Annotated in this window: 199 protein-coding genes, 3 rRNA genes and 4 pseudogenes (2 of these 206 running past the window's edge); 65 read left to right on the top strand and 141 right to left on the bottom strand. The window is 45.6% G+C overall.

Going from position 1 to position 230686, the window contains the following annotated elements; genetic code table 11:
* The 8 genes from ACH59B_RS03825 to ACH59B_RS03790 form a co-directional block, all read right to left on the bottom strand.
* A protein-coding gene (locus ACH59B_RS03825) for a glycoside hydrolase family 32 protein (RefSeq protein ID WP_102999215.1) crosses the window boundary here: on the bottom strand, window positions 1-896 show its 5' portion. Its footprint begins 697 nt before the window's first position; 896 of the gene's 1593 nt are visible here — the first part of the coding sequence; it begins with the start codon at window positions 894-896; its stop codon lies off the left edge, out of view.
* Window positions 897-1003: 107 nt separating this feature from the next.
* The gene (locus tag ACH59B_RS03820) at window positions 1004-2503 is read right to left on the bottom strand and encodes a glycoside hydrolase family 68 protein (RefSeq protein ID WP_019686126.1); all 1500 of its coding nucleotides are present in this window, start codon (window positions 2501-2503) and stop codon (window positions 1004-1006) included.
* A 609-nt stretch (window positions 2504-3112) separates the two neighbouring features.
* Window positions 3113-4627 carry an MDR family MFS transporter gene (locus tag ACH59B_RS03815; RefSeq protein WP_016819365.1) on the bottom strand — a complete coding sequence of 505 codons (1515 nt, stop codon included), beginning with the start codon at window positions 4625-4627 and terminating at the stop codon, window positions 3113-3115.
* A gap of 173 nt (window positions 4628-4800) precedes the next feature.
* The gene (locus tag ACH59B_RS03810) at window positions 4801-6360 is read right to left on the bottom strand and encodes an ABC transporter ATP-binding protein (RefSeq protein ID WP_404303351.1); all 1560 of its coding nucleotides are present in this window, start codon (window positions 6358-6360) and stop codon (window positions 4801-4803) included.
* Window positions 6361-6413: 53 nt separating this feature from the next.
* Window positions 6414-7001 (bottom strand): ECF transporter S component, encoded by a 588-nt coding sequence (locus ACH59B_RS03805; RefSeq protein ID WP_285694263.1) that lies wholly within the window; start codon window positions 6999-7001, stop codon window positions 6414-6416.
* A 162-nt stretch (window positions 7002-7163) separates the two neighbouring features.
* Entirely contained in the window at window positions 7164-7919 is a 756-nt protein-coding gene (locus ACH59B_RS03800) for an energy-coupling factor transporter transmembrane protein EcfT (protein WP_102999219.1), read from the bottom strand.
* Window positions 7903-8499 carry a GNAT family N-acetyltransferase gene (locus tag ACH59B_RS03795; protein ID WP_285694260.1) on the bottom strand — a complete coding sequence of 199 codons (597 nt, stop codon included), beginning with the start codon at window positions 8497-8499 and terminating at the stop codon, window positions 7903-7905. The genes ACH59B_RS03800 and ACH59B_RS03795 overlap by 17 nt, the downstream gene beginning before the upstream one ends.
* Window positions 8500-8685: 186 nt before the next feature.
* Window positions 8686-8991 carry a hypothetical protein gene (locus tag ACH59B_RS03790; protein WP_285694258.1) on the bottom strand — a complete coding sequence of 102 codons (306 nt, stop codon included), beginning with the start codon at window positions 8989-8991 and terminating at the stop codon, window positions 8686-8688.
* Window positions 8992-9340: 349 nt separating this feature from the next.
* On the opposite strand from ACH59B_RS03790, the gene ACH59B_RS03785 reads away from it, so the two are divergent.
* Window positions 9341-9820 (top strand): GAF domain-containing protein, encoded by a 480-nt coding sequence (locus ACH59B_RS03785; protein WP_285694256.1) that lies wholly within the window; start codon window positions 9341-9343, stop codon window positions 9818-9820.
* Window positions 9821-9910: 90 nt separating this feature from the next.
* Complete coding sequence (locus ACH59B_RS03780) at window positions 9911-10387, top strand: hypothetical protein (protein WP_017425717.1); 477 nt, start codon at window positions 9911-9913, stop codon at window positions 10385-10387.
* Between the two features lie 97 nt (window positions 10388-10484).
* Here the strand turns inward: ACH59B_RS03780 and ACH59B_RS03775 are convergent, their stop codons facing one another.
* The 3 genes from ACH59B_RS03775 to ACH59B_RS03765 all read right to left on the bottom strand — a co-directional run bounded on the left by ACH59B_RS03775 (window position 10485) and on the right by ACH59B_RS03765 (window position 12845).
* Complete coding sequence (locus ACH59B_RS03775) at window positions 10485-11249, bottom strand: MerR family transcriptional regulator (RefSeq protein ID WP_019686120.1); 765 nt, start codon at window positions 11247-11249, stop codon at window positions 10485-10487.
* Window positions 11250-11486: 237 nt separating this feature from the next.
* Complete coding sequence (locus tag ACH59B_RS03770) at window positions 11487-11858, bottom strand: MerR family transcriptional regulator (protein WP_044787871.1); 372 nt, start codon at window positions 11856-11858, stop codon at window positions 11487-11489.
* A 114-nt stretch (window positions 11859-11972) separates the two neighbouring features.
* Window positions 11973-12845 (bottom strand): hypothetical protein, encoded by an 873-nt coding sequence (locus ACH59B_RS03765; protein WP_017425719.1) that lies wholly within the window; start codon window positions 12843-12845, stop codon window positions 11973-11975.
* Between the two features lie 249 nt (window positions 12846-13094).
* On the opposite strand from ACH59B_RS03765, the gene ACH59B_RS03760 reads away from it, so the two are divergent.
* On the top strand, window positions 13095-13559 hold the full coding sequence (locus tag ACH59B_RS03760) for an AbrB/MazE/SpoVT family DNA-binding domain-containing protein (RefSeq protein WP_016819375.1): 465 nt from the start codon (window positions 13095-13097) through the stop codon (window positions 13557-13559).
* Between the two features lie 501 nt (window positions 13560-14060).
* Here ACH59B_RS03760 and ACH59B_RS03755 read toward each other — a convergent pair.
* Entirely contained in the window at window positions 14061-14621 is a 561-nt protein-coding gene (locus ACH59B_RS03755; RefSeq protein WP_090891299.1) for an NAD(P)H-dependent oxidoreductase, read from the bottom strand.
* A 340-nt stretch (window positions 14622-14961) separates the two neighbouring features.
* Here ACH59B_RS03755 and ACH59B_RS03750 point away from each other — a divergent pair, with 340 nt between their 5' ends.
* From ACH59B_RS03750 to ACH59B_RS03740, 3 genes are all read left to right on the top strand, one after another.
* Window positions 14962-15615 (top strand): YafY family protein, encoded by a 654-nt coding sequence (locus ACH59B_RS03750; protein ID WP_277376255.1) that lies wholly within the window; start codon window positions 14962-14964, stop codon window positions 15613-15615.
* A gap of 377 nt (window positions 15616-15992) precedes the next feature.
* On the top strand, window positions 15993-16280 hold the full coding sequence (locus tag ACH59B_RS03745; RefSeq protein WP_017425723.1) for a DUF1330 domain-containing protein: 288 nt from the start codon (window positions 15993-15995) through the stop codon (window positions 16278-16280).
* An 84-nt stretch (window positions 16281-16364) separates the two neighbouring features.
* Window positions 16365-17159: an SDR family oxidoreductase gene (locus tag ACH59B_RS03740; RefSeq protein WP_277376254.1), complete on the top strand. Its 795-nt coding sequence runs from the start codon at window positions 16365-16367 to the stop codon at window positions 17157-17159.
* Between the two features lie 158 nt (window positions 17160-17317).
* On the opposite strand, the gene ACH59B_RS03735 is transcribed toward ACH59B_RS03740, so the two are convergent.
* The 8 genes from ACH59B_RS03735 to ACH59B_RS03700 all read right to left on the bottom strand — a co-directional run bounded on the left by ACH59B_RS03735 (window position 17318) and on the right by ACH59B_RS03700 (window position 22958).
* Window positions 17318-18736 carry an aldehyde dehydrogenase family protein gene (locus ACH59B_RS03735; protein ID WP_277376253.1) on the bottom strand — a complete coding sequence of 473 codons (1419 nt, stop codon included), beginning with the start codon at window positions 18734-18736 and terminating at the stop codon, window positions 17318-17320.
* A gap of 42 nt (window positions 18737-18778) precedes the next feature.
* Entirely contained in the window at window positions 18779-19207 is a 429-nt protein-coding gene (locus ACH59B_RS03730; protein WP_277376252.1) for a universal stress protein, read from the bottom strand.
* Window positions 19208-19234: 27 nt separating this feature from the next.
* Window positions 19235-20446, bottom strand: a complete 1212-nt coding sequence (locus ACH59B_RS03725) for an MFS transporter (protein ID WP_277376251.1) — start codon at window positions 20444-20446, stop codon at window positions 19235-19237.
* Window positions 20447-20486: 40 nt separating this feature from the next.
* Window positions 20487-20942: a MerR family transcriptional regulator gene (locus ACH59B_RS03720; protein WP_016819380.1), complete on the bottom strand. Its 456-nt coding sequence runs from the start codon at window positions 20940-20942 to the stop codon at window positions 20487-20489.
* A 168-nt stretch (window positions 20943-21110) separates the two neighbouring features.
* A complete protein-coding gene (locus ACH59B_RS03715; protein ID WP_016819381.1) occupies window positions 21111-21233 on the bottom strand; it encodes a hypothetical protein in 123 nt (40 codons plus the stop codon).
* Between the two features lie 65 nt (window positions 21234-21298).
* The gene (locus ACH59B_RS03710; RefSeq protein ID WP_014599460.1) at window positions 21299-21400 is read right to left on the bottom strand and encodes a hypothetical protein; all 102 of its coding nucleotides are present in this window, start codon (window positions 21398-21400) and stop codon (window positions 21299-21301) included.
* 106 nt (window positions 21401-21506) lie between these two features.
* The gene (locus ACH59B_RS03705) at window positions 21507-22091 is read right to left on the bottom strand and encodes a TetR/AcrR family transcriptional regulator (protein WP_017425727.1); all 585 of its coding nucleotides are present in this window, start codon (window positions 22089-22091) and stop codon (window positions 21507-21509) included.
* Between the two features lie 255 nt (window positions 22092-22346).
* Window positions 22347-22958 (bottom strand): pyridoxamine 5'-phosphate oxidase family protein, encoded by a 612-nt coding sequence (locus tag ACH59B_RS03700; RefSeq protein ID WP_103042172.1) that lies wholly within the window; start codon window positions 22956-22958, stop codon window positions 22347-22349.
* 115 nt (window positions 22959-23073) lie between these two features.
* Between ACH59B_RS03700 and ACH59B_RS03695 the strand changes: the two genes are divergently transcribed.
* Window positions 23074-24612, top strand: coding sequence for a PLP-dependent aminotransferase family protein (locus tag ACH59B_RS03695; RefSeq protein WP_103042171.1), 1539 nt, complete (start codon window positions 23074-23076; stop codon window positions 24610-24612).
* Between the two features lie 122 nt (window positions 24613-24734).
* Window positions 24735-25163 carry a DUF1259 domain-containing protein gene (locus ACH59B_RS03690; protein WP_016819386.1) on the top strand — a complete coding sequence of 143 codons (429 nt, stop codon included), beginning with the start codon at window positions 24735-24737 and terminating at the stop codon, window positions 25161-25163.
* A gap of 72 nt (window positions 25164-25235) precedes the next feature.
* Here the strand turns inward: ACH59B_RS03690 and ACH59B_RS03685 are convergent, their stop codons facing one another.
* Window positions 25236-25874, bottom strand: a complete 639-nt coding sequence (locus ACH59B_RS03685) for a pentapeptide repeat-containing protein (RefSeq protein WP_025363990.1) — start codon at window positions 25872-25874, stop codon at window positions 25236-25238.
* A gap of 150 nt (window positions 25875-26024) precedes the next feature.
* Between ACH59B_RS03685 and ACH59B_RS03680 the strand changes: the two genes are divergently transcribed.
* Window positions 26025-29324, top strand: a complete 3300-nt coding sequence (locus ACH59B_RS03680; protein WP_103042170.1) for a DUF5695 domain-containing protein — start codon at window positions 26025-26027, stop codon at window positions 29322-29324.
* Window positions 29325-29623: 299 nt separating this feature from the next.
* Here the strand turns inward: ACH59B_RS03680 and ACH59B_RS03675 are convergent, their stop codons facing one another.
* On the bottom strand, window positions 29624-30670 hold the full coding sequence (locus ACH59B_RS03675; RefSeq protein ID WP_016819389.1) for a hypothetical protein: 1047 nt from the start codon (window positions 30668-30670) through the stop codon (window positions 29624-29626).
* A 216-nt stretch (window positions 30671-30886) separates the two neighbouring features.
* Here ACH59B_RS03675 and ACH59B_RS03670 point away from each other — a divergent pair, with 216 nt between their 5' ends.
* Both ACH59B_RS03670 and ACH59B_RS03665 read left to right on the top strand, forming a co-directional pair.
* Entirely contained in the window at window positions 30887-31285 is a 399-nt protein-coding gene (locus ACH59B_RS03670) for a hypothetical protein (protein WP_016819390.1), read from the top strand.
* 592 nt (window positions 31286-31877) lie between these two features.
* Entirely contained in the window at window positions 31878-32828 is a 951-nt protein-coding gene (locus ACH59B_RS03665) for a glycoside hydrolase family 26 protein (RefSeq protein WP_193190414.1), read from the top strand.
* Window positions 32829-33099: 271 nt separating this feature from the next.
* On the opposite strand, the gene ACH59B_RS03660 is transcribed toward ACH59B_RS03665, so the two are convergent.
* From ACH59B_RS03660 to ACH59B_RS03630, 7 genes are all read right to left on the bottom strand, one after another.
* Window positions 33100-33927, bottom strand: a complete 828-nt coding sequence (locus tag ACH59B_RS03660; protein WP_017425736.1) for a carbohydrate ABC transporter permease — start codon at window positions 33925-33927, stop codon at window positions 33100-33102.
* Window positions 33924-34808: a carbohydrate ABC transporter permease gene (locus ACH59B_RS03655; RefSeq protein WP_016819393.1), complete on the bottom strand. Its 885-nt coding sequence runs from the start codon at window positions 34806-34808 to the stop codon at window positions 33924-33926. The genes ACH59B_RS03660 and ACH59B_RS03655 overlap by 4 nt, the downstream gene beginning before the upstream one ends.
* A gap of 38 nt (window positions 34809-34846) precedes the next feature.
* Window positions 34847-36127, bottom strand: coding sequence for an ABC transporter substrate-binding protein (locus ACH59B_RS03650; RefSeq protein WP_016819394.1), 1281 nt, complete (start codon window positions 36125-36127; stop codon window positions 34847-34849).
* Between the two features lie 110 nt (window positions 36128-36237).
* Window positions 36238-37305 carry a response regulator gene (locus ACH59B_RS03645; RefSeq protein WP_016819395.1) on the bottom strand — a complete coding sequence of 356 codons (1068 nt, stop codon included), beginning with the start codon at window positions 37303-37305 and terminating at the stop codon, window positions 36238-36240.
* Window positions 37302-39101: a sensor histidine kinase gene (locus tag ACH59B_RS03640; RefSeq protein ID WP_016819396.1), complete on the bottom strand. Its 1800-nt coding sequence runs from the start codon at window positions 39099-39101 to the stop codon at window positions 37302-37304. The genes ACH59B_RS03645 and ACH59B_RS03640 overlap by 4 nt, the downstream gene beginning before the upstream one ends.
* Before the next feature lie 132 nt (window positions 39102-39233).
* Entirely contained in the window at window positions 39234-41240 is a 2007-nt protein-coding gene (locus ACH59B_RS03635) for a beta-galactosidase (protein ID WP_404303343.1), read from the bottom strand.
* Between the two features lie 100 nt (window positions 41241-41340).
* The gene (locus ACH59B_RS03630; RefSeq protein WP_016819398.1) at window positions 41341-42735 is read right to left on the bottom strand and encodes an MFS transporter; all 1395 of its coding nucleotides are present in this window, start codon (window positions 42733-42735) and stop codon (window positions 41341-41343) included.
* Between the two features lie 173 nt (window positions 42736-42908).
* Here ACH59B_RS03630 and ACH59B_RS03625 point away from each other — a divergent pair, with 173 nt between their 5' ends.
* Window positions 42909-43823, top strand: a complete 915-nt coding sequence (locus ACH59B_RS03625; protein ID WP_016819399.1) for an AraC family transcriptional regulator — start codon at window positions 42909-42911, stop codon at window positions 43821-43823.
* Between the two features lie 155 nt (window positions 43824-43978).
* Here the strand turns inward: ACH59B_RS03625 and ACH59B_RS03620 are convergent, their stop codons facing one another.
* A complete protein-coding gene (locus ACH59B_RS03620) occupies window positions 43979-45067 on the bottom strand; it encodes a site-2 protease family protein (protein WP_016819400.1) in 1089 nt (362 codons plus the stop codon).
* A gap of 333 nt (window positions 45068-45400) precedes the next feature.
* On the opposite strand from ACH59B_RS03620, the gene ACH59B_RS03615 reads away from it, so the two are divergent.
* Both ACH59B_RS03615 and ACH59B_RS03610 read left to right on the top strand, forming a co-directional pair.
* Window positions 45401-46351 (top strand): macrolide 2'-phosphotransferase, encoded by a 951-nt coding sequence (locus ACH59B_RS03615; protein WP_016819401.1) that lies wholly within the window; start codon window positions 45401-45403, stop codon window positions 46349-46351.
* 165 nt (window positions 46352-46516) lie between these two features.
* A complete protein-coding gene (locus tag ACH59B_RS03610; RefSeq protein WP_016819402.1) occupies window positions 46517-49882 on the top strand; it encodes a DEAD/DEAH box helicase in 3366 nt (1121 codons plus the stop codon).
* A 114-nt stretch (window positions 49883-49996) separates the two neighbouring features.
* Here the strand turns inward: ACH59B_RS03610 and ACH59B_RS03605 are convergent, their stop codons facing one another.
* The 3 genes from ACH59B_RS03605 to ACH59B_RS03595 form a co-directional block, all read right to left on the bottom strand.
* On the bottom strand, window positions 49997-50956 hold the full coding sequence (locus ACH59B_RS03605; protein WP_016819403.1) for a ring-cleaving dioxygenase: 960 nt from the start codon (window positions 50954-50956) through the stop codon (window positions 49997-49999).
* Between the two features lie 38 nt (window positions 50957-50994).
* A complete protein-coding gene (locus tag ACH59B_RS03600) occupies window positions 50995-51621 on the bottom strand; it encodes a nitroreductase family protein (RefSeq protein ID WP_016819404.1) in 627 nt (208 codons plus the stop codon).
* A gap of 119 nt (window positions 51622-51740) precedes the next feature.
* Complete coding sequence (locus ACH59B_RS03595) at window positions 51741-52112, bottom strand: MmcQ/YjbR family DNA-binding protein (protein ID WP_016819405.1); 372 nt, start codon at window positions 52110-52112, stop codon at window positions 51741-51743.
* Window positions 52113-52611: 499 nt separating this feature from the next.
* On the opposite strand from ACH59B_RS03595, the gene ACH59B_RS03590 reads away from it, so the two are divergent.
* On the top strand, window positions 52612-53541 hold the full coding sequence (locus tag ACH59B_RS03590) for a ketopantoate reductase family protein (RefSeq protein WP_257127076.1): 930 nt from the start codon (window positions 52612-52614) through the stop codon (window positions 53539-53541).
* Between the two features lie 91 nt (window positions 53542-53632).
* On the opposite strand, the gene ACH59B_RS03585 is transcribed toward ACH59B_RS03590, so the two are convergent.
* Window positions 53633-54193, bottom strand: coding sequence for an NADPH-dependent FMN reductase (locus tag ACH59B_RS03585; protein ID WP_404303338.1), 561 nt, complete (start codon window positions 54191-54193; stop codon window positions 53633-53635).
* Window positions 54194-54526: 333 nt separating this feature from the next.
* Here ACH59B_RS03585 and ACH59B_RS03580 point away from each other — a divergent pair, with 333 nt between their 5' ends.
* Window positions 54527-55414 carry a DMT family transporter gene (locus tag ACH59B_RS03580; protein WP_263559868.1) on the top strand — a complete coding sequence of 296 codons (888 nt, stop codon included), beginning with the start codon at window positions 54527-54529 and terminating at the stop codon, window positions 55412-55414.
* Between the two features lie 178 nt (window positions 55415-55592).
* Here ACH59B_RS03580 and ACH59B_RS03575 read toward each other — a convergent pair whose 3' ends face one another.
* The 6 genes from ACH59B_RS03575 to ACH59B_RS03550 form a co-directional block, all read right to left on the bottom strand.
* Window positions 55593-56600: an AI-2E family transporter gene (locus ACH59B_RS03575; RefSeq protein WP_013369319.1), complete on the bottom strand. Its 1008-nt coding sequence runs from the start codon at window positions 56598-56600 to the stop codon at window positions 55593-55595.
* 55 nt (window positions 56601-56655) lie between these two features.
* Window positions 56656-57072 carry a phosphate-starvation-inducible protein PsiE gene (gene psiE / locus ACH59B_RS03570; protein ID WP_016819410.1) on the bottom strand — a complete coding sequence of 139 codons (417 nt, stop codon included), beginning with the start codon at window positions 57070-57072 and terminating at the stop codon, window positions 56656-56658.
* Between the two features lie 88 nt (window positions 57073-57160).
* Window positions 57161-57655 carry a DedA family protein gene (locus tag ACH59B_RS03565; protein ID WP_016819411.1) on the bottom strand — a complete coding sequence of 165 codons (495 nt, stop codon included), beginning with the start codon at window positions 57653-57655 and terminating at the stop codon, window positions 57161-57163.
* Window positions 57656-57677: 22 nt separating this feature from the next.
* On the bottom strand, window positions 57678-58187 hold the full coding sequence (pssA, locus tag ACH59B_RS03560) for a CDP-diacylglycerol--serine O-phosphatidyltransferase (RefSeq protein ID WP_102999263.1): 510 nt from the start codon (window positions 58185-58187) through the stop codon (window positions 57678-57680).
* A gap of 24 nt (window positions 58188-58211) precedes the next feature.
* Window positions 58212-59981 carry a sensor histidine kinase gene (locus ACH59B_RS03555; RefSeq protein WP_404303335.1) on the bottom strand — a complete coding sequence of 590 codons (1770 nt, stop codon included), beginning with the start codon at window positions 59979-59981 and terminating at the stop codon, window positions 58212-58214.
* Window positions 59978-60658 (bottom strand): response regulator transcription factor, encoded by a 681-nt coding sequence (locus tag ACH59B_RS03550; RefSeq protein ID WP_016819414.1) that lies wholly within the window; start codon window positions 60656-60658, stop codon window positions 59978-59980. The genes ACH59B_RS03555 and ACH59B_RS03550 overlap by 4 nt, the downstream gene beginning before the upstream one ends.
* Before the next feature lie 213 nt (window positions 60659-60871).
* Here ACH59B_RS03550 and ACH59B_RS03545 point away from each other — a divergent pair, with 213 nt between their 5' ends.
* From ACH59B_RS03545 to ACH59B_RS03535, 3 genes are all read left to right on the top strand, one after another.
* Complete coding sequence (locus ACH59B_RS03545; protein WP_016819415.1) at window positions 60872-62215, top strand: glycoside hydrolase family 30 beta sandwich domain-containing protein; 1344 nt, start codon at window positions 60872-60874, stop codon at window positions 62213-62215.
* Between the two features lie 163 nt (window positions 62216-62378).
* On the top strand, window positions 62379-62774 hold the full coding sequence (locus ACH59B_RS03540) for a helix-turn-helix domain-containing protein (RefSeq protein WP_016819416.1): 396 nt from the start codon (window positions 62379-62381) through the stop codon (window positions 62772-62774).
* A 268-nt stretch (window positions 62775-63042) separates the two neighbouring features.
* Window positions 63043-63489: a hypothetical protein gene (locus ACH59B_RS03535; protein WP_016819417.1), complete on the top strand. Its 447-nt coding sequence runs from the start codon at window positions 63043-63045 to the stop codon at window positions 63487-63489.
* 106 nt (window positions 63490-63595) lie between these two features.
* Here the strand turns inward: ACH59B_RS03535 and ACH59B_RS03530 are convergent, their stop codons facing one another.
* Window positions 63596-64087 (bottom strand): phenolic acid decarboxylase, encoded by a 492-nt coding sequence (locus ACH59B_RS03530; protein WP_016819418.1) that lies wholly within the window; start codon window positions 64085-64087, stop codon window positions 63596-63598.
* A 164-nt stretch (window positions 64088-64251) separates the two neighbouring features.
* On the opposite strand from ACH59B_RS03530, the gene ACH59B_RS03525 reads away from it, so the two are divergent.
* Window positions 64252-64800 carry a PadR family transcriptional regulator gene (locus ACH59B_RS03525; protein WP_016819419.1) on the top strand — a complete coding sequence of 183 codons (549 nt, stop codon included), beginning with the start codon at window positions 64252-64254 and terminating at the stop codon, window positions 64798-64800.
* 75 nt (window positions 64801-64875) lie between these two features.
* On the opposite strand, the gene ACH59B_RS03520 is transcribed toward ACH59B_RS03525, so the two are convergent.
* From ACH59B_RS03520 to ACH59B_RS03510, 3 genes are read right to left on the bottom strand one after another with little or no spacing between them, the layout of a single operon-like run.
* The gene (locus ACH59B_RS03520; protein ID WP_016819420.1) at window positions 64876-66075 is read right to left on the bottom strand and encodes a Ger(x)C family spore germination protein; all 1200 of its coding nucleotides are present in this window, start codon (window positions 66073-66075) and stop codon (window positions 64876-64878) included.
* The gene (locus tag ACH59B_RS03515) at window positions 66072-67166 is read right to left on the bottom strand and encodes a GerAB/ArcD/ProY family transporter (protein WP_016819421.1); all 1095 of its coding nucleotides are present in this window, start codon (window positions 67164-67166) and stop codon (window positions 66072-66074) included. Before ACH59B_RS03515 ends, ACH59B_RS03520 begins: the two co-directional genes overlap by 4 nt.
* A gap of 22 nt (window positions 67167-67188) precedes the next feature.
* Window positions 67189-68889, bottom strand: a complete 1701-nt coding sequence (locus ACH59B_RS03510; protein ID WP_016819422.1) for a spore germination protein — start codon at window positions 68887-68889, stop codon at window positions 67189-67191.
* Window positions 68890-69135: 246 nt separating this feature from the next.
* Between ACH59B_RS03510 and ACH59B_RS03505 the strand changes: the two genes are divergently transcribed.
* The 3 genes from ACH59B_RS03505 to ACH59B_RS03495 all read left to right on the top strand — a co-directional run bounded on the left by ACH59B_RS03505 (window position 69136) and on the right by ACH59B_RS03495 (window position 75338).
* Window positions 69136-69477 (top strand): phage tail protein, encoded by a 342-nt coding sequence (locus ACH59B_RS03505; protein ID WP_016819423.1) that lies wholly within the window; start codon window positions 69136-69138, stop codon window positions 69475-69477.
* Window positions 69478-69526: 49 nt separating this feature from the next.
* Window positions 69527-73417 carry an immunoglobulin-like domain-containing protein gene (locus tag ACH59B_RS03500; protein WP_016819424.1) on the top strand — a complete coding sequence of 1297 codons (3891 nt, stop codon included), beginning with the start codon at window positions 69527-69529 and terminating at the stop codon, window positions 73415-73417.
* Window positions 73418-73628: 211 nt separating this feature from the next.
* Window positions 73629-75338 (top strand): exosporium glycoprotein BclB-related protein, encoded by a 1710-nt coding sequence (locus tag ACH59B_RS03495; RefSeq protein WP_169050230.1) that lies wholly within the window; start codon window positions 73629-73631, stop codon window positions 75336-75338.
* Window positions 75339-75406: 68 nt separating this feature from the next.
* On the opposite strand, the gene nirD is transcribed toward ACH59B_RS03495, so the two are convergent.
* Window positions 75407-75736 (bottom strand): nitrite reductase small subunit NirD, encoded by a 330-nt coding sequence (gene nirD / locus ACH59B_RS03490; protein ID WP_016818404.1) that lies wholly within the window; start codon window positions 75734-75736, stop codon window positions 75407-75409.
* Window positions 75737-75775: 39 nt separating this feature from the next.
* Complete coding sequence (gene nirB, locus ACH59B_RS03485; RefSeq protein WP_016818403.1) at window positions 75776-78205, bottom strand: nitrite reductase large subunit NirB; 2430 nt, start codon at window positions 78203-78205, stop codon at window positions 75776-75778.
* A gap of 317 nt (window positions 78206-78522) precedes the next feature.
* Between nirB and ACH59B_RS03480 the strand changes: the two genes are divergently transcribed.
* Genes ACH59B_RS03480 through ACH59B_RS03470 form a run of 3 tightly spaced genes read left to right on the top strand, consistent with a single transcriptional unit; the run spans window position 78523 to window position 82499 of the window.
* The gene (locus tag ACH59B_RS03480) at window positions 78523-80178 is read left to right on the top strand and encodes a spore germination protein (RefSeq protein WP_017428678.1); all 1656 of its coding nucleotides are present in this window, start codon (window positions 78523-78525) and stop codon (window positions 80176-80178) included.
* Between the two features lie 25 nt (window positions 80179-80203).
* Window positions 80204-81298 carry a GerAB/ArcD/ProY family transporter gene (locus ACH59B_RS03475; RefSeq protein WP_039276740.1) on the top strand — a complete coding sequence of 365 codons (1095 nt, stop codon included), beginning with the start codon at window positions 80204-80206 and terminating at the stop codon, window positions 81296-81298.
* 1 nt (window position 81299) lies between these two features.
* The gene (locus ACH59B_RS03470) at window positions 81300-82499 is read left to right on the top strand and encodes a Ger(x)C family spore germination protein (protein WP_090891239.1); all 1200 of its coding nucleotides are present in this window, start codon (window positions 81300-81302) and stop codon (window positions 82497-82499) included.
* 121 nt (window positions 82500-82620) lie between these two features.
* On the opposite strand, the gene treR is transcribed toward ACH59B_RS03470, so the two are convergent.
* From treR to ACH59B_RS03450, 4 genes are all read right to left on the bottom strand, one after another.
* Complete coding sequence (treR, locus tag ACH59B_RS03465) at window positions 82621-83370, bottom strand: trehalose operon repressor (protein ID WP_031462828.1); 750 nt, start codon at window positions 83368-83370, stop codon at window positions 82621-82623.
* A 75-nt stretch (window positions 83371-83445) separates the two neighbouring features.
* A complete protein-coding gene (gene treP, locus ACH59B_RS03460) occupies window positions 83446-85410 on the bottom strand; it encodes a PTS system trehalose-specific EIIBC component (RefSeq protein ID WP_090891237.1) in 1965 nt (654 codons plus the stop codon).
* A 105-nt stretch (window positions 85411-85515) separates the two neighbouring features.
* Entirely contained in the window at window positions 85516-87243 is a 1728-nt protein-coding gene (gene treC, locus ACH59B_RS03455) for an alpha,alpha-phosphotrehalase (RefSeq protein ID WP_039276733.1), read from the bottom strand.
* A 277-nt stretch (window positions 87244-87520) separates the two neighbouring features.
* Window positions 87521-88102, bottom strand: coding sequence for a LysE family transporter (locus tag ACH59B_RS03450; protein ID WP_039276730.1), 582 nt, complete (start codon window positions 88100-88102; stop codon window positions 87521-87523).
* Window positions 88103-88214: 112 nt separating this feature from the next.
* On the opposite strand from ACH59B_RS03450, the gene ACH59B_RS03445 reads away from it, so the two are divergent.
* Entirely contained in the window at window positions 88215-88769 is a 555-nt protein-coding gene (locus ACH59B_RS03445; protein ID WP_017428683.1) for a helix-turn-helix domain-containing protein, read from the top strand.
* Window positions 88770-88887: 118 nt separating this feature from the next.
* On the opposite strand, the gene ACH59B_RS03440 is transcribed toward ACH59B_RS03445, so the two are convergent.
* The 4 genes from ACH59B_RS03440 to ACH59B_RS03425 all read right to left on the bottom strand — a co-directional run bounded on the left by ACH59B_RS03440 (window position 88888) and on the right by ACH59B_RS03425 (window position 93232).
* On the bottom strand, window positions 88888-89457 hold the full coding sequence (locus ACH59B_RS03440; RefSeq protein ID WP_016818394.1) for a maltose acetyltransferase domain-containing protein: 570 nt from the start codon (window positions 89455-89457) through the stop codon (window positions 88888-88890).
* Between the two features lie 25 nt (window positions 89458-89482).
* A complete protein-coding gene (locus ACH59B_RS03435) occupies window positions 89483-90667 on the bottom strand; it encodes an MFS transporter (protein ID WP_080690713.1) in 1185 nt (394 codons plus the stop codon).
* Window positions 90668-91045: 378 nt separating this feature from the next.
* Window positions 91046-92731: a dihydrolipoyl dehydrogenase gene (gene lpdA / locus ACH59B_RS03430; RefSeq protein WP_226888687.1), complete on the bottom strand. Its 1686-nt coding sequence runs from the start codon at window positions 92729-92731 to the stop codon at window positions 91046-91048.
* A gap of 60 nt (window positions 92732-92791) precedes the next feature.
* The gene (locus ACH59B_RS03425; RefSeq protein ID WP_016818391.1) at window positions 92792-93232 is read right to left on the bottom strand and encodes an OsmC family protein; all 441 of its coding nucleotides are present in this window, start codon (window positions 93230-93232) and stop codon (window positions 92792-92794) included.
* 198 nt (window positions 93233-93430) lie between these two features.
* On the opposite strand from ACH59B_RS03425, the gene ACH59B_RS03420 reads away from it, so the two are divergent.
* Window positions 93431-93856, top strand: a complete 426-nt coding sequence (locus ACH59B_RS03420) for a MarR family winged helix-turn-helix transcriptional regulator (protein ID WP_016818390.1) — start codon at window positions 93431-93433, stop codon at window positions 93854-93856.
* A 254-nt stretch (window positions 93857-94110) separates the two neighbouring features.
* Here the strand turns inward: ACH59B_RS03420 and rrf are convergent.
* The 8 genes from rrf to ACH59B_RS03380 all read right to left on the bottom strand — a co-directional run bounded on the left by rrf (window position 94111) and on the right by ACH59B_RS03380 (window position 106070).
* A 5S ribosomal RNA gene (gene rrf, locus ACH59B_RS03415) occupies window positions 94111-94227 on the bottom strand.
* Window positions 94228-94378: 151 nt separating this feature from the next.
* Window positions 94379-97304, bottom strand: a 23S ribosomal RNA gene (locus ACH59B_RS03410).
* Between the two features lie 357 nt (window positions 97305-97661).
* Window positions 97662-99215: ribosomal RNA gene (locus tag ACH59B_RS03405) — 16S ribosomal RNA — on the bottom strand.
* Together the 16S, 23S and 5S rRNA genes form the textbook arrangement of a ribosomal RNA operon.
* A 720-nt stretch (window positions 99216-99935) precedes the next feature.
* A complete protein-coding gene (locus ACH59B_RS03400) occupies window positions 99936-101219 on the bottom strand; it encodes an MFS transporter (RefSeq protein ID WP_016819578.1) in 1284 nt (427 codons plus the stop codon).
* 121 nt (window positions 101220-101340) lie between these two features.
* Entirely contained in the window at window positions 101341-102006 is a 666-nt protein-coding gene (locus tag ACH59B_RS03395; protein ID WP_016819577.1) for a metalloregulator ArsR/SmtB family transcription factor, read from the bottom strand.
* 155 nt (window positions 102007-102161) lie between these two features.
* A complete protein-coding gene (locus tag ACH59B_RS03390) occupies window positions 102162-104504 on the bottom strand; it encodes a glycoside hydrolase family 2 TIM barrel-domain containing protein (protein WP_404303323.1) in 2343 nt (780 codons plus the stop codon).
* Between the two features lie 81 nt (window positions 104505-104585).
* Window positions 104586-105380, bottom strand: a complete 795-nt coding sequence (locus ACH59B_RS03385) for a Nif3-like dinuclear metal center hexameric protein (RefSeq protein WP_031462820.1) — start codon at window positions 105378-105380, stop codon at window positions 104586-104588.
* Window positions 105381-105506: 126 nt separating this feature from the next.
* On the bottom strand, window positions 105507-106070 hold the full coding sequence (locus tag ACH59B_RS03380; RefSeq protein ID WP_404303916.1) for a hypothetical protein: 564 nt from the start codon (window positions 106068-106070) through the stop codon (window positions 105507-105509).
* A 495-nt stretch (window positions 106071-106565) separates the two neighbouring features.
* On the opposite strand from ACH59B_RS03380, the gene ACH59B_RS03375 reads away from it, so the two are divergent.
* Entirely contained in the window at window positions 106566-107549 is a 984-nt protein-coding gene (locus ACH59B_RS03375; protein ID WP_404303321.1) for a glycoside hydrolase family 5 protein, read from the top strand.
* Between the two features lie 157 nt (window positions 107550-107706).
* On the opposite strand, the gene ACH59B_RS03370 is transcribed toward ACH59B_RS03375, so the two are convergent.
* Together ACH59B_RS03370 and ACH59B_RS03365 are read right to left on the bottom strand one after the other, a co-directional pair.
* The gene (locus ACH59B_RS03370; RefSeq protein ID WP_404303319.1) at window positions 107707-110064 is read right to left on the bottom strand and encodes a beta-galactosidase; all 2358 of its coding nucleotides are present in this window, start codon (window positions 110062-110064) and stop codon (window positions 107707-107709) included.
* A 78-nt stretch (window positions 110065-110142) separates the two neighbouring features.
* Complete coding sequence (locus ACH59B_RS03365) at window positions 110143-111429, bottom strand: cellulase-like family protein (RefSeq protein ID WP_404303317.1); 1287 nt, start codon at window positions 111427-111429, stop codon at window positions 110143-110145.
* A 249-nt stretch (window positions 111430-111678) separates the two neighbouring features.
* Between ACH59B_RS03365 and ACH59B_RS03360 the strand changes: the two genes are divergently transcribed.
* Together ACH59B_RS03360 and ACH59B_RS03355 are read left to right on the top strand one after the other, a co-directional pair.
* The gene (locus ACH59B_RS03360) at window positions 111679-112560 is read left to right on the top strand and encodes a helix-turn-helix domain-containing protein (protein ID WP_025363947.1); all 882 of its coding nucleotides are present in this window, start codon (window positions 111679-111681) and stop codon (window positions 112558-112560) included.
* An 84-nt stretch (window positions 112561-112644) separates the two neighbouring features.
* On the top strand, window positions 112645-113619 hold the full coding sequence (locus ACH59B_RS03355; RefSeq protein ID WP_404303315.1) for a bile acid:sodium symporter family protein: 975 nt from the start codon (window positions 112645-112647) through the stop codon (window positions 113617-113619).
* A gap of 69 nt (window positions 113620-113688) precedes the next feature.
* Here the strand turns inward: ACH59B_RS03355 and ACH59B_RS03350 are convergent, their stop codons facing one another.
* From ACH59B_RS03350 to ACH59B_RS03335, 4 genes are all read right to left on the bottom strand, one after another.
* Entirely contained in the window at window positions 113689-114117 is a 429-nt protein-coding gene (locus ACH59B_RS03350) for a MarR family winged helix-turn-helix transcriptional regulator (protein WP_025363945.1), read from the bottom strand.
* A 131-nt stretch (window positions 114118-114248) separates the two neighbouring features.
* On the bottom strand, window positions 114249-114983 hold the full coding sequence (locus tag ACH59B_RS03345) for an SDR family NAD(P)-dependent oxidoreductase (protein WP_016819566.1): 735 nt from the start codon (window positions 114981-114983) through the stop codon (window positions 114249-114251).
* Window positions 114984-115368: 385 nt separating this feature from the next.
* The gene (locus ACH59B_RS03340) at window positions 115369-115878 is read right to left on the bottom strand and encodes a hypothetical protein (RefSeq protein ID WP_019686059.1); all 510 of its coding nucleotides are present in this window, start codon (window positions 115876-115878) and stop codon (window positions 115369-115371) included.
* A 654-nt stretch (window positions 115879-116532) separates the two neighbouring features.
* Window positions 116533-117543 (bottom strand): zinc-binding dehydrogenase, encoded by a 1011-nt coding sequence (locus ACH59B_RS03335; RefSeq protein WP_257126639.1) that lies wholly within the window; start codon window positions 117541-117543, stop codon window positions 116533-116535.
* 253 nt (window positions 117544-117796) lie between these two features.
* On the opposite strand from ACH59B_RS03335, the gene ACH59B_RS03330 reads away from it, so the two are divergent.
* Window positions 117797-118231 (top strand): MerR family transcriptional regulator, encoded by a 435-nt coding sequence (locus ACH59B_RS03330; protein WP_113050819.1) that lies wholly within the window; start codon window positions 117797-117799, stop codon window positions 118229-118231.
* Window positions 118232-118270: 39 nt separating this feature from the next.
* Here ACH59B_RS03330 and ACH59B_RS03325 read toward each other — a convergent pair.
* From ACH59B_RS03325 to ACH59B_RS03295, 7 genes and pseudogenes are all read right to left on the bottom strand, one after another.
* A pseudogene (locus ACH59B_RS03325) lies at window positions 118271-118768 on the bottom strand (aldo/keto reductase).
* Between the two features lie 87 nt (window positions 118769-118855).
* On the bottom strand, window positions 118856-119836 hold the full coding sequence (locus ACH59B_RS03320; RefSeq protein WP_404303312.1) for an aldo/keto reductase: 981 nt from the start codon (window positions 119834-119836) through the stop codon (window positions 118856-118858).
* Between the two features lie 409 nt (window positions 119837-120245).
* On the bottom strand, window positions 120246-121502 hold the full coding sequence (locus ACH59B_RS03315) for a nucleoside permease (RefSeq protein ID WP_016819560.1): 1257 nt from the start codon (window positions 121500-121502) through the stop codon (window positions 120246-120248).
* A 329-nt stretch (window positions 121503-121831) separates the two neighbouring features.
* On the bottom strand, window positions 121832-123022 hold the full coding sequence (gene deoB / locus ACH59B_RS03310) for a phosphopentomutase (protein ID WP_404303310.1): 1191 nt from the start codon (window positions 123020-123022) through the stop codon (window positions 121832-121834).
* 154 nt (window positions 123023-123176) lie between these two features.
* Entirely contained in the window at window positions 123177-123638 is a 462-nt protein-coding gene (locus ACH59B_RS03305; RefSeq protein WP_016819558.1) for a nucleoside deaminase, read from the bottom strand.
* Between the two features lie 46 nt (window positions 123639-123684).
* Window positions 123685-124596 carry a DMT family transporter gene (locus ACH59B_RS03300; protein WP_016819557.1) on the bottom strand — a complete coding sequence of 304 codons (912 nt, stop codon included), beginning with the start codon at window positions 124594-124596 and terminating at the stop codon, window positions 123685-123687.
* A gap of 37 nt (window positions 124597-124633) precedes the next feature.
* A complete protein-coding gene (locus tag ACH59B_RS03295; protein WP_016819556.1) occupies window positions 124634-125452 on the bottom strand; it encodes a purine-nucleoside phosphorylase in 819 nt (272 codons plus the stop codon).
* A 364-nt stretch (window positions 125453-125816) separates the two neighbouring features.
* Here ACH59B_RS03295 and ACH59B_RS03290 point away from each other — a divergent pair, with 364 nt between their 5' ends.
* The gene (locus ACH59B_RS03290) at window positions 125817-127031 is read left to right on the top strand and encodes an ROK family protein (protein ID WP_016819555.1); all 1215 of its coding nucleotides are present in this window, start codon (window positions 125817-125819) and stop codon (window positions 127029-127031) included.
* A gap of 261 nt (window positions 127032-127292) precedes the next feature.
* Here the strand turns inward: ACH59B_RS03290 and ACH59B_RS03285 are convergent, their stop codons facing one another.
* The 3 genes from ACH59B_RS03285 to ACH59B_RS03275 form a co-directional block, all read right to left on the bottom strand.
* Window positions 127293-128111: an alpha/beta fold hydrolase gene (locus ACH59B_RS03285; RefSeq protein ID WP_016819554.1), complete on the bottom strand. Its 819-nt coding sequence runs from the start codon at window positions 128109-128111 to the stop codon at window positions 127293-127295.
* 827 nt (window positions 128112-128938) lie between these two features.
* Window positions 128939-129145, bottom strand: a complete 207-nt coding sequence (locus ACH59B_RS03280; RefSeq protein WP_180361598.1) for a hypothetical protein — start codon at window positions 129143-129145, stop codon at window positions 128939-128941.
* 163 nt (window positions 129146-129308) lie between these two features.
* The gene (locus ACH59B_RS03275; RefSeq protein ID WP_113050400.1) at window positions 129309-130331 is read right to left on the bottom strand and encodes an MBL fold metallo-hydrolase; all 1023 of its coding nucleotides are present in this window, start codon (window positions 130329-130331) and stop codon (window positions 129309-129311) included.
* Between the two features lie 165 nt (window positions 130332-130496).
* Here ACH59B_RS03275 and ACH59B_RS03270 point away from each other — a divergent pair, with 165 nt between their 5' ends.
* Complete coding sequence (locus tag ACH59B_RS03270) at window positions 130497-131507, top strand: fumarylacetoacetate hydrolase family protein (protein WP_330708272.1); 1011 nt, start codon at window positions 130497-130499, stop codon at window positions 131505-131507.
* A gap of 93 nt (window positions 131508-131600) precedes the next feature.
* Complete coding sequence (locus ACH59B_RS03265) at window positions 131601-132182, top strand: TetR/AcrR family transcriptional regulator (protein WP_013369248.1); 582 nt, start codon at window positions 131601-131603, stop codon at window positions 132180-132182.
* 704 nt (window positions 132183-132886) lie between these two features.
* Here ACH59B_RS03265 and ACH59B_RS03260 read toward each other — a convergent pair.
* From ACH59B_RS03260 to ACH59B_RS03245, 4 genes and pseudogenes are all read right to left on the bottom strand, one after another.
* Complete coding sequence (locus tag ACH59B_RS03260; protein WP_031462804.1) at window positions 132887-133570, bottom strand: metal-dependent hydrolase; 684 nt, start codon at window positions 133568-133570, stop codon at window positions 132887-132889.
* An 18-nt stretch (window positions 133571-133588) separates the two neighbouring features.
* Window positions 133589-134696 (bottom strand): annotated as a pseudogene (locus ACH59B_RS03255) (multidrug effflux MFS transporter).
* A 150-nt stretch (window positions 134697-134846) separates the two neighbouring features.
* Window positions 134847-135482, bottom strand: coding sequence for an FMN-dependent NADH-azoreductase (locus ACH59B_RS03250; protein WP_023986849.1), 636 nt, complete (start codon window positions 135480-135482; stop codon window positions 134847-134849).
* A 49-nt stretch (window positions 135483-135531) separates the two neighbouring features.
* Window positions 135532-135915 (bottom strand): tautomerase family protein, encoded by a 384-nt coding sequence (locus ACH59B_RS03245; RefSeq protein WP_031462803.1) that lies wholly within the window; start codon window positions 135913-135915, stop codon window positions 135532-135534.
* A gap of 132 nt (window positions 135916-136047) precedes the next feature.
* Here ACH59B_RS03245 and ACH59B_RS03240 point away from each other — a divergent pair, with 132 nt between their 5' ends.
* The gene (locus ACH59B_RS03240) at window positions 136048-138576 is read left to right on the top strand and encodes a helix-turn-helix domain-containing protein (protein ID WP_031462802.1); all 2529 of its coding nucleotides are present in this window, start codon (window positions 136048-136050) and stop codon (window positions 138574-138576) included.
* Between the two features lie 1388 nt (window positions 138577-139964).
* Here ACH59B_RS03240 and ACH59B_RS03235 read toward each other — a convergent pair.
* Window positions 139965-140879: a LysR family transcriptional regulator gene (locus ACH59B_RS03235; protein WP_235209074.1), complete on the bottom strand. Its 915-nt coding sequence runs from the start codon at window positions 140877-140879 to the stop codon at window positions 139965-139967.
* A 225-nt stretch (window positions 140880-141104) separates the two neighbouring features.
* On the opposite strand from ACH59B_RS03235, the gene ACH59B_RS03230 reads away from it, so the two are divergent.
* From ACH59B_RS03230 to ACH59B_RS03220, 3 genes are read left to right on the top strand one after another with little or no spacing between them, the layout of a single operon-like run.
* Window positions 141105-141275 carry an MBL fold metallo-hydrolase gene (locus ACH59B_RS03230; protein WP_200879849.1) on the top strand — a complete coding sequence of 57 codons (171 nt, stop codon included), beginning with the start codon at window positions 141105-141107 and terminating at the stop codon, window positions 141273-141275.
* Between the two features lie 55 nt (window positions 141276-141330).
* Entirely contained in the window at window positions 141331-141810 is a 480-nt protein-coding gene (locus ACH59B_RS03225; RefSeq protein ID WP_031462800.1) for a GNAT family N-acetyltransferase, read from the top strand.
* Between the two features lie 53 nt (window positions 141811-141863).
* Complete coding sequence (locus ACH59B_RS03220) at window positions 141864-143141, top strand: MFS transporter (protein ID WP_404303304.1); 1278 nt, start codon at window positions 141864-141866, stop codon at window positions 143139-143141.
* A 233-nt stretch (window positions 143142-143374) separates the two neighbouring features.
* Here ACH59B_RS03220 and ACH59B_RS03215 read toward each other — a convergent pair.
* The 6 genes and pseudogenes from ACH59B_RS03215 to ACH59B_RS03190 all read right to left on the bottom strand — a co-directional run.
* Window positions 143375-143865: pseudogene (locus ACH59B_RS03215) on the bottom strand (recombinase family protein); the annotation flags it as partial.
* A gap of 167 nt (window positions 143866-144032) precedes the next feature.
* Window positions 144033-145352 (bottom strand): ABC transporter permease, encoded by a 1320-nt coding sequence (locus ACH59B_RS03210; RefSeq protein WP_174821135.1) that lies wholly within the window; start codon window positions 145350-145352, stop codon window positions 144033-144035.
* The gene (locus ACH59B_RS03205) at window positions 145345-146247 is read right to left on the bottom strand and encodes an ABC transporter ATP-binding protein (RefSeq protein ID WP_044787039.1); all 903 of its coding nucleotides are present in this window, start codon (window positions 146245-146247) and stop codon (window positions 145345-145347) included. Before ACH59B_RS03205 ends, ACH59B_RS03210 begins: the two co-directional genes overlap by 8 nt.
* The gene (locus ACH59B_RS03200; RefSeq protein WP_174821134.1) at window positions 146244-147209 is read right to left on the bottom strand and encodes an ABC transporter ATP-binding protein; all 966 of its coding nucleotides are present in this window, start codon (window positions 147207-147209) and stop codon (window positions 146244-146246) included. Before ACH59B_RS03200 ends, ACH59B_RS03205 begins: the two co-directional genes overlap by 4 nt.
* A 5-nt stretch (window positions 147210-147214) precedes the next feature.
* Window positions 147215-147616, bottom strand: a complete 402-nt coding sequence (locus ACH59B_RS03195) for a GntR family transcriptional regulator (protein WP_017428002.1) — start codon at window positions 147614-147616, stop codon at window positions 147215-147217.
* A 41-nt stretch (window positions 147617-147657) separates the two neighbouring features.
* The gene (locus ACH59B_RS03190) at window positions 147658-148377 is read right to left on the bottom strand and encodes a hypothetical protein (RefSeq protein WP_174821133.1); all 720 of its coding nucleotides are present in this window, start codon (window positions 148375-148377) and stop codon (window positions 147658-147660) included.
* Between the two features lie 238 nt (window positions 148378-148615).
* On the opposite strand from ACH59B_RS03190, the gene ACH59B_RS03185 reads away from it, so the two are divergent.
* Window positions 148616-148843 (top strand): DUF1858 domain-containing protein, encoded by a 228-nt coding sequence (locus tag ACH59B_RS03185; protein ID WP_174821132.1) that lies wholly within the window; start codon window positions 148616-148618, stop codon window positions 148841-148843.
* A gap of 14 nt (window positions 148844-148857) precedes the next feature.
* Complete coding sequence (locus tag ACH59B_RS03180) at window positions 148858-150123, top strand: DUF438 domain-containing protein (protein WP_151255706.1); 1266 nt, start codon at window positions 148858-148860, stop codon at window positions 150121-150123.
* Here ACH59B_RS03180 and ACH59B_RS03175 read toward each other — a convergent pair.
* The 3 genes from ACH59B_RS03175 to ACH59B_RS03165 form a co-directional block, all read right to left on the bottom strand.
* Window positions 150115-150624 carry a GNAT family N-acetyltransferase gene (locus tag ACH59B_RS03175; RefSeq protein WP_090891018.1) on the bottom strand — a complete coding sequence of 170 codons (510 nt, stop codon included), beginning with the start codon at window positions 150622-150624 and terminating at the stop codon, window positions 150115-150117. The genes ACH59B_RS03180 and ACH59B_RS03175 overlap by 9 nt on opposite strands.
* Window positions 150625-150808: 184 nt before the next feature.
* Entirely contained in the window at window positions 150809-151591 is a 783-nt protein-coding gene (gene map, locus ACH59B_RS03170) for a type I methionyl aminopeptidase (RefSeq protein WP_016819542.1), read from the bottom strand.
* 105 nt (window positions 151592-151696) lie between these two features.
* Window positions 151697-151885, bottom strand: coding sequence for a hypothetical protein (locus ACH59B_RS03165; protein ID WP_007428354.1), 189 nt, complete (start codon window positions 151883-151885; stop codon window positions 151697-151699).
* A gap of 363 nt (window positions 151886-152248) precedes the next feature.
* Here ACH59B_RS03165 and ACH59B_RS03160 point away from each other — a divergent pair.
* The 5 genes and pseudogenes from ACH59B_RS03160 to ACH59B_RS03140 all read left to right on the top strand — a co-directional run bounded on the left by ACH59B_RS03160 (window position 152249) and on the right by ACH59B_RS03140 (window position 156389).
* Window positions 152249-153286 (top strand): annotated as a pseudogene (locus ACH59B_RS03160) (serine hydrolase domain-containing protein).
* Window positions 153287-153329: 43 nt separating this feature from the next.
* Window positions 153330-154481, top strand: coding sequence for a glycosyltransferase (locus tag ACH59B_RS03155; RefSeq protein ID WP_404303299.1), 1152 nt, complete (start codon window positions 153330-153332; stop codon window positions 154479-154481).
* Between the two features lie 30 nt (window positions 154482-154511).
* Complete coding sequence (locus ACH59B_RS03150) at window positions 154512-154793, top strand: hypothetical protein (protein ID WP_016819539.1); 282 nt, start codon at window positions 154512-154514, stop codon at window positions 154791-154793.
* A gap of 444 nt (window positions 154794-155237) precedes the next feature.
* The gene (locus tag ACH59B_RS03145; protein ID WP_031462796.1) at window positions 155238-155921 is read left to right on the top strand and encodes an MOSC domain-containing protein; all 684 of its coding nucleotides are present in this window, start codon (window positions 155238-155240) and stop codon (window positions 155919-155921) included.
* 129 nt (window positions 155922-156050) lie between these two features.
* Window positions 156051-156389: a DUF4870 domain-containing protein gene (locus ACH59B_RS03140; RefSeq protein WP_031462795.1), complete on the top strand. Its 339-nt coding sequence runs from the start codon at window positions 156051-156053 to the stop codon at window positions 156387-156389.
* 57 nt (window positions 156390-156446) lie between these two features.
* Here ACH59B_RS03140 and ACH59B_RS03135 read toward each other — a convergent pair whose 3' ends face one another.
* Both ACH59B_RS03135 and ACH59B_RS03130 read right to left on the bottom strand, forming a co-directional pair.
* The gene (locus tag ACH59B_RS03135) at window positions 156447-157403 is read right to left on the bottom strand and encodes a sigma-70 family RNA polymerase sigma factor (protein WP_031462794.1); all 957 of its coding nucleotides are present in this window, start codon (window positions 157401-157403) and stop codon (window positions 156447-156449) included.
* Between the two features lie 17 nt (window positions 157404-157420).
* The gene (locus tag ACH59B_RS03130) at window positions 157421-157864 is read right to left on the bottom strand and encodes a carboxymuconolactone decarboxylase family protein (protein ID WP_016819535.1); all 444 of its coding nucleotides are present in this window, start codon (window positions 157862-157864) and stop codon (window positions 157421-157423) included.
* Window positions 157865-158014: 150 nt separating this feature from the next.
* On the opposite strand from ACH59B_RS03130, the gene mscL reads away from it, so the two are divergent.
* Complete coding sequence (gene mscL / locus ACH59B_RS03125; protein WP_016819534.1) at window positions 158015-158509, top strand: large conductance mechanosensitive channel protein MscL; 495 nt, start codon at window positions 158015-158017, stop codon at window positions 158507-158509.
* Between the two features lie 84 nt (window positions 158510-158593).
* On the opposite strand, the gene ACH59B_RS03120 is transcribed toward mscL, so the two are convergent.
* Both ACH59B_RS03120 and ACH59B_RS03115 read right to left on the bottom strand, forming a co-directional pair.
* On the bottom strand, window positions 158594-159295 hold the full coding sequence (locus ACH59B_RS03120; protein ID WP_016819533.1) for a histidine phosphatase family protein: 702 nt from the start codon (window positions 159293-159295) through the stop codon (window positions 158594-158596).
* Window positions 159296-159371: 76 nt separating this feature from the next.
* A complete protein-coding gene (locus tag ACH59B_RS03115) occupies window positions 159372-159665 on the bottom strand; it encodes a hypothetical protein (protein WP_016819532.1) in 294 nt (97 codons plus the stop codon).
* Window positions 159666-159838: 173 nt separating this feature from the next.
* Here ACH59B_RS03115 and ACH59B_RS03110 point away from each other — a divergent pair, with 173 nt between their 5' ends.
* Entirely contained in the window at window positions 159839-160471 is a 633-nt protein-coding gene (locus ACH59B_RS03110) for an NUDIX domain-containing protein (protein ID WP_031462793.1), read from the top strand.
* A 9-nt stretch (window positions 160472-160480) separates the two neighbouring features.
* Here ACH59B_RS03110 and ACH59B_RS03105 read toward each other — a convergent pair whose 3' ends face one another.
* Together ACH59B_RS03105 and ACH59B_RS03100 are read right to left on the bottom strand one after the other, a co-directional pair.
* Window positions 160481-161269 (bottom strand): TrmB family transcriptional regulator, encoded by a 789-nt coding sequence (locus ACH59B_RS03105; RefSeq protein ID WP_017428008.1) that lies wholly within the window; start codon window positions 161267-161269, stop codon window positions 160481-160483.
* Between the two features lie 65 nt (window positions 161270-161334).
* Entirely contained in the window at window positions 161335-162180 is an 846-nt protein-coding gene (locus ACH59B_RS03100) for a zinc ribbon domain-containing protein (RefSeq protein ID WP_031462792.1), read from the bottom strand.
* Window positions 162181-162491: 311 nt separating this feature from the next.
* On the opposite strand from ACH59B_RS03100, the gene ACH59B_RS03095 reads away from it, so the two are divergent.
* Window positions 162492-164924: a UvrD-helicase domain-containing protein gene (locus ACH59B_RS03095; protein WP_031462791.1), complete on the top strand. Its 2433-nt coding sequence runs from the start codon at window positions 162492-162494 to the stop codon at window positions 164922-164924.
* Between the two features lie 211 nt (window positions 164925-165135).
* Complete coding sequence (locus tag ACH59B_RS03090) at window positions 165136-165897, top strand: SDR family oxidoreductase (RefSeq protein ID WP_285694168.1); 762 nt, start codon at window positions 165136-165138, stop codon at window positions 165895-165897.
* Between the two features lie 113 nt (window positions 165898-166010).
* Here the strand turns inward: ACH59B_RS03090 and ACH59B_RS03085 are convergent, their stop codons facing one another.
* The 3 genes from ACH59B_RS03085 to ACH59B_RS03075 all read right to left on the bottom strand — a co-directional run bounded on the left by ACH59B_RS03085 (window position 166011) and on the right by ACH59B_RS03075 (window position 168499).
* Window positions 166011-167345, bottom strand: a complete 1335-nt coding sequence (locus tag ACH59B_RS03085; RefSeq protein WP_103042150.1) for an SMI1/KNR4 family protein — start codon at window positions 167343-167345, stop codon at window positions 166011-166013.
* A gap of 71 nt (window positions 167346-167416) precedes the next feature.
* On the bottom strand, window positions 167417-167617 hold the full coding sequence (locus ACH59B_RS03080) for a hypothetical protein (protein WP_235193625.1): 201 nt from the start codon (window positions 167615-167617) through the stop codon (window positions 167417-167419).
* Between the two features lie 87 nt (window positions 167618-167704).
* Entirely contained in the window at window positions 167705-168499 is a 795-nt protein-coding gene (locus ACH59B_RS03075) for a GNAT family N-acetyltransferase (RefSeq protein WP_404303293.1), read from the bottom strand.
* Between the two features lie 357 nt (window positions 168500-168856).
* Between ACH59B_RS03075 and ACH59B_RS03070 the strand changes: the two genes are divergently transcribed.
* Window positions 168857-170914, top strand: coding sequence for a glycosyl hydrolase (locus ACH59B_RS03070; protein ID WP_404303291.1), 2058 nt, complete (start codon window positions 168857-168859; stop codon window positions 170912-170914).
* A gap of 231 nt (window positions 170915-171145) precedes the next feature.
* On the opposite strand, the gene ACH59B_RS03065 is transcribed toward ACH59B_RS03070, so the two are convergent.
* The 6 genes from ACH59B_RS03065 to ACH59B_RS03040 all read right to left on the bottom strand — a co-directional run bounded on the left by ACH59B_RS03065 (window position 171146) and on the right by ACH59B_RS03040 (window position 180507).
* Window positions 171146-172825 carry an ABC transporter substrate-binding protein gene (locus ACH59B_RS03065; protein ID WP_016819522.1) on the bottom strand — a complete coding sequence of 560 codons (1680 nt, stop codon included), beginning with the start codon at window positions 172823-172825 and terminating at the stop codon, window positions 171146-171148.
* Between the two features lie 42 nt (window positions 172826-172867).
* On the bottom strand, window positions 172868-173806 hold the full coding sequence (locus ACH59B_RS03060; protein ID WP_016819521.1) for a carbohydrate ABC transporter permease: 939 nt from the start codon (window positions 173804-173806) through the stop codon (window positions 172868-172870).
* A 14-nt stretch (window positions 173807-173820) separates the two neighbouring features.
* Window positions 173821-174777, bottom strand: coding sequence for a sugar ABC transporter permease (locus ACH59B_RS03055; protein ID WP_016819520.1), 957 nt, complete (start codon window positions 174775-174777; stop codon window positions 173821-173823).
* Window positions 174778-174863: 86 nt separating this feature from the next.
* Window positions 174864-176414: a response regulator transcription factor gene (locus ACH59B_RS03050; protein WP_257126635.1), complete on the bottom strand. Its 1551-nt coding sequence runs from the start codon at window positions 176412-176414 to the stop codon at window positions 174864-174866.
* Window positions 176411-178192: a sensor histidine kinase gene (locus ACH59B_RS03045; protein WP_031462784.1), complete on the bottom strand. Its 1782-nt coding sequence runs from the start codon at window positions 178190-178192 to the stop codon at window positions 176411-176413. Before ACH59B_RS03045 ends, ACH59B_RS03050 begins: the two co-directional genes overlap by 4 nt.
* Window positions 178193-178323: 131 nt before the next feature.
* Window positions 178324-180507 carry an alpha-galactosidase gene (locus tag ACH59B_RS03040; protein WP_257126633.1) on the bottom strand — a complete coding sequence of 728 codons (2184 nt, stop codon included), beginning with the start codon at window positions 180505-180507 and terminating at the stop codon, window positions 178324-178326.
* Window positions 180508-180746: 239 nt separating this feature from the next.
* Here ACH59B_RS03040 and ACH59B_RS03035 point away from each other — a divergent pair, with 239 nt between their 5' ends.
* The gene (locus tag ACH59B_RS03035; protein WP_025363915.1) at window positions 180747-181586 is read left to right on the top strand and encodes an AraC family transcriptional regulator; all 840 of its coding nucleotides are present in this window, start codon (window positions 180747-180749) and stop codon (window positions 181584-181586) included.
* A gap of 67 nt (window positions 181587-181653) precedes the next feature.
* Here the strand turns inward: ACH59B_RS03035 and ACH59B_RS03030 are convergent, their stop codons facing one another.
* Genes ACH59B_RS03030 through ACH59B_RS03020 form a run of 3 tightly spaced genes read right to left on the bottom strand, consistent with a single transcriptional unit; the run spans window position 181654 to window position 183802 of the window.
* Window positions 181654-182535 (bottom strand): MetQ/NlpA family ABC transporter substrate-binding protein, encoded by an 882-nt coding sequence (locus ACH59B_RS03030; protein ID WP_016819515.1) that lies wholly within the window; start codon window positions 182533-182535, stop codon window positions 181654-181656.
* A gap of 29 nt (window positions 182536-182564) precedes the next feature.
* On the bottom strand, window positions 182565-183335 hold the full coding sequence (locus tag ACH59B_RS03025; protein WP_016819514.1) for an SDR family NAD(P)-dependent oxidoreductase: 771 nt from the start codon (window positions 183333-183335) through the stop codon (window positions 182565-182567).
* A 5-nt stretch (window positions 183336-183340) separates the two neighbouring features.
* Window positions 183341-183802, bottom strand: a complete 462-nt coding sequence (locus ACH59B_RS03020; RefSeq protein ID WP_013369209.1) for an S-ribosylhomocysteine lyase — start codon at window positions 183800-183802, stop codon at window positions 183341-183343.
* Window positions 183803-184079: 277 nt separating this feature from the next.
* Between ACH59B_RS03020 and ACH59B_RS03015 the strand changes: the two genes are divergently transcribed.
* Entirely contained in the window at window positions 184080-184880 is an 801-nt protein-coding gene (locus ACH59B_RS03015) for a GTP pyrophosphokinase family protein (protein ID WP_016819513.1), read from the top strand.
* A gap of 155 nt (window positions 184881-185035) precedes the next feature.
* Here the strand turns inward: ACH59B_RS03015 and thrS are convergent, their stop codons facing one another.
* Window positions 185036-186949, bottom strand: coding sequence for a threonine--tRNA ligase (gene thrS / locus ACH59B_RS03010; protein ID WP_016819512.1), 1914 nt, complete (start codon window positions 186947-186949; stop codon window positions 185036-185038).
* Between the two features lie 548 nt (window positions 186950-187497).
* Between thrS and ACH59B_RS03005 the strand changes: the two genes are divergently transcribed.
* Both ACH59B_RS03005 and ACH59B_RS03000 read left to right on the top strand, forming a co-directional pair.
* Complete coding sequence (locus tag ACH59B_RS03005) at window positions 187498-188052, top strand: TetR/AcrR family transcriptional regulator (RefSeq protein WP_045245061.1); 555 nt, start codon at window positions 187498-187500, stop codon at window positions 188050-188052.
* A 13-nt stretch (window positions 188053-188065) separates the two neighbouring features.
* The gene (locus ACH59B_RS03000; RefSeq protein ID WP_045245062.1) at window positions 188066-188494 is read left to right on the top strand and encodes a DUF3995 domain-containing protein; all 429 of its coding nucleotides are present in this window, start codon (window positions 188066-188068) and stop codon (window positions 188492-188494) included.
* A gap of 14 nt (window positions 188495-188508) precedes the next feature.
* Here ACH59B_RS03000 and ACH59B_RS02995 read toward each other — a convergent pair whose 3' ends face one another.
* Window positions 188509-189732 carry an MFS transporter gene (locus ACH59B_RS02995; RefSeq protein WP_045245063.1) on the bottom strand — a complete coding sequence of 408 codons (1224 nt, stop codon included), beginning with the start codon at window positions 189730-189732 and terminating at the stop codon, window positions 188509-188511.
* Between the two features lie 190 nt (window positions 189733-189922).
* Between ACH59B_RS02995 and ACH59B_RS02990 the strand changes: the two genes are divergently transcribed.
* Entirely contained in the window at window positions 189923-190501 is a 579-nt protein-coding gene (locus ACH59B_RS02990; protein WP_031462779.1) for a TetR/AcrR family transcriptional regulator, read from the top strand.
* A gap of 168 nt (window positions 190502-190669) precedes the next feature.
* On the opposite strand, the gene ACH59B_RS02985 is transcribed toward ACH59B_RS02990, so the two are convergent.
* Window positions 190670-191092 carry a MarR family winged helix-turn-helix transcriptional regulator gene (locus tag ACH59B_RS02985; protein WP_017428023.1) on the bottom strand — a complete coding sequence of 141 codons (423 nt, stop codon included), beginning with the start codon at window positions 191090-191092 and terminating at the stop codon, window positions 190670-190672.
* A 166-nt stretch (window positions 191093-191258) separates the two neighbouring features.
* Here ACH59B_RS02985 and ACH59B_RS02980 point away from each other — a divergent pair, with 166 nt between their 5' ends.
* On the top strand, window positions 191259-192728 hold the full coding sequence (locus ACH59B_RS02980) for an MFS transporter (protein WP_031462778.1): 1470 nt from the start codon (window positions 191259-191261) through the stop codon (window positions 192726-192728).
* Window positions 192729-192735: 7 nt separating this feature from the next.
* Here ACH59B_RS02980 and ACH59B_RS02975 read toward each other — a convergent pair whose 3' ends face one another.
* The 9 genes from ACH59B_RS02975 to ACH59B_RS02935 all read right to left on the bottom strand — a co-directional run bounded on the left by ACH59B_RS02975 (window position 192736) and on the right by ACH59B_RS02935 (window position 202930).
* Entirely contained in the window at window positions 192736-193812 is a 1077-nt protein-coding gene (locus tag ACH59B_RS02975; protein WP_031462777.1) for a Gfo/Idh/MocA family protein, read from the bottom strand.
* 199 nt (window positions 193813-194011) lie between these two features.
* On the bottom strand, window positions 194012-194425 hold the full coding sequence (locus tag ACH59B_RS02970) for a DUF350 domain-containing protein (RefSeq protein ID WP_031462776.1): 414 nt from the start codon (window positions 194423-194425) through the stop codon (window positions 194012-194014).
* A 71-nt stretch (window positions 194426-194496) separates the two neighbouring features.
* Window positions 194497-195930 carry a glutathionylspermidine synthase family protein gene (locus tag ACH59B_RS02965; protein WP_049828241.1) on the bottom strand — a complete coding sequence of 478 codons (1434 nt, stop codon included), beginning with the start codon at window positions 195928-195930 and terminating at the stop codon, window positions 194497-194499.
* 1 nt (window position 195931) lies between these two features.
* Window positions 195932-196270: a hypothetical protein gene (locus tag ACH59B_RS02960; RefSeq protein WP_031462774.1), complete on the bottom strand. Its 339-nt coding sequence runs from the start codon at window positions 196268-196270 to the stop codon at window positions 195932-195934.
* Window positions 196270-196428, bottom strand: a complete 159-nt coding sequence (locus ACH59B_RS02955) for a hypothetical protein (RefSeq protein ID WP_225164838.1) — start codon at window positions 196426-196428, stop codon at window positions 196270-196272. The genes ACH59B_RS02960 and ACH59B_RS02955 overlap by 1 nt, the downstream gene beginning before the upstream one ends.
* A 487-nt stretch (window positions 196429-196915) precedes the next feature.
* On the bottom strand, window positions 196916-197821 hold the full coding sequence (locus ACH59B_RS02950) for a D-alanyl-D-alanine carboxypeptidase family protein (RefSeq protein ID WP_031462773.1): 906 nt from the start codon (window positions 197819-197821) through the stop codon (window positions 196916-196918).
* Window positions 197822-197972: 151 nt separating this feature from the next.
* A complete protein-coding gene (locus ACH59B_RS02945; protein ID WP_017428028.1) occupies window positions 197973-198698 on the bottom strand; it encodes a hypothetical protein in 726 nt (241 codons plus the stop codon).
* 20 nt (window positions 198699-198718) lie between these two features.
* The gene (locus ACH59B_RS02940; RefSeq protein WP_404303281.1) at window positions 198719-201844 is read right to left on the bottom strand and encodes a DEAD/DEAH box helicase; all 3126 of its coding nucleotides are present in this window, start codon (window positions 201842-201844) and stop codon (window positions 198719-198721) included.
* A gap of 141 nt (window positions 201845-201985) precedes the next feature.
* On the bottom strand, window positions 201986-202930 hold the full coding sequence (locus tag ACH59B_RS02935; RefSeq protein ID WP_017428029.1) for a YafY family protein: 945 nt from the start codon (window positions 202928-202930) through the stop codon (window positions 201986-201988).
* A 103-nt stretch (window positions 202931-203033) separates the two neighbouring features.
* Between ACH59B_RS02935 and ACH59B_RS02930 the strand changes: the two genes are divergently transcribed.
* Window positions 203034-203573, top strand: a complete 540-nt coding sequence (locus ACH59B_RS02930; RefSeq protein ID WP_017428030.1) for a dihydrofolate reductase family protein — start codon at window positions 203034-203036, stop codon at window positions 203571-203573.
* Window positions 203574-203657: 84 nt separating this feature from the next.
* On the opposite strand, the gene ACH59B_RS02925 is transcribed toward ACH59B_RS02930, so the two are convergent.
* The 3 genes from ACH59B_RS02925 to ACH59B_RS02915 are packed head-to-tail and all read right to left on the bottom strand — an operon-like array spanning window position 203658 to window position 206719.
* The gene (locus ACH59B_RS02925) at window positions 203658-204953 is read right to left on the bottom strand and encodes an ABC transporter substrate-binding protein (RefSeq protein WP_017428031.1); all 1296 of its coding nucleotides are present in this window, start codon (window positions 204951-204953) and stop codon (window positions 203658-203660) included.
* Between the two features lie 47 nt (window positions 204954-205000).
* A complete protein-coding gene (locus tag ACH59B_RS02920; protein ID WP_016819492.1) occupies window positions 205001-205837 on the bottom strand; it encodes a carbohydrate ABC transporter permease in 837 nt (278 codons plus the stop codon).
* Complete coding sequence (locus ACH59B_RS02915) at window positions 205838-206719, bottom strand: carbohydrate ABC transporter permease (RefSeq protein ID WP_016819491.1); 882 nt, start codon at window positions 206717-206719, stop codon at window positions 205838-205840.
* 208 nt (window positions 206720-206927) lie between these two features.
* On the opposite strand from ACH59B_RS02915, the gene ACH59B_RS02910 reads away from it, so the two are divergent.
* A complete protein-coding gene (locus ACH59B_RS02910; protein WP_017428032.1) occupies window positions 206928-208742 on the top strand; it encodes a sensor histidine kinase in 1815 nt (604 codons plus the stop codon).
* Between the two features lie 7 nt (window positions 208743-208749).
* Complete coding sequence (locus ACH59B_RS02905; protein WP_404303278.1) at window positions 208750-210402, top strand: response regulator; 1653 nt, start codon at window positions 208750-208752, stop codon at window positions 210400-210402.
* On the opposite strand, the gene ACH59B_RS02900 is transcribed toward ACH59B_RS02905, so the two are convergent.
* From ACH59B_RS02900 to ACH59B_RS02890, 3 genes are all read right to left on the bottom strand, one after another.
* Window positions 210332-210919 carry a GNAT family N-acetyltransferase gene (locus ACH59B_RS02900; protein ID WP_016819488.1) on the bottom strand — a complete coding sequence of 196 codons (588 nt, stop codon included), beginning with the start codon at window positions 210917-210919 and terminating at the stop codon, window positions 210332-210334. The genes ACH59B_RS02905 and ACH59B_RS02900 overlap by 71 nt on opposite strands.
* Window positions 210920-211028: 109 nt before the next feature.
* Window positions 211029-212153 carry an NADH-dependent flavin oxidoreductase gene (locus ACH59B_RS02895; RefSeq protein WP_016819487.1) on the bottom strand — a complete coding sequence of 375 codons (1125 nt, stop codon included), beginning with the start codon at window positions 212151-212153 and terminating at the stop codon, window positions 211029-211031.
* Window positions 212154-212403: 250 nt separating this feature from the next.
* Window positions 212404-213354, bottom strand: a complete 951-nt coding sequence (locus ACH59B_RS02890; RefSeq protein WP_044787070.1) for a bile acid:sodium symporter family protein — start codon at window positions 213352-213354, stop codon at window positions 212404-212406.
* Window positions 213355-213650: 296 nt separating this feature from the next.
* Here ACH59B_RS02890 and ACH59B_RS02885 point away from each other — a divergent pair, with 296 nt between their 5' ends.
* Complete coding sequence (locus ACH59B_RS02885; protein ID WP_019686016.1) at window positions 213651-214406, top strand: tryptophan-rich sensory protein; 756 nt, start codon at window positions 213651-213653, stop codon at window positions 214404-214406.
* 95 nt (window positions 214407-214501) lie between these two features.
* Here the strand turns inward: ACH59B_RS02885 and ACH59B_RS02880 are convergent, their stop codons facing one another.
* On the bottom strand, window positions 214502-215488 hold the full coding sequence (locus ACH59B_RS02880; protein WP_019686015.1) for an undecaprenyldiphospho-muramoylpentapeptide beta-N-acetylglucosaminyltransferase: 987 nt from the start codon (window positions 215486-215488) through the stop codon (window positions 214502-214504).
* An 84-nt stretch (window positions 215489-215572) separates the two neighbouring features.
* Window positions 215573-215953, bottom strand: coding sequence for a RidA family protein (locus ACH59B_RS02875; RefSeq protein ID WP_013308546.1), 381 nt, complete (start codon window positions 215951-215953; stop codon window positions 215573-215575).
* A gap of 269 nt (window positions 215954-216222) precedes the next feature.
* Between ACH59B_RS02875 and ACH59B_RS02870 the strand changes: the two genes are divergently transcribed.
* Window positions 216223-216750 carry a sigma-70 family RNA polymerase sigma factor gene (locus tag ACH59B_RS02870; RefSeq protein ID WP_016819485.1) on the top strand — a complete coding sequence of 176 codons (528 nt, stop codon included), beginning with the start codon at window positions 216223-216225 and terminating at the stop codon, window positions 216748-216750.
* Window positions 216747-218012, top strand: coding sequence for a DUF4179 domain-containing protein (locus ACH59B_RS02865; RefSeq protein WP_016819484.1), 1266 nt, complete (start codon window positions 216747-216749; stop codon window positions 218010-218012). Before ACH59B_RS02870 ends, ACH59B_RS02865 begins: the two co-directional genes overlap by 4 nt.
* A gap of 77 nt (window positions 218013-218089) precedes the next feature.
* Here ACH59B_RS02865 and ACH59B_RS02860 read toward each other — a convergent pair whose 3' ends face one another.
* The 8 genes from ACH59B_RS02860 to ACH59B_RS02825 all read right to left on the bottom strand — a co-directional run bounded on the left by ACH59B_RS02860 (window position 218090) and on the right by ACH59B_RS02825 (window position 225496).
* Window positions 218090-218809, bottom strand: a complete 720-nt coding sequence (locus ACH59B_RS02860; protein ID WP_016819483.1) for an NAD(P)H-binding protein — start codon at window positions 218807-218809, stop codon at window positions 218090-218092.
* A 37-nt stretch (window positions 218810-218846) separates the two neighbouring features.
* Window positions 218847-220292 carry a sensor histidine kinase gene (locus ACH59B_RS02855; RefSeq protein ID WP_016819482.1) on the bottom strand — a complete coding sequence of 482 codons (1446 nt, stop codon included), beginning with the start codon at window positions 220290-220292 and terminating at the stop codon, window positions 218847-218849.
* A gap of 173 nt (window positions 220293-220465) precedes the next feature.
* A complete protein-coding gene (locus tag ACH59B_RS02850; RefSeq protein ID WP_090891079.1) occupies window positions 220466-221968 on the bottom strand; it encodes an HD-GYP domain-containing protein in 1503 nt (500 codons plus the stop codon).
* A gap of 121 nt (window positions 221969-222089) precedes the next feature.
* Window positions 222090-222968 (bottom strand): (Fe-S)-binding protein, encoded by an 879-nt coding sequence (locus ACH59B_RS02845; protein ID WP_306459324.1) that lies wholly within the window; start codon window positions 222966-222968, stop codon window positions 222090-222092.
* Window positions 222969-223123: 155 nt separating this feature from the next.
* Window positions 223124-223579 (bottom strand): MarR family winged helix-turn-helix transcriptional regulator, encoded by a 456-nt coding sequence (locus ACH59B_RS02840; protein WP_257126627.1) that lies wholly within the window; start codon window positions 223577-223579, stop codon window positions 223124-223126.
* Window positions 223580-224295: 716 nt separating this feature from the next.
* Window positions 224296-224604 carry a hypothetical protein gene (locus ACH59B_RS02835; protein ID WP_017428042.1) on the bottom strand — a complete coding sequence of 103 codons (309 nt, stop codon included), beginning with the start codon at window positions 224602-224604 and terminating at the stop codon, window positions 224296-224298.
* A 97-nt stretch (window positions 224605-224701) separates the two neighbouring features.
* Complete coding sequence (locus ACH59B_RS02830; RefSeq protein WP_016819476.1) at window positions 224702-224824, bottom strand: hypothetical protein; 123 nt, start codon at window positions 224822-224824, stop codon at window positions 224702-224704.
* Between the two features lie 339 nt (window positions 224825-225163).
* Window positions 225164-225496, bottom strand: a complete 333-nt coding sequence (locus tag ACH59B_RS02825; protein WP_016819475.1) for a hypothetical protein — start codon at window positions 225494-225496, stop codon at window positions 225164-225166.
* 141 nt (window positions 225497-225637) lie between these two features.
* Here ACH59B_RS02825 and ACH59B_RS02820 point away from each other — a divergent pair, with 141 nt between their 5' ends.
* Complete coding sequence (locus ACH59B_RS02820) at window positions 225638-226006, top strand: glyoxalase/bleomycin resistance/extradiol dioxygenase family protein (protein ID WP_016819474.1); 369 nt, start codon at window positions 225638-225640, stop codon at window positions 226004-226006.
* Here the strand turns inward: ACH59B_RS02820 and ACH59B_RS02815 are convergent.
* The 3 genes from ACH59B_RS02815 to ACH59B_RS02805 all read right to left on the bottom strand — a co-directional run bounded on the left by ACH59B_RS02815 (window position 225991) and on the right by ACH59B_RS02805 (window position 229933).
* The gene (locus tag ACH59B_RS02815; protein ID WP_257126626.1) at window positions 225991-227655 is read right to left on the bottom strand and encodes an FAD-dependent oxidoreductase; all 1665 of its coding nucleotides are present in this window, start codon (window positions 227653-227655) and stop codon (window positions 225991-225993) included. The genes ACH59B_RS02820 and ACH59B_RS02815 overlap by 16 nt on opposite strands.
* A 194-nt stretch (window positions 227656-227849) precedes the next feature.
* Window positions 227850-229142 carry a homocysteine synthase gene (locus tag ACH59B_RS02810; RefSeq protein ID WP_257126625.1) on the bottom strand — a complete coding sequence of 431 codons (1293 nt, stop codon included), beginning with the start codon at window positions 229140-229142 and terminating at the stop codon, window positions 227850-227852.
* 152 nt (window positions 229143-229294) lie between these two features.
* Window positions 229295-229933, bottom strand: a complete 639-nt coding sequence (locus ACH59B_RS02805) for a flavin reductase family protein (protein WP_257126624.1) — start codon at window positions 229931-229933, stop codon at window positions 229295-229297.
* A gap of 98 nt (window positions 229934-230031) precedes the next feature.
* Here ACH59B_RS02805 and ACH59B_RS02800 point away from each other — a divergent pair, with 98 nt between their 5' ends.
* Window positions 230032-230686, top strand: partial view of an ArsR/SmtB family transcription factor gene (locus ACH59B_RS02800; RefSeq protein WP_404303276.1) — the 5' portion only. It continues 35 nt past the right edge of the window; 655 of the gene's 690 nt are visible here — the first part of the coding sequence; its start codon is at window positions 230032-230034; the stop codon falls past the right edge of the window.

The raw sequence follows: 230686 nt of genomic DNA, 5'->3' as shown, positions 1-230686 counted from the left end.
TCAGGATCATTGCGATCAGGGAGAAATGCTTCTCCATTAAAATTTCCCGCCCAGTAGGCATACGTATTGGGTCCGCCGGTTGGTTTACTATTGGCGCTTGCACCTAGAATCCATTGATAGGTCCCATCATCCGCGCGCATCTGGTAAAGGTCAGGACATTCTACAAGTCCGATATTTTCCGTTTGAAAGCCGCTCGTAAACTGCCAATCCTTTAAATTTTTCGACTTATAAAAGCCAATCTTCGTTCCCTCCGCCATGACCATCACCCATTGATTACGTTGAATATCCCGGATGATCTTGGGATCTCTGAAATCCTTCGTGCCAGGGTTGGACATCACGGGCTTGTTGCGATAAGAAGTAAACGTCTTGCCTTTGTCCTTACTGTACCACAGAAATTGTTCCTGCTTTCCTCCATCTGCGGAGGGCTGTGTGACAATGGCTACAAGTGCGCCTTTTCCAAAACCTGCGGTGCCATTATTGTCGATCACGACCGAACCGGACCAAGGGTCTCCATTCGGATTCGTATATTTAGGAATTGCCACCCCTTCATCTTTCCAATGAACCAGGTCGGTGGATGTGGCATGTCGCCATTCTGTACCGTTCTTATGAGGGTAATCACGATTATATAAATAGTAGTAATGATATTGCCCATCCATATAAATAGGCCGCTGTGGATCATTTTTCCACTTATCCGGGACGGTAAAATGATAGGCGGCCCGATAGGTCGGTGTTGTATGCTTGCTTTGATTGGCTTGGTTTTTTGGAGCTGCTGCAGGTTTTTGAGGTTTGCCTGCATCCTGTTGGTACATACTCCACCCCATAGCTATGAAAATAGTTAAGCCTGTGATAACTACTACGGATCGTATTCCAATGTTCTTGAAAGCTTTTTTTCTCATTATGACGATCCTCCTTACCCCTCATTGCATTGTTATGTATCGTCCGACGGACGACAGATCGGTAATCTACCAAAGCTGTCGCCTTCGGACATGCTGCTTATAACTACTTATTTCTTTCCATACTCATTTTGGTTATCTTTTTTGTCATTTCCTGGATCAATCGTAATTTGACCTTGCTCCAGAATACCGTTTTTCACAACAGAGGTTTTCGAGCCTTTAATATTCAGCAGGAAGCTTGGTGCGAAAGTAGATTTGTGATCTGGGAAGAGTCCACGATTGGTCATATAACTCGAAACGACTACGTTATTGCCTTTGCCTTGCGGGATAGCAAAATGAGCATATGTCCAGGTAATATCATCACGATCCAGATCCTGATGAAGAACGAGACCGGTTCCATTCAGGGGTTTATAAGGCCCTGTCAAGGAAGTAGAAACATAACCCAACATGTAAATATCATCGTCACCGATCGCATCTACAGTCACCTTGGAACCTCTTGTACTCGTAAATAAATACCACAAACCGTTCATTTTGAACACATTTGCCCGTTCAATTTCATCTGTTACCAGATTGGATGCAAGCAAAGGGGGCATTACATTTTTCAATGTATAATCATCATTCAATTCAACGATGCCCAGTGCGCCGTTCGCCAGCTCAGCTCCTTTTTTCTTAGGACTTTGTTGCAAGTTTTGTTGCTCTTCCGTGAAGAATTTTTTATTGCCACCATAATAAGCTGAGTTTTGAAGCGATTCTTCGCCCTGGTAGCCTGTTTCTGTCCCTGTGTTGGCTTCAAATATAATATATTTGTGCCCTTGATCCTCGACATAGTGAGGGTCTCTAAGGGTATGATTATCCATATCCACTCCGACGCTTTGTTGTACATTTTGATAGGTTTTACCATCTCCACCGTCATAGATCGATTTCAAATCCTCGACTCCATCTACTTTCAGTGTCTTATCATCAGGCTGAGAGACATTAATTTGAGCTGTGCTCAAGGTTTGCTTGCCGTATAATTTGTTATTCGGATCATAGGGCTGTCTGCTGGTATAAAATAAACGTACATGTCCATCAGAGGTTAAGGTAGCAGAACCTGACCATTCTTCTGACTGATTTTTGAGAATCGGATCGTTGGAGAGCAGTTTATCATTGTCTTTAAAGACTCTACCAGCATTTTTCCAGCCGCTCAGTGAAGTATCACCCGCTTTTTGATAGAACAGATATATAAATGTATCCTCGCCTCGTTTAGGATCGCCTGCCAGTCCAAATACGATATTATATCCCTTGTAATTAGCTACTGTACCATCGGCATTTTGCAACGGCCAGCTGTCCCAAACATCCAGATCAATCTGCTTGCCTGAGCTATCGTGACCAATAGCAGAAGGAATATTCTTAATTGTAGAGGCATCGAAGGATGGAACCTCATATTTCTCTTTGCCTTGCTGTTTGAAAATATTCAGCATGTCATTACGCGTAATTTGGGTAAATGCATTGTCTGCATTGAAATCAGCCTTATCATTTTCTTTTGCAAAAGCCTGAACGCCGCCTCCTAACAGCAAGGTAGTTGCTACTGTTGCAGTGGCTGCTTTACTGAACCATTTGTTAAACTTCAAGTACTCCATCTCCCTTAATGTAATTATGCTTTCTAGTGTTGAAGCCCAACTTTTTCGTTGGCTAGGGCCATTTTATATGGTATGTCAAACGATTGATATAGACTGAAAAGCCCTATTATGTGAGGGAAGAAAACAGATTCCTCTATGAATTTCATCCTCATATTTTCCTAGTAATTTTCTGAAAATACCTATTTTTTTCATTCCTATTACATTCAGAAAAATTTGTTACTTGATTTTTTTCCGTATCCCATTTTGCTTGGTTGGTTGCTTCATTCACATGCAAAATTGTTCAAAATATACTCATAAAATGCTCGATTTGTAAGCGGGTGCAAAAAAATGGTTCCTTAGTACCCTATAGCTCAATTTAGAAACAGCTTTTTTGTTACAATTTTTTAAGACTTTTTTACCACTTTGTAACCTATATCATATGAATATATCGCAATCTCTAGGGGATTTTTTTTACTTTTTGTATATTGGGGAATTTATCGGTCCTATACGAGGTGGCTTTTTGCTAAATCAGTAGGAGAAGAGACCTTAGCATAAAGAAACAGCCCGGCCCCTTATTGGTGTACCGGACTGTCTCTTTAATATGAAAGAAGTATATTTTTTTTATGCGTGTTCTCTTTGTGGTGTCTTCACACGCTGATCTGCCTCTTCTTCCGTACCCGGTGGGCGGTTCCGCAATCCGAGGACAACAAACCAGCTAATCACCGCAATAACGACCATGATCACGAATAGGGAATGCAGACTGTTTTCCAGTACAGACCGGAGTAATCCGGCAACCTTGTCACTTAGACTTTGTGAAGCATGCGGGGCAAGCAGACCATTAATATCCTCCTGTGTAACCCCTTGCTGAGTGAGCTGTCCGTCCGCTGTCTGGGCAGCAATACGATAATTCAGCCATGAACCGAAGGCTGCAACCCCAATCGTTTGTCCCAATGTGCGCAGGAACGTATTCAAGGCTGTAGACGCGCCACGCAGCTGGAATCCGACCGAGGACTGAGCAATAATCGTGAACACGGTTATCGAGAAGCCAAATCCCAGTCCATACAATAACGTAGACAGGAACAGAAGCCAGATTGGAGTTGTTAGGTTCATCAAGGTCATGACGAAGGCTCCCAATACAATCAGAGTCAGCCCGATCAAAGAGGTTCGACGCGAGCCCAGCGTCAGCAAAATGCGTCCTCCGATCATGGAGCCGAACAACCAACCTACCGACATTGGGGCCAGCGCCAGACCAGATGAAGCGGCATCTCCACCGTGTACGCCCTGAATCCATAGTGGAAGATAACTAGTCAGCCCGATTAGCAGGGTACTGACGAGTAGTGCAGCGGCACAGGAAAAAGCGATATCCCGTATCCGAAACAGCTTCAGAGGGACCATCGGTTCCTGAGCGCGCTTTTCGATAACCAAAAACAAAACCAGAAACAAAATGGCCACGGCAGCCAAGGCCAGCAATTCAGGAGAAGTCCAGTCGATATACTGTCCCCCCAGGGCCAATACGAGCAAGAGTGCCGTCATCCCGATGGTAAAGGTAACTGCTCCCGCCACGTCGATACGTGCGGTACGCTTGCTTACCTGTTCCCGCAGGTAACGGGCGATGAAGAACATAGCCAGAAATCCAAAGGGAACGTTAAAGCCAAAAATCCATTCCCAGCCAAAATAGGTGACCACGTAACCGCCCAAGAGAGGCCCGACAAGGGAAGAAATCCCCCATACCGAGCTGATCATGCCTTGGACTTTACCACGTTCCTCCATTTTGTATATATCACCGATAATGGTAAAGGTAACAGGAATGACACCGCCTGCTCCAATCCCTTGAATGGCTCGGTATAAAATAAGCTGCTCCATACTACCAGCCAGCATACAAAGCAAAGAGCCAATCACAAATAACGAGCACCCAATTAGAAAAATGGGTTTACGGCCAAACAAATCGCTAAGCTTGCCGAAAATAGGCGTAGTTACAGCCATCGTCAACAAATATGCTGTAAAAATCCAGCTGAGCAAATTCACACTGCCCAGTTCACTAACAATTGTCGGTCCCGCCGGACCGATAACCGTTCCTTCAATCGCGGCCAGAAAGGTGGCCAATAGAACACCTGTCAGCACGAGTCCGCGCTTCATAGGTTTATCGTTTCCCAAGCAAATCACAAATCCTTTCCTTGTATAAACTGTGCTGTATCTGTACGGTTTTCCTTCCCAGCTTGAATGATTATCCGCACTGTATAATCGTAAACAGGCGGCCTATATAGGCCGCCTGTTATGTACGATGTATATATATTATTGTCTACATATCCTTAATTTTTGTCAACTGTAATCGTATGATTAATCCAGCTATCTTCCGTTTTATAGAGATACCCCTCTTCCATGCGCAGAACATGGCTGGCAAAGCGTTCAGCTATCTGCAAATCGTGGGTAATGATCAGAAAAGCCGCGCCTTCAGCAGACTGCTCTGAGCACATATGGAGCAGGATGTTTGCCCCTTCGTAATCCGTTCCCGCAGTCGGCTCATCCAAAATGTAAAGCTTTTTGGGGAGGATAAACTGTGCCGCAACGCTCAAAAGCCTTTTTTCGCCTCCACTTAGCAGATACGGCGAGACCTCCAGTCGGTGATCCAGCCTGGCGGCTGTCAGCAAGCGATGCGCCCGTTCCTCATAGGCGGCGGGAACCGGATCTCCGATCCGTAAACCAAGCTTGACCCGCACACTGTACAAGCACTCTTCCCACACCGTTGCAGCTGCAAACTGATGCTCTGGCTGCTGGAACACATAGCCGATCCCGGCGGCCAGTCGGTGAATGGGCAGCTTCGACATATCCTGCCCTTCCCACCACATGCATCCCTTCGGCGCGGGGAGCAAGCCCATAAGCAGCTTGCCCAGCGTGGTTTTGCCAGAGCCGTTCTCGCCCAGCATTACGGCTCGTTCGCCAGGCGCAAGGGCAAGACTCACGCCCTTGAGCGCCGCGCGCTGGCTGCCGGGGTAGGTGAAGGGTAATCCCTTCACCTCCAGCAACGGCTGCCCAGCGCAATAAGCTGCCGAGCCGGCATTCCCTTCCGGCTCACGCGGCATGTCTTCCCTCCCCGCGGAAGAGGGAAGCAGCCCCCAGGCTACCAGCTGCGCACCATGCTCGCGCAGCAGCTTTTCGGGCGGGCCTTGCAGCAGCATAGTCCCGCCCTTCAGCACGATGAGGCGCTGCGCTGCACGCGCACCATCATCTATGCGGCTGGACGCAGTGATCACCGTCCGGCCTGCGGCATGGAGCCGCCGACATAGCAGGACGAATTCACGTACCGCCGGCGGGTCCAACTGCGCCGCTGCGTCGTCGAACACGACCAGCGGTGTTTCAAGCGCCAGCACCGCAGCAATGGTGGTGCGTTGGCGTTGGCCTCCCGAGAGGCGCCGCACGAAGGAGCCTCGCTCGGATGCCAGGCCAACGGCCCCCAGCGCAGCGGCAAGGCGCTGCTCTATTTCTGCCGGATGTACGCGCAGGTTCTCCGGTCCAAAAGCAATTTCGTCTTCGACGATCCCCTGCACCAGCTGGGCATCCGGGTCCTGAAGCACGACGCCGACAGTGGTGGCGACCGTAGCCAATTCAGCGGTGTCGGGGTCCATCCCGAACACGGTCAGCTCGCCCGTCCGTTCGCCTTCGCCAGAACGGGACAACCCGCCATGAAGCAGCTGGCACAGCGTAGACTTTCCACTTCCACTAGCTCCAACAATGGCTACGTGCTCACCCACCGCAATGTCCAGCGTCAGACCATGTAACGCTGGCTCCAGCTGGTCATCATACCGATAGCCAAAATCCCTTAAGGAGACAGCTATTCTATTTTCTGCATCATGATCACTACGTTCATTCATAACCGAAATACCCTCGATCCCTATTGTTCAGGCTATAACTATGTAAGCCTTGGTTATGCACGTGAAGCGCGGCCCAGTTCAAAGCGTTTTAATAGACCTGTACGATTCAAGGCATCGCCTAGTATTTTTGTCAGCAGACCACACAGGATAATGCCGCTCAGGATACGAACGACCAGTGCAACCGTCAGCACCTTCCATCCCCAATGCATATAGCCAAACATATTGGCTGCCACAATAAACCACAGGGGAACCATGGCCCCGCCCACCAGCATCAGTGAAACTGTGCTCCAGCGTCGATACCGCAATAGAGCAAATACAAGCTCCGCCGCAACCATATAGCAGACAGCTGCCGCAATGATAGATGCAATCCCATAGGCAGAGCCCATAAAAGACTGCACTACCGCGCCAAAGGCATAAGCAATTACCGCCGTACCTGGCTTACGAATAATATAATAGGCCAGTAAACCATATATCATGTACAGCCCAACAATAGCGGAAGTTGCGATCGGCCCTCCCAGACTGTTTAACGTTTTGTTAATCATCGACAAATACACAGTCATGACGCCGTTCAACGTAGCCAGCATGGCCATTAACACGATATCCAGCGTTGTAAACTTGGCAAAAACACGAGATCCCTTCATATATAATTCTTGACTCCTCTCCATAATCTAGTATACAAGGTCATAGACTCTGGCCCTTGTACAAACTGTTACTGTATAAATGTATTCATCCGCCATCTTATTGTCAACCTAATTTTATTTAACAAGTTGACAATAAGAGCAAAAAAAGGGGCTGCTTCTTTATCATACCCACCATAAAACAGCCGTAGCGAATACAGCAATCACAGCATATACGTAGCCTAAACGCCCATTCTTCAGTGTTCGAAGATACGTCCGTTCTGCATATGCGCCAAAACCTTTGCCTTCCATAGCCAACGCCGTCTGCTGAACGCGTCTCACGGCATTCACCAACACAGCAGCCGCATACCCGCTCCACCATGATAAGCGATTGCCCCATCCTCGTGGTGGCATCTGCCCCCGAACACGCCGTGCAGCCATAATGGTTTGCCCCTCTTCTTCCAATAAGGGTAGAAAAGTCAACGCCACAGAAATACCGAACGCAAACCGATAAGGCACACGCAAGCGCATATTCAAAGCCTGCACAAAATCTCGGGGATCGGTCGTCGAGAGATAGATATAGGATGCCAAAAACAATACAAAAATCCGCAGCGTTAATGCCCCCGCGATATCCAGTCCCTCAGTTGTAATCACAATGGGTCCCCATGAAGCGATTGTATGCCCTTCTCGAATCGCTAGGATAGACAGAATAAAATACGGAATACCTAAACCAATCAGGAACGACATAGCGCGAAGTTGGCGTGCCAGCGTCAAACGTGCGCCGAAGCCAGCCACAGCGATCAGTACCACCAGGAGTGCCGCTTCCCGTATCGTCGAATCCCATGCCATCGACAGGAGGCTAAAGCATCCCACCCATATAAGCTTACTTAACGGTCCAAGCCTGTGCAGCGGCGACGAACCGCCGTTATACTGAAATAGCATTTCGTTGTGCCTCCAGTCTAAGCCATTCTTCATGCAGTATTGAATACATCAGCATATCTTTAAAGCCTGTAGATGTATGCTGTACCTGCCGTAACAATCCTTCCTGGGACCAGCCCATCGAGGACAGCAGGGCTTGTGAGCCTGTATTGCGCGGGTCCACCAGCGCTTCGATCCGATTTAATCGAATCGTGTTATATCCGAATGACAGCACTAAGCGAAGCGCCTCGGTCATATAACCGTGTCGCCAATAAGGCTTGGCCAACTCATAACCAATCTCGGCTTTATAAGCTCCCTCCGTCTGCCAATAATTAAAGCCGCAGCTTCCAATCAGCCTCCCGTTCTCCTTCAGTTCGATCCCCCAGCGCAGCGCATCTTCCGTCTTCGCCAGCTCATTCAATAGCTCAATCATATCCTCTGCATCCTCACGTCCTGACATACCGGAAAGATTCATATAACGGTGAACCTCCGGGTCAGACCAGCAAGCGAACATTGTAGCCGCATCCCGGCTTTCCATCCTTCGCAGCCGAAGACGCGGGCTTTCCAGCAGTGGTATATGCCCCTTACATGCATATGCACACAAATTCCATCATCCTTCCAGCATCCAAATAACAACAAATACACGCTACATTTAAGCATACACCTCCAACAAACACAACCTTATTAAAGTGGACAGGCCCTTATAAATCAAATTAGCCCTCCGCTTCCTGGTATCAGGAATGAAGAGGGCTACTTTTATTGTTATAAGATTTTTGTGTCTCTAATCCTTTTAAGAAGAGGTACGGGCAGTGACATGCGCTGGATTTTTCACAACATCCTCGTACAATACGCCTAGCATCGACTGAATTTCCTGCAATTCTTCGATCCCTGCGCCGGTAAGGCTGAACATATCATCATGCGGTGTCAGAAAGTTTTCCTGTGTCAGGTTTTCCAGCTCCTGCTTGACTTCACGTTCTCCTACGCGGTATCCGCGTTCTTCGAGTACAGGTTGTATATCTCTTACCGTCAAATCGTCCTGATGTGCATAAGAAAGCATCTGTATACGGATAAACAAGTTCTGAACATCTGCATGCATAATTGTAACTCCTCCCTGGCCTAAGCCAACATGTTACATTGTTTTTACCCATAGGGGAGAAGCTGGAAACAGATGAGGGCAACCCTCGCTGAATTACTTTCTATATTATATGTCCCGCTAAAACGTAAAGCTTTGCCGTCAGCGTTACTTGTACAGATAGGGAATTGTGCTGCTAGAGTACGGAGATTATTCCAAGGCGATAGTGCTATTTTCTACTTGACTGAATATGTACAATCGTTATATCTTAAATTAATTAACCAATGGTAAAAGCGATTTGCACAATTACCTATTTTTGGTTGTATATACAACAGTTTATATGAAAATTTAATGTTAGGAGCGTGGACTCTACATGTTTCAAACTATTCCTTACGAAGGAACACGTCAGGAACAATTCGAATCCGTTCTCGGACAACTCCGGGCACTTGTTCACGATGAATCCAATAGGATTGCCAATTTAGCGAACGCTTCAGCGTTACTGGGTCACTTTCTTCCAGATGTGAACTGGAGTGGCTTCTATCTTTATGATGGCACTGAGCTTGTACTAGGTCCTTTCCAAGGTCTACCCGCATGTATACGGATTCCACTGGGACGCGGCGTTTGCGGTACCGCAGCAGCTGAACGGCGAACACTTGTCATAGACGATGTACATGCATTTCCAGGACATATCGCCTGCGACGCTGCTTCCAATAGCGAAATCGTTATCCCTCTGATCAAGAATGAGGAGCTGATTGGGGTGCTGGACATTGATAGCCCTCTAAAAAGCCGATTTGATCAAGAAGATCGTGTATTCCTAGAAGAATTTACGGCTATTCTGGTGTCCAGCCTGTAACCAAAAATTGTGCATATATATAGTCTTCCTTCGCCACAATATATGAGGGTCCTAAAACCTAAACTATCCGGCGAAGGAGATTGATGATCAATGTTCAACAACATGGCTCCACAACAACAACTTCATCAATGTGAACAAATTATGCAGCAATTGGTACAACAAACACAGCAAGGAACTGCTATGTATCAGCAATTGCTGCAACAAGAGCAACAAAACGCATCCAGCCTTGAAAGCCTAGTGCAACGCGAACGTAGCGCAGCTCAAATGATTCAAACCGCAATTCAGCATCACCAGCAAGCGATGCAGCAATACCAGCAAGTCATTCAACTGTGTAGCCAATTGGAAAACTCCATCCGCTCAAGCAGCCAAATGACTCAACCTGGATTTGGCGATAACTATGCTTCTCGCAGTATGCAACCATCCACCTTTAGTGCAGGAAGCCACATGAACCACAGCTTTCCGCAACACATGGGGACGACCGGGCAGCATTTTGCAAGCAGTGGTAGCATGCAGCAGTACGGAAACAGCAGTCAGCAAAGCATGAGAACAGCACCAAGCAGCATGTAAGCTGCTTTACACAAAAAAGGGTGAACAGCAGGCCGTCGATGGGTTTGTTGTTCACCCTTTTTCATATTACTTATAGCCCTTTTCATCAGCTGTTGCTCTAGGTTAATTCCCGTTTGGCCAGCTCCTTCATTCCGTCTCGCAAATATTCAGCTAGCCCAGGGCGATAGCCTTCATACATTTTACTGAAGTCCTCATGTTCTACATACAAGTCTCCCAGCCCGCTATAAATTTCTGCTGTAGGGGTATAGAATCGGCTTACCCATTGAAGATGACGGCGGATCAGCGCCTGTACTTCTGCACTGTTATGCTTCAATCCCTTATGCATGGCTTCAGCCAGCTCCCGATGAATCTGATCTGCCTCTGCCTGTGAATCCAAATAATCCTCTTTGCTCCAGTTCGTCGTCGCGGTCTTACTCTCCTGGATCTTTTCTTCGACCTGTGAACCATAACGTTCCGTCAGATCACGTTCATACATTTCCTGTTTTTCCGGGTTAAACCCTTGGTACATTTGCTCTGGTTTCATCGTTTGTTCTCCTTTCAAATGAGCCACCGTTTCGTCAATGGTCTGAAGGAGAGTATGCAAGCGGAAGACCTTAGCCTCAATCTTGGCTCGATGCACCTGCAAAACCTCGGCTTTCTGCTCCTTGGTTTGCTTTAGCACATTGCCAATTTCGGATAAAGGCAAATCCAGTTCCCTGTACACCATGATTTGTTGAAGCCTCAACAGTTGTTCCTGCTCGTAATAGCGATATCCATTATTTCCGATATGATGTGGTTTCAGCAATCCAATTTCATCATAATAATGCAAAGTTCGAACGCTGATTCCTGACAGATTAGATACTTCCTTTACTGTATAAGCCATTCCGCTTCCCCCCTTGCTTTCACAGTCTACAGCCTCCCGTGGCGTGAGAGTCAACGCCCCCACTTCCCCACCTTGGTAATACACTTTTACCCTGTAAGCACATCATGAACCGCTAATTGCCAACGATTTTTCATACTTGCGACCTACAGTAGGTATCTTTAGATATCTATGCAAAAAAAGCCCTACAGCGTATTTCAAATAGGCTGCGGGCTTCATATATTCAATTCGATTTGGCAACTAAGAGAAGCTTTTTCCCATGACCACATGATCGTAAAAAGCTATCTTTTGAATAATTTTCTCCAAATTGCGCTGCGTTTGGGCCATCTGTTCTTCCACTTTCTTTTTGTGGGCAACCAGGAAGTCTCTTCTCTCTTGGATTGTGGCTTCTCCTTTTACATTTAGCTCAAGATATGCCTTAATTTCTTCAATGGTCATTCCCGTATCTTTCATAGCCATAAGAAACCTGATCCAATCCATTTGTTTCTCGGTATATACCCTTCTCCCACCCTCATCCCGACCAACATCAGGTAGAATGCCCTCTTTTTCATAATAACGAAGGGTAGATGCGGGCAATCCACTCCTGATTTCAACTTCTTTAATGGAGTACATGGTTGATCCCCTCCTGATTCTTTTATTTTCGCTTCAAGCCAGCTGTAACGATAAGTATAAGTTTTCATAGAAAAGAGTGCAAAATTAACATTTCTCTATTCACCAACTGAACAGTTAGCTCTCTCCCTGTCCTTCCCCTCGTAATCTCCCAATATAACTCCTTACATTCTCCTCTGGATGGCTCACTTCCCATTGATCTAACCGCCGATTGACCTCCTCATCCTGAGAATTCAACTGGTAATAGAATATGGCCGCTCGTAATTGGTGCTGCTCTTCGACAGGTTCATCACCAGGCCAGTGGTACTCTTGCTTGCCGTTCTCATCGGTAGTCCCTATCGCTCCATCCAGTAACGGGGAACGACCTTCTAGGCCTTCACCACGGGCAATGGCTTTGAGAAAATCGGCATGTCTCCTAGCAACATCAGGCGAACAACGGTACAAATTCTCAAAAATATCAAAGGCATCAATCGGATCGTATTCCAAATTCTCAAGGAAGTGCCTTTGCAGCAGTGCGGCAACCTTCTTATTGCCCGTCAGTCCCGACAGAAAATAAAATGTAGGCATTTGTGCCTCATAACGAAAATCATCGACATGGCTGATAATATCGTCCACAATCTGCTCGGTCTGAACACCTTCACGGGCTAACCGAGTTAGTATCCTCACTGCCTTATACTGCGTCCAATCGTACACCCCGAACGCCACCTCATACAGCATGGGAATCGCTTTTTCCCTGTAATTGTAGATAATCTCAAAAATCGCATCCTGTTGAATATGCAGCCAGTCGCCCAACCCTTCGTACTTTCCTGCCAAACTCTCAGGCTTCTGCAACTCAGTTCCAAAAAAATAACGCGGGAATAGAGGCAATGCCTCTTCTCCCAGCATAGCAGCAGCCTTCTTCGCCTCGGCGGTGAATTGCTCGGGCTGATCTACTAATCCGCCGACCTTTATAATGACTGCAGGAATAGCAGTGTCCAAATCGATTGCCATATGTAATTCACAGCTCCTTATCGTATATTACTAAAAATTCCTTCGCCAACTAGAATATTCATTCTGAATATATATCGGTAATCCCCTATAATTTCTCAACACGTTTTCCATGATTAAAAAAACATATTTTGGGAATTACTTGTATACTTTTCAACAGTTTACTTAATATATGCGATTGCTTCTCTAAGCCTATTCTTTTTTACTATAATTATTTAGTATTATAAGGATATAAAAAAAGGAGGTTATCATTTGAAAAGTACAGGTATGACACGTCCCCTAGATGCGTTAGGCCGTATCGTCATTCCCAAAGAAATGCGAATTTCTATGGATTTTAATGTGGGTGACCCCGTTGAGATTTTCGCAGATGAGGAAACCGGTATTCTCGCCTTTCGAAAATATACCGGGGTGACGTGTAAAATGTGTGGTTCAGCAGAACAATTGACTTATTTTAGAGATAGTTTTATTTGTAAAGAATGTATTGAAAGTTTAAAGAAGGGGTTAAATTTTAGCCCTGTCCTAAGACCAGCCAAATCGGCTTTAGCCAACGGACAACGGTCGATTAAAGAGTCCAAACGTCTACGGAGATCGACACAGCAGATGATTGAAAGCCTCAAAGAATTAATGCAAAAGCAACCCAATGCAGCACAGCACGAATATGCCAAAATGCTTGAGGTTTCCCAAGCCCGTATATCCCAGCTCAAAAAAATGCTATAACTACAGCTTGCTATCCTACATAGGTATACACCAGAGATTTCATCATGTACAGCTAATTTTGAACCGTGATACGCAGCATCATAGCTAACCGACAAAAAGTAGGAAACACATTTGCGAAATCCTCGAACTAGGTACAAAGAACTACTAGATGACTTGCAAGCGACAACGCCTTATTAATAAGACTATGCCAATTAATAGTAACGCCTAAATTAAACGAAATGACCTTCTCTACGTAAAGAAGGCCATTTCGTTTATTTATTCATTTTAATGTTGTTTCAACTCATCCAAAATACTTTTACCTGTAAAGATATGATTTTTAGTGACAGTGAGTTTCAAAAAAATATCTTATAGGAACTTGCCCATTCCAACAAGTACGTTTTCTAATCGTTCGATAGGATCGCCACAACCACACTTCGCAACCACTAATGAAGTAAGTAATTTGGTTAATTCCGGTACACAGTCTTATATTGATGTTACTCAAATCAGTCAGGCTCAAGGCCCTTATCCAAGTATGCCTGCAATCTGGCGAAGCCATTCTTTACGTGTATCTTCATCGGATTGGGGTACCGACTCGAAAAATATATGATACATAACGTCAAGTCCGCAATATTCAAATATGCCTTTGTCGGACGTCAAGTGAAGTGCTTGATCCATGCCATTGCTGGCATATTCCGCATGTGATTTCCCTTGGGTGTTGAGGATGATGACTTTCTTCCCCTTGAGTAGCCCCATCTGCACCCCGTTTACATATTTGTAAGCAAACCCGTAAGAGAATACGCGGTCAATATACCCTTTCATTATGGCTGGCATCCCCGTCCACCATATCGGATAAATAAAGGTGACCACCTCTGCCCATTGCAAAAACTTCTGTTCCCGCACAATATCTTCTCCGATTCCTCCAATAATCTCGCTACTGCTGACTACAGGTTGAAAGCCGATATCATATAGATCACGAACCACCACATCATGCCCTTTTTGCTTTAGCCCCTTCAATGCTGTGGTCAAAATTGCATGGTTAAAGCTTTCTTGTGATGGATGCGCGTAAATAATAAGATGTTTCATTTTCTTCTCCTCCATTTACTAATAAAATGAGTGATTGATCAATTACTTAGCTTCATACATCTTCATCTAACTGAATCTGCATCAATTCATAGTTCCAATAAAGATACGTTCAGTCAACTTGAAGCGTATGCTGCTCATAAATGTCACCTACGTTGATTGTTAATCAGTTAGTAATTGATCAATCACTAATTGATTGGTCTCAGTATAGTTTATTCATTTTTATTTCGCAAGTGCTTTTGGTCCAACTTTATATAAAGAATTGTAAAAAGATCTGATCCAAGGCAGTGTTATTATCGCTGTCCAAAGAAAATAAAGTCCCCCAGTTGATGCCCTTCAGAGTGTGGCTACAGCTACCATTCCACAGGTAGAAGAAGTGCTAAGCAAGTTGAGTAGGCTTTTTAAAAAAGAAATGGGAAACTGGATCGAAGTAGATTTTTCGCCATGGGGAAGCCAAAACAGCCAGAGACAGCTATTCACTCTTATACGCAACGCGATAATCACAAACCGTGTTATAAAGTTCCGCTATTATAACGTCGCCGGGGAACAGAGTTATCGTAGCATCGAACCTGCCAAGCTCTTGTTTAAAGATAAATCCTGGTATGTGGAGGGTTACTGTTTAAATACCGAAAGTTATCGTGTATTTAAGATTAGCCGAATGAAAGAGATTGTAGTTACGGAAATTAGTTATGAGCCAAGAACAGTCGTAGCAGCTACAGATACAAAGGTGAACGACTTGCTTCATACCATTGAAGTAACTCTTCACATTTCTGCTCAAGGAGCTTACCGCGTATACGATGAATTTGCCGAGAAAACAATTACTCAGAGGGAAGACGGCTCTTATACCGTCACGGCACAATTTCCTGTAGGCAATTGGTTGGACAGTTATCTGCTATCCTTTGGTCCCCTCCTTATAGAGGTTAGCCCCGAACAAGTACGTACAAGAATATTGTCTCATTTAGAAACGATGAAAAGAAATTTAAATGATCCTCTATAATATGACATCATGTAGTCATATTATTACTGCTATGATGAGTTTGAAGTTATCGCTCACAACATACTCACCATAGGAGGTTGAAGAATCAATGAATCCACATAGATCCCTGCCACCAGTAGTAGAGACTTACTTTACATCAGCGAACAAATCCCGGCTTGAAGCATTTACTTCCGCTTTCGATAAAGATGCGTTGATCTTGGATATGACATTAATAATACCATCGTCGTAATTGCGAAAGTAGACGGAGACTTTGATAAATCGAATCTTCCCGACCCACTCCTACTTAAACATCAATTTCTAGTAAACAACAATAAAATTAAAGAACTGATTATTACACTTCCATAAAAAAATTAAAAAATAAGAAAGGGAAAACGTATATGCCCGCTTATGTTGTTTTTATACGTGAACAGAGTACCGATCAAACTGAACTCCAACTCTATTCTCAATTGGCACCGGCAGGTTTGGCGGGACATTCCGTCAACCCCCTAGCAATGTATGGCGCATACCAGGTCCTGGAAGGACCCAATATTGAAGGGCTGGCCATCTTGGAATTCCCCACTTTTGAGGAAGCACAAGCTTGGTACTTTAGTCCAGCCTATCAAAAAGCCCTAAAGCATCGACTGCGCGGAGGGCGTTACCGGGGTATCATTGTCGATAGTGTGTAAGGTTCGCAAAACAAGTGAACTCGGAGTGAAGATACCTAGAGGTAGTTCTCAACCCTATTGTCAAAATTAGGAGGAATTATTCACATGAGTTTTCAATTAGAAAGCATTTTAAGTGAGTTTAAAGGCAAAAAGGCCTTGGTCACAGGCGGTACCAAAGGAATGGGAGAGGCTATTGCTAAGAGACTTACAGCTGCAGGTGCTACTGTAATAACTACGGCTCGAACTACTCCAGTTAATTTAGAAAATGCGGACCTATTTATTCCAGCCGATATTAGTACGCCTGAAGGTGTAGATAAAGTGGTAAACAGCGTTCTTGAGCGCCTAGGCGGTGTAGATATTCTTGTCAACAATGTTGGAGGCTCGTCAGCCCCATCCGGGGGAGCTCTTGTCTTGACGGACGAGCATTGGCAGCAAACTTTTAACGCCAATCTGTTTGCTGCCGTCCGTTTAGACCGTGGACTGCTGCCGGCTATGGTGGAAAAGGGTTCAGGTGTTATTATTCATATTTCATCTATTCAACGTCGCTTGCCTCTATATGATGCAACATTGGCTTATGCTGCGGCCAAAGCAGCTTTAACTACTTACAGCAAAGGATTATCCAAGCAGTTTTCGCCTCAAGGCATTCGTATTAATACAGTTGCGCCAGGCTTTATCGAAACGAAGGCAGCACAAAGTTTGATTGATCGGATTGCTGAGACTACAGGCGATCGAGAAAGTGCATTAAAGCAACTAATGGACTCGTTGGGAGGAATTCCAATTGGTCGTCCAGGACTACCAGAAGAAGTCGCTGAGCTTGTTGCTTTTCTGGTATCCGACCGGGCCGCTTCTATTACAGGAAGTGAATATAATATTGACGGTGGAACAGTTCCAACGGTCTAAAACTCAAGCTAAATACGCTTTATCCAAATATTTTTCAGTCTAACACTTTATTTTCATCTGACATTCGCGCAAATAATGAGAAAAAAAAGCCCATCTAATGAGCAGATATACGTAAAACGTATTATCCATGTCCATCAGATAGGCTTTTATACAGCTATTTACCGTTTAATAACGATCAGCTTGGTTTCCAACATTTCTTCCATAGCGTACTTTACACCTTCGCGTCCAGTGCCACTTTGCTTCACACCGCCATACGGCATATGGTCAACACGGAAGCTTGGTATGTCATTGATCATCACGCCCCCTACCTCAAGCTTGTCCGCTGCATCCAGCGCGGTCGTGATATTACGTGTGTAAATTCCCGCCTGTAAGCCATAAATTGAATCATTCACATGGCTCACAGCCTCATCTACAGAGCTAACGGAATGAATCAGCACAAGTGGGGCAAACACTTCGCGACAAGACACCTTGGAAGTCGGGTCCACATTGAGCAATACGGTCGGCTCCAGAATCCCACCTTCGGCATGACCACCCAGAGCGATTCTCGCGCCTGCTTGGACTGCTTCCTCCAGCCACACACGAACACGCTCGACATCCTTGGCTGAGATGAGCGCCGATACGTCCGTGTCCGGGTCTAGCGGATCTCCGATTTTTAAACGTTGAGTCGCTTCTATAAATCGGGACACGAACGTATCATACAGCTCACCGACAACGTAAATACGTTGAACCGAGATACATACCTGCCCCTGATTGGCAAAGGCTCCACTCACACAACGGTCGATGATCGCGTCCACATCTGTATCACGGTCAATAATAACAGCCGCGTTGGAACCCAGCTCCAGCGTAACCCGCTTCAAGCCAGCCTTGGAGCGAATTTCTGTACCGACTGCCGGGCTACCGGTGAAGGTGATATAGCTGACACGTGGATCAGTGACAAGTACGTCGCCAATGGTTTTGCCATCGCCGCTGATCACGTTAAGAGCGCCCGCAGGCAACCCGGCCTGCTCCAACAGCTCCGCGATCAAGTAAGCCGACAGTGGTGTCTGCTCCGCAGGCTTCAATACGACCGTATTGCCTGCTGCCAGCGCAGGGCCCACTTTATGAGCGACCAAGTTCATCGGGAAGTTAAATGGTGTAATAGCTCCTACTACCCCGACGGGTTCTTTGAGCGTGTAGGCCATACGGCCCTCGCCGCCTGGTGCTGCATCCAGCGGAATGGTCTCTCCGTGAATGCGCTTGGCTTCTTCGGCTGCAAACTTGTAGGTTTGTACCGTCCGATCAACTTCCGCAAGCGCAGCCTTCCATGGCTTGGACGCTTCACGTGCAATGGTACGCGCTGCATCCTCACGCTGCTCTTCCAGCAGGTCAGCCAGCTTCTCCAAAATAGCTGACCGCTGGTGCGCTGGCATGGCCCGCATCTCTGCACGTGCATCAGAAGCCGCCTGAATAGCGGTCTTGGCATCCTCAGCAGTGGCCTCTGCTACCTCGGCAATGACTTCCTCGGAATACGGTGATTTCAGCGTCGTATATGATGAAGCTGCTTTCCATTCACCGCCAATAAATAAGTGCTGCTGCATGCTTTTTTCCTCCTTTGCTCTATATCAATGTCTCATTTAATACTATTTCACTGTCAGCACTGGACAAGGTGCGTGCTGAATCACATGATGGCTCACACTACCCAGGATCAGCTCCGAAACAAGTCCCTGTCCCCGTGTTCCCATAATGATCAGATCTACCTTTTCCTGATCTGCAATTTTACAAATGAAACTCGCCGGATCACCATGACCTGCCAGCATACGGTACGAAATGCCGTCGTCCTTCAAATAGTCGGCTGCAGGCTCCAGAATATGACGACCTTCCTCTTCGATCCGCTCATCCACATCAATCCCAACCGGGGGCTCATTCATGGATAAAGTCGGATTTACATGCAATACGGTCAGATGCAGGTTTCCCTGAAGCTGCTTGGATAACGTTTTGGCTGTCTCCAATGCCTTCATAGCGTGTTCCGAACCATCAATCGCGACCAGAATCTGTTTGAATTCGCTCATACTCTTTTCCTCCCCAGAAGTTCAATGTTAGTGTGCATCTACCTGAATATCCTGCATATGTCGGCGACGTACGATCAGCACAGCTACGCCAATCAGTACCATCAATGCTCCAAAATAAAACGGAGTTTCTGCTGCATACCACTCTGACAGCTTCCCTGCAAGCCATGGTGAAATGGCCCCGCCCAAAAAACGCATAAAGCTGTAAGCCGCAGATGCTGTGGAGCGCTCCACTGGAGCAGCCTGCATAACAGCGGTTGTAATCAATGTATTGTTAATCCCCAGAAAAATACCAGCCACAATGACCGCGACAATGACAGTCGTTGGCGAACCAGCTAAAGTCCCAATCGCCATAACACCTAAATCAATGGCAAACAACGTCAGCATGATACTAATGGAAGATACCACGCTCAAGCGTGCTTGAATCTTTGGAGCTACAAACACCGAGGTAAAGGCCAGCATAATTCCCCAACCAAAAAACACATAACCCAAACCATGCTCGTCTAAATGCATGACATATGGAGAATACGCCATCAACGTAAAGAATCCAAAGTTATATAACAATGCTACAATGCCGAGCGTGAACAAGGCAGGATAACTTAACGCTTTGAATGGGTCCGCAATGGAAGCGCGTTTTTTCGGCTTTGGAATCGAAGGCAGCATAAACGTAATGAACAAAAAGCCAATAACCATCAATCCAGCTACACCGAAAAATGGACCGCGCCAGGAAATGGAACCTAACTCACCGCCTAGCAGCGGGCCGACTGAAATCCCAAGCCCCAAGGCCGCTTCATACAAAATAATCGCTTTAGCTGTTCCAGAAGTGGACAGACCTACAATCGCAGACAACGCTGTTGCGATAAACAAAGCGTTTCCCAGGCCCCAGCCTGCCCGGTAGCCCACAATTCCGCCAACTGTACTAGCCGTGCCGCCCAGTCCGGCAAACACAATAATAAATAATATGCCGGTTAATAACGTCCATTTGACACCCAATCGACTAGATACAACGCCCGTAATCAGCATCGCAACGCCCGTCACCAGATTATAGCTGGTGAACAGCAGCGACACCTGGCTTTTCGTAGCATGAAGCTGATCGGCAATGGCCGGCAGGATCGGATCGACCAATCCCAGACCCATAAATGAAATAACACAGGCAAAGGCGACCGCCCATACCGCTTTAGGTTGAGACAGCAAGCCTGAGCGTTCTTTTAACTCTTCAGGTAATGCATGTTGTGAACTCATAATAGGATGTTACCTCCACATCTGAATGTAAATGTTCTTGTTATGATGGGTCGTGCTCAAGTTCCTCATCCAGAAGAACCTTACGTTCACGCACCCTAACCCGCAGCTCCTCCAGCTCTGTCTGGAGCATACGGATACTGTTGATCTTTCCCTCCATTAAGTCCAACTGTTCGTTCAGCGTACGTTCCATATCCTCCAACATGGTCCGTCGCTCGATTGGCTGCAAATGCTCTGTGCGCTCGCGATATTCCTCCCGCTGCCCCTTGAGCATTTCTGCTGCGGACATGTACCGCTGAAGTTCTTGCAAAGAAAAGCCAAGCACTTCCTTGGCACTCACTATTTTTTTTAGTAAATCCACATCCTCCTGCGTATACAGCCGCATATTTCCTTCACTGCGCTGCGGGGAGGGCAATAAGCCGATTTCCTCATAATAACGAATAGTTCGCTTGGTTAAACCGCTTTGCTTCGCGACCTCATCAATTTTATACGTAACCATGACACCCACCTTATGAAAAAGATTATATATAAATACTACGCCTATATAACGTTAACGTCAACGTAAACTTTCAAACACAAAGAAACCGCCTCTGTTAGAGACGGTTCCTATTTGGGATTGCATAGTCATAGACCCGAAGCATCGGCGCTCAAGCCCATGAATATCACTTTAGATGAAGAAAGTACGTGTGATGATAACCAGCAAAATAAAGAGTACCAAAATGACACCAGTGGAAGTCCACATGCCGTAGCCGCCACCGCCACAGCCACAGCTTCTATCTACTTCACCCATCTCAAATTCCTCCTCCCTCTGTCGATTACAACAAATCGCCCGAAATCAAATTCTTCAACTGAGAATTAGATAACGAATGCTTTGGAAATAATAACGAGCAGAATGAAAAGTACCAGAATCGCTCCTGTAGATGTAAAAGCTCCATAACCAGCGCCTACTCCAGACATGGTGATTCCTCCCTTCATGGTTTACAAAAGCATCTTATGCTTATGCCACCGTCCATGATAGGGACAAATGCCGCGCCTGCTGCCCAAATATGGGTTTGGGGTCCAGTTATTCTTCGGATGCGAGCATTCCGTGATACAGGAGATTTCTTGCCTGCTTGGCAAGTACAGACGGGCTTTCACGTCCAGGCAGCAATTTCGTTAACGTCAGCCGTTCTATCAAACCGATCACACATTCTGCTGTCAGTTCAGGGTCAAGTTCCTCACGGCAGGAACCCCATCGTTGTGCCGCCAGCAGATGCTTCTTGATGTGCTCCGCCATTTCCGCCTTGATGTGTACCGAGTCTGCCGCCTGGTAAAAACCGACACGAGTGATCGCCGGATTATTAGACAACATGCGAAAAATAGCTTCCAGAAAAGCTTGTCCCCGTCTCAAAACTTCAGCTTCGCTTAGGTCCGGGCCAATCTTCATACTTTGTACCGTCTCATTCACCAAAGTACGGAAGCTCTCCACAAGCTCCTCATACATTTGTTCTTTGCTTTCAAAATGAATATAAAAATCCGGCTGCGTCAATCCTGCACGTGCCGCAATCGAACTTACCTTAGTTTGGTAAAACCCCGTCTGAGCGAACTCTTCAGCCCCCGCTTCCAGTAACAACCGCCGACTTTCCCGACTTCTGACTCCTGCTCTTATCACGGTTTTGCCCCCTTACACCACAAATCTATCGTATTATAAAGTTCCTTTGCAGTAAGAACAACGGGCTTGAGGATGATATATACCTTTCCTTCAAAAGTCCTAATATAGAAGGACTGAATGTTATGGAAAATCAAGGGTATCCCCCTTCAAGGTATAATTAACCAGTTAGATGGATGAACGAGCAGGAATTATTACGCCGAATTTTAATTTTTATACTTGAGAATTTTGTGAAATCCTGACTTTCGATATATCTCAGTGATGAGGAGCATATTTGCGCATCATTTCAATCGTTATCAGATCATCATCCAGCCCCCGTTGTTGCAAGCCGTCGATAATTTGCTGACGCTCCTGATCTTTAACATTTTGTCCGAATTTAAACTTGGCGGTCCATTCCTCGGGTACAATTTTGATCAGAGCGACCCCTTTCAAACGTGAGGCATACCGAGAATCGCTGGCATCAATCGTGTCATATCCGCCTTCCGGTTGCAGCTTACTCATAAAAGTGGAAAATGCTGATGCTTTTTCTTCCAAATCCACTACAGGCTCCGCATGACCACGCACGGTAATACTTTTAAAAAATGAGATCGCAGGACATGCCATATGTTCATCCGTGAAATAAGATGGAATGAGCGCATATTCTTTGGCGGCTGAAAAAGTAACCCGATTATCCTCTTTCATCCGTTCCATCTTTTCTCCAGCACGACTGCCATGAATATAAAAAACGCCATTTCCATAAGCGAAATTCAAGGGAACCACACGCGGAAAACCATCCTCGCTGTTCATGCCTAAAAATCCGAAACTGACCTCGCTTAGAAACTGCTCTATTTCCTCTAGTTCTTCTACCGTAAATTCCTTTCTTCTCATAGGGGACTCTCCTTCCATCTATTGACCAATGATACATTTCAGATTATGTTGAAAATGGATTATTAAAAAGATCCAATATGAACGGAAATGACTGGTCCAATATAAGGAGAAAAGTATGGACATTACGATTGCTTATCAGCGCGCAATTCAAAAATATCATTTGAAATACTTGGCATTGTATCACGCTCTTCGAGAGGGAATTCTCACTGGCTCCCTTGCCAGCGGTACGCGCCTGCCTTCCAGTCGTGATCTGGCTGTGATGTATGGCATTTCGCGCGGAAGTGTTAAAGAAGCATACGATATGCTGTTGGCAGAAGGATATGTGAATTCGGTAGTAGGCAGAGGAACCTTTGTTATGGAACAGACTGCAATGTTGCCAGACGAATCTCTAATCGATCAGCAGAACCAAACCCCGCCTATTGCAAAACAAAAAGCCCCTGCTCTGTCAGCATGGGGACAACGAATAATGCAGCTCGAAAGAGAACGAGCCTTATACTCGGCTCCTGTGTCTGCTACGGGTAGAGACGGTGCACAGCAGCCTTTGATTTCTTTTCAAGCAGAAGAAGATGTATTGGAGGGCAGCTCACAGATCGCATGGAAAAGTGCATTGGCTGCCGCTGGCAAGGACCTGCAAAAGCCTTCGGATGACTCGACGCCTGCACCAGTGAACGGTGATAAAGGGCTGCGTGAAGCGATTTGCCATCATGTTGGCAGAACACGCGGAATTACGGCTACCCCGGATCAAGTCGTATTATGCAGTGGTTCCATGGAAGTGATCACGTTATTAAGTCAGCTGCTTATTCATGAACAAGATAACATTGTACTGGAGAATCCCTGTTATTCCGGCATCTACCGTGCAGTTACTGCCTCAGGCGGACAGATACACGCTGCTGAGCTGGATCAGCATGGAATTATTCCACAGGATTGGGATGCCAAGCTCCTGTTTGTTACGCCTGGACGACAGTTTCCAACCGGTGCTGTATTGCCATTAACGCGCCGTCAACATATTTTGCAATGGGCAGCATCCAAGGGGGCGTGGATCATTGAAGATGATTATGACAGTGAATTCCGCTGGGCAGGACGCCCCATTGAACCATTAAAAGCACTGGACCGCGCGGAATGTGTCATCTATGTCGGTTCCTTTTCCAAAAGCATGTTCAGCAGCCTTCGACTCGGGTTTGCCATCCTGCCTGTGGCATTGGCTCAAGCGCTGACTGCTGCCAAACGACTATACGATCCCCTGCCGCCTGCCCGCTTGGAACAGCGTGCACTGGCACGTTTTATGATGCGCGGAGACTACATTCGTCATTTGCGGCGGATGACTCGAATATACAGATCACGCTACGACGTATTCCAGCATGAAATACAGCCGTTGAGTGAGCTGTTTCACTGGCAGCAGAACGATTGCGGTCTACACGCCTATGCCATCTGGAAGCATGGACCTGCCCCGTATCATCATTTGATGCAGACAGCACGATTTTATGGAGTCACATGGCGTGATGCTGCTGATTACCAACTGACACCGGGACCTCCTTCAGCCTGCTTTAACTTTGCTCACTTAACGGAGCAGCAGATTATCGAAGGTGTTAAGCGTCTGCGCCAGGCCTGGGACAGTATCAAACATCAGTATCACGGAGCAACGCTAAGGCATTAAAAGGGTACTCCATTCGTACTTTGTATATAGCAAATTAGACTAACGATAAAGAAGACTTGCCCTTTCCATTCCCTCACTCTTTCATATGATGCTAGTAACTTAAAAGAATTGGAGTGAGAGAAATGGCAGTTAGTCCACTTTGTAAACGGTTTGCCGATATATTAAAAGCAACACCTCAAATCATTAACGGAGTTTGTACTGCATCTACAGTCAGAAATAACATCAAGCCGATCATTTTGGGGAAAAGGGCCAGATCCTTTCTTGCCATCCCCCAAGCTTTTTCTTTCGAAAGCATTGGCCGTAACGGAAAAGGTTTATGTCTTGGCGAAACTGTGATTCTGACCGCAGAAATTAATCCGTTTATTTCTCGACTTCGTAACCATGATATCAAAGTGACGGCACTCCACAATCACTGGCTATTCGATAACCCTAACCTTTGGTACATCCACTTTGAAAAAGTAGAAAAGCCGCTTGTTTTCGCCACAGAAGTACGTGACGCGCTTAATGTCTTGACAACGAAGCCTGTACGTCCGGTGATTAAAAAGAAATAAGCTATCAATAAATGCAAGAGATCCGCTTAGGCGGATCTTTTCTTTGTTATGGCTACCTTTGCCCTGAACCCCTTATTTAATCACTAGCCCCAAAAGGCCAACAAAGGATGAAGCCTGATGCGGTGAGATGATGCAACCATTCAAGTCTTCTATCTCCACTTGTAATCCGTCAAATTCGCAATCACTGAGATCAATTCCCTTGAGCTTGGCCCCCGACAGGATGGCTTGATCCAGATTGCAACGGGCAAAAGAGGTTTTTTGTAGTGTTGCATGATAAAGATCTGCACTTATCAAAGAACAATCCTCAAAACCAACTTGCTTGAAATTAGCAAAACGGAACATCGAATAATCCCCTAGGCAATCCAGAAAACGAACGTTTTGGAGCCTACTTCTCGAAAAATCCGTTCCGAGCAATTTACAATTTCTGAACTCTACCCGATGGATAAAGGAGCCGGAAAAATTAATATTAGACAGATCGCATTTATCAAAAATGATGTCTGTCCATTCACTTTCCGGCAATGATGATTCCATGATGGTGACATTTTTGAAGACCATCTTCTCTAATGAAACCTTAACTGCTTCCATATTGTCCAAAATAATATCCTCTACAGACCCTGTACTAAGTTCGTCTTTGGATCGTATGGAGCGTATTTCTTCATTTAATACGGGCAAGTCCGCAGGAATCTTCGGTGACTCCATTTTATTTTTCATTATAGCTCTACCTCCACTATGAATAGATTTCTAGGATATCTATATGAATCTATTTTCTATCAATTCTCACGCATAGGGTAGCAAAAGTATATTTGACACATATATTAACATGTGAGCACACTCACGAACCTTTGTTAGGAGGTTGATAGCATGGCAGTACAGCTATCTAATCAAATATTCTCCATCTCAATCGGGGATTATGGGGATATCTCTTCCTTGCGTCTGACAGGAGACACCTTCAATACGAATTATGTCATGAACGGCTCTAACGCACCTAAACAAAATACGTCAGATCATCAATGGCTGGGTGAACTCATGTTCACCTATCGTCTCGGTAACGGTGCGTGGACTCGGGCATGGACAAGCAATTCTGCTGATGTGCGCCAGATCATCTCTTCTGGTAACAGCGTCCAGGTATCCTATCAAAATTCCTCCAACCATCAGGGAATACGCAACTTCACTTTACAAGAAACCTATTCGTTGGTTAACGACTATTTACATTGGCAAATGAAAGTAACGAATACTTCTAATCAAGCACTGGAAATCGGAGATTGGGGGCTGCCGCTTCCTTTTAACGAATACTGGTCCGGTGGCAATAATGAACAAATCTATGAAACCAGAGTACTCTCTCACTCCTTTGTAGGTCATCACAGTTCCTTTATTACAGCTGGACGACCTAGCGGCATCGGACCGTATATCCTGCTGCTACCTGATGCCGCAACGGGTGCTGGTCTCGAATATCAGGACCACTGGAGAGTCGAGGAGCATCCTGGCAGTACATGGGCTATGGAGCAAGGCGGCTGGTCTGAGGGACTGAATGTGTTCTATATCCACTCCAATGTCATCAAAAGCACCAACCGTGGTTATCTCGGAAGCACCAGTCTGTCGCTGGCCCCTGGTGAAAGCAAAACGTATGCCTTTAAATTCTACAAGGTAACGGACGAGCAGGCTGTAAAGGACAGGCTATACAGCGAGGGGCATGTGGATGTGACTGTGGTTCCGGGTATGATTGTCCCGACCAATCTCAAAGCTAAATTCGATCTGCATACCCGTAAATCCATTACCTCTGTCACAGCGCAGTATCCCTCCGAAACGACCATCAGCTATTTGGAAAATGCCCCTACAAACCACAAAATATATGAGCTTACACTGGGACGATTGGGTCACAACAATATTACAGTAAATTACGGTAACGGCGAAAAAACCGTTATCCAGTTCTATGCCATTGAGCCGGTTGACACTGCACTTCAGCGTCACTCCACCTTCATGGTCAACAGCACCCAATGGAACGTACCGGGAGACCTGCGGGACAAGGTATTTGACGACTGGATGATGCAATATAAGGCCAAACGCAACAGCTTTGCTGGCTACTGGGGCTGGGGTGATGATTGGGGATTAACTCACGGCCAGTTTCTAGCGGAGAAAAATGTCCAGAAGCCCGTGGCGTCTGAGATCAAGGCTGTCGATGATTATCTGGAGGTGGCTATCTGGACGAATCTGATGGAAGGCCATCATACCGATTATTTGGTCCCTGATTTCCTGATGCCACAACCTAATACGACACCAACATACCGGGGCTATGCCTATCCGCACATTTATAATACGTTTTTCAGCATGTATAAACTTGCCAAGCTGTATCCCAACCTGGTCAGCTATCGCAATAGCAAAAACACATATTTGCTACGTGCTTATCGTATTTTTAAAGCGTTGTATGAAGGTCCTGTTGCTTATAACTGGAACACAGGGCTTATGGGTGAACTGACCACACCTGATATGATTAAGGCGCTTCAGGAAGAAGGATTGACTACTGAGGCTAACGACATGATTGCCAAAATGGCTACCAAGTACAACAATTTCAAAAACACCACCTATCCCTATGGCTCTGAGTACAACTATGACAATACTGGCGAAGAGGCGGTATATACACTTGCCAAAATGAACGGCAATACGACAATGATGAGCAAAATCAATGCCAAAACACGCGCCGCACGCGGACATATGCCTGTCTGGTACTATTACGCCGATCCGGTCACAATCACCGGAGAGAATTGGTGGAACTTCCAGTACACCACTTCGCTGGCGGGCTATGCGATGGATGACTGGACACGTCGTTATTCGTCCAAGCCAGAAGTGGACCAGCGCCTATCCTATGCCGCCAAACTGGCGAACATCGGGGCGATTAATTCAGGACAGATCAGCCCGGACCCTGCCAATATCGGGGCAGTATCTTGGACATATCAGGCAGGTAAGGGCAATTACGGCGCCCTTGGTCTGGACGGCGGCCCTCTCTTTAACGGATGGCGTGGCATGTCCGGGGAAGCCGATCTAGGACTGTTTGGAGCCATTAAAGTCCTAAGTTCGGATGTTGCTGTCGATCCCATATTTGGTTTGTTCGGTTATGGTTGTGACGTTGCAGAAAGCAATAACAGCTATACAGTTACTCCAAAAGATGGCGTATTCCAGCGTCTGCATCTGATCACCCAGAAGCTGAGTCTGGAGTTGAACCGGGACCAATATACCTTGGCCGTCGTGTCCAAATCCAAGAACAACATCCGTCTGATGTTGAAAAATACGACACCAGGCACAGCTCATACTACTACTGTGACAATAACCGGACTCGCGACAGGTACGTATGACGTACTGGTAGACGGCACAAAAACCGGCTCAGTCACTGCTGTTAACAGTGCTGCGACTACAACCAGCCTGAATATCGGTACGGCAGCCAACTACGATATCCACATTCAGTCCAGTACAGGCAATCCAGCTCCCGCTGGGGACATTATAGCCCATTATGAATTTAACGAAACGGCCGGATCAACCGCAGCCGATTCGTCAGGTTATGGGCAGCAGGCCAGTGTAATTGGCGGCTCGTGGAGCGCGGGGCGGAATGGCAATGCCCTGCGCCTTAACGGTATTGGCGCCTATGCCAGCCTGCCCGGCGGAATAGTTAGCAGTTTAAATGACTTTACGATTGCAGCATGGGTACGAGTGAACACGCATAATGGCTGGGCTCGTCTGTTTGATTTTGGAGCAGGAACAGATCGGTATATGTTTTTGACCCCGAAGGCCGAAGGGACAGGTATGCGTTTTGCCATCACTGTCTTGGGGAACGGAGAGGAACAGCAGCTGAACGCCCCGGAACTGGCGACAGGGGTGTGGAAGCATGTCGCAGTGACTCTGTCAGGCACTACGGGAATTATGTATGTGGACGGTATAGAGGCGACACGTAACACGGGTATGACGCTGAGACCTTCCAGCCTTGGACTGACAGATTGGAACTACATTGGGAAATCCCAGTTTGATGATCCTTATCTTAACGGTGCAGTAGATGAGCTGATCATTTACAACAGAGCTCTGACTGCTCAGGAAATCAGGGGCTTGGCCTCGGCAAGCAGCACCATTACAGCCCATGATTTGAGAGTCCAAGCATATGCTGAAGGGGCCGAGTAGAATGTAATTATAAATTTAATTTAATGCATTCCTTTCATGCCATTAACGTTTTAGATTGTGAATGATTTGTATTATGAATGATTCGTACCGTGAATCATTGGCGTCGTAAATGATTGGTATCGTGAATTATTTTTGCGGGTGCTTCCCATCGCCTCCGCCCCGGATTTCTTATCTCAATTCTGCAATCAGGGGAGAAATCCGGGGAGATGATGCTTCCGAAGCGAGCCTTCCTATGGAAAGCTGGTAAATCGACCACTTTACCGAGGGGTCTAGCCGTAGCTCTTCCATCTGCAGAGCAATTAGCTTCGTCTAATACGTGTCGTTCTTGGTCTTAAGCGAACGAGCTCCTCACTGGTGAGTTGTCTAGTATAGGAACGAGGGGAAGATCCTGTATCTACCCTGAGCACCCTGCCTGCCCCGCTGGGGCGGGCTACTCGTGTGTTGAATACCTGCATGACCCACTGCACTGGAAAGGCTATGGATAAGCGACCATCTGCCGTGCCTGCATAGTTGACCGCGGCTGCATAATTATCGGACTGTCTGAGCCATACAGAGCCGGAATCCCCGGGTAGTGATACAGGAGTCGTACCTCTAATAACTGTCTGATCTTCGAAGGTCAGCAGGCCCAACTCACCACCATAATTGATTTGCAAGTCCGTATAGACGGACTCTACCGTGCCATTAACCCGCCCGCTCGTACGCCCTACCTTCTTCAATCTTTCTCCTATGCGATAGGCGGTAACATGACCCGGAATCGCTCCCACTGTAGCATAACGGGGATTGAGCAGGTTGTTGCGGGTCGGAAGCGAAAGCGCTGCATCAATCAGGTTCGTTCCAGTGGGATTTAAGCGTACGTAACGATACAGTCGTCCTATACGATCCTGGGCAACCGTCCCCCCATCGGCTCCGCCTGGCTGAATTGTAGCCTCCCGATTGTCTGTATTGGAGGGATTGAGCACATGGTTATTGCTTAAAAGATAACGTGTAGCCGGCGCTCCAGTTGGGGCAACGATAAGTCCGGTTGTACCGGAGCCTTCAATCGTCCCGACACTGTAGCCGGCGATGACCGGGCGGATGCGCACTTTGTAGTCCGTAGCATTAGCCCTGATTTTTCCAGTCTTTACAATTCGGACAGGAACGTTCGATTTCTTCCCTAAGGCAGTGGCCGACAAGAGTCCAGTAGAGGCCGACGCTAGACGGTCCGTGTACACAATGACAGCGGCTCCCTTTTTGGGGTGCGCAGGGTCCCTGTAGCCTACGCCAATGCCGTGAACACCGGACATTTTTAAGACTCGCTTGGCCATCCGCTTTTTCACTTGAAGCGCGGCCGAGAAGGTAGCCAACATAATCATCTCCTTTTACATTCAGATGAAATATTGTATGGCTAAGGCCGCTCTGCGTTCCATTTGATCTTACGATCGCTGTTGCTCTCTAGAGCCAAATGAACCGCTGCGCTACCGAACTCCGTATCGAACTATATATGAAAGAATTACAAAATATGGTATAATCACTCGCGAAATTGGCATTCGATCATTTGATTCTAATGTTCGAGGAGGTATTTCATGTTTTCAATGATATTGACATACAGCATACAGACAATTGTAATTTTACTGATTATCTTCACAATGTTGAGAAACAACAGAAAGAAAATAGGCCGGGGATCACTTTCACTGCTGCTATCTCTTCTTGGCATGGCTGTTTCTTTTGAATTTGGCGATTACATATTCGGAGACCAGTTGCTTTCCTTTTTAGGAATGTCAGCATGGTCCAATCCTGTTAATAATACTGGGTTCCACTACACTATTTTTGTATCGAGTATTTTTTTTATTCCTAGTTTCATCATTGGATATAAAAATCCTGAAGATTTTGGAGCTCTTATTGGAAGACGAGTTTCTAGTATTTATCTATTTATAATCATCATTTCGCTTTTATTTTTCATAATAAGCTGTTTGTCGAAGTGAAAGTTAGATGTGTGGTCATTCCAAAATAAGAGGCCTTTCTATAATTGAACTGATCTCTGTTAAGTAGACCGTAATAAAAAAGCAACCTTAAGCAGCCTAAGTCCGATATTCATACGGTCTTAGGCTGCTTAATTTCTGTTAAAAACAATGGTGTGTAGAAATAGATGTAACGTCAAGTGTGCGAGTATGAATTCTCTATATAGTACAAGAATAACAATAATTGCAATCAAAATTCATAAGAGTGAATTAAAAATTCATAAAAATGAACCGGAAATATTTTCTTTTTCACATACTTAGCCTCTACCACTGTTTGCAGAAATTGATAGTTTATTGTTATATGAAATAATTTTTACTTCAATAGAACTATTTTAGTTTTTTTCCTTGCAGTCGATATAATTGAGGATTCGCTAAAAAGCCCTTTCCTATAGGAAGATGGGATCAACTCGCTAAAAATAATGTACGTTGTGATTGATAGTAAAAGTCAACCAGCCGATCCGAGGAGGTAGTGTACTAGAACATTTTTCACTTAACACACCTTATCTTGCGTTAACCGATAGCAAGATATAAAACATTAGGAGGATAACCAACCAATATGAATTCATTCAAGAAAACGAAGAGCTTGATTACCGCCCTGACCGGGGCTGCGTTATTATTCGCGCTACCCATGACGGCAGGAGCGGAGAGTAATATCAATTATACTGGCATGTTCCTGGGCTATGACGGAAGTGTAGACACCAGTCCTGTCCAGACCTACAACCCTGACATCGTCTCTTATGATCTGCTGAACTGGAACTACGGGGGGAGCGATGCAGCCTCTATTACCTCCCATAGCGCCTCAGCCATCCAAGGCTTAGGTAAAATCGTTACCATTTCTACCCACATGCCCAATCCCCAGGGTGGAAATGTAAACGCCCCGATGTCTGATTCCGATTTTAAGATCTTGGCCAATACAGACATTTCATCCATCAATTCATCCAGCCCCGCATGGCTGCAAAATTATAAGGCTCAGATTGACAATGTCGTGACTAGCCTGCAAAAGTTTGACTCATCCCCCGTCTACTACAGACCCTTCCATGAAATGAACGGAGGCTGGTTCTGGTGGGGAAACAAGAACACGACAGACTATAAGAACCTGTACATCAATCTGTACGATTACATCGTGACGACCCATGGCATGTCCAACGTCAATTTTGTCTATGCTCCAAATAAAGGAGCCAACGCGGCCGCTTATTATCCCGGCTCCAGCTATGTCACTTGGATTGGCATCGACGCCTACAGCGACGATCCGTCCAATGACAATGAAATCAAGATGGCTTACAATGACATCAAAGGACTTGGCAAAACTTATGGCTTCTGTGAGATTGGACCAGCCGTGGGCGGCGACCATGTGGATCGCAACAATAATCAGCTCAAGGAATTCGATTATTCGCTTTGGAGCAATGCCCTGAATGAGGTCTACACTGGAGCAAGCTTCTTTATCACCTGGGACGGCGCTTATGCTCCGCAGAACAATACGAATAGCAGCACGCTGTTTGCGAAGTAAAGCTCACAGTAAGCGTCCGGCTCCCGGTTCGGCAGCAAGGCATCGTACGTGTTATCCCAAGAAGACAGCAAGTTCCTGGAAGATTAGGACGTCATCAAGCACGACAAAAAAGCATGCCCTTATGAACTGAAGTTCCCTATCAAGCAGCCAGTTATTAATAAGCCCTATTTAAACAGCCTGAGTCCCATATTCGTAGGGGCTCAGGCTGTTTAGTCTCTTTTGAAAACGTTCGTGGTTAAGAAAGGCTTTTTTTAGCAATGAGAAGCACAGCTTATCCCTTAACTGCTCCCTCCGCAATGCCTTCCATAATGAATTTTTGAAAAAAGGCATAGATCAGAATAACCGGGATGGAGGTCAGCACGAGCGCAGCCAGAATGAGCGACCAATCCTTGTTGTATTCTCCAAACAACATATTGGTCGAGAGAATCAGGGTGTAATGGTTCACATCCGTCAGCATCAAAAGTGGAAGTAAAAAGTCATTCCAAATCCACAGGAAATCCAAAATGGCAATTGTGACGGTGATCGGCAGCAGCAAGGGAAATATAATGCGAAAGAACGTTTGGAACTCATTGCAGCCGTCCATTTGCGCGGATTCTTCCAGCTCACGCGGGATGGATTTGACGAATCCATGATACAAAAAGATGGCCATGTTCACGCCCAAACCGATATAGATCAAAGCCAAGCCGTACGTACTGCCTTGAACAGACAAATCTTTTGCCATTCGTGTAAGCGGTATCATTATAGAGTGAAAAGGCACCAGCATGGACGCAACAAACAGGAAGAAAATCGCACTGCTCAGTTTTCCACTTGTACGAGACAGCTTGTAGCCTGCCAGTGCCGAACAGACCACGATCCCGCCAATGCCGATAAAAGAAATAATCGTAGAATTCAGAGCGCTGTTCAGCAAATGGGTCTGATGAAAGGCCTGGCTGTAATTTTCAAAGTGAAGCTTCGTCGGCAGCGCCGTAAAGGATGCAAACATCTCACCCTGTGTTTTAAACGAATTAATGACCGCCATGTAGATTGGGAAGAAGGACACGACTGCGCCCACGCACAGCATCAGCGTGATCAGCAAGGAATTAGCCTTTTTCAGCCTCATGCCTCCACCTCCCTCTTCTTCATGACACGCAGCTGGATCAGAGTAAAGATGAGCACAATGGCGAACAAAATAACGGATTTAGCGCTCGCATAACCATAACGGAAGTTGTTGGAGAACGCCTCCTCATAAATGTTCATTGTAATGACTTGTGTACTGCGTCCCGGTCCCCCGCCAGTCAGCCCATACACGACCTCGTACACCTTGAAGGCACCGTTAAGTGTCAGGAAGAAACAGATCGTAATCGCGTGGGTAATCATCGGCAGCGTCACACTTCGCAATGTCTGAAATGCGTTCGCCCCGTCAATAATAGCAGCCTCCTTCAAGCTCTGCGGTACACCCTGAAGCGCAGCCAGATAGATGATCATCATATATCCCACACCATTCCAGAGCGAGACAATAATGATGGAAAAGAACGATACTTTCGGATCGCCCAGCCATGATTGACCTAAAAAGGCGATGGCCGTCTTTTCAGCAATCTGCGGCAGCACGGAGGAAAAAACGAATGTCCACATAAATGCGCTAATAATGGTACTGATCATATTGGGCATAAAAAATATCGTCCGAAAAAATCCTTTGCTGCGTGTGCGTGATTCAATCAACACTGCCAGTACTAGCGCAAGTACATTTTGTAGCACGATCATGACCAACACGTATTTAAGTGTAAACCAAAGGGAATTGAGAAAATCGGGGTCTTCCTTCAAGGATTCCACAAAGTTCCCCAAGCCGATAAAGTTGTAATTGGGATTCAATCCATTCCAGTCTGTAAAGCTGTAGTACATGCCGCTGATCGTTGGAATAAGCAGGAAGATGGCGTAAAAGATCAGTGCCGGGGCAGTAAACGCCAGCAGCATGACGTATTTTTTGTAGATTTTAAAAGGCATGGAGTCTCTCCCTCCCGATGTCATTCTGTAGGTTCCCGCTACTTGTTCACTTTGTTATACGATTTCCATGCCTTATCCAGCGCCTTAATGACGTCATCCTGTGAGAGCTGACCAGCATAATAGGATTGGAGCGATTTGCCAGCCTCGTCCTTGACCGCCTGTGGGATGGATGGATCTTGATACGACTTGCCTGCTTTCACATATTCGGTAGCGTCATTAACCCAAGGATAGCTTTTGAACGTATGGACTTTGGAGATAGGGTTAAATTTCAATGCTTCATAGAACGCGCTGGAATCCTTGTCGTCCAACACATAGTTAACAAAATCGAGTGCAACCTCCTTATTCTTGCTTGTAGAGGATACAGCCAGCGAAGTCGAAGTGGACAGATTGATCAAGGTCGCATTCGGATCGTCATTAATCGGTAGCGGGGCTACTCCAAAGTCCATCTTCGGATCCGATTTTAAAATCGTTTCCGCAAACCACGGCCCCTGAATCCACATCGCCGCTTTACCTGAGGCAAAGGCCGCCGACCCATCATCCCCGCCAATTTCCAGCGCCTTATCTGTACCGTTGCTGTTCACTAGATCAATAATATCGAACATGCTCTTCATTTCGGAGAAAGAGCCTTTGTCCTGATTCATCCGTTCGATAAAATCCTTATTCTGTGTGTTCATCATTGCACCTGCAGTGAGCGGCACGAACAACTGTGGAATCCAGGATTCCTTGTAGGACAACAGGAACGGTTTCACATGATTCGCTTTCAGCTTCTCGACGACAGCCTTCATTTCGGTCAACGTTCCCGGCGGCTTCAAATCCAAATCCTTAAATATCTTTTTATTGTACAAATAGCCCCAGGAGATCGTTTCCAAAGGAACCGCTACAACCTTGCCGTCTTGAGTTGTCACCGAGGGCTTAACGCTGTCCATCAATTTGCTGACAAATGGCTGACCGGACAAATCCTCCAAGTATCCCGCTTTGTAAAACGGTGGAATTTCATTCACCGCATGCAGTGCGAATACGTCCGGTGCATCGTTGGATGCGAGCCTTGTCTTCAAAATTTGTGCGGCATTGTCAGCAGGCGGCATCTCCAGTTGAACGGTAACGTCGATATTTTTATCTTTCTTCTCTTTGGCTACAAACGCATTAATGTATTTATCGTAGTGTTCTTTCAAACGGGGCTGGGCAATAAACATTTTGAGATTTACGGTTTTGCCGTCTCCACCGGAACCGCTGCTGTCACTGCCTGAAGAATTCGCTCCACATCCGGCCAACAACGTGCCAACCAGCATCGTACTCAATACACCTTTCCACATCTTCATGCAAAATGACCTCCCCTAAGTTGAAAATAACGATTTTGTATACGTTTTCATTATAGGATGGGAGGCCACTTCTGCCATTGGACACCGTTAGCATATTGAATTGGATTTTTTTAAACTTCCTTTCTCATTTCACCGGGGGCCATGCCAAAATGCTTTTTAAATACCCGATAAAAATAAGACACATCCTCGTACCCAGCCATCTCTGCAACGGCTTTAATTGAAATCTGTTTATTGGCCAGCCATTCCCGCGCCTTTTCCATTCTCCGTTCTACAATGTAGTCCGTTACATTCTGACCGTACTCCTGCTTAAATACCTTGCTCATATACTCTTTGCTCACAAAAAAGTTTTTCGCCAACTGCTCCAGTGTGATCGGCCCAGCATAGTAACTATCGATATACCGCCGTACCTCCTCCAAATTCAGCTTGTTTTTGTATTTCCGCTGCCGAATCAGCTGATCCAGTTCCTGAACATAGCATGACGATACGAATTCCAGCGCATGTTCTACAGAGGATAGAACAGCCTGCGAAAGCGGAAATCCACCCTTTGCCGTAGAAGTATTCAGCCCGTTATCCGCTGACAGCTCTTTCAGCAGAGAAAGCAGCTCCTGCACCAGCCTGCCCAGCATAGTTTGACCTGGTGCTCCATAACTCTCCAACTCCTGCACAACCTGTCTGCATGTTAAGTTCACCCCATCACGATTCAGCTCATTAAAATAAAGACGCAGCAGTTGCTTATACCGGGTTAACTTGTGAAAAAACTCATAATCCAGTTCTGTTGCTTCTGGTTGCTGTTCGGCCAACTTGACCTCCAGATCGTTTTTGCATTTGAGCAGCACCGCATTCAGCTCGACAGGATTGACAGGCTTTAGCAAATAATCAATAGCCTTGTAACGGATCGCATGTTTGGCATACGCGAAGTCATCATATCCGCTCACGACAATGATTTTCACATCAGGACATTGGTTATTTAGCGCTTGCAGCAGCTCCACTCCGTCCGCACCTGGCATGTGCATGTCCGTAATCACAATGTGGGGAGCTAACTCCCCGACCAGCCTGAATGCTTCATCTCCGTCCTCTGCCTCGCCCACCACCACCATTCCAAGCTTTTCCCATGTGCCAAACGTCTTCAAAATATCGCGGTTCCACGGCTCATCGTCAACGATTAATACCTTGATCATACTTTGCCCTCCTCTGCTGAGGTGAATGGAATACGAATAGTGACACATGTACCGACTCCTTGCTCACTATCTATCGTCACTCCGTAATGCACTCCAAAATTCATCCTTATACGTGAAGACACATTGCTTAATCCAATATGACTACCCTGCGCCCAAATTGGTTCCTCCGATGCGTTTTCCAGCCTAGCTCGAACTTTTTCCAGCTTGTCGGGGGGCATACCGTTACCATTATCGCTGACCGTAATGCACACATCTTCTTTCATAATCTCCACGCGGATTGCCATTCGCCACGCCCCTGCCTTGCGATCAAGACCATGCTGAAATGCGTTTTCCAACAATGGTTGAAGCGATAGCTTCGGCAAACGAATATCCATTGCCTGCTCTTCTGTCTCCACCTGAAATACCAATCTTTGCGGAAAACGACGCTGCTGGATGCGCATATAATGTCCCACATGATCGAGCTCTGCGCGCAGAGAGGCCATATCCTGAGGCTCCCGTACCACGTAACGGAACATCTCACTCAGCGAACGAATGACTTCATAGGTATCCTCCGGCTTTTGCGAAAACACCATACTTCCGATCATTTGCAGCGTATTTTGCAGAAAATGAGGATGAATCTGCGCCTGGAGCGCTTTCAATTCAGCCGTCTTTTTTTGCAAATTGATACTGTATTCTGTCTGGATATGTTCGCGTATTCGGCCTGCCATCCCATGCAAACTTCTTTCCAGCAACCCAATCTCATCCGGTCGTATACTTGGTTCTCCAACCGGTCCCTTGATCATATCCAGTTCCTGCACCGAACGCGCCAAACGGACAATCGGGCGTGCGGTCCGCCATGCGATGAAAACGGCGATGCAAATGGAAACCAGGATTGAAATTACGCCTACGACAATACCATACAGCATGGTTGAAAAGGCACTGTGGTTAATGGAGGAAGTCGGTATGATTTTGACCAGTTTCAGTCCAACCACATCCAGATCATTGTAGAACACATAATGCTCGGCAGTTTGAAGCATCCCGGGACCCGGCTTAACGTCACGAAGAGCAGCCAGCACTCCTGCAGGAGGAGGCGATTGCCGAGCCTGCACTGGATACATAACTCTGCCATCCCTATCTGTAATCAACACTTGATGCTGATCCCCTCGTCCCAGCAGACCCAGCGTCTGATCGAATTGTGACCACAGCACCTCCAATGAAATAGCCCCCGTCTGCTTCTGGTCTTCAAAACGCCGAATACTGCGTGTCAGTGTAAAGCGTTCCGGGTCAGCGGAGCTTGGTCGAATCGAATAATCCTTATTCGCTTGCCACATCTCAGCATACTGCGGGGGAATACCGCCCACTGTCGTAATTTCATTTTGCATACTATTGAAGGTGAACACGGTTTGCGATTGCTTCAGATATAGCTGAATACCGATGACATGACTCCCGGCTGAATAATACACATTCGCCAGCGTATTCAGCATTTTTCGCTGGGCATTAAATTGGCTTGAAAGATTGTCGGGTTCTCGTTCATTCAAATAATCGCTTAGATCAGGGCTGATCTGAATGCTGTAAATCAGATGATTCAGACGATCTAACTGGTCGCTGATATAAATGCCCGTCCATTTCATATTGGACATGTTCGTCTCGACCACTTCGGTTTCCATAGACGATCTGCTTTTCTCCGCAGCCAGCACCGTGACAGCAATGACCGGCAGCACAGATAGAACAATCATCGTCAAGACTAGCTTGAGCTGAATGCTACGTCGATACGGGGCCATCAGCGCCCGGAACCAGCGGATTGCTCGGGTTGGCATAGCGATGCACTCCTCTATTCAGCCATATGCGAAAACGCCCCGCAATTCGCAGGGGCGCTTCACTTGCCGGATACTCCCGGCCGATACTATATAAAATGATTCGTACGTCGGTTTCAGCTCACTATTCATCATTTACGCTTCTTCGATAATTATAACACCCCAAGGCTCCAACTGGAGCATTTGTCCTTGGGTAACCCTCTGCTCTCCGATCAGCTCCTTGCCATCTCCGTGCGGATATATCACCGAGCCTGCTTGTTCGGAATAGTTAAAATAGTACCGGATCGTTCGCCCCAAATCATTCGTACCGGATTTGACAATGATCGGATAAGAAGCTTCCTGATCTAGTCCCCATACGCCTGCCTTTTTGGCTACAGAGCTCAATAGTTCGCGGATGACCGCCGAACTGACGATACAGCCGATGTAGGTCGCCGTGCCCTGACCATAGCGATTTTGCGTAATCGCAGCATATTTGCCCCAATGCGGGTGATCATAATAAGCTAATACTTCCGCTGTCGTTGGGGTAATCAGCTCCATCCACGTATCTACCTGATTGTCCTCTGCTGCCACTTTAAAAGGATTATCCTTAAGCGTCACGTTCTTTGGCTCCACAAACAAGCTGTAATGAATGCCGCAGGCTTCGCTAATCACACCCGGCTGCTGGGAAGTTCTTACCTGCACATGCTCATTCGTAAATCCGCTTCGGGATGTGTAAACTACATGACCGCCTTGTTCGACATAGCGGTTCAGCTTCTCCAGCAGTGTATCTGGCGCAGAATAGAGGCTCGGGACGATCAAGAGATCGTAGTCATCAAACGATTCCGTACCCGGATGGATGATATCCGTCCCGATATTCAGCTTGTACAGCTCGTCATACAAACGGCGTACGATATCGTTGTAATTCAATGGACTGTTCATATTAAACTTGAACCAGCTAATGGATGTCAACGCTTCGTTGCTGACCAGGATGGCTGTTTTGTTTTTCTTTTTCAAATTGACCAGATGTGGGGATAATCTCGCAAAATCCTTCCCTATCGTCTGTGCTTCCTCATACACAGGATTCGGTTCAAAATCATGGCTGAGCAGACCTTTCCAGTAGGTTTCGAAGGAATTATGAATGGAATGCCAGTGCCAGTAAGCTACCATATTGGCCCCGGAAGCCAGATGGCTGAACGCTTGCAGTCGCAATTGTCCCGGATAAGGAACCCAGTGTGTAAACGCCTGCGCCTCCGTTTCCAGCACCAGGTAATTATTCTGTTTTGTTGAACGTGCCACATCACCACCAAAGGAAATCTCAATTCCAGTCAGATCATCCTGGGATGGATGGTAAATATCTACACCTGTCACATCAAAGGCTTGAGATGCAGCAAAGTGATCCACATCCGGCTGAATCCCAAAGGAATGACCTCTCCACTCAAAATCAAAATTTTGCGTAACGAATTGGTCTGCCCGCTTATATTCATTGACAAGCGCAACCTGCCAGGCCAGGAAGTCCGTTACCAGCTTGCGCTGGAATTGGGAAAAGGCTGCGCCCAAGCTTCCATTAATCGTTCCGACCACCGAAGGGAAGTCCTCCCATCTATTGATGCGATTGCTCCAGTAATCCAAGCCAAATTTGCGGTTCAGCTCATCCAGTGATTCAAACCGCTCCCGCAAATACTTCACAAATTGTAATTGCACATTGGGACCGCTCGTATGGTAATGCTTCGTCTCATTGTCTGTCTGAAAGCCGATGACCGCCGGATGCTGACTCACCCGTCCAATCAGCTTGCGTATGATTCGCTCAGCATGGAACAGGTACACCGGGTTCGTAATGTCCATAATCTGGCGAGCTCCGTATTTGCCCGGCCCCTGAGGCGTTGTCGCCAATACATCGGGATGCTCCTTCACCAGCCAGGTGGGCACAGCATAGGTCGGCGTGCCCACTATGACCTCAATACCGGCTTTATGCATAGCGTCCAGCACCCGATCCACGGAGGTAAAATCAAACACGCCATTTTGCGGTTCATGTGTACTCCAAGTAGATTCGGCTATCCGCACCACGTTAATTCCCGCATCCTTCATCATTTGGATATCCTGGTCCAAACGGTCATAAGGCATATATTCATCATAATAGGCAACACCGTACAGCAGCTTTTTCATCGAGTCGTCCTCCTATAAGTTCATGGTAATTGTCATATCCCATTTCGCCTACTCCGTTTTCCATGGGATTTTTTTCGTGTTCAACTTATATAGCTTTGTTTCAAATACCGTGGCTGTTATGCGGCTTTTTCAGGGATGGAACAGATATCGTATTACCAGCAACATCCTGCTTCGTGAGATCCACCTGCTGTTGATTTTTTTTCGCACTTGCCAGCCAGCCCTCTACGTCTTTTTCCTTAATCTTGTACAGCCATGCGAACAGCCCTGCCGTAATTAAGGCCCCCACACCAGGCACTACCGCATAAAGCGCAAATATCCACGTAAGCACCTGTCCGGTCTGCGGTACATTCGGAATGTAGCCGACAAAGGCAAGCGCATAGGCAACAATTCCACTGGCTGCTGCTCCCCCCAGTTTTCCTGCAAACGTTTGGGTAGCAAAGGCGGTTCCGCTGGCACGCACCCCTTTTTTGAATGCGCCATATTCCACGCAATCGGCGGTAAACATCGGCACCATGAGCTGCGGTGCAGAGCTGAACAGGCCAAAAAGAACTGCAAATACGCATACTACAATGGGGTTGCTGTAACCGATTGCAAATAAGGACAGGCCTGTAGTAAACAATCCAAGCAAGCTGATAACATTCACTTTCCACTTGCCAAATCTTTTAATAATCGGCGGTAAAATTAAAGCGGTGAGCAGCTGCACACCCAAGGAAATGAACATGAGAATTGAAATATAGATAGGATTTTTCAAGTTATATAAGGCAAAATAGCTGACGACAATCCCTTGCAGATTGGTCATGGACAGTGTCATAAACGACATCAGGTAAAATAAAAGCTGCTTGTTTTGCATGGGATACGTCATAATCTGCTTGAGCGTAACCTTCTCTGCCTTGTTGGAATAACGCTCTTTGACATTAAAGCGAGTAAAGTTCATTAAAATCAAACCTGCTACAGCAACGATTAGCGCCAAAATTGGCCAGGAGATCTGATTGGCTACGGCTACCGAAGAGGAGGAGATGACCATAAATGCCAAGAAAACCATCGTTCGGCCTCTGGACATTAATAGATCACGTTCATGCGTATTTTTCGTCATCAGTGTAGCCAAGCCAAACCCAGGCGCATCGCTGATCGTGTAACACATTTCCCATACCAGATACGTGACAGCAATATAAATCACCTTGACGGTGAGTGACGCGTCACTCGGAACGAGAAAAATAAGTACAGTAAGTATTGGCAAAATAATAGAAGCCAGATTCGTCCAGGGTTTGAACAAGCCACCCCTTAGGTTGGCCCGGTCTATGATCACACCGAAGATCGGAGCACTAAGCGCATCCCATATACGGGCTAGTACGAATAAAGTACCAATAATAGAAACAGATATGCCAACATAATCCGTATAAAATAGCATTGCAAAAGAGGCAACCAGACAGAGAATTGCGTTACTCCCCAAAAAGTAAACGTAATATGACACACGTTCTTTCGATGTTGTTTCCATAGCTCCTCCTAATTACAATATGGCATCGCTTTCAAAATCACTACATATAAGCGATTTTTTTATGTAAAGGCTTATACTAGAACACTTGTAAGCGCTCTTTTATTATAGATAAATGTTAGGTACAATGAGATTGTCTAAGCGGTGTAAAATTTGCCCTAATCGAAGGTGATCTGATGATATTAAATCCTGATGTTGATCCAGCGCTATTCCACGATTGCCAATGGCTACCTATTATTGATTGGAATGTGAAGTTTTTTGGTGCCCATATTCACCGGGTCAAAGCGGATTGGTGCATGCCTGAGGAGTCCCATATCGGTTTTGAAATTGCACTCATTCTAGAAGGTCGTCAGGAAACGATGATGGAGAATAACGTATACTCGGTGGGGGAAGGCGATATTTTAATTATTCCGCCGGGGTTCAAGCATGTGAGCCAGTGTGTATCCCCTGATGGAATGTATTATTTTAGCACCCATTTTAATGTCGATGATCCATTGTTCCGTCAAGAGATGATTAAAAGCAATCAGCTCTTTTTCCCGGCAGGCACTGAAACCAATACCAAGCTGCAGAAAGTTGTCCATAGCTGGATCAGCATGGTGCGGGAGAACGGAGAATATACGACAGCGGACCGCTTTCGCATGCAGATTGCTTTGTTTGAGCTATTCGGGATATTCTCGCAAATGATTTCTACGGGATTGGAGCCGAGAATTGCACCTTCATCCGTTCAATATGCCAAGGCCATTATGGAAGCTATTCAATCGAGGTTCAAACCTTATCGAGAGGATGAATCTGGCGAGCAGACGTTCCGGCTTGAAGATGTGGCGGCTTCCCTTGGAATCAGTCCAGGCTATGCCCAGGAAGTGTTCCGCAAGGTTTACGGCTATTCACCACGTCACTATCTATCGGAAACCAAGCTGCATGAGGCTAAGGTGCTGATCCAGCAGCCCAATCTACCGCTAAACAAGGTAGCTTCCCTACTGGGATACTCCAGTCTGGCTCATTTCAGCAGACAGTTCAAGCGCTGGACAGGCACCAGCCCACTTAAGTACCGCCAGACGTTAAAACCGATTACTGATGAGCAGAGGAGCTAGAATAAGGAAGGATAGCAATGGCTCCACTGCGTTAATATCATATGAAAAAGAGCGCGACACCCTATATTCGGCTGTCGCGCTCTTTCTATTTTATTTTCTAATGAGTTTCATTGCCTTAATAATCTAAATTGATGGTGAAGTTCCTATCCTGCGAATCATAGCCTGATATCTCCTATGTGCTGGTGTACAACATACATCATCCCTATCAGGAATAAGGCCAAGCCCATATAACCGATACCGAATTTCCAGCGTGATGATGCGGGTACTTCGTAATAATTATCATTTTCAAACGGAATGTAGTCAATCCCACACAGCAATCTGAGCTGATACGCATCTGGGGTCGGTAGATGTTCTACACCGTTCAGCCATACATGCTGGACAAGACACTGCTGTGGCAGCAGAAGCGTATGCTCCACATCCAGACTCTCCATATATACCGTTACATATTGCTGCCCCTCCAGATCCGAGTAGGTATTAAAGGATAATCTGCGCGTATGCTCCGGTCCTGGTAGCGGATATCCTTGCTCATACAAATGCTGTACGTTAACCAGCGGCTTCTGTAATAACGACTGAACCTTGACGCCTTCTTTATTGCGTTTGACATATTTTTTGTATAAATCATAGGCAAATAGTGCCCAAATTAAGAAAAATAAAATGGATTTCAAATACACGATGACTACAATCCCACCCAGTAGACCCACCAGCCATAACCAGCGTGTCACTGCTGTAGAAATCCGTCCTCCATCAAGCGGATGAATCGGCAGCAAATTAATCAGGTTCAGGAAAAAACCGATATATGCTAGTGCATACAAAAGTGGACTGTCTGTTGCATACGCTCCTGCGTATACGGCCATAGCCCCAACTGTCCCCAATAACGGGCCGCCCATGGCCACGTAAGCCTCTGTCTGGGCATCCAAAGGCTGTCGTTTCATGGTGATTAACGCACCGAGAAATGGAATAAATAACGGTGTCGACACCGGAAGCCCCTTGCGTTTGGCAGCCAATACATGCCCCAACTCATGCACAAATAACAACAACACGAACCCAACTGCAAATCCCCACGGGTATATGATCGCATACGTGCCAATCGTAAATGCCATAGATATCAGCGCACCGCCAAATTTACTGAATTTTAAAAGGGCAAGTAACGATTTGCCTTTCAGCAGGAGCAATGCTGCTGCACTACCAAGATACCATTTGGATGAGCCGGATTTGGAATCGGTCTTATTGTCTTCTTTTTGCAAACGTATCCGTCTCCTTTCTCTAATACTTCCATTGTATCCTGCAATGTGCAGCTTGTAAAAACTTCTCTAACCCACAGATAAGCGAACTGGGGAAGCCATGTACATTATTCCGCATATTGTAGACATCCTCCAATGTCGGATGGTATATTAGGGCTGGGTTAGATACCCTATTTTGTAAAAGGAGGTTTGCTCACTCATGTGTACTCACTACATGCGTCTCAGATAAAAGGCTAGACTTCTCAATGAAGCTCAACCCGTTTTTCACATGAAGGGTTGAAGCTTGTTTAAGTTACCTTTTTTAAGGCCAAATCTGAACAATGAGGTGTGTTTCATATGACTGAAAAGCGTCCCTTGACTAACCCGAATGACGTTAGCGATATATTGGCCCTTGCCCAAAGCAATGGGCTTCACATACAACATGAAGGATTGGAACTCAATGAATCCGGGCTGGATTTCCGAGCCGTATTCGCCAAAGACATCCACGATACCCCTTGGGTTCTACGTACACCGCGACGAGCAGATGTGATTCAATCTGCCGTTTACGAGCATAAGGTGCTTCGGATGATTCGTGATACTCTTCCTATAGCGGTACCTGATTGGCAAATATATAGTCCAAAGCTCATCGCCTATCCTCAGTTGGGGGGAACTCCCGCTGCTACTATTGATATGGAAACAAAAAGCTATGTATGGTTCATCAACCCTGACGCTCTGACGGATAGATTCGTTGCTTCACTCGCTAAAGCCTTAGCCGCGTTGCACCGGATAGATTACCAACGGGCAGCTGATTTCGGTGTTCGCGTAAAGCAGCACGACGAAGTTCGGCAATTAATGGCTCAGCGAATGGAAGAAACACGGCGCGTCTTTGGTGTATCCGAGGAGCTGTGGCAACGATGGCAGACGTGGCTAGCTGACGATAGCTACTGGCCGGCATATTCCGCATTTGTGCACGGCGATCTGCACCCAGGTCATATTCTAGTCTCTTCGAATACAGAGGTTACTGGAATACTAGACTGGACCGAGGCCGAAGTAGCTGATCCGGCAATTGATTTTACGAGTTACTATACTTTATTCGGAGAAGCAGAGCTTGCTCGTTTATTGAAGCTTTATGAGACAGCAGGCGGACGTGTATGGCCGCGTATGAGCGATCATATCGTCGAATTAACTTCAGCTTACCCTGTGCTTATCGCCGAATTCGCCCTTAAGTCTGGTGTGGAAGAGTATATGGATATGGCACGTAATGCGCTGGGAGTTCATGAGCAAGGAGAAGGGTTGCCCGACATATAATATAGCTATAGCCACCTGGCAGGCTTTGGTTCAATGACGGACCAAGACCTGCTTTTTTTCTTCTCTTCTTTTTCCTAAAGTTACGTTCCGCACTCAAGTGTCCTTCACCCGGTCTGTTCTGTTATCATGTAGAAAACGGAATAACTCAGGAAAGGATTACGAACCATGAGTTTTGAACTTACCCGGCGAGCGATCAGACAACTATGCAGTCAATCTGCTTATGACGACGGGGATGCCTATTATCGGGCCAAAAAGGTGGCCTTTACACAAATAGATCATAATGAAGGTGTGTATGAAGCTACAGTCAAAGGAAACGGCTTTTATGCCGTTGCTGCAATGATCCGGCCCAACGGCAGTATCCGCGCGGAATGTACCTGTAGCTCATTTCAGACCACCGGACGTTATTGCAAACATATTGCTGCTGTTCTCCTTAACGCCTATGATATACGACGTGGAAAAAGTCTATCCGTACGCTCCTATGTCTCCAGACTTCATCCCGGCACTGCCCCAGATCCAGCGGGGAGCATGGGTTCAGACGGGATGTACACATCTACAGATGCCCCCAATGAACACACTGCTAGAATTTCACGATCCTCTGGCATCGCACAAGGGGATCTCCAGTTGACCGACAGTATGTTAAAACTATTCGGCCGCAAGAGACCGCTTCGCAGCACTCCTACGCTGCTGGATACTCGTGCGATCTTGGATTTTCAATTCGTCATCCGGCCTTTTGCCTACGGTTACCAAAAATATATGTTTGGATTGGAAATGAAGGCTGGACCCAAACGATTATACATCGTTCAGAAAATCCGTCCGTTTCTGGACAGTATCGACCGTGGGAATAGCTACATGTTCACGAAGAGCTTCTCTTACGAGCCTGAGCTGTACCGCTTCCGAGCTGAACATGATGCGATCCTACAGCAATTATCCCAGGTATGCCATCAGGAGCGCATGATTCGGGAAACCTCTGGTACGTATTCAGCCTCCGGCAGTCATATGAGTGGCGAGCGAATGCTTCTCATCCCGCCTGCCGCTTGGGATAGGCTGTTCCCCTTGCTGACAGCAGCACAGGGCGTCTATTTTGAAATTCACGGTAACATGAGCGAAGGTATTCCTCAGTCCGACCTGATGCTTCCGCTGCAATTTGAATTTGATGAGGCCGAATCCACAAGCGAAGGCTACCAGTTAAGCATTCAAGGATTAGATGACTTGACCATCATGGAGGACTACGGTGTCGTCATTGCCGATGGCAAGCTTGTCAAGCAGAAGGATGATTCCTTACGGCGTTTGTCCGAGTTAAAACGAATGGTCGAGGTACATCACAGACGAGCAGTCCAGATCGCACCAGAACAGATGGAAGCTTTTATGGATAAGGTCGTGCCCGGGTTAATGAAGCTCGGACGTGTCCATATGACCCGTTCTGTCTCAGAGCGGGTCGCCCAGCATCCGTTGAAGGCCAAGCTGTATCTGGACCGGGTAAGAGACAAACTACTGGCAGGATTGGAATTCCAATATGGAGACATCATCATCAACCCGTTGGAAACAGATGCACGAACGCCAGGTAACGACCGGATTCTGATACGTGATGGGGAACAGGAGCAACGGATTTTGGAACTGATGGAGCATAGCTCCTTCGCCAGAACAGACAGCGGATATTTTATGGAAGATGAAGATGCGGAGTATGACTTTTTGTACCATACGGTTCCACAACTGGAAAAGTTGCTGGACGTCTATGCCACGGGTGCAGTCAAATCGAAAATCAATAATACGCTGCCTGTCCCAAGAATACGGGCGGAGTGGGATGAACGTACGGATTGGCTTGAATTTAAATTTGATATTGAGGGTATACCGGAATCGGAAATTCGCAAGCTGCTCCAATCGTTGGAAGAAAAACAGAAATATCACCGTCTGCCGAATGGTGCCCTGCTGCCACTGGAAACAGAGGAGTACAAGGAATTAATTCGGTTCATGAACGAAACAGGTATCCGCAAAAGCGATCTGGATGCAGCGCAGATTCGAATCCCGGTCACGCAGGGTCTGTATTTAATTGATCCTCACGATCATGTAAAAAGCCTGACCTTGGGTAAAACCTTTCGCCAGCTGCTAGAAAATATACGCAATCCTGACCATCTCGACTTTCCAGTACCCGTCACGCTTGCCCCTATCTTGAGAGATTATCAGGTCTACGGTTTCCAATGGCTTAAGACCTTAGCACATTACCGTTTTGGAGGTATTTTGGCAGATGATATGGGGCTGGGCAAAACGCTGCAAAGCATTGCCTTCCTCGTGTCAGTATTGCCGGAAATTCGCAGTCAGCAGCTTCCAGCCATGATCGTGTCCCCTGCATCACTGGTGTACAATTGGCGGAATGAACTGGAGAAATTCGCCCCGCATATCCGCGTCATTATTGCTGATGGCAGCCCGGAGGAACGGAGCCGAATTATACGGGATGCCACCAGCTATGACGTTATTATTACTTCCTATCCGCTGCTGCGACGCGATGCGGATGTGTACAGCAAGCCATCGTTTCATACGCTCATTTTGGACGAAGCGCAGGCGTTCAAGAATCATGCTACCCAGACGGCACAGGCCGTTAAGGATGTACAAGCCCGTTACCGTTTTGCCCTGACAGGAACGCCAATCGAGAATACATTGGAAGAACTTTGGTCCATCTTCGACGTTGTATTTCCTGAGCTATTTCCCGGCGGAAAAAGAGCGTTTCACAACCTGCCTCGAAATGTGATTGCCAAGCGGGTTCGTCCGTTCCTGCTGCGCCGTCTGAAGAGCGATGTTCTTAAGGAACTGCCGGAGAAAATCGAATCCGTGCAGGTATCACGCCTCCTGCCAGAGCAAAAAAAGCTGTACACGGCTTATCTGGCCAAGCTCCAGCATGAAACGTTGAAGCATCTTAACGAAGAAGGATTTCAGAAAAACCGGATCAAAATTCTCGCAGGTCTGACCCGACTTCGGCAGCTCTGCTGTCATCCGGGCTTATTCATCGAAGGATATACGGGAAGCTCGGCCAAATTTGAACAACTGCTGGAGATTATTACGGAATGTCTCAGCTCCGGGAAGCGGATGCTCATTTTTTCACAGTTCACCACGATGCTTCAAATGGTCGGACGTGAGCTTTCTCGTGAGGGGGTCCCCTACTTTTACCTGGATGGACAGACTCCCGCCCCCGAACGAGTCGAGCTGTGCAGTCGCTTCAACGAAGGAGAACGCGAGCTGTTCCTGATTTCCCTCAAGGCAGGAGGTACGGGTCTGAACCTCACCGGTGCAGATACCGTCATTCTATATGACCTGTGGTGGAATCCCGCTGTAGAAGAGCAGGCTACCAACCGTGCACACCGAATGGGCCAGAAAAAAGTGGTGCAGGTTATTCGGCTCATCGCCCAAGGTACAGTAGAGGACAAAATGTATGAGCTACAGCAAAAAAAGAAAAATCTGATCGACCAGGTCATTCAGCCGGGGCAAGAAAGCCTTTCAGCACTGACCGAACTGGAAATTCGTGAGCTGCTCATGATCTAAACAGCTCTTCCGCGCTTATTTTTACACTAATGACATTCAGATACCAAAAGGTCCAATGAGGGTGGAAATCTTCCCGCATTGGACCTTTTGGTGTTCCGTATGTGATTGTCCAGCTTAAACCGGTTCATCCTGTTGGAGTACTCTAGGTTCGATGGGAACCAGATTAGACTCAATCTCGGCGCGCTGAGGCTCATACCATTCAGGCAGCATCAGCTTGTGCCCCAACTCATTCAATTCCTCATCCACCGTAAATCCGGGCGGATCGGTTGCGATCTCGAATAGAATACCGCCTTGCTCGCGGAAGTATACGGCATTGAAGTATTGGCGATCTACAATGCCACTGGTCCCAAAACCATGCTGACGAACCCATTCGTCCCACGCCTGATGCTCAGTATCGTCCTGCGCGCGCCACGCAATATGGTGAACCGTACCGGCGCCGCCATTCCCCCATGGTACATCTTTGACCGGAATGTCGATCAGGTTGCCTAGATCCCCAGTCGTCTGATAACGGATATAGCCTGCATCTGCGTCTTCTCCGATGGGAGTCATGCCCAGAACATTCTCCAGCACGCCTTGGGTGTGCTTGGAATCCGCACTGTAGAGCACTGCTCCTCCAAAGCCCTTGATCGCTTTATCTGTAGGCACGCCTCCGGCTGTCCACGTATTCACCGGGCCTTCCTCGCGCTCCACCAGTTCCAGATGCAAGCCCTCATTGTCTCGGAACTGGATGAATGACTCGCCAAAACGAGTAGCCTTCGTGAAGGATACCTTTAAGCTGTGCAGACGGTTTTCCCAGTAATCCATTGAGCCCGGCGGCACAACATACGTCGTAATCCCGACCTGTCCGCCTCCAATTTTACCCTTGCGTGTACCCGGAGCCGGAAAAAAGGTAATGATCGTGCCCGGGCTGCCTTTTTCATTCCCAAAATACAAGTGATATACTTCTGGAGCGTCAAAGTTAATTGTCTTTTTGATCAATCTCAAACCAAGCACACCTGCGTAAAAGTCAACATTGCCCTGTGGATCGCCTGCAAAGGACGTAATATGGTGAATTCCAGCGGTTTTCAAAGACATCTCAATCACTCCTTAATGAACATGATGATTTACAAATTTCAAAATCCATTGTAGCTAACAAACTGTCCAACCGGCTTGCGATATCCTCTTGCCCGTTGCCCCGATTCGTCCTCTTTCCCCAAGGTGATCATCATCACAGGCACAAATTGCTCGGGGATATTCAATACTTCCTGCACCTTCGCCGGGTCAAAACCGATCATTGGGCAAGTATCCCAGCCTTTGTCCTTGGCAATCAACATAAATTGCATAGCCGACAGGCTGGCATTACGAATCGCTTCTTCCCTCTGGAAGACAGGTCCTCGCTCGCGATAAAACTGAGTTACTGATTCTACGGTGCTATCATATTCCTGCTTGCTCAGAACACCCAAATTCAGGAACCCTTCGTTGAGGTCAGCTACCTTGGTATAAGCCTCTGTATCACCCAGCACTACAATGGTAGCCGAAGAGGTTAATATTTTATACTGCTTACTTGCCTCATCATGCAGCCTTTGTTTGATCTCTGCATCCTGCACTACGATATAACGCGCATGCTGTAAATTAAAAGCCGATGGAGCAAACTTCACCAGTTGAAATATCTCTTCCAGTTCTTTTGCATCTATAGTAACATCAGGAATAAATTTAGAAGCCGATCTTCTCTCTTGAATAACATTCACCAGTTCGCTCATATTCAGGTCCACTCCTTGATATTATTTTCAAATAAATTATCTTTAAATTAAGAATATATCTTTAGTGGTTTTCTGTCAAGTAAAACTATAAAAGTGTTACTAAGGGCTTCACCAGCCCTTTACAGATCCGTAGCCCGTATCCTCATCGTAATCGCTTCGCGTTGCGCTTTGGTTAAGCTTTTGAAGACCAGCTCATACGAATGGTCGATCATGCTGTACAAATCCTCCAACGGAAAGCTATTATCAACCTCTACCGTATTCCAATGCTTTTTATTCAAATGATAGCCTGGCTTAATTGCCTTGTTCTGCTGACGCAGGTTTTCTGCAATGACTGGATCACATTTCAGGGATACGTGGCTAATGCCATCTTTTTCAGTCAGGAGAGCAAACATCTTGCCCCCTACCTTTAGTACCAGGGGATCAGCTCCAAATGGATAATCCTTAACGGCCTCTTTTTGGCTCAGACCATACGCTACAATTTGCTCAAACACCAGCCTTCTCTCCTCTGCTCCAAGTTATCGGTCTATAAACTTATTTGCGCCCTATTATATCACCTTCATGCGCTCCAAATAAATCAGGTCCGTGCTACATGTACTAAAAAGAAAGTCATTATGGATACCATCGTATACACGCTGTTCGGATTGGATTTATATGGGACAGGAACCTGATATTCTGGTATACTTCCCTGAGAGGCTGTATCGATATATTCGAACGGTACTCTGGTAAGGTGTAATTTAATAAGTATAAGCGTGAGCCTATGGAGGTGAACTCGTTGGATTTTGCTCTGATCCGAAAGGACCGAGACAAAAGAACGGTCGCAAATTGACTCTTTTTTTGCCTTTCGGACCTTTTCAGCAATGTGCTGGAAGGTTTTTTGTTTTTCCAAAACCAAGGTAGGAAAGGATTTGAATGAATCATGACAAACTCGAAGGCGCTTAATGTTTTGCAACTAAAGGAAATGAAACAAAAAGTAAAGGCAGGTACCCTAGGATGCGGTTTCTAGTTGTGGGTGCAGGAGCTATTGGAGGCTATTTTGGGGGACGCCTGGTTCAAAAGGGAGAAGATGTAACCTTTCTCGTGCGTCCTTCCAAGAAGCTTCATTTGGCAAAAAACGGTCTGACGATTCAAAGTGTGCACGGAGATTTTCAGACACCGATCCAGGCTATTACCTATGGTGAAGCTGCTGAGCCATTTGACTGTATTATTCTCGCGGTCAAAGCGTACCATCTGCCTCTATTGCAGCCCGACCTTGCGCCTTATATCGGCAAAGATACCATGATTCTTCCTTTACTTAACGGTTATGAACATTTTGAATCTTTGCGCGAATATTTCGGAGCTGAAAAAGTGCTGGGTGGGCTTTGTTATATCGAAACGACGTTAAATCACAAAGGCACTATCGTTCAGACAAGCCCGTTCCATCGCATTGTTTTTGGGGAATGGGATGGAGCAAATTCAGAGCGTACGCAACTATTATGTAGCCATCTTGATCATGCAGGCTTCACCGTCACACACAGTCATGACATTCAGCGTGAAATTTGGCAGAAGTATATATTTATTGCCAGCATGAGCGGAATCACAACCCTCATGGGTAGCTCCGTCGGAGCTATACTCGCCACGCCCGAATCGCGTGCAATCTATGAAAGGCTACTGCATGAGATCGTCACACTCGCACGCAACGCCGATATGCCTATTCATTCAGAAATGGAAGCACATACACTAAAAACGATGGATTCCTTAAAGCCTGAGATGATGTCATCCATGCAACGTGATATGCAGAAAAATCTACCGGTTGAAGCAAGTCATCTGCACGGTGCACTTCTGGCATTGGCTTCTGGCAGTAATGTCTCATATCCGATACTTGAAACGGTGTATGCCCGATTAAAGGTCTATGAGAGCTTATTGAACACCTCTAACATTTAGATAACTGATGAATACCTGCTGCTGCATACGTAGTAGGTGGCCATCCGAAAAAGCAGATCCTTCTATGATGAAGGATCTGCTTTGAATTTTTCTATGCCTGTCCTCTGCATGCTTGCTCAAGCCCTTGAAGTAATGCTTTCAGCTCCTGTCTAGTATCAGCGTTTGTTATGGTGCCCTCTTGATTCAACTTCAATGTGATATGCGGAATAATGACCTTTCCATTTTCCACAATCTCTGCATTGATCATTTGCAATGTGAGCAGCAGCGAAGCATGAGCCAGGTTACCGCCCATAGGGGACGGCGAAGCGCTAATGACCGCTGTAGGCTTATTTACAAATTCACCTGAAGATACGAGCCAATCCAGGGCATTTTTCAAAGTACCCGGCACACCATTCCCATATTCAGGCGTACAGATCAGCACTCCATCGGCTTGTTTCAATTGCTCCCGTAGCTCTCTTACGGAAGCTGGCCCTTTCTCTACATCCAAGTCAGGATTAAAATGGGGCAGATCCCCCAATCCATCATAAACTATGAATGATATATTTTCAGAAGCCAATCCAATAGTAGCCTTAATAAGCGCGGTGTTGGAAGACTTTTGACGAAGGCTCCCCGATATAGCCAATACCTTAATCTTTTGTTCCATCCATCTCATCTCGTTTCTTTTCACTTGATCTAATCTTGATACTCAGTGTACTACAAAAGTTGGCCAGTAAGATGAGATAACGGGTAAAACAATAGATATACTGCCGCAAACAAGTGTGTTGTGATTACTCCGTCTTTTAACGAAAGCGACCGCGAAAAAGTGTCGGACAAATATCTAGTAAATAAACTATTAAATTCGATTTAAATAAATTGGACTGGTTATTTGTGTCGGGATTGGTCCTTTAGGAAAGTCCAATGGATATTTATAATTTATGAAGTTAACAATTCATTACGTTTCATTTCAGTCATACATTTTTATTGAGTGTATTTGGAGGGACAAGCAATGTGGTTTGCATACGCAGTAGGGGCTGCTTTTTTCTTTGGCTTACGAGGCATTCTTTACCAATGGACTTCTCAACGAACAATTAATCGAGATCTAATGTTTATTGGTGTATATATCTCTAGTGCAATTTTAGTTTTAATCATAAACTTATTTGTTAATCAAATATGGAGTAACGAAGTTTGGTTTGGTGTTTTAATGGGCGTCTTCTCTTTTTTGGCCAACACATTTCTGTATAAGGGATATGCTGTGGGGAGGGCTTCAGTCATTGCATTTTTTTCTGGATTGACGCCTGTAATTGTTGTCCTTTTAGCTGCATTACTTTGGGCAGAAAAGCTGAGTTCCGTGCAATTGGTTGGATTCTGTATCATAATCCTTTCTCTGCTCATCATCAGATATAAAAGAGATCTACAGGAAGGTACGTATCAAGGCTGGCAGTTTGGTTTATTGGCGATCATTTTTTATAGCTTTACGGACTTATCATCAAAACAAGCTTTACTAAATGGTGTTTCTATCCTACCACTCCTAACATTGATGTTTGCAACAAGCAGTATATTATTTTCTGGAGCTTTCCTAATTAATTTTAGTGGACAAAGACCTTCTTCAATTCAAGTAGGAATTAATAAACAAAGAGAAATTGTGAACCGTTGGACCCTTTCTAAAACCTTATGCTTAGGAATAGGAGTTGGTCTTGTAAATGTTTTAGCCATGGTACTTAAACTTGCTGCTTTTAATAATGGGGTTACCGGGGTTGTTTCTGCAATTATCGCCTTGAGTGTTGTTGTAGTATTGCTATATGCTCGTTTCTATCTGAAAGAATCAATGAGTAGAACGGAAATGTGCGGTGTAATCATAGCTATAATCGGAATCATAGTTGTAAAATGGATGTGAAAATTTAAAGGAAGTAAAACGTACCGTTGGACTCCTCCTGAAACGATGATGAGCGTCAGCCATCTTTCCCATGAATAAAATGAGGAATACCAGGAAATCAAAAAATGCCTGCGGCTTCGCAGGCATTCGTCATGAAAAATCAATGGTCATTACTATGTTCGTATCTGTCGTAAATAGATTAGGTATCCTTCTCTTGCTTGCGTTGTACCCCGATCAGGTCAAGGAAGAAAACAAACAACGGAATACCTACAATCAAGCCCCACACCCCAATCAGGTGCTCAGAGAAGATCAATACAACAAAGGTAAAGAAGATCGGTAAATTGGTTTTGGATGACATCAGCTTCGGGTTCAGGAAATAGGCTTCAATCGCATGAATAACTACGATCAGAATAACCAAGTAAATCACATAATTGATTCCCCCGACGCTAAAAGCAATCAGACCGAGCGGGATCAGGGAAATGAATACACCCGCCACTGGCACCAACCCCAACAAGAATATAATGAGCGCGAGGCCGAGCAGATTGGGAAAACCCATAATCCAAAGAGCCGTCGTCGTCAATATACAGTTGATGAGTGAAATCAATAGCTGAGCTTCCAGCACCTTCCCGAATGTCCCCAGAAACATGCGTCCAAAATGGCCCACTTCCTTGAAGAACCAACCCAGCTTACTATCCACAAACGTAGCTGTAAAGCGTGTAATATAGGATTTTTCCATCAGGAAGAACAAGCTCAAAATAATTGATACCAGCAGTTGTGTTCCCAGCTGGCTAATTTTCATTACCGCATTCCAGCCAGGCTCAAATAACCGCTGAACATTGAGCGTGTCCATAAATTCAATAATCGTTTCATTCCATTGGTTACGATCAGGATACATGTAGGCTTGCTGAATCATGAGATATACCTGCTTGACCTGTACGCTGATTAGCGGCACCATTCGGTAAACTCCCCACACGATAATCAGAATCAGCAACCCGTATACCAGTAGCAGCACGATCATAGGCGGTACATTGGCGAACCGCTTGATCAGCTTATTCACACCGTTATATATGCTGCCAATCAAAATCGTAAGCAGCAGTGTTAACAAAATAATATTCATCATGCTTCTTAACATGAAGAGCAGTAAAACGATTATCGCAAGGACGGCTGCCCGCCTGACGCCCGCATGATTCATCCAGTTTCTTACCATTCGTCTTTATTCCCTCTCTCCCACTTGACTGTCACCCTTGCAATCTTCCTCGGCATCAACTTTCTCTCTTTAACAACTTACTGTTAGCAATCAATAGAGAACCTACCATGACTAGGATAGCAATGGACCACCAGAATGTATTTTTAGCATCATCATGGTCCACAATAATGAGCCTGATGACGGCCGTAATCCCAATATAGATGAAATAACGTAATGGAAAATGAAAATTGGTTTTAAAGTACTTAACGATTAATGCAATGAATTCAAAATACAAAAAGAATACAAGCAGTTCTTCCGTAAATTCATAGTAATTTTTGTCGTCTTCTGTAGACAAGAACACATATGAAAATATGGCCCATGTTTCTTTTAGAAGTAAAAAGCTTAAAATCAGCCCGACCAGAAACAGCGAGATATTCAAGATCATTTGCAGAAAACCAGGTAACTTTTCAATATACTTCATTAATGCATTCAATACAGATCCCCTCACTGGTTATACAGGTTCTTTTATTTATATTATCGGTGCAATACGTGAAAAATGCTACATTACTTTTGCGGTCACCTTAATGAAAGTTTATATTGGCCCCGGCAATGTAACCAATGGAGATAAAGATCAGTGTCCATACCAGAGAACCGGCACTGGCCACCAGCATATATTTTCGTACAGGCATCGCGCTAATCCCCGACAAATAGCTTGTCGCATGTCTGACTCCTGGAATAAAATAACCGAACAAAATGGTCCACAATCCAAAGCGCGCAAACCACCCTTTTACCTTTGCAAACCGCTTTGGTGTCAGTCCCACCCACTTGCCGTGCTTATCTACCAGCGGCTGACCCAGCTTTTTGCCTAACGTGTAGCTGATCATCATCCCTGTCATCGCCCCAATGAAACTGACTAATATAGACACGGAATAATTCAGTACCATGATAGAGGATAGGTAGCCGACAAACACCATAATAATTTCATCAGGAACGGGTAGCCCTATAATTCCAAGGGCAAGCAGTGCAAAAATAGCAATATATCCGTATTGTGTAATCATGCTGATGGCCCATTCCATAGAGGCGCCACCTCCTGACCGATTATTTTTTGAAGGACGGGAAGGGAATACGGCTAACCATCAGGAACGACAGCACCACCATGAGTGCCAGCAACAATCCCGGCTTCAAATGCTCACTCCATAAAAACATAAAGGACAAAATCACGCCCGCAGCCGTAATAGGCATACCCACAAAGCCTTTGCTAAAAGCCATTAGGTTGAATCTCGCCAACCTTACCGCACCGCATATCACAAACAACACGGCTACAAGCGGTCCTATCCAGTGGGTATCCCCCAGCCTGTACTGCAAAATTAGAAAAGCAGGAGCAACACCAAATGAGACCACATCCGCCAGTGAATCAAGTTGCTTGCCAAAATCACTGGAGCAATGCAGCAGCCTTGCCAGCAAACCGTCCAGTACATCCCATAAAGCAGCCACTACCACGAGGGTAAAGGCGGTCATATATTGCTCATGAATCGTGAAGTATAGGGATAGGACCCCTGCCCCCAGGTTTGCAAGTGTGCAAAGTGAGGGCAACCAATTCCATTTCATACTTGTTAACTCCTTTGCCATAGCTTAGCCTCCGAATATAACGACAAAACGGACGCCGTCCTTGGTATTCTCCGCCATATAGCGGAATTCGTGTAAATCCAGAATTCGTTTAACGATCGATAGCCCGAGTCCTGTCCCACCTGTCTGGCGGCTGCGGGAGAGCTCGGCCCGGTAAAAACGATTCCATATCAGCTCCAACTGATCGTCTGGGATGGTCTCCCCCTTATTTTCAATGGAAAACGTATTGACTTCCCCGGAGCCTTCGATACGGATCGTGATCGAGCTTCCTTCCTCGGCATGCCGTATGGCGTTGACAACAAAGTTGATAATCACCTGTTCCATCCATCCTATATCGGCATGAATCGGCAGTTCATTGGCAGGAATAATGACCACTTCCAGCTGCTTCTCCTTCAACAGATGGAATAGCTTATCCACAACCTCCTCCACCAGCTCGCTCAAAATAAAGGTCGTTTTGCGAAGCTTGAGGGTTCCAGATTCCAATTTGGCAAGGTCCAGCATATCCTTGACCAATCGCTCCATTTTGTCCGCTTCCTCTACAATGACTTTCATATAATGATCCTGCTTCCCGGCGCTGACTCCATCTTGCAGTCCTTCTGCAAACCCTTTGATAATACTTAGCGGGGTTTTCAGCTCATGAGAAGCATTGGCAAAAAAGTCTTGTTGTACAGCCTCCATTCTCTGCTTCTGTTCCATGTCCTCGACCAATTGCTGATTGGCCTCCTGAAGCTCACGCAAAGCTGTGTCCAGGTTCTGGGACAGGGTATACATGCTGTAGGACAGGCTACCCAGCTCATCATTCTGCCGGATTGGCGTATGGGCTGTAAAATCGAGCTTGGCCATCCGCTTGGCGGTATTATTCAAAGTAATAAGCGGACGGGTTACCATTCGGGAATAGAACAGGGACAAAATCAGAATAAGTGCAAATCCGCCGATCCCCAGATACAGATAAAACCAGCGTAGAGCCTCATTCGTCTCACTGATTTCCTGCAACGATGTCACAGTGAACAAGAGGTCGATCTCGCCTGTGCTCTGACGAACAGGATGGACGATAACGGCATTTCGTACCCCTGTCCAAGGTTCCGTCCACTCTTCCTCCAACACCTCGAAATTTTTAAGTTTCTCCAGATGATCCTGGGATAAAGGAAACCATTCCTCCAGCGCACTATACAGCAGACCTTGGCGCTGACTCCATGTTTTCAGATCCGGCAGCACAATCTCTGTCACCGTACCGGACAGTCTTACACTGTCATCTGTGCTTGTCTCATCTGAAATTGATCCTATATTTTTGAAACCAAGCTTCTGTATGCCTGATGGATAAATTAAATAGGCAGAGGAGATGCCGTCAGTTCCCAACATTTCACCTTCAACGGTCACCGTGTCACCAGGCTGAATCCGCGCAGCTCTCAGTTCATCTCCGTATTCGCTCATAAACAGAGACAACGATATTTTAACGATTTTACCATCTGCTTTTCTGAGATTGATATGAAACGCATCATCCAGCTTTACTTTGCCGTCCAGCGTTACAATCGCCAGCTGATTTTTATTCTGAAGCATAAAACGAGCTGCCTCACGCGAAACCCTGCCAGACCCCCAAGCTTCCTGGACATAACTTTGACCGAAGCTTTGCAAACGACTTTCCACACGCCCAATCTTCTGTTTCTGATAAAAATTTTCAAAAAATAGCAATTGACTTAAAATCACCATTCCGTAAAAACACAGGAAAAACACAACCGTCATAATGAACAACTTAAAGGTAACTCCCCGTTTGTTCATTCTTCCTCCTCGAACCTGTAGCCTGTACCAAAAACCGTGCGGATATGGCGTGATTCACGGCCCAGCTTACTTCTCAGCTTTTTGATATGCGTATCAACAACTCGTGTGTCCCCTTCAAAGTCGATACCCCACACCCGGTTCAGTATCGCCTCCCGTGAAACAACTATGCCTTTGTTATGTATAAGCAGCCGCAGCAGCTCATACTCCTTGGGCGTCAGTTCGACTTCCGCCTGATCCACTTCAAGCCGATGAGCCATCGTGTTGAGCATAGCACTGCCGAACCGCAAAATATGCGACTCCGGCTGCACATGTCCCTCTACCCGTTTCATCAGCGCGTTCGCGCGAGCAATCAGCACCTTGGGGCTGAAAGGCTTGGTCACGTAGTCATCTGCCCCCAGCTCAAAGCCCAATATTTTATCATCATCACCGGATTTGGCCGTCAGCAAAATAATCGGTACACCTGAATGGCTGCGTACCTGACGGCATACTTCCCAACCATCCAGCTCAGGCATCATAATATCGAGTATAATGAGTTCCGGCTGCACCGAATCAAACCAGAGGAGTGCATCTTTTCCATTGCCTGCTTCATAGACTTCCCAATTATTTTGTTTAAAATAATCCGCAATCACTTCACGAATACGTATCTCATCCTCCACGAGAAGAACTCTTTTATTCAAATCGACTTCCCTCTTTCGGTCATTCTAGGACAACAGCATATCAAAGAGATGTGTACTTTATGTGTTCTCGCCACTTCTTATTTACGGAAACTTCTCATCCGCAAATTTCACCTTGGATAAGGGCAAATTTGTCTTCGCTCAGACCATCTCTTCCCCTACGATCCTACCCTATAATAAGTAGAGATACAAAAAGATTGAACAGGAGGGGTACACATGAGCAATCAAACCATTCAGTGGTTTTCCACTTCCAAAGCTAATGCTTGGCAATCCCAAGCTCATCATTTGACCCAAACCCAAGAGAGTGCCAACCTAACCTTTACAGGAGAAACATATCAGCTTGTAGAAGGCTTTGGCGGCTGTTTTAATGAATTGGGTTATGTGGCCCTGAATCATTTGGACAGCGAAGAGCGGGATCAGGTGCTTCATGCTCTCTTTCACCCGGAGGGCGAGCACAAATTCACGATATGCCGACTTCCTATTGGAGCGAGTGACTACGCGCTGGAATGGTACAGCCATAATGAAACGGACGGCGACATAGAGATGAAGCACTTTTCCATTGAGCGCGATCAGCAATATCTCATTCCTTTTATTCGGGAAGCGTTACAACTCAATCCAGACTTGAAGCTGTTCGCCTCACCCTGGAGTCCGCCGACATGGATGAAATCACCGAAAGCCTACAATTACGGAACGTTGCGCTGGGAAAAGGATATCTTGAAAGCGTATGCATTGTACTTTGTCAAATTTGTTCAGGCATACCGTGAGGCAGGCATTACGATTCATCAGGTTCATGTTCAAAATGAAGTCATTGCTGATCAGAAATTCCCTTCCTGCGTATGGACCGGAGAACAACTACGTGAATTTATTCGCGACTATTTGGGGCCTGCTTTTGAAGAACACGGACTGGATACGGAAATTTGGCTGGGTACTATTAACGCTCCCGATCCGTGGGAGGAATTAATGAAGAAAACTTCAACTGGCTTCGATGAGTATGCCCATACCGTATTGAGTGACCCCGAGGCCTATAAATATATTAAAGGTGTAGGTTATCAGTGGGCAGGTAAAAATGCCATTCAGCGTACCGTAGCCAGCTATCCTGAGCTTCGTTATATGCAGACCGAAAATGAATGCGGAAACGGAGAAAACTCATGGGACTACGCCAAATATGTATATAACCTGTACCAACACTACTTCACCAATGGCGTGAATGCTTATATTTACTGGAATATGGTTTTGGAACCGCGAGGCAAGAGCACATGGGGCTGGGAGCAAAATTCGATGATCACCGTTGATCCAGCAGATCGAAAACCTATGCTGAACCCGGAATATTACGTTATGAAGCACTTTTCTCATTTTGTATTGCCAGGGGCCAGACGCATTGGAATTCAAGGTTCATGGGCTGGAAATGCGGTTGCTTTTCAAAATACAGGCGGACAAAGGGCTTTGGTCATCGCCAACCCGTTCAAGGAATCTCGCGTGCTGAATCTGTCTGTCGGAGAAATAACACACCGTTTAGGGCTGGAGCCGGAGTCCTTTAACACCATCGTTATTCCTTCTTAAACGTCGTAGATTTCTGGAAGCTTCCAGCCTGGCGCACATCATCAGATTGTGATTTCAGTCGATTCGTATCCCATCGTATGCATAGTTTCCAAAATGGATGTATCTCCTTTTGCGTACTGTAGTTATGCATAGTATACTTGGAATAACTACGGACAGGAGGTCGATGAACATCACAACTGTAAAAGACCGGATTGATTTGAAGCTGATTAATTGTGATAAAGAATTGACTCTCGCGGTCATCGGTGGCAAATGGAAGCTGATTATTTTGTGGCATCTTGGTATGGAAGGCACCAAGCGGTTCGGTGAATTGAAGAAGCTGATCCCCCACATTACGCAAAAAATGCTGACCAACCAATTGCGCGAGCTGGAAGAAGATCAACTCATTCTGCGTAAAGTCTATCCTGTCGTCCCTCCACATGTGGAATATTCACTGACGGAGCATGGCGAAAGCCTGATCCCGGTACTGCGAGCGATGTACGATTGGGGATCTAACTATCGCGAGAACGTGATCTGGAAAGAGGAAAAAGAAGAAGCCATTCAGGATGTAACACCCGTGTGATTCAGCTAAACAAGCATTTTGCAATGCAGATATATATTTCTTGTAAAGACGACCCTGGGGTGACCTGGGGTTGTTTTTTGTAATATACAGACCATCGTCAAGATAATGAAAGAGACGGATACAAGTATCCGTTTCCATTGCCATTAAAATCCGTTTTCCGCTACATATTCTTTTTTTACGCTTATATTCATGATTTACATTACATCCGCTGTGACGTATGATTCTTCCATCCCTATTACAATGATCCCGAGAAGGAGGCCGTTCCAGTATGAGCCTGACGCTTGCCCAGCCCTCAACGCTGCAAACGACGCAATTATGCATTGGTTCCATGGCAATTATCCAATACGACCATCGTCAATTTCCTGATCCTGAACAGTACCAACACCATTGCTGTGGCTTGTTTACTATGTCGTGTAACGGCGCTCAAGGCGTGGCGGAATATAAGCTGCCTGAAATTAAAGGCACCTTTGATCTCGTCCGCTGGGCTTCCGTATTTACCTCGCTCAAAGGTCTGTCCTTGACCGAGACCGAACAATATATTAAACACCGCGCTGATCACTGGGGACCTGTTAAAACAGAGCTGGCTCTATCTGCCCTATCCGATCTGGCTGCCCATGCGAACTCGTACATTCTCTCCCCAACAGCGACCACCCTCCACCCTCGGATTAGTCGTTCATATCTTATCGAGCATGGACTGGTCTACTATTCATTCTAGCTATCGTCCACCACTGCATAGGTAATCCACTCTCCAGTTTACGTAAAAAAGCCTGAGACTGCTTACCACAGGCTCAGGCTGTACAACTTCCATTAACCATGTTCGATTATGCTTGCAACTTCCCTGCGCGAATGTCGTCTGTCATTCCAGCGTAAGGTGCCTGAGAAATCAATTGTTCGTTGTTCACACCTGCATTTTCAATGAATGTAATATCCGCGAATTCAGGAACTACATACTTCGGATAGGTTTCATACTTTTCACGCGATTCTTCCATCAGCGGAATAAAATCGTTTTGGTAGCGTACCGTGATTTCTGGATGCTCATGAACCCATTTAGGGAAGAAAATAATGCCATGCATACGTTTTTCCTCAGGCATAAAGTTTAGGGAAACGTCTGTGCCTGTCGGTTCGGTCCACGATACTTTATACACATTCTCTACCAGCTTCACCAGATTGACCTTCTGATCACGTACCCAGCGTCCGCCTACCATACCACTATGAATGCGATAATCAATCGTATCCTCATTTTTAATATATATTTCGTACTCCCAACCATTCTCATAGGTGTAAATCATGTGACTGCCGATAAACTTGTCCATCTTGCATCCTTCTTTCCTTATTATGAGTTTATGAATTGAACAAGACACCAAAATAATAAATAATAATCATTCAAACATGTAAATATAAACATGTTTTAAGATACATATAAATTGTAGCGCTGTGATATACTATTGTCAAATACCCCATTGCGAGGAGAGCTACGTTGAAACGCACATTAAAATATGCCATTTTGGGTCTGGTTCACAAAGAGGAAATGAGCGGCTACGATATTACGAGCCAATTCAAGCAGGAAATTGGACAATTTTGGAGTGCTAAGCACAGTCAGATTTATCCCGAGCTCAAAAGACTGACCGAAGAGGGACTCATTGAATATCGCACCTCCATTACAGGAGCCAAGCTGGAAAAGAAGCTGTACTGTATTACCCCCAAAGGGACCCAAGAGCTGACCGAATGGCTGCTAAGCGCCAAAGAGTTACCGGAAACAGAAAAGGATGAGTTTATGCTCATGCTGTATTTCTCAGCAGCCATCCCCAAGGAAGAAAGTAAGCGCTTGTTCGAGGATCAGATTGCCAAACGTGAAGAAAAGCTGGAATACCTGTACGAAAGTAAAAATTCTCTCCAGCGGCTGGACGAGAACTTTCAAGTACCCGGCTCTAGTCAATTCGGTCATTATTTGGTGCTGAGCCGTGCCATTAATCGGGAAGAAAGCTATATTACGTGGCTGAAAGAAACACTGTCTCTGTTTAAATAGACTAAAAAACCTTCAATTCCACTTAGGTTCGTGGTATTGAAGGTTTTTCTATAACAGATGCAAACGAAATTCCTTTTAGTCTGCCGTCGTAATCGAAGAGCCGTAATCTTCAATATGAATATCTGTGCTGAACCGTACAGGAATGGTGCTAAAAGTGGTATCCCAATCCTTTTTGACCTTATGCCAAACTTTAGGATGTTGGATCCTCAAGGCTTCTCCGAAACCTCCGACATCAACCTTCAGTTTTTGCATCTTAGCTACGGTTTGTTCAGCTAATGAATTCACTTTCTCCTGAAAGAGACTCTCTTCTTGTCCAAGCACATTGTTGTTGCGCAAATCTTCATTCTTTATATGCACCTCCGAAACACGTCCCTCTGAGGTCATTTTTACCTGAAAGAAAATGTCGTCCCTCTGGACGATGGCCTTGATCTTGCTTTTACCCGCTTTGATCTCATATGCTATGTTTTTACCGGTCTTCGGATCCCTGCTTTTCAGCACGCCTCCCTTCAGCTCGCCTTTGATCCACATTAGACCCTCAACCTCTGACTCATTCAGATAACCACCGTATGTTTGTGTCTTTCCCTTGATGATTCCCGCACCTGCGAGCTTGATTTCATTCTCCGCCGTAATGACATTGGGTAATATAAAGCTTCTTCCGCCCTTCATGGGTCCGATCACTTTAACCAAGGCCATAGGCTTTATCAACCGTGCGTTCCGTTTCCGGTTTTGGAAAATATCCTTTAAAATATAGGCAGGAATCTGACCAGGGATTTTCTCCTGGAGTGTATTTCCCGCCTTTTCTGTACTAATCAGCAGCAGTACACTCGGCCGAATGTCATTATCCCCCAAGAAAAACTCCAGCAGCTCATACAACGGAATCTTGCGAAGCAGACTGGAGCTGATAATAACCGTTTTCAAATGTTGCCCAATGGGAGGACGATTGGTCCGTAAAGAAATTTCTCTTATCATTTCAAAAACGGAATCGCCTGTTTCCGTAATATTAAAAAATTTTTTGGCTTGTGGAGAGGAGCTGTTGGAGCCGCCACTTTCCTCTGGAATGACAAATTGAAAGGTTCCTGTAATTAACTCCTTTTTTGGATAATCTCCCCCTTCCTGATTAATTTGTTTTTCTTGCGAGGATTCTTCCGCTATATCCAAAGCAATACCTGTCTCCAGATTTAGATCCTCCACTGGGGAACTGCTCCAGCAACCTGAAAGTGTACAGCACATCAGGAGAGCCATCAATCCGAGTAATCCTGACTGGACTCTCTTCATGACCCCACCCCTCTCCAGCGAGAAATAAGCAGCAGGGGCAGTGGAAGTAGCGCGAATAAAGCGAACGCTACATTTCCGATAACCGTTCCAAAAGAAAATAGCTCATTCAAGTTTTTCGGAATTTGGGACAAGAGGTAGATAAACGGAAGCAAAATGAACAACATCTTGGAATAAGAGTTATTCAAAATTTGAGATACTCCGAGCGAAGCACAATAAAAAGCAATACTGAATGTGGCAAAAATCTGCATGATCCAAATGGTCAGCAATAAGGACTCGAACCGTTCCAACAACAGATACTCCACTTCAAAGCTGCGGGCCAAATCTAAAAATGGCCAGGTTCTGCTCAACACCCCTTCCATTGAAAAGGCGCCAATGCACAGGATCAACGTAGCTGTATAAAAAACGACCGCGATCCCAATCGCCAGTCCGATTGCCTTGGTTGCTTTCTCCGGTTTTTCCATCCGACAAAGAATAATCAGCAAGGACTCTGTCCCCGTTAATGTCAGGATTGTAGTCTTGAGCGTTCTAAGCACTGGCATTCCCCCCTCCGACAAGACAGGACGCAAGTTATTCAATTCAAAAACATTTAAACTCAGCAAGCAGATCAGCAAAAAGATAGCCGCCGAAACCGGAAATATCAGTTGACATATCTTTCCTAATGAACCCACTCCCCCCATGCATAGGTACAGAGAGAGCCACATAAAAGGTGCTGAAATCGCCCACGCCGGAGTGCCTTCAAGCAGAAAGAACGACGTGACTTCCTCCACAGATCGGATTTCAAATGCGGCTATACAAACAAAATAAATAACAATCAGCATGCCAATCCCTTTGCCAATGAATTTGCCTGTTATTTGCTGAACATACTGGTAAAAGGTACTTTCTGGAAACCGTGAGCTTAGTTTGACTATAACCCATCCGAACAGAAAAGTGCCCACCCCTGCTAAAATGACAGATATCCACGCATCCGGTGTTTTTGCAGCTTCAGTTGCTACTCTTGGAAGGGTAAGCAACCCGGCAGCCAGCATAAAGCAAACCACAATTGCCGTTGTCTGTAACGTTGTAATCTTATCCGCTTTTTTCCCACGGGCCATCTTGCTCCCTCCTGTGTTGAGCTCATCCTTGTCGCTTAGGGTCTTTATGCTTCAAAAGAATGGGTCTGTTTTTCATAAATTGCAACGGTGCTCGTACGAAGTAATCTTTCCAGTCTTTGAACGAACGGGGGGTCGTTAGACTAAGAAACGGAACACCAAAGCTGTGTAATTTAACCATATGAATACTCAGCATCAGAAAAAACATGATCACGCCATACAAGCCAAAGATGGACGCCGTGAACATGGCACCGAAACGAAGAACACGCATGGATATGCCAGCGCTGTATACAGGGGCGGAAAAGGAAGAAATCGCTGTGACTGCCACCACAATGACGAGGATCGGGCTTACAATCCCGGCGTCAACAGCCGCCTGTCCAATAATCAAACCGCCGACGATACCCATCGCTGGACCGATGGGTTTGGGGAGCCGAAGTCCTGCCTCGCGTAAAATTTCAATGGAAATTTCCATAATCAGGGCCTCAATCAACGTCGAAAACGGCACTCCCTGTCTAGCACTGATAATGGAAATGACCAGCTTGGTTGGAATCAGTCCGGGATGAAACGAGATAAAGGAGATATAGAGCGCTGGAGCAAATAACGATATGAAAGTTGCCATAAACCGAAGAAATCGAATAAGCGACCCCGGTAGCCATCGCTCATAATAATCTTCGGGAGACTGGAGCATCATCCCATACGTTACAGGCATAAGAAGCGCAAAAGGTGTACCGTCCAGCAGAATCGCGACACGTCCCTCCAGCAATGCAGCCATGACCCGATCCGGTCTCTCCGTATTTTGAATTTGCAGAAATGGGCTAAGAAAATTATCTTCAATAAGCTGCTCTACATAGCCCGACTCCAGTACCTCATCCATATCAATGGTTTGGACCCGCCGCTTCACCTCATCTACAAGCTCCGGGTCGGCAATATCTCTGAAATACACTACCATCAGCTGTTTTTCCACTCTTTTGCCGACTTTGAAGGATGACATGGCCAGTTCTGTACTTTCTCCATGCCTGCGCAGCATCGCTGTATTGTCGCTGAGGGTCTCTGTAAAACCGACACGCGGTCCCCGCAGCACCGATTCCGATATAGGATCTTCCACCCCTCGTGTATTTCCTTTGGGTGTACCCAGTACAAAAGCACCCGGTATGCCCTGAATCACGAGTATGACTGAACCAAACAGCACCTTTTGCAAGGAGAACTGCACCTCTAACGTATACTCCGTCTCCGATACCAGCATGACCTGGTGAACAATCATATCCCGAAGCTCTTTTCCTCGCGGAAGCTCTCCCCTCTCTTGCCCGGAGCTGCCCCAATCCATCAGCGGTTTTAATATATTCTGATCCATGCCAACCTTGTCCGTTAATCCATCCACAAAAAAAAGTGTGCTTACAGCGTTCAGATTTTCCAGAAAAATCGAGCGTTCGTTTACGTCTGCCATATCTGCAACTGCTTGTCTGATTTTTGCTATGTTGGCTTCATAATCTTCGGTAAAGGTCCCCTTTTCCTTCTCTGCCTCACTGACAGATGGATTATGATCTGCCTGCTCCGAACGATCTTCTTCTTCCATAAGCTTTAATCGTTCCATACGTCTGCTCTCTCGACCATCCAGCGCTTTGAGTTGTCGTACTGCCAGAAAAATAATCAAAGGTATGATGAACAAAAAGAAGGCTTCCACCCACACATTCCATTTGGGCGCATGAGTTCCGATGACCTGCCACACGCTGTTCACTCCTTCACTTCCATAGGATTTGTATATAGATTTACCTGGATTAGAAAAAAGATGCATGGAGAATGGGCCAGATGGAATAAATTTCTTTACTCACAAAAGGAATAAAAAGGTGAATTTGATAGATGAACTGTAGTGCCAAATGTGGAAAACCATGATAATATCTATTCATTCTATGACTAATGTCACAAATTTATTGAATTCGTGGTCCATTATTCGAATCTTAAAGGAGTTGTAGGTATGAAGAATCATTTTTGGAAGAAAGCCGCCGTATTGAGTCTGCTGGCGGTCATTTTGTTAGGAGGAACAGCGATTAGTCCCAAACAGGCACACGCAGGTTATGAGCCTTATATGGGGGAAATAACGATGTACCCGTACACGTTCGCCCCTAAGGGCTGGCTAAAATGCGAGGGCCAGCTGTTGCCCATTGCTCAGTATTCAGCATTATACAGTCTGCTGGGCACTAATTTTGGCGGTGATGGAGTGCGTACATTTGCATTGCCTGACTTGCGTGGAGCTTCCCCGTTGCCGAATGTAAACTACTACATCGCAATCGAAGGGGATTACCCGTCCCGCCCATAATATGAACACGCTCAAGTGGTGTGCTATTTAATAAAGAAGAGGTGATAGCGTGCTCGAAGGAAATAACTTCACACGCAACAAGTTAAAACCCTACCGTGTGCTGATTCCACTGCTGCCATTTATCAGCGGTGCGGCTTTGCTCATAGGGACGAATGAAACCAATGCTGCCGGTTGGGAAAATGTAGTGCTTAACAAACCAACAACATCAAGTGGCTACACCCAGCCCTATGATCCCTCCAAGGCTGTGGATGGGTCAATCGAACCGACAAGCCGCTGGTATCAAGCCAGCAACGGTGAAAAATGGATCGAGGTAGATCTGAGAGACTGGTATATCGTAGATCGATACGTTGTTACAGGTATGGGTGTCCATTATGGATGGAACGATGAACGTGATCCATACAGTTTCCGATTGCAGACGAGTAGCAACGGATTTAATTGGGCGACTGTGGATACTGTGCAGAATAATGTGAGCTCTAATTTTCAAAAGAGCATTACTCCTGTAACTACACGATACTTTCGATTATATATTGATCAAGGAGATGCAAGAAACAATCAATGGGCCTCCATCATGGAATTCGCAGCTTATGGGGAACGACTCCCCATTCCACAGGCTCCGGGTCATTTTACAGGTACTAAAAATGGAAATACGGTGGAGTTAAGCTGGGATGCCGTTCCTTATGCAACTTCCTACAAAGTCGTGCGTGATGGTATAACGCTCTATACAGGCAACTTAACCCAGTTCATAGACACATCAGCATTGCCGCCAGGTGAAGCAGTTTACACGGTTCAGGCCGTGAATGCTAAGGGGGAGAGCACTCCCTCAGAGGTCAAAGTGACCATACTTACCGATGCCGAGAGAGTTGCACAGGCAAAAGCCGCGCTCGCTCTAGGTCTAGCACCTGGTGATACAGTAGAGTCGGTATCCCAAAAGCTGACACTGCCACTCACTGGGTTGAATGATACAACGGTGAGCTGGAGTTCGGATACTCCTGCCGTCATTACGAACGAAGGAACTGTAATACGCCCGCGATACGACCTGGGTGACCAAAAAGTAAAACTGACAGCAACGATTGCGAAAGGAACTGCCTCGGATACCCAAACTTTCGAAGTTACCGTTTCAAAGATGACTGCTCAAGATACATTAAATCAAGCAGCAGATGCCCTATCGCTTGGTGATTTGTCTGCGGTACAACAAAATGTATCTCTCCCTCTCTCCAGTTATGGTGGAGTGCAGATCGAATGGTCCTCGTCCAAACCTCTTGTCATTGCAGCAGATGGAACACTTACCAGACCTTCCTATAGTAGTGGAGATACGGACGTTACCCTAACGGCTACCCTGCAACTTGCAGGCTTAACGAAAACAAAGGATTTTACTGCACACGTACTCCGTCTGCCGATGAGCGACACTGAAGCCGTGGACGCAGCATACAGAGCACTAGAACTACCGCTAACGACAGTAACCGGAGACGTATATTTGGCAAAGGATGCGCTGAATGGTGTTCAGGTGTCATGGGCGTCGAGTCAACCTGAGTTCCTGGATCATACTGGACATGTAACATTCCCAACCTATGTACAGGGCGATCAGACCATCACGCTGGAGGCGGTTGTGTCAAGAGGTGGGGTTGAGCTTCGAAAAACCTTCAGTCTGCTCGTACCTGCATTGCCCGTAAGCGCTGATGAAGCAGTGAATTTGGCGGCAAATACACTGAATCTGGATTACCCGCAAGGGATTAAGGATTCCATCGCCCTGCCTCGTACAGGGGCATTTGATACCCAGATCGACTGGTCCTCGGATCAACCGGATATCCTCAGTGATAGTGGTCAGGTAAATCGGCCTAAATATACAGACGGTGATATGAATGTACAGTTAATTGCTATGATTTCTAAAGGCATAGCTTCTGTCCAAAGAACATTCACGATCACCGTGCTGAAAGCATTGCCGAATACACCTTATGTACGACTGAACGGCAATAATCCAATTGTTTTGGAAACCGGCGACAGCTTCACGGATCCGGGAGCCAGTGTATTGGACAGTGTATACGGCAATATCCTGGTCCCCGATCTTTCAGGGATCGGCAATGTCGATACGAATGTACCTGGTGTATACGTATTGAACTATGCTTATAGCGACAATGGAAGTTGGACCGCAGAACCGGCAGAACGCCGTATAAACGTGTTGCCCCGTGCTGTTGCAGCCGCAGCAGGCGACGAGGATATTGCCTCTGTGATTGTCACAGGCGCTTTACCGAGCGCACGGCTTGAGCTGTATAATGCCCAGCAGGAGCTTATAGCGGAAGGAATCGCTTCGAGTGAGGGAAAATATACATTTACACCTGTACCCGAAGGAGCCAGCTTCTATGTGCTGCAGAACGTAAATGGCATGAAGAGCGCTCCCTCAGGGCTAGTGTATCCGCAAGGATTAACCGCGCAGCGTGTCGCGGATTCCATCACAAGCATACCTGCTCCTACAACAAGTGATACACTGCTTAGGTTGCCTGCCGTACCTAATGGCTTCCGTGTGACCATCAGCAGCAGTAGTCAGCCAGACATTGTGCGTACAGACGGAACTATTGTTCAAGCAGACACTCCTTCCGTTGTCACTGTCATGCTGAATGTCATGAAGGTAAGTGATGGTTCTCATGCTTTGACGCAGGCCATAGAAGTCATCGTCCCTGCCAAAGTAAGTGTGGACACAGGCAAGTCTAACAAAGATAAAAATGAGGATCAGGATCTGTCTGCTGGCATACAACAGATAGGATTTTTAGAGCAAGGGAAAACAGTCTCCCTCTTTGTTCCTCCTGCGGCATTCCTGGATGAACAGATCCAACAAGCACTTCGTGAAGGCAAGGCATACGCTGACATTCGTTTGGAGCAGGAAAAGCAAATGAGTCGTGTTCTCCTCACTCATTCTGTACTAAATAAATGGGATCAGCTCGGAGCTTCAGTGATATCCCAATATGGGACGCTGATGGTATCCAGTGACACACTAACCAGCATGGCCGCCTCAGGTCAGCAGGACGTCACCATGTCATTCCAGCAGGCAGATCAGCAATTTCGCGATTGGGCCGAGCAGCAACCCAACCTGAAGCTGATAGGGCCGGCTGTAGAAATTAAAGCTAACGTGACAGGGAATTCGTCCATCGTTCTGCCGCTGGATAGCGTATCCTCAAGTGAATTGCAAAATGTTGAACCTCAATTCTCCATTCTTGTGATGTATGAAAATGGTGAACGTGAGATTCTAAAAGGTACTGCTGTGGTGAATTCACAAGGGATTTTGTCGGGTGTGAGTCTGAATACGTCTCGATTAGGTACCTTTGCCGCTGCCGTCTCTACGAACGCGTCTCAGGTAGATCAGACCCGTGTACAAAATGACCCACTCCATTCGTCAGATTCACAAGAACCAGCTCAGGTATGGCCGGATCTACAAGGTCACTGGGCAGCGAAGTCCTTACAATCTCTTGCAGCCAAAGGCTGGATGCAGGGCTATAAAGACGGCAACATGCGCCCTGAGCGTGCGGTGAGCCGTGCAGAATTTGTAGCCACATTGATCAGGGCTTTAGGAACTACTGGAGACGAGAGCCTGTCTACCTCATTTACAGATATGAAGGGGCACTGGGCTGGATCGGCCGTGGATGCCGCTTACCGTCAGGGATGGATTCAAGGGCTAACTGCTCAGACGTTCGGACCTAATGAGAGCCTTACCCGTGAACAGGCGATGGTGATCCTGTCACACGCGATACAGAATCAGACATCCATTTCCAGTCCTACTGGACTGCAATCCTACAAGGATAATCAGCAGATTGCTTCCTGGGCTTCCACAGCATTCGAGAAAGCCATAGGCTCGGGTTGGATCAGCGGGTATCCTGATGGAACGCTCAAACCGAAAGCCGCCATTAGCAGAGGCGAGATGGCTGAACTGCTGGTACGAATTTTCAAATAAATCTGCCGAAGACATATAATCTAATAGACTACACACTAAAGCGCGGTCCCAGGCATTTGGGAACCGCGCTTTTGTTATCAATATTTTATTAAGCTTTGCTTGTGTATTCACCCTTTTCACTTCAATAAATATATTATGAATATCTGTAAAACGGGGCGATTAACCATCTGTCACCTCTACAGTAGGCAGAATGAGGAGGAGATACTTGAGCATGAAACATAAAAGACCGTTCAGGTTCAGTGGTGCTTCAAAAAAAGATGAGGACTGCAAACCATCAAGAGATATTAGAAGTATCGAAACGCTTCTCAAACTTATTAATGAATTGACCTCGATCATCCCACTTGTATTCGCAAACCCTTCTACGGCTAATGTATCTTTATTGCAACAGATTTTAAGACAATTGCTGTCTCTGGCGAAAAGTTTAAGACTTAGAGGCGGGGCTAGGGCAGATTTACTGGCGGCGTTGGAGCTTGCTATAGTAGCGTTAGAAGCCACGCCTTTCTCTCCGATCAGCGTAGGTACTACATTACAGCAACTGCTGGATGCCCTATTATCCATCGTTCTACAGGAATCCCTCAGTCCAACTCTTAAAGACAGTTTAATCCGTGCAATCAGAACTGCGGGAACGACGGTTAGCAACGCACTAAGTGAACCGTATTTGTCAGGGGAGCCCGGCCCACAAGGGCCTCCGGGACCTGTGGGGCCTGGTGGTGCGCCTGGTCCAGCAGGTGTGCCGGGCCCTCCAGGACCTCCCGGGTCTCCAGGACCTGTAGGTGCCGCTGGGCCTGTCGGAGCTGAAGGACCTGCTGGACCTGCTGGGCCTCCGGGAGCTGCTGGACCTGTAGGTGCCGCTGGACCTGCCGGACCTGCCGGGCCTGTCGGAGCCGCAGGGCCTATCGGGGCCGCCGGACCTGAAGGGCCTGCTGGACCTCCCGGAGGTGTAACAGGCCCTACGGGACCGACTGGCGCCGATGGGCTGCCGGGCGCAGTTGGCGCGGTCGGACCCGCTGGACCCACTGGACCGACTGGCGCCGATGGCCTGCCGGGCGCGGTGGGCGCGGTCGGACCCGCTGGACCCACTGGACCGACTGGCGCTGATGGCCTGCCAGGCGCGGTGGGCGCGGTCGGACCCGCTGGAGCCACGGGACCGACTGGCGCTGATGGCCTGCCAGGCGCGGTGGGCGCGGTCGGTCCTGCTGGAGCCACGGGACCGACTGGCGCCGATGGGCTGCCGGGCGCAGTTGGCGCGGTCGGTCCTGCTGGAGCCACTGGACCGACTGGCGCCGATGGGCTGCCGGGCACGGTGGGTGCGGCCGGACTCGCCGGAGCCACGGGCGCAACAGGTGTTGGCGGAGCTACCGGAGCCACAGGGGTTACAGGCGTTACTGGAGCCACCGGTTCGGGCGCAATCATCCCATTTGCTTCGGGTGGACCAGCAATTTTGACAACCATTGCCGGCGGCCTGGTTGGAACCACAAGTTTAATCGGCTTTGGAAGCTCAGCAACAGGTATTAGTCTCGTAGGCGGTATCATTGATCTCACAGGTACGCTTGTAGGACCAGTCATTAACTTTGCTTTCTCCGTTCCACGGGGTGGTGTAATCACATCCATTGCCGGATATTTCAGTACAACTGCTGCTCTAACCCTCTTGGGATCATCCGTTAGCATTACTGCCCAGTTGTTTAGTTCCCCGACACCTAATAACACCTTTATAGCCGTTCCCGGAGCTACCGTTACATTGACCCCCCCGCTAACTGACATCGTTGCATTAGGAACGACTTCTAGTGGTATTGCTACTGGGTTGGCAATACCCGTAACCGCACAAACCCGTCTGCTTATGGTTTTCTCTGCCACAGCTACAGGAATTTCTCTCGTTAATACCGTGGTGGGCTACGCAAGTGCAGGCGTTACCATTACCTAATCCAAAACGAAAAGGGCCCACAGGATTATTCCTGTCGAGCCCTTTTTATTTTCATTCCTTCAAATAAATTAAACCGTTTCGAGCGATATTTTCACTTCTTCTCCCTCTTCACAGACGGCGAACGTTTTAATTTGCCCGTGATCGGGCTCTTGAACGGTACCCGTCCGCAAATCAATTTTCCAGTCATACAAAGGATCATAAATATAATGTCCCGATACTATCGCCTCTGTAAGAGGACCTCCTTTGGGATGTGGGTTGATATTTTCAACAGCATATAGCTCATTCTCCGAAGTACGGAAAACAGCAATTTCAGTCCCTTTGATGTGGATGGTACGTCCTATTCTAGTCGGAAAATCCTTACTGTGACCGACGACAAGCCATTCGGCATTCTTGATCATTTGCTTGATTGCTCCCTTCCTCAGGCATTTTAGATACAATTACACAATAGATGGAGTGACAACTTCAAATAGATTTTTACGTGTATCCTCATCATTGATGATCTTTTTCCACGGGTCTTCGACCTGTTGTAGTGCAAATTCAATACGTTCTACTAAAGCTTGTCGATTAGCGGTATCGTGAACGACAACCTTCTGAATCTCTTCCAAACCGATCCGTTCCACCCACTCCGAAGTACGTTCTAGATATTGCCCTGTTTCCCGATAGAACTGCATCACGGCTCCTACAATATCAATCAGTTCAGCGTCCGTTTTTACTTTACAGAGTGAATCAGCCAACCGTGCTTTAATACCGCCGTTTCCACCGATAAAGATCTCCCAGCCCCCGTCATTGCCTACGATTCCGATATCTTTTGTACATGATTCCGCACAGTTGCGTGGACAGCCATTAACTGCTAATTTGAATTTTGCTGGGAAATCCAGTCGTTCAAATTTCCGTTCCAGCACTTCACCCATTCCCATCGAATCCTGTGTACCAAAACGGCAAAATTGCGATCCAACACAGGTTTTAACCGTACGAAGTGATTTCGCGTAGGCATATCCTGAAGGCATATCGAGTTCTTCCCACACTTTAGGCAGATCTTCTTTACGGACACCAATCAAATCCAGCCGCTGTCCCCCAGTTACTTTAACGACTTTAACGTTGTATTTAAGAGAAACATCAGCTATTTTCTTCAGATCCTCTGGAGTCGTTACACCGCCGTACATTCTTGGCACCACTGTAAACGTTCCGTCTTTTTGAATGTTCGCATGCAATCGCTCATTTACAAAGCGGGAATCTCCCTCATTTTCATAGGTATCTGGGTTAATCATCCCTAAATAATAATTCAGCGCCGGACGGCATTTGGAGCATCCTTCATCATTATGCCAACCCAGTACATTCATCACTTCACGCGTAGTTGTCAGCCCTTTGGTTTTGATCGCTTCCACAATCTCATCCCGGCTCAATGTTGTACAACCACATATTCCTTGCTTGGCTGACGTCTTGAAGCTGTCTCCAAGAACATATTGCAAAATTTGCTCAACAACTGGCTTACATCCACCACAGGAACGCGTAGCTCCGGTACATGCCTTAATTTCATCGACTGTGGTTAGTCCATTTTCATTAATTGCATCCACAATCGCCTTTTTAGTTACACCGTTACAGCCACACACAATTTCGTCATCGGCCATCGTTTCAGCGGATGATGTTTTCGCCCCGTGATTGCTGCATCCAGTACCCATAAGCTGTCCATATATTTCATCTGTCATTGGCGTTTGCTGACGCACATACTTTTGAAGACTAGCAGATTCGCTCACATCGCCGAACAGTACAGTCCCCACAATTTTATTATCACGAAGCAGCACTTTTTTGTATGTGCGCTTCCACTCATCCTTTGCTACAATCACCGTATGTTCAGGCTGGGTTATGAATTCACCAGCTGAGAAAACATCCACCCCTGAAATTTTGAGCTTAGTGGAAACTACCGATCCTGCATAACCTTCGGTATCCGCGCCTGCCAAATGTTTGGCAATTACACTTCCCTGTTCAAACAGCGGAGCTACCAGACCGTAGCAGACCCCACGGTGTTCAACACATTCCCCTACGGCATATACATCCGGCAAGGATGTTTTCATCAAATCATCGACCACAATCCCACGGTTCGTTTCCATACCACTTTCCACAGCTACCTGGATATTAGGCTTGATTCCGACGGCCATTACGACCAAATCCGCTTCCAGCTCACTTCCATCCGAGAAGCGCAGTCCTTGTACCCGATCTTGACCGTACACCTCCGCAGTTTGCATTTGCATAGCAAACTTGATTCCCTGGCGTTCCAGTTCTGCTTTCAACATCGCAGACGCTTCCCGGTCCAGCTGACGTTCCATCAAATCTTCCATTAAGTGAACGACCGTAACATCCATTCCTAGGTTGACCAAGCCTTTAGCTGCCTCCAGCCCCAATAGACCTCCGCCAATGACAGCCGCCTTTTTATAGGTCTTTGCCGCTTCCAGCATGGCTGAGCAATCGGCGATATCCCGAAAACCAATAACGCCTGGTAATTCTTTACCCGGAATAGGCAGAATAAACGATTGTGAGCCGGTAGCTACCAAAGCCACGTCGTAGTCAATTTCCAGTCCGTCTTCGGTGCGAATCTTCTTGTGCTCACCGTCGATGCTTTTAACCATTTTTCCTGTATATAAAGTAATTCCTTGATCCGCATACCATTGCAAATCGTTCAGTATAATATCATCTATTGTTTTACTACCTTCCAACACATAAGAGAGCATGATCCTGTTATAGTTCGGATGCGGCTCACTTCCCAGGACTGTAATTTCATATTTATCTGTTAATTTTAAAATTTGTTCGACCGTATTGATACCAGCCATCCCGTTCCCTATAACCACAAGCTTCTTTTTACTGTTTATCATATACCGGTTCCTCCATTCATTCGACGCTACTTCCTATCCGACGACATCTCTACGTTTCTAATGAATATTGTTTATGCTTCTATTCTAATACAGCAGATAGGTCTATATGTGATTTCAATCACAATGTAGTTAAAATTATGAATATTTAGGGATTTCCCTATTCTATTTCAAGGGATTAAGGTAAGGACCGGGAATCATAGCAGTGTCATCGAATGAATCTTTCCAATTCATGCGTAAATACAACCGTTATAAGGAATACTTTATGAACAACTTGTATCTTATGGGAGAATGAATTGAATTGCTTGGAGGTAATCATCATGTGGTCTAAAATCATTTCTTATTTTCCTAGCTGGAGTACACTCTTTCAAGCTGGTCTCGCGTTGATTATTCCTTTAGGAATTTATTATATAAACACCTCGATTTATTCGTTTGTCGGCAGTAAGGGAGCCAAATCCAAACATAACGAAGGTCCCATGGATCAGCAGCATGAACCGAGCTCTAAAATTACAGGAAATTATGATTCCGACTTACAGGCAATTCGTGAAGCTATAGGCGAAAATAGTGATGTGCATTTTCGTGAGTTTATGGTGAAGAAATTTCATGCTCGGTCCATGTTAGTCTTCATAGATGGTATGCAGGATGAAAAGCTTATGAGCGAGCAGGTATTAGAGGTCTTGATGTTTGAGGGCCAGCAGGGTCAGGATCAACAGGAACAACCGGAAGGGTTAAGTAACTCTTTTATAAAAGAAAGCCTGATGCCACTTACGCAAATTAGTGAAGTTACCTGTATGGAGGATCTGTACGAGTTCATCCTTTTAGGTCATACCGCCTTATTAATTGAAGGAATGAAGGAAGCGCTACTGGTGGGCCCGCCTAACGGCGCTATTCGCTCCGTCAATGAGCCAACTTCTGAAGCATTGCTTCGGGGTCCCAGAATCGGTTTTACGGAAGTATTGAGTGAAAACACTTCGATGCTTCGACGCCAAGGGTTAAATAAAAGTCTGGAAATGAAGAAATTCCAAGTGGGAAGCAGAATCAAAAAGGATCTGGTTATCGCGTATATAAAGGATATTGTGAATCCGGATCTGCTTGAAGAAATAAGCCGCAGAATATCAAAAATAGACATGGATTTTTTACCGGAATCCGGGTATGTGGAACAACTTATCGAAGACAATTATTTAAGTCCATTCCAACAGGCTCATAACACAGAGCGTCCCGACCGTGTCATTAATGCCTTGTTGGAAGGAAGAATTGCAATTTTACTGGATGGTACTCCCTTTGCACTTATTGTCCCGGTGACCTTCAGTATGCTGCTTCAATCTCCCGAGGACTATTATGAGCGATGGATTCCAGGAACACTTTTACGTCTGCTGCGTTTTAGCGGGGCTTTTATAGCGCTTATGGGGCCTGCTCTGTACATTTCTTTTATATCGTTTCATCCCGGTTTAATTCCGACCAAGCTGGTCATTAGCATTATCGAAACCCGTGAAGGCGTCCCATTCCCATCCGTTATAGAGGTCATGATTTTGGAAATCTCTATCGAAATTCTACGAGAGGCCGGCATTCGCCTGCCCAAACCCATTGGCCCTGCGATGGGCATTGTGGGGGGCTTGGTCATCGGCGACGCAGCTGTAAATGCGGGCATCGTTAGTCCATTCCTAGTGATTGTGGTTGCGGTTACTGCCATTTCATCGTTTTCGATACCGACATACAGTGCGGGCATTACCTTGCGCCTTTTGCGTTTTGTCGGAATGCTCTTTGCAGCAATCCTCGGCATGTTTGGGACCATATTGTTCTTTCTGTTAATTTGTATCCATCTAACGAAGTTGAAAAGCTTTGGCGTACCGTATGTAACTCCCTTTTCCCCTATGCGACCAAGCGATTGGAAGGATTTATACATCCGGGCTCCTATATCTCTGATGAAACGAAGACCTGTCATGATGAAAACGCAGCAACGCAAACGCAGATCATGATGCCCAATACGAAGGAGGAGCTACTGTGTTTAGACGCTCTGATGATAAGATCACAACGAAGCAGGGGGCTGTATTCCTGACCAATACCGTATTGGGCGCAGGGATCTTGACACTGCCGAGAGGTGTAACTGAACAGGTACAGACTCCTGATGCATGGCTTTCTGTCCTCATCGGTGGAGGTATTGTCATATTCGTCGTCTGGATTATGGTGAAATTAAGTCAGCAGTTTCCCGGAAAAACCGTGTATCAATACTCCAGAAGAATCGTGGGCACAATTCCGGGTGGAATTTTAAGCGTGCTACTGATCCTATACTTTATAATCATAGCTGGCTTTGAGATTCGGGTTTTAGCTGAAGTGACCATGTTTTTCCTACTTGAAGGAACCCCCGTTTGGGCGATTGTGATTCCATTCATCTGGGTAGGGAGTTATTTGGTTTTTGGAGGCATTAATCCCATCGCGCGGCTGTACCAAATTGTACTTCCAATCAGCCTCTTCTTTCTGCTTTTCTGTTTTCTCTTTAGCTTAAGAATCTTCGAAATTGATCACCTTCGCCCCGTATTGAGTGACGGAATATTCCCCGTCATCAAGGGGCTGAAATCAACTATTCTTGTCTTCTCTGGATGTGAAGTTGTCATGACACTGGTCGCTTTTTTGCAGCACCCCGAAAAAGCATTTAAGGCCATGGTAGTGGGCATCAGTATCCCTTTAGTTTTGTATTTCTTGACTGTAGTTATGGTGATCGGCGGGCTATCAGTAGATTCTACTGTGACAAGTACTTGGCCTACCATTAATTTGATGCGCAGTTTTGAGATCCCCGGATTTCTTTTTGAACGTCTGGAGTTTCCACTGCTGGTAATCTGGGTGATGCAAATGTTTTGTAATTTCTGCAGTTTTTTCTTCAATGCTTCCTTAGGTGTCTCAGAGGTGTTTGGTCTTAAATATCGTTATGCGATTTTCGGTTTAATCCCGCTTATCTTTATTTCCACGATGACTCCTGTTCGTATGACTGAAGTGTTTAGTCTTGGCGATGAGATCGGATACATGGGAATCGTATTATTTTTTCTGATCCCTGTATTTCTCTCCATCGTGTTCATGATCAGGAAGAAGGGGTTGAAGTAAAATGTGTAGACAATCTACCCTATCCTTACTGCTTGCCTTCATTCTTCTGATGACTCAAGTCGGCTGTTGGAGTAGCAAGGAAGTGGAGGAGCTTAGCATATATACAGGATTGGCTCTCGATCAGGGAGAGCTCAGTCCATTGGAACAGGATTTGGAGAAGAAAGGCAGCCGTTATTTCAAGAAAAACAAAATTACGGCCAGCGTACAAATCGTCCCCAAGAAATCATCTGGAAGCACAAACCAACAAGGCAGCGGCGGTGGACAAGAACTAAACTATGTAAATATAGCTAGTACTGGAGATTCTTTGCTTGAAATCTTCCGACAGCTCTCTCTTCGTTTGGATCGTCCCGTTATTGGTCACCACCTAAAAGTCATCGTGGTTTCGACCGAACTGGCAAAACAACAGACGATGCAGCAATTGATGGATTTTGTGCTACGTGATAATGATATTCGTCCGAGTTGTATGGTTTTCTTAAGTAAGGAACGAGCAGCCAAAACCTTAGTTACCAAATATACGGGCGAAATCCCATCCATTCATATTCTGAACATGCTTCGTAACCATTTCAGAACCAGCAAGGTAATGAAGGGAGTCAATCTGTCTGAATTGGATGGGTTAATGCACTCCAAAAAAAGCTACATACTGCAAAACATTATTGAGTCTGAGGGTGAATTAGAATTTTCAGGGGCTGGTATTATTAAAGGAGAAACTGGCCACTGGATCGGTACTTTGGGACAACAAGACGTGGAAAGTATTGGATGGATTAAGGGTGATGTTGAGGGCGGAGCTGTCAAAACGTATGACAAGCGAAATGAAGCCATAACTTATGAAATCAAATCGGTAAAGAGCAAAATAACAACTAAAGTGGCCGATGACGATGACATCTCTTTTCACGTAAAAATTGAATCCAAAGGACGTTTAATCGAAAACTGGGATGAGAAGGTAGACCCAACTGAGACGCGAAACATGAAAGAAGCTGAGCTAGAGTTTGAAAAACAAGTGACTAGAAGGGTTAAATCTCTTATGCACAAATTACAATCCGAATATAAAGTCGATGTTGCTGGTTTTGGTGATCACTTGAAAATTGAAGAACCACAGGTGTGGAAAAAAGTAAAAGATGATTGGGATTATAAATTCAGTAAAATCCCTGTAACCTTCGATGTTAAGCTAACCATTACGGATTTAGGTTCCTCAGCCGAATAGTCAACATCTACTCAAATTTGTCCTGGATTCAAAAAAGAACCCCTCTTCTTTAGAAGAGGGGCTTTCCACCACATTGAACTATTCCAATTTAATCACTCGTTCTTGGGTCAACTCTAATGGGTCAGCTTAAAAACTCAGATTTTCTCTCTTCACCATGAGAACGTCTGGCAAAATCGACGAATTGAAATTTATCCAGCCGATGCCTTGATTCGGTATACTGGAACAATGTGGTGTCTTCCAAATAAACATAGTTACGGACTACAACCACATGAGTATAGTTTTGGAGGTCCATCAGCTTACGGTCTTCTTCATCTGCATCTTCTACAGAAACGATCTTTTTAGCATAACTGATTTGAAGATGGAGCTCCCCTTCCAGGTACTCGTAGATAGATTCACGACTAATTTCCTCGGTAAGCACGGGGACAATGTCTGATCGAAAGTAGTCTTTATCCAGTATGACACATTCACCTTCTATTTCACGTGCACGAATGACTTTCCAGACCAAATACTTGTCTTTGTCAATCTCAAGATGAGTAGCTATATCATCTGGAACGGGAATCAACTGATTTTCATGAACAATCGTTTGTGATTTACGCCCAATACGCTCAGACATTTCTTTGAAACTGACCAATCCCCCTATGGGAAAATCCATCCGTCCTATATCCAGAACAAAAGATCCTTTAGCCTTTATTTTATGGATATACCCATTTTGTGCAAGCAAGTGAAGTGCCTTACGCACGGTCTCACGAGAAGTGTCATACTCCCGGGCCAATTCATTTTCAGAGGGCATTTTCGAACCAGGAGCCAATTCGCCTGTCTGGATTCGTCCCGAGTACTCTTGATAAATTTGCAAAAATATATTCTTAGTCAATTTTCATCACCACATTTATTGTAGCATTCTTTCACTGACCAGGTTACTAAAATAGGCTAGCAGGATGAATCTGACTTAATCCGTTTTGTTCGATGAAGAATTCAAATGAATTTTCATTAAGACATATTGCAAATCGTTCGCCTCACCTGGCAATTCCTCAACTGATTCAATCATATTCTGCCCATCGGGGACAATAACCGGTGTAATGATGGGATATCCCGATTTCTGGATCAGCTCACGGTCAAATTCCATCAGTAGCTGGCCCTGCTCCACGGTTTGACCTGTCTCCACATGCATGGTGAATCCTTCTCCCTTCAATGACACCGTGTTGATTCCTACATGTACCAGTATCTGTACACCTGTTGGATGCTCCAAAATCAAGGCATGCTTGCTTTTCACCATGATGTGAATGACTTTTCCACTGAAAGGGGCAAGAATCCGACCATCCCTCGGTTCCACGGCAATACCTTGCCCCATCTGCCGTTCGGCAAAAGCCGGATCAGGAACCTGCTCCAATGGCACCACATGCCCCAATACCGGGGTCTTTACTTCAAGCACATCCAGTGCAGAATTTTGACGGCCCGAATCTTTCTGTACGGAATCGTTAGCTGGTGTAGCAGGAGTCTGACGGCGTTTACTTAGCAGTTTCCCGTACATGAAGGTTAAAGCGAACGGTACAATCAATACAATTGCCATCCCGATGAAGAATACGCCCCAGTTGTTTGGGAAAATGGATAGGAAGCCTGGAATCCCTCCTACACCAATGGAAGAAGCCAACACATGATTTACGGTGAGCAGTATACCTGCGATACCGGAACCGATCATTCCAAATACAAACGGATATTTATACCGGATATTCACCCCGAATATGGCAGGTTCGGTCACACCCAGAAACGCAGATACGGAGGAGGTAAGAGCCAATCCTTTTCCCTTTTGCTCCTTCAATACCAGCATCATGGCCAGTGCTCCGGCCCCCTGAGCGATATTGGACAGTGCCAGCATCGGCCATAGGAACGTGCCACCCTGCGTACCAATTAATTGCACGTCCACCGCCAGGAAAGTATGGTGCATTCCCGTAATGACCAGCAAGGAGTAAAAGCCTCCATAAATCAAGCCACCCAGCGCAGGAGCCAAATCGAAAACGTATACAAGACCAGACGTAATTGCATTACCAATCATAAAAGTAACCGGACCGATCACTGTAAATGCAAGAAATCCTGTTACTAATAAGGTAATCGGTGCTACAAGCAACAGCTTAAATGAATCCGCTATCTTTTTATTTAAGAATTTCTCAATTTGTGCGAGCACGTAAGCGGATACCAAAACGGGTAGAACCTGTCCCTGATAACCAATCTTGTTCACGTGCCAGCCAAACAAATCCCACACCGGAACGGTCCCTTTGGTCACGGCATCTGCATAGCTGTATGCACTCAGTAGATCTGGATGAACCAGAATCAAACCCAGTACAATCCCGAGTAAAGGACTACCGCCAAACCGGACAACAGCCGACCATCCAATCAAAGCAGGTAGAAATGTAAAAGCAGTGCTGGCAATGGTATTAATGATTGCTGCAAAGTCGGTCCATTGAGGGTAGACCTGAACCAGAGACATTCCTTCGAAAAAGATTCCATTGCCTGTCAAAATATTATTGATCCCAAGTAATAAACCTGCAGTCACGATCGCGGGCAAAATCGGAATAAAGATATCTGCCAGCGTCTTGATGGCACGCTGAATCGGGTTTTGTTTTTTACTAGCGGCGTTTTTAACATCGTCCTTAGAAGCCCGACTGCCTCCTGTAATGGAGATCATTTCGTCATATACCTTATCCACCAGACCTGGACCAATCACGACCTGATACTGTCCTTGTGAAGAAAATTGGCCTTTGACCAGATCATTTTGTTCGAGTGCTTCTTTATCGACCAGCTTATCATCATAAAGGGCAAATCGCAGACGAGTTACGCAATGCGTAGAGGCCTCTATGTTGTCTTTACCACCAACGGCTTTTACAATGTCTTCCACCTGTGCTCTTTCAATCGCCATCTAGTCCACTCCCTCGACGTTTGCTCATTTTTAAAGCAGCACCCCGGCTTAAAAATAAATGTACTACCGGGGTACTACTAGATGTTTCCATACTATTCACTCAGGTTAACGAACAATCCACATATAGGAAGCATACGGAGTCAAAGAGACCACCTGATTTAGCTGCGGAGCGTGCTGGGTATTACCGATTAAAAGCTCAGCCGCAACCCCTGCTTGATTATCTAATGATGAATAAAATGAATCCGGTATACGGAACTGTACATCCTGCCCGCTAAAATTAGAGATGACGACCAAAGTCTCCTGTTCATTGCTGCGTTGATAGGCATAGACCTGAGGGTGGGCTTCATCCAAGCGTTGATAATCCCCATCGGTGATGACCTGTACCGTCTTACGCAGATGAATCAGCTTACGATAATGATTATAGATCGAGTCCGGGTCCTCTAACTGGGACTGAACGTTGATATGTGGATATCGTTCATCTACCTTAATCCAAGGCGTGCCTGTAGTGAAACCTGCATTGCGAGTATTATCCCACTGCATCGGTGTCCTCGAATTATCACGGGACCGCTCTCGAATGATATCCAACGCTTCCTCTGCGCTTTTGCCTTGCTCCTGCAAGATACGATACATATTCAGCGATTCAACATCCCGAAACTCTTCAATATCTGACCACTGCGGATTGGGCATTCCAATCTCTTCACCTTGAAATATATAAGGTGTTCCCTGAAGTCCATGTAGCGTGGTGGCCAGTAGCTTGGCGCTTTCCACATGGTATTCACCATCATCCAAAAAGCGAGAGATCGCTCTTGGCTGATCATGATTGTTAAAAAACAATGCACTCCAGCCGCCACCCTGTTGCATGCCAATCTGCCAATCCGAAAATAGCCTTTTCAGCATTTCAAAATCATAAGGCATGAGTTCCCACTTTTGCCCATTAGGATAATCCACCTTCAAATGATGAAAATTAAAGGTCATAGATAATTCTTTTCTCTCTGGATTGGAATAACGGATACAATGATCCAGTGAGGTGGAGGACATCTCCCCTACAGTGACGCTGTTATATGTTGAGAATACTTTCTCATGTAATTCATGAAGGTATTCATGCACATGCGGACCATCCGTATAATACTTACGCCCGTCCCCAGGAGCCGTGCTTCCATCATCGTCCGAGAATTGCCGATCCTTGGAGATCAAATTAATGACATCAAGTCGGAAGCCACTAACTCCCTTCTCAGCCCAAAACTCCAGCACATTAATAACTTCTTGGCGAACTTTGGGATTTTCCCAGTTTAAATCCGCCTGCGTCTTATCAAACAGTGTCAAGAAGTATTGGTTTGTCGCCTCGTCATACTGCCAAGCCGGTCCACCAAACTTGGAAATCCAGTTGTTCGGAGGTCCTCCATCGGGTGCTGGGTCACGCCAGATATAATAATCCCTGTACTCATTATCCTTAGAAAGCCGCGCCTGCTGAAACCAGACATGTTCTGTGGAAGAATGGTTAACCACGATGTCGATCATCAAGTGCATCCCACGCGCCCGAATTTCCTGGCTCAATTCTTCAAAATCCTGCATTGTTCCATAATCAGGATTAATCCGGCAATAATCGGCTACATCATACCCGTTATCGCGCTGTGGCGAGACATATACAGGCTGCAACCAGATAATATCAACACCCAGTCCTTGCAGATAATCCAGCTTTTGTGTCAGACCTCTTATATCACCGGTTCCTTTGCCCGTCGTATCGTTAAAGCTTTTGGGATAAACCTGATAGACGACCGATTTGCGCCACCAGTCTTGATCTTCAGGAATTAAAGCCTTGTTCATTGCTTCCATTCATGCTCATTCCTTTCTTACGAAATGAAGTAGCGTAAAAGAATTTAATATAACGCTTTCAACTTCTTGTATATACAAGATTAAATCATGTATATACAAGTTGTCAATATACTTTATGTATTAAGGTAATACCCGTTTTACAGCTAAATGACCAGGAAACTCATCCATTCTGTCCGATTGTATTTCATGACTCTTTCAATAAACTCTATTTCACACGAAAAAGGCTCCTGCTTATAAGTCAGGAACCCATCTTTTAAATCGTGAATACGGTATTTATTTAAATCCATATAGATAGTGCGCTATAAAGGAGCAATAAGGCCATTATAATATTGAAGGAGCGCTCATACTTATTCAAAAAGCGTTGAAACATGGCGCCGAAAATCGCCCAGCACATGACAGCTACAAAACCAATACAGGTCAGGATTAACGAGATCGTTATCATTGTCATATATGACACATCATACGGCATTACAAACGTTGAAATGACCGTAATACCATACAAAATGATTTTTAAATTGATAAATTGCAGCAGCAGTCCCGATCTGAAGGAATATCCTTCATTGTGGTCATTATCCTCCGAAGTAGATTTGCTCTTTGCTATTTTTACTGCCAGGTAAAGCATGTACAGACTACCAAGAACATTCATCCAGATTTTAACCCGAGGCAAGAAATGATATAAAGCTAGATTAAAATAGCAGGCTAACAGCATAATAGCGAAACAGCCTGCTGTTATTCCCAGTAAGAATGGAAAAGCTCTCTTCAAACCTAACCGCCTGGCACTGTCCAATGACATAATATTGTTGGGGCCTGGCGTAAAGCTAGTAACCAGTACATAAGATAAAAATGGAATAAACGGCATGCAACAATCAACTCCAGTGTGTTATAATTGAATAAAATGTGCGTTGAAAAGCACATTTGTACTTCATGATTGTACATCATGTTCTTTATATAGCACAATAGGGAGCGGAAAAATGATGGAGAATATTAATTTGATTTTAAGTAAAAATCTAAAGCATCTAAGAAATGAAAGAAAATTGAGTTTAGATAAATTAGCTGACCTGACGGGGATCAGTAAAACGATGCTCGGCCAGATTGAACGCGGAGAATCTAATCCTTCGATTACAACGGTATGGAAAATTGCGAACGGTCTGAAAATATCATTCACTGCCCTGATTAGCGAGCCGCCTGCCGATGCCATAGTCGTTCCTAAAAGCAAAGTACAAGTGCTTGAAGAAAGCAATCACTATCGCTTGTATCCGTTTTTCCCCTATGAAGGAAATAGAAATTTTGAGGTCTATACCGTAGAGATTGAACCAGGCGGGGAACTGAGTTCTGCCCCACACCGTGAGGGTACTGAAGAATTTATTACCGTATTTGAGGGTGAAATGGTGGTAAAAGTTAGCGAAGAAATGTACACGGTGAAAGCTGGAGATTCGATCCGCTTTAAAGCAGACCGTCCACATATATACTATAATTCGGGAGAAACACTGGTACGGATGAATATGATCATTTATTACTCTGTATAGTTCAATTCTTAAAGAGCATACATGTAAAAGCCCTTAAATTAAATGATCCTATTAAAATAAGGAGCTCTTTTAATAGGATCATCGGTACAAATATTAAATGATTAGACCTGTATAGTGTTTAGGAGATTTCAATTTGCTTAATTATTCGTGCTGGATTTCCAGCTACAACTACATTATCTGGAACATCCTTGGTTACTATTGCTCCTGATGCCACTACGACATTATCGCCTATCGTAATACCGGGATTAATAACAGCTCTACCGCCGATCCATACATTGTTACCAATCGTTACAGGCTTTCCATACTCTGCCCCAGCGATTCTTTCAAATGGATCAATGGGATGAGTCGCTGTGTAAATATGCACTCCTGGGGCCAAAAAACAATTATCTCCAATACGCACCTCACAAACATCCAAAATAGTACAGTCGAAGTTGGCATAGAAATTTTCCCCAACATGGATGTTGTATCCATAGTCACAGCGTATGTTGGGTTCCATGTTTATATTTTCACCCGTTGATCCGAAAAGCTCCTTAAGTAACTTTTCACGATAATCGCTATCCGCCTCCGTCGTCTGATTAAAGAGACGTACACATCTTCTCGCATACTCTCTTTCACTTGTTAATTGAGGATCAGCAGCTACATACAGCTCCCCATCCAGCATCTTTTGTTTTTCCGTTTTCATAGACATGTAACAATCTCCTTTATATTTTAATTCATTTCTTTTCTTTCATCCCCACAGGCTGGGCAGCACCCGATATCAAACCAGCCACCATAACGCCAATAAGCACTACAATTAAGGCATGCAGGAGACCCACCTGTTCACCTAAAAGCCCTAATCCCGGAGGACCCACTAGAAAGGCAATATAACCAATTGTGGCTACGGCTCCTACCCGGATAGCTGCACCATGAGGGTCATCTCCTGCAGCTGACAATCCTACAGGAAAACCAAGTGAAGCTCCAAGCCCCCACAGCAAGATACCCAATCCGGCTAAGAGATCATGCTGCCCCCAGATCACTAGAGTAATACCCACAGCAGTCAGGACAGCACTTCCTTTCAACACAGGGACGCGGCCGTATTTATCCAGTATAAATCCACCCGTGAAACGTCCAATGGTCATCGCTGCCACAAATAGCCCATACATATAGGAGCCTGTTAAGGAGTCCACGCCATAACCATCTACCATCGTTAGCGGCAGCCAGTCATTCGCGGCCCCTTCTGCAAACGCCATCCCGAGCACGATGATACCAATCAGTAGGATTCGCCTTTCTTTCCAGACAGCAAGCTGAACCTTGATATTAGATCCAACCTTGTACGTAGAAATAACCTTTTCTTTACCTGTATCGTGGGGCAAATAACGATACAAATACAAAGTTACCGTGGCAATCATGGCAGCCATAGCTCCAAAATGAATCACAACAGGTATGTGTAGTGCAGCTGCTCCAGAACCGATGACAGCCCCTGCAAGGGTCCCCAAACTAAACGAACCGTGAAAGGCGGGCAAGAGCGTTTTATTCAACTGATTTTCTACCGCAGAACCTTCGACGTTAAGAGCTACTTCTGCTGTGCCATAGCCACCACCAAAGATGACCAAACCAACAAACACGATGCTCGTGAGCGAAAATGCAGTTCCCAACCCTACAATGACAAAACCATTCACAATCAAAAGCGCACTTCCCAGAATGACCGACCGTCCACCTATACGAGAAATAACATTGCCCGCACTAAGTAATCCCAATAAGGAACCCGCGGCTAATCCAAAAATAATAATCCCCATTTCGGCAGTCGAGACATGCAAAATATCCCGTATGACAGGCGTGCGGGACACCCAGGAAGCAAAAGCTACACCCGGTAAAGCGAATAACAAAAATAAAATATTACGAACTATCCTAGGATTCATGGAGGGTTCTCCTGTCATCGATGAGCTCCTTAGCGAGACTTTTTATAAATCTTTTAATAAGTAGTATTATAATATATTATTCTGATCGCATCCAGCACTTTTTTGTCAAAAATACCTGGGCAGTATGATAAGCTGAGGGCAGCGGCCTCCAGTTTTTAGTGCTTCATCATTACAAGCTTTTTCTCCATCCCCCAGGGCCAGTTCCTACAATAATGGATCTGTACAGCTCTCTTCCTTCGTCAATCCTCTCCGCTTTCTCCCCAAAAGCATTATGATGACCAGTTTCGTATATGTACCTTACATGAACATCCAATAATAAAAGAGGAATGCTTCCTTGTCCGCTTACTCAGACTAGAAGTATTCCTTTTATTTTTGATATTACGCTTGATGGAGCGCTCCAATGCTAAGGCCAAACGCGGCTTCGTGAATCACTTCTCCTGTCGTTGGATGAGCAAAAACGGTTTGCATGATTTGCTGCTCCGTCAGTTCATTGGCAATCGCCAATGTCAGGCTACTGATTAAAGATGATGCATCTGGACCAATGATCGATCCACCCACAATTTTTTGTGACACATTATCCTTTATCAATTTAATAAAGCCTTCCGATTCATTCATCGTTAATGCTTTCCCATTGCTGGAGAACGAAACTTTGCTTACACTGAAATCCATTCCCTCTTGCTTGCATTGATCCTCTAATATACCAGCACTTGCGATTTCGGGTGAAGTGAAGATGACATTGGGAATGGCAGCATAGTGCATACCTTCCGATCCACCCATGATGGCATCAATAGCCGTGATCCCCTGATGGGAGGCGACATGGGCAAGCTGCATAATATCCGTCACATCACCAATGGCATAGATATGTTCGACATTTGTTCGCATATATTCGTTAACGGCAATGCCTTTCCCACGCTCATTGCGCTGGATACCCGCTTGTTCAATATCCAGTCCGTCCAAATTGGGCTCACGTCCGATCGCAACAAGCACTTTCTCGCTAACTAACAAGTGCTCAACTTGTTTGTTTTCATAGGTGACAATAGCCTGTCCATCGTCCGCCTGTTGGATTTTAGATACCTTGGATTGGGTATGGATATGAATCCCAGCATTTTCTGCCGAATGTTTAATTTCTTCTGAAATATCACTGTCAACCATGGTCAACAAACGATCCATAAATTCTACAACGTGAACCTCTACGCCGAAATTACGATAAATGAAGGCAAACTCCGTACCAATCACACCACCGCCAATAATCGTAATACTTTTTGGTAGTTCAGTAGAGGCAAGGGCATCGGTGCTATTCATTACAAAAGGAAGATTGATGCCAGGAATATTCACTTTGGTAATTTTGGAACCTGTCGCAATAATGATATCTTTTGCTGTAACCTGGTAATGTCGTAGTCCTTTGACGCTTACTTGTGTGGCAGATAAAAAGGCAGCTTGACCGCGAATGATTTCAATATTATTTCTTTCCATTAAATAATCAATACCCGAAATCAACTTTCCTTTGATCTCATCTTTACGACGAATGACTTGTTTCATATCGACTTGAAGATCTGTTCCCGCATGAATACCAAACAAAGACGATTCCTTGATGTGGTGACAAATCTCAGAAGACTTCACCAGGGATTTAGTTGGAATACAACCTACATTAAGACAGGTGCCACCCAATTCCTCTTTTTCCACCAAGGCCACCTTTATTCCTTTTTTAGCGGCATAAATCGCTGCCACATACCCTCCAGGTCCGGCTCCAATAATTAGCAAATCCACGTTCTTATCCACTATAGGTTGTTCCACCTTGATAGCCTGTGATGCTACTGTAGACGTCCCCTCTTCGGTAGCAGCTTCAATTGTAAATAAGGCCTGATTAGAGGATACTTCGTCGCCTTCTTCAAAGTGGATTTTACTAATACTTCCTTCGACATTTGCTGTAATTTCTCGAACACCTTTGCCTGTCTCAACCTCAAGAAGTACATCCCCAAAGGAAACGTTCTGTCCGAGCTGGACGTGATTTTTGCTAGCTTTCCCTTTTTTTCCTCCAGGGATCATTGACATTTTAACTTCCATAATTTTTTCAAACCCCTTCACGACCAAAAGAGAATTCATTGAGCCCTTTTAGCGAAAAATTTAATGTCTGACTACGCCTGCTTGTACCAATTTAACCCCATTAGCCAAACAATCCCCAACCGGACAAGTCTTTTCGACAAACGCTGCAAAAGCTTCTGCTTTTTCTTGGCTCTCTGTCGTTTTAAAGTGCATGGCAAAACGTATTTCCTGAAATCCACATCGAACATCCGCTAACCCCATGAACCCATCCGGGTCCAAATCTCCTTCCAGCTCTACATGGAATTCTTCATATGAGAACCCAAAGCCTTCGGCAAAAGCAGCAACAACGATCGACTGACATGCACCAAGCGCACACAGAAGTGCTTCAACCGGATTCATCGCTTTGTCGGTTCCACCAAAATCTTCAGGCTCATCCATCACAATTTTGAACCCTCTGGATTGAGCTTCCACTTGCAACCCTTCAGGTAATTTTTTTGCAGTAGCTTTAAATGTAGTTAACATAAATATAACCTCCCGTTTACTTTGTGAAATAAGTAACTTTATTCAGGGAAATTGTAGCACTCTTAGTTTCGAAAATCAATAGTTAGCTAAGTAATTTATTTTAGTTGTTAGTATCTGATATGATGAAAAGTACAAAGGTCTGTTATACTTAAGTTGATGTATAAGAAATATAGTTCAGTTGAATGGGTTGGTGTGGCCATGTTTAACTTAGAGGATTGTCTTGCTTTTATTACCAATCGTAGTGGAAAAATCTTTTCGGAAGCCTTGGAGAAAGAATTTCGACCTTATAACATTACTAGGAGTCAATGGATTGCGATGTATTACATCAATACACACAAATCCATGACTCAACGGGAACTCGCAGAAGAATTGTCGATTAAGGAGCCAAGTGTAGTGCGGCTGCTACAAAAACTAGAAGCCGAAGGATATTTACTTCGAAGTATTGATGATGCAGATAAACGAATGAAACAAATTCAATTATCCGATCTTGGTACGCAGGTTTGCCTTAAGCTTCTGCCGATTGCTGAGAAGTTTAAGCAAGACACCATTGCTGGGATCTCTCAAGACGATCTTCGTATCTTTGAGAGTGTGCTTCAGAGAATGGTTGATAACACAAGGAAATAACAAGTATAGAAAAACGACCAGGAAGGTACCTCCCTTGGTCGTTTTTCTTATAAAGCACGCATGTAATTGCTGGTTTACACTTCTATACTTACTGGAAAAGTAGAAGTAAATGGTTAAGTAAGCACAGGATTAGTAACATGAGATATCTTACTGTATATTTTATAAAGAAAGTGCGTAAATGAAATCGCATCTCTAAGATTGACTCGATTCCAAAAAGAAAGACACACCCCTTAATGGGATGTGCCTTTTTTCTTGCTTGGCAACGTCCTACTCTCCCAGGACCCTGCGGTCCAAGTACCATCGGCGCTGGAGGGCTTAACGGTCGTGTTCGGGATGGGTACGTGTGGAACCCCTCCGCTATCGCCACCAAACATGAATTTGCCTCGCAAATTCCTTCGTAAGGTTATTCGGTTCATCACAGATTCTGTGAATGAATCGCCATACGCTTGTTGTATGTACTTCTACATACCTTCAAGGTTACACCCTGAAAACTGGATCCGAAACTTCATTGCGTCTTATCTTTAGGATAAGCCCTCGACCGATTAGTATTGGTCAGCTCCATGCATTACTGCACTTCCACCCCCAACCTATCTACCTCGTCGTCTTCAAGGGGTCTTACATACTGGGAAATCTCATCTTGAGGGGGGCTTCACGCTTAGATGCTTTCAGCGCTTATCCCTTCCGTACATAGCTACCCAGCGGTGCTCCTGGCGGAACAACTGGTACACCAGCGGTACGTCCATCCCGGTCCTCTCGTACTAAGGACAGCTCCTCTCAAATTTCCTACGCCCACGACAGATAGGGACCGAACTGTCTCACGACGTTCTGAACCCAGCTCGCGTACCGCTTTAATGGGCGAACAGCCCAACCCTTGGGACCTACTTCAGCCCCAGGATGCGATGAGCCGACATCGAGGTGCCAAACCTCCCCGTCGATGTGGACTCTTGGGGGAGATAAGCCTGTTATCCCCAGGGTAGCTTTTATCCGTTGAGCGATGGCCCTTCCATGCGGTACCACCGGATCACTAAGCCCGACTTTCGTCCCTGCTCGACTTGTAGGTCTCGCAGTCAAGCTCCCTTCTGCCTTTGCACTCTTCGAATGATTTCCAACCATTCTGAGGGAACCTTGGGGCGCCTCCGTTACTCTTTAGGAGGCGACCGCCCCAGTCAAACTGCCCACCTGACACTGTCCTCGTACCGGATTACGGTACCAAGTTAGAACCTAGATACGATCAGGGTGGTATCCCAAGGATGCCTCCCTTCAAGCTGGCGCTCAAAGTTCTACGGCTCCCACCTATCCTGTACAGATCGTACCCAAATTCAATATCAAGCTGCAGTAAAGCTCCATGGGGTCTTTCCGTCTTGTCGCGGGTAACCTGCATCTTCACAGGTATTAAAATTTCACCGGATCTCTCGTTGAGACAGCGCCCAAGTCGTTACGCCATTCGTGCGGGTCAGAATTTACCTGACAAGGAATTTCGCTACCTTAGGACCGTTATAGTTACGGCCGCCGTTTACTGGGGCTTCGGTTCATAGCTTCGCCCGAAGGCTTACCACTCCCCTTAACCTTCCAGCACCGGGCAGGCGTCAGCCCGTATACTTCGCCTTGCGGCTTCGCACAGACCTGTGTTTTTGCTAAACAGTCGCTTGGGCCTTTTCACTGCGGCCCCCTCGGGCTATTCACCCTACCGAGGCACCCCTTCTCCCGAAGTTACGGGGTCATTTTGCCGAGTTCCTTAACGAGAGTTCTTCCGCGCGCCTTAGAATTCTCTTCTCGCCTACCTGTGTCGGTTTGCGGTACGGGCACCTTCTCCTGGCTAGAGGCTTTTCTTGGCAGTCTGAGATCATGACCTTCGCTACTATAATTTTCGCTCCCCATCACAGCCCAGCCTTACGATGTGCGGATTTGCCTACACATCAGCCTCACTGCTTAGACGGACATCCATCAGTCCGCGTCACTACCCTACTGCGTCACCCCATCGCTCATAGCGGATTACGGTGGTACAGGAATTTCTACCTGTTGTCCTTCGACTACGCCTATCGGCCTCGCCTTAGGTCCCGACTTACCCTGAGCGGACGAACCTTCCTCAGGAACCCTTAGGCTTTCGGCGGATCTGATTCTCACAGATCTTTTCGTTACTCATACCGGCATTCTCACTTGAATGCAGTCCAGCGCTCCTTCCGGTACACCTTCAACCCGCATTCAACGCTCCCCTACCCCTGATGCAAAGCATCAAGCCATAGCTTCGGTGGTGTGTTTAGCCCCGTTACATTTTCGGCGCAGAGTCACTCGACCAGTGAGCTATTACGCACTCTTTCAATGGTGGCTGCTTCTAAGCCAACATCCTGGTTGTCTGTGCAACTCCACATCCTTTCCCACTTAACACACACTTGGGGACCTTAGCTGATGGTCTGGGCTGTTTCCCTTTCGACAATGGATCTTAGCACTCACTGTCTGACTCCCGGAACTAAATCTATGGCATTCGGAGTTTGACTGAGCTTGGTAACCCTTGCGGGCCCCGCACCCAATCAGTGCTCTACCTCCACGATTCTTCTTTCCGAGGCTAGCCCTAAAGCTATTTCGGGGAGAACCAGCTATCTCCGGGTTCGATTGGAATTTCTCCGCTACCCCCACCTCATCCCCGCATTTTTCAACATGCGTGGGTTCGGGCCTCCAGTGCGTGTTACCGCACCTTCACCCTGGACAGGGGTAGATCACCCGGTTTCGGGTCTACGTCCACGTACTCATTCGCCCTATTCAGACTCGCTTTCGCTGCGGCTTCAGCTCTTCACCTTAACCTTGCACGGGAACGTAACTCGCCGGTTCATTCTACAAAAGGCACGCCATCACCCATAGATCGGGCTCTGACTTCTTGTAAGCACACGGTTTCAGGATCTATTTCACTCCCCTTCCGGGGTGCTTTTCACCTTTCCCTCACGGTACTGCTTCACTATCGGTCGCCAGGGAGTATTTAGCCTTGGCAGATGGTCCTGCCGGATTCATACGGGGTTTCACGTGCCCCGCACTACTCGGGATCCGTCTCGGAGGGAACAGGTTTTGAACTACAGGGCTTTTACCTTCTCTGGCGGGCCTTTCCAGACCTCTTCATCTAACCGGTTCCTTTGTAACTCCATGTGAGACGTCCCACAACCCCAAGGAGCAAGCTCCTTGGTTTGGGCTAATCCGCGTTCGCTCGCCGCTACTGACGGAATCACTATTGTTTTCTCTTCCTCAGGGTACTTAGATGTTTCAGTTCCCCTGGTCTGCCTCTCACTCACCTATGAATTCAGTGAGTAGTGACTGTCGATGAAGACAGCCGGGTTTCCCCATTCGGACATCCCCGGATCAAAGCTTGCTTACAGCTCCCCGAGGCTTTATCGTTGTTCGCCACGTCCTTCGTCGGCTCCTGGCGCCTAGGCATCCTCCGTGTGCTCTTTGTAGCTTAACCTAGACTTTTCTTTCATAAAAAGAAAATGTCGATATCTGCTACCTTTATTTCACTTGTTTACACAAGATCAGCTTAAAGGAATATTCTAAAACGCAATTTCGTTTCGGTATCCAGTTTTCAAGGTGCAATTCGCTTCGTCGAAGCGAAGCCCGATGAATATTTCGGTTCCACACGATGTGTGAATGAAACATTCGTCGAATCTTGAGAGTTTGAACTCTCAAAACTGAGCAACGAGTGAGTAAGTTCAGGATATCCATTTCATTCACACGAACGTGATGAACCGAATTGAATATCCGATCGCAGGTACATGTACCTGCTGATTTGAATGTTTCCATTGCAGGAAACGATTCTCCATAGAAAGGAGGTGATCCAGCCGCACCTTCCGATACGGCTACCTTGTTACGACTTCACCCCAATCATCTACCCCACCTTCGGCGGCTGGCCCCTTGCGGTTACCTCACCGACTTCGGGTGTTGTAAACTCTCGTGGTGTGACGGGCGGTGTGTACAAGACCCGGGAACGTATTCACCGCGGCATGCTGATCCGCGATTACTAGCAATTCCGACTTCATGTAGGCGAGTTGCAGCCTACAATCCGAACTGAGACCGGCTTTTCTAGGATTGGCTCCACCTCGCGGCTTCGCTTCCCGTTGTACCGGCCATTGTAGTACGTGTGTAGCCCAGGTCATAAGGGGCATGATGATTTGACGTCATCCCCACCTTCCTCCGGTTTGTCACCGGCAGTCTGCTTAGAGTGCCCAGCTTGACCTGCTGGCAACTAAGCATAAGGGTTGCGCTCGTTGCGGGACTTAACCCAACATCTCACGACACGAGCTGACGACAACCATGCACCACCTGTCTCCTCTGTCCCGAAGGAAAGGTCTATCTCTAGACCGGTCAAAGGGATGTCAAGACCTGGTAAGGTTCTTCGCGTTGCTTCGAATTAAACCACATACTCCACTGCTTGTGCGGGTCCCCGTCAATTCCTTTGAGTTTCAGTCTTGCGACCGTACTCCCCAGGCGGAATGCTTAATGTGTTAACTTCGGCACCAAGGGTATCGAAACCCCTAACACCTAGCATTCATCGTTTACGGCGTGGACTACCAGGGTATCTAATCCTGTTTGCTCCCCACGCTTTCGCGCCTCAGCGTCAGTTACAGCCCAGAGAGTCGCCTTCGCCACTGGTGTTCCTCCACATCTCTACGCATTTCACCGCTACACGTGGAATTCCACTCTCCTCTTCTGCACTCAAGCTCCCCAGTTTCCAGTGCGACCCGAAGTTGAGCCTCGGGATTAAACACCAGACTTAAAGAGCCGCCTGCGCGCGCTTTACGCCCAATAATTCCGGACAACGCTTGCCCCCTACGTATTACCGCGGCTGCTGGCACGTAGTTAGCCGGGGCTTTCTTCTCAGGTACCGTCACTCTTGTAGCAGTTACTCTACAAGACGTTCTTCCCTGGCAACAGAGCTTTACGATCCGAAAACCTTCATCACTCACGCGGCGTTGCTCCGTCAGGCTTTCGCCCATTGCGGAAGATTCCCTACTGCTGCCTCCCGTAGGAGTCTGGGCCGTGTCTCAGTCCCAGTGTGGCCGATCACCCTCTCAGGTCGGCTACGCATCGTCGCCTTGGTAGGCCTTTACCCCACCAACTAGCTAATGCGCCGCAGGCCCATCCACAAGTGACAGATTGCTCCGCCTTTCCTCCTTCTCCCATGCAGGAAAAGGATGTATCGGGTATTAGCTACCGTTTCCGGTAGTTATCCCTGTCTTGTGGGCAGGTTGCCTACGTGTTACTCACCCGTCCGCCGCTAGGTTAATTAGAAGCAAGCTTCTAATTAACCTCGCTCGACTTGCATGTATTAGGCACGCCGCCAGCGTTCGTCCTGAGCCAGGATCAAACTCTCCATTAAAGACGTTACAAAGTAACGTCAACCTGTTTCATCTTCATCCACTCCAATGAGAAGAACCGAAGATGAAACAATATAGAAAGAGCGATTAGCTCATTTTGAAACTGACGAGATAAAATATCTCATTTTGCTTCCATTTCATACAGCCAGATGGCATGTACTAAATTTTCAGCATTGGATTTTATAAATAAAATCCGCACTCACTCGTTGTTCAGTTTTCAAAGATCAAATTCTTTTTCACTGCGTTTTTCAGCAGCTATAAGATCATATCATGTTCATTTCAAAAATGCAAGGGTTATTTTATTCTTTTTTATTAAAATTATTTCACCCTAATTATTCTTTTTTGAAACGGCTGTTTTATTGTCAGCTCAATCAATATACCATTTTGCTTTACTGATTACCACAGGTAAATTATGCAACGTTAGCATTTCGGTGTATAGCTATGGTGTATTTGGGCATCTAGATAGATCGCCAGACCCGATCTAGTTTTGGTAGATGCTTTTGCCTGCTCTAGCTTGTGCACCACTTGTTCCTAGTAGCGCCTCACCGTTCCTACAAAAATATATTAATAGTAGGAAGGGCAATTAAACTGTGTAATTTTAAGATAGAAGCCTGTGCAAATTATGAAATGAGGACTTTCTCTATTCGATTTTCATGCAAGCTCCTTCCCCCTGACAGTTAGGTAAACACAAAAAAACGACCAAATGGTCGTTTTTTTCTAGTCTATGCTCTCTTTGGACGCATCCATAACATGATAGGAAGTAATGCCAGTGCCAGAATTCCTCCCGCATAAGAAAGTATGGAATAGCTTGAATTTGCTACAATCATCCCGGACAGTGCTCCTCCCGAAGCTCCAGCCAAAGCAATAAGTACGTCCACCGATCCCTGTACCTTAGCTTGATTAGATGTTGTTGTCGAATCTACAATCAAAGCGGTTCCGCTAATCAGTCCAAAATTCCACCCTATCCCTAAAAGAGAAAGCGCCACAATAAGCATAACCATTGAATCAGTGGGAGCCAGTGCAGCTACTACGCCAGCGAGAAGTAGCGTTACAGCTGAAGCCATCGCCATCGCTATACGACCAATCTTATCGACAAGAATACCCGTAACCAGGGACGGAAGATACATAGCACCAATATGAAAACCGATGACTAATCCTACTTCACCGAGTCCATGTCCATGGTGCTTCATATGTACGGGAGTCATCGTCATAATCGCAACCATGACAATTTGAGTTATTATCATGATTAAAGCGCCAAGAGTAATTCCTTTTCTGCCGTCACGAGTAGCCTCAAGATCAGAATTCGACTGGCTTCCTGGTGCTGTCTGATTCGCAACCGCTTTGGCTACCAATAAAGGATCTGGATGAAGAAGGAGCAATAATATTATGCCTGCTAATGTATAGGCTACAGCCGCTAAAAGAAAAGGTCCCGCTAAACTGGGAACTCCAATGGATAGCGCAAACTCTCCCGTAACGTTAACTAAATTGGGACCGGCTACCGCTCCGATCGTTGTAAAGACCATAGCCATACTCGCAGCTGTTGCTCTCTGCTTTGAATTTGCGAGATCTGTACCGGCATAACGAGCCTGCAAGTTTGTAGCCGTTCCCGATCCATAAACAAGAAGGGAAATTAAAAGCAGGGTAATACTGTTCATAAGAGCTGCAACAACGACACCAACCGCCCCAACTCCCCCTGCGATAAAACCAAGTCCCAATCCCATTCGTCGGCCGAATCTTTGGGAAAACCGACCGACGAGGAGTGCTGCAACCGCTGATCCAAGTGTAAATAATGCTGTAGGAATCCCCGTAAACTTATCCGTGCCCAGCATATCTTGCGCCAACAACGCACCAACGGTTACTCCGGCAGCCAGTCCAGCGCCTCCAAAAATTTGAGAGAAAATAACGGTGATAAGCGTACGACGATACAGTTTTCTTTGCTTATCTGAAGATTCCACATAGGAATTGATAAGCGCTTGCTTCTTCTGGGAAGCATTCGTCAAATTCATTAAGGCTAACATCCTCCCCTGATTCCCTACAGAACAGTTATCTATTTTTTTCATCAAAAAGCGACGGTCTTATCGGCCCACTCGACAAGCTACATTTGCAGAACGAAAAACATTCCAAGCTTCATGATCCTGTCACTTCGTTAAGAATAAAGTCGTTCCAATCGTGAACACTCTTATCCAAGTGTCTAGCTTTGAAGCCATGAGCTTGCAACAATTCAATAGCCCTAACCGCCATTAAGCAATACGGGCCTCTGCAATAAGCCACAATCTTCGAGTCGGCTGGCAACAGAGATAACTGCTCCGCTAATTCTTCAATTGGAACGGAAACAGCTCCCGGTATATGAGCAGTTTCATATTCATCTCGCGGCCGTACATCAAGAAGTGTGACCTCCCCTTTTTCCATCCGCATTGCCAATTCTTCCATTGTGACTCCTTCAACATCTGAGAATTGACCCAAAAATTGCTCTTTAATGTGTTGAACTTCAATTAACTGCTTTTCAGACAGGTCATACAATGAATTTAAAAAGTGCAAAACAGATGAGTCAGAAAGTTCATAATAGACAAAGTTTCCTTGCTTTTTGGATTGAACCAACTTAGCCTGATATAGAGTTTGTAGATGCTGAGAAACATTGGCAACGGACATCGAAGTCATTTTAGATAGAACTTCAACTGATTTGGGTCCTTGTATGAGAATATCAAGAATTTCCAACCTTTTCGGGCTGGACAAGCATTTTCCGATCCGTGCGTATTCGGTGAAAAGTCCATCTTTGAAATCTCGTTCGTTCACTATTAAACACCCCATTCACTATACTATTCAATTGATTTCTTTAATATTAATAACGAAATTATAAATCTTCCTTTTTTTCATGTCAATTCTGAAATATATTCAGTTTTCACGCAAAAAAGCCAGCTGCAAGAGCTGGCAAAAATTCATTTTCTCCTTTATTCCACTTTCAAGCTGATTTCTCCCTGTAATTCCCCATCTGCTGAGGCTTGTAGCAACAGTTCACCAGCTACATCCCCGGATTGTACGATTACAAGACACCTTCCTCTGTGTGTTCGTCTTCCTTTTCCCTTGAAAGGTTCATCACTGGTGAGATCCCCATTGTCTATACCAAGGATACGGCCATCACCATGCAGCTCAAAGCTCAAATCAACATCCCGGTTAGGTACAACGATCCCGTGTTGATCGATAACGGTTACTTCCACATGAGATATCTCATGCCCATCAGCAGGTAGAGTCGCCCGATCAGCCTCCATTTTTAGAGCATAAGGAAGCTCGGCGGTAGTCAGTTCATGTTCACAAACCTGCTGATTCCCATTGCGGCCTATAGCCCGAATTTTGCCTGGTGTATAGGGGAGCTCCCATAGGATTAAATGATTAGGGTAATCAGCCAACTTTCTCTCACCGTATGATTCCTCGTTCACGATCAATTCTACGCTCTCGCAGTTGGTAAAGGTAACCAACTGTATCAGTTTTCCTGCGTATTCAGGAAATGTCCAATGATCTTCCATAGCTGGCGATTTCCAGTGCATTTTCCATGTCGGATTATACTCCGATTTCATATGCTCATTAAATACGGCTATGTGCACAACTGGCTGATCAGACCAAAGACTTTGCTGGAGATAAGATACAGGTTTGCGAAACCCACACGTGTCAATCAGGCCGGAGGACCACCCTTTGGAGGGGTAGCTTGTTTCTCCCAAATAGTCGATTCCACTCCAAACAAATTGACCAATCACATAATCATGATTAGCGACATCAAACCAGGGATTCAGGGGCAAATAACCTTTAACCCGGTTATTTTTCCCCCGATAATATGGGAACGTCTCTGTTCCAAGGATAAGCGTATCCGGCATGGCTGCTCTATAGTGTTCATACCACTGCTCCTGATAGTTCAGCCCCAGTACATCCACTCGTTGGGCCAGCAGCTTGGTATGCTCCACCTTGGCCTCAATCGAACCATCACGCAAGCTGATCGGTGTATTATGCGGCTCAAGCGCGCAGGTAACAGGCCGGGTTGGATCCTTTTCATGGCAAAAGGCAACGAGCTGCTCCAACATGTTTAGCATGGACGGTTGACCTTGGTTCTCCACTTCATTACCAACGCTCCACATAAAAACACTAGGATGATTTCTGTCTCTAACAAGCATGGCCTCCAGATCCTTTGCCCACCATTCATCATATATATGCTCATAGGAAAGAGATTTCCATTTGTCAAAAGCCTCGTCCACCACCAAGAAACCCATATGGTCACATAAGTCTAATAATTCGGGCGCCATAGGATTATGCGCAAAACGGATTGAGTTGCAGCCCATTTCCTTCAGCTTCTCCAGCCTTCTCTTCATGGCCGTATCATGGTAAGCAGCCCCTAGACAGCCTAAATCATGGTGAATGCACACTCCCTTCAGCTTCAAGCTGCTTCCATTTAGCAATAATCCTTTTTGAGATTCGAGGATCACTTCTCTTATGCCAAAAGGGATACGATAACGATCCACCTCAGTATTGTCGCAATAGATCGTCGTTTGGGCTTCATAGAGCACCGGGTTGTCCGGTGACCATAATTCTGGTTCTATAACTCTCGTTCTCTGCTCAATTTCCTCTGTTTCAAAGCCCGCAAGAGCTACTCGGTTTTCAATTTTTCCTTTTAGTTGTCCCTGTGAATCCAGTATTTCAGTCTTAATCGTACACTCTACGGCATGCTCATGGTGATTGCTGATCTTGATTCTGGCACTCACCTTGGCTTCATCTGGCGAAATTTCAGGTGTGGTAATAGTAGTTCCCCATTCGGTTACGTGAAGATAATCCGTATAAATCAGCCACACATTACGATAAATACCGGCCCCCGAATACCATCTGTCAGGCGGAAGAAGCGTATTGTCCACTTTGACCGCAATTACGTTATCCTCGTCCCACCGAATATATGGAGTCAAATCATATTGAAAGCTAACATACCCATAGGGCCGCTTGCCCACAAAATGCCCATTGAGCCAAACCTCACTATTACTGTGAATGCCATCGAATTGTATGTATACGCGCTGTTTTGGAGAGGAGGGCTTCACATTAAAATGCTTTCTGTACCACCCAACAGACCACCTGGGCAAATAAGCTTGATTGCCGCCATACAGCATATGTGGATCAAAGGACTTTTCAATACTCCAATCATGAGGGATATGAAGGTCCTGCCAATGCCCATCGTTATAGTTTGTCTTCTCAGCGCCTGTGTAATTGCCTTCTATAAATTTCCAGTCCGTTCTGAACGGCATAATCACTCTGCTTCCCATTATCTTGCCTCCATTTCATAAAGTAGATGAACGGATATAAACAACAGTGCGGGATGATCATCAGCATAGGTATGTTCTCTCTTACAATATTTCAAACACAGGGCGATCCTCAACAAAGTAGACGGGGAGCGTTGGAAATTGGACGGAAAGTGTTTCAGCAAGATACTTCATACCAGGTGCTTCACTTTCAGCATGTCCCAGCATGATAAGTGCTTTATTTTGCCCTTGATAGACAGCGTCTTTCACATATTCCGGTGTTTCCCATTCGGGCCCTTCACCAGCAATGATCAGGTCTACATTTTCATGTAGAAATAATGGTATGGCTAGTTCACCACCTCCCCTATATCCGACTAAGATTCCCACTCGTTCACACGGCATGGATACCTCGCCAGCAACTCGTACATAACGAATATGAAGTTTGGCTTTTATATATTCAGCGATCTCTTTAACTTCCATAGCTGGAATAGCCAAAATGGCGGAAGCAGGCTGCTGTTTTACAACGTAGGCGTGCCAGTCAAGCGCCTGAAGAAGTCCAACCATCACTCCATCCGGCTGATAACGGTGTATGGTGTCATGAAAACGATAAATCCCTACGCCTGAGTCGGCGACCAGGCGAGATTTGTGCAAATAGACAGGATCATGTAGTAAACATTCCTGGATACCGTGATGGCTATAATACATACCTTCATGCGTAATAATAAAATTCGCGCCAAGCGAAATAGCTTGTTCTATCACATATTGCGATGCACAGAAAGCGGTTACAATTCCTTGAATCTCAATATCCCTGAGCTCTGGGTTAAGCAGATCTACGGTCGTATTGGGTATGTCTATTCCCTTTGTCAGATGATTCACCATCTGCCCCATAGTCATGGTCATACACGTATCCCTCCCCATGAAAAATATGTATCAATTGTACCATTTTATTCTATTATGGGGTCTATTATTTCTAGCAAAATAGCCAGCTCCAAGTGAGCCAGCTGTTTTACGAATGCATCTATTTTTTTATTTCAGAACTCCCAAAATGGAGTCAATTCGTTCTTTTGCTCCTTGCCAAGATGCCATGACCGGGAACTCATATTGCTCTCTTGCCTTCATATTCCATGGATGAGGAATACAAAGCACTTGCTTCCCCTCCTGCAGTGCAGGCACTAAATTATGAGGACCATCATCAATCAGGAGATCATAGTTAATCAGATTCTTTCGTTTGCATGGGAAAAAGTTCTCAATCGGAATGAATGGCATATGTCTTTGAAGCCAATTCCATTTCTCCACGACGGTTTTTGGTTCTGCCGCTGTCACAATAATGACATCAAAAGCATTGTAAAGCTTCTCCATTTCTTCTACGACATACTCGTCATACAGTTCAAGTTCCTCAAACAAACCCGGTCGTCCATAAAATACATCATGTGTGCTTTTGGGATGACGTAGATGATCGGTGTTCCAATCTAACATTTCTTCATAACGAAGCGGATGAGTGGGAAATTCACTATTGTTATGGTATATAGCCCGTTTGACGAGATGACAGATCGTATCGTCCATATCGACTGCTATGATTGGTTTTCTCATCATCTTGCCCCTATCCATTCTGGTAAAAGTATTACGAGAATATCATACAATAATTTAATACCGGGGTGAAGCTGGGTATCGACTATATCATTGGTGCTCACATGACCCCTGATAACTTCCCAAACATATTGTTAGGTATTTTACATAAAACAAATCTATTATAATAAAAAGTTAGGTTTTATTTTATTATTTTTAGCTAACTCATCAATAAAAATCATCAAGAAAACATGTCATATTAGAGAGAATAATCATAATATAACCTTTGAAAATACTATTTTAATAAGAAATTTGTACATAAATATTCCGAAAACAAAAATAAACTAAAAAAATCAATTGAATAACAAATTCACAAATGATAGAATAACGAAAAATAACTTTTTCAAAAATGGAAGCGCTTTATATTGTGTTTAGCTTACTGCTATTTGCATACTTACATACCTACTCCACCTCTACATAGCAGGAAGTTGAATAATATATTTTAGGGAGGAAATAAAAGTGAAAGCATTGTTAAGAAAAGCATTATTGTCTGGACTCGCTGGTCTGCTTATCATGATTGGTTTGGGGGGATTCTTCTCCAAGGCGCAAGCTGCTTCAGGTTTCTATGTAAGCGGTACCAAATTGTATGACTCTACAGGCAAGCCGTTCGTTATGAGAGGCGTCAATCATGCTCACACTTGGTACAAAAACGATCTTTATACTGCCATCCCAGCCATTGCCAAGACAGGTACTAATACCGTTCGGATTGTCCTTTCTAACGGAACACAATACACCAAGGATGACATAAATTCCGTAAAAAATATTATCTCCCTAGTCACAAGTTATAAAATGATTCCTGTACTTGAGGTTCATGACGCTACGGGTAAAGACGACTATGCGTCTTTGGATGCGGCTGTGAATTACTGGATTAGCATAAAAGATGCCCTGATCGGCAAGGAAGATCGGGTTATCGTGAACATTGCGAACGAATGGTATGGCTCTTGGAATGGAGGCGGCTGGGCAGATGGGTATAAGCAAGCAATTCCCAAGCTGAGAAACGCAGGTATTAAAAATACGCTCATCGTCGATTGTGCTGGTTGGGGGCAATATCCTCAATCTATCAATGACTTCGGTAAGTCTGTATTTGCAGCTGATTCTTTGAAGAATACGGTATTCTCCATCCATATGTATGAGTTCGCTGGTAAAGATGTTCTAACTGTTCGAACCAATATTGATAACGTTCTGAATCAAGGACTCCCTCTGATTATTGGTGAATTTGGCGGTTACCACCAGGGTGCAGACGTCGACGAGACAGAAATCATGAGATACGGCCAATCCAAAGGCATAGGCTGGTTAGCTTGGTCCTGGTACGGTAATAGCTCCAACCTTTCTTATCTTGATCTTGTAACAGGACCTAACGGCAATCTGACCGATTGGGGCCGCACTGTGGTAGAAGGAACCAACGGTATCAAAGAAACATCGAAAAAAGCCGGTATCTACTAAAAAGACAATGAGAATATAAAAAGGCTCATGGATTGATTCGTGCAAAAGGGTGCATTGTTGCGCCATTTTAGAAAAAAGAATCAATCTATGAGCTATTCATTTTTAATACTTTGCACTAAAGTATTCGCTGAGCGCCTCTGCTCTTGCACTCCCTAATTTATACGGTGATTTGGATTTCATACACAGGCACAATACTGACCGTGCCAATGTCCGCAATTCGTTCCTCCGTTGTCTCTTTCCAGCCAGCCATGGTCGTATTGCTATTAAGAACCTTGCCCTTTCGAATTGGAGAAACATATACGTACATCCCTCGCTCGATAAGCCGATGTTCAAATGACTTCAAACCTATTTCCCAGGTCGTATGGTTGCAGAAGTTATCGTGAATCAGTTCACCATCAATAAATGCATAACCGATATCTCCCGTATAATCGATACGCAGCAGAGCCTCCTTGACCCCATCAAGGGCATTTGTTTCAAAATCAAGGACGAATTTATCATGATTCACCCTTTTCAGATTAAAGTGTATTTCCTTCTTAGGAACTCTGAACCGATACGTTGTAAATAATTCACTTTCTGTTGTTGCAAGCAACTCTCCACCGGATATGGATGTGATTGAGTCGTCAAAATCCGGGAATACACTCAGTGTTACAATCTCCTGATCTGTTGATTCCAGTTTCACCTCAGCTCCAGATACAAGTAAATTGGCACTTGTCAGGATAACTCTGTCTCGACCTTGCAGGTTGACCTTCCAAAACTCCAAGCTTTGTCCATCAGTCATCGTGTAAATGACAACTTTTTGGCCACTTTCAGATACCAGGCGAATGACACTCTCTTCCTCTTCAGCAACCTGAATGATCATATTCTCATCCAATTGCTCTATCGAACCTTTGTCGATTGTGGCACGGATGATATGTTTTGATTCCAATGCATACGTTCCTTTTATCCCGTCTGGTACAAAGAAAAAATAATATATTTCTCCATCCTCTTCTATCCTTGTTATCAGCTGGGCTGTTGCATATTTGAGCTTTATTCCATCCAAATTGAGGTTAAAAGGCAAAATAGCGAAGCTATCCCGTCCTAATGTCAGTTCACCTTGACTAGGGATTACAATCGTTTCCTCAGGCAGGTCAATGCTTACATTGAAATTGCACAGGTCGTAATTTTCAACATGGTCCTGAAAATTATTTAGAAACAGGTACCCCGCCCCGGCACTGGAGCGAATCGCATATCGTAAGGTATCCACATCATAAGGGTCCATTGGGGACGTGTCCTCTGGCAGAATAGTCTTCGTCAGAGAGAATTGCTTTTGAAACGTTGAAAGAAAATAATGCTGTAGCTTTGTTCTTCGGTATGACTCCCTTATTTGACCGAATTCTCCAATCATGGCATTGAAATCATAGGATATTTTAGGTGTAGCCATATCGTTTGTGAACGGGTTAACCTTACCTCGCGGATTGGAACCCCCATGATACATATAGTATCCGATCAGGTTACAGCCTTCTGCAACCTTCATGACAGTCATCGCTGGAACACTGCGATAGGGAAAGACAAACCGGTATTTATAAAACTGAACCATACCGCCACCCATTTCGCAGCAAGCGTACGGATAGTCTTCCGGGGCGTATAGGGGCTCAAAATTGTAGCTTTTCGGAATCTTGTTATTATGCTTGTCTCGGAAAATGTATTCCGGTGTCGCAGGATGCTCATCCTTCCCCTCCAACCGTCCCTCTTCATAATAGATCCACGGCCAGTAGGCATATCCGCCCCATAAGGGCAGCATATCAGGAACAGGCGTTGTCGCTCCTCCCCATCCTGTGCATGTATAGATCGGAGTATCAATACCCGCTTCCAGAGCTATTTCTTTAAGTTTTAACATATGCGAATTACCGTCACTCCCAGAGTTTAACCACATATCATTAATTCCTACAGTCAATCCCCACTGAGCAGAGGAATGATGATGCTCGTTTTCGATTTGGGTGCCGATGATCGGCCCACCCTCCTTATATAACAACCCTTGAACCTGAATACCGATTTCGTTATACATTCTTCTCGTATAAAACAAATATCCCTCATCATTAGAACGAACCTCAAATGGGCGGCCAAATAGCCAATCCGGTATACCGCCGTTTCGGATTTCGCCATGATTGAAGGGTCCGATTCGGATAATGACATAGAGCTGATGTTTGCCACATAACTCAATAAAATAGCGGAGGTTTTTGTTCGCACTCCAATTAAAAATACCTTCGACTTCTTCATGTAAATTCCAAAAAACATAAGTAGCAATGATATTGACGCCACCCATTTTTACTTTAATAATTTCGTCTTCCCAATAGCGTTCATCATAGCGTGCATAATGGAATTCACCACAAATCCCGAAAAAAAGCTCTCCATCCTTCTCCATAAAATAGTTGGTGAAGCCGATTTGTTCTCCCTTTGGATTGATGCCGCCAAGTCTGAGTTGGCCTTTCACAATATGCTTATGATCATCTTGGACCGTAATTCGATAGTTTCTCATAAAGTTCACTCCCCTCAATCGTTCATATTGAATGACACCAGCTATCTCAGAGACAATAGATTGTCTAGGAAGGAACCTCTAATCTGAATTTAGGATAAATTGGTTCCACTTGCACTGCCAGGCTATATCATTCCAGAACGGATGATGCGGAGCACAGTTGGAGCAGAGGGTCATTCCCCAGAACCCCAGTGCCATTCCTTTTCGCAACACATATTCGGCTATATATTTACCGACCGGACCTTCTTCAAATTGGGCATGCAGGGGCGTATAGCCTACATATCCTTCTCCTATGACAATTGGAATACCGGAACGACGGGTCCACTCATGAATCTCCTCCAATCGGGAGTCGGCCTTCTGCAACATGGCCATTTTATGATCTCCGTACCGATCGTACAAAAATAAATCCCATTGATCCGGATCTACCCAGTCGTGTAAATAAATAAGCCTCATGCCAACGGGATTGCCCTCCATCCGCCAATTTTGCTCTGGAGGCAGAGCCCATTCTGGAAATGGAGGGGCATCTTCCCTCAATAGGGATTGGACGAATGAATTGGGGAATGTCGCCAACTCATTATCAAGCCCTGCCGCTTCCATCAGCTCATTCAGCACCCCTTTAATATAAAGATGAAAATGGGCCACCTGCATATTGCGCGCGACGTAAGCTTTGGGGTAGGCTTCATTTAACGTATAGCTGGCTGTCATCATAATATCTGAATGGCTTTGGCGTAGATATTCAATCGCTTCTTCTACGTAGGGCTGCATTGCTTCAATAAGCGCTGGTATGTTTGTTTCCGATATGCCTTCAGACGTTCCGACAGCGTTTAACTGCCCAAACTCCACTTCGTTATGTAACTCTGTATAGATAATCTGATCCCTATAGCCTGCTGCTGTAACAAAACGAATCAACTGATCCATTGATTTTGCAATCGTCATGAATCTTTCCTTAGGTGGGATCGCAGCTAATTCATCTCTAAGCTCAGCATGGGCCAGGAAGGTCGGACTCTGCTGATATTCCCAAGAGGATAATATAATGTAACAATTATGAGCCTTTGCCTGTCTAAACAGTTCGAGCAAATGAGCATGCCCATCCAGCACTGCACCGCCGCGACAGTTATACCAGCGCGTACGCTGGCCCACTTTTCCAAGACTCGCAAACTCCAATGGACCTGGGCGTTTGCCATCCGCCGTAAACAACATGAAGGGCATAGCGCATATTCGGATCGTATTGTAGCCTCTTTCGACTGCTTCTTGAAAGCGAGCTGCCAGGTCGCTGTAGGGCTCCCCCTCCTGTGTCATGGTATACCAAGAGAAGTCCCACATCGTGATCGTCAATTTACGCGGTACATTTCTCATCAGATTACTCATGTGATTTCCCTCCCAGCCCCAGTCCATAGGGTTCAATGCTCCTTAATCTACAAGCCTTCCGCAGCCCTTCTACAGCCTGTTCACTCTGACCGGTTACCTTCATTTTCAATTCATCACTCCCTCATAATCGCTCTTATATCAAAGCTTACAAGTAAGCGGTATCACAGACAATTGACAATCCACTGTTTATGATGGACTATATACGTATTTCATCATTAGAGCCGCCTACGGCTGGGAGATAAATAGATTATGACTAAGAAAGCCGATGATTTTGAACGTAAAAAGGTATATGTCCTTCCTCCCTATATGCTGAGAAAATTAAAAATGAATCCGCTTACGAAAGATTTATATATTACGGATATAGGCTGCTTTAGCCATGCCCGTCATCATTTTCGTGAAAGAACAAATGGCTGCGACTCTCATATATTCATTTACTGTGCGAGTGGAAAGGGCTGGATACGAACCAAGGATAACCAAACCATTGTCCTGAAAGAGCGAAGCTTTGCGTACATTCCTAGGGACATGCCACATGCTTATGGGGCTGACGATGAAGATCCATGGACAATTTACTGGTTTCATCTTAAAGGGGATCAAATGGATGATTTTATGGATTTGTTTGAGCCGTTTAAAATGTATATTTCGCTGGCTGCCAGTGATGAAATCAAACTGCTGGAGCTATTTCATCAGTGTTGCGCCCTTTTACTGAACAAATCATACTCCATGATACATTTAGTTCAAGTGTCGCAAACCATCCGCTATCTGCTGAGTTTTGTTGTATCCGTTGCAGCTCGCAAGGAAGACAGCACGTACCAGAGCCATGTCGATAAGGCCATACGTTATATGGGCGAACAATTGGAATCCACCGTTTCGCTTGATGAGCTTAGCCAGCATGTTCAGGTATCCAAACAGCATTTAAACCTAATATTCAAGCAATCAACCGGGTATTCCCCTGTCGATTACTATTTAAGAATGAAAATTCAAAGAGCCAGTCAGCTTTTGGATTTAACGAATGCTTCTATTAAAGAAATTAGCATACAACTCGGTTTTAGGGACCCTTATTACTTCTCCAGGCTATTCAAAAAAATAATGGGCTGCTCTCCTCTGGCGTACCGAAATAATTTAAAGGGCTGATCCATAGATGATCTTCCCCCTACACGGATCATTTACGGATCAAGGGGCAAGGTCTATACTTAAGTACAAAAAAGGAAGTTTTGTATGCTCCTAACGTTAAATCGTAGACTCAATTCAGCTATGCCGCTAATCACACCCATCAGCATTCTAATCGGCGTCCTGATCGGTACGCCGTTGTCCCAATATACTGAGCTTTCTCCCTGGCTATTTGCCTTCATGACCTTCGCGGGCAGCATCAGCATGGGGTTCAAGGATTTTATCCATATAATCAAGCATCCGGGTCCGCTGATCGCCTGTCTGTTTATTCTTCACCTAGCCATGCCGCTTCTCGCCATGCTGATTGGGCATCTGGCTTTCAGTGACGATCCTTATACGATTACTGGACTGATTCTTGGTGCAGCTATCCCTACTGGCATTTCCAGCTTCGTCTGGGTTAATATCTACAAAGGCAATACAGCCCTTACATTGGCGATCATTCTAATCGATACAATTTTGGCCCCGTTCGCTGTGCCCGGCATTATGTCCCTGCTGATCGGAGCGAATGTCCAGCTCGACACCTGGGCAATGATGCAAAGCCTGTTCTGGATGATTGTCGTTCCTTCATTAATTGGCATGGTGCTGAACGAATGGACCAAAGGAAAGATTAAGCAGGTATGGGGGCCTCGGCTGGGCCCGTTCTCCAAGCTAGCTATGGCTCTGGTCGTCATGATTAACGGATCTGTCATCGCACCTTACCTGGTTGACTTTAATCTCAAGCTTGTCGGAGTATGTCTCTCCATCATTATCCTTGCCTCCACTGGATATGCGATTGGTTACCTCATATCATGGCTGATGCGGTGGAATAATGCAGACCGAACGGCGCTGGTCTTCAACGGCGGCATGCGCAATATTAGCGCGGGGGCTGTGCTAGCCATCACCTATTTCCCGGCTCCCGTAGCACTGCCCGTTGTACTCGGAATGATTTTTCAGCAATCCACAGCATCTCTGGTCGGATTTCTGCTGAGCCGCCGCGACCGCGCCAACGCTAAGAATAAGCGCAGTACGCTCTCTGCTTCCTAAAGTCGGAGCGGTTACAATCATTAATAAAAAGAAGCCGCCAACATGGCGGCTTTTTTATGATTACCTGTATCAATCCTCACTCATGACCTTATTTAGTTTTTCATAAACAGACAACAAGGCCTCTCTTTCTTCTTCAGTTAGGTTTTCAAATAGTTCTCTTCTAAGCTGTCGTCCGTCTTCCTGCGCTTTATTTAGCATTCCGACACCAGCGTCAGTTATTTGCAGGTACACAATCCGCCGGTCCTCCTCATCCGCCACTCGTACAGCCAACTCCTTTTTTACAAGCTTTCCAGATAGATGGGTTAATGTCGGAGGAGTTAGCCCCAATAACCTGGCCAGATCAGAAGGGCGGCACTTTCCGTAACTATTTAAGTACGAAAGAATAAGGATATGTGATACCCCTAGATTCTCATTAAACATTTTATTCCACTTAATTAATAGGTTATTGGTAACCTGGTCCATAGCATGAATCAGCGTAAATATATTTTGTTCTTTCATTAATACTCTTTAACCTGCTTTCTCAAATGAAGTAATAGCCCCCTATATTGTATAGGGGGCTTGTATAAAAGTCATTCTTTACTGAAAGAAGGTCAGGCATAATCCATTTCCCAGTAAAGTGAATTCTAATTTTATTGGGCAGAAAAACCGCCATCAATAACAAGCTCCGATCCCGTAATGTATGAAGACTCGTCCGAAGCCAAAAACAAAGCAGCGTTAGCTACATCATCAGGTCGACCAAGTCGCTGCAATGGAGTCGCTTGAATTAAGTGGGTAAGCATTTCTTTAGATGTGCTAAGGGCTTCAGTCATTGGTGTCTCAATAATGCCCGGAAAAAGCGTATTTACACGGACCCCAAACCGGCCGAACGTTGTTGCCGCAGCCTTCGACAAAGCACGTACAGCACCTTTTGAAGCGGAATAATGATTAAATCCCTGACCGATTTGAGCGGTGTAAGAAGAAATATTAATAATAGCGCCGCTCTTTTGGGCAGCCATATACGGGGCTACATGCTTAATACCTGCAAACGGTCCATACCCGTTAATCGACATTAATTTATGCCAGTCATTTAGGTCGATATCCTGATATCCTTTCTCAGAAGTTATTCCTGCATTGTTAACCAAAATGTCAATTTTACCGAATTTATTGTTCACTTCTGCGGAAAGAGCCTTCCAATCCTCGTCAGAAGAAACATCCAGTTTCATTCCGTACACATTCGTTTTATTACTAGCCCGTTCAAGAGCTTGATCATTGATGTCTGCAGCAATAACTACAGCTCCCTCCTCACTGAAGAGGTCGACCATCCGTTCTCCTATCCCTGATCCTCCGCCTGTGATAATAGCAATTTTACCTGCCAGTCTATTCATGTTGATATCTCCTTTTATCATTATCAATTTACTCAAATCTTATTTATTCAGATATTTTAATTAGATATCTAAATATTAGATATCTAAATTATATTCCTTTTATACTCAACATACAACTGCTGCTTTATCCCAGCCATATGGTTAGTTGCTATGTAGAAAGGAGTAATATTATCGCTCTCGAATAATAAAAAGCACCGGAGATTTCTCCGGTGCTCAGAGTATCGAGAAACTTTCTCGACAGCTTTTTTTATGTGTTTATATTCTTGTGTTCAGTGATCTTTTCAATTATATTATTTTGATTTTAAAACACTGTCCAATATTAGGAATCTAAAATATTATTTCTGAGTAGAGCGAAGCTTAGGCTTATATACTTAATTTTTTCCGATTAGAAGTTTGTTTTTTTCCAGTCAGTCTCACATTTTTTTTCGTATGTTATAAAACCTTCAGTCGAAAACCTTTTCTCAAGCGCCCTACTAGCCTCATATTTACTACAATCCTTTTCCACATAAATTTCATCTTGTGAAAATAATATAAATATAGAACTAGATACATCGTTATTCGCCAAATAGAAACCCAATAATTCGTTGTATTGAGTACTAAAAAACAAACCTATATATTCTACTCTGAGTTTAATATTCTCTTTAGATTCAATCAATCCTTCATAACTTGCAAATAAATTAAAATCATCCAAATCGTAAATTCTATTCACTGAGATTAACGGATTCATGCCTCTTATATATAAGCCTATAACATTACCATCACCTTTCTCAAGGAAAAGGACATGGTCTAATCTCTCATTATCATCCTCATCATGTAAATAGATAATATTTGAGATTTCTTTTTGCTCGAAAAAATAATCAAACTTTTTTGTAAACGATATTATATAGTTATTCATAGTCGTCCTCACTCTCTAGTCAAATCTAATTCTGATTTTAACTTACTTGATAAACGATCTCCTTTTTTATTTAAGAAAGTCAATATCTCGTTTGTTTGTCGATTAACTAAAACAACTGCATCCCCCTTAACAAAAGCGTCTACAGACTCGATTGTTTCCACTACTAGATTAGGAAAGTTACGTATTTTCCCCCATGTCGCTTCTACACTCTCATTGGCAGAGTTTTTTTTATTTCATTGAACACAATTCCGCTTAGTCTCATCCAGGTCTTTCATAAAAGAAAGGGACTTTCCCTATACGGCTCATACTCTTTTTAGAGCAAAACATGTGCTTTGTTTAGAAGTCGTTGAGGACGCGGCTTATTATAGTACCAAAACCGCGTTTTTTTGAGGTAGCAGCTAAAACAGCACAGGATCGATTACAATGTTATCCTGATAGTCATGTTCAAATCATTAAGTCCACTGAAGCTTACAATATTGTGGCTCAAGGAGCCGGTTGTATGGTGTTGGATTATTTCTTGTCCACGCCTGAGATGAGAACTTGAATCATCAAACAAAAAAGACGAGCCTATCGACTCATCTTTGGAAGTGACTGCTTATTTACGTACGACGTCATAGCCCTTATTCTTCAGCAATTGGTGACTCCATGCTCTCGTTAATCTTGTGGAATGGTCAAAACGATTTTCCCGAAATTTTCTCCCTTTTCCATTCTGAACAGTGCCTCGGTCACTTCCTCCAGCGGATAAATCTCGTCCAAAACAGGATCAATCTTGTGTTTTTCTATGAGTTTGACCATATCAGCAAAATCTTGCTGGCTTCCCATCGTTGAGCCTAACACCGAGATTTCTTTCACATACATATTGGGTAGAAGCAGATTCGGAATCGGACCTCTCGTCGCCCCGAAGCTGACGATTCGACTTCCGATTTTGCCAAGTGACAGCAGTTTATTGAACACCTCGCCGCCAATACTGTCGACGGATAGATCAATGCCACCAGTTAGTTTCTCCAATTTCTCCACCCAATCATCTGCTGTGTAGTTGACACCTCCGGTTGCACCCAATGTTTTTGCTTTTTCGATCTTTTCTTCTTTGCTGGATGTCACGTAAACCTCAGCTCCGAGTGCGGCTGCAAACTGAACGAGATAGGTAGCTACACCTCCACCAACGCCGGGGATCAGAACGGTTTCGCCTTTCTTTACCTTGCCTTTCGTCACGAGAGCACGGTAGGCGGTCAAACCGGCGAGCGGGAGCGCTGCTGCTGCTTCCCAAGATAAATGGGACGGCTTTGAATAGACACTTTCCGCTGGTACCTTTACATATTGGGCATACGTTCCGTTAGTAGGAACGCCGAGAATTGTGAATTCAGCCCTTTTTTTGTTCATATCGTTGCCCCAGTTCAAACCTGGATTGATGATCACTTCATCACCGATTGAGACATCACAAATCTCATCTCCAACCGCAACAATTTCCCCTGCGCCGTCAGAGCCGGGAATAGCAGGTACCTTGGTCCCCGGATATCGGCCTTGTATGACTAGCAAATCCCGGCGATTAAGAGCTGCTGCTTTTAATCGCACGACAACCTCTTTCGAACCAGGTATAGGCGTTTCTACATCTTCCAGCTTCAGTTGGTTGAGTCCGCCAAATTCTCTTAACATCATTGCTTTCATATAATTTTACTCATCCCTTTTACCCTCGGCTTTTGTCATTCGTTTTTAAATATCCAATCATCTTAGCCCCACACAATTAAAATCATACAACCTTCGAGTAACACGAAGTCAACAATGTTAAAAAGTTTTGTTCTGTATTCGGAATTTACAATTATCGAAGCTTAAAGTATTATTTAAACCATCACCTTCGAGTAACACGAAGGAAATAATAATTTAAATAGCTTCATTCAACATGAAATTGGGGAGGGGTAACATGTATACTGTGAAAGAAGTTGCAGAACTACTTGACTTAACTGTACACACCATTCGCTTCTATACAGATAAAGGATTAGTTCCAGGTTTACAGCGTGATAAAAACAATAACCGTATTTTTAATGACGATTCCATACACTGGCTTACAGGTGCAAAAAACTTAAAAAAGTGTGGTATGTCCGTCGAAGACATCAAAAAATATGTAGACCTATGTTTGGAAGGCGATGCAACCATTGAGGAACGCTATGAAATAATACGCAAGCAAAAAGAAGCGGTTCTAGCTCAACTAGAAGAAGTAAAATTTATGGCAGAATTTATTACCAACAAAGAAGAGCACTACCGTGACATTATAAATCAAGTAATCTCGGATGATACCAATCCTGCCTATTGGTCAAAAGAAACGCCGATCACATCCTGCCCATTGAAGACTTGTTAGGAGGTTTTTGCGTCGACTTTTTGTAATAGAATGATAGCATCAAATCTCAAATCGGGTCGTACCAAGCGCTTTTACGATTTCCGGATCATTGTGTGAGAAGAAGCTGCTTTGTTTCATATCTAATGCAGCAATTGTCTCCATATCCTCTATGCTTAAATCAAAGTCAAAGATATTGAAGTTTTCAATAATTCTTTATGGACGGACTTTGGAACTACGACGACTTCTCTTTGTGTTAACCAGCGTAAAATCACCTGAGCCACGGATTTTTGATACTTTTCAGCCAGTGACACCAACACTCCATTATGGAACATATTAGACTCAATCTGTACATTGTATTCCTTCATAAGTGTGGCACCTTTAGATAGCTCTGCCAACTGCTTCTTCGTTTTGATAAGCCGCAGCGGTATCGATTAGACGATAGCCTGCCATAAGAGCGTCATAAACGCTTTGTTCGCATTCATTCGCATCTTTAATCTGATATACCCCAAAACCAATGATAGGCATTTCAACACCATTGTTCAGTATTACTTTTTGCATATAAACCTCCCGGAAAGTAGTTTTTCATCATTTCTATCAGGTATTTAAATTTTGCTATCCGAAACAGCAATTTTCGGCCTATATCAGTTAATTAAAACCAACAATAGAGTGCGGCACATACGGCTCTTCCAGGAATGCTACTTCTTCCGTTGTTAATTTCACAGTAAGTGTAGCTACAGCCTCTTTAAGATGAGATATTTTTGTAGCGCCGATAATAGGAGCAGTTACCGGTGCTTTTTGCAACAACCAGGCAAGTGCAATTTGTACGCGGGGAACACCATGTTTTTCTGCAATGTTTGCAACCCTCTCCACAATCCATCGGTCGGCATTTGCTGTTGCATCATATTTTGATTTTTGAATATCATCGGTTTCAGATCGATAGGTTGTTTCCTCCGGCTCACGGGTCAATCTTCCCGATGCAAGCGGGCTGTATGGAATTACACCGATTTTTTCTTCCCTGCACAATGGAAGCATTTCTCTCTCCTCTTCACGGTAAATGAGATTCAAGTGATTCTGCATGGATACAAACCGAGTCCATCCATTTTTCTCGGCAACATGCAATGCTTTCTGAAATTGCCAAGCATACATAGCGGATGCCCCAATGTATCTGGCCTTTCCTGCCTTCACTACATCGTGCAAGGCTTCCATCGTTTCCTCAATAGGCGTATTGTGATCCCAACGGTGAATTTGATACAGGTCTACATAATCAGTACCTAGCCGTTTCAGACTTTTATCGATCTCGCTCATGATTGCCTTGCGAGAAAGACCGGCGCCATTAGGTCCTTGATGCATACGTCCATGAACTTTCGTTGCGATTACAATTTCATCCCGGCTGGCATAATCCTTGAGCGCGCGTCCCAAAATTTCTTCGCTTGTCCCAAGAGAGTATACATTAGCCGTATCAAAAAAATTGATGCCAAGCTCAAGCGCTTTTTTAATAACCGGGCGACTACTCTCTTCATCAAGTACCCATTGGTGAACCCAACGTTTCGCATCGCCGAACCCCATACAGCCGAGACAAATCCGTGATACATCCAAGCCGGTATTTCCAAGCTTCACAAATTCCATGGAATTGACCTCGCTTTACAATAAAATGGTGTTTTAATGAGTGTAGTATGTTGTTTATAAGTAGTAGCCTACCATCTTCGTGTAACTCGAAGTCAATACATTTGAGTCAGTTTCTTTAAAATTTTTGTCAGCAGGACTTATATGTATACAATGGCATGATGCAACCCAACGGCTTAATATGTTTGAACATACGGTGTGCTTTTATACAGATGGCGAGCCCCTCACTGTTCATAACAGATAAAGGCTCGCCATCTCACCAAGCTTTTCTTTTATTGTTGTAAAAATATCTTGCGCTGATCTGAAGCCAATTTCACTTCATTCGATCTTTTGCTTCCTTTAAATATGAAATAAAGAGCTAAAATCATAAACAGCAATGCAGAAAAACATTAACCTTCTTTTATTCTTGATTTCAATGGCCTGTAGATACATCTTTCATAGCATTTCGATCATGTTTATATTTGAAGCTTACAGCAAAAATAATTGCAAGTACGAGTGTATATGCTCCAAAGGTTAACCAAATACTTTGCCAATCTTTCACACCATCTACCGTGAAATAGTCTACTACCTTTCCACTTGCGATGGCGCCTACATACGCTCCGATTCCATCAACCATGGCTAAAAATAAGCCTTGCGCACTTGCGCGAATACGAGGATCGACTTCTTTTTCTACAAAAATGGCTCCAGAGACGTTAAAGAAATCAAATGCACAGCCGTACACAATCATGGATAACAGAAGGAAAGTGAATCCCAAACCAGATGGGTTACCATATGCGAAAAATAAAAAGCGTAATGTCCAAGCCACCATACTAATGAGCATAACCTTTTTAATTCCAAAGTTACGTAAAAAGAATGGGATGGCAAGGATAAAACACACCTCAGCAATCTGTGATACTGATAATAAAATAGATGGATACTGTACGACCAGGCTATCTTTAAATTCAGGATTCAGTCCAAAATCATGCAAAAACGGATTACCAAATGTATTGGTTATTTGCAAGGCAACACCTAGAAGTGTTGAGAAAAGAAAGAATATAACCATTCTTTTCTGTTTGAACAGTACAAACGCATCCAAGCCTAAAAGACTAATCCATGACTTTTCTCTCTTCTCGTTAGAGGTTGGGCAATCAGGCAGCGTAAGTGAGTATAGGGCTAGCAAGAGCGAGATACTCGCAGCTATATATAACTGGATGTTGCTTAACTCAAATCCGCTAAGACTAACTACCCACATGGCAATAATGAACCCGATTGTTCCAAAAACGCGAATTGGTGGGAAATCCTTTACTGTATCCAATCCCGCTTTCTCAAGCGCAACGTATGATATAACATTTGTCAAAGCACTTGTTGGCATGTAAACCAACGAATTGAAAAATATCACCCAAAACATAGTCATTGGATCTGAAATGTGTGCTGCTATAAATAAAGAAATCGCACCTAGAACATGGAATATTCCATATAATCTATTGGCTTTAATCCAACGATCCGCAATAATGCCTGCAAGACTAGGCATGATGATCGCGGCTAATCCTTTTGAGCTATAAACAATTCCAACTTGTGCGCCCGTAAAATGTAATGTATTGATCATATACGAGCCTAGCGTAACAAGCCATGATCCCCAAATGAAAAACTGAAAGAAATTCATTATTCTAAGCCGTGTTTTCATTGCCATTTTTCCTGTCCCCTTTTGAGCTTGAATATTCAAGTTGTTGTGTTACTACTCTTCCGTCGATTCTTCTGTCGGACACACTTGGAAAGGCTTACATTTTGTTATTCATAGTGTAATAGGTAAAGTCATTAAAGTAAAGAACTAAATATATATTTTATAAAAAGTAATGAATTATTCATAATAAATGACTTATAATATACATATTCATTTTATACTTTTTACATAAAATAATAAAAGTTTGTTTTTTTCCAAACCAAAATGACCTCCGGAGAAGCGGAAGTTATTTGGTTTAATTCGTTTAATCCAAGTGCTGGATTAGCACGCTACAACGTTTATCTTTTTATCATTAATTCATGCATAAAACTGGTACCGTGGTCTGGCAGTTTGACCCCAAAGTTGTCAGCAACGGATGCTCCAATGTCTGCAAACGTTTTGCGAAGAGGCAGCTCTCGACCTTCCATAAACGCTTTGGAGTAGATGAGTAGCGGCACATATTCACGTGTATGATCGGTTCCGTGATGAACCGGGTCATTTCCGTGGTCCGCAGTCAATATAAGCAAATCCTTCTCGGTAAGCTTTTCTAACAGTTCTGGCAACCGAGCATCAAATTCCTCCAGTGCATTGCCATACCCTTGCGGATCTCGGCGGTGACCAAAAAGGGCATCAAAGTCAACCAGGTTTAAAAAAGACAAGCCCGTAAAATCCTTTTGTGCAACTTGAATAAACTTGTCCATTCCATCCATGTTGGATACCGTTCGGATCGCCTCAGTAACGCCTTCCCCATCATAAATATCTGAAATTTTCCCTACAGCGATTACATCCAGATCAGCATCCTTTAATTCATTCATGACCGTCCGGGAAAAAGGCTTCAGTGCATAGTCATGCCGGTTAGCCGTTCGTTTAAACTGTCCCGGCTCTCCTACAAACGGCCTAGCTATGACTCGGCCAACCATATAATCATTGTTTTTAGTCATTTCACGCGCAATCTCACAAATACGATATAATTCATCCAATGGTACAATCTCTTCGTGAGCAGCAATTTGCAGAACGGAATCCGCTGATGTATACACAATCAAAGCCCCCGTTTTCATATGCTCCTCCCCAAGCTCATCTAATATTTCAGTGCCGCTGGCAGGTTTATTTCCGATGATTTTTCTCCCTGATTTTATTTCAAGTTCTTCAATCAAAGCGGCAGGGAAACCATTCGGGAACACTTGAAAGGGGACATCTATAAGTAACCCCATGATCTCCCAATGCCCTGTCATCGTATCCTTCCCTTTAGAGGCTTCCTGCATTTTGGTCCAAAAAGCCATTGGATGATCGGCCTTAGGTACTCCTTGAATTTCTTTAATGTTGGACAATCCAAGTGCAGCCATGTTAGGCATATACAGTCCATTCATTTTTTCTGCGATATGCCCCAACGTATCAGCCCCCTCATCTCCAAAAGCCGCAGCATCCGGTGCTTCTCCAATACCGACTGAATCTAGGACAATTAAATGAATTCGTTGAAATCGTTTATTCATATATCAATCTCTCCTCTCAACACGCACCTTTGTTTTATCTGAAGCATTATTTTTTAGATTTCAAGCAGTAAAACGATACATAAAAGAGGACAGCTTCACTATCCAGTGAAGTTGCCCAATGAATTCATAGATTCTCATATTTTTAAAAAGTTATTTAATGAGAAAATTTGTATCCATCAAATACTTTTAAACCTTCTTCGTTGAGTACTTGTTCAACCAGTTCAGGTTTTTGAGGGCTTTTCTCAAACACTTCGTTGCAAGCAATCATGATGTTGCTCCCAGCGATTTCAGCTAACTGATCATGTGATACGCTGTATACTATTTTGCCCAGATTAGACCACACCATGGCGCCCGAACACATAACGCAAGGTTCACAACTTGTATACAAAGTGTATTCGCTCAAATCAAATACATTGTTTTCAGAACAAAATTTCCGGATTAAACCAATTTCTGCATGATGTGTTGGATCACAAAACGTATTAATTTTATTTTCCCCAACCATTACGACTTCTTCCCCTTTGACCAAAATTGCACCAAAGGGCTCATTTCCTTCATTTCGGGATTGTAGAGCAATCTCAATTGCCTTTTTCATAAAGAGTTCATCTTTGTTCTTCATTCTATATGCCTCCCTAATCTATGATTATTATCCATCTAAGGACGTTTCAAATGGTTAAGATGTCCTTTTTACTTTTTTTCAGTAATTTTGGTAATGATATTCCAATTAAGATAAGAACGATCCCTACATATTGTGGAACACCAATGTGCTCATTCAGGACAAAGACAGACATTAATAAGGCTGTTGGAAGCTCCATTGCACCTAATATTGATGCTATTCCTGATCCCACTAACGGAACACCTTTAGAGAAAAGCAGTGTGGAGAGGAAGGGACCGACAAAAGCTAAAACAAACCCGTATTGTACAGCCAGTTGTAATAAAAGCTTTCCGTCTGTTAAAAACGTTGGAGGTAAAATGATCGAACAAACGATGAGGCCTCCGGTAGTCATGAAAGCTGTCTTCATCATCGGATTTGCTTGAACGGCGACCCTACCACTAACGATCATAAAAATAGAATAAGATAATGCTGCAAGCAGACCATACAAAAAGCCAAGCCAATGAACGGCTGAAATTCCAGTTGAATAAATATTAGTTGCGCTTATCGTTCCGATAAGTAAAGGAATGATGGATAGTAGCTTTCCTTTTTCAGGAATTCTTCTATTGAAAATTGCCTCTAGCAACACACCGATCCATGTAAACTGAAAAAGGAGTACAATTGCCAAAGAAGCTGAAATATATTGAAGTGAGAGATAATAAAACATTCCTGTAAGCCCCGTTGTAGCCCCTACGGTAACTAATAATATTATTTCCCTTTTACCTGGCGTTACAAACTTCTTCTGTTTTGTACTCTTCGTGCCTTTAGTAACAAGCACTCCGCCCCATAATAATATCGATCCTAAGAGGAGCTGTATTCCAACAACATCATTCACGATATAACCATCTTTATAGGCTAATTTCACAAAAGTCGATAATAAACCATAACAAATTGCACCTAATATGACATATATATACCCTTTCATAACCTCGCCTTTTTCTTCATCGGATTTTATATAATTACTAAACCTTCTCTACAATTCCCTTAACTAAAGCAATGAAATTCTCTCTTACCAAGGCCGCTACCTCAATTACTTCGTCATGACTTAGAGGCTGATCTAGAATTCCACAAGCCATGTTGGTTAAACAGGAGATTCCAAGAACCTTCATATTCGCGTGAACAGCTACGATGGCTTCTGGTACGGTTGACATTCCAACAGCATCTGCGCCTAATGTACGAATCATGCGAATTTCAGCTGGGGTTTCATAAGCTGGACCACTCCACCAGGAATATACGCCTTCGCGTAAAGTTGTATTTTGTGCTTTTGCAACTTCCGTAGCAATTTGTCGCAATTCAGCATTGTACACTTGAGAAAGATCAGGAAAACGAGTACCCAGATCGTTATTATTCGGTCCAATCAATGGATTCGTACCTACCAAATTGAGGTGATCCGTAATCAACATTAACTCACCCGGTTTAAAGTCTTTATTAACGGCGCCGCAAGCATTGGTGATGAGCAAGTTTTCTACACCCAGGGCCTTCATCAAACGCACCGGAAAAGTCACTTCATCCAAAGAAAAGCCTTCATAGTAATGAAAACGTCCTTTCATTGCCAATACAGTTTTTCCCTTTAGCTCCCCAATAACTAATTCGTTCGCATGACCTAACGCTTCAGATTTTGCAAAGTGAGGAATTTCGCTGTAAGGTATTGTGAAAGGGTTTTCAATTTCGTCAGCCAATGTCCCTAATCCGGACCCCAAAATCATTCCGATCGTCGGACGATATGATGTTTTACTCATGATAAAGTCTCTGGTTTCCAAAATATCTTGCATTTTATGCATATTTAATTCCTCCTAAAATAGTTTGCTGTAAGCTATCTGTATCAATCACTTCAAATTGCTGCTCCAACAGCTTTCATTGATTAGTGTAATAGCTTAACTACCTTTTGTAAATAACTATTTATAATTTATATAAAAAGACTAACTAAATGTTAAATAATTCGTCATTATCTCCAGTTCTTTTTATACTAATTATCAAAAGTTAATTCATGTTTTCTTCATTAGCTCAACGTGTATCTAAAACATCCAAAATTGTACAGATTTAATAATCAGAGTAGATATATCATCAAAAAAGCCCGATAATAATTGTAACTATATATTTATGTCTGAAAACAACATCTTGTATTAAAGATCAAGGGGAAGTTATATGTTAAATAAATTTGAAGAGTTATCATCACCCAAAGCGAAAAACTTAAAACTGTTATATAGCTTAGTTCGTAAATTAGGTCCTGTAACCATTAACACGTTAGCTGAGCACACTGGTTTTAAGCATGTAACATGTGGGCGTTTACTTGACGAACTTGTTGCAGAAGATCTTATCTATGATAGTGGGATTGGAAAATCAAGTGGTGGACGTAAACCTCTGGCCTATGTGATCAAACCGGATGCTTACAACTTGATTGGGGTTGAGATTACAAGCTTATACACAACTGTCTTGCTGCTTGATTTAAAGCTAAATATTATAGGCGTCAAAAAATTAAAGATGACCACCGAATGTACTGGAGAGTACACATTAAATTATGTAGCAAAGTGCGTTGAGGATTTACTGGCTGAACATAACGTTCCTAGGGAGAAATTGTTGGGCATCGGCATTGGGGTTCTCGATTCGTTTGATCCGGCAATGGGAGTCATTTCACATCCCCAACTTTTTCCTGCAGGTGGATGGGATATAAATATAATTGAATATTTAAAACATAAAACCAACACTCCTGTATTTCTGGAGAATGGGACCAACTTGGCTGCGCTAGCTGAATATCGTATGAACTTTTGGAAAGAAACAGATAATTTAGTCTTTGTATCCAGTGATATTGGAATTCGATGCGGTACTATTTTTCAAGGCAGATTGGTTAGCAGAAAAAGAGATATGGATGATACCTTTGGGCACATCATCATTGATATTCATGGTCGACGTTGTTCTTGTGGCTCATATGGGTGTCTCCAAGCATACAGTAGTTTGCCTGCTATTCGTGACGAAATGGTTAGGCTCATGAAGCGTGGCAAGCCTTCAATGCTTACGACCGAAGTTAACGATTTCGAAGAGATCAATTTACACCACATTTTATATGCTTTAGAGCAAAACGATGCGCTCTGTTTAGAAGTTGTTGAGGATGCAGCTTATTATTTTGGTGTGGGTCTCAGTAATCTGATTTTTCTGTTACGTCCTGAGATCGTGATTTTCGGAGGAACTTTAGTACCAAAACCGCGTTTTTTTGAGGTAGCAGCTAAAACAGCACAAGATCGACTAAAATTTTATCCTGATAGTCATGTTCAAATCATTAAGTCCACTGAAGCCTACAATATTGTGGCTCAAGGAGCTGGTTGTATGGTGTTGGATTATTTCACTGAAGAGGTACCTGTTTAGCATTTAGTCATCGATTCAAGTTCTTATCGACGCCTGAGATGAGAACTTGAATCATTCAAAACAAAAAAAGACGAGCCAAGCGACTCATCTTTTTGAAGTGACTATTTATTTACGTACGACGGCATAGCCTTTATTCTTCAGTAGATGTCCAGTTGAGATTCGAACGATTCCAGCTCCAAGATCGGTAGCTTACGCTTCAGAGCTTTCTGAATAAAGTACAGATTAATTCCCTGCCCGTTAGTTCAATGGATTCATATACAACTAAAATCCAAACTCTGTTACTCTTTCAAGCCACTCACGAATAAGTGACTCAAATAATAGAGCCTGTTCAATTTGAAGATTATGGCCTGCTCGATCTAGAACGGCAAAGGTTGCTCTAGGATAATTGTCTAAAATTTTAAAAGCGTCTATGTAACCAACGACTGCATCTTGTCGTCCAAGAGTAAATACTGTTGGTTTATCGAATACTAATTCATCTATATTGGTGGAAAATCCATAGTTTCTTTGAATCTTGCTAAGAAAATCGTAGTCAGCGATCTTACAACCTGCCACGATCTCTTCTGAATACCTCTTCCAATTATATTCATCGAGAACGACTTGATTTGCGCTAAAATCACTTATTTGCTCTTCACTTAAGGTGCCCATAAACTCGCGATCACGATGAACAACAAAATGCTCGGGAAGTATTCTCCTTTTGTGTTCAGGAACAATTAATGGACAAATCAGTGCAGCTCCACCAATACGATCTTTATGTCTATTAATTATTCCTCTTGTAATATAACCACCGTATGATTCGCCTGCTATGAGATAATCTTGGTTTGGGACAAGAGTTTCAATAAAATTTATAACTGCTTCTAGCATATCATTTGAATTACATATTTGATCGTAATCCATTGTTTGTCCCATTCCAGGCAAATCAAGATAGATACGACGCCAACCGGGGATATCTTCAAATATCGGTTCCATACACCCACTCATTAACCGATGGTCTGGTGTAAAACCATGGATCATTATAATCGGTTTGCCTGTACCAATTTCCTCGTAATATATATTGGCATTCTTGACTTTACAATATGGCATACAGACTCCTCCAATTGATATATTTATAATGTGCTTATACTAAAGAAAAATCTACATTGCTTTATCTAGCACACCAGATCTCCGTTTCCGTTTCGTTTTGATTATATACTCATACATAATATATGTAAAGAACACTTGTTCCCCATAATTTTTTCCGGGGTTAAACTAAATTGCTGTTTTATTATTCATCACCATATAAAGTAGGAAGACCTTGATTCATCAGTGCTTCTGACGAATCAAGGTCCCTACTTTGTCTCAACTATAATGGTTACTCACAATGTGCAGTGTCATAATTAGTGAGAAAATTATCGCTATCCAACTCATGTAAGCCATAAAAATCATAATTAATGAGAATATCCTCATTACTGTAATGCATAAGTATACATCCACCTTGTATAGGTTTCATATTATCTTTATTAGCTCAAAGACATCAAAAAAAGCTTGCCAGCGACAAGCTTTTTCAATGTTTAATTTCAACTTAAAATAGCGACTTTCAGCGGGACAATGTTATCGTGGTTTTAGAATTGCTTTCTTGTAAAAAATATGAATTTAGAAGAATCACTTCGGGCGGGGCTTTGCCATGATAGAGCTGCGCGAACCCAACATATAGAACATTCAAAGCAGATACAACGCCATTCCAGCCGCGACTTTGGTGCTGTTTTTTTACATTTAACATCGTTACACCACTTCTACTTGGCAATTTATACATCGTTATTTTCTAAAAAATGTTACAAACGCCCTAGCTGCAATAGATGATGCTGTATTGCATTTTAACTAGTAAAAACCGCTCTGTAGCATTAAATGCATCGAAACCGGGATGAAGGATTTTATTCAAATCCGGGTGCCTGACGCAAGGTGATTTCAGTACGTTTCATCCGTTCCACTACACCACGAAGTCCTTCTATAAACTGCTCCTTAACTCTTCGGCTGCTGCGGTGTGTACTGCGGCGAATCCGGGACCCGTATCCGAATGGGTGGAAAACTTCCAAGCTCAGACACTGCCTTGCCTTACCACTCTCTGTTTTTTCTCCCATGATTGAGCTGCGAAAGTTAAGTTAGTCATAAGTCCATCTCCATTTCTTTATAATCGGTTCTAAACGCCGATTTTAATTCCGTGGAACAATAAAAAAAACGGCCGCTGTTCGCATCGTTTGCGACAAGACCGTTTTTTGTTTTTCGTACGCTAACTTCAACTTGCTATTCTTGCCAAACACTCATAGGGTCCCATGGCTTGATCTGATCGCCATATTTTCCGGCCAAAAAAGCCTTCATGTCTTCCAGCTTAGAAGGCACCTCGTTCCAAATTGGAAGGGGTGGTAACCCTCGTTTGCTTTTCAATAGGATATCCACTGTAACATACAACCGTTCTGGCTGAATCCAATGAAGGAAGCGGGAAATATCAATTTGCTTGGTCAGGGACAAGGTATCAATTTCGTCATTGTAATGCTTGTTAAACTCGCTAATCAGGTTCAGGAGGTAGTCTCTTTGCTCCTTCACGAAGTCCAGGCCGCAGATGGCGCCATGTCCTGGAACAACGATTTCGGGTTTAATTTCATCAATAATGCGATCAAGCACTTTAACCCAATTGAGGGTTCCCTCTTCGCTGTATGCCGTACAACCGTTAAACACGACATCGCCGGCGAACAGCACCTTTTCTTTTGGCATCCACAGCAGCAAGTCACTGTCAGAGTGGGCCGGAGCTACGTTGTAAATCATAATTTCCATATCGCCAAGACGGATGTTGATATCGTCCTTTATCTCAATATTCGGGAGCACCCATTCTACGCCTTCCAGGTCGAATCCTTCAAATTCCGCTGCAAAAAACCGCTCGCCCGAAGTCGATTCCGGAGAATTCTTTCCTCTTCTGATGACGTTATCCATCCAGGCGATATTTTCGGTGAGACGCTCTCTGGACGCTTCCTTGTGCATAATAATGCAAGCATCTTCAAACACTTTGTTTCCCCAGGCATGGTCACTGTTATAGTGCGAATTCACCACATATGCGGGAGAGCCGCCGTTGCTTACTTCCTTAAAAGCCTCCCGCATTTCCCGCGCATGGAACAAATCGAAGAACGTGTCATACACCAGCCCTCCGCCCTTGTTGATGAACCCGGCATTGGCCCAACTGATGCCGCGATACGGCGAAATACCGGCAAAGACGCCATTTGCGACTTCAAAAAATTTAACGCGAGGTTTTTGGATAATACGTCCATACTTCATGGAAATTCTCCTTTGCGTATATGTTTTTGGGGTAAAGCACACTGATTATGTCTTTAATATAGAGAATCGAAAACATAAATGCAAGCAAGCACTTGCATGCATTTATGTTATGCAATATGATAGTAATAGAACAACATCAAACAACATGGATGGTGGCGCTGCAACATGAAGCTAGTAACCTTTCAAACCAAGACATCTCAGGAACCTTTATTTGGGCTTGTAATTAACGAGAAATTTGTCGTGTCTTTTGCCGCAATCATGAAAAAGCAGGGAACATTCGTTGACAGTCTTGAAAGTATGGACAGCTATCTTCATTATTTGCCGGCAAGTTATGATGCCGCTAAGGAATTGATGCAATATGCTGTCGAACTATCGCATCAATTCAATGAAAATGAAGTCTGCCCGATTGCAGCGGTAAAATTGCTGCCGCCGGTTCCACATCCGGCTGCGCTTATCGATTTCGGGCTGACGCCAAGACATCTGAGAAATGCTGGCGTAAATCTGCTGCAAAGAGAATACACAGGACCGGAAAGAGAAGAACTTAAACGAAAAATTGCTGAAAAATTCCAGCGAGATCCGAATAAAGTAATTTTCAGTTATTACAAGTGTAACCATAACGCATTAATTGGCGATGGGGATACGATACATTGGCCTTCGTACTCTTCCTACCTGGATATCGAGCCGGAGCTGGCCTTTGTTACAGGGAAGGGGAACTGCATTGCAGGTTATGTTATTTTTAACGACAGTACTGTTCGCGATGTGCAGTGGCCTGATTTCCTGGCGCTGACTGGACCGACGCGCTGCAAAGATTTTGCCCGCAGCAAAGGAATTGGACCATTTCTGGCTACGCCGGATGAAATCGGCAACCCGCTGGCACTGGATGTGGATGTACGGATCGGGGAGAGACTGCATTGGAAGGGAAGCACATCCGAGTATTCTGTACACCCTGCAAAAGTGATGGAGGAGATTCTCAAAGTTTTCACGCCGCTCCCAGGCACGATTATAGGAATGGGGACGATACCGGATTGTTGCGCAATCGAGACCGAACAATGGCTGTTGCCCTCTGACCGAATCCAGATTACATTTGATAAATTAGGCTCGCTCACGCAATTGGTGCCTGATCATGTCAAGATTACTGAACCAAGCCGCTGGGAAAAAAGAAGCGATTTGCCTTAAATAAACGTTTATGAAAATGATGAACCCCGACCCTGCTGCATATGCAAAATCTTGTAGTAGAATAGGTTTAACATATGTAAAAGGAGAAATGCAATGCAAACTTCAGACAGAATCATTGAAGCCGCGACACGGCTCATCAAAAAGAAGGGCTATCGGGGAGTAAGCACCAAAGCCATTGCAACGGAAGCTAAAGTCAATGAATCTACGATTTTCCGGCAATTTGGAAGCAAGCAAGGCATATTGGAAGCCATTATTGAAAGACATTCGGATATCCCGCAATTTGAGAAGCTGTTAAAAGAGGATGCGACCGATAATCCGGAAGTAGATCTGCTGAATGTAAGTCAGCAGTACCGCTTGTTTTTCCATAAAAATGCGGACATCATTTTGATTGGCATCCGTGACAAAGGAATGCTTCCCGAATTGGACAGAGTGCTGGCCGATCCGCCGGTGAAGCTGCACTCCTTGCTAGTTGAATATTTTGAACGCCTGCAGAAGAAAAAAGTTATAGCCAGACAGGATGAGCGTCTTGCCGCCATGACTTTCCTCTCGATGTGCTACGGATTTCAGATGAGCGAGCTGATTCACCGGCAATATCAGTCCCAACTCGTCACCGAGGAAGAGTTCTACAAGCACAGTGTCTCATTGTTTGTTAAAGGAATCTTGTCTCAGTCATAAGCTTTATTGATTTATTTAATGATAAGTCTAACTTCTCCTCTCAAAACATCACCAATTATTAATCATCACCATATAAAGCAGAAAAGCCTTGATCCATCGGTACTTCTGATGAATCAAGGCTCTCACTTTGTCTCAAACATATATTGAAAAAATCTCATTTATTAATACATTTGTCTCAACTATAATGGTTACTCACAATGTGTGGTGTCATAATTAGTGAGAAAACAACAGCGAATACATGCATTATTTGAGGATCATTCTCATAATTAATGAGAACTCATTGACTCTAATTTATTCGACCTACCCTAATTTTCATATTTCATGAGATTATCCGCATCTCTAAAAATGAGTATTTATACAACTAATATTATTTTTATAACTTCTTCTTTGTCAATTATGATGATTTTTCTCATTTAGTCTGAAAATTTCCCTAATAAATATGACACTCACTAGAATCCTTCTGTGTGTGGTTTGGAATAGAAAATTCGCAAACTATAAAAGAAACAATGAAATATACTAAGGACGGTTCGGCCGTCCTTCCTTATTCCCGTGAGTCCCCCTTTCTATTATAATATGTTCTCTATGATTCAACCCCCTACCTTACTGGGCTATTCAAAATAACTCTTGACAATCGTATAAGATGGACTTCGTTGTTTATCTTGTTTTCGGCCGATTTATCGTGCTAAAGTCAAAATGATCAGCGTTTAAAGTTCAATTCCCTCACCAGTTTCAAGAACTACCCCTACCCCGGTCGGCAGTAACGAAACAAAGAAATGGGGGTCCTGCTTAATGAACGGAAACGTGTTGAAATGGATTGGTACAACCTGTTTTGCCTGAAGCCATTCTGTAGCCACTGCGGCGTCTTCTGGACCCATAGTGTGATTGTCCCCGATGGGGAGAAAAGCCAGGTCAATTGCATTGCGTTCTCCAATCACCTTCATATCGTAAAACAGGCCTGTGTCCCCGGCATGAAACAGCGTTTTGCCTTCGGCGGAAAACAGTATTCCCGTGGGCATCCCCGTATAGATAATTGTTTTTGTTTCTTTGTATACATGACTTGAACTATGAAAAGCTTGTGTCAATTTTACTTTCCCAAAGTCAAATGTATACGCTCCGCCAATGCTCATTGCATGTGTACGTACGCCTTCCCATCCGAGCAGGTCCGCCAGTTCTGCCGAAGCAATAACCAGCGCGTTGTTACGTTTGGCAATCTCTACGGTATCTCCCACATGATCGCCGTGCCCATGGGTTAACAGAATCACATCCGTCTTTACCGTGGATGCATCCAGGTCCGTATTGGCGTTCCCTGTAATAAACGGATCGATCAGAATGATTTTCCCGAGGGTCTCAATTTTTACAACAGAATGTCCATGATAGGTCACCTTCATTATGTTTCCTCCTTGAATTCATTGATTGTTGCCGGGTTTTCTGCGGGTGAAGATCATATAAAACGCAACCATGTTGGATAACACAATAATTAGGCCCATGGGTATGGCCGAATTACCCCCACCGAGGCTGGTCAAAGGTGCCGCTTGTACATAGTTTTGCATCGCAAGGGAGAAACCGGTTGTGGTTACGATACCGACGCTAGAAACGGTGAAAAATAGTGGGGTGCAAACGGCATACAGTCTCCCACCACTACTGATCAGCACAATGAATAAGATTAAACCACTCAGAGTTGCCAGCGTAATTTCAGTTATAAACAGAGTTTGCCCGCTAATGCTCACTGACAGTCGCCCTGTAATCTGACCTGGAATGATAGTCCCAGTCCGTCAGGGCAAACAGTATGCTATATAGCTGCGGAGACGTACCGAACAGATTTTGAATGACAAACGTGAGCCGGAGATGTATGCAAACATGACGGCCAACACAAAACCTTGGGATAGTACATATCCCATGAATGTCCGGTCTTGGGTCAGACTGCAAAACGTGGATTGTGTCAGCTCCAGCCGCCAGTGACTCTGTCTTCGTCTCGCAATGTCTCTTTCAGACGGGTGAGCACAGCAACGAACAGTACCACTGCGATCAGGCTTAGCGCCACAAAGAGACCTTGCCAGGAGGTTACGCGCATAAGTTGTCCGCGCCAGCAATCGGCGCAAAAATCGGACCTGTCCCGTTGACCAGCATCAAGAGTGAGAAAAAGCGTGTCAAATCTGGCCTGTTAAACAGATCTCTTGCTATGGCACGCGAGATGACAACGCCAAAACTGCCTGCCGATCCTTGTACAAAGCGCAGTGCGATAAACGAACTGATCGTTCTGCTAAACGCACACCACACGGATACGTTAATATACAGCAGTAATCCGATAAGTAGCGGTGTGCGGCGACCATGCATATCGCTTAGAGGTCCGGCGACAAGTTGTCCTAGGGAAAGTCCGATCATACAGGCTGTAAGACTGAGCTGCGCAAATGAAGGCGTAGCCGCCAAATCATTGGCGAGCGATGGCAAAGCAGGTAAATACATATCCAGCGAAATTGGCGCAAGCGCCGCCAGGGCACCCAAAATGATAGCAATGGTTTCACGTTCCTTTGAGCGGAATTAGCGTATATGCGAATGCCCATCATAACGGTTACAATGGACCGGCGAACGTTTGATGGGCAGGATGAGAAGCGAAAAGAATTAAGTCACACGATATATGTTTTACGATACATGCTTCATCATTGCTTAGAAGTTTTGCGCTGCTGTACGTGCTTGTCCAATGGCTTCGGCTTTGATCTGAGGCGCACGCTCTCCTGCTGAAGATATACCCTCGATGTATAGATGATCCACGTCAGTAATTCCCACAAAATTCAGTACGGTTTTCAGGTGACGGCTGCCGTTCTCCCGATCAGCGACAGGACCTGCGGAGTACACGCCGCCACTAGCTTGGATGTGGAACGCTTTTTTGTTTTTGAGCAGACCGACCGGGCCGTTTTCGGTGTATTTGAATGTTTTAGCTCTGACACAGAAGGAATCAATGTATGCTTTCATCACCGGAGGATATGAGAAATTCCACATCGGTGTCACGAACACATATTTGTCTGCGGTCACGAACTCCTCCAGGAGTTCATTTAACTGAGTTACTTTTTGCTGCTGTTCCACTGTCAGTTGATTGAACGTACCGCCCGTTTGCAGCTTGCCCCACGCTTCCAATACGTCAGCATCAATGTACGGAATGTTGCGTCGATACAGATCCACATGAATAACCTCATCCTGTGGGTGGCTTTCGCGATAAGCTTGTACAAATTGTTCGCCGGCAGCAAGGCTGTAGGATGCTTCCGGGTTACCAGGGTGAGCAGTAATATATAATAATGTTGACATGGTTATGACTTCCTTTCTTTTATAAACGAAATTTATAATGGGTAATGAGTTAGGCTATGAATGGACCAAGACCATTGCCATACGACCAGTTTTCTTTCGTAACCTCAATAAGATTGATGAATACATCCTCTTTACGAATACCAATCTTTTGATGTAACTGCTCGGCAAGTGCCGCGTAAAAATCTTTTTTCACTTCATCAGAACGACCGATGTTCAAAGTGATTTGAATGATAAGAAATCCATCACTTCTTTCAATGTCGAGACACGTTGGATCAAAACTCAAATTTTCGCGATCCAGTTCTTCAATAATCAAAAACCGATCGTTTGCAGGTACATGCAGTTTATCCACGACAGTTTGCAAGACAACTTCCCTGATCTGCGTTTTCTCTTTACTCGGACGACCCTTCAGTGTAACAATGCGAGTTAAAGGCATCAGTGTTACCTCCTTGTTTTGTTTATGTTGATATGGATTATTTTATCTGCTACAATCCAGAGCACGAATGTACATAAGTTCGTGTTTGTTCGTGTGTTCAAGTTGCTCAAACTATGAAATTCAGGTGATTGAATGGATGACAGTAAATACGCAAAAGATTGGCCCCATGAATGGATCAAAAAAATTCGTACGAGACCTTCCAGACGAGAGACGTCAAAAAAGATGCGGCAAGTGGATCTGGCGAAGCGGGTTGGTGTTGATCCAAGGACGGTACAGCAATGGGAAAGTGGAGATCGTCTACCCAGCATCGGAAACCTCAAGCAGATTATTCAGGTTTTTTGGGAAGAAGGGTTGTTTCTGAAGGGAGATCCTCGCCAGGAAGCTGAACAGCTTTGGATGGCTGTAAAGCGTTTATCGGAAGCGCGTTCAGCCACGAGACGCGAGTTTGAGGATTTTGATAAGGCCTGGTTTGATACGCTGATGACAACCAAAGCTATACAGCCGGAGACAGGCAAAGAAAAGCGAGGTACCGCGGTCACGGCACCAGCTCGATTACGGAAGATGCCATCCACCTTTGTTGGACGACATCAATCCAGAGATGCCTTGGCGGAGCAGTTAACTCACCACTCGCTAGTTTCCATCATTGGATCTGGTGGAATCGGCAAAACGTCCCTTGCTGTCGAACTGGCTTCGACGCTTACGGAACGTTTTCCGCAAGGCATCTGGATGTTTGAATTTGGTGCAATCAGTGAAGCGCATGACGTGGGTCCGTTTCTTTTATCCACGCTGGGGCTGTCAAACCAAGGGAGCCAGCCCGATGTACAAGTTGTACTGGAAACGGCAATCAACCGTAATATGCTATTTATTTTCGATAATTGTGAGCATCTCATTGATGTCATCGCCACGGTGGCCGAGTCTCTTCTGGCAGAGGCACCAGAGTTATCCATTTTGGCGACCAGTCGAGAGCCACTTAACATTGCAGAAGAGTATGTTTACCGAATCCCTCCGCTTTCTTTTCCCGTGGATGAAGTCACATTGGATGAACTTTCCGAAACGGAATTGATGAACTATGAATCCGTACAACTGTTCCTGGAACGAGCCAGCATTCGGGCTCCCCATTTCGCGGTCTCCATTCCCCATCTGAAACGGATTGCTTCGATATGCAAGAAAATTGGGGGCATCCCGTTAGCGATTGAGCTTGCTGTGGCACGAATGAATATGCTGACCCTGGAACAGATTGAAGAACGTCTGACGAATCAGCTGACCCTGCTGACCGCGGGCAAACGAACAGCCACGCCCCGGCACCAAACGTTACGTTCAACAATTGACTGGAGCTATAATCTACTTACGGGCAGGGAACGTCTTTTATTAAGACGGCTTAGTGTATTCGAAGGAGGTTTCACACTGGAGGCGGTGGAAGGAATCTGCATCTGTGAACCAGGCATACCCGATCGGGAAGACCGCATAACTGTTGTAGACGTGGTTGTTCTCTTGTCGAGCCTAGTTAACAAGTCTCTAGTCTCCACCCAAATCAGCTCGCACTATGGCTCCATTCGCTATTTTCTGCTGGAGGCTATCAAGGAATATGCGAGTGACAAGTTCCGTGAAGAATCCGATGATCGCAAGCGAGATGCTCTCTATGAGCGTCATGTGAGGTACTACATGAAGTACCTGTTACAGGCTGAATCCAAATTTAGGAGCATTGAACGTGAGTCGTGCATTGAGGCGGTGAGACGGGAATATGCCAATTTGCGTTCTGCACTTCAATGGTCTTATTCAAGTGTTCAGGCCCGTCCTAGTGGTCTTCATATGGCGGCACATCTGTATTGGTTCTGGCTTCACGAAGGCAGGTTGAAAGATGGGTTGTTCTGGCTGGAGAGATTTCTGTACGCAGAAGAGGAAAGCTATGTCTTTCGTACGGATTCAGCCAAAGCGTGGCATGGATTGGGTATTATTCAATTTATACAGGGCCATACAAAAACAGCTATGGAAGCAGCGACACGAAGTGTGGAAATTGCCCGTGAACAACAAGAGATTTCCCTGTTAGCCTCATCCCTGCGTTTGCTTGCTTTTCTCCACATTAAGCAGAATTGTATCGAGGAAGCGGAAACGGTAGTACAGCAGAGTGCAGACTTGGCGAGAAGCGCTCATGACTCATGGAATCTTGCCTCTTCTCTGCATGCATACGGCAAAATACGGCTGGAACAGCACCGATACAATGATGCTTCCGTATTGCTGAGAGAAAGTGTACATCTCTTTGAAACGGTACAGGATCAGTGGGAAGTGTCCGGTCCCTATGAATGTCTTGGGTATACCGCTTTGAAACTCGGGAAGCTGGATCAATCAATCGAATATTTCAAGAAATGCATTGCCGCAAGCCAAATATATCGTGGGTCCTGGGTTCTCTCCCGAGGAATTGAGGGGTTAGGGATTACCTTATGCGCTCAGGGAGCGCTGACCGAAGCAGCGATCCTTCTTGGGGCAGCCGAGAAAGGTCGTCAAGCCTATGATGAGGGTAGCATACCTAATTTTCCTGACGAACATCGGAAGAGTGTAAGCGCCATTCAGCAGGGTTTGCAGGAACAGGAATGGTATAGATGGTGGAACAAAGGAAAAGAGATGACCCAAGCTCAAGCGCTTGCCTACGCTTTGGAGATATAGAGGGTTGCCAATCGAATGAATAGATAAACTAGACGAACCATACGCTGTCCCCTTGAACTACAAAGTGACGAAATTCATTTGCTTGTGGCCAAAGGGATTTTTTGATAACAACAAAAGTCGCCATAACACAACATTAAGCAAAACGAGCACCTATGTTGTGTTGAAAAAGATTCTGTTTCCGCAAGTCAGGTAACCAGAACTGATCCAAGTCGGAATCACTGAAGGCGCACCCTCGCTAACAGTTTTTTCAGAAGTACAGACGGGTCATTACCTCGCACTAAAATTGTTAATAATCCTGATTCACTGGAAAATAAAGCATTAAAGATATAAACTACGAATAATCTTTTTTCTTGAGCCCTCTCATATGATAAAAGTAATTCAGTTTGCGCCTTGGAAACTACGTTGAACCAGAATAACGAGTGCACAGCAGAACTATGGTTATGATACCAACAAAAACCGGAACTTTTCACTGGTTTACTTTACGGGCTGTGACAGCTTCGCTTGTACTACCCCGACCTGCAATATACGCCTCCTCAGCCAGAGAGCAAGAAGCAGCTTGTCGCCAAGCTGGAGGAAGCAAGGCGCCACATGCATGAGATTGGGGCGTCGCTGCAGAACATAGAACCAGAGCGGCTGGACGCTCTCTTACAAACTGCAGTGTTATTTGGCTAACGGGACACAATGTTGAATGTTGACCACAACAGCGGCCAGTCTAGGATTTTATTTTCGCTTCCTTATCTGCCGCTGTTGCATTTGTCGGATCAGTCGAAAAACATATTTCTCAAAAGCTGACGACCTTTGAAATGGATAATCGCGTAAAATCAGCAACTCCAGTCTACAACTTTATTTTCTTCGAACATCAATTATGATAATTTTCTCGTTTAATCTAAAAATTTTCTTATTTAATATGACACCACTTTCTTCGAACAATAAAGTTGTGTACTAGCGAGTCAACTACAATTATTACCCCCCTGTGCGGTATACAATAAAGTTGTGTGCTTTAATCCACTATTTGTAATACATTTATAAAAAAAAATAGTACTAATAATATAATTAAAATACTGAATTTAATTCATTTTTTATCAATATGTGTGCCCCTCTTTACCTTTTCAACTATTTCTTTAGGGGGTAGCGTCAGGAAAATGCGGAATTACAACGTTAAGGAAATCCTATTATTAAAATCCTAATTTTTCAACAAATGATGGGAAATAAGACTTTTTTGTCACTACATTACAGCGCCCGTTTCAAGAAAAACCGTTTATGGTTTAGCTATAGTTAAATGAGGGTCGCTTGAGTCTGAATCATTTGCCTATTTTTCATGCTTTAAGCTGCTATTATGGAGGAGAAAATGTAACTAAGGCTTCCGGTTGCCTTAACAAATAATTTCCTCACATTGACCAGTCTCTTGTGTGTTTCAATGTAATATCGATAAACTTTGATAGAGCGGGGGAAATCCACTTATTTTTATGATAAACAACTTGGGCTGAGATCTGTTTAAGATCACCTTCGCAAGGAATAATCTTTAACCTTCCACCCTTGATTTCATTATTTACAGTTATTAATGGTAAACAAGCAATACCCAGCCCACTCATTACGCAACGTTTTATCGCCTCAATACTCCAAAGTTCCATCGTGTTGGAAAGTACGATCCCTCTTTCTCGAAGGTATTCTTCAAACATGGTTCGATAACTGCATTCTTTCTCATTCGTGATCAAACACTCGTTTAACTTTTGGTTTTCATAGCTTTGATCTAAAACATTCAGCGGATTGTCATGACTTCCAACAAGGACAATAGGCTCGTCCAATAAAGAATGTACGATTAAATCTGAATCCTGAAACGTTGGCATCATAAGAAATGCAATATCTGCACTACCATTAAGTATTGCTCTCTTGTTATCTCCGCAAGTAGCGTTACTTAAAATGATGCTTACATAGGGAAACTTATTTCTATATTCTCTTAATATAGGTTCAAGTCGATAAACCGTTAAAGATTCAGGAGCAGCAATCCTTAACTCGCCTCTTATTTCATCACCATCATTTACAATGCTTTCGATTTTCCCGTAAGTATCCAAAATTTCTTGAGTATAGTGCAATAATTTCTTGCCTATATCAGTCAATCTTACCTTTCGACCCATTCGATCAAATAGAGGTGCACCCAAATGTTCTTCAAGTGCTTGAATATGAGAAGTCACCGTGGATTGAGTGTAACCTAAATGTTCTGCTGCTTGTGTAAAGCTACCAAATTGAATAACTTTTTTAAACGTAATAAAATGACGTATTTCCACCACTTCACCAACTTTCAATGTAATCTCACTTTAATAGTATCAAAAAAATCAATGGATAACTTCTCGAATTTCAATTTTACTAATAATTAGTTTCGGGTTAATCTTAAGGAAAATTGAAAACAGAAGGATATTATGTGAAAACGATTCTGGACGTACCTTTTAATTAAGGTATTTACACCGCTGGGAGGAGAAAGGACATGACGGAAGTTAAAACCAAAAAACTCTCCTAAACTGGGATGTACATTGGTAGATTGGGTTGTCAAAAGTGGTAAAAACCTAACCACAATCTTTATCACTCATGGTCATGGTGATCATTTCTTTGGTATAAAGATGCTTTTAGATCGTTTCCCTGATGCAAGAGCGATAGCAACTCCAGGTGCACTTTGGGGAGCAACAAAAGCAGCGAAATCTTAATAAAAGGTATATATAATAGCATTCTTTTAATAAACACGGTTGGAGGAGTTCATAAATGATTACGGTTTACGATGATAGTTATAAAGAAGAAGTCATTAAATTAATATTGCATGTACAGAATGTCGAATATGAAGTGGGTATTAGTGTTAAAGAACAACCAGACATTCTGGACATTCATTCAAATTATATAAATGATGGCGGTAATTTTTGGATAGCGTTAAATGATAACGGAGAGGTCGTAGGTTCAATTGGTTTGCAAAAGAAAAATAAGGAGGTTGCTGTATTAAAGAAATTTTTTGTTTATAAAGACTACCGTGGCAAAGAATTTGGGACAGGCAAAAAGCTTTATGAAGCTCTGCTTGATTTTGCTAAGAAACAAGGTTTTTCTAAGATAATTTTAGATACCCCATCTAAAGCCACTAGGTCACACGGTTTCTATAAAAAGGTTGGATTTAAAGAGATTGATAAAGAGGATTTGCCAATTAAATATGATTATCCGGACCGCAATTCAATTATATTTTTATTAGAACTATAACAAAAAGAAAGAAGGTCTTATTTTTATGGAATAGTTAAACGGAGGGTTTGTCTTTGAAGAATAAGATTATATTGTTTTGTTTACTAAGCACTGTATTACTCGGAGTAATGAATAGTTTCTTTTTTAATTTAGCTCTTGTACCCATTGCTAAAGACTTAAATATTTCTATATCTTTTAGCAGCTGGTTTATCCTAGGGTATTCAATTATGGTCACAGTAGGTTCAATAGTATACAGTAAGCTTGCTGAAAGCATTCAATTAAAAAAACTATATCTTTTTGCTTTAGTTATCTTTGTTTTCTTCTCTATTTTCGGCTTTTTTATGGATCATTTTTATCTACTTGTATTATGTAGAATTGCACAAGGAGTCGGAGGGGCAGCCTTTATCTCACTGACAATGGTTGCAATTATAGATGTACTCGATCGAGCATTATTACCGATAGGCCTTGCTTTTATAAGCTTTGCTATGGCTTTAGGATCAGGTTTAGGACCTTTACTGAGTGGTATTATTCTATCCATAACGGATTGGCACATGTTATTTTTATTTATGAGTTGTGCAATAATTTTTATACCAATTTTATATTTTACTTTTCCAGAAAATAAGGTAGAAAATAAGACTCCATTTGATTGGTTAGGGACGTTTTATTTATTATTATGTATTCTCTTTTTATTATGTGCCTTGAACATTAATTTTCTTTTTATTGTTTTTTGTAGTTTATTTCCCCTATTATTTATTCGCCATATCAATACCGTTTCTTACCCAATTATTGATAAAAAAATACTCAATAATACAATTTTTGTTAGAATAACTAGTCTTAGTTTTTTGTTATTTTTTTTGCTAGGAGCAAATGTTTTTCTTCTCTCTTATATTTTTTCTTATACTTTTAATCCCATACAGTCTGGAATCCTATTTTTTATAAGTGCTTTAATAGGAGGTTTTGTAAGTATAGGGATTGGGAAGAATTTGACTACTAAAAATGTGAAAAAATTCTATAGAATAGGATTATATATTTTTTTCATAGGTTATTTAATTAGTATTTTTAACTCAAAAATAGGCATAGTATACATTTTAACAAGTGTTTGTTGCTTCATTGCCTTTTCTGTTGTACAAGTTGCTTTAAATAATTTATTAGATTTGGAACTGAAAGAATCCAAGAAAATAAGTATTGGTGTTTATAATTTATGCAATTTTATCGGTATGAGTATTGGTGTAGCATTATTTAGTAAATTAGTTATTATATTTAATATAAATATTTGTTTTATTCTTTTATTAGCGACTGTGATTACAAAAGGATTCATGTCAAACAATATTAATACAGCAAAAGGAAACTAGTACTGAGTGAAACTGAAGGTTTTTTCAGACAGATCGGTCATTGGCTGGTTAGTTAATCAGCTATCCAACATACCCATTTATATTATTCCTTTGGATAGTAAAATAAAATTTAACAATGGTAAGGAGATAACCGGATATGAAATATATTCGTTCAATACCTGTAGTTAGTTCCTAAGAGGGGTACGGAAACGATTCGGGGATTGAGAGGCCACATATAAAATAATCCCCAGTTATTATACCCCTTTTTCCTCTATTTCCTTTAGCTTGCGATAAAACGCTGCCTGACTAACCCCTGTAATAGTACAAATTTCCTTTACAGTTTTATCTGTTGCTTTTCGTAATTCAATTGCATGGTTCATTCCTGGGTGTTTATCTGTATTTTTTTTACCTTTCCTCGATATTTGCCCTTTTGCTTAGCCAATTTTATCCCCGAACGTTGCTTTTATTTAATCATTTCTCGATCTAGCTCACTGAATACTGCCATAACAGTTAAAAAGAATTTACCAGTAGGTGTTCTTGTATCAATTCCTAAGTTTAAGATAATAAAATGTATGTTTCTTTCACGAAGTTGTTCAACCAGCTGCAGCAACTGTCAGTATTTCGACCAAGACCTTCCATTCCAGTCCACAACTAAGGTATCATCGGCAGCTATCTTGGAAAGAAGTTCACCCAATTGATGCTTCTGTTTAGAAACACCACTAATTTCCTCCTTTACAATTTCGTTCCTCCAAATTATTAATCATCACCATATAAAGCAGAAAAGCCTTGATCCATCGGTACTTCTGATGAATCAAGGCTCTCACTTTGTCTCAACTATATATTGAAAAAATCTCATTTATTAATACATTTGTCTCAACTATAATGGTTACTCACAATGTTCTCCTACATTTATTAAATCTTGTAAGCCTTCATCGCTTTTCTTAGCTCTTTGAACGAAGGTCGTTTGCCATACATTAAGACACCCGTACGGTAGATCTTGGCGGCCAGCCAGCCAAATAATAGGATGGAAGCAACTAGAATGGCTAGTGACAGCCAAATTTCCAGCAGACTCGCCCGTTCCAGCCCGATGCGTAGCAGCATGACGGTCGGAGAAAAGAACGGAATGTATCCGGCCACCTTAATGAAAATCGTATCAGGTGCGGCAATATTGAAGATCCCGATGTAAAAGGCTGCGAGTGACAGCACGGTAATCGGCATGATTGCCTGCCCCAACTCTTCGGTACGGCTAACAATGGAGCCCACCGCGGCGAACAATACCGCGTACAGAAAGTAGCCGAGAATGTAAAATATCAGACCATAGCCGAGCACCGCAATATTCAGTTGAGACAAATCCAGTCCGACCGAGCTAAGAATGACATTATTATGCGGCAGCATGAGGTTGGCGCACATAACAGCTGCGAAAACGGCAATTTGCAGCAGACCTACCAGGAAGATGCCAATAATCTTCCCAAACATTTGGGTCAACGGCGACACGCTTGTGATGAGAATCTCCATGATCCGTGAGCTTTTTTCCGATGTTACCTCTGCGGCGATCATATTCCCCGTCATCATGGAAGAGGTGAAGAATAAAATCATCAATACATAGACCAAACCATAGTTAATCATGGAGGTCGCTTTTTCCTCTTTCCCCGCAGCTCCCCCTGCCTCAGACGGACTGTCTACTTCCCTGCTATCCACCAATACAGGTGCACTAATTTCACGTATTTGGTCGCTGGTCAGCGACTTGTCGCCCATAATAGCCTTGACCTTTGCTTCCTGAAGTCCCGTTTGCACCAATGTAATGACAGCCGGAGATGGCTCTTTTTCTACAGAGACGTATTCCACTTTAGGAAACGTGTCTCCCTTGGCGGCAGGCTCCGTGAACTGCACGTAACCTTGCAGCTTTCCGTTGTTCAAGGCTTGCTGCATTGTCGGCGCTTGTACGCTGTCATAACGTACCCAGATGGCTGCCGGGTTGGACTGCTCCTTGGTAAATCGCTCCAGCTGATTTGCCACTTCTGTCTGATTCCCGGCAATCAGACCCAAGCGTTGATGTGCGGCTGCAGTTGTGTCGGAACCTCCGGCCCCTTCTCCTTTAAACAAAGAAATCAAATACGGCAGATTCATGCCCAGCGTAATGAGCAAGGCCAATACCAGTGTCGTAATGATAAAGGATTTGGTCCTCGCCTTCTGACGAAACGTAAACCCGATCACCGTACCCAGTCTATTCATGGGAATCCCCCACCTCTCTTATGAAAATTTCGTTGAGCGTAGGTTCCTTGATCTCAAAATGCTCCACATCCGTTTGCCCTAACGCTGTTTGCAAAATTAACTTCGCCGCATCCGGCTGCTCAATATGCAGCATCCAGCCACGATCCAAATGCTCTACACGGCGTACGCCCGGCAGCTGTTCCAGTCCGTTCACTTCACCTGTAGTGATGAGGCGAACTTTTTCACGTGGGTAACGGCCCTTAATCTCTTGCACACTTCCCTGTACTACGGTATTCGAGCGGTGCAAAATCGTAATATGTCGGCACAGTTCCTCTACATGCTCCATACGGTGGGTTGAAAATAAAATCGCAGCACCCTCATCCCGTAGTTCCTTCACCGTATCCTTGAGCAATTCGACGTTCACCGGGTCCAGCCCACTGAAGGCCTCATCCAAAATGAGCAGCGTCGGGCGATGCACAACAGCCGCAATAAAGCCCATTTTTTGCTGATTTCCCTTGGACAGCTCCTCAATCCGCTTGTCGTAATATTCCGGCACTCCAAAGCGCTCTAGCCAGTAGCGTAGACTTTTGTCTGCCTCCTTGGCCGACATTCCCCGCAGCCTGCCCAAATAGTTAATCTGCTCGCTCACCTTCACCTTGGGGTACAGTCCACGCTCCTCGGGCAAATAGCCCATTGTCCGCTGAAGCTCCTTGCTGTAGGGCTTGCCTTCATATTGAATGCTTCCCCCGTCAGGGTAAATCAGGCCGAGCACCATGCGCATCGTTGTCGTTTTGCCTGCTCCATTGCCTCCCAGCAGTCCGTAAATCTCGCCACCGTTCACATTCAGGGATATTCCGTTTACCGCCGTATGATTCCCATATTGCTTCACGACCTTTTCCAATTGCAGCATGCTCATGATTGCTTTACCCCTTCCTTCTTCATGAATGTCTCTGTATCCGCCGATAGTTGTCCCGCAGACCAATGTACTAAAATATCATCCAGCTCCAGACGGCGCACACGGATGGGGCGAATACCCGCTTGTTCCAATATGGCACTGGTCTCTCCAGCTGCCAGCGTTATAATTCGCTGTAAATTCCCATCACTCTCCGTCTCTACAACTCCCGGAAGCTCCGATGCCTCCTCTGGTGTACCTTCAAACCACATTTCCTTGCCATTTTCGAGCAGATGGTCTTTTTCCAGCTTGCCAAGCAGCCTGCCATCGTGCATCAAGACAATATAATCCGCCAAACGCTTGATCTCGTCCATGATATGGGTAGCAATAATGATCGTCGTTTTACCGTTCTTCATACAATCCCGCAGTTCCTCCAGCATGATCTTCCAGGCAAAAGGGTCTAGACCCGATGAAGGCTCATCCAGTAGCAACACACGGGGGTGCGGCGCCAAGGCAGCAGCCAGTTCGAATTTCCGGCGCTGTCCCTTGGACATACTCGATAATTTCGTATGTGCTGGAACCTGAAAGCGGTCCATTAGACGCTGAAAACGTGTTTCATCCCAGCCGGGATACCACAATGCTCGAAAAGCTGCTGCTGCTTCTGCAGTTAGTCGATCCTCCTCGCGAACCGGCTGCTCCGGTATATACCCAACCCATTGTCGTGTATCTGCCGGCATGCCGTCGGGGTATGCTTGACCGAACCAACGAATCTCACCGGAATCCGGATGAACAAGCTGAGTCAGCAAATGAATCAATGTGCTTTTCCCTGATCCGTTATGTCCAGCCAAAGCGACCACATATCCTGGTTCAACCGTTAAATTAATCGGTCCAATTTTCCGGTCACCCCGGGTTTTATAGACCTGGCTCATCTCAATAATTGGTGCTTTCATCTGTATTTCCGTAGGAACTCCCACATGATTATTCACGGCTGTCACTCCCTCACCTGGACTTCATACCTTCTTTTCACCATTTCTGCAAAAAGCTCCAATAATTCCTGCTCTTTCATCTGTACAGCGATGCCTGTGGCAATCGCCGTTTCCAATGCCTCAGTCACCGCTTTAAGACGGTAACCTGAGCGCATATCATCCTCGACCAGAGCTACGAAGGTGCCCGTTCCTTGCCGGGTACGAAGCAAGCCTTCGTTCTCCAAATCCTGATAGACTCGCCGGACGGTGATTACACTGCAACGGAGCGTTCCCGCAAACTCACGAATGGAGGGAAGCAGCGTTCCCGCTGCAATCTGTCCGGTTACAATGAGTGAACGAAGCTGCTTTTCAATCTGCGCATACAGCGGTTCCGCGCTATTCTCATCAATTTGCACTGGAATATTCACCTGCTTTCCCCCCCTTTTTAGTTATTTTTGTACACATACTACTAAGTTAAGTTCCGTTTCATGAGCTTACGCTGTGTCACCCGATAGGACACTGACATAGCCAGAACTCCTCCTAACAATGCTCCCCACATCACCGGGGACAACAGCAACCATTCCTTACTATAAGAAGCCGTTATCGATACCAGGTTGGCCCCACATACTCGAGCTATAATCGTAACCATCCCGCACATTAGCATGATCACAATAGATAGCCAGAAGTACTCTTTTCCTCTTTTCAAAAATTCCAAGTGAATATAAATGGCTTGAATGAGCATTCCGTAGCCTATCCAGGTCAGAGCAAACGATACAAAGAATCCTGTGCTGGCATATATCCGAAGCGTACCTGACAATGTAAACAAAAGAGCAAAAAATATCACACTATTCGCAACAAACGCCAACACCGCCTGTTGAATTCGACTCATAATTACCGCTTTCATCGGTATAGGCAAGGTGCGGAAAAAGGCTAGCATGTGCGTATAAGAATCTTCCTGTAAATATTTGAACGCTCGACGGTTATAAATGAACCCTAAAAACGGAATCAACGTCAGCATGATGAAATCAGCTACTGGACTCAAGGCTGCATGCTCACCCCATTGCACACTTACCGCAAAACTCATGGTAAATCCCAAATACGCAATAAACAGCAACGTCCATAGTCCTGCATATGGATTCTTGCGAAAATCCTGACGGGTAATCATCCATGCCTGCTTCATGATTGTCATTTTCTTATCCTGATCCCTTCTGCACTGCTTGTGTAATAACAACTTCGTTCGCTCTTCATTTCAAAGGTGTTACCACAGTATTCAGTGTTATTACTGTATATATCTTTATACACAGTATATAAACCAAGATTTACCGTTGTCAACTACCTGAACAATATTGTGCGTACAATCACAATAGCTCGTTTGGACCTATGCTACTCTGTAAATGAAAAACGTTCTCAATTGAGGGGATGAACAAATGGATAAAATACTGCATTGGGATGAGTCCATATTTAACCTTGTTAATCGTTATCCTGAAGTGAAGGACATTATGGTAGAACTGGGTTTTCACGATATTGCCAAGCCCGGCATGCTCCAAACCGCAGGACGTTTTATGACACTGTCCAAAGGAATTGCGTTGAAGAAAATAAGTATGGAAACTATGCAGCAGACGTTTATGCAACATGGTTTTACCATTCAAAAATAAAGGGGTTAACGATCATGAGCGAGCTAATTAACAACCGTGAACATACAGCACAGGAATTAACGGAGCGTCAGCGAACATTGAAGGAAATTATTAAAGAACTACATGCCGGGAAAAGCGTGGAGGAAGTTAAAGCGCGTTTTGCAGAGGCTGTTGGTGGGGTAAGCGTGGCGGAAATTTCAGCGATGGAGCATGCCTTGATGACCGAAGAGGGAATTCCGGTGTCGGAAGTCCAACGTCTCTGTTCCGTTCATACATCGATATTCAAGGGCTCTATTGAGGATATTCATCGTCCTTCGGGACCGGAGGAACAACCAGGACATCCTGTTCACACCTTCAAGCTGGAAAATCGTGAGATCGAACGTCTGGTCAACTTTAAGCTGGCCCTCCATGCAGAGCAGTTTCAAAAGGAAGACAGCCCCAAGGTTATTTACAAGCTGCTTGAAGATTTAAGTCTGTTGATGGATGTCGACAAACACTATAGCCGCAAAGAAAATCTAGTATTTCCTTATCTAGAACGCTATGGAATCTTTGGTCCAACCAAAGTGATGTGGGGGGTGGACGACGGCATTCGCGCCGCAATCAAGGATGCGAAGAAGCTGCTTACCGAATATAACGGAGATCGTGATCAGATTGGGAAGGCGCTTGCTCATATCATGAGTGAAGTGAATGAAATGATATTCAAGGAAGAGAATATTTTGCTGCCGATGGCACTCAGTAAGCTGACCGAGGATGAATGGCTGAAAATAGCCCGGGAAAGCGAGGAAATCGGGTTCTGCCTGACCGCTCCTGAGCGTGAATGGATACCTGAACGGGCAGAGGAACCTGTAGAAGCCCTTGAGCAAACAGAAGACACTTCCACTTCTGGTACTCCGCAAGGGTTCGTGCGATTCGAGACAGGGATTGTATCCGTACAACAATTGGAGCTACTGTTGAATCACCTGCCTGTGGATCTGACCTTTATCGATGAAAATGATGTTGTTCGCTATTTCTCTCACGGTAAAGAACGTATCTTTGCCCGCACAAAGGCCGTCATTGGTCGTACCGTGCAAAATTGCCATCCGCCGCAAAGCGTGCATGTCGTTGAGAAACTGCTGGAGGATTTTAAGGCCGGACGCAAGGATGTTGAAGATTTTTGGATTCCAATCAAGGACAAATTTGTCTACATCCGTTATTTTGCCGTTCGTGATTCCGAAGGACGCTATTTGGGAACACTGGAATTCACGCAAAATATCGCGCCTATTCGCGCCTTGGAAGGACAAAAGCGTATTCTATCAGAATAGCAGCCAGCCATAAGCCACCATGTTCAGGTTTTTGCCGCCCATATTAATAATATGCTGTTCGACTACAGGCTTGGCCCCTAGCTTTTCGTAAAAAGTACACGCTGGATTATCTGCCAGCACCCACACCATGACAGAGTGAATATCCATACTATTAAAGTGTTGAAGCAACCGCAGAAATAGTCTCTTGCCGAGCCCTAAACTATGGTATTCACTCAAAACATAAAGAGCCGTTATCTCTCCCCCGTACGGGGGATATTCCCCTGACTTTTCTGGACCTCCACTCACAAATCCGATCATTTCCCCCTTCTCATTTTCAGCCACATATACGAGATGACCGTCTTCAGTAGATAGATTCGCATTCCACAATTCTGTTCTTTGCTCATAGGAGAGCCGTTCCAGAACCTCGGCAGGCATGATATCTTTGTATGTCGTTCTCCAGCAGTCTACGTGCACCTTGGCGATGTCTTCGGCATCTGATATCATCGCTTCCCTAATTATCATGTGGGTTCCACTCCTAGTTTCCAATATTATGCCTCCTATTATACCGACGATCCGAATCGCGATCTATGACCTATAACAAGAAGCTCATTGTTTGGTGAAGCGGATATGCTATCCTAAAAAAACTTACCAAGAGAGTCTTATGCACACAACCCGCACATTGGACTCCCTATGGCACAATACTCTTTTATGAGGTCAAAATATAAGGACCGTTCTTTGTAATCGCAATGGTGTGCTCATATTGAGCGCCCCAACTGCCGTCTGCTGTGCTGATGGTCCAACCATCATCCCCCCAGAGCACCGCGCCTTCGGGTCCGAGGGTAAATACCGGCTCAATGGTAATCACCATCCCTTCGCGCAGTGGCAATCCCGTTCTAGCGCGACCGTAGTGGAGAACGTCCGGCGGTTCATGTATTTGGCGGCCAATCCCATGCCCGATCAGAGATTTGACGTTACCGTACCGTCGCCAGCCTGCCGCTTTTTCGACCGCATGCCCAATATCCCCTAATGTCCGGCCGGGGCGGGCAACCTCGATGCCGCGCATCAGCGCCTTATGGGTCTGCCGCAACAGCCTTGCTACCGGCCGACTGATGTCACCCACTGCGTAGGTCCATCCCCGGTCAGCTAGCCATCCGTCCTTGTTAACCACCATGTCGATGGTTACAATATCCCCATCATGAAGCACCCGCTCCGAGGGAAAGCCGTGACATACCACCTCATTGACTGAAGCGCAGGTCGCATAAGGGAACCCCTTGTAGCCCTTTTGTTCAGGCGTAGCTCCACGCTTGCATAGAAATTGCTCCACCCAAGCATCGATTTCAAGCGTTGTGATTCCCGGAAGAATACGACTTTCCAGCGCACGATGGCAATCTGCCAAAATACGCCCGGCCTCCCTGATGTAGCCGATTTCCTCCGGTGTTCGTATCGCTATTTCTATTGGAATCCGCCTCCTTTGAGCATACAAATTCACTAAACCTATCCCATTGTATGCAGGACGGACACAAAAAAACCGTCTCCTCTAGGGAAAGACGGTTTATAAAAGTCGTGTTTCTAGTTGTTCGGGTAAGCGAACCCTTTAAGATACTGAAGAATTGATGCGGCCGAGTTCGTTTTCCACCACCATGGTCAACTCTTCCTCATACCCTCCTGTTATCCGGTATTTTCGCACATATTCCTTTACAAATTTTTTGGGATCCTTAGGCCGGAAAATTCGAGTCATTTCCCGCAGACTTTCCTTAACTTCATTGTGACCTTTCGTTGCCATGTAACTCCCTCCCAAAACGTTGAAAATAAGTGCTCCGTTGAAGAGAATGCCGAAAAGTATTGATGTCCTTATGCAGTGAAGTAGTATGTCTAGTGCAGCTTAGGTCGGGAATGCCTTACGCGAGGCATGTACCTGACACTATTATTAACCGATTTTCTATTGGCTGAATCACTACCCCATTATACCATATTCAGATACAGCTTTCAGCTTTCCAGTAAATTTACATTGATTTCACCTATCTTTTACGCTTCATAGCATTTGGAGTTCTCAATTAGCTGCTGCATAGAGGTATACCATATTTATCGGCTTTTGGAGCGTATGTGTTTGGGGTAAAATAAATAAACATAAAAAGGGGGGAAAGGGATGAGCCGTTATGCTCCACTGTTCACTGCACCTGTTGCCCGTCTGTCTGCGCTGAACCTCGGAACTTGTGAAGAGGAAGGCATCGATGCCTCCCTACTTGATCAGGCAGATCATGAAATCCGAGCTAAATTTCCGAAAATGCACAGCTTTCTCCTGCTTCGCCACGGCAAGCTGATCTGGGAGCGCTATTACAACGGTCATGAAGCAAGCGCTCTGAACGATTTGCGTTCCGCGACCAAAAGCTTCACTTCCACGCTCGTCGGCATGGCTATGGCACGTGGGGATATGCCCGGACCAGATACGGCTGTGCATAAGCTGTTGCCTGAGTATTTGCCCCGGCGGAAGGAAACACTGCTAGAGCGGATTACGATTCGTCATTTGTTGACTATGACGTCAGGCTTGTATTGGCAGACGGGCAAAAAGCTCGGCGAAGCCTTTATCCACCGTTTTCATCGCAGCAAGAGCTGGCCGTCCTTTGCCCTTCGCTTACCTGTACAGGAGGATCAAATCGGGGTATTCCAATATCGCAGTGTTGATTCACATCTGCTGTCCGTGCTCCTGACCCGTTGCTGTGGCATGGACGCCTATACGTACGCTCTCCAGCATTTATTCGAACCGTTAGGTTTCGGGAGAAGTGGTTGAGCACAAGATCCAGAGGGTTACACCATGGGCCATATCGGACTGTATCTGACGTCGCGAGACATGGCTAAATTCGGCGATTGCTGCCTTCATCAAGGCATCTGGAATGGAAGAGAATTGATTCCAGCCGATTGGCTGCATCAGGCGACGCAGCGACAGATTGAAGGCTATCCAGAATTCGGAGATTACGGATTCCAATGGTGGACTGGACGACTCCACGGCATTGACTATGCGTGTGCACACGGACATGGAGGACAGCAAATATATCTGATACCGGAAGCGAATGCAGTCGTGGTATTTACAGCAGACAGCAAGGTGAGCCGTTGGAAAAACCCACGAACACTGCTAGAGCGTTTCGTCTTGCCAGCCGTATCCTCCCTCAACTTGGAACGTTCCTAAAATGAGCTACATGTGCTTATTGAATATAGGGGGCTAAACAATCATGAAAGTCTCAGCACCGAAAATTCTAATTTTATACGCCAGCTACGGGGAAGGCCATGTGCAGGCCGCTCGGGCAATCATGGATAGTCTGCGAAGACTCGGACACTGCGAGGTACAACTACTCGACCTGATGGCTGAATCTCATCCATGGTTGAATGGGCTGACCAAATTTGTATATATGCAAAGTTTCAAAACCATTCCACAGCTTTACGGCTGGGTCTATAACATCACGCGCGGTATGCAGGCTAAATCAGCCTTTGGCCATGTGTTGCATTCATTCGGAATGCGTCAACTTGCTCTCACACTGAAAAAGGAATTACCGGATCTCGTGATCCATACGTTCCCGCAGCTCGCTCTTCCAGCGTTACGCCGCAAAATGGGGATGAATTTGCCTATTGTCAACGTGGTTACAGACTTTGACCTGCATGGGCGCTGGCTACATCCCGATATTGACCGCTACTATGTAGCTACTGAGGATCTGCAGCAGGAGGCCGCACAGCGGGGAATACCTATCGAACGTATTGCCGCGACTGGAATTCCGATTCACGCTTCTTTTTATAGCCTATCTGTCAACGAAGCACCTGATCAGCAACAGGTAATCCCACCGTTACAGGCTGAGACGACCACGCTGCTCATTATGGCAGGTGCGTATGGTGTGTTATCCGGTATACTGGATATCTGTCATCATTTAAGCCAGCTGCCGCAGCTTCGACTGCTGATCGTCTGCGGACGCAATCAGCAGCTGAAAGCAGAATTGGATGCGCTGTATGCAGACCACCCCGACATCTACACCTACGGATTTGTGGACTACGTTCCAGCACTTATGCGAGCAAGCAGTCTGGTGATTACAAAGCCCGGCGGTATCACACTCTCGGAAAGCATCGCATCGGGTTTGCCTATCCTGGTGTTCAAACCCGTACCCGGTCAGGAACTAAATAATGCTCTGTATCTGCAGCAAAAAGGAGCTGCCCGCATTGCTCGCACAACGGAGGAACTGATTCAACATTGTCTGGATCTGATCTCCACTCCCTCTCTTGCTAAGGAAATGAAGCAGGCGATTGAGTTACTTCGCAAACCTCATCCCGCAGACCAGATTGCCGAGGATATTTTACAGCAGCTTGTGGATAAAAGAACCTCCGTCCGGACAAATTAACGAAGAATAAGCCAGACGGAGGGGATACCAATGGAACACAAAGGAAAGGATTTACTCCCACTAACGGGTGAAAAGGTAGAAGTGGATGGTATTTATGTGGATGAGGATGGACATGAGCAGCATTTGCACAGAGGCCAGCACTTTCCCGCTGATGTTGTTTTGGGTACTTCTGAGTGGAAAATGACCGAATATGCCTTTGAGAACCATCACGAAGGACGTACCGATGAACGACTTATCCCCAAAGAGGATGACAAGAATAAAATGGGTAAAATCACACACCCGCGCCGTCATTTAAAAACTGGTGACCGATAATTACGGAAGTATATCCACAATTACTACCAATATGTTGATAGTTTGTGGACAAACTGTGCGCAAACTATGAATTATTGTAATATTGTCTACAGTTTGTGCACAAGTTGTGTATAAACCACGTTGTTTTTGTGGATAAACACTATTATGCGGTGGATAAAGTGCGTACAACATGTGCAAAACATGTGTATAACTGTTTAAAAGGCTGAACGAATCTTTTTCGTTCAGCCTTTTTCGTATTTTTATACACATTCTCTAATTCGCAAATAGCACATGGAGAAGTGTAAAATGGAAACGGGGACAAACAGATTCAAAAGAGGAATTACCGAAATGTAAAAATGCGGTGTCATCATGGACGTGATGAAAGCGGAACAGGAATGCAGGAACGTGAATATAGAAGCATCTAGCGAAACTCGTTGACCAAAATTTGGAGTAGAGGTGATCCGAATGGCATCTATTAAAATCCTTTCTCTTAATGTCGGCATGCCCAAGCAGATCCGGTTTAATCAGAAGGATGTTTCTACGGGGATATTCAAGTCGGCCACAGATGAATATCTGTATTTATCTTATCTAAACTTCGAAGGGGATGGGCAGGGCGATCTAGTTCATCACGGAGGGCACGAGAAAGCTGTATGCGTCTATCCCTACGAGCACTACCCGTTCTGGGAAAATGAATTGCGGAGTCCGCTCGATTACGGCGCATTCGGTGAAAATATAACGATAAAGGGTTTGCTAGAATCCGACGTTTGCATTGGAGACGTCTTTAAGCTTGGCAAAGCTATCGTTCAAGTTAGCCAGCCGAGACAGCCTTGCTACAAGTTGTCCCTCAAGTACGGCGTACCCGACATGCCCCTAAAGGTACAGCAAACAGGCTACACGGGATTCTACTTCCGCGTTCTGGAAGAGGGAGTTGTCTCTAAAGCCGACGGACTATCCCTCCTTCATCGCCATCCGAAAGCAATTACGGTTTCATTTGCCAATCGAATTATGCATCAAGAGAAGGATCATATCGAGGGTATTAAACAAATTCTCGAAGTGGAAGAATTGTCCGTAAACTGGAGAAATACGTTTCTAAAACGTTTGGCGGGAACAGAAACGGATTCTCGGGAAAGACTATCAGGCAATTCGTAAGGTGAAAGTGGTTCAATATGTAGAGTTAACTTTTTTACCGAGATCGGGCATATCCTTCAATCCTGTCCTCATAGCTTGTATAGTACGGAGACTTAGCTTGAATCATTTATAAAGGAGGATATGCCTGACATGTCAGTCTATAAGTCTTCCACAGGACTGGATGAAAATATAGCAGCTGTCCTGTGCTATTTGTTCGCATTTATTGGAGCGCTGGCCTTTGTCATGCTGGAAAAGAAAAGCCGATTCGTATTATTTCACGCACTGCAATCCATACTTCTTTTTGTAGCCCTCATGATCGGGCATGTGCTAGTCGGATTCATTCCGCTACTCGGTCCTTTGCTCGCTTCCCTGGTAACGCTGACAAGCCTTGCCATGTGGATTATCTTGTTAATTCGTGCGGGACAAGGAAAGTGGCTCAAGCTTCCCTGGATAGGCGATCTGGCTCTTCATCAAGCCCGGCAGTTATAAAGACAGCAAAAAACCTTGATCCTAAACAAGGATTCAAGGTTTTTCCGTTTGGGCAGTTCATTCTTTTACGCTTGCTTCTTCTGTCCTTATATGAATGTGTCCTAGCTTATCTGGATTAACCATTAAATAAAAATTCTGAATATGCTCCCCGTCCGGTGCCAGTCTGAGACACAAGGTCTCTCTCACTTCACCGTCTTTCAGAAATGCCAGCTGAACCTCACCATTGATGACCGTGTGGACCACATCTCTTTCTCGTAAAACAGTTAATACCCGACGAGAGGTCAACAGGGCGAGAACGCCTTTGCGTACAACCATCGGTCTCATCACCGTATGCACATTACCTCCACCATCTGACACGAATACAGGTTGTTCAGCCAGTAGTTCCAGCATAGCAGTCACATCGTAGGCGAGAAAAGCAGTTGTAAAACGTTCCAGCAGTTTTACCCGGGAAGAGTTATTTATACTAGGACTGTTTGGAGCTTCAGGAGCAGATTCTCCGGAAGATAGAATACGGCGGGAGCGACTGAACAACTGACGACAATTGCTCTCGGTCTTGCCCAGTAATTCCGCAATATCTTTATAATCATACTGAAAAGCTTCTCTCAGCACAAAAACAGCCCGCTCTATCGGCTTTAGTTGCTCCAGCAGAACCAGAAATGCGTAAGATATCATATCTTTGCGTTCTAACCAATCGGCAGGAAGATCCGCGCTCTCACCCAGCGGCTCCGGCAGCCACTGTCCTACATACGTCTCTCTTTGCTTGCGCGCAGAATTCAGCAGATTCAAGCACCGATTCATCGTCATTTTGGCTACATAGGCTCTGGGGTTCTGTATGTCATTCAGGGGCTTATGCTCCAGCTCGACAAAGCAGTCTTGAACGACATCCTCGGCATCCGTCACCGTTCCAAGCATGCGATAAGCAATGGCAAAAGAATATTTGCGATATTTCTGATACAGCTCCTCCAGACTTACATCCACCGATTCTTGTTCAATTCCGTATTCTTTGCCAGACAAAACATAGCCCCCATTCATTAAAGACTGCCTGGATACATTCCGGTCGCTATGGCAATCCGGTTCCAGCTGTTGATCACATTAATTGCGGTAATCAAATCTACGTACTCTTCCTCTGTAAAATGTTCTCTGACCCGATTATACAAGTCTGTAGGTACCCCTTGCTCTGAGATATGAGTGACCGCTTCGGCTAATTCAAGCATAGCACGTTCTTTTTCCGTGAACAAAGGAACCTCCCGCCATAAAGCAAGCTGCAAAATATGGTCAGCATAATCGCCTAGTTTTAGCAAATCCTTTGCATGCATATCAAGACAATAGGAACAGCCATTGATTTGGGATACTCTAATTTTCAATAGTTCGTACAATACTTTGTCTGTAAAACGGCCGGAAATATATTTTTCCATCTCCATCATTGCCTTGAATGTACTAGGACTCACTGCTCTGTGATTAAATCTTAAACTCACGATATATCGCCTCCATTATTAGTTTACATATAGAAGACAAATGAACATGTGGTTTTGTGACAAAGTGCAATACATCAATTTGGAATTGCCCTCAGTAGGCATAGCATGTATTATAAATAAATGATTTTATGTAAAGAAGGTGTACATCACATGAGCGGAAAAGGTTTTATTAAAGAATTTAAAGAATTCGCTGTACGGGGTAACGTGATTGACCTCGCGGTCGGCGTTATCATTGGTGGTGCGTTTGGCAAGATTGTCACTTCTGTGGTGAACGATATTATTATGCCTCCGATTGGTAAACTTCTGGGCGGCATGAATTTTCCAGACTTATATGTAGCTTTACAAGCCGCCGATCCTCTAAATGCTGACGGTACACGCAAAACCCTAGCACAAGCCAAAGAAGCAGGAATTGCGGTCCTTGCCTATGGTCAGTTTATTAATGTCCTGCTGGACTTTCTCATCGTGGCCTTCTGTGTGTTCATGCTGGTCAAAGGGATTAACATGCTGAAGCGCAAAGAGGAAGAAAAACCTCTGGAGGAAAAAACGATCAAGGAATGCCCACATTGCCTGTCGGAAATTCCTATAGCTGCTACCCGCTGTGCACATTGCACATCCAAGCTAGAGGGATTCGTTGAATCACGCTGACTCAACCTACACTCCTATGAATACAACAAACGGCTTAAGACGGTGGTTCGTCTTAAGCCGTTTTGGCATCGTATAGAAATCCCATTAATTGAAGTTGGTAATAATACCCCGAGGTCTGACTGGCAAACCTTCTGCGTACAAATGGGAGACATCACCGAAGCCAATGCAACGGGGAACTGCCCATTCCTTGGAGCGTTCATCAAACAAGATGGTGGTTACAGAGCTAGGCGGCATCCAAAAACCGGACCAGACCAAAGCCAAAGGTAGTTCCAACAGATGTGCAAGCCAGGTCAGCCCGAAGCCGCCATGACAAAATACGGCTACCCTGTCTTCGGTATGCTTCAAAATTCGGTACCTGCCCTCCACCCGCTCAAAGCCTTGCCGCTTCAGGAATTCATCAGAATGAACCTTCAGTCGCTCGAAGGTTTCGGGACTTTGCGTCCCCTGATAATAGGAAATTTCCTTCCAAGAGTCATGAGTCGGCAGAGGCGACCCGGAACGAATCACTTCACCAGGCAAATCCCAATGGGAAAGACGACCGTATGGAGTATCCTCCAGCTTTAAAGCCAGTTCCTGCGTCCAGTCCTCCACTTCATAAGTCATACCGAGAGAGTCGGTGGTGTAGCGCATTGTGTCCAAAGCCCGCCCTAGCGGAGAGACGTAAATACGGTCCAATCCGTGACTGGACAGTCGTTTGGCCAGTGCCTTGGCTTCCAAATGTCCCTCCGGCGTGATAGTGTTGTTAGGGTAATCAGGGTCTGCATGTCGGATAATATACAATCTCATCATTGGTTCTCCGTTCCTAAGAATGGCGACAGGATCGCTTGGTCTCATTCCATTGGTTAGCTCTCCTGATCTTTAATTAATGTTTATTCAACAAATTTTCCAAAATCGCGCGCAAATCTCTGTCTTCTTGGTAAACTTCCTCACCCGTATCCAGCTCAATAACCCGGATATATGTATAGTTCGCTCTGGCATCGACTGGTTTAAAAATCAATTCCTCCGGGTTGTCTGGACGCACATCATAGCCCATATTTTTGAACATATCTGTTATTTGGTCAATCCCCGGCTTGCCTCCGCTTTCCAGCATAATCAGCCCGCGCAGTTCTTTGGGCTCCTCTGGATGCATCACTCGGAAATGTACAATACATTCCATGTAAAATCGCTCCTTTCAATCATAAACCTATGTTATGGCGCAAATCTCCATGTTCCCAGCATACCCCAAAAGCTACTCCACATTCCACATCGACCATCATATCGTCAGGGTGGAAAACACGTTATACTGTAAAGTAAGACTTTGATTTTCTGCTGATTATAGGAGGAACCACGATGACTAGCGAGCTTCTGGATATCTATGACGATGAAGACAACCCCCTTGGCACAGCCTCTCGACAGGAAGCACATGCCAAGGGATACTGGCACCATACCTTTCACTGCTGGCTGGCACGAGACACTTCGACAGGCCGCCGCTTGCTATTCCAACAGCGTCAGGATACAAAGGACACCTTCCCCGGATGCTACGATATTACAGCAGCTGGGCATTTGACTTCAGGCGAAGATATGTCCCAGGCAGCTCGCGAGCTGGAGGAAGAACTGGGCATTCATGTTCCCTTTAACTCCTTAACACCGCTGATGACCGTTCGGTATGAAAGTAAAGGTACCGCACAGGGCACCTCTTTTTGGGATCGGGAGATCAGCTCGGTGTTTGGACTGCTGTCCAACCAGCCCCTGGAAGCCTATTGTCTCCAGCAGGAAGAAGTAGCTGGACTGTACGAAGCAGACCTTGAGCAAGCACTGGCCCTGTTTGAAGGCCATATTCCATTTATCGAAGCCCAAGGTATTACGTCGGGGCCGAACCCGGAAAAAACTCGCCGCCTGATTACACCGGATCAATTTGTGCCTCATCAAGCGGGCTATATTACATCTGTATGCCGGGCTCTGATGGAACTTCCCTCCCAGTAATCCTTAACCCTATTCTCCGGCTGACATATATTTGCCGACAATGCCTTCATACCGCCAGCCATATCGGGTCGACAGCTCGCTGCCCATATCATGCTCCAGCTCATACAAAATAAGATCCTGGGCAAAATGATCAAGCAGCAAACCTGTCATCACCGGATGCTCGGTAATAAGCGCCTGTGTCGGGCAATTCTCTCCCCGCATTCCCAGCATGCACCAACGCCGGTCAATAACAAAGGAAAACTTGCGCCCTGACGGTTCCTGGCCGTTTGTACCAGATGCACGCGGTAGCCACGGCCCCAACATGCTTTCTCCGTTGTCGCAGGACCATAGGAGTCGCACACCCCGACTCTCGGCTTTTTTCAACTCTTCCCGCAGCAGTTCGGCTTCCTCACGCCACAAATCCAGCACAATCTCATGCTTAGCCCGTTCCAGCTCGCGTGTCAGGCTTTCCAGCACCTTCCGGTCACCTTCCACATTATAAAAGGTCGGCTTGGCTGGTTCTGTTCGTGGCATCTCCTTCTCCACCGCCAGCAGGGATTCCCGCATCTGCCCTTCAATCATCCGGGTCAGCTCACCTGGCGGCAGCATGCTGTAGCGTACAGGTTCTCCTGCACTCGCTCTGAGATATCCCTGTCCGGCCAAACGCTGCAAAGCTGCGTACACGTTGGAGCGCGATGCCCCCAAACGCTTAGCCACTTCATAGCCGGACGCTGCATTTTGTCTCGAAAGCTCGACCATCACCTTGGCTTCCATCTCCGTAAAACCCAGATTCCGCAGATGTTGCAGCAAACGCTCCATATGTTCTGTTCCCCCTATGCTGCCCGGCGTTATGTCTGTGTCCTGCGGCAGCCTGTTCGGCTGCGTCAAATCTGTTCAGCTCCACAGCGCGGACACCATTTGGAGCCTTTGGGTAGTTCCGCTGTGCAGATTTGACATTTTACATTTTCGCGTATTTGCGTAGACGGTGTTGCCGGCTTCTCGGACCCGGAATTGTTGGCCTTCCAATATCGAATGCGCTCATCCAGCTCCTCTTGACGCTCCCGCTCACGTTCCAGTTCTTCAAGACGCTGGTGTTCTTTCTCCAGTTCTTCCTGACGACGGCGCTCCCACTCTTCATCAAATGCCGCTTTTTCTTCCGGAGTAAAATCAGACACCGTGTAATTGCGGTCTAATTCCGTTGGATCATGCGTTTCATACCGCTCATCCTGTTCATGCCGATCGATGACTTCATCTACTGCATACTCCGTGTAAGCAGGCGCAGCATCCTTCACTGCCTCTGACTTGCGCAGATCAAACGAATAGGCGTCTGTCGGCACCTCTTCCCGCACGGCCGCTACTTGCTTGGAGGCAGCCTGCCCTTCATTCAGCTTGCGCCCACATTTAGGGCAAAAGTTCGCATCCAGCGGCACAACTGCACCACAGGTACATAAATGGGCATTTTTCAATTCTGCAATTCTGCTGCGCAGCTCATCAATTTCATCCTGAAGCTCATCACAAGCAGTAGACAACTGTGTCATCTCGGTTTCAGCCACTGACATATCGGATGCCCGGTAACCTTCGTAAAAGATTTGACCCATTCGTAAAAAGTGTACATCCATTTCCTGCTGAATTGTTGTAATTTGCGAATTGATCTTACTAATCTCGACAGCATGCTGCGCCTTTTCTGTTGCGCGATTAGCGCCTTCCTTTATACGTTGAATCAGCTTCATCGTTATTTCCTCCCCATATCCAGCCGGATTTCACTTTACCGTCCGTATATCCCAAAGTTTTTTTCTGTTGGCAAGCCTCGAACTCCTGTATAATGGAATGCGGTCATATTGCCTGTTTGAAGGCTATAGGCATTGGCGTCAACCTATTAACGTTCTGACGCTCCAGCTCTAGATCCGCATGAATTCAGTATCATTTTAGTCCATCGCCTTGTTCTTATCATCATTTAAAGCTGACTAGAACTCTATCATACCAAAAACTACCCCCATTTGTGAAAATGGAAGATTTTAAGAACGAAAGGGGTTTCAGGATCATGAACCCAAATCCTGCATTTTACCCCCGACCCATCGGGGTTCCTTATTCAACGACGAGCCCTCAGGCACGTCGAGCTTCTATGGATACCAGTATAACGCTGGTACCCGACAGCGACCAAGACGCGGCCTATTTTCGTGCTATAGAGAACGCGGGCATTCATCTGAACCGCCCGCAGATTCAGGCTGTACGCCATGGTAAAGGCCCCCTTCTCACCCTGGCAGGGGCTGGCTGCGGCAAAACCACGGTGCTGGCAGCCCGTGCAGGCTACCTTATGGCGATGCGGGATGTCCCTGCATCTTCCATCCTGCTGGTGACCTTCACCAGCAAAGCAGCTGCCGAAATGAAGCTGCGCATCGCGGGATTACCCGGTGTGCGACCTGCCGCTGCACGCGCAGTACAGGCGCGTACCTTCCACTCATTCGCTTTGGCGATGCTGCGTCATCGCGGCGTGCAAGACGAAGTGTTCGGCGAAACGCAGGCCCAACATACCGTTATGAAAATGATGCTACGCCAGCTTGGACTGAGTGAGGCTTTCCAGCCGGAAAGCCTGCTGTCCGCACTCTCCGCCTGGAAAGCGGAAGGCCGTAGCGCAGACGAGTTGCCGGAAACCATGCGCGAGGAAGCGGATGCCAAGCGTGCCATGCTCGCCTATGAAGCGTGGAAACAGGAACGCAATAAGATGGATTTTGACGATATTCTGCTACGTGCCTCTGTTCTCCTGCGTGACCCGGATGTGCTTCAGCCGCTTCAACGGCGTTTTTCCTATATCATGGTCGATGAATTCCAGGATACGAATGCCCTACAATACGAAATGGTGCAGCGATTGGCTGCGAGGCATCGCAATCTGATGGTCGTCGGAGATGATGACCAGACGATCTATACCTTTAACGGAGCCCGCCAGGAATCCATTCTGGAATTTGACAAGGTCTATAAAGATGCAAAGGTCATCACCCTTGATATTAATTACCGTAGTGATGCGCGCATTTTGGGGCTGGGTTCCAACATCGTCGCTAAAAATGTTCATCGACGTTCCAAACGTCTTGCGGCTGCTGGGCGTGAGGGCTTGCCGCCACAGTTTGCCACCCCATCCGGGCCTGAGGAAGAGGCGGGACATATTGTTACTCATCTACTCGGACAGGTAGAGGAAGGTCGGCTTCGCTACCGGGATATCGCTATTTTGCACCGGACAGCCAGCGGAAGCCGATCTATTTTTGAGCAATTGATTATGCGGGATGTCCCATTTATTCAGTACGGAGCGGGAGCCGTATTTTACGATCAATCTCTGATTCGTCCCTTAATGGACCACTTGCGTCTGTCGCTGAATCCCCGGCGAATGGAATCTATTCCAAGCACCCTTGGACCGCTGTATGTCTCTCGTGAGGCCGGAATGGAATGGATTATGCGTGAAGAGAAGAAGCAGGCTAAAAAATACCCGCTAATCCACCTCAGCCGTTGGGATCGACTACGTGATTTTCAGCGTGAACAGGTGAAAGAACGCATTCGATTGATTCGCAGTCTCACTACCATGAAGCCTGCCTATGCCATTCAAGAAATGCGGCGCGTCTTTTATGACAAATATTTGGAAAGCGGAGATACAGGCGCATGGACACATTATAAGGAAACGATGCAAGAAAGTCTGGAGGAGCTCGAAACGGCAGCCAAGCGCTTTGACACGGTAGAGGCATTCGTCAACTTTGCGGACGAGCTTTCCGAGCGCCACCGCCAGATGGAATCTCTGCGCAGAGAGGAAGACAGCGATGCTGTTCGGCTCATGACGATCCACCGAGCCAAGGGACTAGAGTTCCCTTGCGTATATTGGATCGGGGCCAGCGAAGGCATCCTGCCGCACAGCTCAGCTCTACACAGCGAGCTGCCAGAGGATCGTCGGGCAGGCGCCGCCCCCGCAACAGCCGTGGATAACGATGCTGCGCTGGAGGAAGAGCGTCGCCTCGCTTACGTAGCCGTTACCCGGGCGAAGGAGCTGCTGTATATCACCTCCCCTGCCTCCAATCACGGCAAACCTGCCGCCGTGTCGCGTTTTCTGCTGGAAGCCTATGGGGTCACCCCTGAAGTCTCCAAACCAGAAACGCGCCGCAGTAGCTTCGGCCAACCGAAGGGTACTTCGGGGTATGGCAGCCGGGCTGGCGGTGGTTCGCCAATGTCTGGCACGGCAACCCGTGTGAGCAGCAGGCCGGGACCAGCCCCAGCAACCCCTACAGCACGTACGGCTTCGGCGGCGGCTAAGTCGCAGACAGAGCCACGCGTCAATGTGCCTGTGTGGAAATGCACGGACGCTGCCTGCAAGGCATGGATGCGGCGCGACACAGTAGGTGGACGCCGCACAACGGGGGCCAGTGCAGGCACGCCGCCGGTGTGTCCGCTTTGCTCCTCCCCGATGACGGAGGGAACGCGCAACATCCCGGCCAGATAAATGTGAGGCGCACATAGCCGGATGGAACTGTCTTTTGCGAAAATAAGTTTTGGACAGACTAAATAAAATAAATAACGGCAGACTAGGATGTGAGAATAAAATCCTAGTCTGCCGTTTTTTTATATATAATTTTATCTAAGTTAAAGTTACAGTTTAGGCACAACGCATTCAGGAAACAAGAACGAAAACTAATAAAAGGGGAGAACATATAATGAAACTTTCAGGAAATACAATACTAATTACCGGTGGAAGTACTGGAATAGGATTAGCCTTTGCAGAACGATTTTTAAAAGCTGGAAATAAAGTCATTGTTTCTGGACGGCGTGAACATGTACTTCAAAAAGCGAAAGAGAAATTGCCTAGCCTTATTACTCATGTAAGTGATTTGAATATGGAATCCGAGCGTATAGCTTTATCGGATTGGGTAACAGCCAACTATCCAGAAGTAAATGTGTTAGTTAACAATGCCGGTATCCAACAACGCTTTAACGTTCTAAAAACGGATGTAAAAAGCAATTGGGATTATTTCAGTAAAGAAATCACCACTAACATTGAAGCACCCTTCCATCTATCCATGTTGTTCGCTCCCTATTTTGCAACAAAAGAAGAGGCGACTATCATTAACGTCACTTCTGGGTTAGCTTTTACGCCGTTTGTGATTGCTCCGATTTATTCAGCAACGAAAGCGGCACTTCATTCCTTTACAATCAGCCTAAGACACCAGCTTTCTGATACGTCTGTAGAGGTAATTGAAGTTGTCCCGCCAGCAGTAAATACAGATTTAGGTGGAGCAGGGTTGCATACGCATGGAGAGCCGTTAGATGCCTTCGCAGATGGAATTTTCAAAGGATTAGAAGAGGGAAAAATAGAAATCGGATTTGGTACCTCTGTGCCTCGCTTACGCATGTCACGAGACGAAGTAGACGAACACGTAGAAAATATGTATAAGGCAACGAAAAATTCAATAAAATAGCTCGCTTATGGGGCTGTCCTTTTGCTGGATTGCCCTTTTTTCAATTCGCTTTTTATTGATTTACCTAGTAGATTGACTAGCACGTTATCATCGTCATTTCCAAATCTCATTTCTCACGATTCGCCCTTGTCAAAATAATCATCTGGCAAATGCAGTTCTTGCAAACAACTGATAAATTTTTCTTTGAAATTCGGATTTCTTTTATATTCCGGCCATACCGCCTGATAGTAAGGCAGCAACTTCTCATGTGGAATAACGCCCCAATATAAAATTGAGTTTTTCAGAACATGCGGGTCGTCGCCCACCAACATCTGTTCAATGATCTGCCAGCTTCCCAGCTTGTTTTCGCAACTGCGTGCGGCATAGATGGCAGTGGTTTGCATTTTCGGATCGGCGTCACACAAGAAAGGTGCAAAGTTCTGGAGCGTAATCGCACCGTAATCCTCCAGGATATATCCTGCATAACGCAACGTTTCCGGGTCGTGAATCCTATCAAGACTGTGCAAAATCGCTGGAATAAATTCCTTTAAATTTACTGTTTTACTGGAAGCGTGCAGAATCATTAAAGCTTGCAGAAAATCATCATGTTCATCTGATTGCAATAGCTCCAGAAGATATTTTCTTCCCGTGTCAAAAGAAGTTTTGCAGATTAGCCGAACAGCTGTGGCTCGATTTTTTGGGCTTTGCTCCGCAATTTTTTTCAAAAAAACAAGGGTTGGCTGAGAAACTACTTTAAATTTGAACATTCCATCAAGCGCTTTTGCTTGGATTTCTTCGTTTGGAGCGCTCTGATAAATCTGGATCAGCGCATTCTCATCACCCGGCATTCGACTGCCAAACCACCCAATATCATAATCCAGAATAATTTCATCCAGCCAGCGTTCGTACCAGTCCAGAAAGCTGTCTTCATAGACAAAGAAAAAGGGATGATCGGGATGAAAATCGGAGGTGTACACAATTCTCCCCCTGTATTTCCCTTCAAGTACGATATATATGTCGTATTCGCAACCTTGGGTGCCTATGCACAACATGCCGCCCAGCACCTTATTACGGGCGTCATCGTATTCCTCGTCGGGGATGTCCTCATCCTTGGTCAGGGGCTCAATCAGGTTGTTCCATTCCTCTTTGGTCATCCCGGGATGCAAAACGGATTTTGCAAGGAGTGCCCGGTGCTCGGTATAGGAAGTTGTCTTTTCAATCGGATAAATTCCATAATAGGGTCCGGCGCCTCCGTTGCCGACGTTCGTTAAAAACTGGGCGTAAGGCTCAGGAAGTGTGACCTGATTGTGGGCTTGCCAGTCCGCCAGCTCTTTTGCTGTAAGTTTCTCATTAACCTTATATTGATGTGAGGATGCTCCAAACACCGAGAAGTCTGCGTCTTTGCTCATAGTCTGATTCAGTTTGTTTTGTATTCGATCCAGTTGCGTTTCTTTCTTCTCAAACCACATATTTTGTACCCTCCTGTTGACTATATGATATGTACCTTTAAGTAAGTTTTATATAATCCAGTGGATACTGTTTAATTAAAGTATGAAAAGTGATCGCGCATAAAATGAGTTAACGCATCCTTCAAATTTTGATGCCGTTTCAGATATTGGAACAAGATGGCCGAGGTGAGTACGATTTCAGAATCCTCGATACTAATAATCCAAGATGGTGGCTCCTCAGGATTATAACTAAATTCGCTAACGATGCCGTATGCTATACCTAGTTTATCCATTCTCTTGTGTAAAATTTGACGGATCTCGCCAGCCAGTTGATGAACATTAATATCATTCTGTTCCAGGGCCTTCTCCCTCCTCGTTCGTCAATCAATAGATAGTTTAAAATCAACAATCGTTTGCTCAGCCGTAACCTCATATCCTAATCCTTTGTAAAGTTGTACAGCAGCCTGGTTCTCCTCCATTACTCCCAGATAGACATCTGATGATAGTGTTCTACCCAGTTTTGTAAGTTGGCTCGTCAAGTGCTTTGCTAGTCCTTTCCCCCTGTGAGCAGGGCTTGTATATATGTTCCCGAGCTCCACAAGCTTAGAATCATAAAAGTGGAAGCCGCCTGCGGCAATAAAATGGCCACATTCCTTGATCCCAAGGAAAGGATATTGTTCAAGTTCGCTGCTCGTAAAAAATTTCATGCCCCCATTTCGCAATAAATCCACTATATCTGAAATGTCATTTTCCTTAACTAGCTCAGCCACGTTTGAATCGAGCAGTTTCGATTGATCCCTATGCTTCATTGTTAAGAAACGTTGTGGGTTACCCGTTATGAGCCCATGAGACTGAAAAAGTTGTAGGTCACAATCACACAGGATTGTACCACAAACGGTATTTTTCTTAAGTTGAATGAGTTCCTCTGTAAAAGCAATAAGAGCTGAAAAGTTAAGTTTCAATCGGTTTATGCAGTGGAAAGAAAACGCAGGGAAGGAGAGCCCACAAAAGTATGCTAAGACCCCTGTCAGCTTGTCATCTACATATTGACCAACAAATTTAGCCTGCTCCTTACGTTGAGTTAAATAGCTATAGAATAACAAGTGTTGATCCCTATGAATCTGGTCCGTTAATTGATAAATAGTTTCGTAGGTAAGCAGTCGATGAGAAATCATGTATTAGTCCCTTTCATTTCCATGTGGGTAATCTTCTTATTGGCATGATACCACAAATTGAAACTATCCTTCCCGCTTACCCCATATAGCCTTAATAATCTTGTGTTATACATCTCAAAGAATATATGAAGATTGCTTGCCACCGGAGTATAAAAATCCATAATTTAAGGATGATTTTCTCCGAAATTCATTGTATGGTTCCTGCCTCACCTCTAATTTATGATGAAATTAAAGAGAGGTGAGGTGCCAAAAAACGAATACCAAATATTGAAAACGTATACAAATGAAGAAAAAATGCTTACAAGTGCAAGCTAGTCCTTAATCACCTGTCATCGATTACTTCAAAGTGTACTTCATATGTACGCACTAATGAAAGCGTTTTCCGTAATGCATGTTGCAGGTCAATTGAGGCGGTATCATCTACTAATTCAAGGAGTGAGTCATATGCCAGATCCATGGAAAAAAAGGTTTTTCAGTATTCTCAGTTTTGTTCTCTTATCCTTTTTGTTGGTATCTCTCGGTTTAATTCCAAGCTTAGCTAAAGCAGAATCAACTCACTTGGTCACCGATGTTGAAGACCGAACGTTGATGAATGCAAGTCAAGATTCATCCACTAACGACAATTCCTCTTCTATCGTCGTCAGCTCCAAAGATGCAATTCTTCAAGGTTACGGTGTAGAAAAACGGGATACCCCCTATACCGGCGATACGCTTTATAAAGGCGATGGCTATGTATCCTTCTTTTATGACTACGACCCAAATTCCGGCAAGTCCGACGGGACGGCCACGTTTAAAGTGAACGTGCCTACAGCAGGTCTTTATAGACTGAGCCTCGGCTACTACATTCCGGCGGGCACTGGCTCCAAGGATACCAGCATCGAGGTCAATGGCACAATGTCTGAGAACATAACGCTGGCTGCTCCTCCGAAAGGTGCGGCAGTGAACGAGAAAATATTAACCAAGATCATGCTGAATGCCGGCACAAACGAGCTTACTTTTGCAAGAGGCTGGGGATATTACGGGATCGAATACGTGAAGGTTGAATTCGCCAATCTGCCTGCTGCAATTAGCAAAATTGAAGCCGAAGACGGAGTCATTACTGGTGAGGTCAACATCGAAGCTGCTGATACAGGCTATTCGGGTAGCGGTTACGCCGCCTTCAAAAGCACAGGCTCGTTAACCTTTGCCTATAATGCACCTTCAAGCGGGCTTTACAATCTTGCAATCGGTTACAGTAACCCCAATGGAGACAAAAAGACCCAATTGGTGGTCAACGGCCAGACCAGCGAAATATCACTGCCGACAACAGCAAGCTACACAGAGGTATCCGGCGGTAAACTGATGCTGAATTCGGGAAACAATATCTTACAGTTCAATGTCGACTCGGACCAATATCATATCGACTACGTCAAGCTATCAGCAGTGTCCCCCCCGAAACTGCATCAAATTGAGAAAAAGCCAGTAAACCCGAATGCGACTGCGGAAACCACGGCACTCATGGGTTATCTTGTGGATAGTTACGGCAGCCACATTCTTTCCGGTCAGCACACTTTGGAGGATGCACAGTGGATTAAAGACCAAACTGGAAAGTATCCTGCCATGTTATCAATGGACATGATGGATTATTCCCCCTCTCGCATCGAGCATGGCGCCACCTCAACTGAGGTGGAAAAGGCAATTCAATGGGCCCAAGAAGGTGGACTTGTCACATTCGCATGGCACTGGAATGCTCCTAAGGGACTGTATGATATTCCCGGTAAAGAATGGTGGCGCGGGTTTTACACGGACGCTACTACATTCGACGTTCAATATGCACTTAGTCATCCCGAGTCGGAAGAGTATCAGCTTATCCTAAGGGATATCGATGCCATTGCTGCTCAGTTGAAACGCCTCCAAGACGCTCACGTTCCGGTGCTGTGGAGACCGCTGCACGAGGCGGAGGGCAAATGGTTCTGGTGGGGCGCCCAAGGTCCAGACTCCGCCAAGCAGCTGTACCGTATCATGTACGACCGCCTAACACACTACCATCACCTGAACAACCTGATCTGGGTTTGGAACTCCGAGAGTCCCGACTGGTATCCAGGGGATGATGTCGTCGATATTGTAAGTGTGGATATCTACAACCAGGCGGCTAATTATAGCCCAAGTATTGGAAAGTACGACAGTTTGGTAAATCTCGTGCAGGGTAAGAAGCTGGTTGGTCTGTCTGAAAACGGCCCGATTAGCGATCCCGAATTGCTTCAAACCTATTCAGCGCATTGGCTCTTTTTCACTACGTGGACGGGCGACTTCATCCGCAATGGACAATATAACTCCCTGGATCATCTCATAAAAGTGTTCAACAGCGATTACGTGATCACGAGGGATGAGCTTCCTCAAGACCTGCTTACTTTATTCAAAAATAAAGCGGAGTAAGGCGCTTTTATGAGAATTATCGTATCCGTAACTATACCGTCCCGTCAGCGTCATGAAGTAACGAAGTAGTCTACTTTAAACAAACAGCGGCCACCTCTAAAAATAACCGGGGTAGCCGCTGTTTGTTTGTGCCTTGAGCAAAAGTCGTCTATGGCAAACCATTATGAAAAAAGGACCGTCTCCTTTCCGGCAGGAAAGTGGAAACGGTCCCGTTCTTTTATGTGAATCAAGTTAGTTAGTGGACCACAGCTTAATTCGGTCTTGGATATGCTTGGTAAAAGATTCTTCCATTTCTTGTACTCCGGCTTTCTCCAGTTCTGCCATATAGGCATCCCAAACCTTGTCGAAGTTTTCCGGCTTGGTCATGACAGCTTCCGGAATTCGTTTCCATGTAATATCCTTCATCTTGGCTCCGAGAATAACAGCCGGATCGTCATTGGGAAGAGACATCGTGTAAGCTGCTCCGTATGCTCTCGGTTGGAATTCATCTTCCTTCGGGAATAGATCCTTCCAGTGCTCAATCTTATAGCCCTTCAGAACTTCCTTCTCCGACTTGTTATAAGTCGCCGTCAGCAGTTCCGGATAACTACGAGTAAAATAGTTGCCAGTTGAGTCCTTGATGCCATCACCATAATGGACCATCAAGTTCCAATATAGACCGATTCCGGACTCTTTTTGGAAAGCCGCATTGTCATTGTTCATCCGTTCAAGTACAGCCGGAATAATCGTCCGTTTGCCGTCTTTAACCGTGTAATGCTTGCCTTCAATTCCCCAGTTATTCAGGACTTGACCTTCTTCCGATGCCAGAAAATCGAGGAACTTAATAGCGCGTACCGGGTCCTTGCACTTGCTTGAGATCGAAATTCCGTATCCCCCATCAAAACCAGGCAGCCAGAAGTTGGTATCCTTGTACTCCTTGCTCATGGTGACTGGGTAATGACCGTAAGTCTGGTCGAATTTGCCTTCCGCCTTCAGTGCATTTTGTCCATCGCCATAGTCCCATTCTGGATCGGCTAGACCCAGTACGCGGCCAGAAGCCACTTTTGCCTTAAACTGATCGGTCTTCTGCACGAAGCTTTCCGAATCAAGCAATCCAATGGCATTCATGTGATTTAACCAACGGAAATATTCCTTTTCTTCCGGTCGGCGGAAATGATAAGTCGCTTGGTGTGTTTTTTGATCAATGTAGTATTCGCCGTCGTCTGGTCCCCCGGTCGTTTGGAAGCCTGAGTTGGTTACCTGGTACATATGCCAATCGTCGGCATTTAGGGACAGTCCGATATTTTTGTTGCCATTTTCGTCCGTCGGATGCTTGGTTATATAGTCCTTAATGACTTTTTCGAAATCCTGTACTGTACGAATGTCCGGGAATCCCGCTTCCTTGACGACACGGTGCTGGAGTTTAAATCCTACGTCGGGTTTGATTTTTTCTTCTTCGACAGCGGACCAGGTCGGAATAACATAGATGGATTGGTCATCTAAACTGTACTTCGCCCGAACAAGCTTGTCTCCTAGCATTTTTTTGATGTTTGGTGCATGCTTGTCGATCAAATCCGTCAAATCAATGATTGCGCCAGCATCGACAAGTTTGCCGACATCCGCCTTAGCAGCGATTAAATCAGGATAGTTTCCTGTGGCTGCAATCAAGGAAATCTTTTGGACCGGGTCACCGACAGCGAATTCAGCATCTAGAGTTACTCCGGTTTTTTCCGCGATGACCTTGCCGACTTCATCCTTCATATTATTCCAATTCGTGCTGGAGTCTTCCGAAAAATAAGTAAGCGTGATGTCACCTGTAGTTACGGCCTTGGTAGCCTCAGACGGATTATTACCGCTGCACCCTGCTAGGGTAGCCACTAAAGTCAGTGACATTACGAAAGATACGATCATTCTGTTTTTTCTTGACTTCATGGAGCGAACCCTCCCTGTATAATGAATGTTTGCTGCTTCGTTTTAGCTTTTTACCGCTCCAAGCGTCATACCTTTAACAAAATATTTTTGTAAAAAAGGATAGACGATAAGAATCGGCACGGTAACAATGATGGTAATTGCCATTTTAACCGATTCCGGGGATACCTGTGCCATACGCTCCGCCATATTGGCAGCGTCCTGGGAATTGGTTGCGCTTGTTGTCGTACTTTGCAAAATTTTCATCAATTCATATTGCAGGGTCGTCAACGATTCATTGGACCCATTAAACAGATAAGTATCGAACCAAGAGTTCCATTGCCCAACCGCCAAGAAGAGCGCTACGGTCGCTAATGCCGGTTTGCAAAGAGGAAGTATAACGCGCCAGTAGATTGTGAAATCGTTGGCACCATCCAGCTTGGCTGATTCCTGTAACGCATAAGGCAGACCGTCAATGAAGGAACGAATAATGAAGACGTTAAACGCACTTACAAGACCTGGTAAAATATAGACGGCAAATGTATCAATTAAATGCAGTTCCTTCATCAGGATAAAACCTGGAATTAATCCCCCGGAAACATACATAGTGACGGCAAGAAAGATGGAGATGAACCTTCTAGCTTGAAAATCACTTCGGGCAAGTGTATAGGCAAGCATCGAGCCGCTGACCAAACCCGCTACGGTGCCAATGATGGTCCGCAGAAAGGAGATCTTGAATCCAGTAATTAACCCCTCATAGGTGAAAATCAAATCGTAATTCTTCAACGTAAATTGCCTTGGCCAGATGGTGATTCCCCCTCTAATTGTGTCTACCGAATCGTTAAAAGAGATAGCCAGCACATTTAAGAACGGGTAGATCGTCAGAACGGTGACCACAATCATGAAAAGATAAACAACTACCCCCAGGATTCGGTCTTGTGGCGATTTCGCCTGAAGCTTGTTGTTTAATCCGCCGACCGGCGTAGTGCTTTTGACAGCCTCCATGTCCATTCTCCTCCTTACATAATGCTCTCGTTGGTATAGCGCTTAAAGATTCCGTTAGCCGCAAACAATAGGACTAGGCTGATCACCGAATTGAAAATATTAATGGCCGTTCCGAAAGAGTAACGTCCCATCGCCAGACCATAATTAAGCGCATACAAATCAAGTACTTCAGAGTAATCGATGACCAGGTGATTGCCCAGCAGAAATTGTTTCTCGAATCCCGTACCGAGCAGATGGCCAATAGACATAATTAGGAGAATGATAATGGTCGGCCGGATTCCCGGCAGCGTAATGTGCCACATTTGCTGGAATCGGCTAGCGCCGTCCACCCGCGCAGCCTCGTATAATTCAGGACCAATACCGGCGATGGCAGCCAGATAAATAATGGCGTTCCAACCCGTTTCCTTCCAGATGTCTCCGAAAGTTACAACCCACCAAAATAATTTACCTTGGGCCATAAACTGGACTGGCTGATCGATGATGCCTAGACCCATGAGCATATCGTTTACGACACCGCCATCCGCTGAAAGCATTTTGGTGACGATGCCTGCAGCAACCACCCATGAAACAAAGTGTGGCAGATAAGATACGGTCTGAACAAATCGTTTTATCACTTGTATGCGGACCTCGTTGAGTAATAGAGCAAAGACAACCGGTACAATAAAACCAGCGACCAGTCCCATAAGACTCATAGCCAACGTGTTCCGCAGTACTTGGTAGAAATGATCATCTTGGAACAAAGTACGAAAATGCTCCAAGCCCACCCACTTCTGTTCAAAAAAACTCAAACCGGGTCTGTATTTCTGAAATGCCATTGTCCAGCCCCATAGCGGCAAATACTGAAAGACGAAGACCCAAATAACAAACGGAATAGACATGTAGTAAAGATACCTTTGGCTTTTAAATACCTTCCAAGCATTCCTCTTCGGTTTTTTGTATACGTTTTCCGAATTTGCTGTTACCGCTTTCATTTTCTCATCCCCTCTCTTAAAATCCATCATAAAACAGAGGAGAGTCAGAGCCCAGATAACGGATTTCGGGAAAAATCATCCACAAATTATGGATTTCTATATTCCGACGGTGAACAGCCTTCGTACCTTTTGAATTTGCTATAAAAGTAGTTGACGCTTGTGTAGCCCACGCTTTCAGCGACTTCGTAAACTTTCATTCCCTGATCCAGTAGCTCCTTTGCTTTGTGGATACGGACTCTGTCCAGATAGGTGTTAAAGTACTCCCCTGTCTTGTTCTTAAAGAGCTGGCCCAAATAGGCGGTACTGTAGTTTAGTAGTCCGGCTAACGCTTCCAGCCTCAGGTTGTCTGCATAATGCTTGTGAATAAAGTCGATCATTTTTTTGAATTCCTGCTCCTTTCCACGAGGTTCGGAGTCTTTCGCCAAAGCTAGCAGGAAACGGTAGGTCTCTTCCAAAAGGTCATCTAGGTGATCATGCTGGTATATCCCATTCAAAAAACGGGAAACTTCCTCCGTCTCTTTCAACTCGATACAGAACCCCGCGGTCAGCTTGTGAATGATCGCATTGGATAGAAAGAAGAACGACTCTTTGATCGACTTTTCATCTTGCCCCTGTTGGAGAAAAAATGCTGCCACCTCGTTCAACAATGGTAGTATGACATTCTGGTTTCCTACTTCCAGACTGTAATACAGGCGGAAGATGAATTCCTCCATCGTTTCTTCAGCTTTATCGACAGACAATCCGGGGGAAGCCAGCGAAGGAGAAAAGAAAGGATACGGATCTAGCAGTCGGTTCTTCTCGCTGAAAAAGGATCGTTTTACCGCTTCCTGGGCCTTTAAAAAAGATTTGCAAATATCTTCGGGAGCAGTTACTCCCCCTCCGGTTGCAGCGGCGAACCGGACCTTATCCGCAGCGTTACGAATCTCGTTGTACAGAGTTTCGCGTCGTTGTCTTCCACGCAGCGGCTCGTTGAGCAAAAGGACCGTATACGGCGGGATTACTGTGACAAGCCCCATCATCTGCCCCTCGATCGTTGCCTTCAATCCATTCGAAAGCTGGTATGCGACATCGGAACGGTCCACTTCGGAAACGCGCGGATACACGACCACAACTTCGTAGTGGGTCCACAACAAGTCTGCTTCTACTGCCTTACTTCTCAACTTGGTGGGATCTTCCGTCCTCTCTTGAGAGACGAGCAGGCTGTGCAGGTATAAATCCCGATTTATAACCTCCTTCTTACGCCACTCCCGTTGAAGGCGCTCCTCTTCGATCCGCTCGCGTACCTGCTTTAAACTGGCCGACATTTCAACAATGTCCACCGGTTTAAGGAGATAGCCGCACACCCCGTATTTGATCGCTTGCTTGGCATACTCGAAGTCGGCATATCCACTGAGGATCATAAAATGTAAATGATGACCGTCAGATCTCAAGTGCTCAATCAACTGTAAGCCATCCATAACCGGCATGCGGATATCGACGATTACGACATCGGGGGACTTTTCCTGGATGACTTCCAATGCTTCTTTTCCATTGGCTGCCGTAGCTGTAACGGTAAACCCAAGACTCTCCCATGGAATCAGCGTTTGAAGGCCTTGACGAAGCTTCGGCTCATCGTCAACGATAACTACCTTAATCATTTGGATTCACCCCCAGGTATGAAAAACTGAATACAAGTGCCTTTCCCCGGCTCGCTCTCAATGCTTAAGGCACTAGAGGTCCCATACAATAAGACAAGACGATCGTTTACATTTCGCAATCCAATTCGCTGGACCTCCTGCTCATGTACGGATGCAGCAAGCTCTTCTCGTACAAGGACGAGACGATCACCTGTGAAACCGGCGCCGTTGTCACATACCATAACTCGGACCCCTTCTGGGATTTCCTTTACTTTCACTTCAATGACAGCTCCTTCTGCTTGATTATCCAGACCGTGTACAATAGAATTTTCCACCAATGGTTGGATAATCAGAGGTGGAACCAACATTTCCTCCAAATCCGGATCAATCGTTAAGCGATACTCCAAACGCTCTTCATACCGGAACTTTTGAAGATCAAGATAACAGCACACCCGCTCAAGCTCTTTACGCAGCGGAATCTTGTCGTTACCGGCCTCCAGACTGCTGCGTAACAACGCGCTCAACTGCCATACTGCTTTGGCGATATCGTCCTGTTTGCGAATGTGGGCTTCCATTCTGATGGACTCCAAAGAATTGAAGAGAAAATGCGGATTAATCTGGCTTGCCAGCATTTTGAACTTGATCTCGTTTTGTCTTTGCTCCACCAGACTTTTCTGACGATTCGTTTCTTGAACCTCCTGGACCAAATGGTTTACGTTACTGACGAGCGCGTTAAATTCTCTCGATAGTAGACCAACTTCATCTTTTCCGTCGATATGGAGATAGGTTTGCCATGAGCCCGCCCCTACTTGGGTCATATGCTTGCTCAAGCGGAGAATCCTTCTGGATAATAGCGAAGCAGAAGCATAGATAAGTAAGGCTGCAAATATCAGGCTGGCCGTGATCACGACTCCACCGAGCCATATCACTTGATTAGCATCTCGGGTAATCTCGGAAACGGAAAAAACGGAAATAATGCGAAGTCCATTCCAGCTGTTCTGTGGCGTTAGATTTGCGATCACCACTTTTGACGCTTTTCCGTTAATGAGTGTGTTGTAACTTCCTTCCTGTTGGAAAAGTATATTCTCGTCGGCATGAATTTCAGATAGATTCTTTCCGAACAACTCTGCTTCATTGGACGCGACGATCTGATTCCGGTTATCCACGATCAAGGTAGGGAACGATTCCTGATTCAGGATTGAATTTAATTGGCGCTTACTAACATTGATGACCAATACTCCTTTTTGCCCTAGTGAATTCACTGCGAATGAACGAATCAGGCTGAGATAATCGGCATCGTCCCTCTCATCCTTGATTAAGTTCCAGCCAGCCAATCCTTTCTGTGCGATGGCCTCCTTGTACCAATCTGCGGTTGTGATTCTTTCGTCCGGCTGAATAAATTCCCAGTTGTTCAATGCTCCAGGATTAGAGACATAGACTCGGATGCCGGATATCTCTTTGTACAATTGGAGGTAGTCACGAATACCTGTATACTCCCGGTAAGCCTGAATGACTTCAATGTAGCTGTCATACTTCTGGCTAGCCACCATTTTCATCCGGTTATCATTGGTTAGCCGATACGAGATGTCCAGTGGTACTTTAATCAGTTCTTCTGTACGATTTTGGACCCGCTCGACATTGTTGGATACTTGCATAAAAGCGTCCTTAATGACGGCCTCTCGAAGCTTCCCCGTCAGAAACAGGCCGCATAACAGCAAGGGAAGAACAGCTACCGAAATGAATGTAAGCGTCATCTTCTTCCTTAGTTTCATATCATTCATCATTCGTATAAAAAACATGGCTTGCCCTCCCCGATCAGTACGGCTGCTGCGCGCAAAATGCCCCTTTTCATATAAAAAGGGGCATGCATAACTCAATCAATTGTTTTCTATCTTTCGCCAATTGTACTGTTGTACTGATCCTTTAAGCCCTAAGCCTTGCTGGACCTTATGGCCCGAAGCCTGAACCATCCACTTTCATAGTCTTTCTGTCTGTAGACAAGAGGGAGGCCCAACTTCATAAGCCTATCCCCCCCATGGATAGACTTTTGCCCGCTATTTCCTGACTGAACTTCATATTCGAGCTCTGGATTTAGTCCATCAAGGCGCAGAGCTCGCCAAGGCGCGTTCGGGACAGCCATCACTTGGAAATAGTAGACGACGGCATTCTCTTGGTCTTCGGAAACAAACATCCAAGCCGACTCGTTATGTTCAAACGGACTCTTTAAGCGATACAAGTCACCCTTCTGTACTAAGCCACGAATCTGCTTGTATGCTGTGACTTGACGTTTAACCGTCTCTTTTTCCTCATCAGTAAATTTCGTGAGATCAAGCTCATATCCAAAATTTCCAGACATGGCGACATCACCTCGAAAATCAAGGGGCGTTATGCGTCCAACTTGATGGTTCGGAACGGCCGACACATGGGCTCCGATGGCGCTTACGGGATAGACAAGGCTAGTTCCATATTGAATCTTCAGGCGTTCCACCGCATCGGTATTATCACTAGTCCAGACTTGAGGCATGTAGTAAAGCATGCCTGGATCAAAACGTCCTCCACCACTTGAGCAACTCTCAAAAAGAATATGCGGAAATTCGGTGGTGACGCGCTCTAACAGCTCATACAATCCAAGAACATAGCGATGGGCAGTCTCGGATTGGCGTTCCGGCGGCAGATCAGCGGAACCAATTTCCGTCAGGCAGCGATTCATATCCCATTTCACGTAAGAGACTGGGGCACTGGAGAAAATGGCCGCCAGCGAATCGTAGATGTAATCGCGCACTTCCTTGCGAGTATAGTCCAGTACCAACTGCCATCTGGCTTCGCTACGCCGCCGTCCTGGAACGTGAAGACACCAGTCTGGATGCTTGCGGTACAATTCGCTGTCTGGAGAGATCATTTCCGGCTCGAACCAGAGCCCGAATTTAAGCCCCAATTGATTGATACGTTTGGCAACATCGGCCAGTCCGTCTGGCAGCTTCCGGCGATCCTCGTACCAATCACCAAGAGACGAATTGTCAGAATCCCGTTTGCCGAACCAACCGTCATCCAGGACAAAGAGTTCGATGCCTAGCTCAGCCCCCTCTTTCGCTATCGATACCAACTTATCCGCATTGAAGTCAAAATAGGTAGCTTCCCAGTTATTGACCAGAATAGGGCGTTCTTCATCCCTATATGTCCCTCGGCAAAGCCGAGTCCGATACAAGCGATGATATGTACGCGACATTTCTCCCAGTCCTTGACCGGAATAAACCATAACGGCTTCTGGCGTTTGGAAGCTCTCCCCTGGATTCAGTAACCATGAAAAGTCAAACGAGTTTACGCCAATGCTAAACCGTGTAGAGCCAAATGAATCTAATTCTGCTCCCGCCTCAAAGCCTCCGCTGTACACAAGGCTAAAGCCGAATGCCTCACCCTGGCTTTCCGTGGTCTCCTGCGTGACTAATGCAGTAAAAGGATTGAGCTGATGGCTGCTCATGCCTCTTTTACTATCAATTCGGGTTTCACCTTGAAGAATCGGTTTGCGGGTAATATTCCCTTCCCGAGCCCATGCTCCCGAAAGATACATGAACTCTAAATCGCTTTTCCCCGCGAAATCGACACTGGCACTTAGCGCGCGGAGGAGTCGAAGATTTTGTTCCCCCGCATTACTTAGACGAGCCGAACGAGCGATTACGTTTCGATCCGCGAAGACGGTGTAAAGAAGAACCACTTTAAGACCTGAAAAGGCATCTTTTAATTCCAGTTCCAGCGTATCCGCTTCGGCTTCATTCTCGGTATAAACGGCCGGAAGCCCGGGTAAAGATGGCTTTCCCTTAATGATCCGGTAACCATCGTACTTTAACTCCGTGATGCGTGTTCCATCCTCAAGCTCTACTTGATACGCCGGTGTACGGAAGTCTCCACTCCCATACTGCGGGTATTCTTGCGGCAGCCGATCTAATCCAGCCGTCGCGGGAGTGTGAAGCAATAGATCAGCCATGGGCTCACGGTGCTTCAACCTGTCTCCCCAGTATACATGCACAGGAAATCCATCGACAATCTGAATAATATAACTCATGCCCGACGACTGCAAATGAAACAGCCCCGGTTGCTCTTGAACAATGATACCCATTGGGAAAATAACCCCTCTCTTAGATAATAATCATCGGAGATCCACACCTAAAATGGCACTTAGAACAACCCTTTTGTAACAGCCATCAACTAAGTCCATATGGTGTAAAGCTTGATAAGATTCAATGATATAGCAATAGGTTCTATAAAAATCATATATTAATTTTAGATATGAAGTACATGGCATGGTACTCACTATTTATGTTATAATGCTTGATAATTTACATAAGGAGATATACCGTGATTGAGTATTTGCCACGTAGTAAACAGCACTCTGAATTGTATCTAACTCAGTTTGGCATAGAGGAATGCATACCCGGTCACTTTTTTGGACCTGCTATAAGAGATCACTATCTGCTCCATTATATTTTGGACGGGGAGGGTACCTTCGAGGTCGGTGGGTTCAGTTATCGCTTACGGAAAGGACAATGGTTCCTAATCTGCCCGCAAGTCATCACTTATTATCAAGCCGATGTAGTGAATCCTTGGTCTTATTGCTGGTTTGGTTTTAACGGGTCACTGGCAGAAACACTCCTCAAGCAGGCAGGCCTGACGATGATGTCCCCAATCCTCTACTTTGAAGGAGAGCATTTGATTTATCAGTATTTGCAGCAAATGAACGAATCAAGCGGGTATCATAAAGCTCGGGAAACCAGACTGGCCGGGCTGCTTTACTCAATGTTATCGGAGCTAATTGAGTTCAGTCCGGCAACGTTCTCTGGACAAAAGGAAGGTCGGGCGGAAATTTACGTTGAAAAAGTGAAGGATTTTATCGAAATGAATTATGCTCAGAAAATTACCATCGAGCATATTGCAAATTTTATCGGACTCAATCGGAGTTATTTATGTTCGTTATTTAAACGACGAGTAAACACCAGCATTCAGGACTATCTGATTCGCTACAGGATCAACAAAGCTTGTGAAATGATGGGTAACGCTGAACTTTCGATAGGCGATATTTCCCGTTCAGTCGGCTATAATGACCCTTTACTCTTCTCAAAAATTTTTAAAAAGGTAAAGGGATTCTCTCCCAAACATTATCGGGCCGAAACCCATGCTCAAATGCAAACCGACTACTGAAATTACCAGTAGAAGCCTCTAACGAATAAAAGAGGTCAACCAGAAAACTGGCTGACCTCTTTTATGTTTATTTTGCAGTTTGTCCTTCCAAATAAGAAACAGGTTCTTTAACCTCTACTTTGGTACCGCCAAATTCATCCTTAATGTACTTTTGAGTATCCTCGTTATGATAGAGATCCGCTAATTTTTGTAGTCCCTTATCGTTTGCCTTATCCGATGAAGTTACCAGAACGTTAATATTGTTCTTTGTTGCCTGACTGATCTCTTCGTGGAACAAGGAATCCTTCAGTACATTCAGACCGCCTTCTAAAGCAATCGTGTTCCCGATCAACACCAAGCCTACATCTTGAATCACGCGTGGACCAGTTTTGTCGTCGATGAGTTCAAATTTCAAGTTTTTTGGGTTACTCGTAATATCATTGACTGTACCTAAAGCATCATTAAAGTCAGCTTTAAGTTTAATCAAACCGGATGCTTCCAACAGCTTCAAACCTCTTGCTGTATTCGCCGGATTGTCCGCCAGAGCCACCAACGCTCCGTCGGTCACTTCATCAATACTTTTGAACTTTTGCGAATAAATCCCCATCGGCTCCAGATAAGTAGTGGCTATCGCCTTCAAATCGGCTTTGCTCTCTTTGTTATAGCTCACTAGATACGCCCACGATTGGAATGCATTTACGTCCACATCGCCTTGTTTAGTCGCATTGTTCGTTTCGATTCCACCGTTAATTTCCTTTACTTCAATATCCAGCTTGGCATCCTTGGCGGCCTGGGATTGAGCAATATGCTTCCAAATCTGCGCGTCAGACCCCATGGAGCCAATGACTACCTTTTGCGTTTCCGCACCGGAAGCGGAGCTGGAGCCATTACTGTCTGTACTTTTATTACCGCACCCTGCGGCTACGAGTAATAAACTAATCCCTAATAGTAAAACGAACGATTTCTTCATGTTGTTTTCCCCCAGATCATGCTAGTATGCTAGTGCATCGTCATTCCACCTGTAACATTAATCGCTTGTCCTGTCATATATGCGGAGAGCGGACTTGCCAAAAACAGCACCACATTGGCGACATCCTCTACCTCGGCGGTTCTCCCCAATGGTACCTGCGAACAATCTTCTTCATATATCTCCTGGGCGGTCATTCCGCGAATGACGCCCCCTTCAATCCGCTCACGATGCTTCATCGGCGTTTCTACGATACCTGGACAAACCGCATTCACCAAAATTTGATGCGGAGCAAGCTCAATGGCCATCACCTTGGTCAAGCCGAGAACCGCATGTTTGGATGCACAATATCCGCCCATAGCCCGATATCCATTTTTTCCAGCCTGTGAAGCAATTTGGATAATTCGCCCCGGTTTACGCGCATCCACCATTTCCTTGGCAAACCGTTTGGACGCTACATACAGCCCGGTTGAATTGATCGAAAATACTTTCTCCCAATCAGCCAACTCACTATCAATGACATAATCCATCGTAGAAGTACCTGCGCAGTTCACCAATATGTCAGGAACTCCCGTTTCGCTGATTAGCAGATTGCACCATCTTTCGATATCATCCGGCTTGGATATGTCCAATTGAGTTTCAACCAACTGTGAATTGATCACTCTATACGGCTCTTCATATGAAATATCAGCAGAAATCACCTTAGCTCCACTTTGAATGAAAAGCTCTACAATCCCCTTGCCTATACCCGACTTACCGCCTGTCACTACTGCTGTCTGATGAGATAGGTCTATTGAAATCATAAATTTTAAAATACTCTTTTGAAAGGATCGCGACTAATGCCAGCCTCCAACACAATCTTCACATATTCCTGCGCGGAGAAAAGAGAATGGTCCTTATAGTTCCCGCATTCCAAAGCAGTAACAGCCGGGACTTCTGTCGTTTCCAGAATTCTCTTCAACGTTTTTTCCAAAGCAAGTGCAATTTCCTCAGGCTCGTGTTCATTCCATAAAATCAAGTAGAATCCCGTTCTGCAGCCCATTGGAGAAATATCAATAATTCCCTTGATTTCGTCTCTCAGATACGTCGCCAATAAATGCTCCAGCGTATGTACAGCAGCTGTTGGCAGTGCGTCTTCATTCGGTTGCAGAAATCTCAAGTCATACTTTTGTACCGTGCTTCCTTTTTCATCATGCTCTACTCCCGCTGCTCTTACATAAGGAGCCTTTACAATCGTGTGGTCTAATTGAAAGCTTTCTACTTTTGCCATTTTGCTCATCCTCATTTTCTATAATTTATATTTTTGATCTAATAACGACTACTCAACATTTGTGCTATTTTCGAAAAAATTTAATGCTTTAAATCAGCATTTTTGCAATTATACATCGGATTACTCGGTTTTACCACTATAATTATTATTTTATTTCTTATTTCTTTGTCCGTCTCTCCTTTGCCTGTACGTTTTGACATAGTGTACAATATATACGGTAATCCATTTTTACGAAATAGATCGAGGACATCGTAAGCCTCATTTAGGAGAATGCTCTGTGAATGAACCGGATTGGAAGCACTTGAATGCTGTCCCTTTGCCCTTGCAGGAATTTCAGCTACAGCTGGACCAGAACAGTGTTGACGCCAAGCAACTAGAGGAATGGAGAAAGATTCCCGTCCTTTATCAACTCGCTCTGGAGGAGTTAAAGAATAAAATTAAGCTGATCCAGACGGAATGGAAACTGATAGATGGTTTTAGCCCGATTGAGCACATTAAAACCCGGATCAAAGAACCCCACAGCATTGTGGAAAAGGTTCGGCGCAAAGGGCATGAGGTCACCCTGGACAATATATTGCGTGAAATTCATGATATCGCAGGCATGCGCGTGGTATGTGCTTTTGTCAAAGATATCTATCGTCTGATGGATCACCTCCGCACACGGGAAGACATTCGGATTCTAGAGGTCAAGGACTATATTGCCCATCCTAAGCCCAACGGCTATCAGAGCCTACATGTCATTGTGGAGATTCCGCTAATCCTGTTTGAGGGCACACGCTGGATTAAGGTCGAAATTCAATTGCGCACATTGGCTATGGATTTCTGGGCCAGTATGGAGCATATTTTGTACTATAAGTTTGATAAGAAAGTGCCCGAACACGTGGTTAACGGGTTGACCGAAGCTGCACGTGCAACCTACGAACTGGATCAGAAAATGCTCAAATTGCGTGGCGAAATTTTATCGCTTAGCGAGGAACAGGATGTGGAAGAGGCCTCGGTCAAACGAGCCGAGGAGTCAGCTTTGAAGGCACTTTCCCTCCCCGCAGATCACGCCACTTCTCGGTCGCAGACGTGCTAGGCATACAGGCACAGGATAACTAAAGCATTCAATCGAGGCTGTTCCCTCTCTCGTGCTGAAGCTTAGGAACTTATGTATGATGTATAAATAAAGAGCCGTCAAAACCACTATGATCATGGTTTTGACGGCTCTTTTATATATTTTTTAATCCAATATTACTGCTTCTCGTGAATCTCTGTGCTGATTTTCTCTACGATGTCCGCAATGCTGAATGATCCCAGATCGCCTTCGCCCCGTTTACGCACAGCTACAGTACCGGTTGTTTTTTCATTTTCCCCGATAACGAACATGTATGGAACCTTCTCCAATTGCGCTTCACGGATTTTATAACCAAGCTTCTCATTCCGAGTATCCACTTCGACGCGCAGACCCGCTTTCAGCAACGCTTCCTGCACCTCATTGGCAGTCTCGATATAGTTCTCGGATACAGGCAACAGCTTCGCATGAACAGGAGCCAACCACAATGGGAATGCACCTGTAAAATGCTCAGTCAGAATGCCCATGAAGCGGTCAATCGAACCGTAGATGGCACGGTGAATAACGACTGGACGGTGCTTCTGGTTGTCCTCGCCCACATAAGTGAGGTCGAACTTCTCAGGCATTTGGAAGTCCAATTGGATTGTTCCGCACTGCCAGCTGCGTTTGAGTGCATCGAGAATGTGGAAGTCAATTTTTGGACCATAAAATGCTCCATCTCCCGCATTAATACGGTAGTTCATGCCCAGATGTTCCAGCACGTTTTGCAAAGCTTGTTCCGCTTGATCCCACAGCGCTGGCTCACCCATAAAGTCATCTGGACGAGTGGACAATTCCACTGTGAATTCAAAGCCAAACACACTGTACATTTCGTTAATCAGCTTGATTACGTCTGTAATCTCTTTTTCAATCTGTTCTGGTGTCACGAAAATATGCGCATCATCCTGACAGAATGTACGAACACGCATCATACCGTTCAACGCACCGGACAGCTCATGACGATGCACTTGTCCAAATTCGGATATACGAATCGGCAGGTCGCGATAAGAATGAAGTTCATTTTTAAACACAAGCATATGCCCCGGGCAGTTCATCGGTTTCAGAGCAAATGTAGTTTCGTCTACTTCGGAGAAGTACATGTTTTCTTTGTAATGGTCATAGTGTCCTGATTGTTCCCACAGACGGTTGTTCATCATCAGCGGTGTACGTACTTCCTCATAGCCATGCAAACGTTGAATGTCACGGGAGTAATCTTCCAGCGCAGTACGGACAACCATACCTTTAGGCAGGTAGAACGGCATGCCAGGTGCTTCTTCGGAGAACATGAACAGTTCCAGTTCTTTACCCAGCTTGCGATGGTCGCGTTTTTTCGCTTCCTCCAGCAAGTGCAGATGCTCATCCAGTTGCGCTTTCTTCGGGAATGCTGTTCCGTAGATCCGTTGCAGCATCTTATTGTTGGAATCGCCTCTCCAGTATGCACCCGCTACACTTAACAGTTTAAACGCTTTGATACGGCCAGTTGATGGCAAATGCGGACCACGACACAGGTCAAAAAATTCGCCTTGATCATAAATCGTAATTTCCGCTTCTTCCGGCAAATCACGGATCAGTTCCAGCTTCAATGGATCTTCCAGTTCACCAAAAATGCGAGTGGCTTCCTCACGGCTGACCACACGACGTGTAATCGGCAGATTTTCCTGCGCGATCTTCGTCATTTCCTTTTCGATCTTCGCCAGATCGTCAACGGACAATGGGTTTTCGATATCAATGTCATAGTAGAATCCGCTGTCGATGACCGGACCAATACCCAGCTTCACGTTTTTCTCACCGTAAATGCGTTTGAGCGCCTGTGCCAGCAAATGCGCTGTACTGTGACGATAAATTTCCAGGCCGTCCGCACTGTCCAGCGTAATAATTTCAAGGTCAACGTTCTGATCCAAAACGGTGTTCAGATCTACAGCCTTCCCGTTCACTTTACCTGCTACTGCATTCTTTTTCAGACCGGAGCTGATCGAACCCGCCACGTCGGCAATGGATACACCCTGCTCGTACTCGCGTACGGCTCCATCCGGCAATTTCACTTGAATACTCACGATTAAAGCCTCCATTTCAAATTGTGTGCTATATCAAAATTGAACGCAAAAAAACGCCTCTCTCCCTCAAGGGACGAGTGCGTTCAGCTCGTGGTTCCACCCTAGTTCGGCTCGCTACTGTACGTACATTCATGTTCATCGGAACATGCTCATGCACGACCTGCGTGGCCCTCCATTGGTATCCGTTAACGGGGATAAATCGGTGGGCGCTTACTGATGTCACTGCCACCTTGCACAGTTACATGTTCAACGTCACGGCTACAAAGGGGTAACTTCACATGCGGTTGCCGGAAAAGCTCTCAGCCTCGTCTTTTCTCTCTGAACGGCCCTTCAAGGAAATCATGTCTTTGGTCAATGCCTTGAATATTACTATATGCTTCAGCATTATAGTTCAAATTCACAGGTATTTCAAGTGGGCGTTTATGTAATTTTATGCCCGTTATTGATCATCTGGCTGTGGAGACGAATCGGCTTATATTTACACACCACTAAAACCATTGTAAAATCATTTTATCTAGACGATACCGTACAGAAAGAGAGCGCGAGAGATGCCTAAGATTATTGTCACAGAAGAACAATGGATTCAAAAAGGAATGGAACGTTTTGAGCAGGGTGGGATCGATCAACTTGTTGTTGAAAAAATGGCCGCTGCTTTAGGGTGCAGTAAGAGCAGTTTTTATTGGTATTTTAACAATCGCAACAGCTATATTCGACAGATTGTAGAGACATGGAAGGCACAGACGACGCAACAGGTTATGGCCGCGTCCATCACCCATGCTGCCGCAGATGAGCGGATTCGAGAAGTGCTAACCCAGATGTTCGGCAAGACGAAACGGGGAGATTTTCTGTTTTATCTACGCAGGCTGTCATTGAAGGATGATAGTTACCGTGCTTTACTCGATGAAGTTGAACAGATGAGAATGGAGTTTATGAAAGAGCTTTTAATCCAGAAGGGAATGCAGCCAGAAAAAGCCTTTCAGAGATCATGGATATTGTACCATTACTACTTGGGTTGGTATGAGCGTCACAAGCAAGAGACGTTAAGTGAAGAAGCCATTCAGCAGCATATTCATATGATTTGGACAGAGTGGATTTCAAATTAAGGAGGGAAGTCAGATGTTGGAGTTACTTACATGGGCAGTTGGCGGAATTTTATTTATACTGAGCGGCATGCATGTATATTGGGTATTCGGCGGACAAAAAGGTGCTAAGGCAGCGATCCCAAGCACGGGAACGGATTTGCTCTTTATACCCTCCAAAATAGGGACATCAATTGTTGCCTTTTTACTAGCTTTAGCCGCTTGGTTCGTCCTGCAGCTAGGGGGAGTTGCACCATTTCGGTTTTTTCATTCCTTCTATTCCTACGGTGCAGGCTTGTTGTCGAGCTTATTTATTTTACGTTCAATAGGAGATTTCAAATGGGTTGGGTTCTTCAAGAGAAAAAAAGGAACTGTTTTTGCAAAATGGGACACCGTGCTCTACTCGCCCCTTTGTTTTCTCTTGGGAACAGCCATTTTAATGATCATGCTTTTGCGTACGGCATAGCCTAAAGATGATCTTTACCCGTTTTGTTTCTTTCGTACGTCTCCACTCGTTTCTTTCTCAGTGAAAAAGTACAGTAAAGCCAGCACAGGCAAGATGACTCCAATCAGAGCACTTAAATTCCAACCACCTAATGCGTAAGACCAACCACCTAATGATGATCCAATCGCTCCACCTATGAAAAAGATAGACATGAATAATCCGTTCAGACGCCCTCTCGCTTCACTTCCCAAGGAGTAAATAACACGCTGTCCAAGCACAAGATTTCCCGATACAGCCATATCCAGTGTAATGGCTGAAATAAAGAGAAGGATGAGCGCAGCCGTCGAATGACTTTGAAAAATATAGATGACCAAAAAGGACAAGGCGGCAATGACCATAGCTAGCCCGGTTAATACTTTGCTCCAGCCTTTGTCAGCCAATCTCCCGGCAATCGGAGCAGCTATTGCGCCGCCTACACCTACTAAAGCAAACAGTGCAATCCCTTGCTGAGACATGCCGAAATCATCCGCCAAGCGTAGAGGAACAACCGTCCAAAACAGGCTGAAGGCGCCAAATAAGCAGGCTTGATACAGGGCACGCCGGCGCAATGCAGGCGTTTGTTTGAACAGAGTACCTAGTGAGAAAATCAGTTTACTGTAAGATACCGTAGGCACAGGCTTGCGCTCCGGAAGTGCTTTCGACAGGAGAATCGTCAACAACGTCAAAACAATGGCTGACATAATAAATACGGCTTGCCATCCCCAGATGCTGGTTATGAAGCTTGCCAATGGACGTGCGAACATAATCCCTAGCAGGAGTCCACTCATAACATTCCCTACAACCCGTCCGCGCTGCTCTTCGGATGCTAAATAGGTAGCATACGGCACCAGTATTTGGGCAACTACAGATCCAACTCCAATGAACAAGGATGCAGTAAGGAACAACGTGGCATTGGGGGCGAAGGCAGCAACGAGCAATGCACAGACTGTAATGATGAGCGATACGATCATTAGACGTCGATTTTCAATAATGTCACTAATCGGTACGATAAACAGCAATCCCACAACATAACCGATTTGAGTTAAGGTGACAATGAAGCCCGCTGTTGTGGAAGAAAGACCCAGCGCCACATGAATAGGCCCTACCAGAGTTTGAGCATAGTAAAGGTTGGCAACAATAAGGCCACATGCTGCTGCCAACAGAAACATCATCCAATTTGAAATACGGTTACCTTCTACGGCTTGTTGTTCTCTTTGCATGATAATCCTCCTCAATAATTTAAATACTGAACGTATAGTTCATTAATTCGATAATCAAATAATATACTGAACGTTTCGTTTTGTAAATAGACAAATTCAAATTTTTATTCTTACCCGATATTTGATATACTGAACGTATAGTTTACTTTTCTATGTTTTCTTATATCTATGTAAGAAGGTGAGCATTCCAGTGCAGAGTAAAAGAGGACGTCCGCGTAATGTTGAGTCGCAAAAATCTATCCTTACCGCTTCTTATGAACTACTGTTGGAGCAAGGATTTGGGGCTGTTACGGTAGAAAAAATTGCTGAGCGAGCAAAAGTGAGCAAAGCCACCATATATAAATGGTGGCCTAACAAAGCTGCCGTAGTAATGGATGGTTTCTTGTCAGCTACCATGGCAAGATTGCCCGTACCCGACACAGGTCGTGTATTGGACGATATTCTCATTCATGCTACGAATTTAGTACGGTTCCTAATCAGTCGAGAAGGTAAAATCATTACGGAGTTAATTGGTGAAGGGCAACTTGATCCAGGATTAGCAGAGGCATACCGAACACGATATTTCCATCCTCGAAGACTTGAAGCCAGGCATCTAATTGAGCGAGGAATTGAGCGCGGGGAATTGAAGGAGCATCTCGATGTTGAATTATGTATCGATCTCATTTATGGGCCGATTTTTTATCGATTGCTGGTAACTGGTTATCCATTAGACGATGCCTATGTGCGACAATTAGTCATGAATGCGTTTGAAGGGATTAGCTTGGACTGAATTGCGAATGCCATATAGCGGGATCATTTCTACCGTGCAATAAACCTTTAGATTGCACCAAGCAGCCACCACTGGGTATTCTCTGTGATAGCTGCTTTTTTCTATTTCCTTTTTCTTTTTTTCCTTTTTCTTTTACCCGCCGATCCTCTATGCTAACTCCTGATTTATTTATTCGTCAGGATCTGTACTAATCTTTTGCAGTAAGTCGATTAGAAGGTCCTCTTCCTCTTCGGATAAATTGCGGGCAAGACCGGCATTGAGCTCGTCCAATATCCCTTGTAAGACAGGAGCGAATTCTAACGCCTTGGCCGTAGGAGACACAAGTTGGGAACGACGATCATTGGGGTCCGTTTTACGTTCAATGTAGCCTGATTCCTCTAATTGTTTTACAGAGCGTGTCGTGGTTGCCTTGTCAAATTTAAGTTCATTCGTCAGCTGCTCCTGTGTAATGCCCGGCCGCTGCAAAATCAGCTTTAGGAAACTGTGTTGTCCCCCACTGCCGATTCCATAAGGAGCCAGTTTTTTGGACAGTATTTTTTGATTTCGACGGTACAGGTGGGAAATTAGCTTTCCAATCGGTTTTTTCCTCATCAAATACACCTCATTGGCTTGAAAATGGCAATCCCCAGCTGGGACCAAAACAAAGTTTACAATACTATTGTTGCGCACGCAACTAATTTGCTGTACACTAGAACCGTTCATTTAGTTGCGCATGCAACTAATAAAAAGGGCCTTCAACGATAAAGAGGTGTTCATAATGAGTTCAACTGCTACAACTGCTGCAACCTATCAAGAGAATATCGAAGTTCAGAAGAAACGTTGGATGATTTTGATTGTTTTAAATCTGTTTACGTTTATGTCCACTTTGGATGGAAGCATTGTTAATATTGCTCTTCCTGTGTTGTCTCGCACGTTACATTTACCCGTGGCACAAATTGAATGGGTGACAACCGCCTATTTAATGGCGATATGTACCGCTATTTTATTTTTCGGCAAGCTGGGGGATATGGTCGGTAAAATCAAAATATTCAAAATCGGCACAATCATATTCATTCTCGGCTCCCTATTGTGCGGTCTTAGCTCTTCACTCTCCCTATTGCTGATTTCCCGCATCATTCAGGCCATTGGAGCATCCATGACCATGGCGAACAGCCAAGGGATCGTAACAGATATCTTCCCGTCCACTGAACGGGGCAAAGCGCTTGGCCTCATCGGAACCTTCGTTTCTCTGGGCAGTATCGCCGGGCCGAGCTTGGGCGGTATTATTGTCTCCTCGCTGGGCTGGCAATACATTTTCTGGGTCAATGTACCGATAGGCCTGGTCGCTGTCTTTCTTGGCTGGAAGCTTCTACCGAAGGATCTGATCAAGGTGAAGGATAAGGTTGACATTCCCGGCAGCCTGGTGTTTGCCATTTTTATTCTGACCTTGTTCGTCGGATTGTTGCTGGGACAGCAGGTCGGGTATGGAGACGCACGTATTATTGCTTCACTGGTGGTGGCTGTAGTTGCTTTTGCCGTATTCATTCGGTTGGAATTGCGTCGTCCACAGCCACTGTTACAGCTCGCACTATTCAAAAATCCGCTGTTTTCGCTCAGTATTTTGTGTGCTTTTCTGGTGTTTGTCGCTAACTTCTGCTTTAACATCATTTCGCCTTTCTATGCGCAGAATATGCTGAACTTGTCGCCTTTTTATGCCGGATTTCTGCTGATGTTGTTCCCCATCTCTATGGTTATTGTGGCCCCGCTCAGCGGTGCGCTTTCCGATAAAATCGGGTCTGAACTGCTCACTTTCGCCGGGCTGGTCGTTATGGTCGTTGCCCAAATTGGATTAGCCCAGCTGCATGCAGGCAGCTCCATCCCGCTCGTCGGTCTGTGGATTGCCATGCTGGGTATTGGCAGTGGTTTATTCCAATCGCCGAACAACTCGCTGATTATGTCCAAGGTACCCCGCACACAGCTTGGCTCGGCCGGAAGTGTTAATTCGCTGGTGCGCAACGTCGGTATGGTTGTGGGGATCACGCTGGCCACATCCATTCTCTTTTATATTATGAGTAAAGAGGCTGGTTATCGGGTCACCGGATTGGTTCCGGGTCACCCTGAAATTTTTCTGGCAGGCATGCATGTAGTCTTTATGACGTCTGCCTCCATCTGTCTTGTGTCGGCATTGTTAACAGGCTGGAGGCTGATCGGGGCTAAACGGGCAAGAACGCAACAAGAAAAGAGTTAGGGCCTCCTTACACTTCTACTAAACGCCCGTTCTCTCTCCAGGATTGAAGTATTTTCTCAAGTACCCACTGATTCTTGTATCCGTCATCGAATAATGGGGCTCGGTCCACGAACTCCCCCCTTGCCAGCTTAACAAAATCGCCATCGGCTGTATGATTATAGATTGGTGGGACAGCCCAATTCTCGTATTCGGCATCCGGGTGTTCCAGGTCACGCAGCACGATGCGAATACTTTCCGGATTATTGAGACTAGCGTGCAGCGTACCGACCTCGCCGTAGATATCCACTTCGATATCGTGACGTTTGCCGATGGCATTTTTGTGAGTGATGAAGGTACCCACGGTATTATCGCCAATGATACCATGAAAGGCGGCGAGATCTTCCACATCCACTTTTACAGGCAGACCCGTGACCGGATCGGGCCGCTCAGGTGTAATGATATGTAGCAGCGCCGCGACGCTTTTAAATTCACCAATCAGAAAACGGGCCAGATCAATAATATGTGAGGCAGTATCCCCCACGACTCCAGAGCCGGCCTTGGCTAAATTGTGTCGCCATGTATACGGATGCTGACGATACGGTGAAAATGAATCCATTAGATAGCGGAATTGAATATTGTAGATTTTACCCAGCTTATGCTCTTCCAGCAGTTGCTTGACATATTGGAAGGCCGCTCCGTAGCGATGCTTGTAGTGAACCAGCAAAGGCACGGGATTCGCAGTATACAGCTTTTTCAATTCACCTGCCTCAGACCACGTGAGCGTCAATGGTTTTTCTGCCAGTACAGCTTTATGTTCTTCCAGCGCAATCCTAATAATGTCAAAATGCACATCATTGGGTGTCAGCGACAGAATCGCATCTACCTTTGGGTCACGGATCAATGCTTCATAATGGGAGTACCGCTTGGAAGCAGGCAGTTGCAATTGCTCTCCGATGACTTGAAGGCGGTTCGCGTTTACATCACTAACGGCCACAATCGATACCCCCGACATGCTGTGTAATGATCTGATATGATATTCAGCGATCAAGCCCAAGCCGATGATCCCCACCCGAATGGGTAGGATTGGGGAGGTAAAGGTACTCATATGTTCAGAATTCCCTTCTTTGCAATTTGGTTTGATATCTGGAGCACATTTCTTTTTGCTATGCAGTATCACCCTTACCTTTGTAGAATAGTCCCCACCAAGTGAATACAATTCCCCGTAAAAAAAAGAATCTGCAGCTCCGTTGTCCGGTTTTGCAGATTCTTTGTACCTCTTCTCTATATTAACTACATCATTTCGACTACATCAAAAATGTACCTACGACAAAAGATACCCCGATGATGATTGAGCGTAGCAGTTGTGCCAGAGCCACATTGCCTTTAGCAATTTCCTCGCACACCTTGGTACGCGGCGTTACCAGATCAAAAATCACATAGACCAGGCACAGCACTACAATGCCTACGGCCGACCAGGTCAGCATATCGAGCCATGAATGGCTGCTATACGACACCATTCCCACGATGATACACAGGCCTAGCAGCTTTGCCCCCATGTAGATACCTGCCGCTTCATTGCCGCGTGCGATTTCCTTATTATCGTTATAACGTGTCAGCAAGCTGAACACAAAATAACCTACGATTAAGATGGCAAACAAGATAAGCAGGCCGATACCTACATTGCCCAATGCGTTGCCCAAACTGATATGAGAGTCCAATTTTTTTCCTCCTTATGATACTTATGAATAGGGAACAGATCTGTTCGAATAGTATACATTGTGCAATTCGCCTATACAGCGGGTGGATTAGAAGGTTCGTTGGCAACGGAGGCAGCGCAATAATAGGCCATATCCCCTGTTACCTTTTCACCGATTCGCGGCAGGACCCCCGCAAAACGCCCCCCGATCACGAATATGCCTGTCAGCACGTAGCCGTGAAATAGCCCTTCCTCCGTCTGCACCTCTGCGCTCTGCATGGGCCACAGCTGCTGATAAATCTTAGGCTGTCCCTCGTAATAAGCGGCAATATGTGCGGCTTCCTCCTGTTCAGGCGTTAGTGGAGCATCAACTTGATGAAGCAGATCAGGCTGGTCAGCCTTCACATTTTCAACCACTCCCAAGACGCCTTCCAGTCTCTCCTCGGGTTCAGGCTGCTCAATCAAATGCGTCCCTTTACCCTCTCGTCCCCATATACCTTTCGCCACATAAGGCTCTTGATTTTGCAGAAACACGGATGGCTCAAAATATGTAGGTAGCAGGTAGGTTCGTATGACCTCCAGCTCCCGGTCGTCAAATAAACGAAAACCGCAGAACGCTGGTGTCTGCTCATTGCGCTCGTACAGTGACCATACGGTTGCGGTGAACCCTTTGCTCTGGGTAATGATATGCTGCGGCGGATTAATGAGTCCTATTTTCCCGTCTGCCACCATATCCATTAACGCCTGCCCCACCTCAAGCCCCGTGTCCTCTTCCCGATCATCAATCAGGTATTCCAGCGGATACAGGCGATAGAGGATGTGAATCTGCTCTCCCCGGTGATACAATCCTTCGTTCGGGATAATTTCCAGCTCTTCCAATGGCGCATAAACCACTTCAAACCCGGCTTGTTCACATAAACGCATAATATATTTGGTATTCGTCTGATCCTCAACATGCCAATCATAGCAAGTGAAGTGCACCTTTGTCCCCAAACCCTTGCGGCTATAAAAATGAATGAGCTCCGTCAAGGCAGACTGAATCGCCTCATCCATTCCAGATGAGGGTCCATGTAGAGCAATGTCATCCCTTGACATTCCCTCACTATGCAGCACCTCCAGCAGCTTTCCTTCGAGATAAGCCACCTCGGGAATCCCGGTTGGGGTATCGGTGTTATTCTCAATGCACTTGATCCCCGCTTCCCCCACAATCCAGTCCTGTCGGGTGATCCCATCCGGTGCGACCTCCATACGTGCAGCACGCAGCAAGCCTGGATGAATTCCCAACCGCTCCACCAGGTATTCATCCGGCATATAGCGCTGGATGAATTGCTGAACCTTGCGATAAATACGATGTACCGCCTCAGAAGCAGCCTGAAGCTCTGCCAGCTCGCTTTCCAGATACACCGTTAAGGCCGGCACGCAATAGGACTTGCCGTACATACGATGGTACGGAATCATACGGCTGATTTCACCCTGAAAAAGCTCGTCATGTTCATAAGGTAATTGACGAATCGTACGCATGCTCATCTTAACCCCCAGAAAAAAAGCCGCTGTGTGAGCCGCTGCTGCCAAAACCACTGTGTGAGCTGGAAGATGAAGACGAGCTCTTGCGATAAGAACTGGAAGATGAACGGCTGCTATGATATGAGGAGCCTCCGCTATAATAGGTCGATCCGCCATAATAATACCCGCTGCTGCCTGAATCCCGGCAGGCCGTTTGCTCCGATACGGGGAGCTCGTCGCAGTCATAATATTCGTCGTCACCGCAACCCGTCAGAGCGGCTGGGACAGCCAACATCAGGGCAAAGGCCGCCATCCGTGCACGAGAGCCGGGCTTGGATTTCATGGTTTCCCAAGAATGCTCCATCACAGATCGACCTCCTTCACAAACAAATGCACCTTTTTCAGCTGAGGGTCCAATACTGAATATATAAATTCGTATGTTTTGCCACCCAAAACCGTATAGTGATCCAGTAGCCGCTGGGCTAGCTCCAAGGTAAATACCGAACCTTCCCGCTGATCCATGCTACGGAACGCAGGCTCATGCCATACCCAGTACATGGCGCTGAATGTGGAGTTGTAGCCTCCCTCACTAGCCAGGACGAGGTCTGTGATCGACGCGCCGTAAGGCTTCGCACGTTCCCCCGTAAATTCGGTTACATAGACGGAATGATCCGTATGCTCCTCACTTTCATTCGAGATATGCGCCCACAGCTTGTCATGGAGACGCGTAGCGTCTACAAGCTTGCGCAGGAACAGCTCATCTCCCGATACGGACTCCCGTGTTAGGCTGCGCAGTTCCTTTTGAGTGTCTTCTGACCATTCGCGATACGTTAATGAATAATAGATGATGATTCCCTTCCCTTCCTGTACGCTTCTGTCATGAGGTTTACTATAAATCCAAGCATCTGTCGTCGTTCACTATACGAGATTCTACCTTGAAAAGGTTCAATTTGGAAGAAAAATACGACAAAAAGCCGCAATCCTCAGGATTACGGCTTGGTTGTAGCGGTTATAGTTTGATATTGCTTTCGTCGAAATACTCCTCAAGTGTCAGCCCCTGCTTGGCAACATCCTCTGCAATGTCTACTCCCACATAACGGATATGCCAAGGCTCGTACACATAGCCGGTCACATCTTCTTTACCCTTCATATAACGAATAATAAATCCGTATTCCGGTGCATGTTGTTCCAGCCATTCACCTTCCTTAGAAGCACCGAAGGATTGCTCCAGCTCATTGCCTACGCTGGGGCTGGATACGTCAATGGACAATCCCGTCTGATGCTCACTCGTACCTGGTACGGCGCTGACTTTAGAGGCATATTCCTGCCCCTTTGTCTTTACATTGTTGTTGAAAATAGACACCTGACGCTTATAGGAACGGTATCCCGATACCGCACGCAGCTCAATGCCGTCCTTTTTCGCACCGTCGAACAGCTTCTCCAGTGCCTCTGCCGCTTCCTTACGCAAATGCCGCTTCTCATGCGGTCCCTCGAAGGAAAAAGGCACCTGCGGCTCCACCAGATCATCCGGGACATAGCCCACGGGCAAGCTGCGCTTTTTGTTCACAACGACTGTATCTGAAGTCGCATTGGTGACAACCGCTGTTCCATCCTCTTCCTTAACCGTAGCTTGCAGCGCACTCTGGCTCCGCAACGCCATTACAGGGTCGGCTTGTCCGCTTCCAGTACCCGCGGTGGCTTGTTCAGCGCTAGCGCTGCCATTCCCCGCATCCGGCTGGGTGGAAGGCTGTACATTCTCCTGTACCGCTGTAGACGATTTTAATGGCTCACTTTCCTGTCCACCTGATCCTCCTTGCTGGCACGCTGCTAGCAATAGACCCGGCAGGATCAGCCCCGGAATAAGCGCTTTAGTCCATCGCTGAGATGTGCGCGTCTGTTGTATATGTCGTTTCATGCTGGTATCTCCTCCAATATTGCAATTGATACATGACTTGCAGTAACTTTTCCGTTTCCCCATTGTAACTGAACTTTGGACACACTTCGAAGCTGTTATCCTATCCAATGAAGGTGAACAGTCTCGAAAAAGGAAGCATATCCCCGAATTGTTACGGATTATGACGTTTTTGCGGGATTGCAGCCCGAGCTCGCTCGGCTACCCGTTCACGTATGAGTTTCAATGCTTCTTCAGCACGGGGTAACCTCGGCAGCAAAGACGTAATATCAGTTTCCTTCTTGAAAGCAAGTTTCTGTGGCAGATGGATTTCAATGGCATGAAAGCCTGCTCCGGGACGATGCAATGCTCCTTCAGCTGCGGATTCTGCAATCCATTCGCTAATTGCTGCCGATCCGCTGCGTCCGCCCTCCGCGCGTGAGGTAGGCTCAAGCGCGGGGGAGGTTCTCTGCACATGGGATAACTCTCCAGCCCAAGCACTAAACACGTACTCCAGCAGCTCTTCCGGCGTCATTCCGATCAACGCCGGACAGTGTTGGGGCTCGTTTTTCAGTCCAGCCTGAAGAGCTTCCTTCACGTCTTCGACTGCACCCACTCCATTCTCTCTGCTGGAAACGGCGGTCTCAGCTGCGAGTTGAACAATTTCATCCAGCGACAGGCAGGCTTCTCCTTTCAGGAGACGGTAGATGTCCAAAGGCTCCGCTTTTAGCTGCTCCAGCCATGCCCCTCGCTCTTCCAGGTTCAGTACAGGCACTGGGCCAGTCCATTGGACGGGTTGTGCGGAAGGTACACCCGTCGATTCACCTTCCGGCCCATTTCCGTCAAATCCCACGATCCATCGACCGTCAGTTACGTCCAGCTTCACTCGCGGTCTCGTCATCGCCTTCATCCTTTCTCTGCTCACTCGATCCATACATCATTTTGCAACGCAATCAGACCACGCAGTTCATCATCAGACATTTCGGTGAGCCAATGTTCACCCGAGCCGACAACCTGTTCGGACAGTGCCTTTTTGCTCTCGATCAGCTCATCGATTCTTTCCTCCAGTGTCCCCTGACAAATCAACTTGTGCACTTGTACATTGCGACTTTGACCAATACGGAATACCCGGTCTGTCGCCTGATTTTCCACCGCAGGATTCCACCAGCGATCATAGTGAATGACATGGCTGGCACGCGTCAGGTTCAGACCCACGCCACCTGCACGCAAGGAAAGTACGAATATATTCGGTCCTTTTCCCTGCTGGAAGTTGTGAACCATTTCGTCCCGTCTGGTTTTCGCCAGTCCCCCATGCAGGAAATATGGTTCTTCTCCCAAAATTTTGGCCAAACGGGAAACCAGTAGTTCTCCCATCGACACATATTGGGTGAAAATCAGCGCCGATTCATCGTTCTCGCGAATGGTTTCTACCAATTCCAGCAGTCGCTCCATTTTGCCCGAGTTTTCGGCTTTACTGCTGTCAGCACGGCCTGGAATAATTAAACCCGGATGGTCACAGATTTGCTTCAACTTGGTCAGCGACGACAGGACAAGCCCTTTGCGGGCCATACCGACTTGTCCATCCAGTGTTCCCAACAATTGATCCACCACACCGCGGTATAATCCGGCCTGCTCTGGTGTCAGTACGCAATAGGACTTCAACTCCAGCTTCTCTGGCAAATCCTTGCGGATATCCGGATCACTTTTGAGCCGACGCAGCATGAACGGGGAGACGAGACGATGAAGCTCACGCAACGCGGACCCCCGTTCCTCTCCTGCCAGACTGTACCGCTGGCGGAATGAAGACGCTGTACCAAGATACCCTGGATTCAGGAATTGGAAAATAGACCACAGTTCGCTCAAGCGATTCTCTACCGGAGTACCTGTCATGGCAATCCGATGTGGTGCGGACAACTTCATGACGCTTTGTGCCTGCTTAGTGCGTGCATTTTTTATATATTGCGCCTCATCCAACACGATGGAAGACCAGTAGACCGCAGATAAATCGCTGCCGTCCCGGCCCGCCAAATGATAGGTAGTGAGGACGATATCATACTCGCGTACATTTTCCTGAAACTGCTCCCCGTGGAGTCGCTGGTTGCCATGGTGAATATAAAGCGACAAATCCGGTGAAAAGCGCTTCAATTCCCGCTGCCAGTTGCCAAGCAAGGACGTCGGACAGATGATTAACGCCGGACGCTGATCCTCTGCTCCGATGCCACCATCGAGCAGACAGGTAATAACCTGAATCGTTTTACCCAGCCCCATGTCGTCCGCCAGGCACACACCAAAACCCAATCCGCGCATCGCAGCCAGCCATTGAAAACCCCGCTCTTGATACGGCCGTAGTGCACCATGCAACGTCTCCGGCACAGGACGCGGCTCTACGGAACGGAGTACCCCTCCCTCAGCCAACGACGCAAGCAATCCGGCGGATTCCGCGCCAAAGATAGACAAGCCCTTCCATGAGGCCTCGCCTGCACTTTCATTTTCCGCAGCCAAATGCATCCATTCGGACAAGCTCATTTCACCGTTTTCTCCGCGCTTGATAAAGCGTAGCACCTGACGAATTTCCTTGGGGTCTACCTCGATCCATTCCCCTCCGAGACGTACGTATGGCAAATTGGCCGCGACGATGCCTTCCAGTTCCTCCATCGTCAAGGCCGTATCCCCCAGCACAGCCTCGGCATCAAACGAAATCATGCGGTTAATGCCAACAGACGATGTATCGGCGATCACACCATCTGGCTTGGTCCCCTGCTCTGTCGAGCGCATTTTAAGCCGCAAGCCTGCACGTCTTCGCCCCTCCCGGCTCCAGCGTGAAGGCATTTGCACAGTAATACCGTTCTTTTGTAAAGAAGGTACGGCTTCCGTCAGGAAGCGGAAGAACATCTCCGGCTCCAGGGTCAACCCCTCGGGATAAGGGCGGTTTAATGCTTCCTGCAATATGGGTGCCGCTTCAGCCGCCTGTCCGAGCCTCGTCAGCAGTTGCGCCTGCACTTGACGGTACACAATTTCACCGCGAACCAGATCACGTTCAGGATATGCCCACAATGCCAGAGCAGGCAGTCGTAATCCGGGCTCTGCATCGCTTTCTGCCCAAAAGGTAATGCGCCATTCCTGGATACTCTCTTCCAAAGAAGGCTCCAAACGAAGGCACAGACGCAATTGCCCTTCAATGGGTTCCTTGGCTTCCCGTTCGGTGACAGGCATCGTGCTTCCCTCAAGAGAGGACGCCTGAAGAACCAGCTCCTCCATCTCAGCAGGCGTTCCCTGAATCGCAACCTGACGCGAACCTGTCAACAGACTGTTCCACCACAGCTCCGCCAGCGGTGATCCTCCGCGCCGATAATCTGCCCGATATCGTCCCAACTCACGATCTGACGCAGCCAGCACCGCGGTCGTTTCTGCATGAACGACCGCACACAAGAAGGAATACAGCACCATTCCAGCTGCATCCTCACGTGTTTCTGGCTCCTTGCCCGCAAAAACGGCCGGAGATGCCATACAAACAGCCGGCATCGCAGCTGCCAGCTCATGAAAGCGGCGGATGTCCTCCTCTTCGCGAAGCCGAGGAATCCACACCCCTACCGCCGCATCCGGACCGCGTCGTCGCGGTCCAGAGGGACGCGCCTCTGTAAGTGATGGCACGATTTCGCCCCGCTGCATCAGCTCTAGCGCAAAATAAGCAGCCTTTTGCCAATATTGCATTTCCTCGCCAAGCGTAATGCCCGAAGCCGCACAGCCCTTCTCGTCCATGCGAGTCAGCAGAGCCATCGTCTCGCGAGGTTCCAGTGCCAGACCCTCCAGCGTACGCCCCAGCATGGAACGTCTTTTGCCACCTCTGCCCGCGGTTTCCACGCGAGCATTGTTAGGTATCCGCACCTCGGCAAGACGCAACGCAGCCTGCCGAAACGGCCGAAGGTCTCCCTTCAGCGTCAGCCTGCGGATCACACTGCTCCACGCATCAATACGTGGTTCCGACGTCTCACCAGAAAAGCAAAAAAACACATCTCCGAGCCATATTCCATAAAGCGGTTGATTCATATCTGTCTCCCGTCCAGCCTTTTGAATTATTACTCTTCATCATATACGAAAACGGGCTCTTTTCAAAACTTTATCACAAAAATAATTGGAAAGTCATACGTTAATAACCTTAAATATTCATGTAATTAACAATTAAGAGACTTATCCTTCCTGATCGGCCTCATCATCCTTCAGATAAGGATTCAGGCTGTCTTGCAGCAGCCGTTTGACTTGCATGCGCAGCTCTTTCGGATATATAACCTCGGCCTCCGGCCCGTATTTTAACAGAAGTCTGGATACATATTTAAACTCTTCGACCGGGATATGTCCGTACCATTCCTGACCCCGCGATTTCTCATGAGAAACATTTTGGAAGAGGGGGTCTGATTCCGCCAGCCGAGCACCTAATGGTGTAAATTCTATTTTTGACGGAATTCCCGTACGCGAATCCTCCGCAGTCAACCATTCCTTAAGGGTGGGAAGGCCGGATAAGGTGTCTTCCAGTATGGTCATTGTCATCACTCTGTCTGAGCGGTACAAAATGATCCGATCTCCGCTTTGCGCAGGCATGTACCAATATCCGTGATCAAAATAGAGCCCCACCGGATATACTTTCGTCCACTTGTCCCCAGAAGCGGAGCGGTAAAGCATGTTCAACCGACGTTTATTCAACGCAGCCTCCAAAATGAGCGAGGTGTAGGGTGATTCTGCGTGAGTCGGCATCATCCGAAAAGCGATATAGTCCTTGAATTGATCGATGCTATCCCGCACATCCTGAGGAAGCTCGGCATAATAGTGCTCGGATAAATGCTCCCGCACCGACCCGAAGGGGATGTCCGGGATATTTTCCAGCAGCTGCAGCATGAGAAAAAGACCAAAAGCCTCATCGCGAGCAAGATGAAGGGGAGGAAGAAGTCGATTGGGAAGTGCCCGATAGCCGCCATGAGGTCCGGTTTCGGTATACAGGGGTAACCCGGTCTGCTGCAAATAGTCGAGATCTCTTTGAATCGTCCTGACGGAGACACCAAACCGCTCGGCCAGCTCACGTGCCGTATATTTTTTTCGGGAATCCAGTATCCTCATAAGTGCGATTCTGCGTTCGTTCATAAGGTACTCCTCTAATAAAAATAAAGTTTAAACGATTATTTTACTACGACAAAGTATGTCATAAATAGATTGTAACATAGGTGATAGAAAGGAGTGATGAACCATGGATGCTATAAAATCCAACAAAGTCGTATTGTATATTGCCGTGAGTCTTGACGGGTATATTGCACTGCCGGATGGCTCGGTGGACTGGCTGTTTGATGTCAAAGGGGATGGTGGCGACAATGGATATGCCGACTTTTACGACACTGTAGGCACGCTACTGATGGGCAGGCTGACGTATGAAGAGGTATTGAAGCTTTCCGATGATTTCCCCTATGCTGGCAAGCCTTGTTATATACTCACCCGGTCTTTAGCGAAGCATGAGCAAGCACCGCATGTTACATTTACGGACGAGGCTCTGTCTGAGCTAGTTCCGCGTCTGCAAAAACAATCGGAAGGTTTGGTATGGCTAGTAGGTGGAGGTCAGTTAGTTCAGGCCTTCATGCAGGCTGGACTGCTGGAAAAGGCGATCATTGCGATCATTCCTAAAGTGCTTGGACAAGGAATACCGTTATTTCCAGAAGGAACACTGCCAAGTACATTTGAACTCCAAGAAATAGAACGCCGCGGGGATATTGTACTGCTTTATTATAATGTATAATTATGTTAACAAAAAAAGCCTTCGGATGTTCAGGATCATGCAATCTCCCTGACATACGAAGGCTCTTCTGCGTATTTTATTTAATTATTTGGTCTTCAAATTATCCCATGTTCTCTGGAAATCCTCGAACAGCTTCCCAGCATCCGATTTACCTGCCACATAAGCTTGCATCTGACTTCCGAATTCTTGCTGCGCTCCTTCAGGATAACGGCTAAAGAACCAGCCCAGCAGTTTATTTTCCTGACTGTATTTCACCACTTCGGCACCCAGTTGGCCCATATCGGCCTCTTCTCCTTTGATGCTCTTGAACGCTGGAATGAACTTAAATTCCTTGGTGATATACTTTTTCCCTTGCTCGGATGTCACCATCCAATTTAAGAACTCTTTGGCCTCAGCTTTGACAGACGAATTTTTATTAACCACCCAGTTATTGGCGACACCTACAAACAGCTTATCTCCGGCTGTTGCATCTTCACCAATCGGCATAGGCAGAATACCCAGATTCAGTTTCGGATTAATTCCGTCAATTTGGACCTGAGTCCAGTTCCCTTGCTGCATCATGGCAGCCTTGCCAGTGGCAAAGTTCGTTACCTGCGTATTGTAATCAGTCGTGAGCGGCTTCGAATTGCCATACTTGAGCGTCAGATCGAGCAGCTTGATCCACTCGGCGAATACAGCATTGCCCGGAATTTTGGCTGTGCCATCATTCAGTCCCTTGACGAAGCCCGACGGGTCTGGCTGATTAGCAAATGCCACGTTCAGCAAATGATTGCCCAGCACCCAAAACTCCTGGTATCCATTGGAGAAAGGTGTAATCCCTGCGGCTTGCAGCTTTTGCGCAGCAACCTCCAGCTCAGACAGCGTTTTAGGAGGCTCGGTGATTCCAGCCTTTTTGAACAAATCCTTGTTATAAATAAAGCCGTATCCTTCCAGATTCATTGGCTGACCGTACAGCTTGCCATCCTTGGTCATCGGTTCTTTGGCGACATCGACCACATCACCAACCCAAGGTTGGTCGGATAGGTCCTCCAAATATTCCATCCACGTATCCAGCTCACGATATCCGCCGACATTAAAAATATCCGGCTGTTCACCAGAAGCAAACTTGGCCTTCAACGCCGCCCCATAGTCACTACCCCCACCTACGGTCTGAATGTCGAGCTTAATCCCGGGGTGAGTCGCTTCATACTCCCCCTTCATGCGATTTAGTGCTTCTGCAATCTCTACTTTAAACTGAAAAATGTGAATGGTTTTCTCCTTAACTTCCTCATTGCTTGCATTTTGCCCCCCACTGCTGTTACACCCCGCCAAAACCAGAGCAAAAGCTGCAAAAAGCAAAATCAGTGCTTGGGCTTTCTTTTTAAAAGTATGCGTTTTCATATTTATGTTCCTTTCTATTCTAGGTTTCATAGCACCATAATCAACACTCAACCTTTAACCGAACCTGCCATAATCCCTTGTATAATATATTTTTGCATGGCCAGAAAGAACGCGATGACCGGCAAGATACCCAGCACCAGAGCAGGTAATGCCAAATCCCACTGCTTCGTATATTGTCCGAAAAAGGCATAGGTTGCAATCGGAATGGTGCGCAATTCAGCCTTTTGCAGCACGAGAGAAGGCAGTAGATAGTCATTCCAAATCCAGAGTGTATTCAAAATAATAACTGTTACCATCATGGGCAGCATCAACGGATATACAATCCGGAAAAACACCCCGTAAGGCGTGCAACCGTCTACTGTAGCTGCTTCTTCCACCTCGACTGGCACACCTTTGACGAATCCGTGAAAGAGAAAGATGGACATAGGAGCCCCAAATCCCAGATAACAGATTACCAGACCACTAATACTGTTCATTAAATCCAGCGTACTTACAACCTTGACCAAAGGGATCATCACCGATTGAAAAGGAATGACCATCGCGGCCACGAACAGGCTGAACAGCACCCGATTGTAACGTGTTGGATGCCGAACCATTCGATAAGCAGCCATTGAGCTGATCAGTACGAGCAGCAGATTGCTGACCACCGTAACCACGAATGAGTTCCATAACGCTTCAGGAAAACGCGTAATGCTCCAAGCTCTAGCATAGTTGCTCCATACAAATGTTTGTGGCCAGGCCGCAGAATCCGTGAGCAGGTCACCAAAGCTTTTGACCGAATTCACGAACAAAAAGTAAAACGGGACGAGGAATACCAATGCGACGAGGATCATCACCAACTCAGTCGCCCAGGTTCCAACGCGGTAGCGATTGTTTGTTTCCATCTACGATTCCACCTCCCGACTTTTCGTCAGGCGTACCTGAAGGCTCGTAACGAGAGCAACAATGATAAAGAAAATAAGTGCTTTAGCCGTTCCCAACCCATAACGATTATTGACAAACGCTTCATTGTATATATTGAGCGCCACTGACTCTGTTGAACCAAAAGGACCACCCTTCGTCAATGACAGGTTGAGATCGAACATTTTAAACGACCATGATATCGCCAGGAAGAGACATACCGTAATGGCGGGCATGATCAAAGGCAGTATAATCGACCGCAAGATTTGCATCCGGCTCGCTCCGTCAATCTCGGCTGCCTCCAGCATATCCCGGGGCACGTTGGTCAGGGAAGAGATATAAATCACCATTAAATAACCGGCTGTTTGCCAGATAAACACGATCACAATGCCCCAGAAGGCCGTAATCTCATCTCCCAGCCAGGACAGGTTGAAAAAGGATAACCCCGTACTCTCGCCGATCGCTGCAAATCCCTTGACGAAAATAAACTGCCAGATAAAACCGAGCAACAGACCTCCGATCACATTAGGCATGAAAAAAATAGTTCGAAGCACATTTTTTGTTTTTAGCGGCTTGGTTAGAAAATACGCCAGCAGAAAACCAAAGATATTGGCTGCCACCACTCCAATCACCGTAAAACGGACGGTAAACCAGAACGCTGTCCCGAATTTGTCGTCATTTAATAAAATGTGACTGAAATTATCCAGCCCGACCCACTTTGCCTGATTGGCTACCCCATTCCACTCTGTAAAAGAATAGTACATTCCTAGCATGAAAGGGATTACAATAATGATAACGAAAAATAACGTCGATGGCCCTACAAAAATCCATTGCTGGAGCCATTGCGACGACTTGGCGCGATTCAAACCGATCCCCCCTTTGTTCTCTTTGGTGTCTGGAACGCTCCTCTACGGCATCCTTGCAAGCAGTGTGGACGTTGAATCCGTATGGATATGCAATTCACATGTTCATTATGTCGAATTAGCGCTCTGGAGAACACGCAAGATCGTGAACCATTAAGGGGGAAAATATTGACCTCAGGCCTGCCTTGAATTGTGAAAGGAGCTTACCTGCATGAAATTTCATAGCATTCGTTCTCGCCTAATCTGGTTTCTACTCATTGCGGTCACCATTCCGTTGCTGCTTTCAATGACCATGACCTTCATCCTCACCAAGCAATCCTTACGGGAGCAGGCCACCCAAGAAAATGAGCGGCTTATTTTTCAGGGAATTACGAATCTGGATAACTATTTACAGGGATTAAATCGCGCATCGATCGGAGTCTATAATGACCCTCATTTTCTGCGCAACCTGGCTAAAATTCCAGATGATTACCGGGCCGTTGCCGAGATTTACACCACGCTGCAAACGATGATGAATGCTTCCTCAGGTATTGACCAGGTGTACTTGCATTCGTTTGAGGCTGGGCAATCTACGCTGATTACCAGCACGGTTCCTTTACGGGAGTTCCGGCTGGAGCCCTTTACCGGTTCTATCCATTACGGCCCTTCCGGACTGTTCATACAACCCTCGCATATAAAGCATTTGTACGGCTTTTCGGCGGTTTCCTATGCGGAGCACAGCACAGAGCGGCAGGTATTTACACTCCACCGGGCGATTCGGAACATTCCGTCTTCAGAAACGCTTGGGGTACTGGCTATAGACGTTGATCTGGAGGCACTGCGCAGTATTTGCCGTCAATTGTATGATGCAGATACAGAGGAGCTGTTTTTAATTGATCGGAACGGAACGATCATCTATAGTGGAAAAGAATCATCCATTGGAACACACTGGAAGGAATCTGGCCTACTCAAGCGAATTTCTAAAGAAGACGAGCACGGTGTAATTGAAGATGATACAGCACTGCACGTATATGGCAAACTGGATGCCAACCTGTCAGGCTGGACACTCGTCAAGAAAATCCCTCATCGGACGCTTTATATGCGAGCTACCCAACTGACCCAGATCAATGCGGTCATTACAGGCGCCGCATTGCTGCTCGTTATTGTCGCCACGTTATGGATTTCAATAAAAATTACGGAACCGATTAAGCGGCTGACTCGCTACATAAACCAGATTCAGTCTGGTCAACTGGATGTAGACATCCGGGCCATGAGCAACGATGAGATTGGAGTGCTCTCGCGTCGTTTTAGACAGATGATGGATACCATCAACAACCTCATTTTGCGGGAATACAAGCTGGAACTGGCAAACAAGACACACCAATTGAAAGCGCTTCAGGCACAGATTAATCCTCATTTTTTATATAATACGCTACAGTCTATTGGAACACTGGCTCTACAGCATGAGGTGCCGCGAATCTATTCGCTGCTCTCTTCCCTTGCCAAAATGCTCCGCTATAACATGCGGGACCATACGATTGTTACACTCAAGGAAGAGGCTGAGCATGTAAAACAATATCTTGATTTGCAAAAGGAACGCTTCGGTGAGCAATTAGAAGTCACCTATCAATGGGATGATCAAGTTCTGAATGATCGGGTGCCTAAAATGATTCTCCAGCCGTTGGTGGAAAACTACTTTAAACACGGTGCCGATCCCCGGCTGGGACCCGGTAAGATTCGTATTACAGCCTGCCGAATCCGGGAAGGCATTGTGAGGATTGAAGTGGAAAATAACGGCGCGTCGATTCCACCAACCGAGTTGGAGCAGCTCCAGCAAATGCTGAAACGTCCGCTGAAAGCCCATGAAGAATCAGACACTAGCGAGCAGAACTCCATTGGTCTTCGTAATGTTCTATTACGTATCCAACTTCACTCGGAGGATGGTTCTAATACCCTGTGTGTAGACAATATTCTGCCTCATGGCGTTCGTTTCACACTTGAAATTCGCACCGAGCCCCATACAGAAAATCATATTAAGGGAGAGTGATCTGTCAATGAAGGTCCTGATAGTGGATGATGAAAAGCATGTACGTCACGCCATTCGGATGCTTGTACATTGGGAAGCTTACGGTGTAACCGAGGTGATTGAGGCTGAATCGGGGGATCAGGCGATTGAGGTCATTACCGCACTTTCCCCGCCCGTGGTACTCACGGATATGCGAATGCCTGGTAGAGATGGAGTAGCCTTGATGGAGTGGATTCAGGCGAATTCTCCAGCTACCAGAGTCGTGGTGGTCAGTGGCTATGATGATTTTGAGTTGGTTCGGCAGGCCATTCGCCGGGGAGGTATGGACTATATTCTTAAGCCTGTAGATCCGGTAGAGATCAATGAGGCGCTCAGTAAAGCTACTCAAGCTTGGCGGACAGCGGAGCAAGACCGGAACAGGCAGACCATGCAGGCTATGGAGGTCAACCGGATGAGGCCGCACTATGCTGATAAACTCCTGACCGAACTCATTTCCGGTACGGCGCTATCCATCACTCCCTTACGTGAGGAGCTACGTCTTCCCACAGCTATTCAGATCTGTAATGCAGCAGTGATGAGTACCACTCAACTGGATGCCGATATACTGGACAAATATAAAACGCGCCGCGCGCTTCTAGGCTTTTCCCTCATTAACATTTGCAACGAATTTCTGGGTACTTCTCAAACCGGAATTGCATTCCGTCATCTGGAGCGTACGGACGAAATTATTCTGCTGTATTGGGCCGAGCCGGCTCGTTGGCCAGTGCTCTTGCAGGAGATTCACACAGGGATTAGAACGGCGCTGCGCTGCTATATGCACATCGGGGTTGGTTCTTTCGGAACCTTTCCGATGGGGGCAGCCACAGCCTACCAAGAAGCACGGCAAGCGCTCTGGAAACGGGATATGTTGCAGGCCACCGACTGGATACATGAGAGTTCTCCGGCCCGGCAGACCGTTCGTCTTCCCCAGTTGTCTGAAATGGAAGAGGAACTACGGCTTAGTGCGCTCAGCTGTAATGCCAGTCGCGTATCTACAGCGGTAGGCGACTGGGTGGCAGCCGTAGCCGTGCTGCCTTCGGTTACAGCAGAGCAGCTCGCTGGCTGGAATCAAGAGCTGGATTGGATGCTGGCTCGCTGGCTGAATGACAGACCTGGAGATGCCGAAGGCGAGGAGCTGACAGATGAGTCCAACTCCATACCTGCCCTGCCAGTCGACAACCGTGGGGTGCTTTCCCTACCTTTATGGAAAAAACAGATCGAAAATCGATTGCTGGCAGCCGGTCAGGCACTTACGCCAAGCCATAGCCCAAACAACCCGACGATCCGTGATATTGCCCGCTATCTGGATGCTCACTATGACGGGGATATTTCCCTACAGGATATAGCGAGCCGCTTTTACCTCAGCCGGGAATACATTTCTCGTAAATTCAAGCAGGAGTACGGGGTTAATCTGTCCGATTATTTGTGCCAGATCCGGATGAGCAAGGCAAAGCTGTTACTGCTGAATGACAAGCTGCGCCTTCACCATATTGCCGGTATGGTCGGATATCAGGATGAGAAATACTTTGGCAAGGTGTTCAAAAAACTTGAGGGAGTTACGCCTGGCGAATTCAGAAGGCGTCATTCTGCAAATCCTCAGCCGTTATCGCATATAACACATGATCTTCCCACACACCATTAATCTTCAAATAGTTGAGAGCCAGCCCCTCGCGGCGAAATCCCGCCTTTTCCATCACTCGATGGGAAGGCGAATTTCTTGGCATGACTCCAGCTTGAATACGGTGTAATTCCAACTCATTCAGGGCGTAGCGGACAATATCCTGCACTGCGGAGGTAGCATAGCCTTGTCCATGATATGCAGGATCTACGAAGTAGCCCAGATTGGCATTTTGGAAGGGACCTCTAGCGACACCAGACAGCTCCATTCTGCCGATCAGCTTATCATTTTTCGGTAAAAAAAGTCCAAACGTATATCCCTGTCCGGCTTGTGCAGCTTCCAAGCCGTTGGAAATCAGACGCACCTGTTCTTCCAGGGTAAAGTAATGTTCAGGTCGTTCTGGCTCGAATGGTTTGAAAAACTCAAAATGTTGGCGTCTAATTTCTAATAAACGTTCTGCATCCTTTACTTGTAAAAGCCGAATCTGTAGACCTGGATGGGTGGACTTCATCGAAATCACACCATTCGTTTCATGGGACATTATCATTACCTTCTCTCTGTGTTATTCCTACGTAATTGTAATTCACAGTCACGAGACAAGAAAATACCCCAGGCGCATAAAAGCAGCCTAGGGTATTATTATTTAAAATTTAGTCCGTAACAGGCATCCAGCCAGGAATAGTCGTCAGCGCACCCCACAAGTAGTCAGGAATGACCAGCTCCTGCTGGGCTTGCTTGGACAATGTCGTGCGAATGGTATCCTCTGTACCGTTCTGCACTTTCTGAACCCATTGCGGCTCCATCAGCAACGGACGTCCCAGTGAAACAAGCGGTACACCTGTCTCCAGTGCTGCAAGCGCCTCGTCTGGTGTATTCAGGGAACCCACTCCCATGACTGGTACACGGTTCCCAACCTTCTCATGAATCAGAACCGTACGTGAACGTTCGTCACTACGGTCGCGGAACGAACCGCCGAAGAAATGATTTACGGAAATGTGCAGGTAATCCAGCCCTTCATCCGCCAGACGGTCTACAAGCACCATCGTATCATCCAGCGTGATGCCTGGCGTGTGTCCTTCCTCAGGAGACAAGCGGTATCCGAAGATAAATGGACGCTTCGCATGCTCTGTGATTACTTTCTTCACTTCGTGAACAATTGCCAGCGGAAAGGTCAAGCGTTTCTCAAGACTTCCTCCCCATTCATCGGTACGAATGTTGGAATGCGGAGAGAAGAATTGCTGCACCAGGTAACCGTTCGCTCCGTGAAGCTCTACACCATCATAGCCTGCTTCAATCGCGCGGCGAGTTGCTTCGCCATAGGCGCGGATGACGCGGTGGATATCGTCAGATGTCATTTCACGCGGCACAGGTGCGCCTTCTTTTTCCTCAGCTACTGCGCTTGCACTGATCGGTTGTCCGTCTGGAATCTGATCCGGTGGGCACAGGCGGCCACCATGATAAATTTGCAGAATCGCTTTCGCGCCCTCCTGATGAATCGTATCCGCCAGACGACGCAGGCTAGGAATCATTTCATCCTTGTCCGCACCAAACTCATTAACAAATCCTTTGCCATCTGGAGTTACATACACACAAGCGGTAATAACCGCGCCCACACCACCGGAGCGTTCACGGTAGTATGCCAGTTCCTGGTCACTGACTTCGCCATTTTCGTGGGAAGCAAAGTTAGTCATAGGAGCCATCGTAATGCGGTTCTTCAATGTAACACCGGATGGCAGGGTATAAGCTTCAAATAAAGGATTATATTTCGGGTTCATTCGTTCTCTCTCCTTCAGTTTAAGTCAGATCAGATCATATAGGGCTATTGAGCATGAAACGAATACGAATTCAATGTCATTTTCCTTCCATGACGAAGCCTCTTTGCTGTTGCTTACTTAAATACAGTGGTTATAATAACCACAGTATAATGATCCGCCCCTATAAAGTCAAATCCAACCTTTTTGACCTCCCTTAAACTGTCCGAAAAGTCCGAAATTTAGCCACTTTACATCAGCTATTGACAGTCGCTTATTTGCTTCCGGCTATGCTATCTTTCTCCTCCCGGCGTGAAAACCAGGTCGCGAGCAACGAGCCGGAAATATTATGCCACACGCTAAAAATCGCACTCGGTACAGCAGCAATCGGATTAAAATGAGCCGCTGCCAGCGCAGCGCCCAGCCCGGAATTCTGCATTCCTGTTTCCAGCGTAACGGCTTTACGCTTGGAAAGATCCATGCCGAATAGCTTGGCAAACCAATATCCGAGCAGAAAGCCGATACCGTTATGCAAAATAACCACAGCAAAAATAATCGGACCTGTCTCCAAAATCTTGCCTCTGCTGCCTGCAACCACAATAGCCACGATAAGTACAATCGCCATGGTTGAAATGAGCGGCAGCGCCTTGACACTGGCTTCCGCTTGTCTGCGGAATAGCGATTTGACGATTACACCCAGCACAATAGGGACAATAACCACGATGAGAATATCCATGATCAGCGACTTCGCATCAATATTCATCCAGCGTCCGGCAAGCAGACTAATCATCGCTGGGGTTGCCAGTGGAGCAACCAGCGTCGACACTGAAGCGATCGATACGCCAAGCGCCACGTCTCCTTTGGATAAGAGCGTCATTACGTTGGATGCAGTTCCACTTGGACAACAGCCGACCAAAATGACACCCACCGCAATATCCGGTGGAAGCTGCAATACTAATGCCAATACAAAGGCGAGAAACGGCATGATCAGATAGTGCCCTACCACTCCTATAGCCACATCCACTGGACGCCGGAACACTTCACGAAAGTCGGCCGCAGATAAAGTCAGCCCCATCCCGAACATGACAATGCCCAGAAATAACTGTATGTATCCTTTCAACCCTGTAAACGCCGTAGGAAAGAAAAATCCCAAACATGCAAATAAAAGCACCCAGATGGAAAAGGTCCCACCTACAAATTTTCCTACTTTCTCTAATCCTCTCATTCTACTGATCCCCTTACTTCTATATAAGCTGATTTGAGAAAATGCACATCGGAAGCATCTTCTGGCTGCATAGTTGGCACGCCATGTGAACTTTTCCTTCAGCTTATATAGTGCTTAAAATTTTTACCATTGTACTACATATGAATGCATATACATACTACTTTTTATGATTTTATTGGGATCAAGAAACTTTTCCCCGTTCGGACATATTTGAAAGCAAAGTGGGTATATTCATAGTAGAAGATAGTGACCAGTCGGTCATTTTGAATATCATTCGTTGAGGAGGAGTTATTCCTATGTCACGAAGCCATCCGTATAAATGGTGGAATATTATTGCATTCATCGCTGTCGTTCTCGTTAATATTTTGGCTTCTACACTTCCTATTGGCGGAAGAAGCACCGCTGCTGTATCCAACATGTACCCTACCTTAATTACGCCAGCAGGTTACGCTTTTTCCATCTGGTCGGTCATCTACGTGCTGCTCGCCTGTTTTGCCGTGTACCAATCTACATCTACAGGGCAAGCCAGGACAAGCGTTCAATCTATCGGTATTTTCTTTATTTTGAGCTGTCTCTTCAACATCATCTGGATTTTCCTATGGCAGTATGTATACGTAGAACTATGCGTGATCGTCATTATTTTATACTTGCTCTCCCTATTCGTCGTATATACACGTACTCGTACACCGCAGCCAACTCGCGGAGAAATGTGGTTCGTCAAGCTTCCTTTCAGTCTGAATCTCGGTTGGGTATCTGTGGCTACCATCATCAACATTGCAGTAGCATTGGAAAAGAATGAATGGAGTGGCTGGGGTCTCAGCGATACGCTATGGGCGATCATCATCCTGTTTATTGGCACCGTATTGGCCATCTTGGTCAGCTTTCCTTATCGTGACAGCATCTACCCACTTGTATTTGTATGGGCCTATGTCGCCATCGCCATCGAGCATCCAAACAATGAAAATGTACGGCTGGCTGCATGGGTCTTGTCGGCAATCATCCTGGTGTACGCGCTATGGCTATTCTTTGCCCGTAATCGAGACCGGGATTAAAGGAAACGAATATCATCTCCTAGCACAAGCACAAGCGAGCATGGGTCTGAATCATTTAGCCCAAGCTCGCTTGCTTTGTTTTTTCTAAAATATGATCAGGCATAGACTTTAATCAAATCTAAAAGCTTGCTTGTCGATTGATCCGTATTAATTTTCTCCATATTGTGAATGTAATCCAACCTTTTTTCATACAAACGAAGAATCATATCGACAAAGCGTTCAGATTCCAGCTCTTCTTCTTCTAAAATTTCACACAAGCCTTGTGCTTTAAATGATTTTGCATTTAGAATCTGATCCCCCCTGCTGACTGCTTTTGAAAGAGGTATCAACAGCATAGGCTTACGCAACGTCAAGAATTCAAAAATGGAATTTGAACCTGCCCTGGAAACAACCATATCTGCCATCGCCATTACATCCGCCAGTTCATCGTTTATGTATTCAAATTGCTGATAACCATTCGTACGAATAGAATCATTCACTTGGTTCTTACCACAAATATGCACGATTTGAAATTGAGCGAGCAAAGCCTCTAAATTCAGCCAAACCAGCTCATTGATCTTCTTGGAGCCTAAACTCCCACCCATGATGAGCATGATGGGCTTATTTCGAGTAAAACCGCAGTAGGCTAACCCTTTGGCCGCCTTCCCCTCTTTTAGCTCATCTCTCACAACAGCACCAATATATCGGGTATTCTTTGAGCGAAAATATTCAGCTGTTTCAGGAAAAGTAGTACAAATTTCGGTAGCAAACATGCTGGAAATTTTATTCGCTAATCCAGGGGTAAGATCGGATTCGTGGATGATGACGGGGACTCTGTTCAACCACCCAGCCAATACCACAGGAACGGAAACAAACCCGCCTTTTGAAAAAATAATATTCGGTTTTTCTTTCTTTATAATTCGGTATGCTTGAGAAATTCCCTTAAGCACTTTAAAAGGGTCCTTAACATTATTCCAGTCAAAATATCTGCGTAATTTCCCGGTTGCGACACTAAAATAACACACATCTTCTAATCCAGAGATCAGTTTTCTTTCAATCCCTTGTTCAGAGCCTATGTATTGGACACTCCGAACAACACGCATTACATTCAAAACAACCGGATGCCACTATAGTAGTGACACCCGGTTCCATGCAGACTTTGTATTTAATAAACGAACCCTGGTAACTTATTCGCCCTTCAATGCAATGACTTCAATCTCCACCAGTGCGTCCTTAGGCAGACGAGCTACCTCCACCGCACTCCGTGCTGGGTATGGTTGCTCGAAGAAGGAACTGTACACCTCATTGACACTGACAAAATCGTTCATATCCTTCAGGAATACAGTCGCTTTCACAACCTGGTTCATGTTGCTGCCTGCCGCTTCCAGAATGGCTTGTACATTGCTCAAGGACAGGCGAGCCTGCTCCTGTACATCCTTGCCGAACTCACCTGTTGCTGGATTCAGCCCAAGCTGTCCTGATGTGTAAATAAACCCGCCTGCCTCTACCGCTTGGCTATAGGGCCCGATCGCGCCGGGGGCTTTTTCAGTAGCAATTGTTTTTTTCATAGGGGTTGGATTCTCCTTCCTGATACTGGTTCACCGTATTATAGCATGTGAAGTCCAAAGCCACTATTCCGTGCGACGGTTTGACACGTTAGGTTTCTCTAAAGAAACCTTATTGCGATGGTGCTACATAATTTTATTTCCGCTGTAACCTTTAGCGCCCATGTATCATCTAATTCTTGTAACCTGCTACACAATAGATTGTACAAATTCAAATACAGGTACAATTACATTGATCATAGCTAGTATAGACGGGAAAGGAGCACCATCCTTTGAATCTCGAAACAAACGTATACCAAGCAAGGCACGGGGATCGCAAGGCGTTCGTCGCCTTGATGAAACAGATGGAATCCGATATGTATGGCATGGCGCGTTCCATTCTTCGCAGCAATGAGGATTGCGCGGACGCAATACAAGAAGCGATGCTCAAAGCATACAAGTCTCTGGGTGAGCTGCGTGAACCTCGCTATTTTAAAACATGGCTGCTTCGTATTCTCATTAATGAATGCCATCTCATGATCCGCAAGCAAAAACGGGTTGTACCCGTCGCGGAATTTATAAAGGAACCGTCCACCTCGGGCGGATACGAAAAAATCGAGCTGCGCGAGGCCATCGACCACTTGGAGGAATCCATGCGAACCGTGATTTCCCTGCACTATTTGCGTGATATGCCGATCAGGGAAATTTCAGAGCTACTGGACCTATCAGAGGGTGCCGTCAAAACACGATTGCACCGTGCTCGCAGAACATTAATGGATCTGCTACAAAATCGCGGAGAAAGGAAGGTGACCTTTCAATGAATCCTTCAGAGTATGAGAATCAGGAACAAAAGCTGGATGAGAAATTACAATTGGAGAAAGAAAACTTGGAAGCAGATATGGCAGACATCCCTGATTTGGTAAGGCAACGCCTAGACGCATTTTATGCACAAATGGAATCAGATTCTGACCTGCTACCCGACCGTTCATCCTCTCATCGACCCGTTAAAAGGTTTCTTCGGAGAACTGCAATTACCGCTGCTTCTGCAGCGCTCATTGGCGTTATGATCATTGGCAGCGCCTATGTTTCGCCTACAATGGCGGAATCATTGAAACAGGTCCCCCTTGTCGATAGCGTCTTCAAGCTCGCTGGGGATCTGGGGCTGCAAACCGCTGATCAGAAAGGATTGGCCACTTCATCGAATCTCAGCGTTACCCATGGCGGTATTACATTGGAAGTACCTCAAATCATATTTGACGGGACACGCTTGGTCGTAGCGTTGGAAAAAAGCGGTGGGGATTCACAACATGAACCCCTGTATCCCACTACCAATACGCAAGGGCAGGAAGAGGATATAGTGGAGAAAATAGACCTGTTCATCAATGGGACGTCGGTCGACAGCAACAGTAGCGCCTTTAATCTCATGTATGGTCGTCCGGGCAAAGACAATAATTCTATGCTGATTGCGTATATGCGTGACCCTGCCAGTGGTAAAGCCGCCTTACCAGATCAGTTTGAGCTAGAGGTATATGCAAAGTTAAAAGGTGTATCCGAGCCGTTCCGCATACAAACCACGGTTCACAAAACTAAAATAAACAACAAGATACTTCAGCCGCAAATGAGCAAATCTAATCCGTATCTTGCATTTACGGTAGAAAAGTTAGAAATGACCCCTATCACGACCAAGATTACAACATCGTTCAAAATGCTGACTGATATTGCACATATGCCGGATGAGTACACCGTGGAACGAGAGTACAATAACATGAAGAATGGACACACGAACCAGTACACCAAAAAGGAATTGGATATACTCGATTATGCTGTATTCGACGAGCAGGGAAGAGAACTTCAATTGCTGAGCGGTTCTGGAGTTCCCCATACCCAAGAACGTGACAGCAAAATGATCACACTGTTTACTCCTTTTGTGGACACTCCCCAGAAGATCATTTTCAAGCCATATATCTTGCCAACCCAATCAGGAGGTAGCGCCCTACTCGATGCTAAAGGTAACTGGACACGCCATTACATCGATGAATTAGAAATTACGATCGATGTGCCACAAAATACAAACCACCCATAAAACACGAATAACGCCGCTGCTGTCCGAATGATCGGGCAACAGCGGCGTTATTATCATTTCTAATCCTAAGCGTGGTTTTAGACATTGTCATCAGGAGTCGTTCCTGTACCAGGTTCCTCATCATCGGAGGTTAGTTCTGCACCGATGACCCGAATGATGTCATTCGGATAAATATGTACACCGCTCGCCTGCGCGAGAGCAATTCGTACCATAGCTCGTGCGATGAACGAAGCGGGAATGGCGCGATAGGAAGCGAACCTGCCCGTCATTAGGCCATCTAGCGCTTTCATGACAATCGTGGCAGCGGCTTCGCCAAATCGTCGTTCAGATCTCGCTCCCAAAATAAGCGACGGACGGAACAAATGCAGTGCAGGCAATCCGATCGCGGCAAGCGCCTCTTCAGCCTCACCCTTAGTACGGTTATAAAACACACGTGAATCCGGGTCAGCGCCCATCGCAGAGATCGCAAGCATCTGTACTGCTCCAGCCTCTTTGCCCAACTGGGCTGTCAGAACCGGATAGTCCAGATCCACCTGTCGAAACTGCTCCTTAGAGCCAGCCTTTTTCATCGTTGTCCCAAGGCAGCAAAACACATCATCCACCCCTTCGAGGGCGAAGGCCGACTTCTGTGGTTGTTCCCAGTCGATGAGCGCCTGCTCTAGCTTGGGATGCTTGATGTCCAATGGACGCCTGCCCAAAACCATGACGCGGGTGTATTCTTTTTGCACCAGTAGCTCCCGTACAACATAACCCCCGACAAGCCCTGTGCCACCCACAACGACCGCTTTACGTTCCATGATATACCTCCTAACGCTCCTTGTCCCATGATTGTGATCAGGTTAATTTAAACGGCTGTTCGTCCGCCTCCTTGCTGTCGGACGGACACATAGGCAGGTACAGGGAAAAAGTACTTCCCTTGCCTTCTTCACTCTCCAGACGGATAAATCCGCCTAACAAGCGGGAAAAATCACGGCTGATGGACAACCCCAGCCCAGTTCCACCATATTTACGATTAATCGAACCGTTCGCCTGCTGGAATGCCTCAAAAATAACATGCTGCTGAAGCTTGGATATACCGATGCCTGTATCTTTTACAGCAAATACAACCCAGTCTCCCTCCTGACCCTTTCGATCCAGATGCTGTGTGCTGATTTCCAGCAATACACGCCCTTCATGAGTAAACTTAAAGGCATTGGACAATAGATTGCGTAAAATTTGCTGTACTCGTTTGGAATCGGATCGGATTTCATCCGGTACATGTTCATGCACGTTCAGGCTGAATTCCAGGTTTTTATCCTTCGCTGTGACATCAAAATGCATCATCATCCCATGCGCAATTTCACGCACACTGACTGGCTCACTTACGATTTCCATGTGCCCAGCCTCGACCTTGGATAAGTCCAGAATGTCATTAATCAGTTGGAGCAAATCATGGCCCGAGGCATAAATTAGATCACTGTACTGGTATAGCTCGTCCTCATCTAGCTCTTTTCCCTGCTCATTGATAATCTGTGCCAGGTTAATGATGCTGTTAAGAGGTGTACGTAACTCATGCGACATCGTTGCCATAAAATCCGATTTATACTGGGAAGCCATCATCAGCTGCTTGGCGCGTTCCTCTAAAATAATCTTTGCCTTTTGCAGCTGATCACGCTGCTCTGACAACAACTCATTCGCCTGCTGAATCTGATAGTTTCGCTGCTGCTCCATCTGAAAATCACGTAATATCAGTGCAAATAAAAAGCTAAGGATAACGCCGATAGGCAGTGTAAGAGGAACGACCTCTGCTACATAATAGCGCCAGGGAATGACGCCCAGGAAGGCAATATTTAACGTATTTACAATATTAACCGCTAAAATGGTTACAGATGCCTTAATAATCAAGCGCCAAGTGGAGCGGCGCATCCAGTAGTTCAAACCGGCGCATAATATGCCCAAAATGCTCATATTCAGAAAGCCGACCCACGCCGCCATATTCAGACCGAAGGTAAATCTTGTAAGACCGATTGCTACCCCAATAATAATCAGCGTGTAGGAACGGGGATACACCAATGCTGCGATAATGAGCGGAACAAAACGCAGATCGAAAATAACCGTTTCATTGAAATTAAAGCCAAAGCAAGAACTGACCCATCCGCCAAATACCACCAGCAACACTGAGCTGACATATTTGAACCGCGTAGACGTACGACTCAAACCATATTTATAAATCACGTTCGCCACATAGGCAACGGCAATCAGCATCCCCAAATTCATTATAAACATCGTTGAAAATTGCATGGATTCACACTCCCATTGCGCGAGAAATTGGATGCCAGGCCTATGCTAGCCGATTCTGCCTTACTCGTACATCATAACATGAAGCCCCATCTTTCGACATATCCAAGAGGCTTGCGTGTGTATATAAAAAAAGCGAACCGCAACGGCTCGCCCTAGTGGGAGTATCTATAGAGTCAGCTTGGAATGCCTTTGTTCCGGCGCCACTCCTTGACAAATAATTCGGCAAAGTAAGGATCCCACTGGGTTCCTTTACCCTCTTCCAATATCATAACCGCCTTCTCTTCCTTCATACCTTTCCGATAGGGACGATCCGACGTCATCGCATCATAGGCATCTGCTACGGCTATGATGCGCCCAAATAGTGGGATGTCTTCCCCGGAGAGCTGGTCAGGGTATCCCTTGCCATCATAACGCTCATGGTGCGAGCGCACGCCGGGCAGATAAGGGGCCATAGCATAAGCCGGCTCCACTTGCCGAAGAATACTCTCCCCCATAACCGGGTGCATTTTAATCTGGTCAAACTCCTCGTCCGTCAGCTTGCCATCCTTAAACAACACAGCGTCAGCCACACCGATTTTACCGATATCATGCAGCAAGGCTGTTTTACGCAGCAAGTCAAGATCCGTCTCGCCCAAGCCGCCCTTTCGCCCAATGAGTACAGAGTATTCGGCCACGCGCAACGAATGTCCTGCGGTATAGGCATCCCGCGCATCCAGCGCTGCAGCCAAGGTGGCAAAGTAACTGTCTAATAGCTGACCGTTCTTTTCCTCTCGTTCCTTCAGGCCCTCGATCATCATGTTAAATCCTTCGACCAGCTCCGCAAATTCGTCCGAATACAAGTCACTGGCGTTACTGTTCAGGCGGCCTTCCTTCACTTCATTCATTTTTTCCAACAAGTGATGGATCGGCTGTTCGATCTCACGGGTTAGCAGCCTGCCTCCCAAATAAGCAAAGGCTACACCAGATATTAAAATCGTACCCGCCCATGCCCAATAGGAGCCGGAATCCGCCGCCTCCAAACGTTCCAGCCGAATCTGCGTAGCTAAACAAAACAGAAATAGAGGAAAAGCACCAATTAACGTTGCACTTAACTGAAATTTATGCCGAAGTGACAGCAAAACTCGACCTCGCAGGGACAGGTTCAATCCATATTGCTGATAGGTTCGATCCCGAATCTCCTCCAGCAGCGGTTTGATTGCTCTCATGGTCAGAAAAAATTCAACCAGTGCATGCATGGAAGCGACCAAACAAGCTCCTATACAGGCGATTCCTACATAATAAAAGGGAAAGGTAAGTTGTCCAGTATGTATCATCCATAATGCAATGACGGCTGCCGGGATAGAGAAGCCTAGCAAATGCGGTCCAACAATACGTAAAACGGACAAATTAGGCAGATGATGAACCCGGATATACACCGCTTCTACATCCTTGAGCGTCTCCTGATTGCCTTGGAAAAAACGATGAACGGGTCTTAAGTGCATTCGAAACACTATGGTTTCACAGACAATCATAATGACGCTGGAAAATGTAACAATTTTGACAAGACCCAAAAGCTCATAGTGGGCTACATTTAACGTGGAAAATACAAAAATCATACATACCAGTAGTACAGCAATAAATGAACCTATAATATAGTTCAGGATAACATGCTGAATAAAGCGCTTATAGATCGGCAAAATGCTACCCCTCTTTTCATCCGTACGCTCATAAAATATCTTTGTATTCAATATCGGAGTCCAGCCGTCAAAAGTTAACCTTCTTCCATGAGCAATTTGCATGAATCCTAGGAAAATAACACTAGTGAGCGGTCCGCATCGGATTGCGGCTTTCGCAGGGCACCTTGGTCTGGCAAAGTCCGCAACCGGCACCCGATTCAGTCTCACCGCCGTTTAACACTGCCCACTTTCGAGATTCCTCGCCGTACACAAATTTCATGCAGGCGATTTTGTCATGACCGCCTTCCTTGCTGATGGCCTGCACAGGACAGCGGGTAATGCACACACCGCAAATGCCTTTGCTGCACAGCAGGCAATTTCCTGTATGGCTCAGGTTCGAGGATGCTCCTACATCAGGCGGCACCTGCAGATCCGTTACTACAGACAGCAGGCGGATGGCAATTCCTTTTTCGGTGATGAAGCCATCGTTGATACTGAAGGTGCCGAGACCGGCTGCATACGCGATATGCCGTTCCGACCAATTAGAGACCGGACCACCTGTGGCACCGTGGATGTTGTACCAATCCGTATCCAGCGGCGCCACAGCTCGATAGCCAAGTCCAGTCAGATATCCCGCCAAATGGTGCCTTGCCGAACGCACAAAATATTCATCGCCAAAGGTCCGCAGCAGCGCCCACTCTCTGGAGGCTCTTGCTTTTTGCGCACGATTGGCCTTGCGAATCGTCTCACTGATCGGCAGCACAACACTGACAACGGTGCCTCCACCAAAACTTCCTGTGCCGAAGGTCCGTTCGAAGGCTTCCTGCGGCGTAGCATGGTCGGGGCCCACCACTCTTTTATATTCCTCAAACAAAGGATCATTGGCCTCTGCAAATTGAATAATCGGTTCCTCGTAGTAAGGGCTCTGTAATTCTTCGCAGAAATTGCGCTTGTCTTCGCTCACATAGGTCTTCATCTCGGCTGCGATAAGTTCTTTCATGTCTGGTACGGGCGTTACCATCCTATCCACATCCCTCTTCTTAAGTTATTGTGATTCTCTCGAATTCCTGGCGGATACCCGGTGACCGATGAGTGGCTGCGTTACATATCTGAACCCCCTATTCGTGTATATACACGAATAGGTCAACATGGCCTCCCTTATTAGGCGAAGGCTAATCACAGTCTCAATTTTTCAATTTTGGATAACAGTGCGGTCAATATCTGCAAATCGGCGCTTCCCAGTGACTCCTGTAAAAATAACTGCGCCTCCTCCCAGAGCTCTGCTGCATCGTTATATAACGCTTTTCCTCTCTCTGTCAGGGTAAGGCAGCGATTTCGGCTTCCCTCAGCGGATGTATCCTCCACATACCCGCTTTGCTCCAGTGCCTTCAAATTGCGCACAAGCGTGGTTCGGTCGAGTCGCATCTCCGATGCTAATTCGCTTACGCTTACCGGTCCCAGTACCGTTAAGTGCTTGAGCAGCGAAAACTGGCTGATATGGAGTCCACTTGGAGCCAGATACTGGTCATACAGCCCTGTTACAGCCATCGAGGCACGACGCAGATTAATGCATGTGCAGACTGAGGGCGAGTTATTCTGTGATGTTTGTTTGTCTTTCCTTGAGGCAGTCATAGTTCTTGTTTCCTTCCATCTTTCGTGTAACTACACTATTTCAAAATTCAAGTGCTTTGTCAGGGCAATTTATCACAGCCTCTATTCTCTGCAAATGAAAATAAGTCTAATCCATTGCAGAAAGTGCATTATTTCCAGTCTACAATCAAAAAAACCAAAAATCCCTTGTGTTTTAGAATCATTATTGTTATACTGTATTAGTATGTATTAACCCCATAGGATTCCACGCAAGAAGCTATACTCCTATCACCGCATGGAGCTTCTCCAAATTTTATGTATAACCCTAATGTAGAATTTTGAGCTTTTGCCGAAGATTTTCACATTCACACTGGCGCGGTCATCGGAGCCGCAAGGACGAAAGAGAGGTAGGGCTTTTGTCGTTTGGAAAATGAACAGAGGAATCAAACTGCCCCTTATGAACATGCTGACCATATAATACAAGGTAGCAGGGGTTAAATATATATTATGCCGTCAAACGATGAAGTTTGAGCAGGCCGTGCAGTATACGCAAGCTGCGCAGATCCTCCGGATGATCCCCGGGGGATTTTTCATATACGGAAAACGCATCTATGAACAAAAAAGTGACCCTGCCGATACATCGACAGGGCCTATAGCTTGATCAAAAAGGGGTTAATAGGGTCATTATAGTCTTGCTTTCTTAAAACAAAATGATATGCACCTTAAAAACTCATTAATTTTCCAGCTTTATATGGCTACTAATAGTTCGTCCAATATTCCATACTACCGGACTGTATCTTTTGGGTAGTAGGGCGTCCAGCTTCCACTTGGGCAGACTTGTAGCTGGAAGGACGCTCCCATCCTTCCAGTAAAACAATATGCTGGGTACCTGTGTTAGTTTCCCATGTGATATAGCGCTCTTGTTCCATATGTCGCAATGCAGCTGTAATTTCAGAGTCTCGCCTACCCGTTTTTGCTGACAATTCAGCCATTGTAGGCATATGGCGATGCTGGGCAAAATAATTATACAAAATACGTAGTAGCTTCCGTTCCAAATCCGGCAACATCGTTACCCCTCCCAAAGAACATATGTTCCCATTATAACACATAAAAATGCACCCTCCTACTGGAAGATGCATACGGGCTTGTATGCCCATGCTGAATTTAGTTTTTTTCCTTTTCCTGACGACCGATAGAGCGCAACCACCAAGAGATTCCTCCAACGCTTCCAAGCGCCAAAACCGTCAAGAAAATAATATAAAATAAATGAAATGTACGATCACTCATGGCAATCGCCTCCTTACTTTATGTATACACTTTCCAGCTAAGCCTGTAAACCTCTTTTTGATCCCACAATCACATTTTCGCCAAACATTTGACAATAGATACTTGCTTAGGATGCATCGGTGCACACTTATCAAAAATGGTTAATATCAAATAGGAGACAGATCAAGGAGGTTATCGAATATGAAGTTTCTATTGATCGTGATCATCATTGCGCTGATCGTTGTTTTGCTCATGAGAAGACGCAGATGAACGAAGACATCCTCTATGGTTAACTGAGAATACAAAAAGGGCTTTCGGTACATCACCGAAAGCCTTTGTTCATCTGAGGTTAAGGCTGAACTACGCCTTGTTCTTTTTGCTATATTTAATAAAAGCAATCACAAGCGCTATAGCAAACAATATTCCGCTGACTACCCATGTGGTCAGAAACGCCATACCCAAGCCGACATTAGCCCCCATGGTCGGGTGCTTCATAGCAGTAAACACCGAGCCCTGCATCATAAATATGGTACAGAACAAAACAACGGGTGCCAAAATAATTGTGCTTGCGGTCTTACGACTACCAGATACTGCAATTACACACAGAGCAGAAATCACCAAGATCACCCAATAGATAACTGCTTCCCAAATCGCTGAAGTGCCCACCTGTTCGACCTCTTTTCTATCCATCATATATACCTCTTCTATTGTAACAGACGTCACACAGTGAACCAAGCCATAATTTGATTAGAAAAGGGCTAAACCCTGCCGACAATGTAAATAATGTATAGTAGCAGACAAACCTACATAGAAGAAATGAAAGGAATTGATCTTATGAGAAGTGCAAGTCCTTTTGTCATTGTGAACGATGTGCAGCAGTCGGTTGACTACTACCAATCTGTTTTAGGCGGGAAAATCAAAGTACTGAACAAGCAGGACGGCAGGCTCTTACATGCCGAACTGCACCTGGGCAGCAGCCATATCCATTTTTCCGATTCCTATGGTAAACCACTGAAAGCACAGCATGTCCAAATCATTCTCGACTGTGAGAGTGAGGATGAGCTTAAACAGGCTTACCATGCACTATCCGAAAAAGGCACCATCACTGTAGAACTACAAGATACCTTCTTTGGTGCGCTGCACGGCGAAGTAACGGATCATCTGAATCAAATTGGATGGGTGATGAACTATTTCAAAAGATGATTACGTTTAGCCATAACTGAATACGTCTTGTAGCCGCCATCAACGTTTCTCACCCGATATCCGGATTGGGTTAGAATTCTGGCCGCTAGATAGCCGCGTAGCCCGACTTGGCAGGATACCGCGATCTCCAGATCACGGGGAATTTCCGACATCCGCTCTCTGATTTCGGCTAGAGGAATATGAATAGAACCTGGAATGGTTCCTCCTTGTAGCTCCACCGCATCCCGGACATCAATAACAAGGCCACCATTGCGGTGAAAATCATCAACTTCATGCCACTGTATTGTCTGGACCAGTCCATCCATGATATTCGAGGCTACGTAACCCGCCATATTCACAGGATCTTTAGCTGAAGAATAAGGAGGTGCATAAGCAAGCTCGATATCTGCCAGCTCACGGACGGTTAAACGGCCGCGAATCGCCGTTGCAATAACATCAATCCTTTTGTCTGCGCCATCAGCACCAACAGCTTGCGCTCCGTAGATCATCCCGGTCTTCGGATGAAAGAGCAGCTTCATCGAAATGGGTGATGCGCCGGGATAATAACCGGCATGTGAACCAGGATGAATATGAATAGCCTGGTAAGGAACAGCCAACCGCTGCAATGTTTTTTCATTGTTACCTGTAGAAGCTGCGTTCAATGCAAAGGTCTTAATTACGGATGTTCCGAGCGCACCATCATAGGAAATCGGTTGACCATTAATATGATCCGCTGCCAAACGCCCCTGCCGATTGGCTCCCCAGGCCAGCGATACCATCGTTGCAAACCCATGATTGCGGTCTTTGACCTGGATGGCATCACCTACCGCATAAATGGACGGATCACTGGTTTGCAGCTGTGCATTCACCTGAATAGCGCCGCGAAAACCTAGTTCCAATCCGCATTGCTTGGCCAACTCATTTTCAGGCACCACGCCAATCGCCAAAATAACCATATCCGTCTGAAGCATCTCCTCAGAGGTCAAACGTAGCCGTGTACCCTGTTCTTCAAAAGCTGCGACTCCTTCCTCTAAACGCACCTCCACCCCGTTCAGCTGCATATGCTGTTCCACCAGTTTGGCCATTTCAGGGTCAAGCGGATTCAACACTTGTTGTCCTTTATCCATAACGGTTACTGCAAGTCCACGCTCCCGCAAATTTTCAGCCATCTCCAGCCCAACAAATCCAGCACCAATTATCGTGGCATGCTTGGGTTGCCTTTCATCTACATATGCCTTAATAAGGTCGGTGTCATGAATGTTTCTTAACGTAAATACATTTGTAGCTTCATGTAGTCCGGGAATGTCTGGTATCATCGGTTTGGCTCCCGGCGACAATACCACAATATCGTACGGCTGCTCATCCATCTCTCCTGTGATCATATCGCGGTAACGGACAAGCTTATGCTCGCGGTCTATTTGTATTACTTCTTTCAGCACCCGAACATCTATATTAAATCGGTCTCTAATGCCTTGAGGCGTCTGGAGAAACAGCTTCTCCCGTGCCTGGATTGTCCCCCCAATATAGTAGGGAAGACCACAGTTTGCAAAAGAAACATGCTCACCGCGTTCAAACAGAATAATCTCATCTTCCTCATTCCATCTACGCAATCTCGCCGCAGCAGAAGCTCCACCTGCTACCCCGCCAATAATAACTATCCTCTTACCCATTTCTTCCCCTCCTCATATACCCTATGGGGTATAATATATACCTATGGGGGTATGATGTCAACAAACAAAAAAGGCAGAGGTTACCCCCCGCCTGCTCAAACCCTAAACAAAACCCTATTGGAATCACAAATCACTTGCGACTGCTGCAAAAATGCCCTATCTCACTGGGCTAACTAGCCGCCAACTACTGTTTATTACTGTTGACTGGCCGCGATTGCCTGCTCCAGATCATACAAAATATCGTCTATCGCTTCGGTCCCGACAGATAAACGTAACAGCTCCGGTTTGACTCCAGCAGCCACCTGTTCTTCTACGCTCAGCTGCTGATGGGTTGTGCTTGCCGGATGAATAATCAAAGACTTGGAATCGCCCACATTCGCCAGATGAGAAAACAGCTTTACATTCGCAATCAGCTTGCTTCCCGCCTGACTCCCGCCTTTGATACCAAAGGTCAAGATTGCCCCTTGTCCTTTTGGCAAATATTTTTGGGCCAACTCATAGGATGGATGGCTCGGCAATCCAGAGTAGCTGACCCACTCCACATCCTTGTGACTTTCGAGGTATTGCGCTACTTTCAGGGCATTCTGACTATGTCTTTCCAGCCGCAGATGCAATGTTTCCAAGCCTTGAAGCAGTAGCCATGAATTGAACGGAGAAATGGCTGCTCCCAAATCACGCAGCAATTGCACCCGTGCCTTGATAATGTACGCGATGGGTCCCACCGCCTCGGTGTATATAACTCCATGGTAGCTTGGGTCCGGCTCAGTCAGTCCGGGGAAACGACCACTCGCTTTCCAGTCAAACTTGCCACTGTCCACGATTACCCCGCCAAGAGACGTACCGTGTCCGCCAATAAACTTGGTTGCCGAATGCACCACAATGTCCGCTCCATGTTCGATAGGGCGTAATAAATAGGGGCTTGGGAACGTGTTATCCACAATCAGCGGAATACCATATTCGTGTGCAATCGCTGCTACAGCTTCTACATCCAGCACATTTCCCTGTGGATTGCCAATCGTTTCGGCAAATATGGCCTTCGTTTTATCCGTAATGGCTTGGCGGAAATTCTCCGGATCATCCGAATCGACAAAATGCACCTTAATACCCAATTTCGGTAGTGTAGTAGAAAACAGATTATATGTACCGCCATACAGGCTGGAGGCCGATACAATTTCATCTCCAGCTCCCGCAATATTTAGAATGGAAAAGGAGATCGCCGCCATTCCAGAAGCTGTGGCCAACGCGCCAGCTCCGCCTTCCAGTGCGGCAATTCGTTGCTCGAATACATCCGTAGTCGGATTCATCAGACGCGTATAAATGTTGCCGAATTCTTTCAGCGAGAACAAATCAGCCGCATGCTCGGCATCCCGAAATCCATATGAAGTGGTCTGGTACAACGGAACGGCGCGGGCAAAGGTATTAGGATCAATCTCTTGTCCGGCATGGACAGCGAGGGTTTCGAATGACAGCTTGCGTTCTTCTGACATGATTATTGCCTCCCTTGTTATACGTGCTGTATGAATCGTCTCTTCCTGTATGCGTAGTCTTGGATGATTTTTCAACTATTCTCGCACAAAAAGAACGATTTGGGAAGATAATTCTCATTATTCAGGTAGGATATAATAATTTTGTTGAAACATCAGGTTTCGGATCGGAAGGTTTTGCCCAAATGCTCGCCCAGACCAAAATAATGGCGGAAATTATAGATGAGCGGACTCCACTTTGCTGGATCAATATGATTCTCTCCGAGGATGATATCCTGATGAACATGCACCTGTATGGCTTGGGTTTCGACGATCGCAAAATAAGGAGAATGGTCAGGAATCCGCATCTCCTTCACCTTGGCTTCAATTTGAATAGGGCACTCCCTGATTCGGGTGGGCTTGACTCTATTCGATTCAATCGCAGCCAGTCCGCTGATCTCATACTTATCTTTTTGATATGAAAATCCATTTTTCTCTTTTTCCACTGGAACGGGATTCTTACCTGTAAAAGGAGCCAAACGCTCTACATTTTCCCACATGGAAGGCCCAGGAACATTGATTACACATTCGGGATCACGCTCCATATTTTCTAATGCTTTGCCACCTGTTCCAATACCTAGCACCACACAATCTCCTAATGCCCACGAGGAGGAAATAGGGCTAATATTGGTCGTTCCATCCTCATTCAGCGTGTTGAGTAAAATCACAGGGGTTCCGTAATATAAAATGCTAGGGGTTATCGTTTGTATGCTTGGGCTGTAATTCATCTGATTTATTGGATTCATTGGGTCCATGTTTTATTCTCCTTCTGTTCAGATCTGCCTCCTTATTGTAAAATGTAAACATTTCAACCTTCATCGAAGTATGGATTACAAAGGGGGATAACCGTGCCATGAGCACCCAATCGAATGTAGCCATGATTGCTTCTCTCGTCAGCGAGCCTTCCCGTGCAGCTATTCTCACCGCTTTATTAGATGGTAGATTCCACACGGCAAGTGAACTGGCCCATATGGCAGGCATCAAACCGCAAACCGCCAGTTTCCATCTGGCTAAAATGACCGAAGCACAAGTCATTACTGTAGAAAAACAAGGGCGGCACCGTTACTATGGCATTCAAGACCCCGAGGTTGCCAAGGTGATGGAGTCACTTTTGTCCATAGCTCCACCTGTTCCAATCAAGTCATTGAAGCAAGCCTCCGAAAACGAGGCCATACGGTTGGCAAGAACTTGCTACGACCATGTTGCGGGTCATTTAGGCGTACAGATCATGAGTTTTTTCATGCAAAAGGGGATTCTTTCCGAGGATCAAGACGGACTTCATATCACCCAACAAGGAGAGATTTTCTTTGCTGACTTTCAGATCAACCTCAAGAATACAAGACAAAAGCGTCGCTCCTTCTCACATAAATGCCTGGATTGGAGTGAACGACGCCATCATCTTGCCGGTGCTTTAGGAAGTGCTCTTCTGGACAGATTATTCGAATTACATTGGGTCGAGCATCTGCCCACAACCCGAGCGATACGCATTACAGCCGAGGGTAAAAGAG

This window comes from Paenibacillus sp. DP01, from assembly GCF_044784315.1.
GTDB classification, from domain to species: domain Bacteria; phylum Bacillota; class Bacilli; order Paenibacillales; family Paenibacillaceae; genus Paenibacillus; species Paenibacillus polymyxa.
Note: the sequence above shows the minus strand (reverse complement) of the source record. Positions and strands in the feature narration are given on the sequence as shown.

Excerpts from the sequence above, each read along its gene's own strand:
- ACH59B_RS03815 (WP_016819365.1), bottom strand. The coding sequence starts at position 4,627 with ATGAAGCGCGGACTCGTGCTGACAGGTGTTCTATTGGCCACCTTTCTG.
- ACH59B_RS03810 (WP_404303351.1), bottom strand. The coding sequence starts at position 6,360 with ATGAATGAACGTAGTGATCATGATGCAGAAAATAGAATAGCTGTCTCC.
- ACH59B_RS03805 (WP_285694263.1), bottom strand. The coding sequence starts at position 7,001 with ATGAAGGGATCTCGTGTTTTTGCCAAGTTTACAACGCTGGATATCGTG.
- ACH59B_RS03800 (WP_102999219.1), bottom strand. The coding sequence starts at position 7,919 with ATGCTATTTCAGTATAACGGCGGTTCGTCGCCGCTGCACAGGCTTGGA.
- ACH59B_RS03790 (WP_285694258.1), bottom strand. The coding sequence starts at position 8,991 with ATGCATGCAGATGTTCAGAACTTGTTTATCCGTATACAGATGCTTTCT.
- ACH59B_RS03785 (WP_285694256.1), top strand. The coding sequence starts at position 9,341 with ATGTTTCAAACTATTCCTTACGAAGGAACACGTCAGGAACAATTCGAA.
- ACH59B_RS03780 (WP_017425717.1), top strand. The coding sequence starts at position 9,911 with ATGTTCAACAACATGGCTCCACAACAACAACTTCATCAATGTGAACAA.
- ACH59B_RS03775 (WP_019686120.1), bottom strand. The coding sequence starts at position 11,249 with ATGGCTTATACAGTAAAGGAAGTATCTAATCTGTCAGGAATCAGCGTT.
- ACH59B_RS03770 (WP_044787871.1), bottom strand. The coding sequence starts at position 11,858 with ATGTACTCCATTAAAGAAGTTGAAATCAGGAGTGGATTGCCCGCATCT.
- ACH59B_RS03765 (WP_017425719.1), bottom strand. The coding sequence starts at position 12,845 with ATGGCAATCGATTTGGACACTGCTATTCCTGCAGTCATTATAAAGGTC.
- ACH59B_RS03755 (WP_090891299.1), bottom strand. The coding sequence starts at position 14,621 with ATGAAACATCTTATTATTTACGCGCATCCATCACAAGAAAGCTTTAAC.
- ACH59B_RS03745 (WP_017425723.1), top strand. The coding sequence starts at position 15,993 with ATGCCCGCTTATGTTGTTTTTATACGTGAACAGAGTACCGATCAAACT.
- ACH59B_RS03740 (WP_277376254.1), top strand. The coding sequence starts at position 16,365 with ATGAGTTTTCAATTAGAAAGCATTTTAAGTGAGTTTAAAGGCAAAAAG.
- ACH59B_RS03735 (WP_277376253.1), bottom strand. The coding sequence starts at position 18,736 with ATGCAGCAGCACTTATTTATTGGCGGTGAATGGAAAGCAGCTTCATCA.
- ACH59B_RS03730 (WP_277376252.1), bottom strand. The coding sequence starts at position 19,207 with ATGAGCGAATTCAAACAGATTCTGGTCGCGATTGATGGTTCGGAACAC.
- ACH59B_RS03725 (WP_277376251.1), bottom strand. The coding sequence starts at position 20,446 with ATGAGTTCACAACATGCATTACCTGAAGAGTTAAAAGAACGCTCAGGC.
- ACH59B_RS03720 (WP_016819380.1), bottom strand. The coding sequence starts at position 20,942 with ATGGTTACGTATAAAATTGATGAGGTCGCGAAGCAAAGCGGTTTAACC.
- ACH59B_RS03715 (WP_016819381.1), bottom strand. The coding sequence starts at position 21,233 with ATGGGTGAAGTAGATAGAAGCTGTGGCTGTGGCGGTGGCGGCTACGGC.
- ACH59B_RS03710 (WP_014599460.1), bottom strand. The coding sequence starts at position 21,400 with ATGTCTGGAGTAGGCGCTGGTTATGGAGCTTTTACATCTACAGGAGCG.
- ACH59B_RS03700 (WP_103042172.1), bottom strand. The coding sequence starts at position 22,958 with ATGAGAAGAAAGGAATTTACGGTAGAAGAACTAGAGGAAATAGAGCAG.
- ACH59B_RS03695 (WP_103042171.1), top strand. The coding sequence starts at position 23,074 with ATGGACATTACGATTGCTTATCAGCGCGCAATTCAAAAATATCATTTG.
- ACH59B_RS03690 (WP_016819386.1), top strand. The coding sequence starts at position 24,735 with ATGGCAGTTAGTCCACTTTGTAAACGGTTTGCCGATATATTAAAAGCA.
- ACH59B_RS03685 (WP_025363990.1), bottom strand. The coding sequence starts at position 25,874 with ATGAAAAATAAAATGGAGTCACCGAAGATTCCTGCGGACTTGCCCGTA.
- ACH59B_RS03680 (WP_103042170.1), top strand. The coding sequence starts at position 26,025 with ATGGCAGTACAGCTATCTAATCAAATATTCTCCATCTCAATCGGGGAT.
- ACH59B_RS03675 (WP_016819389.1), bottom strand. The coding sequence starts at position 30,670 with ATGTTGGCTACCTTCTCGGCCGCGCTTCAAGTGAAAAAGCGGATGGCC.
- ACH59B_RS03670 (WP_016819390.1), top strand. The coding sequence starts at position 30,887 with ATGTTTTCAATGATATTGACATACAGCATACAGACAATTGTAATTTTA.
- ACH59B_RS03665 (WP_193190414.1), top strand. The coding sequence starts at position 31,878 with ATGAATTCATTCAAGAAAACGAAGAGCTTGATTACCGCCCTGACCGGG.
- ACH59B_RS03660 (WP_017425736.1), bottom strand. The coding sequence starts at position 33,927 with ATGAGGCTGAAAAAGGCTAATTCCTTGCTGATCACGCTGATGCTGTGC.
- ACH59B_RS03655 (WP_016819393.1), bottom strand. The coding sequence starts at position 34,808 with ATGCCTTTTAAAATCTACAAAAAATACGTCATGCTGCTGGCGTTTACT.
- ACH59B_RS03650 (WP_016819394.1), bottom strand. The coding sequence starts at position 36,127 with ATGAAGATGTGGAAAGGTGTATTGAGTACGATGCTGGTTGGCACGTTG.
- ACH59B_RS03645 (WP_016819395.1), bottom strand. The coding sequence starts at position 37,305 with ATGATCAAGGTATTAATCGTTGACGATGAGCCGTGGAACCGCGATATT.
- ACH59B_RS03640 (WP_016819396.1), bottom strand. The coding sequence starts at position 39,101 with ATGCCAACCCGAGCAATCCGCTGGTTCCGGGCGCTGATGGCCCCGTAT.
- ACH59B_RS03635 (WP_404303343.1), bottom strand. The coding sequence starts at position 41,240 with ATGAAAAAGCTGCTGTACGGTGTTGCCTATTATGATGAATATATGCCT.
- ACH59B_RS03630 (WP_016819398.1), bottom strand. The coding sequence starts at position 42,735 with ATGGAAACAACATCGAAAGAACGTGTGTCATATTACGTTTACTTTTTG.
- ACH59B_RS03625 (WP_016819399.1), top strand. The coding sequence starts at position 42,909 with ATGATATTAAATCCTGATGTTGATCCAGCGCTATTCCACGATTGCCAA.
- ACH59B_RS03615 (WP_016819401.1), top strand. The coding sequence starts at position 45,401 with ATGACTGAAAAGCGTCCCTTGACTAACCCGAATGACGTTAGCGATATA.
- ACH59B_RS03610 (WP_016819402.1), top strand. The coding sequence starts at position 46,517 with ATGAGTTTTGAACTTACCCGGCGAGCGATCAGACAACTATGCAGTCAA.
- ACH59B_RS03605 (WP_016819403.1), bottom strand. The coding sequence starts at position 50,956 with ATGTCTTTGAAAACCGCTGGAATTCACCATATTACGTCCTTTGCAGGC.
- ACH59B_RS03600 (WP_016819404.1), bottom strand. The coding sequence starts at position 51,621 with ATGAGCGAACTGGTGAATGTTATTCAAGAGAGAAGATCGGCTTCTAAA.
- ACH59B_RS03590 (WP_257127076.1), top strand. The coding sequence starts at position 52,612 with ATGCGGTTTCTAGTTGTGGGTGCAGGAGCTATTGGAGGCTATTTTGGG.
- ACH59B_RS03585 (WP_404303338.1), bottom strand. The coding sequence starts at position 54,193 with ATGAGATGGATGGAACAAAAGATTAAGGTATTGGCTATATCGGGGAGC.
- ACH59B_RS03580 (WP_263559868.1), top strand. The coding sequence starts at position 54,527 with ATGTGGTTTGCATACGCAGTAGGGGCTGCTTTTTTCTTTGGCTTACGA.
- ACH59B_RS03575 (WP_013369319.1), bottom strand. The coding sequence starts at position 56,600 with ATGGTAAGAAACTGGATGAATCATGCGGGCGTCAGGCGGGCAGCCGTC.
- ACH59B_RS03565 (WP_016819411.1), bottom strand. The coding sequence starts at position 57,655 with ATGGAATGGGCCATCAGCATGATTACACAATACGGATATATTGCTATT.
- pssA (WP_102999263.1), bottom strand. The coding sequence starts at position 58,187 with ATGAAATGGAATTGGTTGCCCTCACTTTGCACACTTGCAAACCTGGGG.
- ACH59B_RS03555 (WP_404303335.1), bottom strand. The coding sequence starts at position 59,981 with ATGAACAAACGGGGAGTTACCTTTAAGTTGTTCATTATGACGGTTGTG.
- ACH59B_RS03545 (WP_016819415.1), top strand. The coding sequence starts at position 60,872 with ATGAGCAATCAAACCATTCAGTGGTTTTCCACTTCCAAAGCTAATGCT.
- ACH59B_RS03540 (WP_016819416.1), top strand. The coding sequence starts at position 62,379 with ATGAACATCACAACTGTAAAAGACCGGATTGATTTGAAGCTGATTAAT.
- ACH59B_RS03535 (WP_016819417.1), top strand. The coding sequence starts at position 63,043 with ATGAGCCTGACGCTTGCCCAGCCCTCAACGCTGCAAACGACGCAATTA.
- ACH59B_RS03530 (WP_016819418.1), bottom strand. The coding sequence starts at position 64,087 with ATGGACAAGTTTATCGGCAGTCACATGATTTACACCTATGAGAATGGT.
- ACH59B_RS03520 (WP_016819420.1), bottom strand. The coding sequence starts at position 66,075 with ATGAAGAGAGTCCAGTCAGGATTACTCGGATTGATGGCTCTCCTGATG.
- ACH59B_RS03515 (WP_016819421.1), bottom strand. The coding sequence starts at position 67,166 with ATGGCCCGTGGGAAAAAAGCGGATAAGATTACAACGTTACAGACAACG.
- ACH59B_RS03505 (WP_016819423.1), top strand. The coding sequence starts at position 69,136 with ATGAAGAATCATTTTTGGAAGAAAGCCGCCGTATTGAGTCTGCTGGCG.
- ACH59B_RS03495 (WP_169050230.1), top strand. The coding sequence starts at position 73,629 with ATGAAACATAAAAGACCGTTCAGGTTCAGTGGTGCTTCAAAAAAAGAT.
- nirD (WP_016818404.1), bottom strand. The coding sequence starts at position 75,736 with ATGATCAAGAATGCCGAATGGCTTGTCGTCGGTCACAGTAAGGATTTT.
- nirB (WP_016818403.1), bottom strand. The coding sequence starts at position 78,205 with ATGATAAACAGTAAAAAGAAGCTTGTGGTTATAGGGAACGGGATGGCT.
- ACH59B_RS03480 (WP_017428678.1), top strand. The coding sequence starts at position 78,523 with ATGTGGTCTAAAATCATTTCTTATTTTCCTAGCTGGAGTACACTCTTT.
- ACH59B_RS03470 (WP_090891239.1), top strand. The coding sequence starts at position 81,300 with ATGTGTAGACAATCTACCCTATCCTTACTGCTTGCCTTCATTCTTCTG.
- treP (WP_090891237.1), bottom strand. The coding sequence starts at position 85,410 with ATGGCGATTGAAAGAGCACAGGTGGAAGACATTGTAAAAGCCGTTGGT.
- treC (WP_039276733.1), bottom strand. The coding sequence starts at position 87,243 with ATGGAAGCAATGAACAAGGCTTTAATTCCTGAAGATCAAGACTGGTGG.
- ACH59B_RS03450 (WP_039276730.1), bottom strand. The coding sequence starts at position 88,102 with ATGCCGTTTATTCCATTTTTATCTTATGTACTGGTTACTAGCTTTACG.
- ACH59B_RS03445 (WP_017428683.1), top strand. The coding sequence starts at position 88,215 with ATGATGGAGAATATTAATTTGATTTTAAGTAAAAATCTAAAGCATCTA.
- ACH59B_RS03440 (WP_016818394.1), bottom strand. The coding sequence starts at position 89,457 with ATGTCTATGAAAACGGAAAAACAAAAGATGCTGGATGGGGAGCTGTAT.
- ACH59B_RS03435 (WP_080690713.1), bottom strand. The coding sequence starts at position 90,667 with ATGAATCCTAGGATAGTTCGTAATATTTTATTTTTGTTATTCGCTTTA.
- lpdA (WP_226888687.1), bottom strand. The coding sequence starts at position 92,731 with ATGGAAGTTAAAATGTCAATGATCCCTGGAGGAAAAAAAGGGAAAGCT.
- ACH59B_RS03425 (WP_016818391.1), bottom strand. The coding sequence starts at position 93,232 with ATGTTAACTACATTTAAAGCTACTGCAAAAAAATTACCTGAAGGGTTG.
- ACH59B_RS03420 (WP_016818390.1), top strand. The coding sequence starts at position 93,431 with ATGTTTAACTTAGAGGATTGTCTTGCTTTTATTACCAATCGTAGTGGA.
- ACH59B_RS03400 (WP_016819578.1), bottom strand. The coding sequence starts at position 101,219 with ATGAATTTGACGAATGCTTCCCAGAAGAAGCAAGCGCTTATCAATTCC.
- ACH59B_RS03390 (WP_404303323.1), bottom strand. The coding sequence starts at position 104,504 with ATGGGAAGCAGAGTGATTATGCCGTTCAGAACGGACTGGAAATTTATA.
- ACH59B_RS03385 (WP_031462820.1), bottom strand. The coding sequence starts at position 105,380 with ATGACCATGACTATGGGGCAGATGGTGAATCATCTGACAAAGGGAATA.
- ACH59B_RS03380 (WP_404303916.1), bottom strand. The coding sequence starts at position 106,070 with ATGAGAAAACCAATCATAGCAGTCGATATGGACGATACGATCTGTCAT.
- ACH59B_RS03370 (WP_404303319.1), bottom strand. The coding sequence starts at position 110,064 with ATGAGAAACTATCGAATTACGGTCCAAGATGATCATAAGCATATTGTG.
- ACH59B_RS03365 (WP_404303317.1), bottom strand. The coding sequence starts at position 111,429 with ATGAGTAATCTGATGAGAAATGTACCGCGTAAATTGACGATCACGATG.
- ACH59B_RS03360 (WP_025363947.1), top strand. The coding sequence starts at position 111,679 with ATGACTAAGAAAGCCGATGATTTTGAACGTAAAAAGGTATATGTCCTT.
- ACH59B_RS03355 (WP_404303315.1), top strand. The coding sequence starts at position 112,645 with ATGCTCCTAACGTTAAATCGTAGACTCAATTCAGCTATGCCGCTAATC.
- ACH59B_RS03350 (WP_025363945.1), bottom strand. The coding sequence starts at position 114,117 with ATGAAAGAACAAAATATATTTACGCTGATTCATGCTATGGACCAGGTT.
- ACH59B_RS03345 (WP_016819566.1), bottom strand. The coding sequence starts at position 114,983 with ATGAATAGACTGGCAGGTAAAATTGCTATTATCACAGGCGGAGGATCA.
- ACH59B_RS03340 (WP_019686059.1), bottom strand. The coding sequence starts at position 115,878 with ATGAATAACTATATAATATCGTTTACAAAAAAGTTTGATTATTTTTTC.
- ACH59B_RS03335 (WP_257126639.1), bottom strand. The coding sequence starts at position 117,543 with ATGAAAGCAATGATGTTAAGAGAATTTGGCGGACTCAACCAACTGAAG.
- ACH59B_RS03330 (WP_113050819.1), top strand. The coding sequence starts at position 117,797 with ATGTATACTGTGAAAGAAGTTGCAGAACTACTTGACTTAACTGTACAC.
- ACH59B_RS03320 (WP_404303312.1), bottom strand. The coding sequence starts at position 119,836 with ATGGAATTTGTGAAGCTTGGAAATACCGGCTTGGATGTATCACGGATT.
- ACH59B_RS03315 (WP_016819560.1), bottom strand. The coding sequence starts at position 121,502 with ATGGCAATGAAAACACGGCTTAGAATAATGAATTTCTTTCAGTTTTTC.
- deoB (WP_404303310.1), bottom strand. The coding sequence starts at position 123,022 with ATGAATAAACGATTTCAACGAATTCATTTAATTGTCCTAGATTCAGTC.
- ACH59B_RS03305 (WP_016819558.1), bottom strand. The coding sequence starts at position 123,638 with ATGAAGAACAAAGATGAACTCTTTATGAAAAAGGCAATTGAGATTGCT.
- ACH59B_RS03300 (WP_016819557.1), bottom strand. The coding sequence starts at position 124,596 with ATGAAAGGGTATATATATGTCATATTAGGTGCAATTTGTTATGGTTTA.
- ACH59B_RS03295 (WP_016819556.1), bottom strand. The coding sequence starts at position 125,452 with ATGCATAAAATGCAAGATATTTTGGAAACCAGAGACTTTATCATGAGT.
- ACH59B_RS03290 (WP_016819555.1), top strand. The coding sequence starts at position 125,817 with ATGTTAAATAAATTTGAAGAGTTATCATCACCCAAAGCGAAAAACTTA.
- ACH59B_RS03285 (WP_016819554.1), bottom strand. The coding sequence starts at position 128,111 with ATGCCATATTGTAAAGTCAAGAATGCCAATATATATTACGAGGAAATT.
- ACH59B_RS03280 (WP_180361598.1), bottom strand. The coding sequence starts at position 129,145 with ATGGGAGAAAAAACAGAGAGTGGTAAGGCAAGGCAGTGTCTGAGCTTG.
- ACH59B_RS03275 (WP_113050400.1), bottom strand. The coding sequence starts at position 130,331 with ATGAAGTATGGACGTATTATCCAAAAACCTCGCGTTAAATTTTTTGAA.
- ACH59B_RS03270 (WP_330708272.1), top strand. The coding sequence starts at position 130,497 with ATGAAGCTAGTAACCTTTCAAACCAAGACATCTCAGGAACCTTTATTT.
- ACH59B_RS03265 (WP_013369248.1), top strand. The coding sequence starts at position 131,601 with ATGCAAACTTCAGACAGAATCATTGAAGCCGCGACACGGCTCATCAAA.
- ACH59B_RS03260 (WP_031462804.1), bottom strand. The coding sequence starts at position 133,570 with ATGAAGGTGACCTATCATGGACATTCTGTTGTAAAAATTGAGACCCTC.
- ACH59B_RS03250 (WP_023986849.1), bottom strand. The coding sequence starts at position 135,482 with ATGTCAACATTATTATATATTACTGCTCACCCTGGTAACCCGGAAGCA.
- ACH59B_RS03245 (WP_031462803.1), bottom strand. The coding sequence starts at position 135,915 with ATGCCTTTAACTCGCATTGTTACACTGAAGGGTCGTCCGAGTAAAGAG.
- ACH59B_RS03240 (WP_031462802.1), top strand. The coding sequence starts at position 136,048 with ATGGATGACAGTAAATACGCAAAAGATTGGCCCCATGAATGGATCAAA.
- ACH59B_RS03225 (WP_031462800.1), top strand. The coding sequence starts at position 141,331 with ATGATTACGGTTTACGATGATAGTTATAAAGAAGAAGTCATTAAATTA.
- ACH59B_RS03210 (WP_174821135.1), bottom strand. The coding sequence starts at position 145,352 with ATGAATAGACTGGGTACGGTGATCGGGTTTACGTTTCGTCAGAAGGCG.
- ACH59B_RS03205 (WP_044787039.1), bottom strand. The coding sequence starts at position 146,247 with ATGAGCATGCTGCAATTGGAAAAGGTCGTGAAGCAATATGGGAATCAT.
- ACH59B_RS03190 (WP_174821133.1), bottom strand. The coding sequence starts at position 148,377 with ATGACAATCATGAAGCAGGCATGGATGATTACCCGTCAGGATTTTCGC.
- ACH59B_RS03185 (WP_174821132.1), top strand. The coding sequence starts at position 148,616 with ATGGATAAAATACTGCATTGGGATGAGTCCATATTTAACCTTGTTAAT.
- ACH59B_RS03180 (WP_151255706.1), top strand. The coding sequence starts at position 148,858 with ATGAGCGAGCTAATTAACAACCGTGAACATACAGCACAGGAATTAACG.
- ACH59B_RS03175 (WP_090891018.1), bottom strand. The coding sequence starts at position 150,624 with ATGATAATTAGGGAAGCGATGATATCAGATGCCGAAGACATCGCCAAG.
- ACH59B_RS03165 (WP_007428354.1), bottom strand. The coding sequence starts at position 151,885 with ATGGCAACGAAAGGTCACAATGAAGTTAAGGAAAGTCTGCGGGAAATG.
- ACH59B_RS03155 (WP_404303299.1), top strand. The coding sequence starts at position 153,330 with ATGAAAGTCTCAGCACCGAAAATTCTAATTTTATACGCCAGCTACGGG.
- ACH59B_RS03150 (WP_016819539.1), top strand. The coding sequence starts at position 154,512 with ATGGAACACAAAGGAAAGGATTTACTCCCACTAACGGGTGAAAAGGTA.
- ACH59B_RS03145 (WP_031462796.1), top strand. The coding sequence starts at position 155,238 with ATGGCATCTATTAAAATCCTTTCTCTTAATGTCGGCATGCCCAAGCAG.
- ACH59B_RS03140 (WP_031462795.1), top strand. The coding sequence starts at position 156,051 with ATGTCAGTCTATAAGTCTTCCACAGGACTGGATGAAAATATAGCAGCT.
- mscL (WP_016819534.1), top strand. The coding sequence starts at position 158,015 with ATGAGCGGAAAAGGTTTTATTAAAGAATTTAAAGAATTCGCTGTACGG.
- ACH59B_RS03120 (WP_016819533.1), bottom strand. The coding sequence starts at position 159,295 with ATGAGATTGTATATTATCCGACATGCAGACCCTGATTACCCTAACAAC.
- ACH59B_RS03115 (WP_016819532.1), bottom strand. The coding sequence starts at position 159,665 with ATGGAATGTATTGTACATTTCCGAGTGATGCATCCAGAGGAGCCCAAA.
- ACH59B_RS03110 (WP_031462793.1), top strand. The coding sequence starts at position 159,839 with ATGACTAGCGAGCTTCTGGATATCTATGACGATGAAGACAACCCCCTT.
- ACH59B_RS03105 (WP_017428008.1), bottom strand. The coding sequence starts at position 161,269 with ATGGAGCGTTTGCTGCAACATCTGCGGAATCTGGGTTTTACGGAGATG.
- ACH59B_RS03100 (WP_031462792.1), bottom strand. The coding sequence starts at position 162,180 with ATGAAGCTGATTCAACGTATAAAGGAAGGCGCTAATCGCGCAACAGAA.
- ACH59B_RS03095 (WP_031462791.1), top strand. The coding sequence starts at position 162,492 with ATGAACCCAAATCCTGCATTTTACCCCCGACCCATCGGGGTTCCTTAT.
- ACH59B_RS03090 (WP_285694168.1), top strand. The coding sequence starts at position 165,136 with ATGAAACTTTCAGGAAATACAATACTAATTACCGGTGGAAGTACTGGA.
- ACH59B_RS03085 (WP_103042150.1), bottom strand. The coding sequence starts at position 167,345 with ATGTGGTTTGAGAAGAAAGAAACGCAACTGGATCGAATACAAAACAAA.
- ACH59B_RS03080 (WP_235193625.1), bottom strand. The coding sequence starts at position 167,617 with ATGGATAAACTAGGTATAGCATACGGCATCGTTAGCGAATTTAGTTAT.
- ACH59B_RS03075 (WP_404303293.1), bottom strand. The coding sequence starts at position 168,499 with ATGATTTCTCATCGACTGCTTACCTACGAAACTATTTATCAATTAACG.
- ACH59B_RS03070 (WP_404303291.1), top strand. The coding sequence starts at position 168,857 with ATGTACGCACTAATGAAAGCGTTTTCCGTAATGCATGTTGCAGGTCAA.
- ACH59B_RS03065 (WP_016819522.1), bottom strand. The coding sequence starts at position 172,825 with ATGAAGTCAAGAAAAAACAGAATGATCGTATCTTTCGTAATGTCACTG.
- ACH59B_RS03060 (WP_016819521.1), bottom strand. The coding sequence starts at position 173,806 with ATGGAGGCTGTCAAAAGCACTACGCCGGTCGGCGGATTAAACAACAAG.
- ACH59B_RS03055 (WP_016819520.1), bottom strand. The coding sequence starts at position 174,777 with ATGAAAGCGGTAACAGCAAATTCGGAAAACGTATACAAAAAACCGAAG.
- ACH59B_RS03050 (WP_257126635.1), bottom strand. The coding sequence starts at position 176,414 with ATGATTAAGGTAGTTATCGTTGACGATGAGCCGAAGCTTCGTCAAGGC.
- ACH59B_RS03045 (WP_031462784.1), bottom strand. The coding sequence starts at position 178,192 with ATGTTTTTTATACGAATGATGAATGATATGAAACTAAGGAAGAAGATG.
- ACH59B_RS03040 (WP_257126633.1), bottom strand. The coding sequence starts at position 180,507 with ATGGGTATCATTGTTCAAGAGCAACCGGGGCTGTTTCATTTGCAGTCG.
- ACH59B_RS03030 (WP_016819515.1), bottom strand. The coding sequence starts at position 182,535 with ATGAAGAAATCGTTCGTTTTACTATTAGGGATTAGTTTATTACTCGTA.
- ACH59B_RS03025 (WP_016819514.1), bottom strand. The coding sequence starts at position 183,335 with ATGATTTCAATAGACCTATCTCATCAGACAGCAGTAGTGACAGGCGGT.
- ACH59B_RS03020 (WP_013369209.1), bottom strand. The coding sequence starts at position 183,802 with ATGGCAAAAGTAGAAAGCTTTCAATTAGACCACACGATTGTAAAGGCT.
- ACH59B_RS03005 (WP_045245061.1), top strand. The coding sequence starts at position 187,498 with ATGCCTAAGATTATTGTCACAGAAGAACAATGGATTCAAAAAGGAATG.
- ACH59B_RS03000 (WP_045245062.1), top strand. The coding sequence starts at position 188,066 with ATGTTGGAGTTACTTACATGGGCAGTTGGCGGAATTTTATTTATACTG.
- ACH59B_RS02995 (WP_045245063.1), bottom strand. The coding sequence starts at position 189,732 with ATGCAAAGAGAACAACAAGCCGTAGAAGGTAACCGTATTTCAAATTGG.
- ACH59B_RS02985 (WP_017428023.1), bottom strand. The coding sequence starts at position 191,092 with ATGAGGAAAAAACCGATTGGAAAGCTAATTTCCCACCTGTACCGTCGA.
- ACH59B_RS02980 (WP_031462778.1), top strand. The coding sequence starts at position 191,259 with ATGAGTTCAACTGCTACAACTGCTGCAACCTATCAAGAGAATATCGAA.
- ACH59B_RS02975 (WP_031462777.1), bottom strand. The coding sequence starts at position 193,812 with ATGAGTACCTTTACCTCCCCAATCCTACCCATTCGGGTGGGGATCATC.
- ACH59B_RS02965 (WP_049828241.1), bottom strand. The coding sequence starts at position 195,930 with ATGAGCATGCGTACGATTCGTCAATTACCTTATGAACATGACGAGCTT.
- ACH59B_RS02960 (WP_031462774.1), bottom strand. The coding sequence starts at position 196,270 with ATGGAGCATTCTTGGGAAACCATGAAATCCAAGCCCGGCTCTCGTGCA.
- ACH59B_RS02955 (WP_225164838.1), bottom strand. The coding sequence starts at position 196,428 with ATGGATCAGCGGGAAGGTTCGGTATTTACCTTGGAGCTAGCCCAGCGG.
- ACH59B_RS02950 (WP_031462773.1), bottom strand. The coding sequence starts at position 197,821 with ATGAAACGACATATACAACAGACGCGCACATCTCAGCGATGGACTAAA.
- ACH59B_RS02945 (WP_017428028.1), bottom strand. The coding sequence starts at position 198,698 with ATGACGAGACCGCGAGTGAAGCTGGACGTAACTGACGGTCGATGGATC.
- ACH59B_RS02940 (WP_404303281.1), bottom strand. The coding sequence starts at position 201,844 with ATGAATCAACCGCTTTATGGAATATGGCTCGGAGATGTGTTTTTTTGC.
- ACH59B_RS02935 (WP_017428029.1), bottom strand. The coding sequence starts at position 202,930 with ATGAACGAACGCAGAATCGCACTTATGAGGATACTGGATTCCCGAAAA.
- ACH59B_RS02930 (WP_017428030.1), top strand. The coding sequence starts at position 203,034 with ATGGATGCTATAAAATCCAACAAAGTCGTATTGTATATTGCCGTGAGT.
- ACH59B_RS02925 (WP_017428031.1), bottom strand. The coding sequence starts at position 204,953 with ATGAAAACGCATACTTTTAAAAAGAAAGCCCAAGCACTGATTTTGCTT.
- ACH59B_RS02920 (WP_016819492.1), bottom strand. The coding sequence starts at position 205,837 with ATGGAAACAAACAATCGCTACCGCGTTGGAACCTGGGCGACTGAGTTG.
- ACH59B_RS02910 (WP_017428032.1), top strand. The coding sequence starts at position 206,928 with ATGAAATTTCATAGCATTCGTTCTCGCCTAATCTGGTTTCTACTCATT.
- ACH59B_RS02905 (WP_404303278.1), top strand. The coding sequence starts at position 208,750 with ATGAAGGTCCTGATAGTGGATGATGAAAAGCATGTACGTCACGCCATT.
- ACH59B_RS02900 (WP_016819488.1), bottom strand. The coding sequence starts at position 210,919 with ATGTCCCATGAAACGAATGGTGTGATTTCGATGAAGTCCACCCATCCA.
- ACH59B_RS02895 (WP_016819487.1), bottom strand. The coding sequence starts at position 212,153 with ATGAACCCGAAATATAATCCTTTATTTGAAGCTTATACCCTGCCATCC.
- ACH59B_RS02890 (WP_044787070.1), bottom strand. The coding sequence starts at position 213,354 with ATGAGAGGATTAGAGAAAGTAGGAAAATTTGTAGGTGGGACCTTTTCC.
- ACH59B_RS02885 (WP_019686016.1), top strand. The coding sequence starts at position 213,651 with ATGTCACGAAGCCATCCGTATAAATGGTGGAATATTATTGCATTCATC.
- ACH59B_RS02880 (WP_019686015.1), bottom strand. The coding sequence starts at position 215,488 with ATGCGTGTTGTTCGGAGTGTCCAATACATAGGCTCTGAACAAGGGATT.
- ACH59B_RS02875 (WP_013308546.1), bottom strand. The coding sequence starts at position 215,953 with ATGAAAAAAACAATTGCTACTGAAAAAGCCCCCGGCGCGATCGGGCCC.
- ACH59B_RS02865 (WP_016819484.1), top strand. The coding sequence starts at position 216,747 with ATGAATCCTTCAGAGTATGAGAATCAGGAACAAAAGCTGGATGAGAAA.
- ACH59B_RS02860 (WP_016819483.1), bottom strand. The coding sequence starts at position 218,809 with ATGGAACGTAAAGCGGTCGTTGTGGGTGGCACAGGGCTTGTCGGGGGT.
- ACH59B_RS02855 (WP_016819482.1), bottom strand. The coding sequence starts at position 220,292 with ATGCAATTTTCAACGATGTTTATAATGAATTTGGGGATGCTGATTGCC.
- ACH59B_RS02845 (WP_306459324.1), bottom strand. The coding sequence starts at position 222,968 with ATGGTAACGCCCGTACCAGACATGAAAGAACTTATCGCAGCCGAGATG.
- ACH59B_RS02840 (WP_257126627.1), bottom strand. The coding sequence starts at position 223,579 with ATGACTGCCTCAAGGAAAGACAAACAAACATCACAGAATAACTCGCCC.
- ACH59B_RS02835 (WP_017428042.1), bottom strand. The coding sequence starts at position 224,604 with ATGTTGCCGGATTTGGAACGGAAGCTACTACGTATTTTGTATAATTAT.
- ACH59B_RS02830 (WP_016819476.1), bottom strand. The coding sequence starts at position 224,824 with ATGAGTGATCGTACATTTCATTTATTTTATATTATTTTCTTGACGGTT.
- ACH59B_RS02825 (WP_016819475.1), bottom strand. The coding sequence starts at position 225,496 with ATGATGGATAGAAAAGAGGTCGAACAGGTGGGCACTTCAGCGATTTGG.
- ACH59B_RS02820 (WP_016819474.1), top strand. The coding sequence starts at position 225,638 with ATGAGAAGTGCAAGTCCTTTTGTCATTGTGAACGATGTGCAGCAGTCG.
- ACH59B_RS02815 (WP_257126626.1), bottom strand. The coding sequence starts at position 227,655 with ATGGGTAAGAGGATAGTTATTATTGGCGGGGTAGCAGGTGGAGCTTCT.
- ACH59B_RS02810 (WP_257126625.1), bottom strand. The coding sequence starts at position 229,142 with ATGTCAGAAGAACGCAAGCTGTCATTCGAAACCCTCGCTGTCCATGCC.
- ACH59B_RS02805 (WP_257126624.1), bottom strand. The coding sequence starts at position 229,933 with ATGGACCCAATGAATCCAATAAATCAGATGAATTACAGCCCAAGCATA.